Raw genomic sequence first — 230686 nt, 5'->3', positions numbered from 1 at the left:
CCGCGGGCCTGCTGCTGGTCGTATCGCTGTCGGCGCTCGTCGTCCCGGTGGTGCTCAGCGGGCACTCCGCCGCGGCGGAGGACCACGTGCTCGCGGTCACGACGCTCGGCGTCCACGTCGTCGCCGCCACCGTGTGGGTCGGGGGCCTGCTCGCCCTCCTGGTCCTCGGCCGCCGCGGGACGGTGTCGGCCGGGGCCGCGGACCGGTACAGCCGGGTGGCGCTGGCCTGCTTCCTGGCCACAGCCGTCTCGGGTGTGCTCGCCGCGGTGCTGGTGCTGGGTGGCACCGGGGCGGTGCTCGCCGCGCTGGGCACCGGCTACGGCACGCTGCTGCTGGCCAAGACCGCCGGGCTGACCGTGCTGGGCGTGCTCGGCCTGCACCACCGCCGGCTGACCCTGCCCCGGCTGCGCGCGGGCGACGGCCGCGACTTCCGCCGGTTCGCTGCCGGGGAGGTGGTGCTCCTGCTCGCGACGGTGACGCTGGCCGTCGCGCTCGCGGCCTCCCCGCCCCCGATGGCCGCGCACGCCGCTGCGGGGAGCACCGGCCAGGGACCGCAGGCGACGGCGGCCGACCCGATGGCCGGGCACGACCACGGGGAGCTGTCGGTGGGCGTGCTGGTCGACGGGACGCGCTTCCACGTCGCCGGCCCCGTCGCCGCCGGCGCCCGGGTCACCGTGCACAACGCCGGCGAGGCGGAGGTGACGCTCACCGCGGCCGACGGCTCGTTCGACGTCGTCGTCCCCAGCGGGACGCTGACGACCTTCCTGGCGCCCCAGGAGCCGGGGGAGCACCGGTTCACCAGCCGGCACTCGGCCGCCTTCGCCGACGTGCTCGTCGTCGAGTGACCCGGCCGGCCCCCGACGCGGGGCCGGCCGGGTCCGGCTACTCGTCCTCGGTGCGGTAGCCCAGGTTCGGCGAGAGCCACCGCTCCGCCTCGTCGACCGTCCAGCCCTTGCGCTGCGCGTAGTCCTCGACCTGGTCGCGGCCGACCCGGCCGAGGACGAAGTAGCGCGACTCGGGGTGGGAGAAGTACAGCCCGCTGACCGCGGCGCCGGGCCACATCGCCATGCTCTCGGTGAGCTCGATGCCGGTGGCCGCCTCGACGTCCAGCAGCTCCCAGATGGTCAGCTTCTCGGTGTGCTCGGGGCACGCCGGGTAGCCCGGCGCCGGGCGGATGCCGGCGTACTTCTCGGCGATCAGCGCCTCGGCGTCCAGTCGCTCGCCGGCGGCGTAGCCCCAGAACTCGGTGCGCACCCGCTCGTGCAGCCGCTCGGCGAACGCCTCGGCCAGCCGATCGGCCAGTGCCTCCAGCAGGATGGCGCTGTAGTCGTCGTTGTCCTTCTTGAACGCCGCCACCCGCTCGGCCGACCCGATGCCCGCCGTCACCGCGAAGGCGCCGACGTAGTCGCGCAGCCCGGTCTCGGCCGGGGCGACGAAGTCGGCCAGCGACTTGCGCGGCGAGCCGTCGCGGCCCTCCGTCTGCTGGCGCAGCTGGTGCAGGGTCGTCCGGACCTCGGTGCGGGACTCGTCGGTGTAGACGGCGATGTCGTCGCCGTCGACCTGGTTGGCCGGGAAGAGCCCGAACACCCCGCTGGCGCGCAGCCACCGCTCACCGATGATCCGGTCGAGCATCGCCTGGGCGTCCTCGTACAGCCGCCGGGCGGTCTCGCCGGTCGTCGGGTTGTGCAGGATGTCCGGGAACCGGCCGCGCATCTCCCAGGCGTTGAAGAACGGCTGCCAGTCGATGTAGCCGCGCAGCTCCTCGAGCGGGTAGTCCGGCAGCGTCTTCACGAACTGGGTGGCCCGGTCGTGCAGGTGGTCGCAGCCGGGGCCGGCGCAGACGTCCTTGGCCTGCTGCAGCAGCATCCGCGGACGGGGCGGCGAGTAGCCCGCCCAGTCGATCGGCGGAGCCGCGGCGCGCGCGACCCCGATCGGCAGCAGCGAGCGGCTGTCCTGCCGGGCGGCGTGCCGCTCGCGCAGCGCGGCGTAGTCGGCGTCGGTCTCGGCGAGCAGCTTCGGGCGCTGCTCGTCCGACAGCAGCGCGGCGACCACCGGCACCGAGCGGGAGGCGTCCTTGACCCAGATGACCGGCCCGGAGTACTTCTGCGCCACCTTCACCGCCGTGTGCGCCCGGGAGGTGGTGGCGCCGCCGATCAGCAACGGGATCTCGAAGCCCTGCCGCTCCATCTCGGAGGCCAGGGTGACCATCTCGTCCAGCGACGGCGTGATGAGCCCGGACAGCCCGATGATGTCGGCGCCCTCGGCCTCGGCGGCGTCCAGGATCTTCTGCCCGGGCACCATCACGCCGAGGTCGACGACGTCGTAGTTGTTGCACTGCAGGACGACGCCGACGATGTTCTTGCCGATGTCGTGGACGTCGCCCTTCACGGTGGCCATGACGACCTTGCCGTTGCTGCGCTCGGCATCGCCGGGCTGCTTCTCGGCCTCGATGAACGGGATCAGGTAGGCGACGGCCTTCTTCATCACCCGAGCGGACTTGACCACCTGGGGCAGGAACATCTTCCCGGCGCCGAACAGGTCGCCGACGACGTTCATGCCGGACATCAGCGGACCCTCGATCACCTCGATCGGCCGGCCGCCGCGGGCGCTGATCTCCTGCCGCAGCTCCTCGGTGTCGTCCTCGACGAAGCCGTCGATGCCCTTCACCAGCGCGTGGGTGATCCGCTCCCCCACCGGCAGCGACCGCCACTCCTCGGTGGCGACCTCCCGGGCCGCGCCGTCGCCCGCGTAGTCGCCGGCGATCTCCAGCAGCCGCTCGGTGGCGTCCGGCCGCCGGTTGAGGACGACGTCCTCGATGCGCTCCCGCAGCTCGGCCGGCACCTCGTCGTAGACCTCGAGGGCCCCGGCGTTGACGATGCCCATGTCCATGCCGGCGCGGACGGCGTGGAAGAGGAAGACCGCGTGGATGGCCTCGCGGACGCGGTTGTTGCCGCGGAAGGAGAACGAGACGTTGGAGACGCCGCCGGAGACCAGCGCGCCCGGCAGGTTCGACTTGATCCAGCGGGTCGCCTCGATGTAGTCGAGGCCGTAGTTCGCGTGCTCCTCGATGCCCGTGGCGACGGCGAAGACGTTCGGGTCGAAGATGATGTCCTCGGCCGGGAAGCCCACCTGCCCGGTGAGGATGTCGTAGGCCCGGCGGCAGATCTGCGTGCGCCGCTCGAGGTCGTCGGCCTGCCCGTCCTCGTCGAAGGCCATGACGACCACGGCGGCGCCGTACTTGCGGCACAGCTGCGCCTCGCGGACGAACTCCTCCTCGCCGTTCTTCAGCGAGATCGAGTTGACGATCGGCTTGCCCTGCACGCACTTGAGCCCGGCCTCGATGACCGCCCACTTCGACGAGTCGATCATCGTCGGCACCCGGCTGATGTCGGGCTCGGCGGCGATCAGCTTGGTGAAGCGGTCCATCGCCTCGACGCCGTCGATCATCCCCTCGTCCATGTTGACGTCGATGACCTGAGCGCCGGCCTCGACCTGCTGGCGGGCGACGGCGAGGGCGGCCGGGTAGTCGCCGGCCTTGATCAGGTTCCGGAAGCGCGCCGAACCGGTGATGTTGGTGCGCTCGCCGACGTTCACGAAGAGGCTGTCCTCGGTGACGGCGAGCGGCTCCAGGCCCGACAGCCGCAGCGCGGGACGGTGCTCGGCCGGCGTGCGCGGGGTGCTGCCCCCGACGGCCCGGGCGATGGCGGCGATGTGCGCCGGCGTGGTGCCGCAGCAGCCGCCGACCAGGTTGACGAAGCCGCTCTCGGCGAACTCGGCGACGATCGCCGCGGTCTCCTCGGGCGACTCGTCGTACTCGCCGAAGGCGTTGGGCAGGCCGGCGTTCGGGTAGCAGGAGACGAAGGTGTCGGCGACCCGCGAGATCTCGGCGATGTAGGGCCGCATCTCCTTGGCGCCGAGCGCGCAGTTCAGCCCGACGAGCAGCGGCTTCACGTGCCGGACCGAGTACCAGAAGGCCTCGGTGACCTGGCCCGACAGCGTGCGGCCCGAGGCGTCGGTGATGGTGCCGGAGATGAACACCGGCCAGCGGCGGTCGCGCTGCTCGAACAGCGTCTCCAGCGCGAAGATCGCCGCCTTGGCGTTGAGCGTGTCGAAGATCGTCTCGATCAGCAGCGCGTCCGCGCCGCCGTCGACCAGGCCGCCGGCCTGCTCCAGGTAGGCCGCGACGAGCTGGTCGAAGGTGACGTTGCGCGCGCCGGGGTCGTTGACGTCGGGCGAGATGGACGCCGTCCGGCTGGTCGGGCCGATGGCGCCGACGACGAAGCGCGGCTTCTCCGGCGTGCGCTCGGTCATCGCGTCGCACTCGCGGCGGGCCAGCCGGGCCGAGGCGACGTTGAGCTCGTAGGCGAGCTCCTCCATTCCGTAGTCGGACAGCGAGATCGTCGTGGCGTTGAAGGTGTTGGTCTCGATCAGGTCGGCGCCGGCCTCGAGGTACTCGCGGTGGATGCCGGCGATCAGCTCGGGCCGGGTGAGGCTGAGCAGGTCGTTGTTGCCCTGCACGTCGCTCGGCCAGTCGGCGAAGCGCTCCCCGCGGTAGCCGGCCTCGTCGGGGCGGTCCCGCTGGATCGCCGTCCCCATCGCGCCGTCGAGCACCAGGATGCGCTGCTCCAGCAGAGCGGTGAGCTGCGCGGTGGCGTCGGGACGGACGGAGGGGGATGCGGGCACGGGCTTCCTCGCGGTTCGATCTGGGCGCTGGCCGAGCTGGGTGCTGGCCGCACCCGCGGCGCCCGGACCGGGCACCGGGGGCGTCGACAGCAGCAACGTCAGGACCATGGTCTCATTCCGCGGCTGCCCGCCCGGGTGGATGACGGCGGTCACCCGGATGCGTGGTGCGCACCGGGGTCCGGCGGCCGGATCGACGTAGGCTGACAGAGGTGACCAGTCCCCACTCCAGCTCCGACGACCTGCCGCAGCTCACCGACCCGGTGGTCGTGGTCGCGTTCGAGGGCTGGAACGACGCCGGTGACGCCGCCACGGGGGCGGTCGAGCACCTGGAGCTGATCTGGGACGCCAAGCCGCTGGCCGCCCTGGACCCCGAGGACTACTACGACTTCCAGGTCAACCGGCCGACGGTCTCCCTGGTCGACGGCGTCAGCCGGCGCGTCGAATGGCCGACGACGCGCATCTCGGTGGCGCACCCCGAGGGCCTGGGGCGGGACGTCGTGCTCATCCGCGGCATCGAGCCCAACATGCGCTGGCGCAGCTTCTGCGAGGAGCTGATCGACATCCTCGAGGAGCTCGACGTCTCGATCGTCGTCGCCCTCGGTGCCCTGCTCGCCGACACGCCGCACACCCGGCCGACCCCGGTGACCGGCTCGGCCTACGACGGCGAGTCGGCCCGGGCCCACGGGCTGGAGACCTCCCGGTACGAGGGGCCCACCGGCATCCTGGGCGTGTTCCAGGACGCGTGCGTGCAGGCCGGGCTGCCGGCGATCAGCTTCTGGGCGGCCGTGCCGCACTACGTGTCGCAGCCGCCGTCGCCGCGCGCGACCGTGGCGCTGCTGCAGCGGGTGGAGGAGGTCCTGGAGACCACCGTGCCGCTGGGCGTCCTGCCGCAGCAGGCCGACGAGTGGGTGCAGACCGTCGACGAGATGGCCAGCGAGGACGCCGAGGTGGTCGAGTACGTCCGGTCCCTCGAGGAGCGGGCCACGGAGGTCGACCTCTCGCAGGCCAACGGGGACCAGATCGCCCGGGAGTTCGAAAGGTATCTGCGCCGCCGCGGCGGCTCCGCCGGCGGCGCCTGAGCCGTCCGCTCAGCTCCCCGCGACGAACGCCCGCGCCTCCCGCAGGTAGGCCAGGCAGGCCTCCTCGTCGGGGTCCGGGATGGTGACCCACTCCCGCATGGGGCGTCCCGGCCGGGGTGAGCACGGCTCACCCGAACCGCCGGCGATCAGCTCGGCGACGCGGTCGGCCGGCAGCTTGACGACCAGTTCGTCCGCCGAGGCGAAGCCGTAGAACCTGCCGCCCGCCTTCAGCCCCGGCGCGTGCAGCATCCGGCCCTGCTCGTCGCCGGGGTGCTCGCCGAGCATCCGGTCCGCAGCGGCGGCGAACGCGGACGTGCGGTCGGTCGGGAGGCGCTGCGTCATGCCGGTGCCCTTCGTCGCCAGGTGCCCACCCCGGGCCGGGGTCATCGAAGCAGGACGCGGCCGCGCGCGGGGAGGTCCGCGCCGCGGTGGCGGTGCGGGTTCGGTCAGCCGGCGCGCAGCAGCGGGCGCATCTGCGCCGCGGTGTCGGTGCCGAACAGCCGGTCGTGGGTGGCGAGGGCGAACCGGTCGGTCATGCCGGATACGTGGTCGACGACCTGGGTCAGCGGGTCGGCTTCGGTGTCGCGGTAGGAGGCCGGGATGAGCTCGGGGTGGGCCAGGTGGTGGTCGACCAGCCGGCGGATGACGTCGACGGCCAGGTGCTTCTGCCCCGCGGCGACGTCGGAGGCGTACACGCGGGCGAACATGAAGTCGCGCAGCTCGTGCATCGCCTGCAGCGCCTCGGCGTCCATGACCACCGCGCCGGCGGCGTTGGCCGGGGACAGCGACCCGGCGACGACGGCGTCGATCATCGCGCCCACCATCGCGCTGCCGGGCTGCCCGAAGACGGCGACGGCGCGCGCCGGCAGGTCGGCCGCGCGGATGACCCCCGCCCGGACGGCGTCCAGCGCGTCGTGGGACAGGTAGCCGATGCGGTCGGCGTACCGCACGCACTCGGCCTCCCGGGTGGCCGGCGGCGGGTCGATCTTCCAGCTGTGCGCCCGGATGCCGTCCCGGACCTCCCAGGTGAGGTTGAGGTCCTCGAGCACCTCGACGATCCGCACGCCCTGGGCGGCGTGGTGCCACCCGCCGGGCACGTAGGGGTCGAACGCCTCCTCACCGATGTGCCCGAACGGCGAGTGCCCGACGTCGTGGCCGAGCGCGATCGCCTCGGCCAGCGGCTCGTTGAGCCCGAGCGCGCGGGCCAGCGAGCGCGCCACCTGGGTGACCTGCAGCGTGTGGGTCAGCCGGGTGACGAAGTGGTCGCCGTCGGGGTTGAGGAAGACCTGCGTCTTGTGCTTGAGCCGCCGGAACGCCTTGGCGTGCAGGATCCGGTCGCGGTCCCGCTCGAAGGCCGTCCGCAGCGCGTCCTCGGCTTCGGGCCGGGCCCGCCCCCGGCTGGCCGCCGACCGGGTGGCGGCGGGCGCCAGCTGCTCCTCGGCCTGCTCGCGCGCCGCGCGGTCGGTCAGCCGGAACGGGCCGGCGGGGGCGCTGGTCATCAGGAGCCCTGCAGGTCCACGCCCAGCAGCGCGTCGACGGCGTCGCCCACCACCTGCGGCGCGTGCTCCTCGAGATCGTCGCCGCCGGCCAGCGTGCGCTCGGCCCAGGCGTCGACCACGGCGATCGCGCCGGGGCTGTCCAGGTCGTCGGCCAGCCGCTCGCGCAGCCCGTGCAGCACCGCCGCGGCCGGCGCGCCGGAGTCGTTCGAGACCGCGCGCCGCCACGTCGCCAGCCGCTCCTCGGCCCGCGTCAGCAGATCCGCCGTCCAGGCCCGGTCGGTGCGGTAGTGGCCCGACAGCAGCGCGAGCCGGATGGCCATCGGGTCCACGCCCTCGCCGCGCAACCTGGACACGAAGACCAGGTTGCCGCGGCTCTTGCTCATCTTCTCGCCGTCCAGGCCGATCATCGCCGCGTGCACGTACGCCTTGGCGAACGGCTTGGTCGCGCTGAGCGCCTCGGCGTGCACGGCGGAGAACTCGTGGTGCGGGAAGACCAGGTCGCTGCCGCCGCCCTGCACGTCGAAGCCCATGCCGATGGTGTCCAGGGCGATGGTGGCGCACTCGATGTGCCAGCCGGGGCGGCCGCGCGTCCCGCGGGGTCCGGGCCACGCGGGCTCACCGGGGCGCTCCCCGCGCCACAGCATCGGGTCCAGCCGGTTCCGCTTGCCCGCCCGCTCGGGGTCTCCCCCGCGCTCGGCGAAGAAGCCCAGCATCGTCGCCTCGTCGTAGCCGGACTCCGAGCCGAACGCCGGTGCGTGCGCCACGTCGTGGTAGACGTCGCCGGTGCCGTCGTCGAGCACGTAGGCCAGCCCGTCGTCCAGCAGCCGCTCGATGTGCGCCACGATCAGCGGGATCGACTCCACGGCGCCGACGTAGTCCTCCGGCGGCAGCACCCGCAGGGCCGTCATGTCCTCGCGGAAGAGGGCCGTCTCGCGCATCCCCAGCACGATCCAGTCCTCGTTGTCGCGGTCGGCGCGCTCGAGCAGCGGGTCGTCGATGTCGGTGACGTTCTGCACGTAGTGCACCGCGTGGCCGGCATCGCGCCAGCTGCGGTTGATCAGGTCGAAGGCCAGGTAGGTGGCCGCGTGCCCCAGGTGCGTGGCGTCGTAGGGGGTGATGCCGCAGACGTACATGCGGGCCGTCCGGTCGGGCGTGGTCGCGACGATCTCCCGCTGGGCGGTGTCGTAGACCTTGAGGACGGAGCCGGTGCCGGGCAGGGTCGGCAGCAGCGGAGCGGGCCAGGAGAGCACGGCACGAGCCTAGAGGCGGGGCCCGACGACGCCGACCGGCCGGTCCGTGCGGGTCGTCACGCCGGCGGGACGCCCCGGTCCACCCGGCCGCAGGAGGGGGAGCGATGGAGCTCGACGAGTACCTGCCGGCGCTGCGGCGGGCGGACGCCCGGTTCGCCGACGCCGCCGCGGAGGCCGTGCTCGCCTCCGGTTGGGGGGCCCGCGTGCCGGGCTGCCCGGACTGGACGCTGGCCGACCTGGTCTGGCACCTGGCCGAGGTGCAGCACTTCTGGGCGTGGATCCTGCGCACCGGCGCCGCGGACCCCTCGGCCTACGTCCGGCCCTCCCGCCGCCCCGACGACGAGCTGCTGGGCTACGGCACCGCGCGGAGCGCCGAGCTGGAGACGGCGCTGGCCGGTGCGGACGCCGGCCGGCGGGTCTGGACCTGGGCGCCGCAGCAGGACGTCGCGTTCGTGCTGCGCCGGCAGCTGCAGGAGGCCACCGTGCACACCGTCGACGTGGAGCAGGTGCTCGGTGACGTCCGGCCGATCCCCGCCGCGGTGGGGCTGGACGGGCTGGACGAGTGGCTGGGCGTCATGGTGCCCGCCGCGCTGCCCGAGGGGCCGCCCGAGCAGGCGCACCCCGTCGTCCTGCACGCCGTCGACGCCGATGCCGAGCGCACCCTGTTCCCCGGCACCCGGCCGTTCCCGATCGCGGCGCTCACCGGCACCGCCGGCGACCTGCTGCTCGCCGTCTGGCGCCGCGTACCGCTGGAGGTCCTCACCGTCGACGGCGACCCGCTCCAGGCCGCCGCCATGATCGGCCTGGTCGACCTGGAGTAGCTCAGGCCTCCACGAGCGCGGCCAGCCGGCCCAGCGCCATCCGCCAGCCGACCTCGTTGTCCTCCGGGGCCACGCCGTCCGGCACGCCCTCGTGGACGGCCAGCAGCTCGGTGCCGCCCCCGGCGTCCCGCAGCGTGATCGTCGTGGTCATCTCGCCGGCGAGCAGCGGGTCGGCCGTCTCGAACTCGTCGACCTCCACGACCAGCTCGTCGGGCACCAGCCGGGAGAACCGGGCCCGGTAGCTGTCGCTCCGCCCGGTGGTCTTGCCCCGCTGGTCCGCGGCCTCGTACGTCAACGTCACGCGGAACCCACCGTCGGCCAGCGTCTCGACGGCGCTGGTCATGCCGTCGGGCATCCGCCAACGCGCGATCGTCGCCGGGTCGGTGAGCGCCCGGTACACCGCCGGGCGTGGTGCCCGCAGCAGCGCGCTCACCCGGGTGGTGCTCACGGCCAGGTCACCGCGTGGCGGTCGAACTCGTCACCGGTCTGGACGCCCACGACGCAGAAGACGAGCCCGGCCGGGTCGAGCAGCTGCCAGAACGAGCCCATGTCCGCGTGCCGCGTGGCGCCCAGGGCTTCCAGCCGGGCGACCTCGGCGTCGACGTCGTCGGTCTCGACGTCCACGTGCCAGCGCGGCGGCGTCCCCTCACCGGTCCGCTGCACCTCGACGTGCCAGCCGTCGGCGAACGAGCCGAGCGAGGCCCACTGCTCGTCGTCCGGATCGGGTGCGGCGGTGCGGCCGGTGGCCCCGGCCCAGAAGGCGCTCCCCGCCGCGTGGTGCTCCGGCGGCAGGTCCAGCAGCAGGATCGACAACCGGCTCCGGTGGGGCATGCACCCATGGTCGCCCTCCGGGCTCCGACCGCGACCAGGTGCCGTCCCGGCCTGCACGGAGCCGTTCCTCGGCACCCGTCGAGAGGCCTCCGGCCCCGCTCCGGGCACCGACCTCGCAGGGCGGCCCCAGGTCCCGCCTCGGGGAGCCTCCGGCCCCCGCTCGGCGGAACCTAGAACGGCGGCCAGGGCAGGGCGGGCCACTCGCCGCTGGGCTCGGGGTGGCGGCCGGTGCGCAGCAGCTCGGCGACCCGGCGCTGGGTGCAGCGCACCTCGGTCCGGGTGAGGTGCTCGTGCAGCTGCTCCCCCAGCTCGTCGCGCAGCTCGTCGGCCAGCCGCTCCAGCACGGCGACCGCCTCGGCGGGGAGGGGCGTGCCCGCCCAGCGCCAGAGCAGCGTCCGCAGCTTGGGGTCGACGGAGAAGCAGATGCCGTGGTCGACGCCGTACACGTGGCCGTCGGGCATGGGGATGATGTGCCCGCCCTTGCGGTCGGCGTTGTTCACCACGGCGTCGAACACGGCCATGCGGCGCAGCGCGGGGTCGTCGCGGCGGACGAAGGCGGCGAGGTCGACGTCCGGGTCGCCGTCCATCCAGAGCTGGACCATGCCGGGGCCGAACGGGCCCTCCCGCAGCACGGTCGGGGGGACGACCTGCCAGCCGGTCGCCTCGGAGACCAGGTACGCCGAGATCTCCCGGCCGGCGAGCGTGCCGTCGGGGAAGTCCCAGAGCGGCCGCTCCCCCGCGACGGGCTTGTAGACGCACTCGGCGGCGAGGGTGTCCGTGCGGATGGCGCCGACGAGCGTCACGTTGGACGCGTCGAGCATCCGGCCCTCGACGTCGATGACTCCCTCGGTGAGCAGCTGATTGGCCTCGGCGTCGTCGGCGGGCGGGCGGAGGTCGGGATCGACGGGCTGCTCGCTCATCGAGGGGCCGCCGCTCAGCGGCGGTAGCCGTTCTGCCGCGGGCACACGTGCCCCACCGGTTCCAGCGGCAGCGAGCACAGCGGGCAGGAGGGCCGGCCTGCCGCGACCACCCGGAGGGCGCGCGCCACGAACGCCCGCGCGGCCATCGGCGTGATCGTCACCCGCAACGCGTCGGGGCCCTCGTCGCTGTCGGAGAGGATGGCGTCCTCGTCGATGGGCTCCTCGCCGGCGGCGACGGCCTCGACCACGACCGCCTCGGCGGTGCCGTCCCAGGCCAGGCCCATGGCGGCGACCCGGAACTCCTCCTCGACCGGCGCGGTGAGCGGCTCCAGGTCGTCGACGTCGGCCTCGGCCGGGATCACCGAGTCGGCCCGGTTGCTGACCTCGTCGAGCAGCTCGTTCATCCGGTCGGCCAGCACCTGCACCTGGGTCTTCTCCAGCGCCACGCTGACCGTGCGGCCGGCGTCGTCGGAGGCCTGCAGGTAGAACGTGCGGTCCCCGGGCTGACCCACCGTTCCTGCGACGAAGCGGCTGGGGCGATCGAAGAGATGGACCTGGCGGGGCACGCGCCCAGGTTACGCGGGGCCGCCGACGAGCCGGGGAGGCGAGGCGGCGTCACCGGCTCAGGCGGGTGCGCCGGCTCCGCCGCCCACGACGGCGTCGGAGGAGGTCTTGCGCCGGCGGCCCTTGCGCGGCGGCGGTAGAAGGGCCGAGACGTCGCCCCCGGTGTCGTTGACCCGGGCGACGAACGGCCGGGTGTCGGTGTAGGAGACCACCGAGATCGACGCCGGGTCGACGACGATCCGCTGGAACTGGTCCAGGTGCAGGCCGAGCGCGTCGGCCAGGATCGCCTTGATGACGTCGCCGTGGCTGCACGCCAGCCACACCGCGTCCGGGCCGAGCCGGGCGTTCCACTCCCGCACCGCGGCCACGGCGCGGGCCTGCGTCTGGGCCAGCCCCTCCCCCTCCGCCCCGGGGAACACGGCCGCGGACGGGTGCTGCTGCACGACCTTCCACAGCGGTTCCTTGACCAGCTCCTTGATGCTGCGGCCGGTCCAGTCGCCGTAGCGGGCCTCGCCCAGCCGGTCGTCGGTCTGCGGCTCCAGCTCCCGGCCGGCGACGACGGCGCCGACGGTCTGCCGGCAGCGCTCCAGGGGGCTGCTGACGACGGCGGCCAGCGGCACCTTGGCCAGCCGCTCCCCCACCGCCTGCACCTGCGCCTGACCGGTCTCGTCCAGCTGGACGCCGGGGGTCCAGCCGGCGAGCACGCCGCCGGTGTTGGCGGTCGTCCGGCCGTGCCGGAGCAGGATCACGGTGGTCACGGGGCGAGCGTAGGCGGTGGTCCGTCCCCGGTCCCCGGCCCGGCTCCGACCCCGGCCGACCCGGGCGGCGCCCGGTGCACGTGACGATCCGGTGACACCGGGCCGAGCCGAGTTCACGGGCGCAGGGCGCGGGCAGGGCCAGGAACCCGGACCCCGAGACCGGAAGCGAGATCGTGATGATGCGACTGCTCCTCGCCGGGTTGGGCGCCAGCACGCTGCTGGTGACCACCGGCTCCCCGACGGCCCCAGCACCGAGCGTCCTCCCGACCGGGCCCCATCCGACCGGCGCCCTCCGGACGGCCGACCAGCCGCTGCCCCCGGTCGGCGATCCCGGCACGGGGACGGTGGAGGACGGGGACTTCCCCGCCGGCGGCGCCCCGGCCCACCTCACCGACGTGCGCGCCGCCGGGCACGAGACCTTCGACCGGTTCGTCCTGGAGTTCGAGGGCGACGAGGTCCCGAGCTACCGGGTCGGCTACGTCGAGCCGCCGATCACCGAGGACGGCTCCGGCCGGGAGATCGAGGTGGCCGGCTCGGCCTTCCTGGAGGTGCGGGTGAGCCCGGCCAGCGGCGTCGACCTGTCCGGGGAGCAGCCCCGGGAGACGTATCCGGGGCGCGACCAGCTCACCGCGCCCGGCGGGCAGGTGATCACCGAGGCGGTCCGGACCGGCGACTTCGAGTCGATGCTCGCCTGGACGGTCGGCCTGGAGGAGCGGGTGCCCTTCGGCGTCACCACGCTCCCCGATCCGGCCCGCCTGGTCGTCGACGTCCTGCACCGGCCCGGCGGGGACGGCGGCTCCGGCGGTGGCCTCGAGCCGGTCGGGCCGGGCGGCACCGCCGACGTCGACGTCGAGGCCACCGGCTCACCGGTCGTGCTGACCGACGTCCGGCTCGGCGCCCACGACGGCTTCGACCGGATCGTCTTCGAGCTGGCCGGGGAGGGCGAGGCCGGCTACGGGGTCGGCTACACCGGGGACCCGCGCAGCCAGGGCTCCGGGCAGCCGGTGCAGGTCCCCGGCGACGCCGCCCTGGGCATCACGCTGACCAACCTGCTGCTCCCGGGCGACGCCCCCGAGGGCGTCCGGCCGTGGGACGGCCGGGAGCAGCTGGAGATCGCCGGGACGAGCACGCTGCAGGCGCTCGTCGCCGACACCCTCTTCGAGGGGCGGTACTCCTTCTTCGCCGGCCTGGACCAGCGCCGCCCCTTCGCCGTCACCCGGCTGTCGGATCCGCAGCGGATCGTGGTCGACGTGCTCGACCGGGAGCCGGGCACCGGCATCTCCCTGGGCGGGACGTGCACCAGCCCGGCCGGGTACGCCGTCGACCACCCCTCGGGCTGGTCGGTCAACGCCGGCGAGACCGTGCCGGCCTGCAGCCGGTTCTCCCCGCAGGACTTCGACGTCCCCGACGCCACCGACGTGCGCGTGGCCGCGATCGCCTTCTCGGTCGAGTCGGTGGCCTTCGACCGGGTGACCCAGGAGCAGCCCGGGGAGCAGGCGCGCCGCGAGCTGACCGTGGACGGCCGGGAGGCGGTGCGGATCGAGCGCACCGCCACCGGGCAGGGCCTCTGGCCCGAGGGCACGCCCTCGACCCGGTACGCCGTCCGGCTCCCGGACGGCGCGGACGGCTCCCGCACGCTGGTCGCCGACACCGTCGGCCTGCCGCGCTTCGACTACCAGGGCAACGCCGCGGTGCTCGACGCGATGATCGGGACGCTGGACCTCGACGCCGGCACGGAGGGCTGAGCCCCTGGGCCCGTGGCGCCCAGGAGCCCGTCCGGCTCCGGGGCGCCACGGCCCGCACCGGTCAGCGCGGCGTGGGCGAAGGGCTGATCTCGGTCGAGCCCACCGGGTCGAGGACGCCCGCGAAGACCAGCACGAGGATGAGCAGCCCCAGCACGATCCGGTAGACGACGAACGGGGTGAAGTCGCCCCGGTCCAGGTAGCGCAGCAGCCAGGCGATCACGGTGAGCCCGACGCCGAAGGCGATGACCGTGGCCAGGATCGTCGGCCCCCAGGAGATGGCCCGCCCCTCGACGTCGCCGCCCAGCGACTCGTAGACCTGGAAGAAGCCCGAACCCAGGACGGCGGGGACGGCGAGCAGGAACGAGTAGCGGGCCGCGGCCGACCGGGAGTAGCCGAGGAAGAGGCCCATGGTGATGGTGCCGCCGGAGCGGGACACCCCGGGGACGAGCGCCATCGCCTGCGCGAACCCGAAGGCGATGCCGTGGCCGACGGTCAGCTCCCGGAGCTCGCGCTGCTTGGTGCCGACGCGGTCGGCCCAGTACAGGATGAACGAGAAGAGGATCAGCGCGACGGCGACGATCCGCAGGTCGCGCAGCGTCGTCTCGATGGAGTCCTGGAACAGCAGCCCGAGGACGACGATCGGCAGGGTGCCGACGATGATCAGCCACCCCATGCGGGCGTCGGGATCACCCTTCCGGCGGCCGGCCAGGGACTGCAGCCAGGCGACGATGATCCGCCAGATGTCGTGCCGGAAGTACAGGAGGACGGCGGCCTCGGTGCCGATCTGGGTGATGGCGGTGAACGCCGCGCCCGGGTCCTCCCAGCCGAAGGCCTCCCCCACCACGCGCAGGTGGGCGCTGGAGGAGATCGGCAGGAACTCGGTGAGCCCCTGGACCAGCCCGAGGACGATCGCCTCGATCCAGCCCATCTCAGCACCCCCCGGGCAGGATGCGGGCAGCCGGGCAGGAGCGGGAGCGTTCGGGCACGGGTGCTCACCCTAGGCGTCGGGCCGCGGCCGACCGCCGCGCCGCCCCGAAGGTGTGCACGCTCCCCGGTGGCCGTCGGCCGGCGGCGGTAGGTTGGCCGGTCGTGGAGCAACGGGCGTTGGGGCGCAGCGGTCTGGTCGTGTCCCGGCTCGCGCTGGGCACGATGACGTGGGGCGGTGACACCGACGAGGACGAGGCCGCCATGCAGCTCACGGCCTTCGTCGACGCCGGCGGGACGCTGGTCGACACCGCCGACGTCTACTGCGACGGCGAGAGCGAGCGGGTCCTCGGGCACCTGCTGGCCGACGTCGTCCCGCGGTCCGACGTCGTCGTCGCCACCAAGGCGGTCGGGCGCACCGGGCCGGGGCCGATGGGCCGCGGGGCCTCCCGGGGGCACCTGATCTCGGCGCTGGACGCCTCCCTGGAGCGCCTCGGGCTGGACTACGTCGACCTCTGGCAGCTGCACGCGTGGGACGAGACGACCCCGCTCGAGGAGACCCTCGCCGCCTGCGACCTCGCCGTCGCCTCCGGCCGGGCCCGCTACATCGGCGTCAGCAACTTCACCGGCTGGCAGACCGCGCAGGCCGCCACCTGGCAGCGGGCGTGGCCGGGCCGCACCCCGCTGGTGAGCACCCAGGTGGAGTACTCGCTGCTGCAGCGCGGGGTCGAGCGGGAAGTCGTGCCCGCCGCCGAGGCGCTGGGCCTGGGGGTGCTCCCGTGGTCGCCGCTGGGCCGCGGGCTCCTCACCGGCAAGTACCGGCACAGCACCCCCACGGAGTCCCGCGGCGCCTCGCCCCAGTGGGAGGGCTTCATCGACGGGCTCCGATCCTCGAAGTCCGACCGCATCGTGGAGGCCGTCATCACCGCCGCCGACGGCCTGGGCACCAGCCCGCTGGCCGTGGCGCTGGCCTGGGTGCGCGACCGGCCGGGCGTCGTCGCCCCGGTGGTCGGGGCCCGCACCGCCCAGCAGCTGCAGGCCTCGCTCGACGCCGACGTCGTCCGGCTGCCCGCGGCGATCCGCACCGCGCTCGAGGACGTCTCGGCACCGCCCTTCAGCTACCCCGAGCGACGGTCGGACCGGTGACCGCCGACCCCACCACCCCCGGCCCCGACCTGGTCTTCGCCGCCTTCTGCACCGCCGGGCTGTGGCCCGGCCTCGGCAAGCGGACGGCGGCGGACCTCCCGGCCGCGGGCATCACCGGCCCCGACGACGTCACGGCCGACCGGCTGATGAAGCTGCCGCGGGTGGGCCGCCAGCGGGCCGAGCGGCTGTTCTCCAGCTTCCTGGCCGCCGCGCCCACCTACGAGGTGGTGGAGATGCTGGTGACGGCGGGGCTGCCCGCCAAGCTCGCCGCGGGCGTGGCCGACGGCCTGGGCCCCGACGCCGCGCGCCGGCTGCGCGACGACCCGTGGGCGCTGCTCGGGCTGCCCGGCGTCACGCTCGGCGACGCCGACCGGCTGGCGATCGCCGTCCTCCAGGGCGCCGACCGGCAGGACGCGCGCCGCGGCCGGGCCATCGTCGGGCTGACGCTGCGGACGGCGACCCGCGACGGGCACACCGTGCTGCCGATCGACCTCGTCGTGGCGGCGCTGCGGGCCGAGGGCATCGGCGATCCCGCCGCAGCCGTGATCGCCGCCGTCGACTCCGGGGAGGTGCTCGAGCACGAGCCCCCGCTGCCGGAGGACGACGACGCGGAGGAGCCGGCCGAGCCGGACCCCTCCCTGCGCACGCTCTCCCTCGCCCGGTTCGGCATGGCCGAGGAGGCCGTCGCCGAGGGCGTGGCCCGGCTGGCGGCCGCCGCGGAGCGGATCGCCGACCCCGCGGCGGTGCGCACGGTGGCCAAGGGCCTGGACGAGGCGCAGAAGCAGGCCGTGGCGCAGGTGCTCACGGCCGGGGTCAGCCTGCTCACCGGCGGGCCGGGCACCGGCAAGAGCCGCACGGTCGCTGCCGTGGTGAAGCTGCTGCAGGCCAAGGGCACCGACGTCGCCCTGGCCGCCCCCACCGGCCGGGCGGCCAAGCGCCTGGAGGAGCTCACCGACCACCCCGCGGTGACGGTGCACCGGCTGCTCGGCGCCCAGGGCGCCTCCGGCGGCTTCTCGCGCACCGAGGAGTGGCCGCTGGACGCCGACGTCGTCGTGGTCGACGAGGCCTCGATGCTCGACGTCGAGCTGACCGCGGCGCTGCTGGAGGCCTGCCCGGACGGCACGCACCTGCTGCTGGTGGGCGACCCGGCGCAGCTGCCCTCGATCGGTCCCGGGCACGTCCTGGGCGACCTGATCGACTCCGGGGTCGTGCCGGTGACCGAGCTCAGCACCCTGTACCGGCAGGCGGAGGGCGGGGCGATCGCCCGCCTGGCGTCGGCCGTGCGCGGCGGGGAGCTGCCGCCGGTGGACTCCCCCGACCGCGAGGTGGTCGTGGTGCCCGCCACCGGCAGCGCCGAAGCCGCCCGCCGGGTGGTGCAGCTGGTCACCGACTCCATCCCCCGGGCACTGGGCATCGAGCCGTCCGCGGTGCAGGTGGTCACCCCCGTGCACCGCGGTCCGGCCGGCACCATCGAGCTGAACAAGGCGCTCAAGGCGCAACTCAACCCCGGGGAGGGCGCCGTCTTCGGCTTCGACCCGGGCGACCGCGTGGTCGCGACCGCCAACCACCTGGACCTGGAGCCCACCGGCTTCGCCAACGGCGAGGTCGGCGTGGTCACCAAGGCCGGCGAGGGGTCTCTCGACGTCGCGTTCGCCTCCGGCCCGGTCACCGTCAACGGGCAGGCGCTGTTCGACCTGCGGCACGGCTGGGCGATCACCGTGCACCGGGCGCAGGGCTCGGAGTGGCCCGGGGTGGTGGTCGTGCTGCCGCCCGAGGCCGGCGGGATGCTGTCGCGCCCGCTGGTCTACACCGCCCTCACGCGGGCCCAGCGGCACCTGTCGATCGTGCACGCCAGCGGTGCGGCCCTGGCCCGGGCCGTCCGCGACGTCGACGTGCGGCCGCGCCGCACCCGGCTGGCGGAGCTGCTGCGCGAGATCGCCGGCTGAGCTCAGCCCCGGCGGACCCGCCCGGCGCGGGCGGCGCACAGCAGCTGCGCCACCGCCGGGCCGAGCTGGCCGGTGCAGGTGAGCGGCCGCGGGAAGGGCACCCGCACGTCGGTGTCCCCGTACGGGCCCTCGACCCGCAGCCGGAAGCCGAACCGGTCCAGCCCGAGCGGCCGGACCACGTCCCCGGGCCCGACGAACCCGGCGGGCAGCCGCCCGGCCAGCAGGTCGAGGACGTCGGCGTGGTCGGTGGCGAGGTGCCGCAGGTGGTCGGGCTCGATGCCGGCCAGCAGGTCGGGCGCGGCCGCAGCGAACTCCTGCGGGCTCACGTCGATGCCCTCCCCGCCCTCGCCGAGCACCACCTCGGCGAAGGCCAGGACGGCGGCGCGGCGGTCGGCCGGGCCGACCGGGGTCGCCCAGCCCGACAGCCAGAGCTGGGCCCGGACCGGCCGGCGCAGCGCCACCGGGGCGTGGTCGCTGATCATCACGAGGGCGGAGAGGTCCTGGTCCGGAGCCGCGCGGACGGCCGACAGCAGGTCGCCGTCGGCCGGGACGACGAGCAGCACCTGGCCGGCGCGGGTGACGGTGTGCGCGAGCAGCCGTCCGCCCTCCACACCGCGGGCGCACACGGTGGCCGCCGCGCGGGTGGCGACGGTGCGAGCGCGTTCGGCGGCGGCAGGGCGGAGCCCGTCGGCCGCGGGACGGCGCTCGGGCGCGGGGTGGCTCGGGCAGCTCGGCATGGCCCCTCCTCGATCAGTTAGGGAAGCCTGACCAGAGCGGAGGCCGATCACCAGGACGGCGGTCAGCCCCGGGACGGCGCCGTCCGGCCGGGGGCACGCTGCCGCCGCTGGGCGGAGATCCGCCCGGCGAGCACGCAGACCGCCACGGCCAGCACCACCCCGAGGACGGCGGTGATCCCGGTGCCGCGGGCCATGAGCAGCAGGAGGAGGCCCAGAGCGGCGCCCAGGAGGGCACCGCGGAGGAACCGGAGCGGGGCCGGCGACCGGTGGGGCGCCGAGCCCTGCGCCGTCGCGAGGGGGACGCCGGCGGCCCGCGCCCACCGCTCGGCGGCCGCACGCACCTCCGCGTCGGGGACGGACGTGCCGTTCGCGTCGCCGGTCATGCGCCCTCCCTCCCCGGGGTCCGCCGCCCACTCTGGCCGGTCGGCGGACCCGGAGCAGGTCGGAGGCGGGAATTCACCCGGCCGACGGACCGGCGCGCGGGGTCAGCGGAGGACGTCGTCCTCGTCGACGGGGACGTCGGCGTCCTGCTCCAGGACGTCGGCGTCGTCGGCCTCGCGGTACCCGATGGGCCCGCGCGGGGTGCCGGCCTCACCGGGCCGGGCGGCCAGCTGCTGCTCCAGCGCGTCGGCCTCCGGCACGTCGCCGGTCGGGGGCGTCGCCTCCCCGGCGCGGCCGGGGGCGGGCGGGTCGACCAGCGCCTCCTGCTCCGCGCGGTCGGCGTCGGGCACGTCGCTCGAGTAGCCGGGCTCGGTCACGTCGTCCTCCCTGGGTAGCGGGTGTGGTCGACCTCCATCGTGCCGCCCACCCGCCGACCTGGCAGGGCGGGAACGTGTGAGGGAGGCGACGAACCCGTGACCGGGCCGCGAACGGCAGGCACAATCGCGGTGATGGACACGCCCGGGGACTACGAGTTCGCGCCGCTGCGGATCCCGCCGGGTACGTCCCGGTCCGCGGCGGCGACCATGCTGAGCCTGCAGTCCGACGTCGGCGGCTGGGAGCTCGCGCGCCTGCAGCTGCACGCCGACGGCACCCGCAAGGTCATCCTGCGGCGCCGCGCGCGGCTGTCCTACCTGCCCAAGCCGGTCATCTAGGCGCACCCTCCGGCGAGCGGGGCGCCGTCGACGGCCAGGATGCCCTGGTGGGCACCTTCGCGGAGATCGCCGACGAGCGGCGCGCTCTGGCTGAGCTGATGTCGGGACTGACCGGTGAGCAGCGGGCGACGCAGAGCCTGTGCAGCCTGTGGAGCGTGCACGACGTCGTCGCACACCTGGTCGTGCCGTTGGTGGTGAGCACCCCGACGTTCGTGCGGGCCATGCTGGTGTGCCGCGGGAACTTCGACCGGGCGAACGTCCGGCTGGCCCGCGAGCAGGCACGCCGGCCCTTCGCCGAGCTCGTCGAGGTGCTGCGGGATAAGGCCGACTCGCGGTTCACCCCGCCCGGCCTGGGTCCCGAGGCGCCCCTCACCGACCTCCTGGTCCACGGCTTGGACATCCGCTGGCCCCTGGGGTTGCCGCGGGACATCCCCGAGGAGCGCGTGCGCACATCCCTGAGCTTCCTGACGGCCGCTCCTGCCGGTGGCCTCGTCGCCAAGGGCACGCTGAGCGGCTTGCGGTTCGAAGCGGACGACATCGACTGGGCGTCCGGCAGCGGTCCGTCCGTGCGCGGCAGGGCTGACGCGCTCCTGCTGGCGATCACCGGCCGCTCTGCGGCACTCGGCCACCTCAGCGGCGACGGCGTCCCGACGTTGCGCAGCCGCCTCGTCTGACTCCGAGCGAGCTCCCCGCGGTGTCCGCCACCCACCGGCGGACGCGCTAGACCCAGTGCGCCGGACGGTGCACCGCGGCCGGGATCCGGGTCGCGGCGTCCCCGCGCGCCGCGGAGACCTGCGGCTGGGTGAGGAACAGGCACCGGCTCAGGTCCGCGCCGCGCACGTCGGCCGCGCGCAGGTCGGCGCCCAGCAGGTCGGCGGCGCCCAGGTCGACGCCCCGCAGATCCGCACCGATCAGGTAGGCGCCCCGGAGGCCGGCTCCGCGCAGGTCGGTGCGCCGCAGGTCCCGGCCCATCAGATCGGCGCCGCGGCGGTCGCGCGCCCGGCTCCCGGCGCGCACCCGCTCGCTCACCCGGCCCAGCAGCTCCCCGACCTCGGCCCGCAGGGCACCGACGTCCAGCCCGGTCAGCTCCGCGACGGTGCCGCCGGCGCACCGCTCGACCTCGGCCCGCAGCCGCTCGACGTCCGGGTGGAGGGCGGCCACGGGGAGCGCCGTCGCCTCGGCCAGGTACCAGAGCATCTCGTGCAGCTGCCGCACCACCGGCAGGACGGCGAACTGCTCCCGGGCCAGCTCCGGGGTCTCCCGCCAGGCGCGGCCGCCGGAGGTCCCCTGGGTGATCCGCTGGCCGGCGCCGAAGCAGTCGAACACCGTGCACCCGGGGAAGCCGCGGTCGCGCAGCCGGTCGTGGATGCCGCAGCGGAAGTCGTCCCGCAGGTGCCGGCAGGGCGTGCCCGCCGGCTTGTCGATCGCGAAGTCGGCCGAGGCGGCGAAGGCCGGGGCGACGCAGCACAGGCCGGCGCACCGGGAGCAGTCCGCCCGCAGGTGCGCCCGGTCGTCGGCGAGGGGCAGCGGGCGGGACGGCATGGCGGGGACCAGGCTAGGCGCCGGTCCCCGCCGGGCCGGTCAGGGGACGAGCACGACCTTGCCGACGGTGTCGCGGGAGGCGAGCCGGGCGAGGGCCTGCGGCGCCTGGTCCAGCGGCAGGGCGGCGCCGACCAGCGGGTCGACCGAGCCGTCGCGGACCAGCCGGGTGAGGTCCTCGTGCACCTCGCTGATCACGGACGGGTCCATCTTCTTGTACAGGCCCCAGTGCAGTCCGACGACGCTGTAGTTCTTGACCAGCAGGTGGTTGGTCGGGGCATGCGGGATCGTGCCGCTGGTGAAGCCCACGACGACGATGCGGCCCTCGAAGGCGATGCACTTGCGGGACTTGTCGAAGACCTCGCCACCGACCGGGTCGTAGACGACGTCGGCGCCGCGCCCGCCGGTGATCTCCTTGACGATCGGGACGAAGTCCTCGGTCGTGTAGTCGATGACGTGGTCAGCGCCCAGCTCGCGGCAGATCTCGGTCTTGCGGGCGCCGCCGGCCGTCGCGATCACCGTGGCCCCGGCCGCCTTGCCGAGCTGGATGGCCGCCGTCCCGACGCCGCCGGCGCCGGCGTGCACGAGGAGGTGCTCCCCCGCCTGCAGGTGGGCGCGACGGTGCAGGCCGACGTGGCCGGTCTGGTAGGTCAGGTACAGGGAGGCCGCTTTCTCGTCGGACATCCCCTCGGGCACCGGCCAGGCGTTCGCGGCGTCCATCAGCGCGTACTCGGCGAACGCGCCCGGCCCGCCCGACGGGCCGCCGATGACGCGCTGGCCGGTCCCGACGATCTCGCCGCACAGCTCGACGCCGGGCGTGTACGGCAGCGGAGGCTTCTCCTGGTACTTGCCCATGGCCATGAGCACGTCGGGGAAGTTCAGCGCGGCCGCCCGCACCTTGACCAGCACCTGTCCCTCGCCGGGGGTGGGCTCGTCGACCTCGTCGAAGGACATGACCTCGGAGGGATCGCCGAGTTCGTGGACCCGCCATGCACGCATGGCCCCGACCATGCCAGACCGGCGGTGACCGCGATCACGCACCCCGGTTCGCCTCGCCAGGGCCCCGGGCAGCGTGCCAGGGTGCCCACGAGCGCCACCCCTTCCTGCCGGTGGCCACGGAGGAGGACCAGATGATCGAGCAGTTCACCGACCGATTGCGCTTCCTGGGCGCGTTCCTCGCCAACCCGCGCCAGGTGGGCGCCGTGCTGCCCACCTCCCGGGCGGCGGTGCGGGACATGCTGGACATGGCCGACGTGCCCGGCGCCGAGCTGGTCGTCGAGCTGGGCGCCGGCACCGGGGCGCAGACCCAGGAGATCCTGGCCCGGCTGCGGCCCGGCGCGCGGCTGATCACCTTCGAGATCGACGCCCGCCTGGCCAAGCTGCTGGACGAGCGGTTCGACGACCCGCGCGTGCAGGTGGTCTGCGACTCCGCGGAGAACCTCGGCGCGCACCTCGGCGACGCGCGCGCCGACGTCGTGGTCTCCGCGCTCCCCTACACCTCGCTGGAGCCGGGGCTGCGCCGCCGGATCCTCGACGTGCTCCCCGGCGCGCTGGCCGCGGGCGGCAGCACCGTCGTCATCCAGTACTCGCCGCTCCTGCTGCCCGAGCTGCGCTCGCGCTTCTCGTCGGTGCGGTGGCGGCTGACGCCGTGGAACGTCCCGCCGGCCTTCCTGTTCGCCTGCCGGCAGGACTGATCCGCGCTCAGCGCATCGACGGCGGGCGCAGCGCCTCGGGGACGACGGCGGTCTCGCCGGTCGCGGTCTTCGCCGACGGCACGCCCTTGAACTTGTAGGGCACCGTGCCGACGCCGGGCTGGATGACGTAGGCCGCACCGGGTTCGGCCGACGTCCAGGCCATGATCATCGCGTCGGCTACCTCCTCGGCGGTGAGCACCGGGAAGTTGGCCGCGGTGAACTGGTCCCGGATCCGGTCGATGATCGCGGTGTCGGCGAACCCCGGGCAGATCGCCGAGATCGTGATGCCCTCGCGGTCCAGGCGGGGCGCCATCGAGCGGACGAACGCGATCGCGCCGCCCTTGGCCACGCTGTACCCGGGGTCGCCGGCCATCGGCGAGAGCCCGGCCAGCGATGCGGTGACCACCATCGCGCCGCCGCCGGCCCGCCTGATGGCCGGGCGGGCGGCCTCGACGCCGTAGACGACGCCGAACAGGTCGATGGCGACGACCTTCATGAACTCGTCCATGTCGAGGGCGTCGTCGCTCTTGGCCGCGGAGATGCCAGCGTTGAGGTAGGCGGCGTCCAGGCGCCCGTGGTCGGCCTCGATCTTGGCGACGACCGCCTCGTTGGCCGCCTTGTCGGTGACGTCGAGGGCGGCGAACTCGCAGCCGAGGTCGGCGGCGACCGAGCGGTTGCGCTCGCTGTCCAGGTCGGCGAGGACGACGGTGACGTCGAGCGCCCGGAGCTTCGTGGCGAGGGCGCGGCCGAAGCCACCGGTCCCCCCGGTGATCAGGGCGACGGATCCGGCGGCGGGTGTGGGTGAAGTCACCCCCGCATCACACCACGGCTCAGGCGTTGCGCAGGAACCGGTCGAGCACCCGGACGCCGAACCGCAGCGACTCCACCGGCACGCGCTCGTCGATGCCGTGGAAGAGCGAGGCGAAGTCCAGGTCGGCGGGCAGCCGCAGCGGCGAGAAGCCGAAGCAGCGCATGCCCAGGCGCTGGAAGCTCTTGGCGTCGGTGCCGCCGCTCATCGTGAACGGCACCGGGCGGGCGGCGTCGTCCTCGGCCTTCAGCGCGGCGACCATCTGGTCGACCAGCGGGCCGTCGAACGTCGTCTCCACCGCCTGGTCGTGCACCAGCCACTCGCGCTGCACCCCCTCGCCGATCAGCGCGGCGAGCTGGCGCTCGAACTCCTCCTCCTGCCCGTAGAGGAAACGGCCGTCGACGGTCGCGCTCGCCGTCCCGGGGATGACGTTGGCCTTGTAGCCGGCGTCGAGCATCGTGGGGTTGGCGGTGTTGCGCAGCGCCGCGCCGATCATCCGGCTGATGCTGCCCAGGCGGGCCAGCGCGAGCTCGGGCTCGGCGGGGTCGATCTCGATCCCGTAGGCGTCCTCGACCGCGGCGAGGAACGCCCGCATCGGCGGGGTGAGAGTCAGCGGGAAGCGGTGCGCGCCGATGCGCGCCACCGCCTCGCACAGCCGGGTGACGGCGTTGTCGTCGTGCACGAACGAGCCGTGCCCGGGCTTCCCGGCGGCGGTCAGCCGCATCCAGGCCAGGCCCTTCTCGGCTGTCTGGACCAGGTACAGGCGCAGGTCGTCGCGGACGGTGATGCTGAAGCCGCCGACCTCGCTGATCGCCTCGGTGCAGCCCTCGAACAGGTCGGGGTGCTCGTCGACCAGGAAGTGCGCGCCGAGCTTGCCGCCGGCCTCCTCGTCGGCCACGTAGGCCAGCACGATGTCCCGCGGGGGCTGGACACCGGTGCGCGCCCAGTCCCGGACCAGGGCCAGCACCATCGCGTCCATGTCCTTCATGTCGACCGCGCCTCTGCCCCAGATGTAGCCGTCGCGCTCCTCCCCGGAGAACGGGTGCACGCTCCACTCGGCCGGGTCCGCCGGGACGACGTCGAGGTGCCCGTGCACCAGCAGCGCCGGCCGGCTGCGGTCGGCGCCGGGGATGCGGGCGACCAGGCTGGCCCTCCCCCGCTCCGACTCGTGGATGACGCTGTTGATGCCGGCCTCGTCGAGCTTCCCCGCCACCCACTCGGCGGCTCCCCGCTCCCCCGCGCTGGTGGCGGTGCTCCCGGTGTTCGTGGTGTCGATCCGGATCAGGTCGGAGAGCAGCTCGGCGACCTCGTCCTGGGCGCCGGCGAGCGGGGCGGGGTTCTCGGCCATGGGCCGATCGTCCCTCACCGGACCGCCGTCTGCCCCCGACGGGTGAGCAGGTGCTGAACCGGCCGGTACCTGTGGCCGATGAGCCTGGAGTGAGGTCGTTGCGCGCCTACGGCGCCCGAGAGCCCCGTGCCGCCGTCGCCAATGCCCGGGTGCTGCTGGTGGCGAGCGCCGCCATAGTGACGGTCCTGCCGGTCTTCTACGAGTCCGACGGCGGTCTGGCCGCGTTCGTCGTCCACTGGACCGGGATCGCCGCCCTGCTGGGTGCCGCACTCACGTGCCGGCTGGTGTCCCCGGAACGGCTGGACCGGGCGCACATCGGCCTCGTGCTCGGGCTGGGCAGCGTGGCGCTCATCGGAGGCTTGAACGTGCTGACCTCCGACGTCTCGGCCGGCTCCCAGGCCTTCTACGCATTCCCGGTGCTGTGGGCCGCCGTCCACCTCCGCACGCCGGCGGTGGTCCTCGTGACGGCGAGCGCACTCACCGCCGATCTCCTCACCCTCCTGGTCCTCCTGCCTCCTGCGGCGGCGATGGCCGACTTCCTGTTCTTCGGTGCCCTGCTGGTGGTGATCGCCGTCCTGCTGGTGCGGGCCAACCGGACGCAGGACCTGCTCGTGGACGCCCTGCAGCGGCAGGTGACCGTCGACGCGCTGACCGGCCTGGCCACGCGACGCGCCTTCGACCAGGCCATGGAGTCGGCGATGGGTCGGTCGGAACCCGGTGGCACCGCGCTGGTGCTGATCGACGTCGACTCGTTCAAGTCGATCAACGACACGCACGGGCACCCGGTGGGCGACGACGTCCTCGTGCACCTCGCCCGGGTGCTGCGCGGCCGGATCCGGACCGACGACGCCGTGCTCTCCCGGCTGGGCGGGGACGAGCTCGCCGTCCTGCTCCCCGGCTGCGGCCGCGACGTCGCCGCCCGGCGCGCCGACGAGCTTCTGCACGCGGTGCGGGCCGAGCCGCTGTGCCTGCCCGACGGCACCCTGCTGTCGCTGTCGATCAGCCTGGGCGTGGCCCACGTCCCGCAGGGTTCCCGGGACCGGCGCGGGCTCTACACCTCGGCGGACTCGGCGCTGTACGACGCCAAGCGGGCCGGCCGCGGACAGGTGGCGCTGGCCCCCGCGTGACCCGCCACGGCGTCGCCAGGGGGTGCGTGATCGGCCCCCGGCGGTCAGGTAGTCTTCTGCACGCACTCGTCCGGGTGGCGGAATGGCAGACGCGCTAGCTTGAGGTGCTAGTGCCCTTTATCGGGCGTGGGGGTTCAAGTCCCCCCTCGGACACAGAGTTGAACCGCCTCGGTCTCTACGCCGGTGGAGTTCTCCTGCTTCTGACGTCGGCACGTCCGCTCGATGCCTGAAGGGCCACATCGGCCGGCCCGCGATCCCTGGCGCCGCAGGCCCTCCCCCTCATGGGCGATGGGCCGCAGAACCCGAGGCGTAGCGCAGTCGCTTGCGCGTCGTGGCCAGCGTCTGGAACGCCGCGCCCAGTCCAGTACAGCTGCGGTGGCTGGTGGCCTCCCATCCGAGGTGGGCATCCGGGTGCCGTTGACTGCGAGGAGGCCCCTGGGAGTTCCCGGCGACTGGCGTAGGTCAGCGACAGTCGCCGCGTTATCCATCCTTGAGTGGAAAGACAAGGCAGGTGCTGGACGCGGTCGCGATCAACCTGCCTTCCGCGTCGCGCACCTCGCCGTCGGCGAAGGCGGCTCGACGTCCTGGTTTGGTGACCCGGCCGGTCGCGGTCAGCTCGCCTCCACCGTGCCGGACCGGGCGCAGATAGCTGACCTTGATCTCCAGGCTCGTGTAGCCCACTCCCGCCGGCAACGTGCTGTGCACCGCGCAACCGGCGACGGAGTCGAGAAGCGTGCAGACGAGGCCGCCGTGGACCACGCCGATGGGGTTGTACGCCGACTCGTCCGGCTGGCACCGGAACTCCACCGTCCCCTCGCCCACTGAGACCGCGGTCATGACCATCAGCCCGCCGATGGGGGCTGGGGGAAGCCGGCCGTCGATCATTGCCTGCAGGTATTCGCGGCCAGTGAGGGCGTGCATCGCCTGGGCGCCGATCATCGGGTCCCACCAGGTGACGGTCCTGGACCGGGGTTCGCCCCAGCCGTCGGGGGGTGAGCCTTCGTCCGGTCTCATGTCGTCTCCTGCGGTCGGGGGTGCGGAAGCGTCGCGGCAGCCGCGACAGCCGGTCGGATGCGCCGGCTCAGGACGGCGACACACACGACCCCGGCCGCGACGAAGAAGGCGATGGTCAGGGCGATGCCGTGCCGGAACGGGGTGAGCGGATCGGCGGCGGGGACCGTGAGCGCCGCGACGAGCGCAGCCACCCCCAGCACGGTGCCGACCTGCCGGGCCATGTTCAGGATTCCACTGCCGGTGCCCAGATGCGCCACGGGCAAGCCAGCGCTTCCGGCGCCCAGTAGCGAGGGGATGGCCAGCCCCACCCCGGCCCCGCCGATCAGCTGCGCCGGGAGCAGGTGCGTGATGTAGGCCGGCTCTACCTGGAGGGGCACCAGCCACACCACCTGCGCGACGGCGCCGACCACGCAGCCCAGGGCGGCGACCCGCCCGACCCCGCCCAGCAGGGGGATCAACCGGGGCGCGACGAGCCGCGCGAACGGCAGCACCATCAGCGGCCCCGGAGCGATGGCCAGCCCCGCCTCCAGCGGCGTGTAGCGCCAGACCCCGGTGAGGAACTCGACCGTGTTGAGAAGGAACGCGCCGAAGCCCGCGTAGTACAGCACCGACGCCGCTCCGGCCCCGGAGAACGTCCGCGACCGGAACAGGGCAGGCTCCAGTACCGGCGCCGGATGATGGAACGAGCGCGCCACGACCGCTCCCGCACACAGGGCCGCCGCCAGCAGCAGGCCTAGGACGCGGGCCGACGCCCAGCCCCAGTCCGGGGCCTCGACCAGTGCCCCGGCGACCAGGCCGACCGCCAACGCGAGGAACAGCGCGCCGAGCAGGTCGGGGCGGCTCCCCCGCGTCTCGTCCCGGCTCTCGGGCACCAGGCGCAGGGCGAGCAGGATCGCGACGACCCCCATCGGCAGGTTCACCCAGAACACCCAGCGCCAGCCGATCTCGACCAGGCCGCCACCGATCACCGGCCCGAGGGTCGCACCCAGGGCGCCGAGCGCCGACCAGGACCCGAGCGCGCGGGCGCGCTGTTCCTGCGGGACGACGGCCAGCAGCAGCGCCAGCGATGCCGGCACCATCACGCCGGCCCCGACCGCCTGCACCGTCCTGGCCGCCACGAGCCAGCCCACCCCCGGGGCCAGGCCGCACAGCAACGAGCCGCCGGTGAACACGGCCAGTCCCGCGACCATGGCGCGCCGGCGTCCGACCCGGTCGGCCCACCGTCCTGCGGGGACCAGCACCGCCGCGAACACGATCGTGTACGCGTTGAGGATCCACGACAGTGAGCCCAGATCCGCCTCCGCGTACTCCTCTCCGATCGAGGGGAACGCCAGGTTGACGATGAACAGGTCCAGGCTGGACATGAACACCGCAATGGCCAGCACCGCCACTACCGCCGCCGTCCCACCGTTCGGCTCGGGTTCGGTGACGGCCGATGAGGGCGACCTCTTGCCCAGCGCCATGGGTGGCCCCCCGGGGTGAGTTCGGATTCTGGACGCACGGTATCCCCGCCGAGGCGAGTCCGTCCAGATATCGGACTCATCGCGTTATGCTCGCGTCATGACCGCACCGGCGGAGCCCCGCATCTGCTCCATTGCGCGCACGCTCGAGGTGGTAGGCGAGAAGTGGGCGCTGCTTGCGGTGCGCGAGGTCTTTCTTGGCAACCGCCGCTTCGACGAGATGGTCCGGCGCACCGGGGCACCGCGGGACACGCTGACTGCGCGGCTTCGCACGCTGGTCGACGCCGGCATCTTGCAGCGTCAGCGGTACAGCGACCGCCCGCAGCGCTTCGAGTACCACCTCACAGCCGCCGGCCGGGACCTCTACCCGGTCATCCTGACCCTGCTGCGATGGGGCGACGAGCACCTCGCCGGCCCGGAGGGTCCCCCGCTGGTCCTCGAACACGCCTGCGGGCACCGACTGCTCGCGGAGGTCACTTGTCAGGCCTGCGGGGAGGTCGTCGATCCGGCGGAGACGACTAGGCGGTCTCCGACCAGCTCTTGATCCCCCCATCGCCGGTCTCGTCTTCCCCGCCTGCGCCGCCCCACTGGAAGGGCCCGGTCACCGGGAGGGGTCACGGTGATGACTGGACGCTCCGCGGCCGTAGGCGTGTGCGTATGTAGCGAGTCGCCCCTCGGACACAGCTTCACCCCGGCGTTCCTGCAGGTCAGGGGCCGGGGTGTTTCGCTGCAGTAGCCCGTGGGGCCCTCGTGATACCCGCCTGATACTTCGCGCCGCGAATCAGCCCTCGAGCAGCGCGGCGAAGCGGTCGGCCGCCTGGCGGCCCATGCCGGCGTGGACGTGCTGGTAGACGCTGAGCGTGATCGTGGCGCTGGCGTGGCCCAGGCGCTCCGAGACGACCTTCACCGGAACGCCGTCGGCGAGCAGCAGGGTGGCGTGAGTGTGGCGGAGGTCGTGCAGGCGGATCACTGGCAACTGTTCCTCTCCCAGCGTCTTGCGAGCCTGAACGACCTGGCTGACGAAGCGGCGGGAGAACCGCTCCGGGTGTCGGTGGCCGCCGTCCAGATTGCTGAGAACGTTCGCTGAATCTCGCACGAGGTCCAAAGCAAAGAGCCAACGGGCCGCCCGGTAGGCGCGCAGTGCCGCCACCGTGCCCGCGTCCAGATCCACGACTCGGGATTGGCCGGTCTTCGTCGGGCCCTCGACCCAGCCACGGGAACCGGCCGAGCTCCGGCGCGGTCCAGGCATTCATCTTCGGGGGCGCGCTTCCGACGGGCTCGGCGCCGAAGATCGGTCGGTCGGATTGTCGGCAAGCCGCCCTTGCCTGACCGCGTCACTGAGCGCCGACCGCAGGATCGTGAACACGTAGCGCACCGTGCGCGCGGAGAGCCCGCCCCGGCCTGCCGTCGCCGGAGCTCCGCCATCTTCGGACCTGCATTGCTCGACCCAGCGCACCCGCTGCCAGCCGGCTGCCTGCAACAGGGAGCCACTGGCTGCGGCTACGGAACAACCAGGGGCAGCCCGACAGCCGGCACCGGCTTGCATCTGTGGACGCGACTCGACGCTGTGGGCCACGGTCAGCAACCCAACCGCGCGGCCGAGCGCCAGTACCCGGGAACCTTCAAGGAGCGGCCTACCGATTTCCTCCTGCCCTCCTCCGGAGGACGCTGCCGGGGTAGTTCTCACGCGGACGAAGTCGATCGCCTGCCTCGGCACGCCGTGACGTGGCGAGGATTTCGGCCACGCAGGGGTAGGGCGAGAGACCCAAACTTCCAAAGTGACTGTGCGGGTTCGATTGCCGTCACCAGCTCAAGCGCGACGTCGCGGGACACCTCGCACAGGTCGCCCCTTGACATCTCGACACCCCGGGGCCGACGAGGATCCGTACGTGGGACGCTCGAAACCCACGAACGGCCTCCGCGTACCGGCCCTGGGCAGAACGCGACCGATACTCTCCGCGCACGATGACCCGCCACCCCGCGCTGCACCGCACCAGCACGATCGTCGCCGTTGCGGTGCTCCTGATCGCCGGCGTGCTGGCCTGGCTGGCGGCGCGGGTGACCAACGACGCCAACCGAGACCTGCTCGACCGACAGGTGGAGCAGGCCGCAACGGTCTTGAGTAGCGGGGTGGGCAGTCTGCAGGTGCAGCTGGCCGACGCCGGGCAGGTCGCGATCGCCACCGACGCCGCCCCCGGCCCTTTCCGGCGCTTCGCCGCCGCCCGGATCACCAGCAACGAGTCCTTCGCCGCGCTGTCCCTGCTGCGCAGCACCGACGGCGAGGTGGAGCTGCTGGCCACCGAAGGCGAGGACCCCCGGCTGCCCGCCGGCGGGCTGGACGACCCGTTCTTCACCGGCCTCGACACGGACGGACAGCTGGCAGTGGCCGGACTCCTGCCCGGCGAGCAGCCCCGGCTGGCCTACGCGCTGACGCCCGCCCGGGACACCACCGGGCTGATCGTCTACGCCGAAACGCTGGTGAACCCAGAACCGCAGCCAGAAGCGGAGGAGCCGGAGGACGCCGCGTTCGGCGGCCTCGACTTCGCCGTCTACCTCGGCGACTCCATCGACCCGGCACAGCTGATCCTGTCCACGGCGCCGACGCCGATCCGCGGCGACACCGAGACGGCGACCACCCCGTTCGGTGACACCGTTCTCACCATCGTCGGATCCGCCCAGTCGCCCCTGACCGGTGGGCTGGCGACCGCGCTGCCGTGGATCGTCGGCGGCTTGGGCGCCACCCTGGCGGTAGCCAGCGCGGCGGGCGTGGAGACCTTGTCCCGGCGACGCGGGGTCGCCGAAGAGCTGGCCGCCGAGAACGGGCGGCTCTACCGCCAGCAGCGCGGCATCGCCGGCACCCTGCAGCACTCCCTGCTGCCGGACCTGCCGCCACTGGACGAACTCGAGGTCGCCGCCCGCTACGTCGCCGGTGTCGACGACCTCGACGTGGGCGGTGACTGGTACGACGTGATTCCGCGCGGACCGGGATGCTACGTGTTCGTCGTCGGTGACATCTCCGGCCGGGGACTGCCCGCGGCCACGACGATGGCCGCGCTGCGCTTCGCGGTGCGCGCCTACGTCGCCGAAGGCCACGACATCGAAACGGTCATGGCACAGCTGGACCGGCTCCTCCACGTCGACACCGACCACCAGTTCGCCACCGTGCTCCTCGCCGAGCTGGACACGACAGCCCACCGCCTGCGGGTGCTGTGCGCCGGGCACTTCCCGCCGCTGCTGGTGACCGCCGGCCGCGCCGAGCCGATCGACTGCCCGATCACGCCCCCGATCGGCGTCGGAGTTCCCCGCACCGTGGCCGCCACGGTGGTGCACCTGCCCGAGGCTGCCACGCTGCTGGCGTACACCGACGGCCTGGTGGAACGCCGCGACGAGGTGCTCGACGTCGGGCTGGACCGGCTGCGCGAGGCCGCGGCCGACGCTGCCGACCAGCCCCTGGGGGCACTCGTCGATCACCTGATGGAGCACATGACAGTGGACGGCGGAAAGGACGACACTGTCCTGATGGGGCTGCGATGGACGAGGTAGCCGCCGGAGCGCGGGCGCGGCTGGACGTCGAGGCCGCCGGCGACGGCGGCCCGCTGCTGGTCCGGCTCGGCGGAGAACTGGATCTGGCCGGCCTGCCCGACGTGCTGCCGGCCCTGGACCGCCTGCTGGGCATGCCGCCGCAGCCGGTGCGCATCGACGCCGGCGACCTACGGTTCCTCGACTCGACCGGTGTCGCGGTGCTCATCCGCATCGCCAACCACTTCGACCGGGTCGAGCTCGTGCATTCCACCCCGGCGGTGCGCCGGGTGGTGCTGGCGTTGGGCCTGGCCCCCCACCTCGGCCTGGACGGCGACTGACATGCCCAGCCGGACCTTCCCCGCCGTCGCCGCCTCGGTGCCCGAGGCGCGCGGCTACGTCACCGCACTGCTTGCCCCGCTGGCCCCCGACGTGTGCGAGGTCGCCGCCCTGCTGGTCTCCGAGCTGGCCACCAACGCCATCCGGCACGCCGGCGGCCGGACCTTCGAGGTGACGGTGCGGCCGCTGACCGACCCTGACCGGGTGTGGTGCGGCGTCAGCGACACCGGCAGCAGCCAGCCGGTGCTCCGCTCACCGGCGGTGACCGACGAGCACGGCCGCGGGCTGCGCCTGATCGGCGTGCTCTCCGACCGCTGGGGCGCCCACCGCCGCCGCGCCACCGATACCAAGACGGTGTGGTTCGAGCTGAACTACGACCCCCGCGCCCCCGCGCCCGCCGACCGCACCCCCGAGGCCGAACGCACCGCCTGAGCAGCAAACACAAGCACGGTCACCGGCCGCGCATACCAAGCGGAATTCAGGCACTCAGCCGACCGCCGATGCAGTGCCACGACTATCTCAGCGTGGACAGCGCGATGGCCGGAGCCGGCGGATGACGACAGCGCGCGGCACCTTCCTCCTGGCCGTTCCCGGAGTCCTCGGCCTCCTCCTCCTCGCCCACCCTCCGGACCCTTCTCGAGGTCAGGTGATGAGCGATCTCGCGGACGTGGAGACCCGCTGGCTGGTCGTGCACGTGGGTCTGCTCCTCGCCCTGCCCCTGCTGGGTTTGTGGGTGTGGCTCGTCCTCCAGGGCGTGCCCGGACGTGTCGCCACGCTCTCCCGCGTCAGCGCGGTCTTCTTCGTCGCCTTCTACACCGCCTTCGACGCACTCGTGGGCATCGCGAGCGGCGTACTCGTCCGTGAAGCTCGCGCGCTCGACGGGGCGGCGAGCCAGCTCGCCGAGACCTGGTGGGCCATCCCGGCGCCTGTGTGGGTCTTCTCCACGCTGGGGCCGTTGTCCTGGCTGCTCACCGCTGGTGCGGCAGCCGTCGCGCATATGCGGGCCGGAAGCAGTCTCGTCGTGGTCGGTGGCCTGGCCGTGGCGGCCCCGCTGTTCGCGTTCGGTCACCCCACCCTCGGCGGACCCGTGGCGATGGTCGGATTGATCGTCGCGGCCGCCGCCCTGCTACGACACCGGTCAACGCCTCCGTAGTGGGGACCGCGCTGGCCTTCCCTCACGCGCGGCTCCGATGAGCTCCGCTCCCGGCTGGAGCCGGGCCGGATCATGCGAAGTGCCGGTCCACACTCTCAGCACCGTGCGGGCCCCAGCGGACGGCCGCCGAGGTCCAACCGCGGCCAGGAAGACAGGTCGGCCTGCATCTGCCGGTCGTGGGTGGCGACGACCACCGCCGAGTCGGTGGTGTGCAGGGCGTTGGTGAGCTCGTCGACCAGTGCGATCGACACGTGGTTGGTCGGTTCGTCGAGGAGCAGAACGTGGGGTCGTGCGGCAAGGGCCATCGCGAGATCCAGTCGCCGTTGCTGGCCCGTCGACAGCTCGCGCACCGGGCGCCGCAGGTCCGAAGGCCGGAACAGTCCCAGTCCGGAGAGGGCCACGGTTTCGGACTCTGCCAGGACGCCGTTCCGCTGCAGTCCCCGCACGTGCGCGGCGAAGACCTCGGCCGCCGAGCCCGCGTCGGCCCGCGGCGACTCCTGCCGCAGCAGGTGCACGCGGGCGCTGCGGGACCGGCTGACCTGGCCACCGCTGGGCGCAAGCTCCCCGGAGAGCACGGCGAGCAGGGTCGACTTGCCGGCGCCGTTGGGGCCGGTGATGAGCAGCCGTGATCCGGAGTGCAGGGCCAGGGACACCGCCCGCCGCATCCGCTCAGTGACCCGCACGTCGCGCGCCAGGACCAGCGGCGTGCCCGGCCGGACCGGCAGGGGGGGCATCTGGAAGCGCAGTGGGGGGCGCGGCGCTCCCACCGCTTGGCTCCGGAGCTCCTCCTGGCGTCGGTGCACCGCGCGGACCAGGGACGGCGCCCGGGTAGCGCGTTGGTGCTTGCCGGTGCCCTTGTCCGGCCGCCACCCGGTCACCAGGCGGTTCTGCGCACGGGACAGGTTCTCCTGCAGCCGGGCACCTTCGGCCTGGTGCTCCTCGTACTCGGCCTGCCAGCGGGCAAGCTCCGCCCGCCGCCCGGCCTGGTAGCCGGCATACCTGTCGCCGTATAGGCGGGGGCGGCCGTCCCGGCTGGGGTCGAGGTCGAGGATCGAGGTGGCGACGTCGCTCAACAGCGCCCGGTCGTGGCTGACGAGCACCACGCCCCCTGAGTGCTCCTGGAGCCGGGTCGTGAGGAACTCCAACCCGTCGGCGTCGAGGTGGTTGGTCGGCTCGTCCAGGAGCAGGAAGTCGTGCGCGGCGCCCAGCAGGCAGGCCAGCCGAACCCGGTAGCGCTGTCCCACGGACAACTCCTGCAGCAGCCGTGAGCGGTCTGTCACCGCTCCGAGGTGCTCCAGTGCCACGTCGACGCGGCGGTCGGCGTCCCAGGCGTCCAGCGCCTCCGCGGCCGAGAGAGCGGCGGCGTAGTCCTCGTCGGCGCCGGGCTCCCCGTTGGCCAGTGCCGCGCTGCTGGTCTCGAGCGCTCGCACCGCCGCCCGTGCCGGGGCGAGTTCTCGGTCGATCGCGTCGGCGACGGTGGCGCCGTCGTCAACCGGCATCTCCTGTTCGGCGACCCCGAAGGTGCCGAGGCGGCGCACGTGACCGCTGTCGGGCGTCAGCGTGCCCGCGAGGATGTGCAGCAGGGTCGACTTGCCCCGGCCGTTCTCGCCGACGACGCCCCACCGGGATGTGGGCGACACGGTCAGGGACACACCGTCGAGGACGGCGCGGCCCCCGCGCTGGATGTGCAGGTTCTCGGCAGAGAGCTGGGCCCGCGCACGCGCGGGCAGCGGAATGGTGATCGTCACTCGTTCCTCCGGACGGAGGCACGTTCCCCTCGAATCAGGCGGGGGCGTGCTCTTCGCGCTGAGCCGGCCGTGGATGGCCGGCACCGGTCAGAACGACCCGGGGCGCAGAGAGCGCGGCGGGCCGCCCGGAGGGCTGCTCAGAGGAAGTACAAGTACGTCACGACACCCACGCTAGCAACGCCGCCAGTCGGGGGCACGGATTTTCCGGGCGCCCACAGTCCGAGCTCCCCCTACAGTGAGCCACGAGCGCGCGCGGCCCACCGGCCACCGCCGGCCTGGAACCGGCGCCCGGCAGAGAGCTGGATGTGACAGGTCGACCGTCTTCCACTGCATCGCACGGCGAGGATCGCCCTCGGCGTGGCAGGGACTGGCGACCGCCCGCCGTGGCTGTCGATGCCGGCGTGGCCGCGGCGGCTGCGCTCGCGGCCACCGCGGCGCTGTTCTCGGCCGACGAGACGGGAAGCCGACCTCCGGACGCCGTCGCGGTCGGCATCCTCTGCGCCGCCGCTGCCGCCCTGCTGCTGCGCCGGCGCCGACCGCGGACCGCGTTGTTCGGCACGGTCGGATCGGCGCTGGTCTACCTGGCTCTGGACTATCCGGGTGGGCCGGAGCTGCCGGTGCTGATGGTGGCCTTCTACAGCGTGGCGGCCGCGGGGCAGCGGTGGGAGACGGTGCTGGTCGTCGTCCTGTTCGGCGGCGGCGGCGCGGTCTACCGGGCGGTGGTGGAGCGGGAGTCGTTCTTCGAGATCACCCTCACGATGGCGTTGCTGGTGCTCGCCTTCCTGCTGGGCGACAGCGTGTCGACCCGGCGGCGGCTGCGCGCGGAGGTCCGGGAGCGGCTGCGTGCGGCGGCGGTGGAGAAGGAGCTCGAGGCCCAGACCCGGGTCAGCAGTGAACGGATGCGGATCGCACGGGAGCTGCACGACGTCCTGGCGCACACGATCACCACGATGACGGTGCACGCCGGCGCCGCCGCCGACCTGCTGTCAGACCGACCCGAGCAGGCACGCCGTTCACTGGCGACGCTGCGCGCCTCGGGCCGGGACGCGATGACCGAACTGCGCGCGACGATCGCGGTGCTCCGCTCGGGTGACGAGGAGCCGACCCGGCAGTCGGTGCCGGGGCTGGCCCAGCTGGATGCCCTGGTGCGCGGTGTCCGGCAGGCCGGCCTGCCGGTCGAGCTGGAGTTCCGCGGTGAGCGCCGCAAGCTGCCGGCCGCCGTGGAACTGACCGTGTACCGCATCGTGCAGGAAGCTCTGACCAACGTGATCCGCCACGCCCGGGCATCCCGGGCGGCCGTGTGCGTCGACGTGGCACCCACCGCGGTCGAGGTGACCGTTGAGGACGACGGCGCTGGCCGCCCGGAGGCACTGCATCAGGGCTCCGGACTGCTGGGACTCGGCGAACGGGCCCGGGCGCTCGGCGGCGCCCTGTCCGCGGGGAACCGCCCCGGCGGAGGCTTCCGAGTCCGGGCGACGCTGCCCGTCCCGGAGGCGGAGAGGTGACCGGCGGAGGATCCGGCGACCGGGTCGTCCGGGTGCTGCTCGTCGACGACCAGGCGTTGGTCCGTGCCGGGTTCCGCCTCGTGCTGGAGCGGGACGAACGCATCGAGGTGGTCGCCGAGGCGACCGACGGAGCTGCGGCAGTCGAGCTGGCCGAGCGGCACCGGCCCGACGTCGTGCTCATGGACATCCGCATGCCCGTTCTGGACGGCATCGAGGCCACCCGCCGCATCCTCACCGTGGGCCGGCCTGACACCCCGCGCGTCGTCGTCCTCACCACCTACGAGCAGGACGACTACATCGCCGACGCGCTGCAGGCAGGCGCCAGCGGGTTCCTGCTCAAGGACGTCGAACCCGAGGACCTCCGCCGAGCGGTCCACCTCGTCGCCGCCGGCGACGCGCTGCTGTCCCCCAGCGTCACCCGCCGACTCCTGGACACCCTGCGGGCTCGTCCCGACCCGCGACCCAAGGACCCCGAACGGCTCGACGGACTCACCCCGCGGGAGCGGGAGGTCGTCGCCCTGGTCGGTCGCGGGCTGAGCACCACCGAGATCGGCCGGGCGCTGTTCATGAGCCCAGCCACCGCCAAGACCCACCTCAACCGAGCCATGACCAAGCTGCACGCCCGGGACCGCGCGCAGCTGGTCGTGATCGCCCACGAGACGGGGCTCGTCCCGCCGCACTGACCCGCGCGCCGGTCCTCCGATCGCGGCAGCCCGACCGCCTCCGTCTACCGCCGAAACAGTAGGCAGCTCGCGCCATCGCGCCGATGGCCCAGCGGCCGCGGCTTCCTAGCGTCGAACTCGTCGCGCGGCCCACCCCCAGCCCTCGGGCAGCGGCCACCGGCAGACCGCACATCCCCGAGACGCACGGGACATCCCATGACGCGAGTACGAACAGCAATCGTGGTCGGCGGCGGCATCGCCGGCCAGGTCGCCGCGGTCGCCCTGCAACGCGCCGGAATCCGACCGACCGTGTGGGAGGCCTACGCCCGGGACGCCGACGGCGTCGGCGCCTTCCTCGGCCTGGGCCTCAACGGCGTCGACGCACTGCGCACCGTGGACATGGACGCCCCCGTCCTCGCGCGGGGCATCGCCACGCCCCGGATGGTGATGACGAACGGGCACGGCAAGATCCTCGCCGACGTACCCAACGGCGGAACCCTGCCGGATGGCACGCACCCCCTCACCATCCGGCGGGCGGACCTCTACGCCGCCCTGCGCGAGGACGCCGAGCGGCGCGGCATCGTCACCCACTACGGCAAGCGGCTGACCGACGTTCGCCACACCGGCCGTGGCGTGCAGGCACGGTTTGCCGACGGCAGCACCGCTGAGGCCGACGTCCTGGTCGGCGCGGACGGCATCCGCTCCACGGTCCGGCGGCTCCTCGACCCGGCGGCCCCCGACGCCAGCTACGTCGGATTCCTCAACACCGGCGGCTACGCCCGCGGCGTCGACGTCCCCGGCCCACCGGGGATGAATCACTTCTGCTTCGGCCGCCGCGCGTTCTTCGGCTGGATCATGGCTTCCGACGGGGAGGTCTGGTGGTTCGCCAACCTCCCGGCGCCCCGGGAGCCCGACCCGGAGAAGCTGGCCGCCGTCCCCGCCGAGCTGTGGCGGGCCCGGCTGCTGGACCTGTTCGCCGACGACCGCATCCCGGCCGTCGACTTGATCCGGGCGACCGAGAACGTGTTCGCCGGCTGGACCACCTACGACCTGCCCTCGGTGCCCACCTGGCACGACGGGCGCACGGTGATCATCGGCGACGCCGCGCACGCCGTGTCGCCCTCGGCCGGGCAGGGTGCCGCGCTGGCGATCGAGGACGCCGTCGTCCTCGCCCGATGCCTGCGCGATCTCGCCGACGCGCCGGCCGCGTTGACCCGCTACGAGCAGCTGCGCCGGGACCGGGTCGAGAAGGTCAGGGCGCAGGGACGCCGCAACGGCAGTGGCAAGACCGTCGGCCCCGTCGGGCGGGCGATCCGCGACCTCGTCCTGCCGATCGTGATGCGCCGGCTGTTCCGCGACGGCCGCGACCCGCTGCGCTGGATGTGGGACCACCACATCGACTGGGACGCCCCCGTGACCGCGCCCGCCGCGACGGCGGTGACCCGATGACCGCCATCAGCGCCACCCCCCGCGCACGGCGCACCGGCCGGCGGTGGGTCGTGCGCGCGCTCCTTGCACTGCTCGTCGTCGCCCTCGCCGGGGTCGGCGCGCTGGCCCTGACGTGGGCGCGCGCGTCCACCGACACCACCGGCCAGGTCGCCTTCGACCGGCCGCTGGCCATCCCGCCGCTCGCCCCCTCCCGCATCGAGAACGGCACCCGGGTCTTCGACCTGCGCGCCACGACCGGCACCACCGACTTCGGCGTCGGAGACGGCGCCACCCGCACCTGGGGCTTCAACGGCGCCTACCTCGGACCCACCCTGCGCGCCGAGCGCGGCGAACAGGTCCGCATCGACGTCGCCAACGACCTGCCCGAGATGACCACCGTGCACTGGCACGGCCACGAGCTGCCCGCCGCCATGGACGGCGGCCCGCACCAGGAGATCCCACCCGGCCAGACCTGGAGCCCGTCCTGGACGGTCGACCAGCCCGCCGCGACCACCTGGTACCACCCGCACCCGCATGGCGCGACCGCCGACCAGGTGGTCCGCGGCATGGCCGGGATGTTCATCCTGGACGACGACACCAGCCGGACCCTGGACCTGCCTGACGACTACGGCGTCGACGACGTCCCGGTCGTCGTCCAGGACCAGGCCTTCGACGGCGATGGCCAGTTCCGCCTGGCCGAGCACCCGTTCAGCCCGGTCGGCCACCTCGGCGACACGATCCTGGCCAACGGCACCGTCGGCGGCTACCACGAGGTCACCACCGAACGGATCCGGCTCCGGCTGCTCAACGCCTCCCCGTCACGGGTGTACGACTTCGGCTTCGACGACGGCCGGGAGTTCGCCCTCGTCGGTACCGACGGCGGGCTGCTCCCGGCGCCGCACCGCACCGACGCCGTGCGGCTGTCCCCCGGCGAACGGGCCGAGATCGTCGTCGCCCTCGATCCTGCTGAGCGCGTCGTGCTGCGCAGCAATGCGCCCGATCTCGGGGCCGACCCCTGGACCGGCCGGTTCGCCGGCGGTGACGACCGCTTCGACATCCTGCAGCTGCGCGCAGCCGACACCCTCACCGCGTCACCGGAGGTCCCCGCCACGCTGGCCGAGGCCCCCGGCCTCGACCCCGCCGACGCGGTCGCCACCCGCCAGTTCCGCTTCTCCGGCGTCAGCATCAACGGCCAACGCATGGACATGGCGCGAATCGACGAGGCCGTCCTCGCCGACACCACCGAGCTGTGGGAGATCGAGACCTCCGACGGAGCACCGCACAACTTCCACGTCCACGGCGCCCGGTTCACCGTCCTCGACATCGACGGCGACACCCCCGGCCCAGAGCTGTCCGGATGGAAGGACACCGTCTACCTGGCCCCGGCCACCACCACCCGCATCCTGGTGCACTTCACCGATCACGCCGACCCGGACCTGCCCTTCATGATCCACTGCCACCTCCTGCGGCACGAGGACCGCGGCATGATGGCCCAGTTCGTCGTTCTGAACCCAGGGCAGGAGCCGGGCCACGTTCCGGCGACCCACCACCACGTCAGCGCCCCCAGGGGAGCCAGGTGACGGGCGCTGCGACCGACTCCTCGACCGCTGAAGGGGACCCGCACATGACTCGGACACGTCGGAACTACCTGATCGCGCTCCGGGACGGCGTCCTGGGCGGAGCTGCCGCGGCCATCGTCATCTACGCACTCGCCATGCTGGCCGCGACGACCGGCATGCTGACCGGGATGCTCGGGGACACCTTCAGCCACTCGCTGATGGGGATCCCCAGAAGTCGCCGGTCATGTCGCGAAAGGGCTGCATCCTGGCGGCGTCAGCCAGGTGGTGTATGCCCGCCATGCGCCAGACCCGCCGCTGGCTGCAAACCGGCGCCGTCCAAGCCTCTCGATCCGCAGAGGGCGCGGTGCTGCGCCCCAGGGTTGCCGTCACCCGGACCGTCCCACCTGTGCCGTCGAAACGGACGATCATCCGCAGGCTGGTGGACTCCCCGCACCGTTGGGCCCCGGAAGCACGTGACGGTGCCAGGCCGGACGGTGACCGTGACGTCGTCGACGGCAGTCTGCTCGACGTACTGGTCAGCGCGGGCCTCGATCATCGGTGTCTCCTTACTCTGGCGTCTTCCGGGTGGGCGGGTCAGGTAGGGGACTGCTGTCGCACCGTCCGTCACGATTCCCAGCGGAACAGGCGCGTGGCTGCGGCGCCGACGACGAGTGCGAACGCCAGGAGCACGAGGCAGGGCAGCCACACGGCCGCCACCCCCTCCCCGCGCACCAGGACATCGGTGATGCCGTCGTTCATCCAGCCCAGTGGCAGCACGCGACTGACCGACTGCATCCAGGACGGCGCGGCCGACAGGTCGAAGAAGACGCCGGAGAGGAAGGCCATCGGCAGCACGATGAAGTTGGCGAGGGCGCTCGCCGCTTCCTCGGTCTTGGCGATGGCGCCGACCAGCAGGCCGACGCCCAGGAACGAGCACGTCCCGCACAGGAGGATGGGCAGCGCCAGCCACCACTGGCCGGCCAGTTCGAGGCCGAAGACCGGGAGCATCGCCACCGCGATGAAGACGACGGCCTGCAGCAGGGCAACCAGCAGCGACACTCCGACCCGGGCCGCCACGATCGTCCACGCCGGCGCCGGGGACAGGCGAAGCCGCCGCAGCACCTGCCGGTTCCGCCAGGCGACCAACGTCAGCGCCGCCCCGAACGCGGCCGACGTCGCCACGCCCCAGGAGAGGATGCCGGGGGCGAGGAACTGGATGGGCCCGAACCGCTCGGACTCCACCTGCTGAGTCGTCAGCGTGATGGCCGGCGGCTGGCCGGTGGCCGCGAGATTGGCCTCGTTGATCACCGAGGAGACGACCTGCTGGACGGTCCCCGCCTGCACCTGATCACTGGCGGCGAAGTACAGGGTGACCTCACCGCCCTGCTCGATCACCGCTCCGGCCACGTCGCCGGCCTCGACCGCCGCCACGGCCTCCTGGGCATCCTCGAAGGCCACGGACTCGACGACGTCGTCGGGGAGGGCCGTGACCACCGGCCCCTCGCCCACGACTGCCAGCGGGGTCGTACCGGCGCCATCGCCGCGGAACACCAGCCCGAAGACCACGAGGAACATCAGGGGGAAGAGGAACGCGAACAGCAGCGACGTCCGGTCCCGGAAGAAGCTGCGCAGCATCGCGCGGGACAGCGACCGCAACTGCCCGGACGTCGAGGGCCTCGGGCCTGCCGGCCGCGTCCCGGGCGTGGACCGGGTCGTGACGTCGGTGGCGCTCATGCCCGGTACTCCCGGCCCGTGAGGGTGAGGAAGACGTCCTCCAGGGTGGCCGTGCGCACGCTGACTCCGTCCAAGGCGTTGCGCTCCGCCAGCGCGGCGACCAGCCGCGCGGGCTCCCGTGTGGAGAGCACGACGTCCCCGTCGGTGTCCACCACGGTCTCGACACCCGGGAGCCGGTGGGCAGCCCCGGTGTCCAGGACCTCACGCGGCAGGGCGACACGGGTGGCGGCCGACAGCCCTCGGATGAGCGCGGCGGGAGTGTCGAGGGAGAGGATCCGGCCGGCGTCCATGATCGCGACCCGGTCGCAGAGGATCTCGGCCTCGTCCATGTAGTGCGTGGTGTACACGACGGTGGTCCCGCCCTCCTGGATCCGGCGGAGCAGATCCCACAGGTTGCGTCGCGCCTGCGGGTCCAGCGCCGCCGTCGGTTCGTCGAGGAAGACGACCTCCGGGTCGTGGACCAGTGCGCAGGCGATGGACAGCCGCTGCCGCTGCCCGCCCGAGAGCTGGTCCTCGCGGACATCGGCCTTCTCTGTCAGGCCGACGAGCTCCAGCATGTCGTCGGCTCGCCGCTGATCGACGCCGTAGAGACCCCCGAAGGTCTGCAGCTGCTCCCGGCACGTGAGCCGCTCGAAGAAGGCGCTGGCCTGCAACTGGACCCCGATCCGGGACAGCAGCCGCGGGTTGCGCGGCCACACCGGCTCCCCCAGCAGCCGGACCGCGCCCTCGTCCGGCTCCCGGATGCCCTCGACAATCTCCAGAGTGGTCGTCTTGCCCGCACCGTTGGGGCCGAGGATGCCGAAGAACTCGCCCGCCGCGACGCTGAAGGACACGTCGTGGACGGCGCGAAACCCTCCGTAGTCCTTGACCAGACCGTCGACCTCGATGGCCATGGGCCGGTCAGGTCGGTCGGTCACCATCAGGGCGCCCGGACGTCGTCGGGGTGGCGCAGCGGGACTCCATGACGTCCCGCCGCTGCCCGGGTTCTCCGGTCGTATTCCGACGTCGTGGCGGAGCGATCACTGCGAGACGCGGCCTGGGCTGCGTTCATCTGCATGGAACCGACTCTTCGCCGCGCACGGAACGCTCACCATCGTGCGCGCCCGACGATCTGCTGTACGGCCCGCCACACCGTCGACAACCCCGGGTTCAGCGGATGTGCATGTGCTCCTGGAAGACCAGGACGGCCTGGACCCGCCGCTCCCGGTCTGTCGTCGGGGGCAGGTCCAGCTTGAGGAAGACGTTGCTGATGTGCTTCTCCACCGCACGCTTGGTGACCACCAACCTCGCGGCGATGGCGTCATTGCTCAGTCCCTCGGCGAGCAGGTGCAGGACATCGCGCTCGCGCGGGGTGAGTTCGCTGAGCGGATCGTCGGCCCGGTCCAGCCGCGCGATCTCCGTCATCACCTCGCCGTCGACGGCGGTGCCACCGGTCGCCACGGAGCGGACCTGCTGGATGAAGGTGTCGATGTCGGCCAGCCGGTCCTTGAGCAGGTACCCGACACCGGTGCCTGATGCCGCGAGCAGCTCCCGGGCGTTGCCCACTGCGACGTGTTCGGCGAGGACGAGGACGCCGGTCGAGGGATGCTCGGACCTGATCCTCCGAGCGGTCTCGAGTGCCTCGGCGGTCTGCGCATCGCGGAAATCGACGATGGCGACATCCGGTCGATAGGTGCGGACACGGGCGAGCAGGTCACGGGGGCTGTCGCACTGCGCGATGACGTCGATACCGGCATCGGCGAGCACCTGCCGGAGTGCCTCGCGGAGGAAAACGGCATCCTCGGCCAGGACCGCGCGCAGCCGCTCGGTCCCCGGAGCGGGACGCAGCCGGTCTGCGCCTCGGGGGGACGGGGCTCCCAGGGACACCACGACGCGGCATTCCGGGTCGCCGACGGCGATGCGCTGCTCCAGCCGGACGTCACCGTGCCCGGTGTTCCGGATGGCGATGCCGTCGAAGACGCCGGCGGTCATCCCGCACAGCGACGGCGCCCGCCGGACGGCGTCGCCGAACGGGCATCGACGGTTGCCCAGGACGATCTGGTCGTCGCTGACCGAGAGGGGATAGAAGTCGCCCCCGACGGCGGCCTCCGACGAGACGAGCAGGTCGACGACCTGCTGCGGCGACAGCCGCTCGGTCAGCCCGCGGGCGCGGCGGTACTCCTGCTCGATCCGCGTGCCGACCGCGGTGCCGACCGCGGTGACCGCCGCCCCCGCCGCTGCCGGCCCGTGGGTGTGGTCCACCGCCTGCGCCAGCTGGACGGTGACCGCCCCGAGAAAGGCATCCCGCCCGACGCTGCCGTCGCAGGCGACGTCATCCGGCGAGGGGAGCCAACCGCTCTGAGGACCGAGGGTGACCGGGCCGCTGCCTGCGGCGCGAGCGATCGGCAGCCGCAGCGACACGTCGGATCCGCGGCTGCCGTGCCGTGCGACGTGCAGTGGACCGGCGACGTCGGACAGCATCCGTAACCCACCCCGTACCTGCGCAGCCAGCACGTCGGCGAGGCTGAAGCCGCGCCCCAGGTCGCGGACATGCAGGACCGGCTCCAGCACGGTCCAGTCGACGCGCACCCATGCCGGTCCCGGTGCATGTCGGCAGACATTCCCGACGAGTTCGTCGAAGGCCAGTTCGGCAATCCGCACCTCCGCGCCGGACCCGGTCTCTGCATGCCGGGCCAGGTACGTGAGCACCGCATGGCGCACGTCGCTGACCGCCGTCGGATCCGACGTGTCGAAGGCGCATTCCATCGAAACCACCACCTGCCTCCGACGCTACGCCCGAGCCCACCTGAGCCGGATGACGCTTCGACGACGTCTCCCCGACGTCTCCCCGCTCGCCGCACCGGTGCGGTGCACCGCACCCCCGATCCACGTGCGGACTCCACTGCGCTCCCCCACGCCAGGCCCCACCGTGGAGCCACTCGGCCCCATCGCCCTCGTCGGGCGATCGAGGGAATCCAGGGTGACCGGCGGAGGAACGTGAGGGCCAGATGGCGAAGGTCCGGGTCACGGCGGACGAAGTACGGATCGCTCTGTCGCCATGGGAGAAGGTCGCCGCGCTTCACGGCGACCTTCGGCTCCCCCGCCGGGCCGTCTGCGGCGTGGAGGTGCTGGACGACTCCCTGACCGGGGTCCGCGGCGTCCGCGCGCCGGGGCTGCGCCTACCGAGGTCCCGAGCGATCGGCACGTGGCGGCACCGGCATGGGAAGGACTTCGTCGTTGCCCGACGCGCACAGGGTGGGCTGCGCCTGGTCCTGTCCGGGTCGCCGTGGAGCGCCGTCCTGATCAGTCTTCCCGATCCACGAGCAGTGGCCGAGCAGCTCCGATGAAGCACGCGACCGATGAACACGGCACTGGGCCAGCGCGGTCGACCGGGCCGTTGCAGGGTCTTGACGCGGCCCGGATGAGCACCAGTCGGGGGCTGACCTCACTCACCGGGGCCGACGTCGTCCCCGCCCACAATGGAAAGAGGAGAGCGCTCATGCGGGGATGGAAGCCCGTCGAAAGAACCGTCACGACTCGCGTCTCGCTCGAGGAGGCGGTACGCCGCGCGCTCGAGGAGGGCTTCCAAGTCCGCCAGCGACATACAGCACTGGTACTGCTTCACCGACCGGGCACCCAGCTGGCCCTGCGTGGTGAGAAATTCCCGCTTGAGCTCGCCGTCGCCGAGAGCGACGAAGGCCTTTTTCTCCAACTGCGCTACGACACCTTCGCCCTCGCGGACAGCGGCGACCTCGACCGGCTGGCCGACGATCTCGCGGGAACCCTCGCCCGCACCGACTGAACCCCGCAGTCCGCGGAGGCCGATGTACGGGAGATCTGGCTGTGCCCGCTGCTCGGCGAGGCCGAGGAGCCGTTGAGGACCGCCGTCCCGTGGCCCGACCGAGGGCTCGACGAGCGCGGGGTCATCGACGCGACCCCTGGAGGCCGTCGCCGACGAGGTTGTGCAGCTGCGGCGCTAGGAAGCCCGGGGCTTCCTTCGGCGACCACGCCTGCGGATCTGCGGGGCGGTCGAGCACCGGCTCAACGAGGTCCGCGCAGGCGGCCGGTCGGCGCAGCCGGCGCCATGGAGTTCGAGCTGGCGCGGCAACGACGTCAGCGTTTCGACGACCATGCCAATCAGCCTTCTGTGGGCTGCAGCTGTTGTGGCTTGGATGCGCGTCCCGCTACCTCGGCTCGGCGCGGGTGCGGCATTGAAGTCGCCTCTCAAGGCGCCGCAGGAGCGGCCGTTAGGGGTGCCTCGGTGAGGGGGCGGGTGGCGAGGGCGCAAAGCGCGTAGCCGTCGCTGATCACCACGGCGGCTGCAACGGCACTGATCCGGTGATCCGGCACGAGCCACCAGGCAGCCGTGACGGAGAGCGTGCGCGCTATGGCGTGGACGAGGCCCAGGGGGTGGCCGATGATCCAGCCGAACGCGACCCAGTGCAGGCCGAGTCCGATCCCCAGGGTGAGAGGCAGGTGGCTCGGCGCGAGCGCGAAGACGGTCAGGTGCACGGCCCACAGCAGGTTGACCATGATCACGCAGCGACCCGTCAGCCCCGCCAGCACGCTCGGGTTGTCCAGGAGCCGTTCGCCGAGCCGCTGAGCGATCACCATCCCGAGGGGGAAGATCGCCCCCGTGGCGAACGGCAGCACCAGGGTGGCGGTGGACGCGGGCAGGAACAGCGTCACGATGCCGACCACCGCCCACACGAAGGCGCCCGCCAGTGGCAGGGCCAACGATCGGCCGGCGTGCCGGGCGAAGTCCGCACGCAAGGCCTCCACGTGGGCCAGCTCGTCGCCCTGGTCGTCGCCGGTGAACGCCGATGGCACCTGGGGCCGGCTCACGGTCGGCCGCCTGACACGGGAGCAGGGCTGGGGGCCGGCGCCCGCGAGCCGCCTTCCACCCCGAGGTCGGCCGACCTCACCGTGAGCGTGCCGCGGGTCGGCCTGAGCCAGACGAGGGCAAGCACGCCCAGACAGGAAGGCCGCGATCTCGACCGGCCCTCCCGGCCCGATGTCGGTCAGGAACGGGTCGGGGGAAATGCGAGTGTTCGCCGATAGGTCCTCGCTGCCGGCGATGTCCGTGCGGGAGAAGCCGGCGTTGTAGGTGATGTTGTACGTGGCGTGCGCACCGATCACGAGAGCCAGGTTGCCGCTGTACACGTAGATGACGCCGAAGACCACGCCGGCCAGGATCCAGGTCAGGATGAACGCCGGGATCTCTGCCTGCCCGAGGTGGTCCAGTCCGAACACGATCGAGCTGACCGCCACGCCTCCGGCGACGGCACGGCGGGGAGACAGCCATCGCCGAAGTCCGTCAGCTGCATTGCACACGAACACCCCACGGAGGACGAGTTCGTCCGCGGCGGCTCGATGAAGCGAGTGGCCTCGGCCGTCGCCGAGGGCTCCACCGTCGTGTCGCTGGTGCACCGGGCACTGGCCACGGACGCCGACGCCGGTTCCAGTGACGGCGCCCACGGCTGGCAGTACGGATCACCAGGTCAGGGGCGGCCTTTGGGGCCAGTGACGGGAAGACAGCCATATGTCGGTCGCGAGCGCGCTCGTGCAACGGCGGCACGAGAGGCGGACTTCCCGTCGGTACCCGGAGGCGCGCAGCGACTTGGCCGCAGCGACCGGGACCACGACCCAACCGGCGGCGGGCCGAGGGCGCCAAGACCGATAGGTCGCCGCCCAAGCAGCGCGTCGGACTGGAACAGGCGCGTGACCCCGTCAGCCACGGGATCGTGTGCCCGCGAGCCGCGTGCAGGTGCTCGGCGGCGTGCTGGGTGACCCTAGCCCGCGGCGATCGCGTGTCGCACGCGCTGAAGAACGCCGCCCACCTGGCGACCGCCATCCGGCAACGGTGGTCGACGTGTTGCGCAACAGAGGCCAGCAGCTGACCGCGGAGCACTCCGCTCGCGGCCTGACGCCGCACGTCCATGCCGGCGCCTACGTTCCCTGCGCCGGCCGCTCCATGATCCACACGTGCGGCGCTCCGCCGGGCGGGTCCCACTCAACCCGGACCGCAAAGCCGAGTCGTTCGTAGAGCCGGACGTTGGCCACGTCGGAGGTCTCCAGCACCGCGGCCATGCTCTGGGTATCCAGCACACGGAGCCCGTCTGTGACCAGTGCTGAGGCGATGCCCCGTCCCCGCCACTGCGGGTGTGTCCCCACGCATCCCAGGAACCAGTGCGGCTCCTTCGGTCGCAAGCGCACACCGGCGGCCTCCGCCTCCTCGAGCGCCGCGGCCCGATCGCCGAGCAGTCGCGGCACCTCCCGGGCCAGCAGCTCAGCCGTCGCCGCCGACAGCGGCGCGGAGTCCGGCCGGGACCAGCACGCGGCCCCGACCACTTGACCGTCCTCCTCGGCTACCCACGTTCCCTGCAGCTCCGCGCCGGCGAGCCCGGCCTGCCATCGGTAGAGCGCCATGAGCCGCTCTCGCCGTCGTTCCTCGCCGAACGCCCACCGGATCCAGGGGTAGTCGTCGAACGCCTCGGCGAGAACGTCGCCCACCGCCGGGGCGTCGGCCACAGTCGCCGGGCGGATCGTCCTAGTCGTCATGGTCCAATCCTGGCGTCCGCCGCTGCCCGGCCCCAGATGCGAGGGGCACGATGGCGGGAAACCAAGCAGACGCCGACCGCGCGGGGCGGTGGCGCCGCAGGGGGCAGCACACCGGACCGGCACGATGCACCCGTCACAGGATCGTTCCTTGACCGGGACGCATGGGTGCTGCCTACCGTGGCCCGGTGCGGGCGCTGCTGCTCGGACCGCTCGAGGTGCTCGACGACGCGGGCGCCCCGCTGACCGTGCCCGGGGCCAAGCAGCGCCGGCTGCTCGCCCTGCTCGCCGTGCATGCCGGGGAGGTCGTCTCCGCCGACCGGATCGTCGACGTGCTGTGGGGTGAGGAGCCTCTCCGGGACCCGACGAACGCCGTGCAGGCCAAGATCGCCCAGCTGCGACGGCTCCTCGAGCCGCGGCGCGACGGGGCGCCGCCGCGGGTGCTGGTCCGCCGCGCCCCCGGATACCTGCTCGACCTGGCCGCAGACGACGTCGACGTGACGGTGTTCGCCCGCCTCGCCGGCCAGGGCCGGGACGCGCTCGCCGCGGGCGACGCCGCGGCCGCGGCCGACCGGTTCCGCTCCGCGCTGGCACTGTGGCGGGGTCCGCCGCTGGCGGAGTTCGCTGGGGAGGAGTTCGCCGCGCCCGCCGTCGCCCGCTGGGAGGAGGAGCACGCCGCTGTCGTGGAGGACCGGATCGAGGCCGACCTGGCCCTCAGCGGCGCAGGTGCGCTGGTGCCGGAGCTGCAGGACCTGGTCGCCGCCCACCCGACCCGGGAGCGGCTGCGGGCCCTGCTGATGCGGGCGCTCTACGCGGCCGGGCGGCAGGCCGACGCGCTGGCCGCCTTCCACGACGCCCGCCGGTTCCTCGACGACGAGCTCGGGGTGGCGCCGGGACCGCAGCTGCGGGCCGCCTTCGAGGCGGTCCTGCACCAGGACCCGGCGCTGACGAGCACCTCGTCGGCGCGCCCGAGACCCGCAGCCCCGCGGGTGCCGAACGCGGCGCGGCTGCCGGCACCGCTGACGCCGATCGTCGGCCGGGCGGAGGAGGTCGACGCGGTGGCCGCCCTGCTCGGCGCCAGCCGGCTGGTCACGCTGACCGGGCCGGGCGGCGTCGGCAAAACGCGGCTGGCGCTGGAGGTCGCCCACCGGATCGGTGAGAACGGCGACGGCCCGTGGTGGGTGGACCTCTCCGTCGTCGGCTCCCCCGCCGAGCTCCTGCCGGAGATCGCCGCCGCGCTGGGCCTGGCCGACGAGCGGGCGGTCGGTGGCGCGGCCGCGGACCCGCGGGCGCGGTTGGTCTCCGCCCTCGCCGAGCGGCCGGTGCTGCTCGTCCTGGACGACGTCGAGCACCTCGTCCCGGCGGTCGCCGAGCTGGCCCGGGAACTGCTCACGGCCGCCCCCGGGCTCAGGCTCCTGGTCACCAGCCGCGAGCCGCTGGGCCTGCCCGGTGAACAGGTGTGCTCCGTCGCACCGCTGGGCTGCCCGCCGCAAGGCGCTGCCGGCGACCCCGACGATCTGCGCCGCTCCCCTGCAGTGGAGCTGTTTCTCGACCGGGTCGCCGCCGCCGCCCCCGGCTTCAGGCTGGACGAGGCGACCGCCCCCGCGGTCGGCGCCGTCTGCCGGGAGCTCGACGGCCTGCCGCTGGCTCTGGAGCTGGCCGCCGCGAAGGTGCGCACCCTCGGGGTGACCGAGCTGGCCCGCCGGCTCGACGACCGGTTCCGGCTGCTGGCCTCGCGAGCCGGCGGCCCGCGCCGGCGGCAGACCCTGCTGGCCGTCGTGCGGTGGAGCTGGGACCTCCTCGACGACGCCGAGCGGACCCTGCTGGCCCGGCTGTCGGTGCTCGGCGGCCGCTGGCCACTGACCGCCGCCGAGCGGGTGGGCGCAGACGCGCGTCCGAAGTCCGGGTGGACGGACGAGGTGGCCGGGGAGCCGGTCGCCGACCTGCTGGCGCGGCTGGTCGACAAGTCGCTCGTGGTCGTCGAGGCAACGGCCGACGGGGCTCCCCGCTACCGGCTGCTGGAGACCGTCCGGCGCTTCGCCGCCGACCGGCTGGCCGAACGCGGCGAGCAGGACGAGGCCCGCGAAGCCCTCGTCTCATACGTCGGTGAGCTGGCCGCGCCGGCGACGACGGCGCTGCGCAGCGCCGGCCAGCTGGAGACGGCCCGCCGGCTGGACCAGGAGCGGGCCAACATCCGCGCCGCCCTGACCTATGCCGCCGACGCCGGCGACCGTGCGCCGTTCACCCGGCTGGTCACCGATCTGTGCTGGTACTGGTACCTCACCGGCCAGCCCGAGGAGGCGCTGCGCTGGCTGCGACTCGCCGCCGTGACGACCCGGACCGACCCCAGTCCCGAGACCGCCCTTGCCGTGCTGTGGGCCGCCTTCCTCGACGCGGCCGCGGAGGGGCCGGCCGCGTCATGGCCCCGGACCGCCAACCTGCTTCCCGCACTGGACGCGGGCACGGCCGAGCAGCGGGTGATCGGCGGCTGCCTGGCCGTGGTGCTGGCCCGCGGCGCCGGTGACGCCGAGGCCGCCGAGCGGATCGCCACCGCCACCCGCTGGGTGGCCGTGGCCGCCGACGACCGGCACGGCCTGGCCACGCTGGACTACCTGGACGCGTTGCCGCCGGCCCAGCGCGGCGACCTGGCCACCGCCGGGGAACTGCTGGCCGTGGCGCTGGACCGCTTCGCCGAGGCCGGCGACCGCTGGGGGCAGGTGCAGAGCCTCAACGGCCTGTACACCATGGCCGAGGCGGCCGGGGACCTCGACCGGGCCAGCGAAATCCTGGACCGGGCGCTGCCGCTGGCCGGTGAGCTGGGCGTCCGGGAGATGCAGGCGGTACTCCTCACCCGTGCCGCTTCGCTGGCCCTGCGCCGGGGGAACGCCGCCGAAGCCGCGGCAGCCGCGGAGCGGGCGAGGTCGGCCGCAGCGGAGGTCGGTTCCGTCCTGGTGACCGCGATGGCCGAGCACACCGCCGGCCTGGCCGCCCGCGGGCTCGGTCAGCTGGTCGCGGCCGCCGCGGCGCAGGAGGCCGCCCTCGCCGCATACCGCCGGGCCGGCGTCGCCGTCGGGGCCGCAGCGACTCTGCGGGAACTGGGCACCGTGGCGCAGCTGACCGGGAACGCCGACCGGGCGCGCCGGCTCCACCGCGAGGCACTGCAGCACGCGCGGGCGGGCGGCGACCCCCGCCTGGTCGCCTCGGTCCTCGAGGCGGTCGCCGTCGCCACCGCCGCCGGCCTCCCGGCCACCGGGACGGACGGTGCGGCGACCGGCGAGCACTCCTCCGCCGCCCGGCAGGTGCTGCGGGTCCTAGGCGCCGCCTGCGCCCTCCGCGGCGGCGGCCCCCCGGACGACCCGGCCGAGATGGAGGACGCGACCGCCCGCGCCCGGATCATCCTCGGTGAGTCGATAGGAGAGCCCGCCGCACCGGAGGCCGCCGCCGTGGAGCGGCTGCTCGACGAGCTCACCGCGCTACCGGACCACAAGCCCGGCCCGGTCGCGGACACCGGTGGGCCGGGCCGGTCACACTGACCGGCCCGGCCCACCGGGTCTTGTCGGGCTTCAGCTCCCGCGGACCTCGCGGATGAGGTCGAGGACCGTGGCGGCCACCGTCGCGGCGTGGTCCCGGTCGGTGAGCACCGTGAAGTGCGTGGCTCCGTGCACCACGGTCCGGCGGGCATCGGACGACAGGCCCGTCAGCTTCTCGTGTAGCACCAACTGGCGCTCCAGCAGTGCGGTCTGCGACGGGTCGTCGGAGGCGTCGGAGGTGTCGGCGCTGAGAATTCGCACCGGCAGGTCACCCAGGATCCGGTCGCGGGCTCCGTCGGCGATCACGTCGAAGGCCTCGAACTCTGCCGCCATCGCTGAGGCGGCCCGCGGCGAGGCGCTCCACGCGGCGTAGGAGGCGGCAGCCTCCTCGGGCATCCCGACGGTCAACGCCTCGGCCGGGTTGTACAGCAGGGTGACGCCCAGCCACGAGGCGACCTTCATCAGCAACACTCCCGTCGACGCGCTGTCCACCGTCGCCTGCAGCTCCGGCGGCAGGTCGGTGTACTGGTCTTCGTGCGAGGGGTCGACCAGGACCACGCCGGCTGTGTCCTCCGGATAGGTGGCGGCGAACGTGCGGGCGAACAGACCGCCCAGCGAGTGCCCGACCAGTACGTACGGGCCTTCCTCGCCGATGGCGTCCAGCGCCGTCCGCAGGTCCCGGACCTCGGCAGCAGGGTCCACCGGGCCGTCGCGGTCGTCACTCCGGCCGATCCCGGCCCGGTCGTAGGAGATCACCCGGACGTCGTCGGCCACCATGCCCTGCACCCACGCCCAGGCCGTCGACGGCGTGCCCATGCCCGCCTCCAGGACGACGGTCGGTCCGGTGCCGCGTGGGCCCTCGGCATGCAGGTGCAGCCGATGGCCGCCGACGTCGACCAGCCGCCCCGGCGCCGGGTGCTCGGACGCGTTGCGGTGCTGCACCAGGGCCTGCGCGCCGGCACCGAGAACGGCCAGCAGCCCCAGCACCAGGACGAGGCCGGTGGCTGCGCGCAGGATGCGGCGCGGCCAGGACCGCCTGCGGCGCTCCATACCGTCGCGGGGGGTACGGACGAGGGACTGTGCGGACATCGGAACCTCCGGACGTCGAGTCGGTACGGCCCCGAAGGTGTCCCCCTGCTCTGACGCGACTCTGACGCGGCCCTGACGTCCCCGCTCCCCGGGGGTGCTAGGGCGTCACCGGTCGAGATCCGACCGAGGCCAAGGAGCCAGGTCCTGCTGCATCTGCCGGTCGTGGGTGGCGACGACCACCGCAGCGTCGGTGGCCGCCAACGCGTCGGTGAGCTCGTCGCCCAGCGCGATCGACAGGTGGTTGGTCGGCTCGTCCAGGAGCAGCACGTGCGGCCGCGCCGCCAGGACCATCGCCAGGTCCAGCCGCCGCTGCTGCCCCATCGACAGCTCCCACACGGGCCTGGCGCAGTTCGGCCGACCGGAACAGACCCAGCCCGGAAAGGGACACGGACTCCTGTCCTCGAAGGACGCCGTTGCGCACCGGTGCCCGCACATGGACGGCGAAGACCTCGGCCGGCGAGGCGGAATCGGGTCTGTCCGTGCATGGACAGTTCCACTGCCTCCCACAGCGGGGTGCCAGGGGCGATCGCGTGGGTCAGCCAGCGGCGCGCCGGCTCGGGCAGGTCCGAGACCATCGCCGGGTGGAAGACCCCAGGCTGCTGGGTGTCGTGGGCCTCCACGAGCAGCGCCGGGCGGACGGTCGGTGTCACCGGGTCCCCGGCAGGTGTCGGCTGCTACCCCGGCCGGCGCAGGTCGCCACCGGAGCGCCCGAGGGCGCTGCCGTCACGAGGAGGCCTCGTCCCGGGGCAGGAAGCCAGGCTCCCCGGCGGAGGACGAGCGAGGCGGCACCGACGACACCCACGAGGTGACCAGGTCGAGCACCTGCTCGTCGACGGGACGGCGGGTCTCGCGCTTGTAGGCCGCCAGTGACGGTGGGCCGGGCTGCCGCCGCAGAACATGGGTGAGGTCCGGGACGAGGTGCACCTCGACCGGTCCTGGCACCGTCGCCGCGATCACTTCGAGGTCCTCCGGCTTGACCTGCAGGTCCTTGCTCCCGGTCACTGCGAGCACCGGCACGTGAATGCGCGCGAGGTCGTGCCGCGGGTCATGGGCCAGGAACTCGCGGTGCCACTTCGCGTTGAACCGGCGACCGCCCATCCGCACGACGTCGGCCGTGGTCTGCTCGATGCGGCGGTGGTTCGCGGCGACCTTGGCGACGAGGTCGACCCGCAGCAGGCGCATCACGGCCCGCACCGGGGCCGGCAGTGTCGGAGCGATCTGCTCGGCCTGCCAGAGCAGGAGTTCCCGGCCAGTGGTCGCGCTGCCGCTGAGGAGGACCACCCCGGCGACATCCGCCTCGTCCGCCGCCACCGCGGCGGCCAGCTGGGCCCCCTCGCTGTGTCCCACGACGACCACCCGGCCGGCGTCCACGCCGGGCTGTCGCAGCACGGCCTGGAGTGCGGCGGCGGCGTCGTCGCGGTTGTCGCTCAGGCCGGCGGCTCGCCAGTCGCCGGAGCTGGCTCCGGCGCCGCGCTTGTCGTAGCGCAGGCTGGCCACGCCGGCACCCACGAAGGCTCCGGCGAGGTCCCGGGTGATGCCCAGGCGTAGGCGGCGGTGGTCGGAGTTGCGGTCGACCGGGCCGGAGCCGGGGATGAGCAGGGCGGCCGGGTGCGGGCCGGGTCCGTCCGGCAGGGTCAAGGTGGCGGCCAGGGTGTGGCCGGCCGAGGGGATCACCAGATCGGTGTCGGGCACGGTCGTCCTCCAGGAGCAGGAGTGGCGCGGGTCGGGGGTCAGCGCGCGGCGGAGATGGCCGCGGCGGTCGCCTCGGGGTCGGCGACCTCGAGTAGCAGCGCGTCGTACGTGGCGTGGGCCAAGGTCAGGCGCAGCGCCGGGCGCCCCCGACGGACCGCCACCACGGTCTTGCGCTTCTTGCGACGCCAGGTCCCGATCTTGCGCAGGCCGGGGACGCCGAGTCCGGGGGCGCGGATGCCGACTGCCGCGCGCAGCCCGTCCGGGACGACGTCGACGCTGCGGACGGCGGTGATCGGGATCTCGAGGTCGCGGAGGAGGCCGGCGATCTTCTCGGCCGGGTGGAAGTGGACCCGCAGCAGCTCTGCGGTCACGTGTGCGGTGGGCATGCCTCGACGATGGCCGACCCACCTCGCGACCACGTCGTTCTCGAGAATGGACTCCACCCAGTACTCCGGGAGGAGGTGGCCGGCCGGAGTCGGCAGCGAGATGGAGGGTCGACCGCCGTCGCCGCAGGGCTCGCTCAGGTCGCTGCGAGAAGCTCTCTGCCCATGCACACGCGCGGCCACCTGTCGAGGCCGAGCGCAGCTTCTCGCCGACGGATCACGCGCAGTCCCGCCGTCCATTCGTGCTCGTCCAGGACGCGGAAGCCGCACCGGCGGTAGTAAGGCGCGTTCCACGGCACGTGCGCGAAGGTGGTCAGGGTGAGCGCCGACAGGCCACCGGCCACTGCGTGCGCCGCGGCGCGCTCCAGGAGTGAGCGGCCGATGCCCCGGCGGGCGTAGCCGGGGTGGACCGACACCTGCTCGACGTGCAGCCCGGCGTCCACGGGGTCGGCGAGGAGGTAGGCGACCGGCTGGTCGAGCTGACCGACTGCCACCCATGCCAGTCCCGTCCGCCGGTAGCGGTCCAGGACGCCGATCGGCAGCGGGTCGTCGTCCGCGATCTCAGGCATCCCGACGTCCGCGAAGCACTGCCCCGCGGCGCGCTCGATCTCCCGCACCGTCTCCAGCTCTCCTGCGAGGACGAGCCGGATGCGCGGAGGTGGGAACGAGCGCTCGGCCGTCACGATCTCGCCCTCGGCGCCGGGACCGGACGATCGGTGCGCCGCGCGACCAACCGGTGCACTCGCCGTGCGGACGACGCGCTGGCCCCCTCCTCCTCGTGCAGGATGTCCGTGCCCTGCAACGCCGCGCGGACGAGGCGCGCGTCGAACGCGGCGTACAGCCGTCCGGCGTGGTCCCGGACGAGACCGCGTTCGGTGACCCGCCAGCGGAGGTAGAGCGTGCCGCCGGAGTCCAGCAGGGAGACCAGCCGCCGCACGGCCGGCACGACCGTTCCGGGAGGCAGGTGCATGATCACCGTCTCGCACGGGACGTTGGTATACGCGCCGCTCGGCACGCCGTCCAGGCCCGGCAGGGACGCCGCCGCGAACGGCACCTCGGGGTGCCGACGACGGGCCTCGCCCAGGAGACCCGAGGACGCGTCGTAGCCGATTGCGTCGACCCCTCGGGCCGCCAACCAAGCGGTGTCCCGGCCGCTGCCGCACCCGGCATCGGCGGTCCGGCCGTGACGGAAGAACCTCTCGACCACCGCATGGAGGTCGACCGGCGACGGCTGGCCCTCCCAGTCGTCGACGTGGCCAGCGGGGTCGCGGTCGTAGGCGGCCACGGTGTCGCGGTCGGCGATCACGCGTCTCCTCGCCGCCGGCTCCCTATGGGCCGCCGCGGCTCGGTCGCCAGGAGCGACCCGAGCAGCGGCACACCGCTCACGGTGGTCACCAGTCGGGTCGCCGGGCCGCGCAGCAGGAACACCAGCAGCGACACGACGACGGCACCGAGCACCAGACCGTCCATCACGTCGTGCGGGTAGTGCACCCCGAGACCCACGCGGGCCGCTGCGACCGCCAGGGCGAGCAGCGTGGCGATCGGCCACCACCGGAAGATCGTCCAGATCAGCGCAGCGGCCAGAGCGGCCGCGAGGGTCGCGTGGTTGCTCGGCAGGGACCAGTCGCCGACGGGCGGGCACTCGGCGATGGCGTCGAGGCCGGGAACGGCGCGGCACGGGCGGTCCTGGGCGACCAGCACCTTCGCCAGCTCGCTGACGACCAGGGCCACCAGCACGCCCGCACCGCCGACGACGGCGGTGGCCACGGAACGAGGCCCGCGAGCGCGCGCCTGCCACGCCGAAGCCGCGAGCAGCAGTGCCAGCAGCACCAGCCCGCCCTCGCTCGCGCCGGCCAGCGCGTGCTGCCCCCACGTGGGCCAGTCCGCAACCGCGCCGGCGGCGGAACGGGCGGCCTGGGAGCTCGGGGTGTCGTTGGTCAACAGGAACACGGCGGCCCCACCCAGCAGCAGAACCGGCGCTGCAACCGGCCGCACTGTCGTCCACTTCGTCGTCATGACGTCGATGCTCCGCACGACGACGGCCGGACGGCTCGTGCGCCGGGACCGACCCCCGGTCCTCCTCGAGGAGGAGACAGGTCCCGACCTCCTCCTCCAGACCCACGCGCGGATCCCTCCGTCCGGCCGATGGCCGGGCGCGCTCCCGCCTCGACGATTCATGACGTCGCAGGAGCTGCGGCGCCCACGGACCACCGAGGAGGGATCGTGACAACGGTCCAGCAGGGAACGACCGCAGCAGATGCGCTCGCGGCCGCCCACACGTACGCCGCCCGCGGAGCGGCGCTGAGCAAGGTGTACGGCGACGGTGACACTCGCGTGGTCGCCCTGGATGCCGTCGACGTCGAGTTCCGCCGCGGTCAGTTCACCGCGATCATGGGGCCGTCGGGCTCGGGCAAGTCGACGCTGATGCACTGCATGGCGGGATTGGACAGCCTGACCTCGGGACGGGCGTGGATCGGCGAGACCGAGATCAGCGCCCTGGACGACAAGGGCCTCACCCGGCTGCGTCGGGACAAGGTCGGCTTCATCTTCCAGGCTTTCAACCTGCTGCCCACGCTGACCGCGCTGGAGAACATCACGCTGCCCATGGACATCGCCGGTCGCACCCCCGACCAGGCCTGGCTGGACGGTGTCATCGACGCCGTGGGCCTGCGGGAGCGGCTGCGGCACCGACCGACCGAGCTGTCCGGCGGGCAGCAGCAGCGCGTCGCCTGTGCCCGTGCCCTGGCGAGCCGGCCGGACATCATCTTCGCCGACGAGCCCACCGGGAACCTCGACTCCCGCAGCGGCGCCTCGGTGCTGTCGTTCCTGCGCACCTCGGTGCGGGAGATGGGCCAGACCGTCGTGATGGTGACCCACGATCCGTCGGCCGCTTCGTACGCCGACCGGGTGCTGTTCCTGGCCGACGGGCGCATCGTCGACGAGATGGCGGCGCCGACCGCCGACCGGGTGCTCGAGCGCATGAAGGCCTTCGACACCGCCGGCCGCGGCGCCACCGGGGTGATCTGAGATGTGGCGGACCACCTGGCGCAGCCTGATGGCGCACAAGCTGCGGCTCGCCTTCTCCGGATTGGCCATCGTGCTCGGCGTCGCCTTCGTCGCCGGCACCATGATCTTCACCGACACCCTGAACCGGACCTTCACCGCGCTGTTCGAGAGCACCGCGGCCGACGTCAGCGTCGAGCCCGCGGCGGCCTTCGAAGAGGGCGTCAACGGACCCAGCGGCACCACCGCCCACCTGCCCTCGGCCTTGGTGGAGCAGGTGCGCGCCGTCGACGGCGTGGCCGGGGCCGAGGGGTACGTGCAGACCGAGGGCGTCTACGTCCTGGACCGGGACGGCGACGTGCTCGACACCGGTGGTGCACCGGGCGTGGGCGTCAGCTGGTTCGACGACCGGGACCTGTCACCGAGCGAGCTCACCGACGGGCGGGCACCGGCTCGCGACGGCGAGGTCGCGCTCGACCAGGCGACGGCCGAGGAGATCGGCTACACCGTCGGCGACCGCGTCACCCTGCTCACCCCGGGGCCGCGTATCGAGGCCGAGGTCGTCGGCATCTTCACGTTCGGTGAGGACGGCGGGCTGGCCGGTGCCTCCCTGACCGCGTTCGAGCTGGGGACCGCGCAGACGCTCCTCGGACTGGGGGACGGCTTCACCGGCATCAACGTGCTCGCCGCCGACGGGGTGTCCCACGACGAGCTCCGGAGCCGCGTCGCCGCCGCCGTCGGGCGCGACTACGACGTGACGACCGCGCAGGAGCAGGCCGACGAGCAGTCGGCGGCGCTGGAGGAAGGGCTCTCCTTCATCACCGTGCTGCTGACCGCGTTCGCCGGCATCGCCCTGTTCGTAGGGTCGTTCATCATCCTCAACACGTTCTCCATGCTCGTCGCCCAGCGCACGCGGGAGCTGGCTCTGCTGCGCGCCCTGGGCGCCGGCCGCGGCCAGGTGACCCGGTCGGTGCTCACCGAGGCCCTCGTCATGGGCCTCCTCGGTTCGACCCTCGGACTGCTGGGCGGGTTCGGGATCGCCTCGGCCCTGCGGGCGCTGTTCGGGAGCTTCGGCCTGACGCTGGACGGGAACCTGGTCCTCTCGGCGGGCACGATCGCCTGGTCCTACGCCGTCGGCGTCGTGGTCACGCTGGTCGCGGCGTACCTGCCGGCCCGTAGGGCGGCGGCAACCCCGCCGGTCGCGGCCATGCGCGACGACCACGTGGCCGCGGAGCGCTCGCTGCGCAGGCGCACCCTCACCGGTTCGGTGCTGGCCGCCGTCGGTGGCGGTGCGCTGACCACCAGCCTCCTGGCCGACGGTGGGGGCGCCGCCCAGCTGGTCGGGTTCGGCGGGCTGAGCCTGGTCCTGGCCGCCATCGCGCTGAGCCCGGTCCTGGCACGGCCGTTCGCCCGGTCCGTGGGCGCCATCCTGCCCCGGATGTGGGGAACGACCGGGCACCTCGCCCGGGAGAACGCCCAGCGCAACCCCCGGCGGACGGCGGCCACGGCATCAGCGCTGATGGTCGGCCTCGCTCTGGTGACGGCCTTCAGCATCCTCGGTGCCTCGACCAACGCCTCGGTCGACAAGCTGATCGGCACCTCGTTGAGGGCCGACTACGTCGTCTCCACGGCGGTGGGTCAACCCTTCACCCCGGAGATCGCCGACCGGCTGCGCGCGATCGACGAGGTCGACGCCATCACCCAGGAGCGGTTCGGCCAGGCGATGCTCGACGGGCAGGGGACCCTGCTAGCCGCGGTCGACCCCGCGACGCTGGACAGCACCGTGCTGCTGGACTACGTCGACGGCAGCAGTGCAGGACTGCTGGGCCGTGGTCTGGTGGTCGACGAGCCGACGGCAGACAGCCACGGCTGGGACGTCGGTGACACCGTGGAGATGGTGACGGCCACCGGGGACACAGCACAGCTGACGGTCGGCGGCATCTTCACTGCCAACCAGGTGATCGCACCGGCGGTCGTGTCGCTGGAGACCTTCACCGTCACGGGCGGCGCGGAGCTGGACCGGTACGTCTTCGTGGACGTCGCGGACGGCGCGGGCACCGCGTCCGTGCGATCGGCCATCGAGACGGCGATCGATCCCTACGCAGTCGTGACCCTCAAGGACCGCGACGAGTTCGCCGGCGAGCAGAAGGGTCAGGTCGACCAGATCCTGATGCTAATCAACGCCCTGCTGGTGCTGTCGGTGCTGATCGCCGTCCTGGGCATCGTCAACACCCTGGCGATGTCGGTGCTCGAGCGGACCCGCGAGGTGGGTCTGCTCCGGGCGATCGGCATGACCCGCGCCCAGCTGCGCCGGATGGTCCGGCTCGAGTCGGTGCTCATCTCGGTGTACGGCTCGGTGCTGGGGCTCGGGCTGGGCGCGCTGATCGGGGTCGGCCTCAGCCGGGCGCTCTCCGACCAGGGCATCTCGGAGTTGGTCGTTCCGGGCGGGCGGCTGGTCCTGTTCCTCGCCATCGGCGCGGTGATCGGCGTCCTGGCCGCCGTCTGGCCGGCCCGGCGCGCGGCGCGGATGCAGGTCCTCGACGCCATCGCCACCACCTGATCGGCGCACTGAGGGCCATCACGACGGACGGAGGGGCGCCCCGCGCGGGGCGCCCCTCCGGTCCCCGTCTCAGGCGGGGAGTGGGACCCGGACCACGAGCCGGGTGCCCCACCCGGGCGCGCTGTCCACGCGGATCGTGCCGCCGCAGAGCTCCGCTCGTTCCTGCATCGTCCGCTGCCCGTGGCCCCCCACCCAGCGGGCGGCGGGGTCGAACCCGCACCCGTTGTCACTGACTGTGAGGACGACGTCGGGGCCGCACACCTCAAGGGCGACGGTCGTCCGGGAGGCGCTGGCATGCTTGAGGCAGTTGTGCAGCGCCTCCCCCACGATCCGCACCAGGTGCTCGGTGGTCTCGACCCCCACGGGCGGCACCGCGTCGTCGAACTGCAGCTCCACCGGCAGCCCGTGGCGCGAGGTGCAGGTGGTCGCCAGATCGCGCAGCGCTTCCCGCAGGTCGACGGGCGGCGGGGAGTCGTCCCGGCGCATCCCGGAGACCATCTGCCGGAGCTGGGCGACCGCTTCCCTGGACAGGACCTCCAGGTCCCGCGCCGCCTCGGCCACGACCTCGGGAGCGCCCGCGGCCAGCCCCCGCTGGATGGCCTGCGCTCGTGCGTGGATCGAGAACAGTGCAGCACTCACCGAGTCGTGCAAGTCCCGGCCGAGCCGGTGCCGTTCCAGCTCGGCGGCGTGCGCGGCGGCCTGTTCCCGGAGTTGCTCGTCGGCCAGCGCCACCGACGCGTGCGCTCCGAGGGCCGACCACGAGGTCAGCTCCGCCTTCGTGGGCGCGGTGACGGTGGCCGGCAGCAGCAGGACGAGGGCACCGACGATCTGCCCGCCTCGGTGCAACGGCACCTTGACCGACCCCTCCCACGCCAGTCCGGCGGTCAGCGCGGCGATGATCGCCGTCGACGGCGACGCGGCCAGCCGGGTCCGCCCGTCTGACAGCAGCATGAGCCGCCCCGTCGTCAGCTGGTCACCGCCGGGCAGATCGGCCAGCCGCAGATCGGCAGCGTGCACTGCGTCGTCGAGCTCCTCGGGCAGCCCGGCGCCGGCGCCCAGGGCGAGCCGCCCGTCGGGGCACTCCACGAGCACCAGGCAGGCCACCGCGCGCGACCGCGCGACGGCCTCCTCGGCCAGGGAGTCCAGGACGTCGCCCACCGAACCGCCCTCGGCGATGCGGGCGGCCGCCGCGCCCAGGGCCACCGCGTCCTGACCGGCACTGGCCAGACCGAAGGTGGGGTGGAAGATCGCCGGAGCCAGCTCCTTGCCGCCCGCGTGCAGCACAGAGCCCGACCACGTGATGCCGACCTCGCGGCCGTCCGGCCGCACGATCGTGTTGGCGTAGAAGCCGGTGTCCCCGTCCCGCTGGTCGTGCTCCAGGGCCAGGAGATACGCCCGCTCGTGCTCCGGGAACGACAGGAGGTAGTCCTCGCCCTGCAGCTCGGCGAACGAACGGCCGACGAGGCGGCAGCCGCTGGGGTTGAGGTACACCCACCGGTGGTCGTCGCCGGTCACGCAGACGCCGTAGCCGGAGGTCTCCAGCATCTCCACCAGCGCGTCCAGTCCCAGCTCCCGCAGGACCGCGGCGCCGGCGGACGCGGACCCGCTGTCCGGCGCGGCGGGGAGGGCGTCGACGCCCGGGTCCACCCCCGGCACCTCCCCCACGCCCGCGGATCGCCTCGCGTCGTCGGTGGTCGCGCTGTCGGTCCTCCCCACGGCTGGACAGGCTACTGAGCCACCGGCCGTCGGTGAGCTGTTTCCGACCTCCTCCTCCGAGAGGAGGAAGTCGTGGCGGATCGGTCCTCGAGGAGGATCCGTCCCACCCGCGGAGTGACCTACCGTTCCCCACGTGCGACGACTGGCCGCCGCAGCGGCGGACTTCCTGCGGCGACACGCGGCGCGGCTCGATGCCGCGCTCGGCGCCCTGGTCGCCGCGCTCGGTGTCCTGTCGCTCTGGTCGACGCCGGCGCTGGCGACGTTCGACCACCGGGAACCGGACGCGTTCGGTGTCGGGCTGACCCTGCTCGCCGGTGCGGCCGTCGCCGTGCGGACCCGCTGGCCCGTGCCGGCGCTCCTCGTCGCCTGCGGCGCGTCCCTGATACCGCTCCAACTGGGCTACCCGCAGAGCGTGGCCAGCTTCGCGCCACTGCTCATCCTCTACACCGTCGCCGCCCGGCGGCCGATGTCGGTGAGCGCACCGGCCGCAGCGCTCGTGTACCTGCTGGTGGGACTGCTCCTGGTCGCCGGACCGATGCCGACCACCCTCGCGGACTGGGTCAGCAACAGCTTCATGATCGTCGCGGTCTGGGCCGTCGGCCGGTCCGTGCGCAGCCGTCGGGCCGAGAGCGCCGGCCGCGAGGAGCGCAACCGCGCCCTCTTCGAAGCACGTGAGGCCCGCGCGCGAGCCACAGAGGTGGACGAACGCGCCGCGATCGCCCGGGAGATGCACGATCTGGTCACCCACGGCATCACGGAACTGACCGTGCAGACCTCGGCGGCCCGACGGCTCCTGCGCAGCGACCCGGACACCGCCGAGCAGCTGCTGACCGACGTGGAGAGAAGGGGCCGCGACGCCATCGCCGAGATGCGCCGGGTCCTGGACGTCCTGCGCCCCGCCGAGGACACGGCGGCGCTGCGACCCCAGCCCGGTCTCGCCGACCTCGAGGCCCTCCTCGACGACGCGCGCGCCGACGGCATGGAGGTCCAGCTGCTCATCAGCGGCACGCCCGCTGACGTCGAGCAGGGGGTGGGCCTGACCGCCTACCGGATCGTCCAGGAAGCCCTGCGGAACATCCGGCAGCACGCCGGGCGGGCCACCGCCCGGGTCACCCTCGACTGGAGACAGGGGTGCCTGTGCCTGGTCGTCGAGGACGACGGCCGCGGCGCCCTGAGCTGGTTCACCGACTTCCCACCCGACGGCCACGGTCTGAACTCGCTCCGCGAGCGCGTCGCGGCCTACGGCGGCAGCCTGCGGACCGGACCTCGCCGCGGAGGCGGCTTCACCGTCACCGCCACCCTCCCGACGAACACCCGGAGCCAGTCATGACGATCCGCGTCCTACTCGTGGACGACCAGCCGCTGCTGCGTACCGGCTTCCGCCTGATCTTGCAGACCGAGCCGGACATCGAGGTCGTCGGCGAGGCCGCCGACGGCGAGGTCGCCCTCGCCCAAGCCCGCGCACTGCACCCTGATGTCGTCCTCATGGACATCCGCATGCCGCGCATGGACGGCGTCGAGGCCACCCGTCGGCTCGGCGATCTCGACACCCCGCCACGCGTGCTGGTGCTGACGACCTACGACCTCGACGAGTACGTGGTCGAGTCACTCCGTGCCGGGGCATCGGGGTTCCTGCTCAAGGACGTCCCCGCCGACGACCTCGTCGAGGCCGTCCGCGTGGTCCACCGTGGCGAGGCGGTCGTCGCCCCCCGGGTCACGCGCCGCCTGCTCGACCGCTTCGCCCGGCAGCTGCCGGCCACCACGACGACCGCGCCGGCGCCCCTCCCCCAGCTCACGGAACGCGAGCACCAGGTGCTGCTGCTCGTGGCCCGGGGGCTGTCCAACGCCGAGATCGCCAGGGAGCTCGTCCTCAGCGAGACGACGGTGAAGACCCACGTGAGCAACGTGCTCATGAAGCTGGGCCTGCGCGACCGGGTCCAGGCCGTCGTGCTCGCCTACGAGCGCGGGCTGATCACGCCGGCCGGGTCGTGAGGACCATGCCGACGGCCTCGATCCTCCTCCAGGAGGAGCACGGAACAGGACGTCGGGAGGACGACCGGACCGGCCCCCGCTCCTAGCGTCGGGAACGAGCGGGGCACCCGGCCCCGACGCGAACCATGGAGCCCCCATGACCGCGATCCACGTCTCCGACGACACCCTCACCGTCCGGCTCCCCCGCTCCAGCAGGATCGCCGGCCTGCTCCGCCATCAGGTCGTCCCCCGTTCGGCGATCACCAGCGCCGAGGCCGTGGCCGACGGTCTCACCGCCGCCCGCGGCCTGCGTGCACCCGGGCTGGGCATCCCCGGTCGACGGATGGTCGGCACCTGGCGCGGCCGCGGCGCCCGGCGCCTCGTCGACGTCCGCCGTGGCCAGCCGGCCCTCCGTCTGCGCCTCCAGGAGCACCGATACGACGAACTGCTCATCGGCCACGACGACGCAGCCGCACTCGCCGTACTGCTCACCACCGTCCGCTGACTTCCCCACCCGGCAAGGAGAACGCTTCGATGAAGGCGCTGACGGACAAGGAGATCCGGCGCTCGTTCGTCAACTGCTCCCGCAGCGAGGCGCTGGCCATGACCCTGCCCGGCAGTCTGGACGACGTGCCCTGGGACGAGCGCGAGTTCCTCGGCTGGCGAGACCCCCGGGCGCCACTGCGCGGATACGCCGTCTGGTGGCGCGACGGCCGGTCACTGGGCATCGCGCTACGCGCCGCCGACACCAGCATGTCCAGCCGGTCGGCCGCGATGTGCCTGCTCTGCCAGAGCACGCAGACCGGCGCCGACGTCTCCCTGTTCACCGCCCGGCGAGCCGGGGAGGCCGGACGCAACGGCAACACCGTCGGCCAGTACATCTGCGCGGACCTGAACTGCTCCCGACGGGTCAGGACCGACATCCCCCCGTGGCTGCAGACCCGCGACCCCGACGAGGTGATCTACGAACGGGCGACAGCCCTGCAGACCCGGTTGGACGGCTTCGCCGACCACGTGCTGCGCGCGACATGACGGAGCGGAAACGCCGGCGCCGCCCAGAGCCACGCTGACGGGCACGCAGCGCCCCTTGCTCCGCACGGTCCCGCTCGCCGCCAGACCCACGAGCTGCTGACCGTCCCATGGACGGCGACGTCCCGCGCACCGTCACCGACCGGGGACGGTGCCTCCGCCGGCGGCCCGATGCCGCCGCCCGACCCCCTTCTTCCCGTCCCCCATGTCCCCTCTGCCCGAACTCGTCCCGGGAGGACCTGCCATGCCATCGAGGACCGTGCTGGCCCTGGCCCCGCTGCTCCTGCTCGCCATCGGTGTCGTGGCCTACGCCTTGGTCGACCTCGCCCGCTCCCCGGAGCCGCGGTGGCTGCCGCGGTGGGGGTGGGCCCTGATCTGCTTGTTCTCCATCCCCCTCGGCGCCGTCGCCTACCTCGTCGTCGGGCGTCAGCAGCGATGAGCGTCCGAACTCCGCTCGCGGCCAGCCTGGTGCACCGCCCGGCGGTCGACCCCGGGCACCCGTGGGCGATCAGCACCGCCGGTCTCACCCGCAGCTACCCCGGTGGCGCCGGCGTGCACGGCGTCGACCTGCTCGTCCCCCGAGGCAGCGTCTACGGCATCGTCGGCCCCAACGGCGCCGGCAAGACGACCCTGCTGTCCATCGTGACCGGGCTCCGCCGCGCCGACGCCGGTTCCGTCACCACGGCGGTACCGGTCGAGCGCATAGCCGTCTGCCCCGACGTGCCCGACCTGGAGCCGTGGCTGACCGCCGCCGAGGCCGTCGACCTCGCCCGCTCGTTGAGCGCCCCGCACCTCCCGGCCGCGCGCGTGCTCGAGGCGCTGTCCCACGCCGGCCTCGGCGACGCCGCGTACCGCAGGGTCGGTGGGTTCAGCCGTGGCATGCGGCAGCGGGTCGGCCTGGCCGCGGCCCTGGTGACCGACCCGGAGATCCTGGTGCTCGACGAGCCCACCAGCGCCCTGGACCCGGCCGGCCGGGCGGGGATGCTCGACCTGATCGCCGGGATGGCCGGCGACCGCACGGTCATCCTGTCCACGCACATCCTCGCCGACGTGGAACGGGTGGCCGACACCATCGGTGTGCTGCGCGACGGTCGGCTCCTCTACCAGGGCGCCACCGCCGACCTGCTCGCCGACCACGCCCGCCCCGGGTGGACGGTGCGGCTGCGCGACGGACAGGACCGGGCCCGAACGGCCCTCGAGGACCAGCCCTGGGTCACGCGGGTGACCAGCCCCGCGCGGGGCGTCCTCCACGTCGACGTCACCAGCGCCGACTCCGCGGAGACCGGACTGGTGCCCGCGCTGGCCGCCTGCGGCGCACGGATCGTGGCGATCGAGCCGCACACCGCCGACCTGGAGACCGCGTTCCTGTCCCTGACCACCACCCGGGAGAACCCGTGACCACCACCAGCCGTCCGCCGTCCGCTCTCGGCGTGCACCGCGAGGCCACGACCGTCCGGCCGCTCGGGCTGTGGCGGCTGGAGTGGCTGCGCCTGACCCGCACCCGACGGTGGATCGGGTTGGCTGTCCCTTTCCTCTTCTTCGCGTGCACCGGCCCGCTGCTGGCCCGGTACGCCGACGAGCTCCTGTCCGCGGTCGGCACGGCCGGGAACATCACCGTGCAGGCCACGGCGCCCACGCCCGCCGACGCCATGGACGGCTACACCGGCAACGCGCTCCAGCTGGGGCTTCTCGCGGCGCTGGTCCTCGCCGCCGCGGCGCTGACCGTCAACGCCCGCCCTACGCTCGCTGTCTTCTACCGCACCCGCGTGCCCTCCGCCGCCCGGCTGGTCCTCCCCCGCTGGACGGTGGTCACCGGCGCCGCCGTGGCCGCCCACTCGGCCGGCACCGCCCTGGCGGTGTACGAGACCGGCATCTTGATCGGCCTGCCCGACATCCCGGCCGTGCTGACCGGGTGGGCACTGAGCTCCCTGTACCTGGTCTTCGCCCTCGCAGTCACCGCGGCGGTCGCAACATGCGCCCGCGGCACGTTGTCGGCCGTCGCGGTGGCACTCGCCGTCGTCCTGGCACTTCCGGTGCTCGCCGCGATCCCGGCCCTGGAGCCGTGGGTGCCCTCGGCGCTGGCCGGCGCTCCCGCCGCGTTGCTGCAGGGCGCCGACACCGGCGACTACCTGCGTGCCGCTCTCGTCGCCGTCCTGGCCACCGGTGCGGCGCTGCTGCTCGCCGTCCGCGGCGTGGCCCGCCGGGAGCTCTGATCCCGTCACGCCCGACTGCGTCGGCGCCGGGCACGGGCCTCAGCGGGTGAGCATCACCTGGTCGACGTAGCACCAGCGCCACGTCTCGCCAGGCTCGCGTGACTGCACGAGCGGATGAGCGGTCTCGTGGAAGTGCGCGGTGGCGTGCTTGTTCTTCGACTGGTCGCAGCAGCCGACCTCGCCGCAGACCAGGCACATGCGCAGGTGCACCCAGGCGTCACCGGTCTTCAGGCACTCCTCGCACCCGTCGGCACTGGGCGAGACGTCGCGCACGGCGTCCAGGTGGCTGCAGTTGCCGCCGCGGCGCAGGAACCACGGCAGCCGGCGGCGCAGCGCGGTCGCAAGGGTCATCGCCGGGCCTCCCCCGTGTCGACCGGCAGCCCGGCTCCCACCCAGTCGCTCATCCCGCCTGCGTAGCGGCGCACGCGGCGGAACCCGCGCTGCCGCAGCGCCTCGGGCGCGTACCGGCTGGCTCGGCAGTTCTCGTCGGTGCAGTAGACGACGATCTCGCCATCCGGTGACAGGTCGGCGGCCAGCGCCTCGTAGGACTCGTAGTTGCGGCTGCCGGGGATGTGCGAGCGCGCGAAGACGGGCGGCGCGAGCCCCATCACCAGCGCGACGTCGCGCTCGGCGAGCGCGCGCTGCAGGTCCTCGCGGGTGATGAGGTCTGCGTCGACGGCGGAGGCGGGACCGGCTGGAACGGTCATGACGGTCATCTCCTCGGGGCGTCGCCATGTGGCGACGCGGACGATCCGGCGGGTACGGATGACATCCGCTGACCGCGGGCCGGAGGGCCCGATGGGCCGGCGAGATCCGGCAGAGTAGAGGGCATGTCGCAGTCGTCGGAAGCCCTTCCGGGGGCGGTCCTGGTCGTCGTCCCGGACGACGACGTCCGAAGCGGCCTGGTCGCCGACCTGTCCGCCCATCTCGGCGCCGAACGGGTGCTCGCGGCGGCCACCGGCGAGGTGGCCACGAACCTGCTCGTCGAGCGGTCCCGGACCGTGGCTCTCGCGCTGGTCGCCAGCCGACTGCCCGGCGGGCAGGGGCCGGCCCTGCTGGCCGATATCCGCCACCGGTTCCCCGGGGTGCGACGCGTCCTGCTGTCCGCCGCGTACGTCACCGACCCCGCGCAGTACGACGAAGGTGAGCTGGTCCGCGGCGCGCTCGCCAGCGGCGACGCCCACGCAGCCGTTTCACACCCGTGGCGCCCCGCAGCCGACCGCCTGCACCCACCGCTCGACGACCTGATCGAGGAGTGGCGGCTGGACCAGCTGATGGCCGTGCAGACCATCACGGTGGTGTGTGCGCCGACCTCGGCGCGCGGCAACGAGCTGCGTGACCTGCTCACCCGCAACGGCCTGCCGCACGAGTGGCTGGACCCGGGATCCGAGCGCGGCAACCTGCTGCGCGGACATCACGCCGCGCGCCCGGACCAGGTTCTGATGCTCTTCCACAACGGGGCCGTGCTCCTCGACCCGGAGCCGCGCCAGGTGGCCGACGCGCTCGGCGCCCGGACCACTCCGGCCCGCGACCGCTACGATCTCGTCGTCGTCGGCGCCGGACCGGCCGGCCTGGCCGCCGCGGTCTACGGCGCGTCCGAAGGACTGCATACCCTCGTCCTGGAGTCACAGGCCATCGGCGGCCAGGCCGGCACCAGCTCGCGGATCGAGAACTACCTCGGTTTCCCGAGCGGCATCAGCGGTGGCGCGCTCATGCAACGCGCGGGCACCCAGGCGATGCGGCTCGGCGCCGAGGTGCTGGTCCCGCGGCGGGTGTCGTCGCTGCACAACCAGGACGGCGAGCACCTGATCCGCCTCGAGGACGGCAGCGAGGTGCGCGCCCGCGCCGTCGTCCTCGCCATCGGCGTCAGCTACCGACGCCTGCCTGCGGCCGGCGCCGAGGCGCTGGTCGGGTCGGGCGTCCAGTACGGATCCCCCACCGTCCAGCTTCCGGGCATCTCCGGTGGGCGGGTGTTCATCGTCGGTGGGGGCAACTCGGCCGGCCAGGCGGCGGTCAAGCTCGCCGAGTCCGCCGATCAGGTCAGCCTCGTCGTCCGGTCCGGATCGCTGGCGTCCGGTATGTCGCACTACCTGGTCGAGCAGTTGGCGTCCTTCCCCAACGTCCAGGTCCTGACCGGCACGGAAGTCGTCGCGTGCGGCGGCACCGAGTGGCTGACGTCGCTGACGCTTCGGTCAGGAGGTGAGCAGACCGAGGTCCAGGCCGACGCGATGTTCGTGATGATCGGCGCTGTGCCGCACACCGGGTGGCTGCCGGACGGCATCCGCCGAGACGCCCACGGCTTCGTCCTCACCGGCCCGGACGTGCGGGACGAGCCTGCGCCGGACAGGGCGGCCGACGAGGCGCTGCTGCTGGAGACGAGCCTGCCGCGGGTGTTCGCCGTCGGGGATGTCCGGTGCGGCTCGGTCAAGCGGGTGGCCTCGGCCGTCGGTGAAGGGGCGACAGTCGTGTCGCTCGTGCACCACGCACTCGCCGAGGACGCCGGGGTCCCCGCCTGACGTCAGCGGCGGACGGTCCCCGCCCGCCCGCCGGCCCGGCCAGGACCGCGGCGGCCTCCGCCGGGCTCGGATGGCGCCCGAGCTACAGATTCGTCCAGGCCAAGGTCAGGGTGGAGAAGATCACCATGTCCTGTAGCCAGCCCGACGGCGGGGTGCGAGACCAGGCGGACACGCACTCGGTGCTCGCCCAACTGCCGGCCTACGACTACCCGCACATCGCCGCCACCATCGACCACCTGTACGGGCCCGACCTCACCGCCCAGTTCGACCACGGCCTGCGGCTGCTGCTCGGAGGCCTGCGGACCCAGCGGCCGACCGCCGCTGACGAATCAGACTGACGGCGACCCGGGTGCCGGCCGGCGACCCGGCCGCCGCGACCGACCGGCCGGTGCCGATGTCCCGGCAAGCAGGTCCCGGCGAACAACGCCCGGGGCAGCGCCGTCCGCCGGACGAGCACGTCGTAGGCCAGGAGAGTGAGGGCGGCTGTGCAGAGGCAGATGACCAGGTACTCCAGTACCGGGTGCATCGGGCTGCCGACGACCAGGTAGGCCACCAGCACGAGGATCGGCTGGTGCAGCACGTACCAGGCGAGTACCGCCGGTGCGACGTAGCGGATGAGGCGGCCACCGGGTGGGCTCTCCCCACCCGTGTGGGGCAGCCGCGGCCCCAGCCGGGTCAGTCCCCCGACGACCGCCACGACCGCGCACCACCCGGCTGCGCCGAACGCCGCCCTCCCCACGAGGGCGAGCGGGGTGCGGTCCAGGAGCAGGTCACCGTCCCCACCGAGCAGGAGAGCCGCTCCGGCGGCGACCATGAGCCCCACCGCGGCCGCTGCGGCGAGGACCGCGTCCCGTCGCAGCGCGTCCCGAAAGCGCACGTCGGCGGCCAGGACACCACCGGCCGCGAAGAACAGCAGAAAACCGAGTTCGTGTCCGGCGGCCATGCCCTCGTCCAGGCCGGGCCCGGCTGCAATGGATGCCAGCAGCACCGCAGGCAGCAGGACGGCACCGCGTCGCCCCGTGGCATTCGCCATCCGCTGCACGGCTCGCCGCCCGCCGGTGGAGGCCAGCCAGCCGAACAGCGGCAGCACGACCAGCGAGTACAGCAGGAGCAGGTACACGAACCACAGGTGGCCGGTCTCGAACCCTCGGCCGTCGACCGCAGGCCGGAGGAAGAACGGAAACCAGCAGCCGGCGCACCCGCCGGCCGAGGTAGTCGCCGGTGCCACGGGTCCGCCACGAGTGCCATGCGCCGATCCCGGCGACCAGGAACAGCAGTGGCATCGCCGCCACCACGATGGGGGCGGCGAACGGCACGAGGTCGGCGGTCCGGTCACTCCTGACGTAGAAGTCGTCGGTCGCGTCGAAGACCAGCGCGGCGTGGAACGGGATCAGGCCGCCGACGACCACGACCCGGGCGAGGTCCAACCCCGGCCGGCGGTCGACCCGCCCCGACGTCTCCGTCGCCGTCATCCCGTCGTGCTCCTCAGCATCGGTCGCCGGCAGCACTTGGCAGGCCCCCACCGTCCTGTCGAGTGCCGCCCCGCCGCCCGGGAACCGCGGTGACGGGCACGGGCAGGGGACGACGTCGTCCGCCGGACGGTCCCGGGCCGTGACCACCGACGGGTGGCGGCGCGGCGGAGTTCGCGTGACCGTCGACCGGTGTGCCGGTGCCATCGGCAGACGTCCCGCCGGTCTCACGTGGGGGCGAGCCCCGTCCGGTAGGCGTAGGCGACGGCCTGGGCGCGGTCACGGGCTCCGGTCTTGGCGAAGATGTGGTTGACGTGGGTCTTGACGGTGGCCTCGCTGACGTACAGGCGGGTGGCGATCTCGCCGTTGGACAGCCCCTCGGCGATGAGACCGAGGATCTCCGCCTCCCGTCGCGTGAGATCGTCGGGAAGCGTCCGGGTGCCCGCCGACGGCGGTGACGCCGACGCCCCGATGCCCAGGTTCCGGACCACGCGCTCCTGCGCCGCGGGGTCGAGGACCATCTGCCCGGCGGCGACCGTGGAGACGGCCCGGGCGATGTCCTCGGCGCCGGCGTCCTTGGTGAGGTAGCCACGAGCGCCGGCACGCAGCGCGGCGAGGACGGACTCGTCGTCGGCATAGGTGGTCAGGGCCAGCACCGCGGCGTCCGGGTGGTCCGCGCGGAGCCGCCGCGTAGCTTCGATGCCGTCCATGCGCGGCATGCGCAGGTCCATCAGGACGACGTCCGGCTGCAGCCGGGCCACCGCTTCCAGCGCCTGTTCCCCGTCCTCGGCACTGCCGACCAGTTCGATCCCGGGGAGCAGCCCCAGGAGCAGCGCCAGCCCGTCGCGGACGACCCGCTGGTCGTCCACGAGGAGGACGCGCACGCTCACCGCGCCACCGGGACGGCGAGCTCGACCCTGAACCCGTCCGGAGTGGGAACGGCCGCGAACCGTCCCCCCAGGAGGTGTGCCCGCTCGGCCAGGCCGGTCAGGCCGTAGCCGACCGGATCGGGCGGTGAGACCCGGCCGGCCGCCCCGTGGTCCTCCACGATGACCACTGCCTCCTCCCGCTCCCAGCGCACGACGACCTCGGTGGCGGCATCGGGCGCGTGCTTGCGGACGTTGCTCAGCGCCTCCTGCACGGCCCGGTACATCGCGAGGCGCGCGTCGGCCGGCAACAGCACCGGGTCGCCCCTCACCGTCAGGGTGCAGGATCGTCCGGCCCTCCGGTGCTCTTCGACGAGCTGCGGCACCAGCTCCGGGCCCGGCAGGTCGTCGCCGCGGAGGGTGGCGACGGCGCGGCGGGCGTCCGCGAGCCCGGACCGGGCCAGGGCATGTGCGCTGTCGATGACCGCGACGACGCCGGACGGTGTCGGGCCGGAGCGGGCCAGGAGCCGGGCGCTCTCCAGGTGGACGGCCAGCCCCGACAGGGTGTGGGCCAGGACGTCGTGCAGTTCGCGGGCCAGCCGTGTTCGTTCGCCCAGGGCCGCGGCCCTGCGCTCGGCGTCCCGGGTGGCCTCCAGCTCGATGCGCTGCTCCTGCTCCCGGCGCAGCAACCAGCCCATGAGGAAGAAGAAGGCGGCGCCGCCGTCGGTGACCAGGACGAACAGGGCAGGGTCCTGGGCGGTGCGCGCCTGCTCCAGGTTGAACACCAACGCGGAGGCGACGGCGGTGGCCGCCGCCTCCGGCAGCGGCAGGCGCAACGGCGCGAACGCCATGATCAGGAACAGTGCCACGACCGGCCCGGTGGGATCCGCGTTGCGGACGGCGGTGGCGGCCAGCGCCATGGTGACCAGCAGGCCCACGACGCCCCATCGCGGCGCGGTGCCCCACAGCAGGAGCGCCCCCGCCGCCGACGCGTAGGCAACGGTGGCAACGGTGACCTGGGCGGCCGGCCCGCTGGACCCGAAACCGACCGCGCCGGCCGCGTTCGCCACGACGACCAGCGCCACGACGGCGAACCCCACCGCCGTGAACAACCGAGGACGGACCTGCACGCAGCGACAGTGCCAGCTTCCGCGGATCGGCGGAATCCATCCCTGGGTGGAGACGTCCGGCCTGTCGGGTGGAGATCGGAGGATCCACCCGGACGCCGACGACGTGGACCGGCTGCGAGGCCACGCTTCTCCCATCCCGTTCGGAGAAGGAGCCGAGATGGTCCTCAGCGCACTCCAGGGCGCCAACCTGGCCGCCCGCTTCGCCCTCGAGCTCAGCGCACTGGGAGCGCTGGCCTACTGGGGCTTCCAGGTCTCCACCTCGCCCGGCGTCCGGGTGCTGGCCGGGCTCGGCGCGCCCGTGGTCGCGGCCGTCGCGTGGGGCCTGTTCGCCTCGCCCCGGGCCGCCGTGCAGCTCCCGGCGCCGGCGCAACTGGCCGTCCAGCTGGCCGTCCTCGCTGGAGCCGTCGCCGCCCTCGTCGCCGTGGGCAGGCCGCAGCTGGCCGGGGCCTTCGGCGCCGCCGCAGTGACGAACGCGGCGCTGATGGCGTGGTGGGACCAGTGAGGTCCTCCGCCGCCGCGTCCGCGCGCTGGGCGGCAGCCGCGTCGGTCACCTACGTCCTGGCCTGGATCGTCGGACTCGCCGCAGCCCCCGCTGTGCCCGCCGGTATCTCGCCGGTCGAGATGCAGGAACAGCTCGCGGACCACCGGCTCGGCGCGCTCGTCCAGTCGCTGCTCGTCCACGGTACGGCCGGTGCCGCCCTGGCGGTGCTGGCCGTCAGCCTGGTCCGCCTGGCCGCTCCTCGGCTCGGCGGTCGCGGTCCCGTCCTCGTCGCCGGTGTGGCGGCGGCCGTGCTGTCCTGGGTGCAGGTTGCGCTGTTCGTCGTCCTCCTCGCGGGGCTCGACGGCGGCGACCCCGAACGGACCTCGGCCCTGCGGGAGGCGATCGACCGGGTGGACGGCGTGAAGCTGCTCGCGCTGGCCGTCTTCGCAGTTGCCGCAACCATCGGGGCGCATCGGGTCCGGCTGTGCCCGCGCTGGCTCGTCGTGGCGGCTCGGGCGCTGGCGCCGCTGCTCCTGGCCGGCGCGACCTCCTTCGTCGTTGCCTCGCCACTCCTGACGGCGACGCTCTACATCGGCCTGCCGCTGCTCCTACTCGTCGTGGGCGGCACCGGGATCGCCGCGTGGCGGCAATCCCGGTGCCGGACGGAGTCGCCGTCGCCGTCGGCGGACGGCCCCGGCGGTCAGGCGTCGCGTCGGCGCAGCGCCGCCGCGCCGGCGACGAGCGGGACGACCGCGTAGGCGGCCACGACCAGGAGGCCCGTCGCGGGGGTGAGCCCGTCGCCGACGGCAGACAGGGAGTCCTCGCCGCCGCCGAGGAAGGCCCCCGATGCCGGGAGCGGGAGGTACTCGACCGCCGTCTCGACCCAGTCCAGGGTCACGAACACCAGGAAGGACGGCAGCAGGAGGAGCACCGTCAGCGCCACGGTGATGGCGCCGGCGCTCGAGCGCAGGAGCGTTCCCACGCCGAGGGAGAACAGCGCCGCAGCGACGAGGAAGTAGAGGGTTCCGCCGAACACCTGCCAGGTCCGGAGCTCGTCGAGCGCGGGGACCATGCCGTGCGGAGCCAGGAGCGGCATCGTCACGGTGTAGGACACGGCGGTGCCGAGCGCCACGACGGCGGCGGTCACCGCGGCCACCGCGATGGCCTTCGCGGCCAGCACCGGCGTCCGGGTGGGCACCGCGGCCAACGTCGAGCGGATCATCCCGGTGGAGAACTCCCCGGTCATCAGCAGCGCTCCCAGGACGGCGATGGTGAGCATGCCGAGCTGGAAGCCGCCGGAGACCACCTCGGCGCCGGTCAGCGCCGCGAGCCCGGGCCCTGTCGCCGGATCGGCGGCCACGGTGTCGAGCGAGGCGGCCACCGCAAGGGACACCCCCGTCATGAGGAGCACGGTGGCGGCGAGGGTCCACCACGTCGACCGGAGCGAGAGGAGCTTGATCCACTCGCCACGCAGGATGCCGAGGAAGGTGGGGCGGGCCAGGACGGCCGGCCGGGCCTCGTGCGCGGGAACGGCTGTGGCGACGGCGACGGTCGTGGTCATCGGTTCGCACCCTTCGGGGCGGCAGGAGAGGTGGTGGTGGACCGGTACTCGACCGCGTCCTGGGTCAGGCTCATGTACGCCTCTTCGAGGCTGGCACTGCGAGGGCTGAGCTCGTGCAGCGCGATGCCGGAGCCGCACGCGATGTCGCCGACGCGCGCAGCGTCGATGCCGCGCACCTCGAGCGTTCCGGGCTCGGGAGAGGTGACGACGACGTCGTCGCCGCGGACGAGCTCGGCCAGTTCGGCGGCGCGCGGGGTGCGGACCCGGACGGCCGCACCGGACACCGAGTCGATGACCTCCTGCACCCGGCCGGCGGCGATGATCCGGCCGCGGCCGATGACCAGCAGCTGGTCGGCGGTCTGCGCCATCTCGCTCATCAGGTGCGAGGACAGGAACACCGTCCGTCCCTCGTCGGCCAGGGAGCGGACGAGCCGGCGCACCCACTGCACGCCCTCGGGATCGAGGCCGTTGACCGGCTCGTCGAGGATCAGCGTCCGCGGGTCGCCCAGCATCGCCGAGGCGATGCCCAGGCGCTGGCCCATGCCCAGGGAGAAGCCACCGACCCGCTTGCCGGCGACCGTGGCCAGGCCGGTCATCTCGATGACCTCGTCGACCCGCGAGGCGGGCACGTTGTGCGTGGCGGCCATAGTCCGCAGGTGGGACCGGGCGCTGCGGCCGGTGTGCACCGCCTTGGCGTCGAGCAGGGCCCCGACCTCCGACAGTGGAGCACGGTGCTGGGCGTAGGGCTTGCCGTTGACGGTGACGGTGCCTGACGTCGGCCGGTCGAGGCCCATGATCATCCGCATGGTGGTGGACTTGCCGGCGCCGTTGGGGCCGAGGAATCCGGTGCCCGAGCCCGGGGCGATGGTGAAGGTGATGTCATCGACGGCGGTCTTGTCGCCATAGCGCTTGGTGAGCCCGTGTGCCTCGATCATGACGCTGCCTCTCGCGAGTGGTGCTGGATGGACGTGTTCGTCGGCTCGGGTCCACCGGGCAGGCGGAGGACGACGTTCCCCCGCTTGTGGCCGGTGTCGACGTAGCGGTGCGCCTCGGCGACGTCGGCCAGGTCGAACGTGCGGTCCCGAACCGGCCGGTAGTTCCCGGCCTCGGCCAGGCGCACGAGGAACGCGAGGTCGTCGGCGGTGGGCCTCCCGACATCGACGGTGATCCGGTGGCCGGTGCGCCGGCTGCGGATCGGCGCCCGCAGGATCGCCGGCAGATCGGCGATCACGAGCAGCAGCGCACCGCCGGGTCGGAGCAGGTGCCGGACGCGCTCGTAGGGGGCGTTGCCGACGCAGTCGACGATCACGTCGTACGTGGCCGCGTCGGTGGTGAACTCGGTGGTCGTGTAGTCGATCACGCGCTCGGCGCCGAGCGACGCGACCAGCTGCCGGTTGCGGCCGCTGCACACGCCGGTCACCTGGGCACCGGCGTGCGCGGCGAGTTGCACCGCGGCGGTGCCGACGGCGCCGGATGCTCCGTTGACCAGGACGGAGGCGCCGGGGACGGGGGCGGCCTGGCGCAGGAACCCGTGAGCGGTGAGTCCGCCGAAGACCAGGGTCACGGCGTCCTCGAACGTCATGGTGCGGGGCTTGAGCGCGATGGCGTCGTCCTGCCGGAGCCGGGCGTACTCGGCGTGCCCGCCGAACGCCGGACCCGGCATCGCGATCACCTCGTCGCCAGGGACGAAGCGGGTGACGTCGCGGCCGACGGCCGCGACGACACCGGCGATGTCCATGCCGAGCACGCGGCGCTTGGGCCGGAAGGCGCCGATGCCGAACGCGGCGAGCAGCCAGAGCCCGCGGGGCACGTCGCGGCTGCGGGCGCGGTGGTCGGCGGCGCTGACGGTGCTGGCGTGGACCCGGACGAGGACGTCGTCGGGACCCACCGCAGGCCGGGGGACGTTGACGACCCGGACGGTGTCCGGTCCGCCGAAGCGGCGGTAGACCGCGGCCCTCATCGCTGGTCCTGCCGGGCCTGCAGGGCGGCGACGGCGGCCGGCTTGAAGCCCTTGACGACGAGATAGACGCCGAGGGAGAACTCCCACACCGCGATGGGGAGCGCGCCGACGAGCGAGGCGGGCGAGGTGCGGTCGTACAGGTCGAAGAAGATCGCCAGGTCCGAGGCCAGCAGCAGCGGAGCGCCGATCAGGCCGATGGTCGGGAGGATCCGCGGCACGAGGCCGGAGCGGTACAGGACAGTGCCCAGGCAGAGGGCGTTGAAGACCGGCATGAGGCTCTGGCTGAGCAGGAACGTCCAGTCGTAGGTCGCGGACAGGGCGTGGCCGGCGGTGAGCAGGGACGCCGGGTCCGCGTCGGCGGTGCCGGCTACGTCCTGGCGCAGCGTGACCAGGGTGAGCACGCTGACGACGCCGACGATGATGAGGGCGCCTTCGACGACCCGGGAGGCGACGAACCCGAGCGCGGCGGTCTCGCTCTGCCGCCTCGCGACGCGAAACAGGACCACGGCGGTGCCGATGCCGGCCAGGGCGACGACGACCTCCGACAACGCCGCCCACAACACGCCGGCGTCGCTGCCTGCGCCGAGGACGAAGTCGGACTCCTCCCGAACGCCCTGGTACACGGCGAGGGTGGGCACGGACACGAACGTGAGCAGGTAGAGGACCCCGGCTGCCAGGGAGGTGCGCCGCATCGGGTCGGTCGGAACGATCGTCCTCGGTGCGGGTGGGGTGGTGGTGGTCGTCATGGCGATCTCCTGAGTGGGTGCTGGCCGCAGCGGAGCGGGCGGGGATGGGGTCAGTCGGCGTCGAGGCGGGTGACCGAGACCAGTGCCAGGCCCAGGTCGCGGATGCGCGTCAGCACGCCGTGCAGGGCGGCCTGGTCGGCGACCGGGCCGGACAGGACCGTGGTGCCGTCGTCGGCGGCGGTGAGGCTCATGCCGCCGAACCAGGGGGCCCAGCGGGGGCTGATGCGGCCCTCGATGCGGATCTCGTAGCGACCCGCGTCGGAGAGGCCGATGTGTCGGTTCTCTGCCATCGCCGACCTCCTGGCCGGTGCCGACCGGAGAGGTTGCCCGGTCGCCGTTCCGGCGTCTGTTCGGTACGGCACGGAACGTAGGAACCGGTTTGGTGAGCGCGGATCACCATGTGTGGTGATCCGGAGGGTGAATCGCGGCCTGCAGAGGGCGGGCCGATCTCCTGCGTGGCGTCAGGTGCCGGCCGATCGCGGGAGCGCTACGGGACGACGGCGGTGGAGACGGCGCGGCCGCCGGCCGCGGTCAGCAGGCCGAGGTCCCGGCCACGGCGGACCGCCGCCCGACGGTTGTTCACGCCGAGCTTGGCGTAGAGGTTCTTGGTGTGGGTGCGGACGGTGTTCACCGACACGAACAGCCGGCGGGCGATGTCCGGGCCGTCCAGGTCGGTGTCCAGCAGCCGTAGGACGTCGAGCTCACGGGCGCTGAGCGGTTCGACCAAGGCCTGCCGGCCGGCAGCCGCGGTGACCGGGCCCGGACCGGCGGCGAGGAGCCTGCGGAGGTAGGGCCGCGTGCCCTCTCGCGTCGCGAGGACCTCCAGCAGCGAGGTCATCGCCTGCCCTTCGTCGAGGAAGACCCGCACGTAGCCTTCCGGCTCCGCGAGGGTCAGCGCCCGTTCCAGCGTGGCCAGCGCCCGGGGAACGTCGCCGCCGGCCCGATGCGCGAGCGCCAGCGGCACGGACAGCTGGACCACGCTGCCGGTCCGCATTCCCTCCTGCGCAACGTGTCGCAGCCGTTCCAGGAGCTCGGTCGCCCGGGTGAGGCAGGTGGGGTCACCCGAGAGCTCGTGCTGTGCCAGCAGGATCCGGGCGAGGGTGGCGTGCTCGAACTCGTGCAAGTAGGACAGCGGATCTTCAGGTGACAGTGCCCGCTTGCCGGCCCAGTCGAACGCCTCGTCGACTCGGCCCCGGGCAAGGCACATCCGCGCGCGCACCGCGGCGATCGGGCGCACGTCGGGGAACATGTCGCCGACGTACACATGCTCGGCCTCGTCCAGCAGGTCGACGGCGCCGTCGAGGTCTCCTCCCGCCGCCCGCAGCCTCGCCGTCGCCAGCCGGCTGCGGTGCCGGTTCTGCGGTAGGCCGGCGCCGTCGCCCAGTGCGGCGCTCGCGGCCAGGTGCTCCCGCGCCGCAGCCAGCTCATTGCGCTCGAGCGCGACCTCGCTCAGCCCCACGTACATGTCCGCCGCTCCGCGCAGGACGGACCCGCCGTGCCGGAACGCGGCCGTCAGCCCGGACCGGTGGACGGTCTCGGCCTCCCGGAGCCGACCGCGAGCCAGGGCGATGTCGGCCAGGGCGATCGAGACGCCGAGGGTGTCCGAGTGGTGCCCCGCCCGGCGCAGCTGCGCGGAGGACTCGGTCCACCAGCGATGCGCGTCATCGAGGTCGCCGGCGGTCCAGTACGCCAGCCCGAGCAGCCCTGCCGCCGAGCCGCGTACCAGGTGCTCGTCGTCCCCCGCGAGTTCGAGGACGCGCCGGGCGTGCCTCGTCGTGGCCTGCAGGTCGCCGGTCAGACGGGCCTGGGCGGCGCGGTACACGGCTACCTGGCTCCGGACCGCGCGGACGACGGCGTCCTCGGCACCGGCCCCGCCCGTGGCCCGGACTCCGATCTCGTCCAGCCAGCGTTCGGCCTCCCGGAGGTGCTCTTCCACGCCGTCGAGTTCGCCGTGGACCAGGATCGCGCCGGCGTATCCCGCCCGGAGGACCGGTCGTCCCCGGAGCACGTGCTCGGGGAGCTGGCTGAACCAGTGGCGGAGCGTCGTCTCCTGGCGATTCTGCCGGGCCGCCGGCATGGCCAGCTCAACGAGATCGGCGGCCCGCTCGGGATCACCGCCGGTCAGCGCGTGCCGGACCGCCTCGGCGGGCTCACCGTTCTCGGCGAACCAGTCGCCGGCGCGCCGGTGCAGTTCAGGGATGGACTCCGGCCGTTCGGCCAGCAGCCGCGCCTGCAGCACGTCAGCGAAGAGGTGGTGGTAGCGGTACCAGTGGCGGCGGTCGTCGAGCGGCACCAGGAACAGGTTCGCCCGGTCCAGGCGCTCCAGCATCGTCGTGCCGCCGTCCCCGCCGACCACCCCGTCACACAACGGGCCGCTGAGCCGGCTCAGGATGGACGTCTGCAGCAGGAAGTCCCGGACGTCGTCGGGCTGGCGCTGCAGGACCTCTTCGACCAGGTAGTCGACGACGTACCGGTCGTCCCCTGCGAACCCGGTGATGAAGCCGGCGACGTCATCGCGGCCTCGCATCGACAACGCCGCCAGCTGCAGCGCGGCGATCCACCCCTCGGTGCGGGCATCGAGCGCCGCGACGTGCTCTGCGTTCAGCGCCAGCCCCATCGACTCGGTGAGGTACCTGGCCGTCTCCGCGGTGGTGAACCGCAGGTCGGCGGCACGCACCTCGACCAGCTCGCCGCGCGCCCGCAGCCGGGCCAGGGGCAGCGGAGGGTCGGCGCGGGTGGCGATCACCAGGTGGACGTGCGGGGGCAGCCGCTCGAGCAGGAGGGCCATCCGCTCGTGCACGTCCCGGGCCGTGATGACGTGGTAGTCGTCCAGGACCAGCACCACGTCGTCCGGCACGGCGTCGAGGTCATTGATCAGGCTGGCGAGCACCTCGTCCATCGACGCATGCGGCTCGCGCAGGACCGCCAGCGCGCTGGAGCCCACACCGGCGACCGCGGTCTGCAACGCGGAGATGAGGTAGGCCCAGAAGACGACCGGGTCGTCGTCCCGCTCGTCGAGCGACAGCCAGGCGATCGACCGCTCCTCGGCACCGGCCAGCCACTCCGTCAGCAGCGTGGTCTTCCCGAACCCGGCGGGCGCCGAGACCAGCGTCAGAGCCGCCTCGTCCCCGCGGCCCAGGAGCTCGCCCAGCCGGGAACGCGCCACCACCCCGCGCCGCCGCCGGGGGACATGCAGCTTCGTGGTGAGCAGAGGGCCCATGACGACCACCTCCCCGGAGGCGCCATGCCCCGGTTCGACGACTCGGGTCACCGGCCACACCGTCGGCTCAAGAGACGTATCGTGTCAGCGGCGCCTGGCTGTGTCGACGGTCTTGCGTCCCTCGCCACGTCCGTGTCCTGCCGCGGCCTCGCGGCGTGGTGCGGCACGGACGCGGATCCGCTCTCCCTGCCTGCCCAACAGGCTCAGCACCTCCACCGCCTGGCCACCGGCGGGTCCGAACCAGTGCGGCAGCCGGGTGTCGAACTCGGCCGCCTCACCGGGGTCGAGGGTGATGTCGTGATCGGCGAGGACGAGCCGCACTCGGCCGGCCAGCACGTGAAGCCACTCGTATTCCTCGTGGGTGCGGAGCTCGGGCTCCCCCGGCTCGGGCGGGATGACCGTCTTCCATGCCTGATGCCACCGGGCTGCCGGGTCAGCGGGACGACGATGCGGCCGTTGCGCTGCCGCGGGGTCAACCGGATCCGGGGATCGCCGAACTGCGGAGCGCCGACCAGCTCGTCGAGCGGGACCCGGTGCGCCTGGACGATCGGCAGCAGTAGCTCGAGGCTGGGCTTGCGCTGACCGGCCTCCAGCCGGGACAGGGTGCTCTTCGAGATGCCCGTCTCGGCGGCCAGTTCGGTCAGCGAGACGCTGCGCCGTGCCGTGGCCGGCGTGGAGCTCGCCGACGGCCGGGCCATCCCCCGCGCCGCGGTCTTCATCCGCCCGGTCAACCGGCCGCATCCCGACGGCCTGCTGGCTGCTCTGGGGTGCGAGGGCGACGCTTCCGGCAACGTCCACGCCGACGCCACCGGAAGGACCAGCGCCTTCGGCGTGTGGGCCGCCGGCAACGTCGTCGACCCACGTGCCCAGGTGATCGCCTCGGCCGGAGCCGGAGACACCGCGGCGATCGCCGTCAACGCCGACCTGGTGCAGGAGGACGTCGACCGGCGGTGGACGCCCAGCACGACATCCGCGACGTGTTCTCCACTGCGACCGAGGCCCGCGTCGCAGCAGCCGTACTCGGCGGCCGCCGACACGGGCTGTGAGCCCAAGAGCGCGGTGGCCCGCTCCCCCTGGCCACCACACCCGCCGCGCCGCAGAGCACGCGACGACGACACACGAGGAGCACGACATGTCCACGGGCTCGAGGACCCGACCCCAGCCGCCGATTCCGCCGCCGTCGAACCACCAGCTGGCGCCGATGATCTGGCTGGCAGTGCTACCGACGCTCACTGTCCTCAACCTCGCGTTGAACAGCCTGCTGACCGACACCCCGGTTGCCCTGCGCACCGCCATCCTCGCCACGATCGCCGTCCCGATCGTCATGTACGGACTCTCAGCGCAGCTGCACCAGCTCCGTACCACGCTGCTGGCCCGACAGCCGGCCGGATGACCGACCGCGGAACTCCGCACGGGATCTCAGGTCTCTCGCCGAGTATGTCGGCCCGACGGCGTCCGGCCGTCCCGGAGCACCGGGCTCAGCCCGCCTCGACCGTGAAGGGAACGGTGATCACGTCGCCGTCGGCCAGCCGGAACTGACCCCACAGCTGATAGGTGCCGGCGGTCGGGAACTCGGCGTGCACGTCGAGTTCCGGGCCGAAGGTCTGCCCGGGCGTGGCGAAGACCGGTCGCCCGGAGTCGTCGGTCACCTCAGCGTGCTCGTGGGCGAAGGTGGATCCGTCTGCGCGCATCACCACGACGTGGCCCGCGGCGGCGAGGTAGGGCTGCAGGTCGTCGAGCGGCCGGCCGGTGTCCGCGTCGGTGACCGTGAAGTGCAGGTCGCTCACGCCACCGACCTCTGCCTTCCCCTCGAGCTCGACACGGACGCCGCCGATGACCGCGGTGCGCGGTCCTTCCGCGAGGGTCACCGGCTCGGGAACGGGACCGGCGACCGTGATGACCTGCCGCTGGTGGACATCGCTCATCTGCCCCTGCTGCCGGAACTCGGTGTTGATGATGTAGCTGCCTGGGGTCGGGAAGGTGACGTCCACGGCCAGCCGCCCGGGGTCACCGGTCGGCTGCGGGTGGACATGAGCGAAGGTGGCGAGGTCCTCCCGGGTGGCGATGAGGTGCATCCACGCCTCGTGGCTGCGCGTGAGATCCTCGATCGGCTCGCCGGTGACGGCGTCGACGACGGTGGCGACCAGCCGCGTGGGTTCGCCGGGGCGGACCTGTGCGGGTAGGTCCAGCCGCACGTCCACGCCGGCCTCGGCGGCATCGGTCGGTGGCACCTCGGCGGTCATCATCTCGCTCATGGCGGGGCGCATCGGCATGCCGGTGCCCTGCATCCAGGCGAGGGTGCCGTTCATGCCGCGTTCGGCGAAGTCCATCCGGCTGACCGCTGTGAGCCCCGCGCCGAGCGCGAGCGCGACGACGGCGACACCGGTCAGGTAGGCGTACTGGCCGATCCGTGCGCGCAGTGGCGGTCGCAGGATCTCCTGGACGGTCGCCGGCCGCTGGAACCGGCGCAGCCGCAAGGCGTTGGTCAGCACGCTGACCGAGCTCATCGCCATGGCGGCGCTGGCCAGCACCGGGTCGAGCAGCAGCCCGTCCCACCAGTAGAGGGCACCGGCGGCGACCGGGATGAGCAGCACGTTGTAGCCGAACGCCCAGGCCAGGCCCTGCTTCATGGTCGCCACCGTGCGCCGGGACAGGGCGATCGCCGAGACGATGCCACGCAGGTCACCGCCGACGAGGGTGATGTCGGAGGCGGCGATGGCGACGTCGGCGCCGGTGCCGATGGCGATGCCGAGGTCAGCGGCCGACAGGGCTGCGGCGTCGTTGATGCCGTCTCCGGCCATCGCCACCACGTGCCCCTGCGTCTGGAGCTCGCGGACCTTGGCCGTCTTGTCGGCGGGCAGCACCTCGGCGAGCACGTTCCCGATGCCGACCTGGTGGGCGATGGCGCGGTCGCGGTGTTGTCCCCGGTGAGCATCCACACCTGCAGGCCCAGCGCCTGCAGCTGGGCTACCGCCTCGGCGGACTCGGGCTTGACCGTGTCGGCGACGGCGATGCTCGCGGCCGGCTGCCCGTCGACGGCGACGAACATGGCGGTCTGCCCGCCCGCGGCGGCAGCGGCGGCGGCAGCGGCCAGCGCGGACACGTCCACCCCGCGGGCGCGCAGCAGTGCCCGGTTGCCGGCGAGCACGTGCCGGCCCCCGACGACGGCGTCGATGCCGTGGCCCGGGACGGCGTCGAAGGAGCCGAGGTCAGGCAGGTGCAGCCCGCGGGCGGCAGCGGCGGCGACGATCGCCTCGGCGACGGGGTGCTCGCTGCCGGTCTCCGCTCCGGCGACGAGGGCCAGCACGTCGTCTTCGGCCCAGCCGCCGGCGGTGGTCATGGAGATGAGCGCCGGCCGTCCGCTGGTGAGGGTGCCGGTCTTGTCCAGGACGACGGCGGTGACCCGGCGGCCGGTCTCCAGCGCGTCGCCGTTGCCGACCAGGATGCCGAGCTCCGCGGCGCGGCCGGTGCCGACCATGACCGCGGTCGGGGTGGCCAGGCCGAGCGCGCACGGGCAGGCGATGATCAGCACCGCGATCGCCGTGGTGATCGCCATCGTCAGCCGGCCGGTGTCCGGGCCGAACAGCGCCCAGACGGCGAAGGTGGCCACGCCGAGCAGCAGGACGATCGGGACGAACCAGGCGGAGACGCGGTCGGCCAGCCGCTGCATCGGCACCTTCGCGCCCTGCGCGTCCTCGACCAGGCGGACGATCTGCGCCAGGGCGGTGTCCTTCCCGACCGCGGTGGCCCGCAGCACCACCGTGCCGGTCCGGTTGAGCGTGGCGCCGATGACCGTGTCGCCGACGCCTTTGTCCACCGGGAGGCTCTCGCCGGTCAGCATGCTCTCGTCCACGGCGGTCGCCCCGTCCGTGACGACGCCGTCCACCGGCGCCTTCTCCCCCGGCCGCACCCGGACCAGGTCGCCGACGACGACCCGTTCGACCGGTACGTCCACCTCCGCGCCGTCGCGCAGCACCCGCGCCGTCTTCGGGGCCAGCCCCACGAGCGCGGTGATCGCCGCGGCGGTGCGCTTCTTCGCGCGGGCCTCCATCCACCGGCCGGCCAGGACCAGGGCGAGGATGACCAGCGAGGTCTCGAAGTACACGTGCAGCGGCAGGCCCCAGCTCTCGGCGGCGGCCGGCCACAAGGTGACGAAGGCGCTGTATCCGTAGGCGACGCCGGTACCGAGCGCGACCAGGGTGTTCATGTTCGTCGACCCGTGCGTGGCCGCGGTCCACGCCGCGGCGTAGATCTCCCGGCCGGCCCAGGCCTGCACGACGGTGGCCACGACGAGGATGGCCGGCATCAGCCAGTCCATCGTGTCCAGGTGGAGCGGCACGTACATCAGGGCCATGAGCCCCAGGCCTGCGGTGAGGGTGACCTGCCACTTCCACTTCAGCGCGGTCACCTGCGCTTCGCCCTCGTGGTCCGCGGTCGCCGCGGCGGGATCGGTGCCGACGCCCTGGTCGTCGGGCTGGGCCTCGCGGCGCGGCGTGGCGGTGTACCCGGCACGCGCCACCGCCGCGGTCAGCTCCTCGACGCCCACCCGGGCCGCGTCGAACCGGACGGTGGCGACCTCGGTCGCCAGGTTCACCTCCGCGGCCGCGACGCCGTCGACCCGGCGCAGCGCCTTCTCCACCCGGCCGACGCACGAGGCGCAGGTCATGCCGCCGATGTCGAGGGTGCAGCCGGCGGTCGGCTCGGTCGCCGTCGCGGCGGCCGGAGGGACGGTGGTCGTCATGACAACTCCCGGTCGGGACAGGTTGATGGGGCGAAGTCGATGCTCGGGGGTGACCCAGGGGGTCGGACCGGCGATTTCGCCGGGTTGCCGGCGCGACGTCGATCAGCGGCCGGCGGCCTGCGCAGGGAGTGGCGCGGTAGGAACCCGCGGAGCGATCTCGACCGCGCTGCGTCCGGCCGCCCGCTGCACCGGGGCGGCCGGACCGCTGCCGAGCAGGACGCCGGCTACGACGACCGCACCGCACACCAGCTCGACGGCGAACGTGGGCTCGCCCAGCACGAGCGAGGACGAGGCCATGCCGGCCACCGGCACCAGCATCGAGTAGGGGGGCGACCACGCTCGACGGGTAGCGGCTCGTGAGCCAGGTCGACACGCCCGACCCGCCGATCGTGGCGACCAGCACGGTGTAGGCGGGGCCGGCCACGGCCAGGGTGCCCTGCCCGGTGCCCAGCGAGGCCACCGACGCCGAGATGCGAGCCGGACCTTCGAGGGCCAGTGAGCGACGAGCATGGGCAGCGGTGGAACCACCGTCATCCACAGCGTGAGCCGGAACGGCTCGGTAGCCCGGGCCTGCCGGCTGCACAGGTTGCCCAGGGCCCAGCCGAGCCCGCCGCAGACCGTCAGCAGGAACGGCAGCAGCATCGCCCCGCCGCCCAGCTCGGCCCGGTGGACGGCGATCCCCGCCAGGCCGGCTGCCGCCGTGGCGACGCCGAGCGCCTGGCGGCCGCTCAGCCGCTCGCGCAGCAGCACGCCGGCCAGCACCACGGTGAAGGGAGCCGACGACTGCAGCACCAGCGAGGCGAGACCCGAGGGCATCCCGGAGGCCATGGCGAGGTACAGGAAGAGGAACTGCAGCACGCCGAATCCGGCGCCGTACCCGAGGATCCACCGCCACGGCACGGTCGGCCGCCGGACCAGCAGCACGGTCGGAACCGCGAGCAGCGCGAAGCGCAGGGCGACCAGGAAGAACGGCGGGAAAGGGCCGGCGAGAGGTGGATCGCGAAGAAGTTCAGTCCCCACGAGACGGCGACGGCGACGGCGAGGAGCCGGTGACGCTGGTGCATGGGGACTCCTCCACCAGGGGCGCAGGGGGTGCTCGGTCGGACTCAGCTGCTCCGCGGTGGCGAGCGCCGTCGACCCGGTGATCTCGCCGGGCTCCGCCCTGCGCCCGCTGGTGCCGGCCGTGGCTGCCGGTCAGACGCCGCCGGGAGGCACCGCGGCGGCGGCCTCCGCATACGCGGTCGGCGGCCAGGCGGCGAGCACCTTGTGCCGCAGGCCGGCGCCCAGGCGGCGGTAGAAACGCTGCGCGTCGGCGTTGTCGACCTCCATGCTCCAGCGGATGAGCAGCTGCTCCGGTTTCGCCAGTCCGGCGAGGGTGGCCATGAGCTGCCGGCCGACGCCGGCGTCGCGGTGCCCGGGGCGGACGTAGAGGTCGTCGAGGTTCACGACGTCGCCACCGGTCCACAGGTGCAGCTGCCGGACGGCGGAGACGTAGCCCACCGGCCCGCCGCTGTGTTCGGCCAGCAGCACGATGACCTCGGGCCGGGCCAGCAGGCGGCGCCACTGCTCCTCCTGGACGTGGACGTGGGCCGCTTGGTCCTCGTGCGCGGCGATCTCGGCGACCATGACGGCGACGTCCGCGGCATCGGCCGGCGTCGCTCGGCGGGTCGTGACGGCCGCATGGTGGTCGTGGGGTGTCGTGGGGCAGGTGGTGGACAGGTCGGTCATCAGAACTCCTTGTCGACGGTGGTGCACGGGCGGGATGGACGGTGGCGCCCGGGCGGTGCGGCAGGCCGCGGGCGTGCCCGTCGTGGCGGCCGGAGATCCGACGCCCGCAGCGGCGGTCAGCGGGTGGCGATGGCGGTGAGGACGTCGAGCCGGGCAGCCCGGCGGGCGGGCAGCAGACCGGCGGCAAGGCCGGCGAGCACGGCGATCCCGACCACCGCCAGGAGCTGCCCGACGGGGATCCGGATGGGCAGCAGCTCGTCCTTGCTGAGGCCGACCAGGGTGGCCGCGGCGAGCCCGAGTCCGACGGCGACGCCGGCGACGACCGCGACCACGGCCACCAGGACGGCCTCGGCGCGGATCATGGACCGCAGCTGCCGGCGCGTCATGCCGACCGCCCTCAGCAGCCCGATCTCCCGGGTTCGCTCCACGATGGACAGGGCCAGGGTGTTGGTGATCCCGAGCAGCGCGATCACCACGGCGAAGCCGAGCAGGAGGGTGATCAGCCCGAGCGCCTGGTCCACCGTGGCGGCCCGGGCGGCGACCGCATGAGTCTGGTCGAGGACCTCCGCGTTCGGGAAGTCGCTGACGGCGGTCTCCAGTGCCGTCCGGCCGGCCTCCGCGTCGACGCCGTCGGCGAGCGCGACGAACACGCTGGCGTCCACGTCCTCGTTGAAGTGCTGGGCGTACGTGGTCAGGGACAGGATGTAGCCGCTGCTGAGCGCCTGGGCGGATTCGTCGGCCATGACGCCGACGATCCGGACCTGCTGCTCCCCGTGACGCGGCAAGGTCATCGCCAGCTGGTCGCCGACCCGCAGGCCCCGTTCGATCGCGATGTCCTCGGCGAGGACGGCCCCTCCCTCCTCGAGGTCGCCGAGGTCGCCGGCCGTCATCTCGACGTCTGCGACCTGCGGCAGGGTCGCCGGGTCGACGGCGGTCAGCGCGCTGGTCATGCCGCCGTCCAGCCAGTGCCCGTAGCGGATCGAGGAAGTCGCGCCCACCTCCGGCAGCTCGGCGACGCGGGCCGCGACCTCCGGGGACAGTCCGCCGAGCATCTCGTCGCCGGCGCTCTGGATCAGCAGGTCGGCCGTCAGGGCCTCCTGCTGGCCGGCACTGATGGCCTTCACCGACCCGCCGAGAACCGAGACGAAGCTGATCAGGGCCAGGCCGAGGGCCAGGGCCATCGCGGTGGCGGCCGTCCGGCGCGGGTTGCGAACCGTGGACTCACGCGCGAGGCGGCCGGGCACGCCGAGGCCGTCCAGCGGGCGGCCGACAGCGTTGGCCAGCCGCGGTGCCAGCACCGGGCCCAGCGCGACCAGGCCGAGGAAGAGCAGCACCGCGCCGAGCGCGACGCCGGCGATGTCCCGCAGATAGGCGGCAGCGCCCAGCTGCGCGACACCGAGGGCGAGCAGCACCCACCCGGTGATCAGCCGGCGCCGGCGAGGTCGAGGCCGTGCCGGCTCGGCGAGCCGCATGGCCTCGACGGGGGCGACGCGGGCGGCGCGGCGGGCGGGTCCGAGCGCGGCCAGGAGAGTCACGAGGGCGCCGGCGACCAGCGCGACCAGGACCGTGCGGGAGGTGACGGTCAGCGGGCCGTCGGGGAGCGCCAGGCCGGTGCGCTGCGCGAGGCCGCGGAGCCCGTAGGCGGCGCCGACGCCGGCCGCGGTGCCGCCGGCCGCGCCGGTGATCCCGATGAGGAGGGCCTCGGCGAGCACCGAGGCGAACACCTGCCGACCGGTGGCCCCGGCGGCGCGCAGCAGGGCCAGTTCCCGGCTGCGCTGGCTGAGCACGATGCCGAAGGTGTTGGCGATCAAGAACGCGCCGACCAGGAGCCCGGCGGCAGCGAGCGCGAGGAGCACGACGCGGAGGTAGCTGATGCTCTCCTTCGCCGCCTCGGCGCTCGCTTCGGCGGCGTCCTGGCCGCTGGTGACCGCGTACTCCTGCCCCAGGGCCTGCGCCAGGTCGCTCCGCAGCTCGGCGACGGCGACGTCGGGGGCGGCGATCACGTCGACCGACGTCACCCCGGTGCCCAGGTCGAGCAGGGCCTGGGCGGTGCCCAGGTCGACCATCACGACGGCGCTGTCGGACAGCCCGTCGTCCTCGCCCACGCCGGTCAACCCGACGACCTCCAGCCGGCGGCTGACCGTGGCGGAGACGGTGACGGTGTCGCCGATGGCGATGTCGTGCGCGGCGGCGGTGGCGGCGTCCAGGACCACCTCGTCGCCGCCGTCCGGCGCGCGGCCGGTGCGCAGCTCGTAGGCGGTGAACGGCGCTTCCGCCCACGTCCCCACGATCGTCGGGCCGTTCGGTCGCACCGGTTCCCCGCGGACCTGCAGCTGCCCGGGACCGGACGCGACCGCGCGTGCCTGCCCGACACCGGGGGTGCCTGCGACGCGCTCGGCGAGGTGGGCCGGCAGTGGGTCCCGCTCCACCTCCACGCCCATCGCGCTGCCGAACGCGGCCGCGGCGCGGACCGTGAGGTCCACGCCGGCGGCGGCCGTGCGGAACTGCGCGTCGAGCAGCCGGCTGCTGGTGTCGGTGAGCACGAGGCTGCCGGCGACGAAGGCGACGCCCAGGGCGACAGCGAGCCAGGTCAGGGTCAGGCGGGAGCGGTGCGCGACCGCGTTCTTGACGGCGAGGCGCCACACCGGGATCAGGCTCCGATCGCTGAGGCAGGAGCGTCGAGGCGCGCCATGCGTGCCAGGACGGTCTCGGGCGTGGGGGCGGAGAGCTCGTCGACGATGCGGCCGTCGGCGAGGAAGACGACCCGGTCGGCGTAGGAGGCAGCGACGGGGTCGTGGGTGACCATGACGATCGTGTGGCCCAGGGTGCGGGTGGCGTCGCGCAGGAAGCCGAGCAGTGCGGCACCGTGGCGGGAGTCGAGGTTGCCGGTCGGCTCGTCGGCGAAGACCAGGTCGGGCCGGGCGATCAGCGCCCGGCCGACAGCGACGCGCTGCTGCTGGCCCCCGGAGAGCTCGGCCGGTCGATGGTCGAGCCGGTTGCCCAGGCCCAGCATCTCGACCAGCTCGGCCAGCCATGCCCGGTCGGGTCGCTTGCCCGCCAGGGTGAGCGGCAGGGCGATGTTCTCCGCGGCGGTCAGGGACGGGATGAGGTTGAACGCCTGGAACACGAAGCCGAGACGCTCCCGGCGCAACAGGGTCCGCTCTCGCTCGGACAGCGCGGTGAGTTCGGTGTCCCCGATGAGGACCCGGCCGGAGTCGATGGTGTCGAGGCCGGCGAGGGCGTGCACCAGCGTCGACTTGCCGGAGCCGCTGGGCCCCATGATCGCGGTGAGCCGACCGGAGTCGATCGCGACGTCGGCGCCGTCGAGGGCGCGTACGGCAGCTTCCCCCTGGCCGTAGGTCTTGACGACGTCGCGGGCTTGCGCCGCGACGGCGAGGGATGTGCTCGCAGGTGGGGCGACGGTGGTCATGGCGGTCTCTCTCTCGCGGATGGCGGGGTCAGGTCTGGTGGCTGGTCGGTCAGCGGAGATGTGCGGTGCGGCCGGCGGGTGGGTGGGACAGGGCGCAATCGCCGGGGGTCCGCGGGGCGCGGGCTGCCGGTCAGGTGCAGGGCCGGTGGAGGCGGCGCCGCCACCGGCGGGGCGGCTGCAGGCAACGGGCCAGCCGGGCGCGCTGGGCGTCGCCGATCAGCTCCTGGTGACGGGAACGGGCGAGGTAGTCGTAGGTGACGAAGGACATGGCGGTCTCCTGCAACGGGAGGTGGGACGGAACCGGTCACGCCGGCGGGGCGGGTGGTGAGGGGTGCGGCGGCGGGAGCCGGGCGGGGCTCCCGCCGCCGGAAGGGCGGTCAGGACCGGAGGGTGTAGCCGGCCTCGTCGACCGCGGCGGCGATGTCCGCGCGGTCCACGGGGCGGTCGGCGGTGACGGTGACGGTGCCGCTGGCCACGTCGACGGTGACGGACTCGACGCCGTCGACGGCGGCGATCTCCTCGGTGACCGCACGCTGGCAGTGCGCGCAGGTCATGCCGGTGACGGTGAAGGTGGTCGAGCCGATGAAGGTGCGGGGGGTGCCGGACAGCATGGGAACTCCTCGGAGGGTTGGTGGTGCGATCGGTCGGTGGGAAGAGTCGCCGCGGACCGGCGGCCTTCTCACCGGGCATTTCGCCGGGTTTGTCGCCGGGATGGCCGGCAGCGGCTCAGCGGCCGTGGTCTCCGTGCACGTGACCGGTGGCGCCGGCCGTCGGCTTGCCGGCGGGGACGGCGAGCAGGGCCAGCACGAACAGGGCGGCGAGGACGCCGGCGGTGGCGGTGAAGGCGCGTCCGTAGCCGTCGATGAGACCCGCCTGTGTGGCGAGGTCGCCGGCGATGGCGGTGAGCGCCGCGACGCCCAGGGCGGCGCCGATCTCGTGGCCGGTCATCATCAGCCCGGACGCGAGCCCCGACTTCTCGGCCGGCACGTCGCTCATGGCGGCGACGGCGATGGCGACGAACATCGGTCCGACGCCGGCGCCGACCAGCATGAACCCGGGCAGCACGTCGGCGGCGTAGGACGTGCCACCCGCGTTGGCCCCCAGCAGCAGCACGCCGCCGGCCATGACGACCAGCCCGCCGAGGATCAGCGCGCGGGCGCCGAGGCGGCCGATGACCTTCGACGCGACGGCGGCGGCCAGAGTGATCGCGGCGGCCAGCGGCAGGAACTGCAGCCCGGCGATGACCGGGGACGCGCCGATGATGTCCTGCAGGTACAGCGAGGACAGGAAGATCGCGCCGACCACGACGCCGGTGACGCCGGCCATGACCGCCGAGGCGGAGATCAGCGACCGGATCCGCCAGGTCGACGGTGGCACCAGCGGGTCGGCGGCGCGGCGCTCCACCCGCGCGAACGCGGTCAGCAGGACCGCGGCGAGGGCCAGGGCGAGCCAGGTGCGAGGTGCGGTCCACCCGGCCGAGCGGGTGGCCTCGATGCCGAAGACCAGCGCCAGCAGCCCGGTGACCAGGGTGAGCGCGCCCGGCACGTCGAGCCGGCGCAGCGCGCCGCGCTGCGCACCACCGCGGGCCACTGTCCGCAGCGTGCCGAGGGCCACCGCGGCACCGATCGGCACGTTGATGAAGAACACCGCGCGCCAGCCCAGGGCGCTGGTCAGCGCGCCGCCGAACAGCACGCCGGCGGCGATGCCCAGGCTGCCGACGGTCCCCCACACGGCGAGCGCGGTTTGCCGCTGCCGGCCGGCGTAGGCGGTCATGATGATCGACAGCGCAGCCGGGGTGAGCAGCGCGGCACCGGCGCCCTGCGCGGCCCGCGCCAGGATCAGCGTGAGCGGGGTCTGGGCCAGGCCGCTCACCAGCGAGGCCGCGGTGAACACGCCGACGCCGGCGAGAAACGCCCGCCGTCGGTTCAGCAGGTCGGCGATCCGCCCGCCGAGCAGCAGCAACCCACCGGACAGCAGCACGTAGGCGCTGACCGTCCACTGATAGTCGGCGGCGGACAGCTGCAGGGCGTCGCTGATGCTGGGTAGGGCGACGTTCACCACCGACACGTCAAGGATCACCATGAACTGGGCGGCGATCATCAGCGCGAACACCGTCCACGGCCGGCGCGGCTCGTCCGCGGGCGGCGACGGGTGGCCCGGCGCGGTGCGCGCGGTGTGGTGACCGGGCGCGTGCTGCGGCTGGTGCCGGGGGGTGAGCGCCGCCGGTTCGGCGCTGGGATGGGCCGACATGGCTCCTCCTCGAGGTGGGGGCTGTTGGTCTGGTCCCACGCTCGCCATCGCCGGGATCACCCACGCCGGTGATTTCGCCAGGTTCTCGATCCGGGGCCTGGCCCGCTCCGATCGGTACGGTCCCGGTCGTGCTTGTCGGACGGGATGACGAACGTGCGGCGATCGCCGCTCTGCTCGACGCCGCACGCGCCGGAGCCGGCGGGTCGCTGGTGCTCCGTGGCGTGGCCGGGTCGGGAAAGTCGTCGCTGTTGGCGGAGGCGGTCACGACCGCCTCCGGCATGCGGGTGCTGCGTACGTCGGGAGTGGAGTCGGAGTCCCCGCTGGCGTTCGCCGCGCTGCAGCGACTGCTGTGGCCGGAGCGTGCCCGCATCGAGAGCCTGCCGGCACCGCAGGCTGCGGCGCTGCGGGCGGCCGTGGGCGAGGCGACCGGTGGTGGTGACGGTGACCGGTTCCTGGCCTTCCTCGGCACGCTGAGCGTGCTCGCCGACGCCGCGGAGGAGACGCCGGTGCTGGCCGTGGTCGACGACGCGCACTGGCTGGACGACGCCTCCGCCGCGGCACTGCTCTTCGCCGCCCGGCGGCTGCAAGCCGAACGCGTCGCGCTGCTCTTCGCCGCCCGCGACGGCGAGGCCTACGGCTTCGACGCTCGCGACCTGCCCACCGCAGTTCTCGGTGCCGTCACCGGGACCGACGCCGAGGAACTGCTGGCGGCGCGGGCCGGCGGTGCGGTCGATCCGGCGGTACGTGACCGGCTGGTGGCCGCAACCGGCGGCAACCCGCTCGCCCTCGGCGAGCTCGCCGCCGCCCTGACCGGCGACCAGCTGGCCGGCCGGGCGCCGCTCCCGGCGCCGCTGCCACTGACCGGCGGCGTCGAGCGGGGGTTCCTCGACCGGGTTCGGCATCTGAGTGACCGGGCCCAGCGGTTCCTGCTGCTGGCCGCGGCCGACGACACCGGCCGACTGACCGTCGTCCGGGACGCCGCCGCTCGTCTCGACCTCGGTGACGACGCCCAGGAGGAGGCCGAGCGGATCGGTCTGCTCCGGGTCGACGGCGACGCTCTGACGCTTTACCACCCGCTGGTCCGCTCGGCGGTGTACCGGGCGGCCACCAGCGCGCAGCGGCGCGCCGCCCACCGGGCGCTGGCCGACGTGCTGTCCGGGGACCCGGATCGACGGGCGTGGCACCTGGCGGCGGCGGCCGACCGGCCGGATCAGGCGGCGGTCGACGCGCTGGACGCGGTCGCCGAGCGGGCTGCCGGCCGCGGCGGGCACGAGGCCGCTGCCGCCGCGTGGGCGCGCGCCGCCGAACTCACCGGTGGAGGTGAGGCCCGGGGCCGGCGGCTGTACCTGGCCGCGTCGTCGAGCTGGCTCGGGGCGCACCCGTCCCGGGCGGCGGCCTTGGCGGCCGCGGCCGCGGCCGACGTGACCGAGCCCGCACTGCGCGCGCGGCTGCTCACGCTGCAGGGGCAGATCGAGTGGAACACCCGCTCGGTCGACGACGGCTACGACTACATCGTGCAAGCCGCCCAGGTGGCAGCTGGCGCCGAAGAGGCGCTGGCCCAGCAGCTTGCGATGCTCGCCGCGTCGCTGGCCGCTTTCGGCGCACGGTCCGCGCGGGAGTTCGATCCGGCCACGCTGGTCCCTCCGCCCGGGAAGGACGCCGCCCCGCACTTCCGGGCCGCCTCCGCCCTGCTGCACGGATTCCGCGCTGTCCGCCGTGAGGACTGGGCCACCGCGACCGACTGCTTCCACGACGCCTTCACCCTCACCGACGACATCGTGGTGGACGATCACGTGCTGCAGCCGAACCTCGGCGTCGCAGCGATGCTGATCGATGACGACGAACGCGGCCTGCGGCTGCACCAGCAGCAGCTGACCGCCGCCCGGAGCGCGGGCGCGCTGAGCATGGTGGAGCACGCGCTCACCCGCGGAGCGCTGTTCCAGATCGCCACCGGCGCCTGGTCGCAGGCGGCCGGCGCCGCGAACGAGGCGCTGACGTTGACCGCGAGCACGGGGCATGCAGGGCTGACCGCGCTGCCGACCGCCGAGCTGGCCCTGCTCGGCGCGCTGCGCGGGGACGACGCCTCCGATCAGCACGTGGCGGACGTGTCGGCGATCCGGGACGCGCACCCGGTCGGGCTCACCGAATCCATCGTGGTCGACCTGGTGCACTGGGCGCAGGGGCTGCGCGCCCGGCAGCCGGCGTCCGCGCTGCACCACCTCGAGCAGATCAGCTCCCCGGCGTACCGCCGCATGGCCGCTCTGGACCGGATCGATGCCGCGGTCCGCGCCGGCCGGGAGGATCTCGCACGCACCTGGCTGGCCGAGCTGGAGGCGTTCGCGGCCGGCACGCGCGCCCCGGCCGCGGTCGCCGCCGTGGAGCACGGCCGCGCCCTGCTCGCCGGCGACGGCGACGCTGAGCAGCACTTCCGCCGCGCCCTGGCCGCCCTCACGGCGTCGCTGCGGGTACCCGATCGGGCGCGCACCGAGCTGGCCCTCGGTGAGTACCTGCGCCGCGCGCGACGCCGGGTGGACGCCCGTGCGCACCTGCGGGCGGCGCTGGCGCTGTTCGAGGAGCTGGGCGCGGCGCCGTGGGCCGAACGCGCCGCGCAGGAGCTGCGCGCCTCCGGGGAGACCGCCCGCCGCCGCGACGTCACCACGTCCACCCACCTGACCGCCCAGGAGCGCCAGGTCGCGGCACTCGTGCGGCAGGGGCTGTCCAACCGGGACGTCGCCGCGCGGCTGTTCGTGTCCCCGCGCACCGTCGACTTCCACCTGCGCAACGTGTTCAGCAAGCTCAACGTGGCCTCCCGCGCCGAGCTCACCGCGCTCTCGCTGGACCTCTGACCGGCCGGCTGCTGCGACGCGCCCCGGCAGCCGACCTGGCGGTTTTGCCGGCGTGAGGCCGGCAACCCGCTCCTAGCGTCCGAGCGACACCACAGCCCGGACGCCAGGAGCTCCCGATGACCAGCACCGTCGACACCCGCACCCCCGACGCGACCGCAGCCTCGGGTTCTCGCCGGCACGGCGGCGTGCCCACCACGCTTGCCCGCCGCTGGCCCACCGGCATCGGCGTCGCGGCGGTCGCCGCCAGCCTCACCGCCCTGGCGCCGCTGCCCGACCAGGTGCACGCCTGGATCAGCGCCTGGTGCGTGCTGCTCGCCGCGGTGATCTACCTGGCCTGGGGCACCGCCCGCGGCGACCTGAGCGACCGGCGGCTGCTGACCGCCCAGACCGCCGCGGTGCTCGGCTTCGGCGCGGTGGCGATGGCGGCGGTCGCCGTCGACCCGGCCGCCGCGCGCTACGTGCTGGCCGCCGGCTGGCTGGCCCACGCCGCCTGGGACGTCGCCCACCACCGCCTCGGCCGGGTGGTGCCCCGCTGGTACGCCGAGACCTGCCTGGCCGCCGACCTCATGATCGCCACCGCCCTGCTCACCGTCGGCCTTGTCTGACCGCCGGCACCCCCTCCGTCCCTCCTCACCACGCCTGGAGATCCCATGCCCACGTCACTGCCCTGCCCCGCCGGTCAGCGCGAGCTCCTAGATGTACTCGTCATCGGCGCCGGTCAGGCCGGCCTTGCCCTCGGCCACCACCTCGCCGCCCGCGGAGCGGACTTCCTGTTGGTCGACGCCGGCCCGGAGATCGGCTCCTCCTGGCGCTCCCGCTGGGACTCGCTGCGGCTCTTCAGCCCCGCCCAGTACGACTCGCTGCCCGGAATGCCGTTCCCCGCCCCGGCCGACACCCACCCCAGCAAGGACGACGTGGCCGACTACCTCGCCGCCTACGCCGCCCACTTCGCGCTTCCCGTGCGGCTCAACTCCCCGGTGTTGCGCCTGCACCGTGACGCAGACGGGGCCTTCGCGGCCACCACCCCGACCGGGACGCTGCGCGCGAAGCAGGTCGTCGTCGCCACCGGCCCCTTCCAGACGCCGCACATCCCCGCTCTCGCCGACGGGCTGGACCCGCAGGTGCCGCAGCTGCACAGCGCCGAGTACCGCAACCCGACGCAGCTGCCCGGCGGCGGTCGGGTCCTGGTCGTGGGTGCCGCCAACTCCGGCCTGCAGATCGCCGCCGAGCTCGCCACCACGCAGCCGGTCACCGTCGCGGTCGGCACCCGGCCGACCGAGCTGCCCCAGCGCATTGCCGGCCGCGACCTGTTCTTCTGGCTGACCCGCTCCGGGTTCTTCACCGTGCCCGCACACACCCGCATCGCCCGCCGGCTGCGTGCCCGGGGCGACATCGTCATCGGCACCCGCAGCCGCACGCTCCGCCGCCGGGGCATGGATTTCCGGCCCCGGCTCCTCCACCTCGCCGGCCGCACCGCCACCTTCGCCGACGGCAGCACTGTCGACGTCGACGCGGTTGTCTGGGCGACCGGCTACCGACCCGACCACTCCTGGCTGCACGTGCCCGGCGTCGTCGTCGACGGGCAGGTCCGCCACGACGCGGGGGTCACCGACGTTCGTGGCATGTACGTCCTGGGCCTGCCGTGGCAGACCTGCCGCGGCTCGGCCCTGCTGGGGTTCGTCGGCGCCGACGCGGCAACCCTCTCCAAGCGCATGGCCGCCGACGCCACCCGGCCGGTGCGTTCCGAGCCGTCGATCCAGGCGGTTTCCCCGGCGTGACACCCCTGCCGCGCCCCTAGCGTCAACCGCAGCACCCCGTCCGTCCCACCGATGGCCCGCCGAGGAGAAGCCGATGCCCATGCGACCCTGCTCCCGCCGGCCGGGCCGGCCAGGCCCGCGCCGGGCAGTCACCATGCCGCGGTGGTCCAGTTCCTCACAGGCTGGGCCACCACGCTGCTGCCGCTGCTGGTCGCCGTGACCGGTCTCGAGCTCGGCTGGTCGCTGCTGGGCGGGACCACCTGGCTGGTCGCCGGTGCCGGTGTCGTCGGGTGGGCGCTGTTGGCGGCCGGTTGGCTGTTCCACCGCGACTGGCGTGCCGGTGCCGTGGTCGCCGCACTGGGCGCCCCGGTGGCCGTGCTGGCAGGGCCGGCCGTGCTCGGCTGGCTCGCCCCACCCGGGGCTGTGCTCTGGGGCCCGGTGAGCGCCGTCCTGACCGTCGCGCCGGCGATGGCCGCACAACCGCTGACCCCGGACGTCCCACCCTCCGCCGAGCCCCCGGCTCGCGGCTGACCACCCCGACCCGCCCGGTCTCCCGAGGAGCATCCGATGACCGTCTCGCACCCTCCCCGTCACACCGCCGGCCTGCTCGCCGGGCTGCTGGCCGCCGCCGCCGGGGAGATCACCGCCACCGCCACCCGCCGCGGCCGCTCACCATCGTCCGGCCTGGCCCGCGGCCTGGTCGACGCTGCACCGGCGATGCTCGTCGACGGCGGCGTCGCCCTCGTCGGCCGAGCGGACAAGCCCGGCCTGGCCGTGCTCGCGGCCGGCACCAGCGGCCTGGCCGCGGCAACCGGCGCCACCCTGGCCGGCCGACGGCCGCTGCTCGGCGCCGCCGTCGCCGCCGCCCCGCATGCCCTCGGCGGATACCTCGCAATCCGCCGCGGCGACGCCTCCGCCCGGGATACCGCCGCCGCCACGGCCGCCGGCATGCTCACCGCCGCTACCGCTCTCGCGATCGCTCCGCTGCCCGTGCGTCCGCCGGTGGTGGCGGCTGCCGCGGCAGCCGCCACCGGAGCGGTCGTGGCCACCGACCGGCGGGCCCGCCGCCGCGCCGCTGCCGCGCTGTGCGACCAGGTGCGGCTACCCGCGCCCACCCGGCCGCTGCCGCCGGTCCCCGCTGCCGACACCGGAGCACACCGTGGCGTCTCCCCTCTGCTGGCCGAGCCCGGTGACCTGGTCGTCATCGACGTCACGGTGCCCGAGCCGCGCACCGACGTCGGCGCCTGGCGGCTCGACGTGGACGGAGAGGCGGAGCGACCGCTGTCGCTCACGCTTCCCGAGGTGCTGGCCCTGCCGCTGGAGGAGCGCGACCTGCTGATGGTCTGCGTGCACAACCCGGTCGGCGGCACCCGGATGGGCTGCGCCCGCTGGACCGGCATCGGCCTGGCCGACCTGCTCGAACGGGCCGGCGTGACCGACGACGACGGATGGCTCGTCGCCGAGGCCGTCGACGGCTACACCAACGTGCTGCCGCTGGACGTGGCCCGCCGGCACGGCTTCCTCGCGGTCGGCATGGCCGGGCAGCCGCTGCCCCGCGAGCACGGCAGCCCCGCCCGGCTGCTCGTCTCCGGACGGCACGGCCAGGACGGCAGCATCAAGTGGTTGCGGCGCCTGACCGTCAGTGCCACGCCGCCGCTGTCCTACTGGGGCTCCCGCGGCTGGGCCGACGGCACCTACCCGGTCCACCCTGCGTCCCGCATCGACGCACCCGGCTCACACGGGCGCGTCGCGCCCGGCCAGGTCACCCTTCGCGGCTACGCCTGGGCGCCCCCGGTCGGCGTCGACCGCGTACAGGTGCAGGTCGACGGCGGCGCGTGGACCGACGTCGCCCTCGGCGTCGACCTCGGCCCGGACGCCTGGCGGCCCTGGACGGCCACCTGGGCCGCAACCCCGGGCCGACACCAGCTGAGGGTCCGCTGCCGCACGACCAGCGGTGGATGGCAGGAGGAGGGCACCGCCACGCCGTTTCCGAATGGCGTGCGCGGCATCCACACGGTGACCGTCCAGGTCGGCGGCCATCCCGCCGGAGCCGCGCTGCGCCGGCTCACCGCCGAGTGCATCACCCGTGCGACCTGGGCGACGCGCAGCGTCGCCGCATGGCGTCAGCGCGGACCCAGTCGGTCGACCGTCGGCCAGGCCGCAGGCGCGACCGATTGATCTCGATCAGCACCGCCACGCGCCACACGCCTCCCGGCTACGCCCCTGGTCCTCCGCAGGGGACCGCGCTCCCCCTATGGACGAAGGCATCGCCATGAGCGCCGCTTGACGACATCCCCGGGAGTCAGCATCGAGCCAGGCACCACCGACGACATCGGCCGGCAGGCCGGCCGGGAGTCTCGGGCGCTGCTGGCCCTTCCCCAGTGCAAGAAGGTCCACTAGACCGGTGGCGTGGTGCTGCGAGGGCCTGGTCAACTCCGCGCGGCCTGAGCGGGGAACCTCGAGCCCCATTGCTCCGAGCCTCGAGGAAGACGCCCGCCCAGCGGCGGCCGGCCGACTGCCTACGGTCACGGAATGATCTTCCTCTTCGGCTTCGGCACCAAGGAACAGGACCTGGGCCCGGGGGAAGTCCGCACCTGCCCGAACTGCGGCAACACCACGCCATGGGCGCAGGTGCGGTCGGTGGAGCAGTTCACCATCTTTCTCATCCCGATCGCCCGGTGGGGACGACGGCAGCTCGAGATCTGCGGCATCTGCGGCACGGCCGTCGAGGTCTGATGAGGAGCGCCGGGAGCCCGCCATGACTCAGCAGTCACCGGCCGAGCCGCGCATCGTGAGCAGATGAACAACCCCCGTCTACTTCGGCAGACCGGGGTTCACCATCCCCTGACATCAGGTGTCCGAGAAACCGGGTCAGGGTCCTTCCGGCCGGGGACGTCGACGGGTTGTGCCGGCCGCGTGCAGTTGATCGGACGTCGCTACGGCGACGCCGGTGTGTTCGCCGCCCGCGCGGCCTATGGACGCCTGCGCCCCCTGGTATGACGCCTACGCCCGATGTGCTGACCGACCGCTCACGTGATTCGCTGGTCGCGACCTCGACCGAACCTCCGGTATCCGGGAGTCAGTAATGATGACAGTGGTGACCACGACCAGGCTCCGGCCCGGAGGAGAGGCGGAGTGGGACGCCGCGATGCGCGCCCGGTTCGACTCCGCCCGTGAGCGGCCCGGCTGGATCTCCGGACAGCTCCTCACCTCGGACGACGAGGACTCCATCCGCGTGATCGTCGGAACCTGGCGGAGCCGCGAGGACTGGGAGGGGTGGCACGCAGACCCCGCTTTCCTCGACCAGCGAGCCACGCTCGAACGCCTGGAGGAGGAGCCCAGCCGAGTGGCGTGGTTCCGAGTGGTCGCTGACGCCCTCGGCCGCGACTGAGGCTCCCAGGGCCGCGGGGATTTTCTCCTGCCTCTGCTCGCAACGGGGATCGCCGTGAATGCCGCGCTGCCAGGGGATTCACCGCTGTGGTGGCTGCACGACACCGACTCGCTCGGCCGGCTGGTTCCGGTCGCCGGCGCCCTCCTGACGGGGGTCGGCGGGCTACGGGCCGGCGGCTCGTGGCGCTGGTCGGGTTCCGCCTTGATCGTCGCTGCCCTCGTGTCGCTCCCGTTCAACGCGCAGGACGATCGGGTGCTCCTGTCTGTCCCCCTGGGAGTGGCCTGGCTTGCCTGGGGGATCTGGTGGGCCATGCGCGACGAGGTCCCGCAGACGGCCTGAGCCGTCATCGGCCCGATGCGCCTCAGGCGCCGGGATGAGCGGTCGGCGACGGCCACCACCGCCATGCGCACTTCCCTGAGCAACCGCCCTCGGCGACCGGCAGCCCCGCGGTACTCGGTCCCGCCCGTGCTCCGTCCGACGCCGGCGACCGGGGCCGTGAAGGCGGGACCCGGTTCACCCAAGGTGCTCTTCAACCGGCCGTAGTCGTGTGCGAATGGAGCGCGTCGCCCCTCGGACACCCATCTTGGGGCTTCTGCAGTTCAGGAGCCCGGGGGGTGCCCTGTCAGGACTTTGGAAGGGCCTTCTTATCCTCGCGTGATACTTCGCGCCACGGTCAGCCCTCGGGCAGCGCAGTGAATCGGTCGGCTGCCTCGCGGCCCACGCCCGGGTGCACGCGCTGGTAGAGCTGAGCGTGATGGTGGCGCTGGCGTGGCCCAGGCGCTCCGAGGCGACCTTCACCGGACGAGCTCAGCCCGGCCGACGCCCGGCGGCCGGCTCCGGCGCGCGGGTGTCCCGGCTCAGCCGGCGCCACACCCAGCCGGCCGGCACCCGGTTCCCGGAGACCACGTACTCGCGAACGGAATCCACCGTGAGCGTGGTCGCGAGCGCGCGGCGGGCGGCCGCCCACCCGGTCAGCAGAAGCTCGTCCCCCGGGGCCAGCAGGAAGTCCGGACCGGGGGTCGGGGTGGCCTGCCCGTCGCGCACGACCAACAGCACCAGTGCGTGCAACGGCCGGTCGCGGTCGTCGGGGTTGCGCAGCAGATCGCCCAGGCGCGCGTCGCCGCCGGCGAGCCAGCTCCCGAGCGCCGGGGCCGCCCGCGGGGTCAGCGGGAGCGTCCACAGCCCCTCCATGTGCCGGCCGCACAGCGCGGTGAGACGCTCCACCAGCTCCGCCGCCCAGGCGTCGCCCTGCCGTGGCATCTCCTGGAGGAAACGCCACAGCAGCGGCGTGGCCAGCTGGGCGTAGACGTCCCAGGCGACCACCTCGGTGGGGACGAGCAGGATGTCGATCCCCATCGCTGCGAACAGCGGGGCGCTGGCCGGCCGGTTCTGCCGGGCGCCGACGAACAGGCCGGGGTTGGCCCGGCGGGCGGCGGCCACGAGCGAGAGGTTGGTCGTGTCGTTGTCCGTACCCGCGACGAAGCCCACCGCGGTCGCAATTCCCGCGCGGGCCAGCACGTCCGGGTCGACGCCGTCCCCCACCACGAGGTCGTCGCCGGCGTCCTCATCGGCCCCGCCCGGTTCCGGGTCGACGACGGTCACCGCGAGGCTCTCCGCGCGCAGGTCCGTGGCCAGGGACCGGCCGAGCCGGCCGTACCCGCAGACCACCCAGCGGCCCTCGCGCGGTGGGTGGCTGAGGGCGGGCAGCTCCGCGCCCGGCCCGCGCTCGAGCCAGGTCAGCAGCCGGTAGGTGGCCGGTGCGCGCGCGGCCAGGCACAGGTGGTCGCCGTAGCGGTCGAAGGGGTTGACCACGGAGGGGGAGCCGAAGGCCTGCATCCGCTCGGCCATCGCCGCGGACGTGGCACGGGCGATGACCGGCAGCTCCGGACGGAGCAGGGCCGCGGCCATGACCACGGCGAGGTTGGCCTCGTCATCGTCGGTGAGGGCCACGACCGCCTCGCACGACGGGGAGCCCAGACCCATGACGGCGAGGTTGCCGGGGTCCCGGGCGTCAGCGGCCAGGGCGGGGATGTCGGCGTGGAAGGAGTCCAGTTCCAGGTCGTCGATCCGCTCGTTCGCCTGGTCGAGCACCACGAAGCGGCGGCCGAGGGCGTCGAGCGCGTGCCCGAGCAGCTCCCCGGCGCGCCCGTAGCCCGCCAGCAGCACGAACGGCTCCCCCAACCGGCCGACCTTGCGGGTGACGTGCTGGAGGGCCAGGGCGGCGCGGAAGGCGCGGTCCTGCAGCAGTGCCAGCAGCGACCCGATGGCGTACGCCCAGCCGATCACGCTCAGGTAGATCGCCGCCATGGCCCACATCCGCTGGGCGGCGGTGAACGGGTACGGGATCTCGCCGAAGCCGATCGTCGTCGCGGTGTAGCTCATGAAGTAGAAGGCATCGAAGAAGCCCATCCGCCACGGCCGGCCGGCCGCGTCCTCGCCGGGGACCAGCGTCAGCCCCAGCACGCTCACCGCGAACACGACGATGAGCACGATCAGGGGGGCGCGCATCCGCCGGAGCACGAGGAACACCGGGGCCGATGCCTCGGCGTGCGGTACGGCGACCTCGGGCGGCGGGGGTCCGCCGGTCCGCCGGCCGTCGTCGTCCCGCGCGATCAGGCGCCACCACATCAGCAGCAGGGGGTTGCCCACGACGCCCTCCGATCACCCGCGGTGGAACGACGCCGTCTCGACGACCAGGAGCACGATCGAGATCAGGTTTGCCAGCAACGCGCCACCGGACAGCGACACGATGCTTGCCGTCGTGGCGGCGGTGAGACCGGCGGTGGAGACGTAGGCGGCGTAGCCGAGCACGAGGGCGGCGGCGATGAGCTGGAGGTCGGCGACCAGGCTCGTGGCCAGGTGCACCGCCCCGAGCTGCGTGCGGTCGCCGAACTTGAGCACGGTCGCGATGAGGTTGACGACGACCGCGGCGAACAGCTCGTACCGGTTGTGCACCGTCGGGTCGTCGATGTCGCCGAGGAAGAACCCGAAATTCAGGGTGGCGGCGAGCACGACGAAGAACCCGAACACGACCTTCTCGAGGTTCACCCCGCCCCCCATCGCCGACCGGGCCCGCCGCCGCGGAGCGGGTCCTCGCGGCATCCTGCACCCCCGGCGGGGCCCGCGCAGCAGCAACCGCCCTGCCGGTGGCCGCGCGAGGTCCGCCGGCACCCGATCCGCGCCCCGGCAACGCGCCCGGCGCCCACCGCAACCTTGTTCACGGCTGCGGGGCACGCGACGGGGTGAGCCGCGGTCGTGCGGAAGCTGGCCGCCGGCCACCGCGGGCGCGGCGACCTACCCGAGCCGGTTGCGGTCGCGGTCGTCGACTTCCTCTACGGACCGCTCGCCGCGGACCCGCATCGCGTCGGCAAGCCGCTGCGCTTCGAGCTCGACGGCTATTGGTCCGCGCGACGAGGTCGGTACCGCGTCATCCACTCCATCCACGACGACAAGATCCTGGTCCGGCTCGTGCGCATCTCGCACCGCACCGATGTCTACCGCTGATCGCCAGGTCATGGCCGGCGCAGGCATGTGCGGAGATACCGTGTCGCCCCACTGACACAAGATCACTGAAGCACGGCCTGTTCAAGGCCGAGCGCATCCGCACTCCCGTCTTCCAGCCGGGTGCCACAGGACCGTCTCCGACGCGGAGCACGCCACCGCCGGCTGGGTCGACTGGTGGAACAACGGGCGCCTGCACGGCACCCTGGGAATGATCACCCCGAATGAGGCCGAGCGGGCCCACGGCGCTGCCCCCACCCTGCAGGAGCATCACGTACGAGAGCGGGACGAGAGCTGGGGCGCTTCACCGGGGCGTCGGCTGCACCGATCGCGCCACTCACCCGCAAGCCGCGTCCGCCAGCCGAGTCGCTCAGGACATCCTGGGCAGCCACTCACCCGCCTTCGCGCGGATCGTCCGGCCGCGCTGCGACACCGGGACGCAGGCACTCGTCGTCGCAGCCCTGGCCCGGCTGGGCAGCTGACGCTGCACGGGCCACACGCCCTGTCCCCCGGTCACCCGCTCGCGTCAGCGGAGCGTCACGTGGAAGGGTTTTCATTGCGCCAGCGATGGGAGACGGAATCAGTGAGATCACCGGTGCCCGACTATCTGACGGAGATCCTGGACGCCTGCGGCGACGACGCGGGCGCCCTGGCGGGCTACATCCCCGAGCTGGCGTCGGCCGACCCGGACCGGCTCGCCGTGTGCCTGTCGACGATCGACGGGACGCTCTACAGCGCCGGCGACAGCCGCACGGAGTTTTCCATCCAGTCGATCTCGAAACCGTTCGTCTACGCCCTGGCCCTGGCCGAGCGCGGGGTGGACGACGTCCTGGAGTGGATCGGCGTGGAACCCAGCGGCGAGGCGTTCAACGAGCTCTCGTTGGAACGGGACTCGAGGCGGCCCCGCAATCCCATGATCAACGCCGGGGCGCTGACGGCACACGCCTTGGTCGGCGACCCCGCGGACGACGTCGACACCCGGGTGGAGAGGGTCCGGCGACTGATGTCGGACTTCGCCGGCCGTGAACTGCACGTGGACCGCGGCATCTACGAATCCGAGATGTCGCAGGCCTACCGCAACCTGGCCATCGCCAACATGCTCCGCAGCTACGGCGTGATCTCCCAGGACCCGCGGGACGTGGTCAGCGGATACACCCAGCAGTGCGCGATCTCGGTGACCACGGCTGATCTGGCGACCATGGCGGCCACACTGGCGGCGGGTGGTGTGCAGCCGGCCACCGGCAAGCAGGTCGTGCCGGTGGACGTGGCCCGACAGGTGCTGAGCGTGATGATGAGCTGCGGCATGTACGACGCCGCCGGGGACTGGATGACCACGGTCGGGTTCCCGGCGAAGAGCGGTGTCTCCGGAGGCATCCTGGGGGTGATGCCCGGCCAGCTCGGGATGGCCACCTTCTCACCGAGGCTGGACTCCCACGGCAACAGCACGCGAGGGGTCCGGATCTGCACCCGCATGTCTGCCGATATGGGGCTGCACATCATGCAGGCCCCGGAGCCGGCCCGGTCGACGGTTCGACGGGACCGGACGCTCCGTGGGCCGGACGGCTCCCTCGCGCGCGTGTGCAGCCTGCAGGGCTCCCTGCAGTTCAGCAGCGCGGAACGGGTGCTGCGGACGGTGGCCGACGGCATTCCCGTCGCGGTGTTCGTCCTGGACCTTCGGCGGGTGTCGTCGGTGGACGACGTCGCTCGACGGATGCTCGCAGAGATGCTCCGCCGCCTGCAGCTGGACGGCGCCGAGGTGGCGCTGCTCGATCCGGACCACGTTCTACCCCTGTCCGAGCGGGCGGTCGTGCGGCTCCCGGAACGATGGAGCTCGCTAGCGCCGCTGGAGGACTACGAACGGGTCTGACCTCGCTGCCCCCGGGCGTGCCCCGACCGGAGGCCGGATGCCGGTTGCCCTTCCTGCCCGCCTCGCGGATGCGGACCGGACCCATCGGCTCGATCATCGGTGCCATCGCCGGGCTGACGTCCGTGCTCGTCAACGCCCGCGCCGTGCCGGCCCCACTTCTCTGCCGGATCGCGGCGATCGGCTGTCTCGTCGCGGTCGTCTGGTTCGTCGTGCTACGCGGACCGGAGGTCGACCGGGTGCCACCGAGCCGCACTGCCATGCGGACCCACGCGATCTCCGACACTGCCATGGCCCTCCGCAGCTGTTCACGGCTGACCAGCGAGCGAGCGCCCGCTCAGGACGGACGGCCGAGCACGGTCAGGCGCGCTCGGACCGGCGGGTGACCCACCGGGCGGGCGCCGCTTCCTCGTCGCGCTCCCAGTACTCGCGGGCGATCGCGGCGGCCGTGCGACGGGCGCGCTGGCCGGCGGCGGCGAGCAGCCCGGGCCGCATCCCGAAGTTGACGAACCGCAGCCCCGGCAGCGCGGGCTCCTCGTCCCGGGCCACCGGAAGACCGCCGTCGTCGAGCACGCCGAGGTCGCCCACCATCGGCTCGAGCCCGGGGCGCAGGCCCGTCGCGGCGACGACGGCGTCGACCCGGAGGCTGCTGCCGTCGGCCAGGAGCACGCGGTCCCCTTCCAGCCGGTGAACCGCCGCCACCACGCGGATCCGGCCGGACCGCAGGTCGTCCACGACCTCGCGGTCGACGATGGCCGGACCGGCGTCGTGCGGCCGGCACTGGCGGGTGAACGGCCCCTCGTCCGGTGCGGGCAGGCCGACGTCGCTGAGGTCGCCGATGGCGAGCCGCTGCAGCGGACGCACGGCCGCGTCGGCCACCCGTGGTGGCAGCCGGCGCAGCAGGTGGACCGCCGGGTCACCGGGCATCCCGGCCACCGACCGGGGCAGGATGTTCGGGGGCGTGCGCACCGACAGCCGGACGCTGCGCGCTCCCCCGTGCGCCAGGTCGTGCGCGATCTCGAGCCCCGACGAGCCGGCCCCCACCACGAGCACGTCGGACCCGGTGAACGGGGCCGGGTCGGTGTAGTCGCCGGAGTGGACCGCATGGATCGAGGATCGGTCCGCGTCCCACTCCGGCGGCACGGCGCCCCGGGCCAGCAGACCGGTCGCGACGACGACCTCCCCGGTGCACCAGTCGCCGTGGTCGGTGGCGACCCGCCACTGCCCTCGGTCGTCGGCCACCTGCCGAACGTGCACGCCTGTCTGCACGTCGAGCCCGGCGGCGGCGCTGTACGCCTCGAGGTAGGCGACCACGTCGTCCCGACCCGGGAAGGTGCCCGCCCGGCGAGGCATCCGCATCCCGGGCAGCCCCGAGAAGGCCCGGCCGCTGTTCAGCCGGAGCCCCCGGTAGCGACGGCGCCAGGCGGTGCCGACCCCGTCCCCCTCCTCGAGGACGATGGCCGGCACCCCGCGGCGGCCGAGGGCGGCCGCGGTGGCCAGTCCGGTCGGCCCGGCCCCGATCACCACGACCGGCAACGTGTCCTCCGACTCGGTTCGTGCTGTGCCGTTCGTCATCGTGGACTCCTTCCGTCGGTTGCCCCGACTCGCCTGGTCGGAGCAACGGCGGCCTCGCGGATCGCGTCGGCCACGGCGCCCGGACGGTCGAGCACGGCGAAGTGGCCGGCCCGCTCGATCCGCACGGTGCGCATCGCCGGGATGCGGCGCTGCATGTCGGCGTGCAGCTGCTCGTACCAGGGGCCGCTGTCCTCGGACAGCAGCCAGGTGAGCGGCACCGGGCAGGCCGCGACCTCGCCGGCCTTCACGTGGTGCATCAGGATGCCGGCCGGATGCGGGTCGAGTTCGGCGAGCATGGCCTCCGCGCAGTCGAGCAGCTCCTCCCGGACCTCCGCCGGTGCGTCGTCGAAGGAGTTCCCGCCGGATCTCCGGACGCCCGCCCAGCGGAAGAAGTGCGCCGCGGCCTCGCGGCGTCGACCCCGCACCTGGCGAACCTTGGCGCCGAGCAGCGCCGGGATCAACCCGTTCCGCGGCCTCCGCAGCCCGTGGAACGGGGGCTCCAGGACCACGACGGAGGAGACCAGGTCCGGCCGCCGGGTGGCCAGGGCCAGTGCGACGTTGCCACCACTGCTCCAGCCGAAGACCGTCGCCGGGGCGCGTGCCACGCGTTCGAGCACCGCGGCCAGGTCGGCGACGTGGCGTCGGGCATCAGGGGTGGGACTGCCTTCGGACCGGAGGAATCCGCGGCGGTCGTACCGGATGACGCGGTGATCCTCGGCGAGCATCGCGGGCACGGCTCCCCACACCGCCGATCCGGTCCCCGCACCGTGCACGAGGACGACCGGGTCGCCGGACCCTCGCTCGTCGTAGGCCAGACGGGCACCGTCGAGCGAGAGCTTCTGCGTGTTCATCGCGGATCCACCCCCAGCGCGACCAGCGTGTCCGCCCCCACGGTCCAGGCGTCGTGCCCCGGGGGGATGCGCACGGCGTCCCCCGGGCCGCTCTCCAGTTCCTCGCCGCTGTCCGTCCGGATCCCCATCCGTCCGGCCACGACGAAGAGCATGTGGTCCTCCGGGCAGGTCTCGGTGCCCTCGAGGGGGCCGAGGTGCTGGGAGTAGCGCCAGCCGGGTCCGGCGGTCAGCCGCCAGGCCGTGTACTCGCCTACGGTTCCCCAGGCGATGTGGCCGTGCTCGAACTGCTGCACGGACTCGACGCCGGTGTCCAGATTCGTGTGTTCCAGCATGGTCGTGCCTCCGTGGACTCGGGAACGCTTCCTTCGTCCGCCGGCCGGTCCGGGATCAGCCGGGCGGGATGTTGTGGTTGACGTGGAAGAGGTTGCCGGGGTCGTAGCGCCGCTTGACCTGCACCAGGCGCTCGTACTTGACCGGGCCGAAGACGGTGCGCGGGTCGATGGCCCGATGACCGGATGCCTCGTGGCCCTGGAAGTTCAGGTACTGGCCGCCCGTGGCGAACCGGTCCATGTCCCCGGACAGACCGCGGACGAAGGCGACCCGTTCGTCGTCCACCGCGGCGTCGTCCCAGAAGCCGTACATGTTGATCCAGAACCGGGCCGAGCGGTTGGGGAACGCCGTGGCGTGCTCGGGCACCCGGCCGAAGGCGCCACCGAGGTGGTGGACGTCGAAGGCCGTGCCGACCCAGGTCTGTTCGCGGCCACGCCGGGTGAGGACGTCGATCACCTCGGCGTCGAGCCGGTCGAAGGAGGCGTTGCGCCAGTAGGCGCGCACGCCCTTCGGCACCAGCCCGTCGAGGACCGACTGCCACTCGACCCACCGGTTGTCCCCGACCTGCTCCACGTCCGGCGGCGCAGCCTCGCGCAGCCGCCCGACGACCGCCTCACCGGCTGCCCGATCGGGCGAGGCCCAGACGAAGCCGACGACCAGGAGCGGATCGCTTCCCATCTCCATGGCCGGTGGTGGCGTCAGGGTCGTCGTGATCATGGTCAACTCGTCGGGCAGGTCCCGGGTCCACCGCTCCAGCGCCGCCCAGGCCTCGGGCCAGCGGTCCTGGCCGTACACCAGGTTGCCGCTGAACACCTCGGGCCCGTGCGGGTCGGCGCGGAAGTTGAACGCGGTGACCACGCCGAAGTTGCCCCCGCCCCCGCGAAGAGCCCAGAAGAGATCCGCGTGCTCGGCCGGCCCGGCGGTCAACCGCTCGCCGTCCGCGGTGACGATCTCCACGGACAGGAGGTTGTCGGCGGTCAGTCCGTGGGGCCGGGTCAACCAGCCGACACCGCCGCCGAGGGTGAGCCCGCCGACGCCGGTCGCGGACACCACGCCCAGCGGCACCGCCAGACCGTAGGGCTCGGTGGCGGCGTCGACGTCGGCCAGGGTCGCACCGCCCTCGACACGGACCGTGGCGGTGTCCGGGTCGACCGTGACCCCGTTCATGGCCCCGAGGTCGAGCACGATCCCGTCGTCGACGGTGCCGTTGCCGGCCACGTTGTGCCCACCGGCCCGGATCGCGAGGTCGAGCCCGTGGTCCCGCGCCACGGCGATCGTCGAGACGACGTCGTCGACGTCGGCCGCCCGGACCACGGCCGACGGACGCCGGTCGATCATCGCGTTCCAGACCGTGCGGGCCTCGTCGTACTCCGGGTCTCCCGGAGCGGTCACGGCGCCGTCCACCCGCCGGCGGAGCTGGTCCAGCTGGTCCTGCACGAGGTAGGGAGCAGACATGGTCGGCTTCTCCTTCCGATGTGGGTCGTGCGCCCACGTCAGGGCGTGTGCTTCCGCGCGAGGACGGAGATGCTGCGCACGCCGTAGGTGCCGCTGGCCGCGCGCGCCTGCTCGGACAGGAACTGGTAGTCGTTGGGCCGCATCTCCTCCACCCGCAGGCCGGCGCGCGCCATGGCGTCCCGGTAGTCCTGCTGCCTGGGCGCGCCGCCGATGCAGGAGGCCCACAGGTCGACGTCGGAGACGATCGCCTCGGTGAGCGCGGTGTCGGTGACGATGTCGGCGATGGCCAGCCGGCCACCGGGCCGCAGCACCCGTACCACCTCGCGGAACACCTCCTCCTTGTCGGGGATCAGGTTGATCACCCCGTTGGAGATGACGACGTCGACGCTGGCGTCGTCGACCGGCAGCTGCTCGATCCGCCCGGCCCGGAACGTGACGTGGTCGAGGCCGTGCTCGGCGCGGAGCCGGTCGGCCTTCTCCAGCTGCGCGTCGGTCATGTCGATCCCGACGACACGTCCGGTCGGGCCGACCCGCAGCGCGGCGAAGAAGGCGTCCATCCCCGACCCCGACCCGAGGTCCAGGACCGTGTCCCCCTCGCGCGGATCGGCCAGGTCGAAGAACCAGCCCACGCCGGCGAAGGACTCGATGGCCTCGGCCGGGATGCGGTCGAGCTCGGCCGGCGGGTAGCCCAGCCGCTCGGCCAGCGCCCGGCCGGTCTTGAAGTGGAACTCCTGCTGCGGCGTCCGGGCCACGGCCCGGTACATCTCCTGCACCTTCGCGGTGAGCGCGTCGGTGTCGATGGCGGTGGTCCGCGTCATGACTATTCCCCTCCAGGCGTGTCGGCCCCGTCAGACGACCTCGAGCGTGGTCTCGACCGGCACCGCGTTGGCCAGCGAGTCGCGCACGGGCGAGGTGTCCTGGACGTAGCGGCACAGCTCCTCGAGCTGTTCGCGGGTGGCATTCGGGCTGGACACGCGGCCTCGGGCCCGGATCACGGTGAAGCCCGGCCGGGGTCCGTCCAGTCCCAGGAACGGCCGGACGTCGAAGTCACCCTCGATCTCGTACTCCATGCGCGTGATCTCGATGCCGCGGGCGGCGGCATTGGCCACGTAGCCGACCGCGTAGCAGAACGCGAGCGCCTGGAGCAGCAGCTCGACGGCGTTCGGTCCCCGGTTGGCGCCCAGCAGCACGGGTGGCTCGTCGCCGTGCAGGGTGAAGGCCGCCGCGCGGCTGCGGTCCTCGCTGCCGCCCTGGTCGAACGTGTGGATCTCCCCCGTGTTGTACGTCCCGTCCTGCCATCTGCTGCGGGCGCGGAAGGTGAACGAACCCATGCTCGGGTCCTGCTTGACGGCCTCGATGGTCTCGGTCAGCGCGTGGACGTCGATCCCGTTGTCGATCGTGCTGGTGGTCACGGTGTCCTCCCTGTGGCCTCGTCCGGCGGCCCTGGAGTGACCGCCTGCCACGAACCTAGGAAGGACGCCGAACGGCCACATCGGTAGCTGCACGGGCATCAGCCCGCACCCTTACGGGCTTCGGCGGCGGCAGGTACCTAGACCAGGTCGAGTTCGGCGCAGCGCGCGACCGCCTCGGCGCGGGTGGCGACCCCGAGCTTGGTGAAGATGCCGGCCACGTGGTGTTCGACGGTCCGTGGTGACAGGTGCAGCAACGCGGCGATGTCGGCGTTGCCGCGGCCCTCCCGGACCAGGGCGAGGACCTCCAGCTGGCGGTCGGTCAGCTGGGCAGGATTGCTCCGGGTCGACGGGAGCGCCCCCCGCGGAACAGCCAGTCCGGCCCCGCGCATCCGGCGGCGGATGCGCCCCTCCAGCGGGCGGGCGCCCAGTGTGCGGGCGATCTCGACGGCCTCCGCCAGCGCTTGCTCGGAGTCGGTGAAGGAAAGCAGGAGGGCCCTGTCGTGCTGCCATCCCACGGCGCCGAACGCATCGGCGGCCGCCTGCCAGTCGCGTTCCAGCATGGCGGCATACGGCTCCGGAGCCCGCCCCTCGAACTCATGCGGGGCGCCGCACACGGTGGCCCAGGCAGCCAGCCGTGCGCCTGCGACACCGCAGCGCAGCGGCTGAGGGCCGACCCTCCGGGAGATGTCCTCCAGCCGGCTCACCGGAAGGGGGTCACCGCGGGTGAGGGCCCGCTCGGCCTCCAGCTCCAGCACCGGGCCGATCCGCTTGAGTTCTCCGGTGCGGTCGGCATCGGATGCGACGGCGGCCAGCCGGATGTCGGCGTCGTCGGCCCCCCGCCGCACCGCCCGCTCGGCGAGCACGGTGCGGGCGACCAGGCCGGCGACCGTGCTCTCGGGGGCGGCGGCACGGGTCAGTGTCGCCCGGGCCAATCCGGTCGCCTCGTCCTCGGCCCCCTGCCGCAGTAGCAACCAGGCACGTATCGCCTCCAGATAGCCGACCATCGTGTCGACCTCGTGCTCACGGGCGTACCGCACCCCGTCCTGGAGAGAACGGAGCGCTCGCTCGGGCCGGACCCACAGCAGGTTGCAGAAGGCCAACGCCGTGTAGCTCAGCACCGCATGCTCGTGCTCCCCGGTTCTGCGGGCAGCGTCCAGGGCCGCGTGGAGCACGCCGGTGTCCGAAGGATCGAGTTGCATGCGAGCAGCTCCGACGGCGGCCAGGGCCCGGGCGAGGACGGCGTCGTCGCCTCCAGCGAGCTCCACGGCCCGGGCCCCCCACCGCAGCGCGTCCTCCGTGCGACTGGCGAGCATGGCCAGCTCGGCGTAGCCGACGTAGCCGAGGGCCAACTGGGCCGGGGACCCGCTACGGTCGAGCACCCGCAGCGCGGCGCGAGCGTCCCGCCACGCCGATTCCCCCTCCCCCGCGAACCAGTGGAGCTGGGACCGCAGCCGCGTGCAGCGTCCAGTCGCCTCCTCGTCGCCCGTCGCCTCCGCCAGCGCGATCGCCGCGTCGGCCGCCCGGAGGGCCTCGTCGCCGTGTCCGACCAGGTGCGCGGTCTCCGCCAGCTCCCCCCACAACCGAGCCCGCTCCGACGGGGAGAGCCGGTCGCAGTGGTCCGCTGCGCGCCGGAGGTGGGCCAGGGCCTCCCGATGGGAATCCACAGCTCTCGCCTGCCGGGCGGCCGGTAGTGCGTACTCGGCCACGATGTCCGGATCCCCCGCGGCCTCGGCGTGATGCACGAGTTCGGCGGGCTCGGCGCCGACCTCCTGCAGGTGCCGGAGGATCTTCCGGTGAAGCTGCCGCCGACGAACCGGCGGGACGCTGGAACGCACAGCGGCCCGGGTCAGCTCGGAACGGAAGCGGACATGCTCGGCATCGCTGGTCAGCAGCTGCCGACGCTCGGCCGGCTCTGCCGCGGCAGCCCAGTCGGGCTCGAGGACGTCGAGGAGTCGTGTGGGCATGCGGGACGGGACCATGGACACCAGCTCCAGCAACCGCCGAGGCCGATCGGGCAGCTGCGCGACGCGGCTCAGGACCGCGTTGGCCAGTGACGGAGGGGGTGGCCCGTCCCCGGAGGCCAGGAGCTCGGTGACGAAGAACGGGTTGCCGTTGCTGAGCGCATAGATGCGGTCGGCATCCTGACCCGCCAGTGCGAGCACAGCCTGACGAGACAGCGGCGACAGATCGATGGTCACCGTCGACGCCCGCTGCAGCGCGTCGACCGCCGACCACAGCGGGTGGCCGGGGTCCACGTCGCCCAGGCGCAGGGTCAGCACCAGAAGGACCGGCACGTCGGCGAGCCGCCGACCCAGCACGGTGATGGCGTCGATGGTCGCCTGGTCCGCCCAGTGGACGTCCTCGACGACGAGCACGGTCGGCGCCGGTCCTCGGCGCAGGTCTTCCAGCAGCATCTGGTGCACCGAGGCAGCAGCGGTCGCGGAGTCACGACGCACCAGCTCGGCGCTGGTACCGGAGAGCTGATCGGCCAGATCACGGAAGGGTCCCAGCGGCCGCGGCGTGGCCAGGTCGTCGCAGAGCCCGATCAGGACCCGGGCGTCGGTCCGATGGAGGTCGGCGAAGTGCGTCACCAGGGCGGTCTTCCCGATGCCCGGCTCCCCCGTCACCAGGACGACGGATCCGCAACCCCCAGCCGCGGCCTCGAGCGCGGCCTCGAGCGCGTCGAGTGCCGCTGCGCGTTCCACCAGGTCGGGCATCTGCACACCCACCCTCGGTATCTACCGGCCCAGAACCCTCGATCCGGACCCCGGCATCCCGTCCATCCGTCGTCTTCCTGCTGCATCCGGTCGTGTAACGCTAGGCCGAGCGGCAGGAGCCTCGGTACCCCTCACCGGGATCGACACATGATCGTCAGGAACGCCTCAGGACCTGCATCAGGTTGCGCCGTCGCCGACGTGGAAGCGTCCGGAGGACCGCGTCGGCGGCCGGCCGCCGTGACCGTTTCGACGCCGGGTGGACGAAGCGGTTCCCTGGCTGGGGTCCACGTCGTGACACCGGACTGCGGCGGAACCCGGTCTGGGACTCGCTGCGTATCAGCGATCAGCACGTGCGCTGTCGGTCGAGGCATGGTTCCACTGCCACCGTCGTGCACCTCAGTGCGGGCCCCCGCCATTGGACCGGTCAGCGGGCTGCCCGCAGGCGTGTGCGGAAGTACCGTCTCCCCCTCGGACACCGAGTCGAACCCCCACGGTCCAGGCCCGCCAGGGGTTCTTCTGCTCTCTGATGCCCGCCCGAGGCCTGGAGGACTACCGGCCGCGGACGCGGTCGGCGATGCGACGGGAGCGTGGCCGGCGACGTCGGTGCGCTCTCGGGTGGTGAGTCGACCGTCCCCGGGGCACCGGCCGCCGGGCAGGGCGCGGGGGCTGTCACCGGTCCGTGTCGACGTGGACCCGGGAGGCCGGGGCTGTGTCGAGATCGGTGCCGGGCGCGACGCGCCGGCACCGCGTGATCAGGGCGCCGTTCAGGGTCTTCCCTGATGACCTTGCCCCTGCCCAGTTCCTAGCGTTCCGCGCAACGACCAGGACGCACCGAGGGGCAGCCATGAAGGCGATCGTCCAGCACCACTACGGATCCCCCGACGCCCTGCGACTCGAGGACGTCGACCGCCCGGACGCCGCACCGGGCCACGTCCTGGTGCGGGTCCGAGCGGCTTCGGTCAACGCGGCTGATTGGCACGTCATGCGCGGTGATCCCACGTTGGCCCGGCTGCAGCTCGGCGTGCGCCGCCCCAAGGCGTCCATCCGAGGCCGCGACTTCGCCGGCGAGGTCGTCGAGGCCGGCGTGGGGGTGAGCCATGTGCAGCCCGGCGACGAGGTGTACGGCGAGACGGGCATGACCGACGGCGCCTTCGCCGAGTACGTCTGCGCGCCGGCTGATCAGGTGGCGCCCAGGCCCGCCGGCCTGACCTTCGAGCAGGCCGCCGCCCTGCCACTCGCCGGCTGCACCGCCCTCCAGGGGCTCCGCGACGTCGCGCGGATGCAGCCCGGCCACCGGCTGCTCGTCAACGGCGCCTCGGGCGGGGTCGGCACATTCGCCGTCCAGATCGGCAAGGCCCTCGGCGCGCACGTCACCGCCGTCTGCAGCACCCGGAACGTGGAACTCGTGCGCTCCCTCGGCGCAGACGACGTCGTCGACTACACGACCGCGGACATCATCGCGGCCGCTCGCCGCTTCGACGTCGTCCTCGACCTCGTGGGCAACCGCCGCCTCCGTGAGCTGCGCCAGGTCCTCACCGAGCGCGGAGTCCTGGTGCTGGCCGGCGGCGGGGTGTTCGACGGCGGCAGCCTCGTCGGCCCGATGCGACTGATCGTCGCCGGCGGGCTGGCCGGCCGGGTGGTCCGTCAGCGGATCCAGCCGTTCACCGCGACACCGACCATCGAGCGCCTGAACGCGCTGGCTCGGCTGGCCGAGTCCGGGCGGATTCGCCCGGTCATCGACCGCACCTACTCGCTGGCCCAGGTGCCGGCCGCGATCCGCTACCTGGAGACCGAGCACGCCCGTGCGAAGGTCGTCATCACCATCCCCTGAGCGTCTATCGACGCGGCGACGCGGACGCCTTCCCCTGCATCGCCAGTACCGCGCCGCCTGCCCCAACGCCCCCCGGGATGCGAGACGGTGTCACTCCTCGAAGACCTCCGCGGGTGACCACCGCTCGCAGGGCTCCGATCACGCGCAAGCCAGGCGTGTGCGGACGTGCCGTGGCGCCCCTCGGACACGAGCTGACGCACACCGCTTCGCACCCCTTGCGCGACGGGTCTTCCGCGACCACGGCCGATGGATGACCTCCGTCCTGGTCGCGGGCCGCTGTCCTTTCTGTTGCCGGGGGCACAACGGCTGGGCAGACTTGAACTCTGGGTCTTGTGGAGAACGAAGGGCGGACGACGGTGTCCGACGATCTGGCCTACGCCCCTGCCACCGAGCTGGCCGCACGCATCCGGCGCCGGGACCTCTCCCCCGTCGAACTCATCGACGCAGTGATCACCCGTATCGAGGCGCGCAACCCGAGCCTGAACGCCCTCGTCTTCACTGCCTTCGACGAGGCCCGCGAGCGGGCGCAGCAGGCCGAGCGTGCCCTGACGTCCGGCGATGCGCTCGGCCCCATGCACGGGGTCCCGACGGCGATCAAGGACTTGTTCGACTTCAAGCCCGGATGGCCTGCCACGCTCGGCGGGGTGCGGGCACTGCGGGACTTCAGCGTTCCCGCGTACTGCACCTACGCGGAAAGGATGGAGGCCGCAGGCGCCGTCCTCGTCGGCAAGACCAACAGCCCGGTGATGGGCTTCCGTGGTACGTGTGACAACTACTTGTTCGGCCCGTCACGCAATCCCTTCGATACGACGAAGAACACGGGCGGGTCCTCCGGCGGTAGCGCCGCCGCCGTCGCCGACGGGCTGCTGCCGTTGGCCGAAGGCACGGACGGCGGCGGGTCCATCCGCATCCCTGCAGCCTGGTGCGGCTTGTACGGCTACAAGGCCTCTTTCGGGCGCGTGCCCTACACGGCGCGACCGAACGCCTTCGGCGCCCTCAACCCGTTCCTGTTCGAGGGCCCGCTGACGCGCACGGTCGACGACGCGGCCCTCGCCCTCGACGTGCTGGCCGGGTACGACGACCGCGACCCGTTCGCCCTCGACGATTCGACGAGCTTCGCCGGGGCGACCCGCCGGTCGATCAGTGGCTGGAGGATTGCGTACAGCCCCGACTTCGGCGTGTACCCGGTGGACCGCAGGGTCGCAGCCGTCGTAGAGCAGGCGGTGCAGGCTTTCCAGGAGGCGGGCGCCGTCGTAGAGGAAGTCGATCTCACGTTCGACTACGACCAGCGCGAGCTGAGCGACCTGTGGTGCCGGCTGATCCTGCCGCTCAACATCGAGGGCCTCGAGGGCCTCAAGGCGCAGGGCCTCGATCTGCTGGGCGAGCACCGCGACAGCTTCCCGCCCGAATACCTGCGGTGGATCGACGAAGGGTTCCGGCTCAGCGCGCAGGACGTGCTCCGCGATCAGCGCATGCGTACCCATGTGTACGACCAGATCCAGCAGGTGCTGCGGTCGCACGAGCTGCTCGTGACGCCGACCCTCGCCGCTCTGCCGGTGGAGAACGCCGACGACGGCAACACGGTAGGTCCCAGCAGCATCGAGGGCGTCGAGGTCGATCCGCTCATCGGCTGGTGCCTCACCTACTTCACCAACTTCTCCGGGCACCCAGCCGCATCGATCCCGGCCGGGGACGTCGGCGGGTTGCCCGTCGGCATGCAGCTGATCGGCCGTCGCTACGCCGACGCAGACGTCCTGGCCGCGAGTGGGGCGTACGAACGACTTCGCCCGTGGCATGACGCCTACGGCCGGTGCGCCGGCCGTCCGCTCAACTGACCTGCCGGTGGCTCCCTGCCGCCTCCGATCCACGATGGCCACGCCAGTGCTCGGGCGCCAGGACCGAACGAGGCCGGCGGGCGATCTGGCGGGTGCACGTGCCGGATCTCGGTGCGGCGGGCTCCAGCCACCAGCCGGCCGGAGGCGACCAGGAGGATCAGGTCCTGACCGATGCCCGGCCCGGCGGCCACGACACCGATCACGGTCCACGCCCACAGGGCGTGTGCGATGAACGTCGGAGGCGTGATCCCTCGTCGGTTCATCCACAGCACCGTCAGGCCGATGAGGACGTGCGGGGGGCCGAAGCTGTTCACGCTGAGCCAGTACGCGCTCATGGCGGGGCTCATCGGAGCGAGATGCTGGCCCACAGCTCGCCGCTGAACCACGTCCCGGCGTGGCGCGCAGCGCGCAGCGCCGCGAGGGCGCCGAGCCAGGTCATCCGGAGGAGGGCGTACGGCAGCGGGGACACCGCGGCCAGGATCGTGCCGCGCCGGCTGCCCCGCTGCAGCCGCTCCTGCGCCAGGACGCGTTCGGCCGTGCCCTGACCGCCCGCCAGGCGGGAGCCGTCAGGGTGGTCGCGGTGACGAGCAGGCCGCCGGCCAGCATGAACACCAGCACCAGCGGGCGCGGCCCTGCGGTAGCGAGCCCGTCGCGGATCTCACCGAACAGCTCGGCGGTCGGCGCCCCGATCTGCCCGGGGGGAGCACCATCATCAGCGATGTCGGTTCGTCCGAGACGTCGTCCAGGACGTAGGCCCGGGGTCCAGCAGCCACCACAGGCCGAAGGCGGCGGCGGATCGCGGCCGGAAGGCAACCGCGGCCTGCCGACCCTCCGATCCGGTTCCCGCTCCCAGCTCGGCGAGCAGGCTCATCCGCCACAGGGTGCGGAGCACCTGGCGGGAGGCATCTCCGGAGGGTCTCCAGCTGCCATCGCCGTGCTGCCCGGCCAACACGGCCGCGATCCGCCGATCGCCCTGGAGCCGCAGCCGGAGCGCGTCCAGCGGTGGATCCGCGGGAGACGGGACGTGCACCGCCAGCCGCACCGCCACCACCGGGTCGTCGAGCCCACGCAACCACGTCAGTGCTCCGCCGATGGCCCCGCTCGGCTCGCCGCCTCGCGTCTCAGCCGCCTGGGCCGGCAGCGGCACGGACGTCACCTCCCCAGGACGGCGAGTACCTGCCGCCGGATCTCCAGGTCCTCCCGCGCCGTGACGACGACCGTCTGCACGGTCGCCCCCGCCTCGCCGATGTCCGCGTCGCTCGTGGTGGCGCGGTTGGTGTCGGCGTCCACGGCGACGCCCAGGTGCGCCAGGCCCTCGGCCAGCGCGGCGCGGACCTCCCACGAGTGCTCCCCCACTCCCCCGGTCATGACCAGTAGGTCGAGCCCGCCTGCCGCCGCCACCATGGCCGCCGCTTCCCGCACCAGGCGGTGCAGGTACACGCCGATGGCCAACGCGCAGTCAGGGTCGCCCTCCGCCCGACCGGCGAGGACGTCGCGCAGGTCCCCGGAGGTCCCGGACAGCCCTTTCAGCCCGGCGTGGTGCTCCAGGACGTCGGCCAGTTCGGGCTCCGGCACCTGCCCGTGCTCGAGCAGCCACAGCACGAGGCCCGGGTCCAGCGTGCCCGGGCGGGTGTTCATGACCAGTCCGGCCAGCGGCGTGAACCCCATGGTGGTGTCGACGGAGACCCCGTCCCGGACCGCGGCCAGGGAGGCGCCCGCACCCAGATGACAGGTGACGGTCCGCAGGTCGGTGGCCGTCCTCCCGACGAGTTCGGCGCCGCGGCGGGCGGCGTACGCGTGTGACAGTCCGTGGAAGCCGTACCGGCGCAGCCCCCAGCGTTCGTTCCACTCTCGCGGGACGGCGTACGTGGTGGCAGCCGGCGGCATCGTCGCGTGGAAGCCGGTGTCGAAGCAGGCGACGGCCGGGACGGCGGGGAGCAAGCCACGCACCGACCGGACGCCGGCCAGCGCACGCGGCTGGTGCAGCGGCGCCAGGTGGCTGATCGAGTACAGGTAGGCGACCAGCATGTCGTCCACAGCCACGGGATCGGTGTGTCGTCGTCCGCCGTGGACGATCCGGTGACCTACGGCGTCCACCGCACCGCAGCCGTCGAGGAACTGCCGTAGCGGTTGCAGGTGGCCCTCGCCCTGCCAGTGCTGCACCGTGGTGGCCGCGGTGACCGTGCCGTCCTCGTCCAGCCGGGCCAGTTTGAGGCTGCTCGAGCCTGCGTTGACGACCAGGAGCCTCATCCCGGCTCCGGCTCCCGCAGCGGATCGCCGCCGGAGGTCTCCGGCCCCTGGCGATCGGACCACTGCCAGTCGCGGATCTCCGGCAGGTCCTCGCCGTGGGTACGCACGTACTGCCGGTGCTCGATAAGCTGGTCGCGCAGCCGGTCGCGCGCGTGGGCGCCGATCGTCCGCAGCCGGGGCACCCGGTCGATGACGTCGATGGCCAGGTCGTAGCGGTCGATCCGGTTCATCACGCAGATGTCGAACGGGGTCGTCGTCGTCCCCTCCTCCACGTAGCCGCGCACGTGGAAGTTGTCGTGGTTGGTCCGCCGGTAGGTGAGCCGGTGGATCAGCCACGGGTAGCCGTGGTAGGCGAAGATGACCGGCCTGTCGGTCGTGAAGTAGGCGTCGAACTCCCGGTCGGACAGCCCGTGCGGGTGCTCGCGGTCGTCCTGCAGCCGCATGAGGTCGACGACGTTGACCACGCGGATGCGCAGGTCGGGGAAGTACCCGCGCAGGATCTCCACCGCGGCCAGGGTCTCCATCGTGGGGACGTCGCCGGCGCAGCCGAGGACGACGTCGGGCTCCTCCCCCGCGTCCGTGCTGGCCCACGACCAGATCCCGATGCCCTTGGTGCAGTGCTCGACGGCGGCGTCCACGTCGAGGTACTGCAGGGCGGGTTGCTTGCCGGCCACGATGATGTTCACGTACTGCTCGGTGCGCAGGCAGTGGTCGGCCACCGAGAGCAGCGTGTTCGCGTCCGGCGGCAGGTAGACCCGGATGACGTCGGCCTTCTTGTTGACGGCGTGGTCGATGAATCCGGGGTCCTGGTGGGAGAACCCGTTGTGATCCTGCCGCCACACGTGCGAGGTGAGCAGGTAGTTCAGCGACGCGATAGGTCGCCGCCACGGGATGCCGTTGGTGGTCTTCAGCCACTTGGCGTGCTGGTTGAACATCGAGTCGACGACGTGGATGAACGCCTCGTAGCAGGAGAAGAAGCCGTGCCGGCCGGTGAGCAGGTAGCCCTCCAGCCAGCCCTGGCACAGATGCTCGGAGAGCACCTCCATGACCCGGCCATCGGGCGCGAGGTGGTCGTCGCCGGGCAGCCGCTCGGCCATCCACGCGCGGTCGGTGACGTCGAGGACGGCGCCGAGCCGGTTGGAGTTGTTCTCGTCGGGTGAGAACACCCGGAACGTGCTCATGTTCTCGCGCATGACCTCGCGCAGGAACTCCCCGAGCACCCGGGTCGACTCCACCGCCCCCGTGCCGGGCGCCTCGACCGGCACCGCGTGCTCGCGGAAGCCGGGCATGCGCAGGGGCTGCAGCAGCTTCCCGCCGTTGGCGTGCGGGTTGGCGCTCATCCGCCGGTCGTGGGCGGGGTGCAGGTCTCGGACGGCGGGCACCGGGGCGCCGTCGTCGTCGAACAGTTCCTCCGGCCGGTAGCTGCGCAGCCACTCCTCGAGGACCGCGCGGTGGCCGTCGTCCTCGCGGGCGTTCTTGAAGGGGACCTGGTGGGAACGCCAGGTGCCCTCGACCTGCAGGCCGTCGACGACGTCCGGCCCGGTCCAGCCCTTGGGGGAGGCGAGCACGATCATCGGCCAGCGCGGCCGTTCGGTGACGCCCTCCTCGCGCGCGCGGCGCCGGATCGCGGCGATCTCGTCCAGGCAGCGGTCGAGGGTGGCGGCGAACTGCTGGTGCATCGTCGCCGGGTCGTCGCCCTCGACGAGGTAGGGCGTGTGGCCGTAGCCGCGCAGCAGCTCGAGCAGTTCCTCGCGCGGGATGCGGGCGAGCACGGTGGGGTTGGCGATCTTGTAGCCGTTGAGGTGCAGGATGGGCAGCACCGCGCCGTCGGTGACCGGGTCGGCGAACTTGTTGCTGTGCCAGCTGGCGGCCAGCGGGCCGGTCTCGGCCTCCCCGTCGCCGATCACCGCGGCCACCACGAGGTCGGGGTTGTCGAACGCGGCGCCGTAGGCGTGGACGAGCGCGTAGCCCAGCTCACCGCCCTCGTGGATCGAACCCGGCGTCTCGGGGGCGACGTGGCTGGGGATCCCGCCGGGGAAGGAGAACTGGGTGAACAGCCGCTGCATCCCCACCTCGTCCTGGGAGACGTCCGGGTAGTAGTGGCTGTAGGTGCCCTCCAGCCACGCGGCGGCGACCGGCCCGGGTCCACCGTGGCCCGGCCCCATCACGTAGATCATGTCGAGGTCGCGGGCGGTGATGGCCCGGTTGAGGTGCGCGTACACGAAGTTGAGGCCGGGGGTGGTGCCCCAGTGGCCCAGCAGCCGGGGCTTGATGTGCTCGGGCAGCAGGGGTTCGCGCAGCAGCGGGTTGCCCATCAGGTAGATCTGCCCGACCGACAGGTAGTTCGCTGCCCGCCACCAGGCATCGAGGGCGGCCAGCTCCTCGGTGGAGAGCGGGCCGGTGGTCGCGCTCGTCGTCTCCGCGGCGGCGAGGTCCATGCGGTCGTCCTCCTGGTGCGTCGGCGTCAGGTGCGGCGCGTCCGATCCCATCGGACCGGGTTCCGGGGGGCAACCGGTGACCACGCCGCGTCGCCTCACCGGATCACGGCTGGCGGCGTGGCTGCACCTCCGCCGGACACCGGGTCGCGGGACCTAGGTCCCTGTCCGTCCCCGGACCCGGTGCCGACGCTCGGGGCATGGCCCTCCCCGACCAGGACACGTCCGCGGCCGCGCGGGAGCACCACGAGCTGCCCGTGCACGAGGTGGTCGTCCTCCTGGGCACCCATCCCGAGACGGGTCTCACCGACGCCGAGGCCGCCCGCCGGCTCGACGCCATCGGCCCGAACGTCCTGCCTCCGGGCGACCGGCGCGGTGCGTGGCGGCGACTGCTCGCGCAGTTCAACCACCCGCTCATCTACGTCCTGCTCGTCGCCGCTGCGGCGACCCTGCTGCTCGGCGAGTACGTGGACGGCGCGGTCATCGTCGCCGTCGTGCTCGTCAACGCCGGGATCGGGTTCGTGCAGGAGTCCCGCGCGGAACTGGCGCTGGAGGCGCTGACGTCGATAGTCCGGACGGAGTCGACGGTGGTACGGGAGGGGCGCCGCCACCGCATCCCGTCGGCGGAGCTCGTGCCCGGTGACGCGGTGCTGCTGGAGGCCGGCGACCGGGTGCCGGCAGACCTGCGCTTCGTGGCGGCGCGGGAGTTGCAGGTCGACGAGTCGGCGCTCACCGGTGAGTCGGTGCCGGCGGACAAGTCGCCGGTCGAGCTGCCCCCGGGCACCGTGCTCGGGGACCGCGCCAACATGGGGTACTCGACCGGCCTGGTGACCAGGGGCCAGGGCCGCGGGGTGGTCGTCACGACCGGCGGCGACACCGAGATCGGGCGCATCCACCGCCTCGTGGGCGACGCGCGCGTGCTGCAGACCCCGCTCACCCGCAAGATCGACCGGTTCAGCCGGATCCTGACGGTGGCCATCCTGGCGCTGGCCGCGTTGACCTTCCTGCTGGGGACCGTCCGCGGCGAGTCGGTCGCCGACATGCTCACCGCCGCGGTCGCCCTGGCCGTCGGGGCGATCCCCGAAGGCCTGCCGGCGGTGGTCACGATCACCCTGGCCATCGGTGTGGCGCGGATGGCGCGGCGGCGGGCGATCATCCGGCGGCTGCCGGCGGTGGAGACGCTGGGCAGCACCACCGTGATCTGCACCGACAAGACCGGCACCCTGACCGCGAACGCGATGACCGTGACGGCTCTCGTGGCGGGACGGCGGGAGTGGTCGGTCAGCGGCACCGGCTACTCCCCCGAGGGGCGGCTGGACCCGGCCCCGGACGCTCCCGCGCTGCGCGAATGCCTCGTGGCGGGAGTGCTGTGCAACGACACCCGGCTCGCCGGACCGGACGGCGCGCGGACCGTCGTCGGGGACCCGACCGAGGCGGCGCTGCTCGTCGTGGCGGAGAAGGCCGGCCTGGACCCCGCCGCCCTGCGCGCGTCGCTACCGCGGGTGGACGCCGTCCCGTTCGACTCCGACCGCCGCTACATGGCCACCCTGCACCGGCACCCCGACGGCCGGACGGTCGCCTACGTCAAGGGGGCTGTCGAACGCCTCCTCGGCATGAGCGCGACCGAGGTAGGGGCGGACGGCTCCACCGGCCCGCTGGACGCGGCGGCCGTGCACGCCCGGACCGAGGAGATGACCGCCGGGGCGCTCCGGGTGCTCGCGTTCGGCCGGGTCGACCTGCCGCCCGGCACCACCACGCTGGACCCGGCGCTGCTGCAGGACCTCACGCTCCTCGGGCTCCAGGGCATGGTGGATCCGCCCCGGCCGGAGGCGATCGACGCCGTCGCCGCCTGCCGGTCGGCCGGCATCCAGGTGAAGATGATCACCGGCGACCACGCCGGCACGGCCCGCGCCATCGCCGAGCGCTTCGGCCTGGGAGAGGACGGGCATCCCGCCGTCGTCACCGGTCGGGAGCTCGCGGCCCATCCGCCCGAGGACCTCTCGGCGCTGGCCCTGCGGACGGCCGTGTTCGCCCGGGTCGACCCGGAGCAGAAGCTGCGGCTGGTGGAGGTCCTGCAGGCGCAGGGACACGTCGTCGCGATGACCGGGGACGGGGTCAACGACGCCCCCGCGCTGCGCCGGGCCGACATCGGTGTGGCCATGGGCCTCGGCGGCACCGAGGTGGCGAAGGAAGCCGCCGACATGGTGCTCACCGACGACGACTTCGCCACGATCGAGGCGGCGGTCGAGGAGGGCCGCGGGGTCTTCGACAACCTGCGAAAGTTCATCACCTTCATCCTGCCGACCAGCTTCGGGCAGGGCCTGGTGATCCTGGCCGCCGTCGCGCTGGCCACGACACTGCCGATCCTGCCCGTGCAGATCCTCTGGGTGAACATGACGACCGCGGTGGCGCTCGGCCTCGCCCTGGCCTTCGAGCCCCTGGAGCAGGGGATCATGCGACGCCCGCCGGTCCTGCCGTCCCGGCCGCTGCTCACCGGGGAACTGGCCGGCCGCATCGTGCTGGTCTCGTCGCTCATGCTCGTGGGCGCGTTCGGCCTCTTCGAATGGGCCCTCGCCCAGGGCCACCCGGTCCCCACCGCCCGGACCATCGCGGTGAACGTCTTCGTCGTCGTGCAGGTGGCCTACCTGCTGACCTGCCGGTCGCTGGACCGCTCGGTGCTCTCCATCGGCCCGCTGCGCAACCGGTGGGTGCTGGCCGGGATGGTCGCCATGCTGGGGCTGCAGCTGCTGTTCACCTATGCCCCGTGGATGAACAGGCTCTTCCACAGCGCGCCGGTCGACCCAGTCTGGTGGCTCTGGACCACTGGTGTCGGTGTCGTCGTCTTCCTGGTGGTCGAGACCGAGAAGTGGGCCCGCGGGCGCCTCCGGGCCGAGCAGCGCACCGGGTAGCGGCGTGGCCGCGAACGCCCCGCCCCGTTGCGTCACATTCGGGATGCGTGGGATGCGTCGTCCAACAGGGCGTCCTCACCGACACGACAATTCGTCGGCCGCTGGACGAGCCTGTGCCCAGGAAAGCCTCCCGGATCGGTGCCGGCAGTGCATCGGCCGCGGGACCACGATCATGCCGACGCCACCGATCCAGCGCGCGACCGTTCCTCGCCAACTCGACGAGGCAGGCCCCGACTTCGCTGAGCCGCCGCGGTACCACCTGCGGAAATCGGGGCGTAGAGAATGGCCGGTTTGCCGGAGCGGTCGTCCACCGCGACGCATCGTCTCTGCTGTGGCCGGCGCAGGTGGTCGGCCGGACGAGCCCTGCCGGGTCCTCCGTTCACGAGTCGAGCGCTGGCATCCTCCGATTCATCGAGATCGCTGTTGCACAGCGCGATGTGCGTAGGACGTACGTCGGGGGCTTCTTCGGGCAACTGGTGTCCGGAGCGTTGTGGCTGCTGGCCGCCGCGGCCGGGACCTGGGTGTCTCCGGTGGCGGCAATGGCCACCCTGCTCGTCGGCGGGATCTTGATCTTTCCGCTGACGACCTTGCTGCTTCGCCTCTCCGGGCGGCAGGCCTCGCTTCCGGCAGGGCACCCGATGGCCGGCCTGGCGACGCAGGTGGCCTTCACCGTTCCGTTCGGCCTGCTGGTGGCGCTGGCCGCAGCCGCGTACCGCCTGGGGTGGTTCTTCCCGGCCAGCATGGTTATCGTCGGCGCCCACTACCTGCCATTCGTGTTCCTCTACGGCATGCAACTGTTCGCCCTCCTCGCGGCGCTCCTGGTGTTCGGTGGGGTCGCCCTGGCGATGTGGCTCCCGGAGCAGTTCAGCGTGGGCGGCTGGCTCAGCGGTGCGGCGCTGGTGGTGTTCGCGTTCCTGCTGCGCGCGTCTGCTCCTGACGTCGAGTGATGCCGCGGTCCTCGCGTCACTTCGCTGCGCTCTGGACCCCGGACCGTCACCGCCAAGGCATGCACCGGCCGCCGCGGCGCGATGACGCCCTTGCGGAGCTTGGCAGTACACAGAATGCTCACAGCTGTACGTCTGGAGACTGGCGCAGCCTCCGACTTCAATCGCGAAGGGCCGGTGCGCCCCAAGACTGAGACCGCCTCGGCGAGAAGTGCAGAGGGGCTGACGTGCCGTTTCTTGAGAAGCTGAGGAGAAGCCCGGCCACACTCGCGCTGATCGCCCTTCAGGTGGTCGTATTCGTCGCTCAGGCGGTCAACTCGGGGGTAGCAGACCGGCTGTCCTTGCCAGGTGACCTGGACGGCTTGAGCGACCGGCCGTGGAGCCCGCTGACTGTGATGTTCGTCCACGAGAACATCGCTCACATCGCGGTAATGGTGTTGATGCTGTCAGCGTTCGGCACACTGCTGGAGCAGACCGCTCGCACCCGGGACGTGGTCGCGGTCTACCTGCTCGCCGGACTGGCCGGTTCGTTCACCGCCCTCGCCGTGGTGGCGGCGGTCGAGACGGACGGGACGTTGGTCGGTGCCTCGGCGGCGGTGTTCGGCGTGGCGGCGGCCATCCTCGCCATGCGGCCGTCGTCGAAGGTCTTCGGAGGCACCACCACTCAGTGGTTCGCCGCCTTGGTCGGTATCAACGTCGTGTTCCTGCTGACGCAGCCGCTGGGCTCTGTGGCCCACCTGGTGGGTCTTGCCGTCGGGGCGGCGTACGGCCGATGGCTGCTGACCCGTGTGGGCTCGAGAGCTGACGAGAGAAGTTGACACCCGGCCCTGCTCGGCCGGGCTGCGGCAATCGACGGCGGTGCGCGATCGGCGAGGGCCCGCACGACAGGGCTACGCCCCAGGCTCAACTGCTCCGTCGACCCGTGTGCCGGTCCAGCGGCACGTCGAGAACCAGCGCAAGCGGGTCGCGAACGAGCAGCGCGTCGACGGCGTCGTCCTGGGTGACGCGAAGCTGTGGCACCCGGGCAGTGGGCCGCACCTCGGCCGAGCGACGACGCCCCCGGTGCGGTCCCCGGATCCGGCTTCCGACGGGCCGCGCGGCCGACCGCCGGAAGTACGAGGTCTGACCGCGCGGGCGGCGTACAGGTCGATACCGCCATCCGCACGCCCGGACAGCCTCGGCTGGGTGTTGTGGGACGACGGGGCGAGCACCGCCGCCGCCACGAGGGCCCGAAAGTCTCCTGGGACGAGGCGTTCCATGACCCCTCGGCCTCCTTTCCGTTCGCGTCTGGCGACGAGGCGTCCTGCGCCGGCGGATGGACCCGGCGCCGATGGGCAGGGGTCGTGGACGGCTCGCAGGTCGAGAGGCGGGGCCTTCACCGTGACCGCGACCGCGCCGCCTTCGACAGCCGGCGGGTACGAGCAGCACGAACCAGACGATGGGTCCCACCAGGATCGTCAGCACGTCGCCGAAGCGGCCGCTGCCAGACAGGACGACCGCCAGTGCGATCAGGGTGCCGACCCACACGACGACCGCTCCGGTCAGGTAGAAGGCAGTGCTGCGCCGATCCATGGTCTTCCCTCTCCACCGGTCAGTGGCCGGCGACGCGACCGAGGTCGGGGACCCGGGTCTCCACGTGCGCCGGCCGGTGGTCGAAGCCGAGCCGGCCGCGGGTGAGGGCCACGAGGACGACGGTCGCTGCGACCAGCACACCCAGGATGGCCGCGTCGACCACCAGGCTGTCGTCGACGAGCACGAGGTGGTCTAGCGACGGGGTGAAGGCCCCGTGCAGGACGACGCACAGCAGCAGGCTGCCGGTGCGGTTCCACAGCCAGGTGTAGAAGACGACGAACAGCATCGGCCCCACGAAGCCGATGCCGTACAGCGGCAGGTGCCACAGCCCCCAGATGAGGCCGAGCAGCGCGGTGGCAACGAGCGGTGAGTGGCGGGCCCTGCAGCCGGTCCAGCGCGAACCCGCGCCAGCCGGGCTCTTCCTGCCCGCCGCCGACCAGCGCCACGACGACGAACGTGCCGATCCACGAGGCGGCCGCCGCACCCAGCCGGCCCAGGTGCACCTGCTCGCCGAGGAGCGCGAGGACGCCGTTCACCGCCAGGAACAGGGCCGCCGGGAGACCGAGGGCGTAGGCCCAGTAGCGGGCCGGCACCCGCCACCGCAGGAGCGGGCGCAGCCAGCCGCGCACCGAGCCGCCGGAGGAACGAACGACCACCGCCGCGGCCACCGCCGGTCCGAACGCCCCGGCCACCAGGAGCACCGCACCGGCGCCGCCACCTACACCGAGCATCGCCGGCGCCCACAGCAGCCAGGAGATGCCGTAGGCCAGCAGCACGTAACCCAGCAGCGGACGGGCGGCGACGCGTTGGCGCAGCGGGCGCACCGCCGAGGTCGTCGTCACCGGCGGGCGCCCGAGACGCTGCTGCCGGCGCCCGGACTCGCCGCCGAGGGCGAGTCCGGCGGCGGTGGGGGTCGCGGGGAGGGGTGGACCGGGACGGCGTTCGACGGCGGGTAGCGGTGGGCGCGGGGCACGGCGAGTGCCACCAGCAGCACCCCGACGGCGAGCAGCACGCCCCCGGTGACCAGCAGGCCGACGGAGATCCAACCCAGCGCGGGCACTGTGGCCGCGGCCTGCGCGTCCGCGGTCAGACCCGGCTCACCGTCCGCCCGCATGATCACGGCCGTCCACGAACCGTCCGCCGGTCGCCAGGTGAGCGTCTGGGTGCCCTTGCCGCTGGCCTGGGCGGCCCAGATGTCCACGTCGCCGGGCGGCTGCTCGGGTGCGCCGCCGGCCACGTCGGTCCAGCGGTCCAGCTCTGGCTGACTACCGGGCCAGGTCGTGCCCACGTCCTCGACCTCGCGGTGTGCCACGCCGTTCAGGTAGCGGTCGACGGCTGCCGTCGGGGCGATCCCCACGAAGAGCTCGGTGTCGGGGGCCACGGCGGCCACCTCGAGCCGTGCCGTACCGAGGAACTCGTCGATCACCCACTGCTCCCCCGCCGTCTCCAACCGGAGGCTGTCCGACACCACGGCGTAGGAGTCGGTGCCGAGCTCGACGGTCGGCGTCCAGAGGTAGCCGTCGTCCCGCTCGGCCTGGTCGGCCCAGAGCAGCGCACCGCCGCCACCGAACAGGCCGGTCGCGGCGAAAAGCAGGACCGATCCGATCACCACCGAGGCGACGCGGCCGGCCGTCCAGTTGCTGCGCGGCTGAGCCGTGGGGATCGCTCCGGCGGCGGGCGAGGCGGTGTATCCGGCCGTCGGCGGGCCTGCGGCCGGCGCGGCGCCCGCGCCGGGGGGCGCGACCGGTGGCGGACCTCCGGGCACGGACCCGGGGTCGGTACCGCCCATGTCCAGCCGGAACGGGGGGTACCGGTCGGTCATCAGGCCGGCGTACGCCGCCACGCGCAGCGCCCAGCGGTCCATGCCCATGACGAAGTCGTAGAGCGGGCGCGGATAGCGGCCGGTGAACAGCAGCACGACCGCCGCGATGAACACCAGCAGGCCGACCAGTCCCCCGGCTCCCCAGCCGGAGTCCCAGCCGTTGTCGGGGCCGGTGCGGGTACCCAGCCAGATCCCGCCGCCGACGAACACGGCCAGCACCAGGTAGTGCGGGATGGCCAGCAGCCACCACTTCACCAGCACCAGCCCCCGGGACAGCCGCTCGGGATAGGCCACGTCCAGCCGAGCCGGGTAGTCGGGCACGTCGGCGAGCGTGAACGGCGGGTACCTGTCGGTGCCCAGCGCCCCGTAGCCGTAGTAGTGCACCCGCCACGTCCAGCGCAGCACCCCGACGTTGAACTCGAAGATCCCGGCCGGGTAGCGGCCGGTGAACAGGATGGCGAAGAAGGCGACGACGCTCAGCACCACGAAGGCGATCCACAGGAACGCCAGGACGATGAAGTGCGGGATCAGCAGCAGCCACTTCACCAGCCACAACCAGCGGGACAGCGCCGGCTCCAGCACAGCGTCGATGCGGACGGGGTAGGGCGGCGGTCGGTCGGTCACGGGGACTCCTCGGTGTCGACTTCGCTCCGAGAATCCCGAGGACCAGCGTGGGTGAACACGGGCGAACGGTCGTGCCGAGAGGGACCTCCGTCAGTGCCACGGTCCCCGCGGACGAGCGGGCTGCCGGGCTGCGGGCTGCCGGGTACGGACGGCGGATCCGTCCTGACGACGGCCGTACGTCCTTGGCCGGCGAGGTCCCTCGCCCCTGCCTCCTCCATGGCGTCGAGGCGAGCGTGGGGACCGTGCCGGACAGAGCAGTCGTCGTAACCGACCACCGGGGGTGGACGCGTTCGACGTGGTGCCTCGGTGGCCACCGAACGCACCCATGCCTCCCGACCGGAGACGTGGGCCCGGGGAGGTGCCGATGACCGCCGTCGAGGTGGAGCAGTTGCGCAAGGAGTACGGACAGGTGGCGGCGGTGGACGACCTGTCGTTCACCATCGAGGAGGGCGAGGTCTTCGCGCTGCTGGGGCCCAACGGCGCAGGTAAGACCACGACCGTCGAGATTCTGGAGGGCCACCGTCGGCGGACCACCGGCCGGGTCCGCGTGCTGGGGCAGGACCCGCAGACGGGGGGGCGGGAGTTCCGCGAGCGGATCGGGATCGTGCTCCAGGAGGCCGGGTTCGACGAGGACTTCTCCGTCCGGGAGCTGGTCCGGCTGCACCGTGGTCTCTACCCCCGCAGCCTCGGGGTGGACGAGGTGATCGACCAGGTGGGCCTCTCCGACAAGCGGGACGCCCGGATCAAGACGCTGTCCGGTGGTCAGCGACGACGGCTGGATCTTGCGCTCGGTCTGGTGGGGGCACCCGAGCTGTTGTTCCTCGACGAGCCCACCACGGGTTTCGACCCGTCCGCTCGTCGTCGCGCCTGGGATCTGGTGGAAGGGCTGCGCACCCTGGGCACGACCGTGGTGCTCACCACCCACTACATGGACGAGGCCGAGCATCTCGCCGACCGGGTGGCGATCGTCGTCGCCGGCCGGCTGGTCGCCCTGGGCACCCCCGCTGAGCTCGCTGCCGGGCAGCAGGACGCGGTGGTCAGCTTTCGCCTGCCGGCGCAGGTCGCCGTCTCCGACCTGCCGGCGCTGGACGGGGTCCCGGTCGCCGACGGTCTTGCATGGGAGCTGACCACGGCGCGACCCACCGCGGTACTGCACACGTTGACCGGCTGGGCGCTCGAGAAGGGATTGGAGATGCCGGCGCTGTCGGTGCGCCGCCCCTCCCTGGAGGACGTCTACCTGCGACTGGTCGGTGGACCGACCGGGGACGACGAGTCGGCCGCCACCCCTGCCTCGGCGGGCGACTCGGTCCGCAGCGGGCGATGAGCCGATCCGCGGCTGCTACCGGCAGCCGTCCGGCGGAACGGCCGGGGACCGGCAAGCTCCTGCTGGCTCAGCTCCGGTACACGCTGACCGACTTGTGGCGCTCCCGGGTGGTGCTCGTCTTCAGCTTCGCCCTGCCGCTGGTGTGGCTGCTCGTCATCGGCGCTGCCGCCGGCAACGACGTCGTGGACGAGGCGACCGGCCTGCGCGTGATGCAGTTCGCGACGCCGAGCGCGGTCGCCATGGGTGTGCTGTTCGCGTCCTACCCACCGGTGGCCATCGGGCTGGCCGAGGCACGCGAGCGTGGCGTCGTGAAGCGGTTCCGCGGCACCCCGCTACCACCGTGGCTGTACGTGGCCGGCCGGATCGGCGGGGCGGTGGTGTTCGCATCCGCAGCGACCTTCCTCGCCGTCGTGGTCGGAGTCCTCGGCTTCGGCGTGCAGGTCATCGGCCGCACGGCACCGGCCACCATGGTCACCGTGGTGCTCGGGATCGCCTGTTTCGCGGCCCTCGGGCTGGCAGTGGCGGCGCTGTCCCCGACCGCTGCCTTCGCCCAGGCGGCCTCGGTGAGCAGCGCCGTCGTCCTCGCATTCGTCTCTGGCGTGTTCACCATCGGCGGTGAACTGCCCTGGATGTCCACCGTGGGCGGCGTCTTCCCCGTCCGGCCCTTCGCCGAGGCGCTCCGGGACCAGTTCGATCCCTTCTCCCCCGGTGCTGGCTGGGACGCGGCCGCGTCGGCCGTCCTGCTGGCCTGGGGACTGGCCGGCGCCGTCGTCGCCGCTCGCTTGCTCGGCCGGGAACCAGGCACGCGGGGCACCCCGGCCGCCCGCCCGGCGCACGCTCCGGCCGAACGGCGGATGGTGTCGCACCTGAGCACGGACACGGCGACCGGGCGGCGGCCGGGCTCGGCAGGCCTGGTGCTCGCCCAGGCGCTGGCGGCCAGCCGGTCCACCTGGCGCGACGGTGGCTCGGCCTTCTTCGCCTTGGCCATGCCTGTGGGGCTCTACGCCCTGTTCGTCGCGATGGCGGGCGTTGACACCGTGATCGACGGAGTGCCCTTCCCCACGGTGTTCGCCGCCAGCATGGCGGTCTGGGGCAGCGGAGTCACCGCCTTTCTCAACCTGCCCGAGTCGGTGGCCACGGCCCGGGACCGCGGCATCCTCAAGCGGCTAAGGGGCACACCGCTGGCCCCGTGGCAGTACCTCGCCGGCCGCATCACCGCCGCGCTCTGGCTCTCCCTCGTCGTCGCGGCGCTGGTACTCGCCGTCGGCGCGGCCTTCTTCGACGTGCGCGTGTCGGCGGCCGGACTGCTGATGGGGCTGCCGGTACTGGTGGTCGGGACACTCACCCTGGCCGCGTGCGGCTTCGTACTGGCGGCGCTGCTCCCCGATGCTCGGGCGGTGGGTGCCGTCGGCCTGGTCGTGCTCCTGCCGCTGGCGTTCTTCTCCGAGGTCTTCTTCCTCGACGGACCGGAGTGGATGCGCGCGGTGGGCACCCTCTTCCCCCTCCTGCACTTCCAGAACGCCCTGACACAGGCGTGGAACCCGGCCGGTGCCGAGCTCTCCGGGAGCGATCTGTCAGTGCTCGCGGCCTGGGGCGTGGTGGCCGCCGCAGTCGCGGTCCGGTCGTTCCGCTGGCAGCCCCGTTCCGGCGGGCGGTCATGACCGGTGAGATGGCCCTGGTGCCGACGTTCTTCCCGCCGCCCTTGTACTGGAACCGCCGGCACGCTTGCAGCTGGCCTCAGGCTCGTTCATCGTCTCGGTCGCCGTCGGCGACGAGCAGCAGCACGGGCACCTCCGGCTCGACGGCGAGCTGCGGGAACGCCCGACGGTAGGACGCCACCGCGTCCCCATAGCCGGAATCGCCGGGCGCGAGCCGTCGAGCGCTCCGATGCAGCCGACGCCCGCGGGACCGAACCGTGACGTCCTGCGGCGCCGTCGTGAAGTTCCGCCACCACGTCTTGGCCTCGTGTTGCCCGGCAACGACCACGAGGTGGGCACCGGCCGGAGCAGCCATGACCGGAAGCTCGTACGCACGGCCGGTCCGGCGCCCGGTGTAGCCCAGCAACACCAGATGGGACCCGAGGAGGCGGTGGGCCCTGCTATGCCCGAGGGCGCGGACGACGGGGTTGATCACGCGGTTGCGGAGCCACACGAGGGCCTCCTCGGTCGGGGGACGATGGGCACGCGTCCGGCCGGCCGACGGCTCGAGGGCCGCCGATGCCAGAACGGGGCGTGGAGTGTCGCCTGCACGCCCGCACCGGCAGCTGCTGCAAGCATTACGCGGATGGTGCGCGGCGTGCCGCACCGCCGTCGCGGGCCGGAGGTCCCGTCCCGCCGCGACCTTTGCCACGATCGCCGCCGTTGACGGCGACACCGGACGAGCGTGCCAGGCCGAGCCCGCCGGTAACGTCGGGAGTAGGCAGCCGGCCGCGGACCAGGGTGCGTCAGCTGCCGGTTGCGCCAGGAAGGAGGAGCCCGATGGAGGACGTACCCGTGCCGCGGGCCGCTCGCGCCGTCCGGCGTGACTGGGAGCAACTGGCCAGCGCCAGCGGGTCTCCGGAGCCGTTCGACGAGTCCATGGTCGCTGACCTGCCGGAGCCGGCGCGCCGCTGGCTGAGGCACGCCATCGCCCCGGGGACGCCCCTGTGGCAGTCGGTGGTCCTGACCATGAGCGGCGAGATCCGCCTGGGCTCGTGGAGGTCTTTCACCGCCCATCAGGTTCTCGCCCCGCCACGCGGCTTCGTTTGGGCGGCCACCACCCACATCTTCGGGCTGCCGGTGGGGGGCTTCGACCGGTACAGCTCCGGCTCAGGGCAGATGAACTGGCGGCTGGGCGGCCTGATCCCCGTCATGACCGCCACGGGACCTGACGTCACCCGCAGCGCCGCCGGGCGGCTCGCGGGTGAGATGGCGCTCGTGCCGACCAGCTTCCGCGCTGCCGCCTGGACTCCCGGATCCGCCGAGGACCGTGCCCTGGTCACCTGGTGTATCGACGGTGACGAGGAGAGCGCCGAGTTCCGAGTCGGCCCAGGCGGACGACTGCTCGAGGTGGTCATGCAGCGGTGGGGCAACCCCAACGGCGCGCCCTTCGGCCGGTACCCGTTCGGTGTCGCCATCGAGGATGAGGAGACCTTCGCCGGGGTGACCATCGGCTCGGCCCTGCGTGCCGGGTGGTGGTGGGGCACCGAGCGGGAGTCCGAGGGCGAGTTCTTCCGCGCTCGGATAACCGGAGCCAGCTTCCGCTGATCGCGCTCGGCGCAGAGATATGCCTCAGGCGTAGGTGCTCCTACCGTCCCCGTCTCGGGCGACGGTGCGACTATGCCATCGACACCACGCTCGTCCACGCCCATCACGTCGGCCGCAGAGCTGAGCGTCTGGTGGGCCGAGGTCGTGTCCGAATTTCACGTCGAGGCGCGGCGACTGTCCATGATGTGGCTGGACTATCGAGGGCACGTGCTCGCCCGGGTCCTGTCGCTCGACGGCGTTCCGCCACTCCCCCACCGAGGGTGATCCAAGCTATCCCGCAGATCCACGGCACATTCGCGGAGCGCCCTCAGGCCGCCGACTGCCACTTCGCGTTCGCGCTCTCCCGGCCCGGGAGAGCCACGATCGACGAGGAGGACCGCGCGTGGGCGCAGGCCCTCTCAACCGCGATGCAGGAACCTCGCGCAGGCACGTGGAGCCTTCACGTGGCGGCCGGCGGATGGCTCACTCCTGTGATCGAACCTCCGGCCGCACGATTCGGTCCCCGGCGGGTGGCCGTCCAGTCACTGCAGGACCTGCTTGACCGGACGTGGCTGCGTGACCAAGATAATGGTCATGTCGACCCAGTCGCTCGCGGCCGTCAAAGCCCACTTCAGCCAGGTGATCGACGACGTCGCCGGCACTCATGAGCGAGTGACCGTGACCAAGAACGGCAGCCCAGTTGCGGTCATCCTCGCCCTCGAGGACTACGAGTCGATGATGGAGACCTTGGAGGTCCTCTCGGATCGGCACGCGGTTGCCGACGTCCGCGAGGCGGAGCAGCAGATGGCCCAGGGCGAGGTCTACGGCGAGGACCAGATCCGGGCGGCGTTGGTCGGCCGCCGTCGGTGACGGCAGATCGGTACACCGTCCTGCTGTCTCCCGGGGCCAAGCGCGCGATCGAACAAGACCTCCCGGAAGCGATAGCGGCGGCCGTCGTGGACTTCCTCTTCGGCCCGCTCGCCCAGGACCCTTACCGCGTTGGCAACCAGCTGCGCTTTCAGCTCGAGGGCTACTGGTCGGCGCGGCGGGGCCAGTACCGCGTCATCTACTCCATTCACGACGACGAGGTCCTCGTGCGAGTCGTGCGAATCTCTCACCGAGCTGACGTCTACGGCTGACCGGAGGACCGAGTGGTCAGGCGAACAACGGTAGGCGTGTGCGTATGCAGGTGTCGCCCCGCGGACACCAGCGCGATGGCACTCCGGGCGAGGACCGAGCGCGAGAACTCGATCGTTCAGCCGGCGTGGACCCGTTGGGAGATCTCACGCTCGAGGGCGTTGAAGTCGACCGCGTTCACGTCCCGGTCGTCCCCCAGCTGCACCGGGAAGATCTCGGTGATGTGGCCGGGCACACCCTTGGCGGCGCCGCCGGTCATCACCACGACCCGATCGGCCAGGTACACCGCCTCCTCGATGGAGTGGGTCACGAAGACGACGGTGGTGCCGGCCTCGCGGTAGAGCCGGCGCAACTCGTGCTGCATCTGCGTCCTCGTGAGCGCGTCGAGGGCACCGAACGGCTCGTCCATCAGCAGCACAGCCGGGTCGTTGGCGAGCACCCGCGCGATCGCCACGCGCTGCTGCATCCCGCCCGAGAGCTCCCCCGGGAACCGGTCGGCGAAGCGCGTCAGACCCACGACCTCGATGAACGCATCGGCGATCTGCCCCGCCCGGCGGCGGGGCATCCCCCGCTGCCGCAGCCCGAACCGGACGTTCTCGGCCACGGTGAGCCAGGGGAACAGCCCGTAGTCCTGGAAGACGACCCCCCGGTCCGGACCGGGGCGCGTGACCGGCCGGCCGCCCACCTCGACCCGCCCCCGGGTGGGGGCCTCGAAGCCGGCGAGGATGCGCAGCAGGGTGCTCTTCCCGCAGCCGCTCGCGCCGACGACGGCGACGAACTCCCCTGGCGCGATGTCGAGGGAGACCCCGGCGACGGCGTCCACGCCCGCGGCACCGCCGTAGCGCTTCCCGAGGTCGTCGACGAGCACCCGGCCACCGTCGGTGTGCCGGGTGAGACGGGACAGGTCGGACACGCTCATGTGGACCTCACCAGGGGGCGGCGTCGGAAGATCCCGCGCAGGCCGTGCAGCAGGATGCGGTCGGACAGGAAGCCGGCCAACCCGATCACGATCATCCCGACGACGACGCGGTCGGTGCGGACCTGCTCACGGGCCAGGGTGATCATGCTGCCCAGCCCCCACTCGATGCCGTTGCTCTCGCCGAGCACGAGGATCACCCAGGCGAGGCCCAGGCCGATCCGCAGACCGCTGACGATGCCCGGAGTGGCGGCGGGGACGACCACCTTGAGCAGCACGTTGACGCGCGAGGTGCCGAGCATCTGCGCCGCCTCGAGCAGACGGGGCGGCACCTCGCGGACCGCTCCCACGGTGTTGAGGAGTATCGGGAAGAACGCCGACAGCGTGATCAGGAAGACCGTCGCCTGGCTCCCGAACCCGATGATGAGCAGGACGAGAGGAACCCAGGCGGTCGCCGGGATGGGGCGGAAGAGGTTCACCGCCGGGTCGAGGGCCGCGTTGACCAACCGGTAGCGGCCCATCAGCACGCCGAGTGGGATCGCGAGCGCGGCGGCCAGGCCGAACCCGGCGACGACCCGGCCGGTGCTCGCCCACAGGTGGCGCCACATGGTGCCGCTGAAGGCGTCGCCGAGCAATCCGCCGAAAGCGAAGTCCCACAGCATGCGGGCGACCTGGGCCGGCTCGGGCAGGAACCCCATCTTGATGTCGAAGACGAGCACCCACTGACCGCGGACGCCGAGGTGCCAGAGGCCGACGATGCCGATGAGGACGCCGAAGCCCAGTGCCGCCCGGCCGGCCGCGGCCGACCGTCCGGTCGTCGGGGTCGTCACGACCCTGCGGGCTCGTCGCGGGACGCGAAGGACGCGTCCACGACGTCCTCGAGCGCCGGGGCCTCCGCGATCATCCCGAGGCGAGCCATCTGCGCGGCGAGGTTGCCGATCTGCTCCTCGTAGGTCGGCGAGAGGTCCGCGCGGAGCCAGAAGTTCTCCAGCGCGCTCTCGAGAACCGCCTGGTCGCCGCCGTACTCCTCGATCATCTCCGGCAGCCACTCGTCCTGGTTCCCGACCATGTAGGCGGTGGTTGCGGCGTGGGTGTCCACCACGGCCTGCACGAGGTCAGGGTTCTCCTCGATCATCCCGCCGGTGGTGAGCAGGGCGATGTTGAGCCGGCCGATCTCGGTCGAGTACGGGTCGGCGATCACGTGACCGCCGGCGCCGAGCGCGAGGGACACGCCGATCTCGGGTGCCGCGAAGGCATCGATCTGGCCGGTGCTGAAGGCGTTGTAGAACTCCGGCGCGCTGAGGGACACCAGCTCCACGTCCTCGACGTCCACGCCCTCGCGCTCGAGGACCAGCCGCAGCGCGACCAGCTGGGAGCTGGACTCGAGGTAGCCCATCCGCTTGCCGACCAGATCGCGCACGGACTCGATCTCCGGGGTGCCGATGATGCCGCTGCCGCCGTCTGCAGCGGCGGCGACGATCCGCACGTCACGGCCGGCCGCGGCGCCGGCGATCGACGCCGTGATGCTGCCGACGGCGAAGTCCACCGACCCGCTGGCGAGCGCGTCGTTGAGTGCCGGTGCCGTCTCGAGCGCGACCACCTCGAACTCGACATCGCCCTCGGCGTGCTCCTCGTAGAGGTACGGCGCGTAGAAGTGCGGCTGGCCCCGCAAGGTCCCGACCGTGACGACCTGGGCTCCCCCGCCGTCGTCCGTGCTGGCGCCCGTCGACGTGCAACCGGCCACCGCCGCCACCAGGGCGAGTGGCGCGAGCGCGCTGACGGATCGGCGCAGGAGGGACGAGGGCGGCGACGCAGTTGGCATGGGCCCGATGCTCGTGGGCGCTTGTTGCGCAGTCGTAGCGCGGACATTTCCCGCCGGGATCACGCGCTCGGCCGGGTGTGGTCCTCGTCGCATGCCGGCCCCGCGGAGCCGTGCACCGGGATGGAGGTCGGGGCGCGGAACACGGCCGAAACGTCGGATCCGTAGCTTTCCGCCGGTGATCACCCCAGTGCTCCAGCCAGGGAGCGGCCCGATCCCCGCCGACACCTACCTCCCCGCCACCCCGGACGCCGTGCTGTGGGGCCGGCTGCCCTGCGCCGCGGACTCTCCGGCGCTCACCGTCGCCGCTGGCACCGAGATCACCGTCGACACCGTGAGCCACGAGGGGATCCTGGAGGACCAGGGTCGCGACCCCGTGACCTACTTCGGCCGGCACGGCGTCGCCGAGGTGCTCGAGGACGCCATCGCCCTGGCGAAGAGCGACGACCCGCACCGCTTCGGCGTCGACGGGCCGCACGTCGTCACCCGGCCGATCGCCGTCGACGGGGCCCGCGTCGGCGACCTGCTGGCGATCACCCTCCTCGACGCCACGCCGCGGATCCCCTACGGCGTCATCTCCAACCGCCACGGCCGGGGTGCGCTGCCCGGCGAGTACCCCGGCGACGACGTGCCCGTCTACAGCGCCTTCGCCGGCGTGGACGCCGACGGAGCGCACGCCTCCCTGCCGCTGACCCCGGGCGGGAAGCGCAGGGTGCGGTTCCCGCTGCACCCCTTCCTGGGCATCATGGGCGTCGCGGTACCCGGCGGCGAGCGACCGCACTCGGTGCCGCCCGGCCGGCACGGCGGCAACATCGACATCGCCCTGCTGACGGCCGGCAGCACGCTCTACCTGCCGGTCCAGGTCGACGGCGCACTCGCCTACGTCGGAGACCCGCACTTCGCCCAGGGCGACGGGGAGGTGAGCCTGACCGCCATGGAAGGCAGTCTGCGCGCGACGCTGCGGCTGGACGTCCTCGCGCGGGAGGAGGCGGTGGGGCAGTTCGGTGAGCTGGCCGGCCCGCTCGTCGAGACCACCGACTTCCTGGTGCCCACCGGCCTGGACGAGGACCTCGACACCGCCGTGCAGAACTGCGTGCGCGCCGCGATCGCGCTCCTGCAGGCGCGGTTCGGGATGGACCCGCGGCTGGCCTACGCGTATCTCTCCGCCGCGACCGACTTCCGGATCAGCCAGGTGGTCGACGTCGTCAAGGGTGTGCACGCAACGATCCGGAAGGCCGACTTCGCGTGACCGCCGCCGGGATGCCACCGGGGCTGCTCGAGGCGTTCGCCGCCTACGAGGCCGCGCTCATGGCCGACGACGTCGCCGTCCTCGACCGGCTGTTCGCCCCAGGGCCGGAGACGCTGCGCGCCGACGCCGACGGCGTGCTGGTCGGGCACGACCGGATCGCCGCCTTCCGGGCGCGCCGCGGCGGCGCACCGCTGCGCACGCTGGCAGAGACGCACGTGCAGGTGATCGACGCCGACTCCGCCCTCGTCGTAGCGGTGACCGAGCTCGCCCGCGGTGGGTGCGGACTGCAGACCCAGCTGTGGCGGAGGTTCCCCGGTGTGTCGGAGCACGGGGGCTGGCAGATCACCGCCGCGCACGTCTCGGTAGCGCCCCCCGCCCTCGACACCCGGATCTGGCGCGTCGTCGGCGACCCGCTCGTCCGGCCGACGAGCACGGGCACGCTGACCGGGCAGACCGTCGCGGTGAAGGACCTGTACGCGGTGGCCGGCCACCCCGTCGGTGCCGGCAACCCCGCCTGGCTGGCGGGCGCCCGCCCGGAACCCCGGCACGCGGCCGCCGTCGCCACGCTGCTGACAGCAGGCGCGGCCGTGCGCGGGATCGCCCGCACCGACGAGCTCGCCTACTCCCTCGCCGGCACGAACGCGCACTACGGCACCCCACCGAACCCCCGGGCCCCGCACCGCATCCCGGGTGGCTCCTCCAGCGGCAGCGCCAGCGCGGTCGCCCTCGGCCACGCCACCGTCGGCCTGGGCACCGACACCGGCGGGTCGGTCCGCGTGCCGGCCGCCTACCAGGGGCTCTTCGGCATCCGGACGACCCACGGAGCCGTCGACCGGGCCGGCCTGGTCCCGCTGGCGCCGGACTTCGACGCGGTGGGCTGGCTAACCCGGTCGCCGGAGCTGCTGCGCACGGTCGGCGACGTGCTCCTGCCGCCGGGGTCCCCGGGCGGCAGCGCCGAACTCGTCGTCGACGACCAGCTCCTCGGCAGTGCGCAGCCCGACGTCGCCGGGGCCGTGCGGGCCTGGACGGCCGCGGCCGGCGCGAGAAACGTCGACGTGCCGCTCGACGAGCTCGACGAGTGGCGCACCGCCTTCCAGACCTGGCAGGCGTACCAGGCCTGGCGCTCGCACGGCGAGTGGCTCGACGAGAACCTCGACGGGCTGGGCGACGACGTGCGCGCCCGCTTCGAGGCCGCCTCGGGCGTCGACGACGACGCCGCAGAGCGGGCGCGCGCGGTGCTGGACGACGCCCGCGTCCGGGTGCGGGACCTGGTCGACGACCGCGTGCTGGTCCTGCCGAGCGCGCCCTCGGTGGCTCCGTCGATCTCGACCGGCGCCACCCTCGCGGACCGCAACGCCACCATGCGGCTCACCTGCCTGGCCGGTATCGCCGGGCTGCCCGCCGTCAGCATCCCCGTCCGCACCGCCGATGGGCTCCCCGCCGGCGTCTGCCTGGTGGCCGGAGCGGGGCGCGACCGCGACCTGCTCGACCTGGTCGTCGAGTACACACAACGCTGAAACGAACGCAACGCGCCTGAAACGCCGGCTTCCTACGTTCGCCCGGTGCGCATCGCCGAGTTCGACTCCCTCGCGGCCGGGGACGCCGCGACGCTGCTGCGGCGCTGCGCCGACATCCCCTCCTTCGCGGCGGCCGTCGCGGACGGGCGCCCCTACGGTTCGGTGGACACCCTCATCGCCGCCGCCCGGGAGCAGACCGCCTCCTGGACCGACGCCGAGGTCGACGCCGCCCTGGCCGACCACCCCCGCATCGGCGAGCGGCCGGCCGGCAGCGGGCCGACCGCCGCGCTCGCCTCCCGGGAGCAGGCCGGCGTCGATCCGGCGGACGAGCTGCTGCGGCAGCGGCTCGCTGAGGGCAACCGGCGGTACGAGCAGCGCTTCGGCCGGATCTACCTCGTCCGCGCCGCCGGGCGCGGCGGGCCCGAGCTGCTGGACCTGCTCGAGCAGCGCCTGGCCAACGACCCCGCGACGGAGCTCGCGGTCACCCGGTCCCAGCTGGCCGAGATCGCCCTTCTCCGGCTGGAAGTGCTGGTGAGCCCGTGAGCTCGTTCAGCACGCACGTCCTCGACGCCGGGCTCGGCCGCCCGGCCGCCGGGATCGACCTCCTCCTCACCCTGGCCGACGGCAGCACGCAGCCGGGCCGGACCGACGACGACGGGCGTGCCCGGATGGACGCCGACCTGCCGGCGGGCGTGCACACCGTGCGGTTCGAGACCGGCGCCTGGTTCGCCGGCCAGGGGCGCGCCACCTTCTACCCCTCCGTGACGGTGACCTTCGCGATGGTCGACGGCGAGCACCACCACGTGGCGCTGCTCTTGAGCCCCTTCTCCTACACCACCTACCGGGGGTCCTGATGGGCAGCTCGTACGTGCTGGGCCCGCACCAGTACGGCAAGGCGGAGGTCCGCCTGGTCCGGCTCGAGCGGGAGACGCCGGAGCACGGCATCGCCGACCTCACCGTCACCACCCAGCTGCGCGGCGACTTCGACGCCGCCTACACCGACGGCGACAACGCGCACGTGCACGCCACGGACACGCAGAAGAACACCGTCTACGCGCTCGCCAAGGAGCACGGCGTGGCCTCCCCCGAGGCGTTCCTGCTCGTGCTGGCCGGCCACTGGCGCGCCCAGCCGTGGGTGGCCGGCACGCAGATGACCGTCCAGCAGCACGCCTGGGACCGCGTCGGTGCCGGTACACCCGGGGCGGGGCACTCCTTCGCCCGCAGCGGTGGCGAGGTGCGCACCGCGGTCGTGCAGACCGACGGCGACGAGACTTTCGTGCTCGGCGGGCTCACCGGCCTGACCCTCCTCAAGAGCACCGGCAGCGAGTTCTCGGGGTTCCCGCGCGACCGGTTCACCACCCTGGCCGGGACGACCGACCGGATCCTCGCCACCAGCGTCACCGCCTGGTGGCGGTACGCGGGCACCCCACCGGACTGGGACGCCGCCCACGCCACCATCCGCGCCGCGCTCGTGGAGGCCTTCGCCGCGACCCACAGCCTGGCGCTCCAGCAGACCATCCACGCCATGGGCACGGCGGCGATGGACGCCGTCCCCGAGGTCGCCGAGATCCGGATCAGCTGCCCGAACAAGCACCACTTCGAGGTCGACCTGAGCCCGTTCGGGCTGGCCAACGGCGGTGAGGTCTTCGTCGCGGCCGACCGGCCCTACGGGCTGATCCAGGCCACCCTCCAGCGCGCCGGCGTCCCCGCGGAGCCCCGCGCCTGGACCGCCGTGCCGGCCTTCGCATGAGCGCTGCTCCGACCGTCACCTCGACGCTGCGCGCGCGGCGGGTGCTGATCGGCGACACCGTCCGGCCGGCCACCGTGCGCGTCGCCGGTGGCCGTATCGCGGCGATCGAGCCCTACGACGGCGACCTCCCCCCGGACGTGCCGGACACCGCCTACCTGCTGCCCGGCGCGGTGGACACGCACGTGCACGTCAACGAACCGGGCCGGACGCACTGGGAGGGGTTCGCGACGGCGACGCTGGCCGCCGCGCTGGGCGGCGTCACCACGCTGGTCGACATGCCGCTGAACTCGATCCCGCCGACCACCACGGTCGAGCACCTGCGGCGCAAGCAGGACGCCGCGCGGGGCCGGCTCGCGATCGACGTGGCGTTCTGGGGCGGCGCGGTGCCGGGCAACGAGCGCGACCTGGAACCGCTCTGGGATGCGGGCGTGCTCGGCTTCAAGTGCTTCCTCTCCCCCAGCGGCGTCGACGAGTTCCCGCCGCTGGATCCTGACGGCTTCCGCCGCACGCTGCGGACCGTCGCGGGGTTCGGCGGGCTGGTCGTCGTGCACGCCGAGGACCCCGCCGTCCTGGACGCCGCACCTGCCCGCCCGAGCCGGGCGTACGCCGACTTCCTGCTCAGCCGGCCCGACGAGGCCGAGACCGGGGCGATCCGGCAGGTGCTCGACGGTGCCCGGGAGACCGGCGCCCGGGTGCACGTGCTGCACCTCTCCAGCGCCCGGGCGCTCCCCATGCTTCGGGAGGCCCGGGACGAGGGCCTGGCGGTCACTGTCGAGACCTGCCCGCACTACCTGGTCCTCAGCGCCGAGCAGATCCCGGACGCCGCGGCCGAGTTCAAGTGCTGCCCGCCGATCCGTGACGCCGGCAACCGCGACGAGCTGTGGGCGGGGCTGGCCGAGGGGGTCATCGACTGCGTCGTCAGCGACCACTCCCCCGCGACGGCCGAGGAGAAGACCCGGGGCGGCGGCGACCTGCAGCAGGCCTGGGGCGGCGTCTCGGGGTTGCAGGTCGGGTTCACCGCCGTCGCCGCCGAGGCCGCCCGGCGCGGCATCGACGTGGCGACGGTCAGCCGCTGGACGTCCCGGAACACCGCTGACCTGGTCGGGTTCCGGTCCAAGGGCCGGATCGCGGTCGGCGCCGACGCCGATCTGGTGGTCTACGACACCGCGCAGGAGACCGCCGTCGCCGCGGAGCGGCTGGCGCATCGCAACCCCATCTCCGCCTACGACGGGCTCACCTTCCCGGGCCGGGTCACCCGCACCCTCGTGCGCGGCCACGCGCTCGACCCCGACCTGCCCGACCACGGGTGGGGCCAGCAGCTCAGGAGGAGCGCCTGATGGTCGCCACCGCTGGTCTCGACGTCCCGCCACGGCTGCTCATGGGCCCGGGGCCGGTCACCGTCGACCCCCGGGTCCTGCGCGCGATGTCGGCCCAGCTGGTCGGGCAGTTCGATCCGTTCATGACCGCCACCATGAACGAGACGATGGCGCTGTACCGCCAGGTGTTCCGCACCGCCAACGAGCAGACGTTCCTCGTCGACGGCACCTCCCGCGCCGGCATCGAGGCGGCGCTGGTCTCGCTGCTCGAGCCGGGCGACCGCGTGCTCGTGCCGGTCTTCGGGCGGTTCGGTGCCCTGCTGCGCGAGATCGCGGAGCGCTGCGGTGCCGCGGTGCACACCGTCGAGGTGCCATGGGGGCAGGTGGTCCCGCCGGAGGTGGTCGAAGAGGCGGTTCTCCGGGTGCGTCCGAAGCTGCTCGCGCTGGTCCAGGGCGACACGTCGACCACGATGTGCCAGCCCCTGGCCGACATCGGCGAGCTCTGCCGCCGGCACGGGGTCCTCCTCTACTGCGACGCCACCGCCTCGCTCGGCGGCAACCCCTTCGAAGCCGACGCCTGGGGGGTCGACGTCGCCACCGCGGGGCTGCAGAAGTGCCTCGGCGGACCGCCGGGCAGCGCGCCGATCACCCTCTCGCCGCGGGCGGTCGAGCTGATCGAGGCCCGCACGCACGTGGAGGCCGGCATCCGCGACGACGGCGACACCGACCGCGGCACCCGAATCGCCAGCAACTACCTGGACCTCGCCCAGGTCATGGCGTACTGGGGACCGCGCCGGCTCAACCACCACACCGAGGCCAGCTCCATGCTCTACGCCGCCCGCGAGTGCGCCCGGCTGCTGGTCGAGGAGGGGCTCGACGCCGCGACCGCCCGGCACGAGCTGAACGGGCGCGCGATGCTCGCCGGCGTCCGCGGCCTGGGCCTGACGGTCTTCGGCGACCCCGCGCACAAGATGACCAACGTCGTCGCCGTCCACGTCCCGGACGGCGTCGTCGCGGACACCGTCCGCGCGGCCCTCCTCGACGACTTCGGCATCGAGATCGGCACCTCGTTCGGGCCGCTGCACGGGCGGGTCTGGCGGATCGGCACGATGGGCTACAACGCCCGCCGCGACGCCGTCCTCACGACGCTGGCTGCCCTCGAGCAGGTGCTGCGCGGCTCCGGGGTGGCGGTGCCCGCCGGCGGCGGCGTCGGCGCCGCGCGCGAGGTGTACGCCGGATGACCACCGCTGCCGACGTCCTGGCCCGCTGCGCCGAGCTGGACCGGCTCTCCGCGAGCCCTGACCACCTGGAGCGGGTCCACCTCACCCCGGAGCACGCGGCAGCCAACCTGCTCGTGGCCTCCTGGATGGCGGCGGCCGGGCTGGCCCCCTGGCAGGATGCGGCGGGCAACCAGTGGGGCCGCCGCGAGGGCCGCTCTCCCGGACTGCCGGCGCTGGTGCTCGGCTCCCACCTGGACACCGTCCCGGACGCCGGGAGCTACGACGGCATGCTCGGCGTGGTCATGGCCGTGGCGGTGGCGGAGCGGCTGGGCGGCGCCGACCTCCCGTTCGCCCTCGAGGTCGTCGGGTTCGGCGACGAGGAGGGCGCCCGCTTCGGCAAGGCCCTCCTCGGTAGCCAGGCGGTCGCCGGCACCTGGGACCCCGTCTGGTGGGACCTGCGCGACGCCGGCGGGGTGACGCTGCGTCAGGCCTTCCTCGACTTCGGCCTCGACCCGGCGCGGGTGGGCGAGGCGGTTCGCCGACCGGACGAGCTGGTCGGCTACCTCGAGGCGCACATCGAGCAGGGGCCGTGCCTGGAGGCCGCCGGCCGCTCGCTGGGCTACGTCACCGCCATCGCCGGGGCCCGGCGGTACCGGCTGTCGGTCCTCGGCGAGGCGCGGCACGCCGGGGGCACGCCGTACGAGCGGCGCCGGGACGCCCTCGTCGGCGCCGCCGAGGCGGTCGTCGCCGTCGAGCGGATCGCCCGGGCCGGCGACTGCATCGCCACCGTCGGCCGGCTGGAGGTGCGGCCGGGCGCGGTGAACGTCGTCCCCGGCCGCGCCGACCTCACCCTCGACCTGCGCGCCGCCACCGACGCCGACCGCGACCGGATGTGGGAGGTGCTGCACGCCGAGATCGGCGCGATCTGCGCCCGGCGGGGCCTCGGGCTGGAGGTCGTCGAGACCCACCGCGCCCCTGCCGTGCCCTGCGCCCCGTGGCTGCAGCAGGCGGTCGTCGCGGGGATCGGCGCCACCGACGACGCCGGCGCCGCCGATCCCCTGGGGCTGTGGAGCCGCGCCGGGCACGACGCGATGGCGGTCGCGGCGGTCACCGACGTCGGCATGCTCTTCCTCCGCTGCGCCGACGGGATCAGCCACGCCCCCGAGGAGGACGTCCGCGAGGCCGACGTCGCGCGCGGGCTGGACGCGCTGGAGGCCGCGGTCCTGCGGGTCGCGACCGCGGTGGAGGCGCGCACGTGACCGAGCTCGGGAGATCACGAGAGAGCAGAGCACCCACGGGCACGCGGCCGACGAGCGCCAGCGAGGAGGGCACGTGACCGGGCTGCGCATCGACGAGCGGATCGGCCACTGCCACCCGGCGCTGACCGCACAGGAGCGGCGCGCTGCCGAGACCCTGCTGGAGCACCTGGACGACCTCGCCACCTACCGTGCCGCCGAGCTGGCCGTGCTCGCGGGCGTGTCCAAGGCGACGATGAGCCGGCTGTTCCGCTCGCTGGGCTTCAGCGACTTCGACGAGGTCCGCGACCACCTCCGGTCGCTGCGGACCGCCGGCGAGCCGCGCCGGGTCGCGGGTCCACCCGACCTGGCCGAGCACGCCGGCGCCGAGGCCGGCGCCGTCGCCACCGCGGTGCTCGAGCCCGCGGTCGCGGCGGCCGTGGCGGTCCTGGCCGACGCCCGTCAGGTCCTCGTCGTCGGGTGGCGGAACAGCCATCCGGTCGCGCTGCACCTGCGCGAGCAGCTCGTGCAGGCCCGCCCGCGCGTGCACCTCGCCCCGCTGCCCGGCCAGGTCCTCGGCGAGGAGCTGGCCGATCTCGGCCCCGGTGACGCGGTGGTGGCCGTCGGCTTCCGCAGGCGGCCGGCCGGGTTCGCCGGGTTCCTGACCACGGCATCGGCGACCGGCGCCGACGTGGTGCTGCTCGGCGACCCGACCGCGGCCGGACACGCCGGCTCGGCTCGGGTCTGGCTGCCCTGCCCGGTGCAGGGAACGCTCGCCTACGACTCCTACGCCGCCGCGATGAGCGTGGTGGCCGTGCTGGCCGACGGCGTCCTGTCGCGGGTCGGCCGCGCCGGGCGCGACCGCATCTCGACGATCAGCGCGACCTACACGCTCCTGGGAGAGGTGGAGTAGGTGGACCTCGCCTGGGTGGAGAGCCACCGGAGCCCGGAGAGCCGCAGCGGCCTGGTCCCGCGACCGGGAGAGCGGCTGCTGGCCGGCGGCACCTGGCTGTTCTCCGAGCCGCAGCCCGACGTCACCGGCCTGGTGGACCTCACCGCGATGAACTGGGAGCCCTGGGAAGCCCTTCCGGACGGCGGTCTCCGGCTGGCCGCGACGTGCACCGTCCAGCAGGCCCGCCAGGCGCCGTGGCCCTCGCCGGTGCTCGCCCGGCAGTGCGCCGACGCCCTGCTGATGTCGTTCAAGGTGCAGGCCGCCGCCACGGTCGGCGGCAACCTGTGCCTCGGCCTCCCGGCGGGCGCGATGATCGCGCTCACCGCGGCACTCGCCGGCGAGGCCGTTGTCTGGACCCCCGACGGCGCCGAGCGGCGCACCCCCGTCGCTGCGTTCGTGCGGGACGCGGGTGTCGTCGACCTGGGCCCCGGCGAGGTGCTGCGCGCCGTCGAGCTGCCCGGCCGGGCGCTCCGGGCGCCGACGGCCTTCCGGCGGGCCGCCCTGACCAGTTACGGCCGGAGCGCCGCGCTGGTCATCGGCCGCCGCGAGTCCGACGCCGTCGTCCTCACGCTCACCGCGTCGGTGCCGCGGCCGGTGGTGCTCGTGCTCCCGCCGGCGCCCTCCGCGGGCGCGGTGCGCCGGGCCGTGGCCGACGCGGGGAACGATGTCGGCTGGTACGACGACCCGCACGGCGCCCCCGACTGGCGGGCCGCGCAGACGGACCTCCTGGCGGCCGAGGTCTGCGCCGAGCTCACCGGGGTGGTGGCGTGATCCTCGACGGCGAGGCGGCGAGCGGCCGGCCCGCTCCCGGGCAGTGCCTGCGTAGCTGGATCCGCGAGTGCGGCGGGACGGCGGTCAAGAAGGGGTGCGACACCGGGGACTGCGGAGCGTGCACCGTTCTCCTCGACGGCGTCCCGGTGCACTCGTGCATCACCCCCGCGGCCCGCGCCGACGGGCGCGCGGTCACCACGGCGGCGGGGCTCGGCACCCCGGGCGAGCTGTCGCCGGTGCAGCGCCGCTTCGTGGAGGCGGCGGCCTTCCAGTGCGGCTACTGCACCCCCGGGTGGGTGGTGACGGCGACGGCCCTCGCCGAGGAGGACGGAACGGTCCGGGTCCCCGAACCGGAACGCGATTTCAAGGGCAACCTGTGCCGCTGCACCGGCTACCGGTCGATCCGTGACGCGCTCGAGGGCCGGGCCAACGTGACGGCCGACGGGGCGTTCGGTTGCTCGGTCGCCGCGCCCGCCGGCCCACGGGTGGTCACCGGCCGGGAGCCGTTCACGCTGGACCTGCCCGACGCCGGCATCCTGCACGTGAAGCTGGTCCGCTCCGAGCAGGCGCACGCCCGCGTCGTCGCGGTCGACTCCGCGCGTGCGGAGGCGCTGCCGGGCGTGGTGCTGGTGCTCACCTCCGCCGACGCCCCCGACGTCCTGTACTCGACCGCCCGGCACGAGAGCCGGCTCGACGACCCCGACGACACCCGCCTGTTCGACGACGTGGTCCGCTTCCGCGGCCAGCGGGTCGCGGCGGTGGTCGCGGAGTCCGCCGCCCTCGCCCAGCGCGCCGCCGCGCTGGTCGAGGTGACCTACGAGCCGCTGCCGGCGGTGTTCGACCCGGAGCACGCGCGCTCGCCCGGCGCACCGCTGCTGCACGGCGACAAGGACCCGCTCACCTCGCGGATCGCCGACCCGTCCCGCAACGTCGTCGCCCGCACCCACGGCGAGGTGGGCGACGTCGCGGCAGGGCTGCGATCCGCCGCGCACACCGTGCGCGGCACCTGGAGCAGCGGGCGGGTGGCGCACGCGGCGCTGGAGACGCACGGCGCCAGGGCATGGGTCGACGACGACGGGATGCTGGTGGTCCGCGCCAGCACGCAGGTGCCGTTCCTCGTGCGCGACGAGCTGGCGCGCGTGCTCGGCCGCGACCCCGACCGCGTGCGGGTGGTCGCGGCCCGGGTGGGCGGCGGGTTCGGCGGCAAGCAGGAGTTGCTGGTCGAGGACGTGGTGGCCCTGGCGGCGCTGCGGCTGGCCGAGCGAGGCGACCGGCGGCCGGTGCAGCTGGACATGACCCGCGAGGAGCAGTTCACCGCGATCCCGCTGCGCCACCCCATGCGGGTCTCGGTCGAACTGGGCGCCGACGCCGGGGGCCGGCTCACCGCGATGCGGGTCGACGTGCTCAGCGACACCGGGGCCCACGGCAACCACGGGCCCGGGGTCATGTTCCACGGCGTGCACGAATCGGTGGCCGTCTACCGCTGCCCCAGCAAGCGCGTCGACGCAGAGGCGGTCTACACCAACAACCCGCCGAGCGGCGCGTTCCGGGGGTACGGCCTGGGCCAGGTGGTCTTCGCGATCGAGTCGGCCCTCGACGAGCTCTCGCGTGAGGTCGGCATCTCCCCGTACGAGCTGCGGCGGCGCAACGTGGTGGTGCCCGGCGACCCGCTGGTGGTCAACGGACCGCCGTCGACCGACCTGGAGTACGGCAGCTACGGCCTGGACCAGTGCCTGGACCTCGCCGAGCAGGCGCTCACCGCTACCCGCACCGGCGCTCCGCCGGAAGACGGCTGGCTGGTCGGCGAGGGGATGGCACTGTCGATGATCGCGACCATCCCGCCGCGCGGTCACCACTCGCACGCGCGCATCGCCCTCGACCCCGACGGCACCGCCACCCTGTCGGTCGGGACGGCGGAGTTCGGCAACGGCACCGCGACGGTGCACGCGCAGTTCGTGGCCGACGCCTTGGGCATCCCGCCCACGCGGGTGCGCGTGGTCTCCTCCGACACCGCGACCTCGGGCTACGACTCCGGCGCCTTCGGCTCCACCGGCTCGGTCGTCGCCGGGCTGGCCGTCCAACGGGCCGCTACCGAGGTGCGCCGACGGCTGGACTCCCTGGGTGGGCTACCTGCCCTGCGCCACCTGGAGGGGCCGCTGGTGGCCACCGGCGCCAGCGACGGGACCCGCCGGTCGGTGGCGTTCAACGTGCATGCCGTGCGCGTCGCCGTGCGCCCGGCGACCGGTGAGGTGCGGTTCCTCGACTCGGTGCAGGCCGTGGACGCCGGTGTGGTGATCAACCCCGAGCAGCTGCGCGGACAGGTGGAGGGCGGTGTCGCCCAGGCCGTCGGCTCGGCGCTCCAGGAGCAGGTCGCCGTGGTCGACGGCGAGGTGCTGACCCAGGGCTTCCGGTCCTACCGCACCCCGCAGATGGCGGACGTGCCGGCCACGCGGGTCCTCGTCGCCGGCACGTACGACACCGTGGGACCGCGCGGCGCGAAGTCGATGAGCGAGGCCCCCTACAACCCGGTCGCACCCGCGATCGCGAACGCGGTGCGCGACGCCCTCGGCGTCCGCCCGCACGACCTGCCGATGAGCAGGGACCGCATCTGGCGCCTGGCCCGAGGAGGCAATCCATGATGTCCGCCGTCGACGAGAAGTGGCTGCAGCAGGCCGTCGAGCTGGCCACCGCCAACGTGGCCGCCGGCGGCGGGCCGTTCGGGGCGGTCATCGTCCGGGGGGACGTGGTCGTCGCGACCGGCGTCAACCGGGTGACCCGCGACCTCGACCCCACCGCGCACGCGGAGGTCACGGCCATCCGGGCGGCGTGCCGCGAGCTCGGCGACTTCGCTCTGGGCGGCTGCACGCTGTACACCTCCTGCGAGCCCTGCCCCATGTGCGCGACGTCGGCCCTGTGGGCACGGTTGGACCGGGTGGTGTTCGCCGCCAACCGCCACGACGCGGCCGACGGCGGCTTCGACGACCGGGCGTTCTACGACCTGCTCTCCTCGGCTCCGATGGCCTGGCCGACCTCGGTCCAGGAGCTGCGCCTGGGCACCGCGGTCGCGCCGTTCCTGGCCTGGCGGGAGAACCCGGTCCGCGTGGACTACTGACGCGGGCGAAATGAGAGTTCCGGCCTGAGATGAGCGTTTCTTTTACCGGCCGGAAACGCCCGCCCACCTGCGCCGAAACCCGCCGCTCCTAGCGTTCGGCACCAGGTGGCGACGGGCCGGAGCACCGCCCCGACGCCGACGACGGACCGCCCCCCTTCCGACCAGGAGACGCCCATGAACACGCGCGCCGTGCGCACCGCCGCAGCGCTCACCGCTGCCGTCCTCGCCGTCGCGGCGTGCGGCGGCTCCGACGGCTCCGACGGGTCCGACACTGCGTCGGAGGACGGCGGTCTCGGCCCGGTCACGCTGCAGCTGTCCTGGATCAAGAACGCCGAGTTCGCCGGCGAGTTCTTCGCCGACACGAACGGCCACTACACCGACGTCGGCTTCTCCGGCGTGACGATGGACCCCGGCCCTGGCCCGATCGAGACGCTCGTGGCCAGCGGTGAAGCCGACTTCGGCCTGAGCAACGCCGTCGCCACCGCGCAGGTCATCGCCGAGGAGGACGCGCCGCTCAAGATCGTCGGCACCAAGTTCCAGAAGAACCCCTTCACCATCCTGTCCCTGGCCGACGGCGGCGACATCGCGACGCCGGAGGACCTGGTCGGCAAGAGGATCGGCGTCCAGGCCGGAGGCAACGAGACGCTGTTCGACGCGCTGCTCGAGGTGAACGGCATCGATCCCGGCCAGGTCGAGAAGGTGCCGGTCGAGTACGACCCGGCGCCCCTCATCGACGGCGAGGTCGACGGGTTCCTCGCCTACCTGACCAACGAGTCGATCACGGTCGAGAACGCCGGCTACGCGGTGACCAACCTGCCCTTCGCCGACAACGGGCTGCCGTTCGTGGCCGAGAGCATCATCACGACCGACGAGATGATCGCGGAGAACCCGGAGATGGTGAAGGCCTTCCTGGAGGCCGAGATCCGGGGCTGGCAGGACTACCTGCGGAACCCCGAGGAAGGTGCCCGGCTGGCGGTCGAGGAGTACGGCGCCGACCTGGAGCTCGACCTCGCCAAGGAGGTCCAGCAGGCCGAGGTGCAGAGCACGCTGATCGTCACGCCCGACGTCGAGGGCAACGGGCTCTTCACCATCACCGACGAGCTGATCGAGCAGAACCTCGCCACGCTCGCCGCCGCCGACATCGACCTGACCGACTCGGCCGATCTCTTCGACCTCTCGCTGCTGGAGGAACTCCTCGAGGAGAAGCCCGATCTGCTCGAGGTGCCCAGCACCACCTGACCCCTGTCCCCGTCTGAACCGGACCGGAAGAGCATCGTGACCTCGCTCACCCAGACCGAGGCCCTCCGGCCGGCCGCCCCGCGGCCGGCCGGAGGCTCCGGCATCCACCTTCAGGGCCTCACCAAGACCTTCGGCACCGGCCGCAAGCAGGTCCAGGCCCTCACCGACACCACCCTGCACACCTACCAGGGCAGCTTCTCCTCGCTGCTCGGCCCGTCCGGGTGCGGCAAATCCACCATCCTGCGGATCCTCGCGGGGCTGGAGCAGCCGTCCGGCGGCACCGCGCTGGTCGACGGCATGACCCCGCTCGACCTGCGCCGCCAGCACGCCCTGGGCATCGCCTTCCAGGACTCCGCCCTGCTGCCCTGGCGCTCGGTCGAGGCCAACATCCGGCTGCCCTTCGAGGTCTCCGGCAGTCGGCCCGACGCCGCGCTGGTACGCGAGCTGATCGAGCTGGTCGGCCTCTCGGGCTTCGAGAAGGCCAAGCCGGCCCAGCTCTCCGGGGGCATGCGGCAGCGGGTCTCCATCGCCCGCGCGCTCGTCGTCCAGCCCTCGGTGCTGCTGCTCGACGAGCCCTTCGGCGCGCTGGACGACATGACCCGTCAGCGGCTGAACGTCGAGCTGCTGCGGATCTGGACGGAGAAGCCGGCGACCACGCTGATGGTCACCCACGGCATCTCCGAGGCGATCTTCCTCTCCGACCAGGTGGCGGTCATGAGCGCGCGGCCCGGCCGGATCACCGAGGTCATCCAGGTGGACCTCCCCCGCCCGCGGCACCCGGAGATCATGCGGACGCCGGAGTTCCACGCCCTGCACGACCACGCCTCCGAGCTGCTCTTCGGCGGCGGCGAGGCGACGGGGTGAACGCCCTGCTCAACCGCGACTCGCTGCGCTCGGCCGGATTCGGCCTGCTGGGTCTCCTCGGCGTGGTCGCGCTCTGGTGGCTCCTCCAGCTGACCGTGCTCGCGGACGCCCGCATCCCCTCCCCCGCCGGCGTGGTCCGGGCCGCGATCGACCGCGGCTGGGACTACAACGCCAGGCACTTCGGGGTCACGTTGCAGGAGGCCGCAGTCGGCTTCGGCTACGGGACCGTCGCGGCCGTCGCGCTCGCCGCCCTGACCCTCCTCGTGCCGGCGCTGGAGCGGCTGGTCATGCAGGTAGCGGTGATCACCTACTGCGTGCCGCTGGTCGCGATCGCCCCGGTGCTCTTCATCGTCATCGGCAACCCCGAGGAGGGGCAGCGGGCGGGCACCGCCACGGCTCTGGCCGCCCTGTCGGTCTTCTTCACCACCGTCGTCGGCACCGTGCTGGGCCTCCGCTCGGCCGATCCGGCCAGCCTCGAGGTCGTCCGGGTCTTCGGCGGCGGGGCCTTCCGCCAGCTCACGAAGGTCCGGCTGATCGCGGCGCTGCCCTCGGTGCTCGCCGCCCTCCGCGTGGCCGCGCCGCTGGCGTTCCTGGGCGCGATCCTGGGCGAGTACGTAGGCGGCGTGCAGCGCGGCGTCGCGATCACGCTCAAGATCGCTCAGCAGAACGTCGACGTCGAAGGCGCCTGGGCGATCGGCCTCGGCTGCGCGCTCGTCGCCGGAACCTTCTACGGGCTGTTCGCGCTGCTCGCCCGGGTCGTCACCCCGTGGTCGCGGGGCGCGGCATGAGCGCCGACCTGCTGGTCACCGGCGGCGCCGGGAGCGCGTCGCCGGCCGGCCGGCCGAGGCACCCGCTGCTGGCCGCCACCGTCAGGGCGGTGGGCACCACGGCACTGGTCCTGGTGTCCGTCGTCGCCCTGTGGGTGGTCGCGCTGTGGGCCTTCGACGTGTCCAGCTACGTGGGCAAGGGGCCGCTGGACGTCGTCGACATCCTGTTCGTCGACGAGGATGCCCCCGCGCTGCGGGCGGAGATCGCCGGGTTGCTGAGCCAGACCCTGGTGGACGCGGGGATCGGCTTCGCTGCGGGCATGCTCGTGGCCGTCGCCCTGGCCGCCGTGGTCGTCCGGTTCCGCGCGGCGGAGAGCGCGGTCATGCCGGTCGCGCTGATACTGCAGACCGTGCCGCTCATCGCGCTGGCGCCGATGCTCATCCTGCTCGTAGGCCGCGGCTACGTGATCGTCGCCGTGATGAGCGCCGTCGTCGTGCTCTTCCCGGCGTTGGTCAACATCGTGGTCGGACTGCGCTCGGTCAGCCCCCAGATGCGCGACCTCGTGCTGGTCTACGGCGGCTCCCCGATGACGGTGCTGCGCAAGGTGGGTTTCCCCTCCGCGCTGCCGGCGCTGTTCGCCTCGGTCCGCATCGCCGTCCCGGGCTCGCTGACCGGCGCCCTGCTCGCCGAGTGGCTGGCGACGGGCAAGGGCATCGGGTACGCGGTGGTCTCCGCCGCCGCACGTTCCCAGATCGGCAAGGTGTGGGCGCTCGTCGTGGTGATCACGGTGGTCTCGCTGCTGCTCTACCTGATCGCCCAGCTCGTCGAGGCGCTCGTGCTCAGCCGGTTCGGACGAGCCGACCGCGCATGACCGCCCCCACCGGCCGGCTCCCCGGTCACCCGCCGCGCTCCCGGCCCGTGCCGACCGACCCCGCCGTGGACGCACTGGTGGCGGCGCTGCCCAAGGTGAGCCTGCACTGCCACCTCATCGGCGCGGTGTCGCCGCAGACCGTCGTCGAACTGGCCGCGAAGCACGGCGTGCGGCCCGAGCGCGGCGCGGCGGATCTCTACGACCACGACAGCTACGAGGACCTCGGCGAGTTCCTGCGGGTGCTGGACGTGGTCGGCTCGGTGATCCGCGACGTCGAGGACTTCCACCGGGTCACGTACGAGTCGCTGACCGCGGGCGGTGCGGACCACAACGTCGTCTACCGCGAGATCCAGCTCAGCCCGCCAGGCCACCCCGGCGTGCCCTATCCGCGGATACTCGAGGGCGTCGTCGCAGGCCTGCGCGACGCCCGTGCCGACACCGGCATCGAGGCGCGTCTGGTCATCGGCATCAACCGCGAGCGCAGCGGCGCCGAGGCGGTCGAACTGGTCGAGCAGGTGGTCGAGCACCGCATCGACGAGGTGGTCGGCATCGGCCTGGACTACGCCGAGGTGAACGGACCACCGGGGCGGTTCGTCGAGGCCTACCAGCTCGCCGGCCGGGCCGGGCTCGGCCGCACGGCCCACTCGGAGTCGGGTCCGCCCGGGCACATCCGCACGCTGCTGGACGAGCTCGGCTGCAGCCGCGTCGACCACGGCTACCACGTCGTCGACGACCCGGAGCTCACCGCCCGCTGCGTAGCCGAGGGCGTTCCGTTCAACTGCACGCCGGTGAGCTCCGACATCGGCCGGTACTCCGGCAGCGGTGACGGCACGCACGCCCGGATCCGGCAGATGGTCGACGCCGGGCTGCGCGTCACCATCGACTCCGACGACCCGCCGATGTTCGGCACCGACCCCACCCACGACCTCCGGGTGCTCGCCCACGCCCTCGGCTACCGCCGGGACGAACTGGCCTCCTTCACCTGGAACGCCATCGACGCCTGCTGGCTCGACGAGACCGGCAAGGCATCCCTGCGTGCTCGCGCGGAGGCCATGGTGGCCGCCACGCCCGACGCTCCTCCCCCACCCCCCTCCGATCCCACCGAGGAGACCCCGCGTTGACCGAGTTCACCGTGCCCGTCGTCGACATCTCCGCCTACGTCGACCCCGGCGGCTCGCCGGGGGCCCGCGCGGCCGCGGCGCGGGCTTTCGACGAGGCCGCGCGCACCGTGGGCTTCGTGCAGGTCCTCGGCCACGGCGTGCCCACGTCCGTGACCGACGCCTTCGCCGCCGCACTGGACTCGTTCTTCGACCTGCCCCTGGAGGCGAAGAAGAGCTACCGGACGGCACCGGAGATCAACCGCGGCTACAGCCCGCCCAAGACCGAGTCGTTGAGCCTCAGCCTCGGCCTGGCGTCCTCGAACCGGATGCACGACTTCTTCGAAGCCTTCAACATCGGTGCCGCCCACACCGACTACCCCGGGGTCGAGCTCCCGGCCACCGACTACGCCGAGAACGTCTGGCCCGAGGAGGCCGACGGCTTCCGCGAGGCGGTGGCGGCCTACTTCGACGAGGCGGGCCGGGTGGCACGGACCCTGACGACCATCTTCGCCGACGCGCTCGGCCTCCCGGCCGGCTTCTTCGAGCGGTACACCGACCACAGCCTCGACGTGCTGCGGATGAACAACTACGCGCTGCCCCCGGGTGAGGTCACCCTCGACGGCGACCTCACGGGCATGGGCGAGCACACCGACTACGGCATCGTCACAGTGCTGTGGGCCGACCAGGTCCGCGGCCTCCAGGTGCTCGGCCGCGACGGCGCCTGGCACGACGTCATGCCCGCCGACGGCGCGCTGCTGATCAACCTCGGCGACCTCATGGCCCGCTGGACCAATGAGCGGTGGATGTCGACCCTGCACCGGGTGAAGCCGCCGATCGTGGGCGGCCGGATCGAGCGCCGGCGCTCCGCGGCGTTCTTCCACGACGGCAACATCGACGCCGTCATCGAAACCCTGACCACGTGCCTGGACGCCGGCGGCAGGCCGGCGTACCCGCCGATCACCGTGGGTGAGCACATCCGGGCGAAGCTGGCCGGCTCTCGGGCCGGTGTGGCCAATCCCGAGGCCGAGCGGGAAGCAGCACGGGTCCTGGCGGCGCGGTCGGAATGAAGCCTCCGGTTGACCTCGCGAAAGTGCCCCGGGGCACCTGCCCACCTGGTCGCGACCGGCAGCGAGGTGACGGTGAAGGTGCTTCCACAGCTGTCCGCGCCGCCCGGGGAGCGGCGCCACGGCCACAGCCGAGGCTGAGGTCTCCGGTCGTGCCGGCCGATCAACGTGGCGACCGGAGCCGTGTGCGGATGTAGCGTGTCGCCCCTCGGGCATGAGCGCGCTGTCGCGGGACACCGTTCACAGGTGTCCCGCGACATGCTGACGTTGGGCCTGTGGTCGGTAGTCCCTGGTGGGGTCAAGGGTCAGGTCCCGGAGTAGCTGTCCGCTGGTGCGTAGCACGACGCTCGCGTCCCGACTCGAGGCAAGGTTCCGCAGGACCACCCGTGCACGGATTCGGACGGCGGCGCGCGGGACTGGACCTACGCGCAGCACCAACTCATTCTGTGCACGTCGCAGCATCCGAACGGTGGACCAGACGCCTGCTCACGGACGACGACGAGCCGGTTGCTCCCTCGGTGCCCGCGTAGGACGCCGAGGGAGTGACGCCTGCGGCCCGCCTCGACGACTTGGCCCGGCCTGCTGCCTCGGACGATCCGATTGATCGGGTTCCCTCTCATGCCCGGGATCGGTGGGCTCCCGTGCCGACCCCGGGTCTCCAGGCGCCCGCCGCGGGGCCGGTCCAGCATGCCGATCCGCTGCACAGGCGGAGCGGGTGGTGCAGCGGGCGTCGAGCGCTGCGAGCAACTGGTACGTCGAGGGCCTCACCAGCCGGCGGCGGTACGGGTCCGGCGCGGACGCAGTTCCGGCACGACGACGGGCCCGGCTTGAACGGCCGAGCCCGTCGTCGTCGGGACGAGCAGGATCAGACGCCCGCGGTCTCGGCCTCCCTGCTCAGCTCGAAGCCCTCGTAGCCCCTGTCGGCGACCTCACCGAGCTTCTGCCGGTAGGCACCGTGACCGGCCATGTAGAACATGACGGCGTTCTTCTTGCCCGGGATGTTCGCCCCGAAAATCCACGATTGGGCCTGCGGGAAGAGCGTCATGTTGGCGATCTCCTCGCAGGTGGCGGTCCAGGCGTCCTCCGCTACCTGCGTCGGCTCCACGGTCCGCACGCCGTCGCGCTCGGCGGTACGGATGAGCTCGCCGATGAAATCGACCTGCGCCTCGATGCTCGGCGGGAGGTTGGTGAACGGACCGTTCGGGCCGAGGATCATGAACATGTTGGGAAAACCTGCCTTCGACACACCCAGGTAGCTGGTCGGGCCGTCAGCCCAGTGCTCATCGATGTGCCGCCCGCCGCGCCCGCGCAGGTCCATCGCCCGGTAGTTGCCGTCGACCGCGTCGAACCCGGTGGCGAGGACGAGAACGTCGACCGCGTGCTCGACCCCGTCGGCGGTTCGCACCCCGGCCGGCGTGATCTGCTGGATCGGGTTCTCCTTGATCGACACCAGCTCCACGTTGTCGCGGTTGTAGGTCTCGTAGTAGCCCTCGTTGCACAGGGGTCGCTTGGCATAGATGTCGGTCGGGGTCAGCTTCCTCGCGGTCTCCGGGTCCTCGACGATCTCGGAGATCTTCGACCGGATGAAGGCCGCGGCGGCCGCGTTGGCCTCCGGGTTGGTGGCGATGTCGGAGAAGGTCCCGAACATGAACCGGAACCCGTTGCCCTTGTCCCAGTTCTCCTGGAACACCCGGTTGCGCTCCTCCTCCGAGACGCTCATCGCCTCGATGCCGCTCTCCTCGAAGCCGAAGGCGACGACGGAGTTGCGCACCTGCTCCCAGATGGCGTCGAAGTTCTCCTTGATGCGCTCGACGTCGGCCCGTTCCACCGGGCCGTTGCCGGACGGCACGCAGTACTGCGGCGAGCGCTGGAAGACGGTGAGGTGGCTCGCCAGCTTCGCGGCGGCGACGATGAACTGCGTGCCGGTGGAGCCGGTGCCGATCACGCCGACCCGCTTGCCGGTGAGGTCCAGGTCGTGCGGCCAGGCGTTGGTGTGGACCAGCGCGCCGGCGAAGGTGTCGCGACCGGGGATGTCGGGGATGTTGGTCTTCGCCAGCAGACCGAGCGAGTTGACCAGGTAGCGGCTCGTGAGCCTCCTACCGTCCGCGGTGGTCACCGTCCAGAGGTCGGTCCCCTCGTCGAAGGCGGCCTCGGTCACCTCGGTGTCGAGCAGGATGTCGCGGGCCAGGTCGTAGCGCTCGACGACGTGCTCCAGGTAGGCGAGGACGTCGGGCTGGTCTAGGTAGCGGGTGGTCCAGTCCCACTCCCGGAGCAGGTCCTTGTCGAAGGAGTAGCGGTAAACGAACCCCTCGGTGTCGGACTTCGCACCGGGGTACCGGTTGAAGTACCAGGTTCCCCCGACGCCGCCGCCCTTCTCGAGGGCCTTGACGGTCAGGCCGAGCTCGTTGCGCAGCTTGTGCAGCATGTAGATGCCGCCGAACCCGGCGCCGATGACGATCGCGTCGACATCCGGGGTACGGGTGGTGCTCATGGAGTCCTCCTGCAGGTGTGAGAGGGGGTGGGCTTCGCCGGGCAGGCGGTGAGGGGCGGTGGAGCGCTCAGCTCCGGTACCACTTGGCGATGGCGGCGATCTCGTCGTCAGCCTCGGGCGCGGTGCCGGCCAGGAAGGGGAAGACGTGCTGCATGCCCTCCGCCACGGACAGGGTCACGTCGACGCCGGCGGCCTGCGCCTTCTCGGCGAGCCGGATCGCGTTGTCGGCGAGGGCCTCCACCGCCCCGGCGTTGATGTACAGCCTCGGGAAGCCGGTGAAGTCGGCGTACAGCGGGTTCGCCAGCGGTGCCTTCGGGTCGATCTTCCCCTCGGCGAGGACGCCGGCGATCATGCCTTCGAGGAGCGGGACGGTCACGAGCGCGTCGGTCGCGGCGTTGGTCACCAGCGTTTCGCCGGCGTTCTCCATGTCGAGCCACGGCGAGAATGCGATCACGCGGCCGGGCAGCGGCTTGCCCTCCTCCCGCAGCGCCAGCGGGATGGCGACAGCCAGGTTGCCACCCGCCGAGTCGCCGATCGTCGTGATGTCGCCCGGGGCGACGCCACGCTCGGTGAGCGCGGTGAAGGCCGCGACGCCGTCCTCCACCTGCGCCGGGTGGGGGTACTCCGGGGCCCGGCGGTAGTCGAGGACCAGGGCCGCGACGCCCAGCGCCTTGGCCACATGCGCGGCCAACTTGCGATGGCTGGACGCCGAGCCGACGGCGAAGCCCCCGCCGTGCGTGTAGAGGAGCACCTTGGAGGTGTCCGCGCCGATCGGCAGCGTCCAGATCCCCGGCACTCCGCCGACCGTCTCCTCGCGGTAGGTGACGTCCTCCGGCTCGCGGGTGGGCTGGTGCCACTCGTCGAAGATGCTGCGGAACAGCCGCATGGTGAGGTCGGGCGTGGTGGCGATGATGTTCGACCAGTCCGCGTAGAGGGCCCGCAGGGCGTCGGACTCGGCCGATGTGCCCGCCGGACGGATCTCTGGCGTCGTTGTCATCTGGAGTTCCTCCAAGTCGCGTCGGAGACCGTCGATCGGCCCCATCTCGGTGTGACCTGGGCCTCATCGTCGGGACATCGCAGAGCGGACGGGTGTTCCGATGTGGAACGGTCGTGGCGTCCTGGCCACCAGCCGGAGCGGCGGCCTCCCAGCGACTTCTCGCAGGTGACCGGGCTCGTCGCCGGGCCCCCGACTCCGCGCCCGAGGAGCGGGCCGGCGCCGTCGAGCCGGTCCAGGAAGCGGACCGCGCGAGGCGGTACTCCCCGCCGGAACCGGAGCCGGCGGGGCAGCCCGCTCGGCTTGCCGGATCGGAGCACGACCGGTACTGGCGGCGGGAGTGTGATCTGAGGCACCGTAAGGGCCGGGACGGAGCGGGCGCGGCCGGCGGGCGGCACCGCATTGGAGAAGCGCGGGGCAACGATGCGTCGAGACGAGATCCGCAACCTGCCGACCCTGTCACCGGCCGAGCGGAAGCACATCAGGCGCACACGAGAGTCGCTGATCGGTGGCGGGCTGCTCAGCGCGCCACCCGGCGCGAGCGGCGTACCCCGGCACATCGAGATGAGCTGGCGCCGCTGCGTCGGCGACCGGGTGCCGGTGGCGCCGATGGACGTCGACTACCGCAAGCCCGAGGACACTTTCCCGGCGCTCTGCAGGGCTGCGGCCCCGGTGCTGAACCGCCTCAAGGACAGCTTCGCCGACGTTCCCGTGGCGATGGTCCTGTCCGACGCCCACGGCCGGATCGTGTGGCGGCACGCCGCCAGGCGGCAGCGGGTGGTCATGGACCGCGCCAGCGCGGCTGAGGGCTTCGACTACTCCGAGCGGTCCGTCGGCACCAACGGGATCGGGACTGCGCTGGTCGAGCGTCGACCGGTGCTCGTCCGAGGTCCGGAGCACTACAACGCGCTGCTCGAGGAACTCACCTGCGCCAGCACGCCCATCATGGAGCCCGGGACCGGACAGCTGGTCGGGTCGTTCTCGCTGGCCTGCTCGATTCGCGAGGTCCACGCGCTGATGGCGGTCATGACCGGCGACATCGGGCGTCAGATCGAGGCGCGCATCCTCGACGAGGGTGGAGAACGGCGCCAGCGACTCGTGCAGGCCTACCTCAAGGTGGAGCGCACGGGGACTGGAGCGCTGGTCGTCGACGAGGACGCGGTGCTCGCGAACCGCCTCGGTCTGGCCCACGCGGGACCGGAGCTGCACCCGTTGCTGTGGCGCTTCCTGTCGGACAACGGCCCGGATCGGACCCGGCGGATGCAGGTCCCCCTCACGGACGGCATGCACGAGGCGCTGGTGGAACCGATGTCTTCTGGCGGCACCATGGCCTACGCCGTGCGGCTGTTGTCCCGCCGGTCCGCGCCGGCGTCGGACGGATCGCCCGCGGGCGCCGCGTCCAACAGGACGGTCGCACCCGTCGCCCCGCGGGAGCCGCTGCACTTCCACGAGGATGTCGCCCGTCAGCTGGAGACGGCTGTCCGGCACGGCGAGATGGTGGCCCTGACCGGGGGGAGCGGCACGGGAAAGCTGTGGACCGCACTGCGGACACTGCACCGAGCCGGCGTCGACGACCCACTGGTCGTCGAGCCTCATGTCGACGGCGCGTGGTTCGAGGCGGCGCGGACGGCAGTCGGGGAGAACCGCGGGTTGGTGCTCCGCAGGCTGCACGGGACCCCGTCACCGCATGTCCAGCAGCTGGAGGCACTTGCCGGGCCGGGGATGCCGGTCGTGCTCACGGTCGACCTCGGCCGCGCCTCTGAGGCCGTGCTCGGTCTCGTCCGCCGAGTGGCCACCACCGTGCGGCTCCCCGGGCTGGCGCAGAGCCGTGAGCACCTGCCGGCCCTCGTCCAAGCCATGCTTGCGGACTTGCCGGATCCGCAGTCCGCGACGCGGTTCTCACCGGGAGCGTGGGATCGGCTGATGTCGTGGCACTGGCCCGGCAACCTCGCCGAGCTCCGGAACACAGTCGTGCTCTTGGCCCGCCGCTCCGGCGGCGGCACCGTCGAGGTCGACGACCTACCCGACGAGCTGCACGGCTCCGGGCGGACGGCGGGGCTCCTCGAGTCGGCGGAACGGATAGCCGTTGGCGAGGCCCTCCGCGCCGCGGACGGCAACCGGAGCCGTGCTGCCCAGGCGCTCGGCATCGGGCGCAACACCCTCTATCGCAAGATGCGCGAGTTCGGCCTCAGCTGACCGGGGGCCGGCAGTCGGACGCGCATGTGGCGTGTCGCCTCGGAGACCCAGCCGCAACCCCACGGTCGCTGTCCCGCGGCACGAACCACCGGCGCCCGGAGAACGAGCCATCGGCAGCGATGTCGATGGTGCCGGCGGCGCTGGCCATCCTGATGCCGGCCGCGGTGCTGCTCATGTTCAGGGAGAGGGCGCAGACGCCGGCACCGGTGACCACCGACGTCGCCGGCAGCTTCCGGCGGCGGTCTGGTCAGCGCGCCGGCGCCCGATCGGACACATCCGCCCCCGCCGACGGGAGCGACTCGGCCGTCGCGGCGCGAGGAGTAGTAGCCGGGTCCCGACCGGACCCGGCCTGCTGTCCTCGTCGCCAGGGCGGCCGAAAGGGCCCTGCCCGCGACGACGGACCGCCGGCAGTTCACCCCAGCTCCCGGCGCGCGACCTCGTCCGGGGCAGCACCCGCATCGGTGACCGGAGAGGCGGCCAATACACGGAGGGGCGCGGCGCGGGGAACGCGCCTGCCGGGATCGCCCGACGAAGCCGGAGCCAGCAGGTGTTGCCGGCCCGTCCACGATCGACGGCTCTCGAGTCGTCCTCGACGAGGCCCGGATCCCGATCACGCCAACCTCGGCCGTGTGCGAATGCACCGTGTCGCCCCTCGGACACCGATGTGTTGTCGCGGGACACCGTGCGCAGGTGTCCCGCGACATCGTTCACGTCCAGGCCCGCGGCTGGTGGCCCCGGGGCGGGTCGAGAGCCAGGTCCAGGAGTAGCCGTCCGCTGGTGCCCAGCACGCGGATGTGCGAGGTCGGAAACCAGGACGAGCACCGCCGTGCCGGCGCAGCAACGCCGGACATCCCCGTCGGCCACGTCGCCGGCGAGGATGGAGGGCGACGACGCCGTCCACATGCGGACGCAGTGCCTGCCCGCCGGACGCCGGCGCCCACCTGTGCTGAGCGCTCGGCGAGCGCCCGGCACCCCGCGTCGTCCACCCACTCCCCTCAGAGGTCGGCGACGAAGCCGTGGATGTCGCGGACGCTCGCCCGGTAGAACTCCGGTACCGCCGCCCGCCACGACATCTCCGCCGCATGGGTGATGCCGAGGTTCACCCGCCCGACGACCGGCACGCCGGCGCGCTGCAGCAGTCGGAAGTAGGCGATGCCCTCGTCGCGCAGCGGGTCGAGCTCGTTGACGGAGATGACGTGCGGTGGGAGCCCCTCGACGTCAGCCTCGGTGGCGAAGTAGGGCCAAGCCAGCGGGTTCTCGGCGTGCTCACCGGTCGGGTCGTAGACCGCGACGAGCATGTCCATCATCTGGCAGTTGAGGTAGTGCCCGTCGTTCTCGACCAGCGACGGCAGCTCGCGCAGCTTGCGCTCATCGCTCCAGCCGTACCCGCCGCTGATGTAGGGCACCGCCGCGTAGACGCCGTCGATGCGGTCGAGCCGGTTCTCCCGTCGGGCCTTGAGCACCGTCGCCAGCACGAGGTTGGCCCCGCCGGACTCACCCTGCAGGACGATCTTCGTGACGCCCAGCTGCTCACGGTGCTCGTGGATCCAGTCGAGTGCACTGCTGCAGTCGTTCAGGCCGGCCGGGAACGGGTTGGCGCCCTCGGCGGTCCAGGCGTTGCGGAAGCCGACTGTGATCACCACCATGCCGGTCGCGGCCAGGTCCTCGCTCCACCGGTTGTGCACCCGGTTGGTCGCCTCGAGGATGGTCATGCCGCCGCCGTGGATGTAGACCAGGCCCGGCAGCGGCCCTTCGGCGCCGGCCGGTCGGAACACGTGCAGCTGGATCTCGTTGCCGTCGACGCCTGTGAGCGTCTCCACCCGCTGGTCGACGTCAGCACGCACCTCGCCGTCCCACTCATTGGGGACGACCTCGTACAGGCCCTCGAAGGCGGCGTGCGACTGGCCCACGAACTCGGCGACCACCGCAGGGTCGGCGGTGCGGTCGAACGGTGGCGGCGGGGCGTGCCCGTCCATGCCGAAGGCGGCGAGACCGGCCCGCAAGCCCGGGTGCAGGCGGGGATCGGTACGGAGCTCGACGTCCGGGTCCGCCAGCCGACCCTCGCGCCGGGCCTGGACCTGCTCCTGCGACATCTGGTTCATGTGTCCTCCCGAGGCGACGAGCTGGCGATATGCCGCTCGAACTGTGGCCTGGGTCATAGCGGGCGTCAAGGAAGCGACGGCTGTGGACGCGACCGCCAGTACGCGGCTGCGAGAGCTGCTGGAGGGCAGCACCGGACGGCCGACCGCGCTCGAGGCGTTCCGACCGACCCCGTCCGCCGCGATCGTCGATGGCTGTCCGGGAGCACGACCGGGGTTGTAGGAGACGCGACTCGAGCCGCGCTGGGCCGGGCCGCGAACCCAGCGACGCCACGGCAGCCGTAGCCGTGTGCGTATGCAGCGTCTCGCCCCTCGGACACAGTTCTCTCCAGGGCGTCCCTGGAGGTCAGAGGCCTCGGGCGTGCTCCTGCACCGGCCTCTGCGGCCCCTCGCGACACCCACGTCATGCTTCGTTGCCGACCAGCGCTACGGGAGCGCGCCGAGGCGGCCACCAGCCCGGCGGCCCCTGCCGGGCTGCGCGTGCCGGTGAACGGTGCGCGTGATGGTGACGCTCGCGACCCCCGACCACGGGATCACCGACGAGGCGAGGTCGGGGTGCAGCGGGCTGGTGGAGCATCGCGGGTGTGTCGACCACGGCCGTGCCGGGGATCTCGGTGATCCCGCTCATGACGAGAGGTAGCGGATCACCGCCAGTACCCGGCGGTGGTCGTCGTCGCTGAGTGCCAGGTCGAGCTCGTCGTAGATGTGGGACGTGTGCTGCACGACGGCCCGCTCGGTGATCGACAGGGCCCGGGCGATCGACGCGTTGGTCCGGCCCTCGGACATCAGGGCCAGCACCTGTTGCTGGCGAGGCGTCAGCCGATCGAGCGCGTCGTGATTCCCCTTGGCGCGGGCGACCATGAGGCTCACGACCTCGGGGTCGAGGACGGTGCCGCCGGCGGCGATGCGGCGGAGATCGTCCGTGAACGTGTCGACGTGGGCGATCCGCTGCTTGAGGAGGTACCCGACACCCGACGAGCGATCGCCCAGCAGTTCGACGGCGTAGGCGCGCTGGAGGTGCTGCGACAGCACGAGGACGGCGATCCCGGGATGGGCGCGGCGGATCTCCAGCGCCGCCCGCAGGCCGGCGTCCTTGTGATCGGGCGGCATCCGGATGTCGGTGACGACGATGTCGGGAACGTGCTCGCCTGCGCTGCGCACCAGGTCGCGTGCATCACCGACCGCAGCCACGACGTCGAACCCGGCTGCCCGCAGCACGTGCGTGAGCCCGGTCCGCAACAGCGCCTCGTCCTCACCGATCACGACCCGCACGGCAGCTCCACCTGCAGATGGGTGCCTCCGCCGGCCGGGCTGTGGATGCTGAACCGGCCACCGAGGGCGTCGACCCGATCGGCGAGCCCGTGCAGCCCGGCACCGGCCTGCTGGGTCGCACCGCCGACACCGTCGTCGGTCACGCCGATGACCAGCCGCCTCGGCACGTGCTCGAGCGTCACGGTCAACGTCCCGGCCGCGGCGTGCTTGACCGCGTTCGTCAGCGCCTCGGCGACCACGAAGTAGGCCGTCCGCTCGACCGTCGCCGGCAGACGCCCGTCGAGCTCGTCCACCGCCAGCCGGGTGGGCAGCGGCATGCGATCGACCAGGTCCTCGATCGCCGCGGTCAGGCCCCGTTCGACGAGGGCGGCCGGCATCAGGGCGTGGACGATCCCCCGCAGGTCCCGGGCGGCACCGTCGATGCCGAGCCGGAGGTGCGTCGCCGCGTCGGGGAGATCGGCCGCCTCCTCGACGCGGGTCAGCTGTTGTGCCTCCAGCGCCAGCAGGACGAGCTGCACCTGCAGACCGTCGTGCAGGTCCTGGGCGACGGTCTGCCGCGCCCGGTCGCCGGCCTCCACGAGCCGGGCGCGCGACCGCTTCAGATCGGCGTGGCTGGCCCGCAGCTCGGCGGTCAGCCGGTCGTGGTCGATGGCGAGGGCGGCCACCTGCCCGGCCCTGCGGACCGACTCGGCGTCCTCCACGACCGTCGCGTCGTAGACGATGGCGCCGATCCGTCGCGACCCCAGCTCGATGTCGACCAGGCCGCGGTGCTCCCCTAGCGCCGAGGTGTCGATTGCGGCGCCGTCGCCGTCCACCAGCGCACGCCCGTCCCGCGATGCGTAGACGACCTGCAAGGAGGCGTCCCCGAGGGTGCGACCGAGGGCATCGGCGAGCAGACCCGGCGTGGCGGCGGACGACACCAGCCAGGCGCTGAGCTCCTGGACCTCGGCCGTCCTCGCGAACCCGCCACGCAGCATCGCCGCCGCGAAGGCGACGGGCACCCCGGCCAGCAGGACGATCTGCAGCCCGACCACCTGGGCGACCGAGAGACCCAGGGGCGGACCCAGTGCCGGCCCGAGCGGCGTCGCCAGGACGGCCAGCGTCCCGTAGCCGTACAGCGGCAGCAGGACCCCACGCTGGCCGTGCTCGGCGGTGCGCAGCCGGTCGATCAGCACCCCGGCGGTCACCAGCATGACGAGCATCCCCGCGGCGCGCTGGAGCCAGGTGCCTACCTGGAGGAGATCCGCCCGATGGCCGACGGCGAGCACGCCGTCCGGGCTGGCGCCCGGGTCGAAGAGGTAGCGCGGGACCTCGAGGACGAGCGAGACCAAGAAGGCCCCCACCACCGTGAGGCGGGAGGTGGGCGAGCGGAGGCGGCCGGACGGGAAGGCGTGCAGCAGCCACACCGTCACGGCGAGCGGGGTGGTGGCCAGCACGACCCCCACCGACGCCAGCGCGGGTGCCGTGGTGTTGGCGAGCGCGGCCGCGAACCACGACAGACCACCGATGACCATGATCGGGCCGGTCCGGTTGCTCGGCCGGCGGCGCCAGGCCACCAGCCCCGCCGCCAGGTGGACGAGCCCCCCGGCCGGGAAGGACGCGAGCAGCCACCACGGGGCCAGGGGCTGGTCGGCGAACAGTGCGATCTCGACGCCGGCGACCAGGGCACCGGACGTGCCGATCAGCGCGAGGCTCAGCGTCAGCGACGACCGCACCTCTCCCCCAGGCGCCATCGCGCCAGCATGGCACCGGCGGTGCCTCCTCGGTGCGGCATCGCACCGGCCACGAGGCCCGCGGGAACCCTGTACCCAGGTCCACGTGGGCGAGGCACCCAGGTCCATTGCCCGGCGGTTCCGACGTCGCCAGGGTCACCTGCATGAAGCGCCGGGCGGCTGCCCTCCCCTTGCTCGTGTCGACCGCCGTGCTGATCGCGTCCACCTCATCGGCCGGGTCGCCCGCCCGGCCGGGCGGGGGGCCCGGCGTCCAGGCGCAGGTCGGCGAGCTGCCGGCGGCCGCCGCCGCCATCATGTCCGAGCCGGAGTACGACACGGCCCGGTGGCTGTACTCCGTCGCCGAGGCGGACACGGGCCGGGTCGTGCTGGCCGGCCGCGCCGGGGAGTTCGTCTTCACCGCGTCGACGGCGAAGAACTTCACCGTGGGCACCGCGTACGCGGCGCTGGGCACCGACGCCACGCTCACCACGCCGGTGTACGCGACGGCCGAACCGGTCGGTGGCGTCGTCGCCGGGGACCTGGTGCTGGTGGCGTCGGGAGACCTCACCATGGGCGGCCGCGGCGCCATGAGCGGCCGCGTGGACCACACGTTCACCGCCAGCACGATCGACCACGTCTACGGCGACATCGCCCCGAACGCGGCCCTCGTCCCCGACGACCCGCTGGCCGGCCTGGACGACCTCGCCCGGCAGGTCGCCGCCACCGGCGTCACCGAGATCGCCGGCGACGTGGTCATCGACACCCGGCTGTGGGAGACCTTCGACGGCCAGGAGGGACCGGCCCCGTCGATCTACGTCAACGACAACATCCTGGACATCACCGTGACGGCGGCCGGGATCGGTCAGCCCGCCGCCCTCGACCTCCGGCCACAGACCCAGGCCGTCACCGTGGAGTCGACGGTGACCACCACCGACGCGGCGACACCGACGTCGCTCACCGTCACCGCCGACCCGGGCGACCCCACCTCGGTCACGGTCAGCGGCACCATCGCGGCCGGCGAGTCCCAGCTCACCATCCACCGGGTCCCGGATGCCGCCTCCTGGGCGCGCACCCTGTTCATCGAGGCGCTCGGTCGCGCCGGGGTCACGGTCACCTCCCCCGCCGTCGGACCCAACGACCAGGCCGGGTTGCCTTCCGCTGGTCCGTACCCGGCCGAGCAGCGGGTGGCCGCCCTGACCTCTCCGCCGCTGTCGGCCCTCGGCCGGATGATCCTGGAGACCAGCTACAACACCGGGGCCAACGCCCTGATGTGCCTGCTCGCGGTGCACGGCGGCTCGACGGACTGCATCGACGGGCTGGCCGCGGTGCACTCCCAGCTCGGCCTGGCCGGCGTCGACACCGACGACGTGGTGCTGTTCGACGGGCAGGGCGCCGACCCGGCCTCGACGACGCCGGAGCAGATGGTCACCTGGCTGAGGTGGGCGCAGACCCAGCCCTGGGGCGAGGGGCTCGCCGCCGGCCAGCCCGTCCTCGGGGTGAGCGGGACTCTGGCGAGCACCGGTCAGGACGGTCCCGCCGCGGGCGAGGTCGCGGCCAAGACGGGGACCAGCGTCGACGTCGACCCCACCACGGGCCGGATCTACTACAAGGTGCAGAGCCTCGCCGGGTACCTCACGACCGAGCGGGGCGAACGGCTGGTGCTCTCGCTGTCCATGAGCGGGGCCACCTACGCCGACCTGCCCACCGGCCTCGAGAAGGCGAACGCGGACGTGGCGGCCGTCGCCGCCGCGTTCCAGCAGGCGCTGTGACACCGGCGGTGCACCCCGCCGGTCCGCCGCCTGGTGCACGCCCCCCGGCACACAACAGCCACCCGTCCACCCCGGACCGGACACCCATCGGAGGGTCGACCATGACAGCTCGAGAGCACTCGTACGGGTCGCGTCGTCACCGGTCACCCGGTGCACTGGCCGCCTCGATCGCGACGACATCGGCGGTGGCGTTGCTGGTCGTGGCTCCCGCCCAAGCGCACGCGTCACCGCGCTGGGCGTGGTGGCCGGTGGAGGACCCGGCGTACGCCGCGGAGGTCCAGCCCGAACTGGAACGACTCGTCGAGGAGATGGCGGTCACCGGCGCCGTCGTCCTGGTGCGGTCCCCCGAACTCGGCGACTGGACCACCACGATCGGCACCCGGACCTGGCACGGCAGCGAGCCGGTCACGCTCGCCGACCACGTCCGGATCGGCAGCAACACCAAGACCTGGACCGCCACGGTGATCCTGCAGCTGGTCGACGAGGGCAGGATCGGTCTGGACGACCCGGTCTCGCAGTACCGCCCCGACGTGCCCAACGGGGACCACATCACCATCGCCCAGCTGCTGGACATGAGCAGCGGGCTGGCCAACTACACCACCGACCTGGAACTGAACGAGCAGATGGACAGCAACCCCGGCCGGGTCTGGTCCCCCGAGGAACTGCTCGCGATCGGCCTCGCCGAGCCGCCCGCCTTCCCACCGGGCGAGGGCTTCCTGTACTCCAACACCAACTACGTGCTGCTGGGCCTGATCATCGAACAGCTCACCGGCAAGCCGGTGGAGCAGGCGTTCCAGGACCGGATCTTCGACCCGCTGGAGCTGAGCGAGACCTCCTTCCCGGCGCTTGCCGACGCGTCGATCCCCGAGCCGCATCCGCAGATGTACACCTTCGGCACCAACGTCGAGACCATCGACAGCCTCGTGCTCTCCCCGGAGATCCAGGCCGCAGCCAGCGACGGCACCCTGGAGCCGATGGACGTCACCGACGCCAACCCCTCCTGGGGATGGACCGCCGGCGCCGGGATCTCCACCGCGGACGACCTCGCCGACTACGTCGAAGCACTGGTCGACGGGTGCCTGCTCAGCCCGCAGCTGCAGCAGCAGCGGGTCGCCAGCGTCCAGCCGCTGGACCCGGACGACCCGGCCAGCCCCGGCTACGGGCTCGGCCTGGCCAGATTCGGGCCCGTGTACGGGCACTCCGGTGAGCTGCCCGGGACCAACTCCTTCATGGGCCACGACCCGGTCCGGGACATCACCGTCGTCACCTGGGCCTCCACCGCCCCCGCACCCAACGGCGACGGCCCGGCCGTCGAGCTCGCCAGGACGGTGATCGACGAGCTCTACGCCGACTGATCGGCACCCCTGGCAGACCCGTTCGGTTCGAGGGCCCCGCCTCGAGCGACGTCCGGACGGCGGCACGGGTCGGCATCTCCGACGTCGGAGGCCCAGAGCGTCGTGCCCGTGCGGGACCGTCGAGGACGAGGCCGTCGTGGAGCAGGGCGCCGCCTCGTGGAACACCTCACGAGCCACCCGAGGTCCACCTCGGGCCGTGCTCGGGCTACTGCCTCTGCGGCGACCAGGAACCGATCGAACGGTGGGCCTACGCGGCTGGGCCGCGTACCGCGAACCTCGAAGTGCGGCCGAGGAGCGGATTGCAGCGCTCGCTCGGCCCCGGGCCCCGGTCGCCCGACGTGGCGCGGCGAACCTCGCCGCAGGACTCGCGATCCCATGCCCCGGCGCCCGACGCGGGCGACGCGCCTCCCCTCTCCCCGTGATCGTCAGGTCTCGTGCTGACTCGGTACCGCATCTGCGCCTCTCGGCGTAGACCGGCGGTACCAAAGCGCTCACGAGCGGCTACCGTTGGCGCCCCGCGACGTGACGCACCTCACGCGGAAAGGTGGTGCCCGTGGCAGCCCCAGCTACCTCCGCAGAGCCTCAGCGGCGTCGAGCGCGCCTCCTCGACCCGCAGCTCAGGATGCCGTTCGTCCTGCTGGTCCTGTGTTTCGCCGCGTGGGGCGCGGCGGCCAACCTCACCGACATCCTGGTCGGCGTCTTCCGCAGCATCTTCGACATGTCGAACTTCCAGTCCTCGCTGGTCCAGTTCGCCTACTACGGCGCGTACTTCGCGCTCGCCATCCCTGCGGCGCTGATCAACCGCAGGTTCGGCTACAAGGCCGGCGTGCTCACCGGGCTCGGTCTCGCCGCGGCCGGAGGCGTGCTGTTCATCCCGGCCAGCCAGCTGCTGGTCTACGAGTTCTTCCTGCTCGCGCTGTTCGTGCTGGCCGCCGGCCTGTCGATCCTGGAGACATCGGCCAACCCGTTCGTCATCGCGATGGGACCGGAGAGCTCGGCGACGCAACGGCTCAACCTGGCCCAGGCGTTCAACCCGGTCGGGGCGAACATCGGCGTGCTGCTCGGGGCCGTGCTCATCCTGCCGGCGCTCACCTCCGAGGCGTCGAAGGTCATCATGTCGCCCCAGGAGCTGCGGGCGAGCCAGGAGCAGGACCTCGCGCTGGTGCTCCCGCCGTATCTCGGCATCGCCGCTGTGCTCGTGCTCATCTGGTTGCTCATCGCGTTCCGCAGGATGTCGGTCCCGGTCGAGCAGGCGGCCGTGGCGATGCCGACCGGCGGGGCCGCCCGACGGCTGTGGGGCAACCGCCACTACCGCTACGGCGTCATCGCGCAGTTCTTCAACGTCGCCGCCCAGACCTGCGTGTGGACCTTCACGATCATCTACGCCCAGGACGTCGTCGGGGTGTCCCCCGAGAACTCGGGTTGGTACCTGCAGGCCAGCCTCATCCTCTTCCTGGTGTCGCGCTTCGTGATGGTGTACCTCCTCGGCATCCTGCGGCCGGCGTTGCTGCTGCTGGTCATGGCGGCCTTCGGGGTGGCCTGCTGCCTCGTCGCGGTGCTGTCCCTCAACCTGCTGGGCCTGCTCGCCGTCGTGGCCATCTCGGCGTCGCTGTCGTTGATGTTCCCGACGATCTACGGCGTGGCCCTGCACGGCCTGGGTGACGACGCGAAGTTCGGCGCTGCCGGCCTGGTGATGGCCATCCTCGGTGGAGCCCTGCTGCCGATGGTCCAGGGCGGGGTCATGGACGCCCTGGGGAGCACCGCGCTGGGTTACGTCGTACCGGGTGCGTGCCTCGCCGTGGTGGCGGCGTACGCGCTGTTCATCCTCCGGACCGACCGGAGCCTCGGCGGACGCGACCTCGCGTCCGCCGTCTGAGCGCACCGGAAGGAGAGGCCGATGGCCGACCGCCGCCACCGCCGACCGACCCGCGCCATCGGGCTGGTCGGGGTGCTCGTGCTCGTCGTCGTCGCCGGTTGCAGCGGCGGCGACGACGGCGACCCGATCACCGTCGGCCTCATCACCAAGCAGGAGGACAACCCCTTCTGGGTCACGATGCGGGAGATCGCTGAAGACGTCGCCGGCGAGCGCGACGCGGAGCTGATCAGCGCGACCGGCGAGAGCGACGTCGACGTCGAGGCGCAGGTGGAAGCGCTGCGCGAGATGACCGCCAGCGGGGTCGACGGGATCCTCATCGCCCCGAACGACTCCTCGGCCGTCGTCCCGGCCATCGAGGCGGCGCGCGAGGAGGGCATCGTCGTCATCGCCGTGGACACACCCACGGAGCCCGAGAGCGCCGTCGACGCCCTGTACGCGACGGACAACCGGCTGGCCGGCGAGCTCGTCGGCCGGTACGCGCAGGCCAGAGCCGAGCGGGACGGGATAGACCCGCGCGTCGCGCTGCTCGACCTGGCACCGGGGATCAGGTCGGGTGAGCTCCGTCGCGAGGGCTTCCTCGCAGGCTTCGGACTCGAGGAGGGCGACCCGCGGATCGTCGGGGAGGTCTACACCGAAGGTGACCGGGCCAAGGGCGAAGAAGGCATGCGGCAGCTGCTCGAGGAGCACCCGGACATCTCCATCGTCTACACCGTCAACGAGCCGGCTGCCCTCGGTGCCGTCGAGGCCCTCCAGGCCGGGGGCAGGGACATGTCGGACGTCGTCCTCGTGTCGGTGGACGGCGGCTGCGAGGCGATCAAGTCGGCTGTGCGACCGGGCGACATCGACGCCACCGCCCAGCAGTACCCGCAGAACATGGCCCGCGAGGGCGTGCGTGCCATCGCCGACGCCGCGCGCGGCGGCGAGACGCCCACTGGCTTCCTCAACACGGGGGTCAGTCTCATCACCGGGGATGCGGTGGACGGCGTGGAGTCGCGCGACGTGGCGTTCGGGGTGCGCAACTGCTGGGGTGACTGAGCCGCGGTGATGCCCTGACGGCGCGGGCGTCAGCCGGCGTAGTCAGGGGCCGCGAGCAGGCCGGCGGCAGCACGGTCGAGGACGTGCGCGAGGAACATCTCCGCGGCGGGGAGCAGCCGGCGCTCCGGCGACCACGCGACGCCGACCTCGCGGAACGCGCCGGCATCGCTGATCGGCACCTGCGCGCACCGGTCCGCCTCGACGCCACCCGCGGTCCCCGGCATCGCGGGGACGATCGCGACGCCGAGCCCCGCCGACACGAACGCACGCATGGTCGGCAGGTCGTCGCACTCGAAGGCGACGGCGGGGGTGAACCCGGCGGCGGCGCAGAGCCCGTCGGACAGCGGGCGCAGCGAGGACGACGGCCGGATGACGACGAACGGATCACCGGCGAGCTCGGCGAGGGCGACCGAGGGCAGCGATGCGGCCCGGTGCCCCTCGGGCACCGCCAGGAGCAGGGGCTGGCGGACCAGGCCGCGCCAGCGCACGTCCCCACCCCTCGGCCGGGACGTCGAGAGCTCGAGGTCGACGTCGCTGCGCTCCCGCACGTCGGTGAGGTGCTCGTCGCGCTTCGGCCGCAGGTCGAAGCCGACCGCGGGGTGCGCGGCGCGGAAGCTGCTGACCAGGTCGGGCACGAGCCAGGTTCCGAGGGAGGGCTGGAACGACAGCGTCACCGTGCCCGTCTCGGGGTCCACGAGCTGGTGGACCGCGGCCAGACCGTCCCCGAGCTCGTGCAGCACGGCGTCGACGTGGCGCTTGAACGCCACCCCCGCGTGCGTCATCCGCAGGGTGCGCCCGTCTCGTCGCAACAGCGGCGTGCCCAGTTCCGACTCGAGCCGGGCGAGCGCGCGGGAGATCCCGGGCTGGGTGGTGTGCTCGAGCTCGGCCACTTGCGTGACGGTCGCGCCGTCTGCGATCTGCTGGAACCAGAACAGCACCCGCGTCTCCATCTCATGACTTTAAGGCATGGGTGACATGCCGAACTTTCATTGGACGCATGGATCTGAACTCCGCAGACTTGGGTCATGACCCCCTCGACGCTCACCACGGACACCTCCGCCCCGGTCCGCGTCGGCGACCGTGCGCGCACCGCGCTGCGCGCGGCGCTCCTCTCGGGGCGCTCGGGTGCGGAGCCCACCGCTCTCCGAGCGGCGCGTGCCGACCGCCGAGCCCAGGTCCGGGCCGACCGCAGCCGGCGTCGCGCCATCGCCCGGGAGTTCGCCGCCTACCCCGCGACCCGCAGCGCCGCAGGCGTCCTCCTGCCGCGCAACTCCGGCGCCTGACGGAACCGGGCAGCGCCGTCCTCGCGACCCTGGGCGGGGGCGACGCGGCCGCACGCTGACCGTGCCAGGATCGAGGGCACGCACGCGGGGCCGCCGGGGAGGTCGAGATGACACACGTACGCCCGCGCGCCTCCGCCCCGACGGTGCTGGCTACCGACGACGGCCACACCTACGGCTCCTTGCGCACCCGGAGCACACCCCGCGCCGAGCGGTATGCGCTCGGCCGCCGCCTGCGGAAGCAGGTGCCGCGGTCGTCGCTGTCGCAGTGGAACCCCTCGGCCGACCGGCGCGACGTCCTGGATCTGCTCGAGGAAGCGCACCGAGGCCGGATCAGCTGGCTCGTGCCGGTGCGCATCGGGCGGATGACCGCCTCGCCGTACGGGTTCCTGCGCGGCGCCGCCGTGGTGATGGCCGAGGACTTCGCCGGACTGCCGGCCACCGGCATCACCCCGATCATCTGCGGCGACGCGCACGTGGGCAACATCGGTTTCTACGGCTCACCCGAGCGGGAGCTGGTGCTCGACCTCAACGACTTCGACGAAGCTCACCCGGGTAGCTGGGAATGGGACCTGCGCCGCCTCGTCGCCAGCGTCTGGGTCGCCGGACGGCAGAACGCCATGAGCGAGGACTCCTGCGCCGACGCCGCCACCTCCTGCGTTGCCTCCTACCGCAGGCAGCTCTGGGAGCTGTCGGACCAGCCGCTGCTCTGGCGCTCGTTCCAGCGCCTGGATCTCGACCGGCTCCAGACGGCAGCGTCCGATGAGGCACTGCGCCAGGAGTTGGACCGAGCCGCGAAGAAGGCCCGGTCCCGCACGAGCGACCGGGCACTTCCCCGCTTCACCGAGCAGCACGAAGGACGCCGGCGCATCGTCGAGGAGCCGCCGCTGATCACCAGGGTGGAGGCCGCCGAGGCCGACGAGCTCGCCGAGGCCCTGGACGGCTACCTGGCGACGCTCGCCCCGCATTGGCGCCGCATCCTCGGCGGCTACACCGTCGTCGACATCGCCCACAAGGTGGTCGGCGTGGGCAGCGTGGGACTGCGGGCCTACGTCGTCCTGTGCGAGGGATCCGACCCGGAGGACGTGCTGTTCCTCCAGCTCAAGCAGGCTCGGCGCTCCGTCGTCGCCCCTTTCGTCCACGGCGACTCCGCGTGGCACGCCCACCAGGGCGAGCGGGTGGTGGAGTACCAGCAGGCACTGCAGACCGTGAGCGACCCCCTGCTCGGCTGGGCCAGCGTCGGGGGACGTCAGTACTACGTGCGCCAGTTCCGCAACATGAAGGGCAGCGTCGCACTGGACACGATCGACCCCCACGCGCTCGCCGACTACGCGGGGATCTGCGGCCAGCTGCTGGCCAAGGGCCACGCGCGCACCAGCGGCGCCTCGATGATCGCCGGCTACCTGGGTCGCTCGGACAAGGTGGACCGCGCCCTGTGTGCATTCGCCCGCGTCTATGCCGACCAGACCGAGCAGGACCACCAGCGTCTCGTCGACGCCGTGGCGCGGGGCACCGTTCCCTGCGAGCCGGGCGTGTAGTCCGATCCCCCGGGACCGGCCCCCGGGCTCCTCGATCCGACCGGGGGCTCAGGACACGACCGATTGGCCCTTTCCCACGACGACGATCCCCTTGTCGGAGACGGTGTACAGCTCGCGGTCCCGGTCGATGTCCACACCGATTCTCGCGCCCTCCGGAACCACGACGTCCTTGTCGAGGATGGCGTTGCGCACCACCGCGTTCCGTCCGACCTGCACGCCGTGCATGAGCACCGATGAGTCGACCTGGGCCCAGGAGTGCACGTGAACTCCCGGGGACAGCACCGACCGGTTCACGGTGGACCCCGACACGACGGACCCCGGCGAGAGCAGTGACTCCGTCGCCATTCCGACGCGGCCGCTCGAGCCGTGCACGGACCGTGCCGGTGGCCAGGGGTCCTGGCTGGTCAGGATCGGCCACTGCGGGTTGTACAGGCTGAACTCGGGATCGACCGAGATCAGGTCCATGTGGGCGTCGTAGAAGCTCTCCAGGGTCCCGACGTCCCGCCAGTAGCCGCGTTCGGCCGTCCGCTGGCCTGCGACGTCGTTGTCCCGGAAGTCGTACACCCCCGCCTCACCGCGCTCCACGAGCATCGGGACGATGCTCCCGCCCATGTCGTGCTTGCTGTCCGGGTCCTCCGCGTCACGGGTCAGGGCGTCGACGAGCGTGCTCGTCGTGAACACGTAGTTGCCCATCGAGGCGAACACCTCGTGCGGGGCATCCGGCAGGCCCCGCGCGTCCGTCGGTTTCTCCCGGAACGCCGAGATCCGCCGGCCGCCGGGGTCGACCTCGATCACCCCGAACTGGTCCGCCATGGACAGCGGCTGGCGGATGGCGGCGACGGTGACGCCGGCTCCGGACTCGACGTGCTGGGCGACCATCTGCCGTGGGTCCATCCGGTAGATGTTGTCCGCGCCGAAGACGACGACGTACTCGGGCCGCTCATCACTGATCAGGTTCATGCTCTGGTGGATCGCGTCCGCCGACCCGGAGAACCAGCGCGGGCCCAGCCGCTGCTGCGCGGGCACCGGGGCGACGTAGTTGCCCAGCAACGTCGACAACCGCCAGGTCTTGCTGATGTGCCGGTCCAGCGAGTGGCTCTTGTACTGGGTGAGCACGACCAGCTTCAGGTAGCCGCCGTTGACCAGGTTGGACAGGACGAAATCGATGAGGCGGTACATGCCGCCGAACGGCACCGCCGGCTTGGCGCGATCGGCAGTCAACGGCATCAGCCGCTTGCCCTCGCCACCGGCCAGCACCATCGCGAGCACCTCAGTCGCCACAATCGCGGAAGGTAGCCTCCATCCACGCCGGCAACCAGGGGGGCCGCGGCGGCGCGGTCATTCGGTCCGCGTGTGAGCCGGCCCGCACCGGCTCAAGCCGCTCCCCCGACCACCGGCACCCGCATGTCGACGTGCGCGTCCACGGCTTCCTCGGGCCGTGCTCAGCGCGGGATGACCTGCCGTGTCGACTGCTGGGCGGCGCGAACGGTCTCCACCTCCGCCCAGGTCGGCGGATCGGCGCCCGGACGGGAGCAGGTGATCGATGAGACGAGGCGGGCCTCGTCCACAACAGTGACCAGGATCGACTCGCCGATCGTCGCGAGCGCGTCCCTGCGGACACCGCCGAGCAGGTCCGCCCGCCTCAGCCCGTCCAGGAGTCCCGCGGTGAAGGAGTCACCCGCCCCCACGGTGTCGACGAGGTCGATCGGGATCGCCGGGCGGTCCAGCTCCAGGTGCGCGGTGACCGCGAAGACGCCCCTCCCGCCGCGGGTCACGACGACGAGCGGGGCACCCAGCGCCAGCCAATCCCGGGCCACGTCCTCGTCAGGGCGGTCGGGATAGAGCCAGCGCAGGTCTTCGTCGCTGACCTTCACCACGTCCGACAGCGACACGAGGTGCTCGATCCCGGGGCGGGCCTCCCCCGGCGACCCCAGGAGGGCAGGGCGCACGTTGGGGTCGTAGGAGATGGTCGCCCGTCCCCGGTCGCGCTCTCGTTCCAGAAGCATCGTCACCTGCGCTGCCCCGGGCGCCAGGGCGGTCGCCAACGAGCCGGTGTGGACGCATCGGGTCTCTGCCGGAAGGGGCGCCAGGTCACCGATGTCCCACTCGATGCGGAAGTCATAGGAGGCGGCTCCGGAGGCCAGACTGGCGACGGCCAGGCTCGTCCTGGCGCCGGCATCGGCCCCGCCGTCGACCCGCACGCCACTAGCCGTCAGGTGCTCGGAGAGCATTTCTCCCAGGGCATCCCGGCCGAGGCTCGTCGTCAGGGCGACCTCGTTCCCGAGGCGGGCCAGCGCGACCGCGACGTTGGCCGGACTACCGCCCGGGTGCGCCACCAACGTACGACTGCCCCGTTGCCCCACGAGGTCGACGAGCGCTTCCCCGACCACCGTGAACATCGGCCTGCTCCAATCGACGAGAACTGTCTATCAGTACCCGAGGCCAGCGGTCAGTACCCGGGGCCAGGCGGCGAGGACGACCACGTGGACGTCGGCCGGCGTTCTCGGCGACGAGGGGACCACCGTGCCGAGGGGATCGGAGAGTCGCCGGCCGTGCCTCGTGGCGTAAGGGACCTCACGCCGGCAACCGGAACAGCTCTCGCGCCTTCGTCGCTGGTCCTGATGTCACTGATGAGTCACATGGAGAGGTACCAGCAGCATGTCACGATTGACCACTCACCTCGTCGAGGTCGCCCGCCGGAACCTCGACGCGTACCTTCCTGCCAGCCCGCTGTCCGGGCTCGGGCAGGCCAGCGAGATGGCCGCGCAGCACCCGGCCTTCGCCACCGGGCACGAGCACGAGACGCCCGTCGAAGCCTGATCCACCGGCCCGCCGGACCGGGGCGAAGACCGCACTGGCGTCGGCACGCGGATCACGGCGCTCGTCCGGCTCCCGGCTGCAGCAGGCCGTCCCCCGCCAGGATGGCGCAGGACCGCCGTGCGCGTATGGACCGAGTCGCCCCTCGGACACCGTGTTGAACCCCCACGGTCTTCTGGCCGATGGGGGTTCTCTGGTATCGGCGTACCCGCCGACTGCCTGAAGGACTGCATCGGCCGGCTGGCCCGAGCGCTCGAGGCTGAACGGACGTCCCCGGGATCGCCGCGCGGCTCCCTCCGCCGAGTCGCGGTGTCCGGAGCTCCAGCCGGCGGGGCAGGGATCGTCCAGTGCGCCGGCAGGATCCTCGAACGTCACGCTCGCAGCGACGACGTCATCGCGGTAGCCGGTGAGCCGCTGGCGGGCCACCCGGGCCGACGCCGGCCACTTGCTCCCGACCGTGACCTGCGTCACTATCTCCAGGCCCGTCCGCCTAGGGAGTCCTGATGCGCCTGCGACGACGTTCCACCCCGATCCTCACCTTCGGCATCGCGGTGGCACTCGCCCTGCCGGCTGGACCGGCGGCCGCGCATCCAGGCGGCCACGGGCCCGGCGCCGATCCGGGAAGCGTGCAGTGCACCCCCGGCGACACGGTGCACGTGCCGGGGGCTGAGCTGGCCGTCACCGCCTGCCTGCCGGACATCACCACCGCCGGGCTGCTCCAGGCACCCGAGGGCCAGTACACCGACCAGGCGGACTGGATCTCCCTCCATGCGCCCGGCACGGCCAACCCCAGCGGTGTGCCGGGGCTGCAGGTCGACGGCTACTTCCCGGACACCTCGACCTTCAACACCACCCACGGCTGGAACCACGACAGCCAGTTCGTGCTGCGCATCCCGGACGGCTGGAACGGCGGCCTGGTGGTGACCGGCGCGCCGGGCAACCGCAAGCAGTACGCCAACGACTTCCTGATCTCCGACTTCGTGCTCGCTCAGGGCTTCGCCTTCGCCTCCACGGACAAGGGCAACAACAGTCCCGACTTCTACCTGGACGGCGACCAGCCCGGCGACGCCGTGGCCGAGTGGCACGAGCGCGTGACCCAGCTCGCGATCGCCGCGCAGGGCGCGCTGCGCGAGCGCTTCGGCCACGCGCCCGAGCGGACGTACATGGCCGGCATCAGCAACGGCGGCTACCTGGTGCGCTGGCAGCTGGAGAACCGCCCGAAGCTCTACGACGGTGGTGTCGACTGGGAGGGGACCCTGTTCACGCCGGACGGGCCCAACCTGTTCACCTACCTGCCCACGGCAGTGCGCTACGTCCTGGGCCAAGCCGACGCAGAGGACATGTACGCCGCCGGCTTCGCCCGCGGGTCGGAGGCGCTGTGGCCGTACCACCAGCAGGTGTACTGGGGTCTGACGCAGAAGGTCTACCGGGCCGAGTTCGACCCGGCGTACGACCCGGACTGCCCGGGGGCGACGGCGGGCACGACGCTGCCCGAGATCCTGGCGCCGTGCGCGAGTGACGCGGCCTACGACGCGTGGTTCGCCGACCCGGAGTCGGAGGCGGTGCACGACGCACTCGCTCGGATCAGCCTGACCGGCAAGATCAAGAAGCCGCTGCTGACCCTGCACGGGACGCTGGACACCCTGCTGCCGATCAGCACCGACAGCGACGTGTACGCCCAGATGGTCGCCGACGAGCACCGGAGCCGGCTGCACCGCTACTACCGCATCGAAGGCGGCAACCACGTCGACAGCCTGGTGGGGCTGGACCCGGACACCCTGCGCCCGATGCTGCCCTGCTTCCGGACCGCCTTCGACGCCCTCACCGCCTGGGTCGAGGACCGCCAGCAGCCGCCGGCGAGCACGACCGTGCCGCGCCCGGCCGGTAACGGCGCCACCGACCCGGAGCTGCTGAACACCTGCTCGCTGAGCTCCGGGAGCTGACCCAGGTCCACCTGTCAGGTCGCGCGCGGCGGCCGGTCGTGCGCCCTGGACCCTGACCGGACGCCGCGCCGGTGGTCGCACGAGCCCGGTTACGACAGCGTCAAGTGACGGCACTTCCGGCTTCCGCCACGGGACCGCCCCTCGCCTCACCGGGCACGCCCCGTGGGACAGCCAGGAGACCTGGCACGTCGTCATCGGGGCATCGGTCGCGCGCAGCACCGGCACCCGGGGCCGGCCGTCCGAGGCGGCCGAGAGCCCGATGCCGTCCGTCGACTCGCCCGGAGCGCCGCCGGCGAGCTGCGCAGGACGCCCGAGAGCTTCTCGCGCAGGGCGATGTAGGTCGCCCACGTCGCTGGGAAAGGCATGTCGTACCTGCACGCCCTTGCGACGGGAACGCAACGGGGGCGCCCAATTCGCCCAGGTCGTGGCAGCGGTGATGCGAGACCCTGCACTGCTCCGTCCGCCCGGCGAGCGTTGCCACCGCGTCCGTTCGAAGCCTGGAGGGCCACATCGGCCGGCTGCCCGACCCGATATCTGAGGGACCTTCACGCACTGATGACCGATCGGTCGAGCACCAAGGGCACCAATTTGCTGCACAGATGACAGGGAGATGATTTCGCTGTCGACGTGCACGATTCGTGACCATGAGATTACCGATTGCGGTTTGGATGAAGAGGCTAGTAGAGGGAGGTTCGATTCCCTACCATACTAATTCCAGGCCACAACAAGGGGGCGGTACTTGACCGATCACGGCGTGTGCGAGGACGAGATCTCAGAGCGGACGCCTTCGACGGTCCTGATCCGTCAGCCCGCATCGACAGCCCTTCCTCGACAGCGTCGGTCGACCGTTCCTCCGACCCAGGGCGGGTCGGCCACCGGCTCGGCCCTGCGGGAGTCGGTCGCCATCCCGGCGCAACGAGTGACCGGTGTCCGACCCTCGCGCGTCAGCGCCGAGCACGTCGACCCCGAGCAGGAGGGTCGTCACGGCTGCGGCGAAGGCGGCGTCGCCGGGCCGTCGCGCACATCGGCGCCGCGGTCCCGGGGTGGGCTCGTCGTCATGGCGTTGATCGGCGCAGACCTCGTGGCCCTGTCGTTGCCGGTCCTCTGGCTGGGTGGCCCGGTAGCACCGGCTGCCGCATACGTCGCCGTCGCCGTCGCCCTGCTCGCCGTGGCAGGCGCTTACCGCCCCCGGATCACGCTGGGGGCCTTGCAGCAGGCCCCGCACGACGTCCTGCGGCTCGGCTTCGCGCTGCTGCTGGTCGCGCCGTTCGTCCTGCCCGGAACATCGAGCTCCACGCTTCCGCTGCAGGCGCTGGTCAGCCTGCCGGCGCTCCTCTCGGGCCGTGCCATCGGTTACGCCGCGATCCGCTGGGCGCGGTGGCGGGGGCTCGTCGGTGAGGCCACTCTCGTCGTCGGCGGAGGCAAGCTCGGGATGGGCCTCCTCCGCACGATGGACGAGCACCCGGAGCTCGGCCTACGGGCAGTCGGCTTCCTGGGCGACGGCGATCGGCTCGACGACCGGAAACCCCTCGGCACCCTGGCCGACGTCGATGCCGTCCTCGACGCCAACGCGGTGCGCAAGGTCGTCGTCGCCTACGGGCCCACCCGGGAGGCCGATCTCGTCGGACTGGTCCGCAGCGCGGCCATGCGGGACGTCGAGGTGTACGTCGTCCCGAGGTTCTTCGACGTGGGAATGACACCCAACGGTCCCGAGGTGGAGGACCTGTGGGGCATCCCGCTCCACCGAGTGCGCCGCGCCGCCCTGCGCCGCGGGGGCTGGCGTGCCAAGCGCCTCCTGGACGTCCTCGTGTCGGGGGCAGCGCTCATCCTCCTCTCCCCGTTGCTCGCCGTTCTCGCCCTCGCCGTCCGGCTGAGCAGCCCAGGGCCGGTGCTCTTCCGGCAGCGCCGCACCGGGCAGTTCGGTGCGGAGATCGCGATGCTCAAGTTCCGTAGCCTGCGGGTGGCGCCGTGTGAGCCGGCCGCAGCGGATCCGTCCGGCACGGCGCGGAGCACCATGCACGCACGGCGCGTCGACGTCGAGCTCCGCGCGACGCCGATCGGGGCGCTGCTGCGCCGGACCAGTCTCGACGAGCTGCCTCAGCTGTGGAACATCTTCCGCGGAGACATGTCACTGGTGGGGCCGCGACCGGAGGAATGCGGATACGCCGCGCAGTTCGCCGATTCGGTGCACGGCTACCGGGACCGCCACCGCCTGGCCGTCGGGCTCACCGGGTGGGCACAGGTCCATGGCCTGCGGGGCGACACCTCGATCGAGGAACGGGCCCGGTTCGACAACCACTACATCGAGCACTGGGGTCTGTGGCAGGACGTCGTCATCCTCGTCCGCACCGCGTCCGCCGTGATGCGGCAGGCGCTGGGCGCGGCGCGGATGTCCACCGGTCGATGACCCGACCGGGCGGGGTCCGGTCACGCCGAGCCCGTGAGCCCGATGACCGCCGCCCGTGAGGACGACCGGAACCGCGACGACGTCGAGAGCCGCCTGCTTTTCTCCATCCGACTCCCAGCCATCATCGGAGGCACCGTGCGCAAGTCCCTCGTCACCGTGTGCGCTCTCGCAGGCACCAGTCTGCTCGGAGTGCTCACCGCCACCCCGGCGCTTGCGGCAACGCCCGTCCAGGAGCAGCAGTGCCTCGACGCCGGCGGCACCTTCGTCCCGGCCGCGGACAATCCCTTTGCCAACAGGTATCCGTCGGCGACGCGGCGTGATCTGTGCGCGGTGGAGACCTGGACCGTCGACGGTTATCCGATGATGGTGGGGCCGACCCGGGAGAGCCATGTGTGGCAGCAGGTGGGAGACCCGGTCCTGGTGCGCGAGCGCGTTCCGGTCGGGGAGCCGGTCGACCACCTCGAGTACGTCCCGCAAGGAGAGGCCATCGTCACGACGGAGGTCCGTGCCGCCGGAGACGCACGAACCACCACGTCGACGAGGAGCGTCGGTTCCCCGGTGGTGGTGGAAGCCGTCGATGAATCCACCACGCCCCACCGCCTGGTGAAGACGTCGACGCAACCGACCGAGGTCGTCACCCTCACCGAGCAGCCACAGGAAGAGGTCACGGTCACCACCCAGCGACGGAGCGCCGTGGTCACGTCCACGCAGGCGTACGAGAACGTCGTGACCATCACCCGACAGGGCGAGACCCTCAACACCTACACGACCGCCACCGTCGTCGACACCTTCACGTACGTGCACCACCACTGGTGGACCTCCACCGGCCGACTCGTGCCGATGTCCATCTACTGGGTCGAGATCGAGCGCAATCCGGGACCCGACAACGTGGTCCAGTACCCGTTGCCGGCCGAGCCCAAGGTGTCGGTCACGCGGACAGCGGTGAACCCGACGATCACCAAGCGCGCGCAGGCCGCAGCCCCGGACGTCACCGAGAGCGTCCGCCCGCTGGCGGTGCTCGTCACCGAGCAGGTCAGCCCGGGAGAGCCCGTGGTGACCGTGACCTATACCGACCTTCCCGCCGACGCGACCGAGACCACATCGCTGACCGCACCGTGATAGCTGGGGCCGCCGCTGTGGGCGTCCCACCGTGTCGCCCGTCGGGCGGACGCCTCTGCTGTGTTGCGACACCTCGACCGGTGGTGTCCCGGGACATCGCTGAGGCGTGATCGCCCCACCGCCAGAAGCCGGGTCGCCACGGCTCTTCCACCCCGTCCGTCACGGAAGCGGGGTCCGTCGTGACGGTGGAGTGACGAGACGGTGACGCCCGCCGCACGAGACTTCCGCCGTGCGCGGCACTGCCTGCGAGGACGTCGTCGCCGGGACCCGGTCGCCCGGACCAGCGGAACAGTCGCGACCCAGCCGCGCTCACCCACCGCACTGATCGAGGAGGAGAAGCGTGATGTCCGGAGAGCACGCGACACCCGTGGTCACCCAGTTGGCCGACGCGAACTTGTTCGACATCTCCGCTCCGATCGGGATCCACTACTCCCGCTCGAGCATCACCGGTGCGCCGCTGCTGTCCTACCGCGACACGGAGCACGACCTGAACTTCTCCGGCGAGGAGATCACCCGTCTCCAGACCCGAATCGGCGAACTGGTGACCGTGATCCTGGACGACGTCGTCGACGCCTTCTTCCGCTCGTTCACCCTGCTGGTACCTGTTGTCCGACTCCACCTCGGTGACGAGGTCGAGTTCTCCGCCATCGGCATCGAGACCACGGACCGGTCGGGAGCCTTCGTCGGGGCACCCGGTCCGGTCGGGGTGCTCCAGACGCACCGGGTCCACCAGCTCTCCGGCACCGCCCAGCTGGTCGCGTTCTGAGCCGGCGACGCGGCACACCTGGCGTGGGCCAGGGGGCAGGCTGCCGGCCCGGTGGTCAGGCTGCCGTCCGCCGCCTCAGCCGCCGCCGTCCACGGAGCCCGTCACCCCGCCGAGGAAGTCGTCCAGCCAGGCCGGGACCGCCTCGGCGACCCCGTCGAGGACGACGCGCGCAGGACGACGCCGGCTGCTTCTCCTCACTGCCCGCGCGTCAGCCCCACCACCGCTCGACCCTCGAGGGTCCTGATCACCGTGGCCTCGCGCCTCGGGAAGCGCTCGTCGGGCCGCGCTCGAGCTCGGGCGGACAGCTCCCGGCGGAACTGCGGGATGTGCTGCACCAGCCGGGTCATCTGCTCGGTCGGAGGAACGCCGAGCTCGTCCTCCAGCATGCTCCGGAAGAGCTCGTAGGCCCGGACCGCCTCGGCCAGGTTCCCCTCGGCCAGGTGGATCCGCACGACGATCCGACGGGCGCTCTCCCGCAGGGGCTCGGCGCTGACCGCCGCGTGCGCTGCTTCCAGAGCCTCACCGTGCCGGCCCAGGGAAGCGAGTCGCGCCGCCACCGCCTCGAGCGCCTGCATGCGTTGCTGACGCAGTCGCTCACGTTCGAGGAGGACCCAGTCGTCGTACCACCCGGGCAGGAGGTCGCCGAGGAGCGCGGTGTCCGGCAGGGCTGCGTGGTCGGATCCGCCGCCCGCCGCAACCGCCTGGAGCGCCCAGTCACTCATCTCGCGCACGTCGACCCGGACATCCGTCGCGAGCTGGAGGGCACTCCCCGACACCTCGACCAGACCGGGCGCCGCCTTGTTCAGCCGCCACAGCGCTGATCGCAGGCTCCCGTGTGCGTGGTCCTCGGGAACGTCCGGCCACAACCGGCCGGCCATCGCGGTCCGGGTCGGCCGGTGGGACAGGCACACGAGTGCCACCAGCCGCTGAACAGCCCGAGGCAGGTCGTCCCCGGTGGACCGTCGTGCACAGCCGGGAAGGTGCAGCCCGAAGCCGTCGAGCAGCGTGACGCGGGATGTAGACGGACGGTCCACGTGAGGAACCCTTCCTCTCGGAGGCCAGCGGCTGGGGCCCGTGATCGCCGCGGTCACCCTTCGTCCGGTTTCCGATCGCGCCTCCGGCGACCTCCGCTCCGGAGGTCGCCGCGTAGCAGCCGGAGGTCGCAGTGCCCCTTGGCGTGCATGCGGTGCGGACGGCGGATCAGACGAGGCGACTCGCTGTCGCCGGCTGTCGTGACCGGATCGGTCTTCGCTGCCCGTCCCCCGCGGGCAGATGTACCGCCCTGACCGACATGGCTCCCCCTCCGACGCAGCACGTGAGACGTGTGGGCAACGCTATTCGGGGCGGGGCATCGTGACCGTACGCACTTGTGCGTAGTGACAGGAGGCGCCGGCCGGCTCCGGGAATCGCCAGAACAGCATCGTCCGGAAACTCATTGCACGATCAGCGAGCGCCTGAATACGCTCGGCTGCGTGTCGGGCCCCACGACCTACCCCGCGGCGTGGCTGGAACTTGTGGGGGACATCCTGCAGGGGCGGCCCGGCACACTCGAGTTCCCGCACGCGGACGTCGCCGAGCTGCTCCTCCGCTCCTTCGACGCAGCCTGCTGCTCGCTGAACGTGGTGGACGCCGCGTGGACGGATCATGTGATCGGTGTCTGGCCGAACGGCTACCTGCCGACGACACCGCCGTCGGGTGAGCTCCCCGATGCGACCACACACCCACTCATCCGCTGGTACTCCGTCACCGGGAGCTGCGAAGCGCAGATCCTGGGGCGAGTGCCCCGCGAAGTGGCCTCCGCGAGGATGGCGGCCGATTGGTCGGCGTTCGCACGTCCCTTCGGCATCACGCACCAGCTCGCGCTGCCCCTCCGACTGGGCGACGGCGCCCAGGCCTACGTCGTCAGTCGTCCCGACGACGACTACCACGACGCCGATGCGGAGCTCGCTGACCTGGTCCGACCGGCACTTGCTGCGCTGGTATGCCAGCAGGACTTGATGGGTGGCGTACCGAACTGGCAGATCGAACGCGTCCGTGACACCCGTCTGACGGAGCGCGAGTACGCCGTCCTCAGGCTGCTCGGAGCAGGTCTGACCGCTCAGTCGATCGCTCGTCGCCTGCACACCTCTCCTCGGACGGTGCACAAGCACCTCGAGCACCTGTACCGGAAGCTCGGCGTGCGGGACAGACTGGTGGCGGTCCAGCGAGCCCGCGAGGCCGGCCTCCTGGCCACACCCGTCGAGCCCGGCGGACGACGCCGGATCCCGGATGTCGTACCTCCGATTCCCCTCCCCCGCAGCGCCGAGCACCCCACCGTGCTCACTACGCCCACGATCGGGCAGGGGGCGCGAGAGTCGGCCGTGCAAGTCGACGAAGGGAGCGCACTGCCCCGCCTGGGTCAGGGAGCGGTGCCGGACGACGGCCGGTGAGGCCGGTGTGCTGCCGGGCTCGGCGAGGACCCGGGGTCACGTCCCCGGTGCGACCGGCGGTGGTCGTCGGTCTGCTGGATCAGCCACTCACCCGCTCCCGAGTCTCACCGGGTTCAGTGCGCCACGTGCCGAGGAGGGGGCCGGGGGTGGCGTCGACCCACGGGCGCGGCAGGTGCTTGACCCCGAAGTAGTCGCCCCCCTTGCGCACCTGGTCGTCGGTCCCCCAGGCCTGGGCGGAGTCTGACCGCCTCGCCAGCTGGGGGATGTGCTTGGCGCAATGGATGTATGCCTCGGCGACGTCGACGCGCACCCAGCGATCCGGTCGGCGACCGCCCTGCTGCAGCAGTCCCTCGACCACGTGCTCGGGCAACGGGCCGGCGGACAGCACCTGCTCGTTCTCCAGGATCGCCGCCCGGCCGTTGACGTGCAGCCCGATGGCATCGCCGCAGAAATCGATGAAGAGCATGCCGATGCCCTGGGTTTCCGCGATGTTGCCCAAGCTGCCCATGACGCCGTTGCCGCGGTACTCGGGGTACAGCAGGGTCTGGTCGTCCAGGACGCAGATGAACCCCGGTGGCCCCGCACGGAACGAGCAGTCAGCCTGTCCCGTCCGGTCGGCCGTGGCGATGAAGACCATGTCCATCCGCTCGATGAAGGTCTGCATCCGCTCGCTGAGATGCTCCAGCACCTGGTGGTCGTAGAAGGCCCGGGCGCGGGTGGAGGTCCCGTAGCGCTCCTGCAGGTGGTGTTCACCGAGCGAACCGGGCATGCCTGTCCCCCTCGACCGACGCAGTCTGCCTCACGACTGGAGGCTAGGGACGGCGCGGACGGCTGGTCTGTACGCACACGTGCGTACAGACCCGCACGCAACCCGAGCGGGACCGGGAGACGGACGACGGGCCGACCCTCGACCGGGACAGGCACCGCATCGTCAGATGGCGGCGTCTGCACGGGACGGACGGGGCTGACTGGCGCTGCGGGAACGAGCCGCCCGCCGATGCCCGCACTGAGCCTCATCCGAGGCGGTGGGCAGCGGCTGCGGCCAGCGCACCCAGGCTGTTCGTCGCCAGATGGAGGAGGACGGGGGCCAGCAGACTGCCGCTCCGGAGGCGCAGCCAGGCGAACAGGACCCCCGCTGCCGCCGTGAAGGCACATCCCAGCAGCACGGCGACGACGAGTCCCCCGGACCCGTCGGTCAGAGCGTTGGCCGTGGTCGCGCTCATCGTGGGACGGATGTGCCAGATCCCGAACAGGGCCGCCGAGACCGCGACGGCCGCACGCGGCGCGACCACGCGCATCAGCGCAGCCAGCAGGACGCCACGGAAGGCGATCTCCTCCCAGAGGACGGTGCCGAGCGGGATCCGGACCAGCGTCTGGTAGGCGATCTCGGCGGAGCCGGCACCGGCGAGCCGTGCGTCCGCCAGCAGGGGGCGGACCGCCGGGACCACGAGGCCGACCGCGTAACCGGCGGCGACCACGGCGACGCACGCCCCGCCCCATCGCAGTCCGGCCCGCGCTCCACGCGGATCGAATCCCAGTTCCGGCCAGCTGACGCCGACACAGCGAGCCCCCACGAGGACCAGGCCCGTCGCCGCCAGGTTCACCGGGACGTAGGACTGCGGATAGCCCGGCATCCGGGTGATGACGACGTTGTTCCAGGCGCCGAGGAGCAGGGCGACGGAAGCGGCGAACAGGAGCGCTCCCCGGCGGCCTCCTGCGCGAGCATGCACGTGTGAGGTCTTCCCCGTTCGCGCGCCGGCTCACCTTTCCGGCCATGACGCTGCTCTGCGCCGCCGCGGTCATGGCCTGGGGCGAACTGTCGGTCGGCGCGCTCCTCGCGATCGGCACCGCCGGCACCGCCGTCGTCGTCGTCGCGTTGGTCCGGCAGTCGGGCGGGACCGTCCCACCGGTGGGCCGGCGAGCGCTGCCGTGGCTCGCCCTCGCGGTCGCCGCCGTCTCCTGGGAACTCGTGACGCTCGCCGACGACGAACTGCCGACGGCGAGCGATCTCGCGGACCCCTTCCTCGCCCAACCGCTGCTGCGCGGCGGCGCCACCGTCTGCTGGCTGGCCGTCGGGGCCTGGCTGCTCGATCGCCCGCGGCGCCGGCCACCGCGATGACGAGCGGCGTCCTCATGAGCGCTGCCGGCTTCCTGGGTCTGCTCGTCGCCGGTCTGGCGATCGACATCTGCGCCCGCCTCGGGCTCGGTCCGGCCACCGCGGGTCAGGCTCTGGGCGCCGCGATGCGGACGACGCCCGGCCGCGCCGTCGTCCTGCTCACCTGGCTCTGGATCGGGGTGCACTTCCTGGCCCGTTGATGAGGTGGCAAGGGCCCGCTCCCGGAGGTCTTCGTGGATCAGGCCGCCGCCGCCAGGCTCAGCGGAAGACGACCGTGCTGTGACCGTTGAGCAGCACCCGCCGCTCGCTGTGCCAGCGCACGGCCCGGGAGAGCGCCAGCGCCTCGGCGTCCTGGCCCACGGTGGCCAGCGCCCGCGGATCGTAGGTGTGGTCGATCCGGATGACCTCCTGCTCGATGATCGGGCCCTCGTCCAGGTCGGGGGTCACGTAGTGGGCGGTCGCCCCCACCAGCTTGACGCCACGGTCGAAGGCCTGGTGGTAGGGCTTGGCGCCCTTGAACCCCGGCAGGAACGAGTGGTGGATGTTGATCGTCCGTCCGTGCAGCGCCGCGCACGTCTCGTCGGAGAGGACCTGCATGTACCGGGCCAGCACCACCAGGTCGACGCGGAACTCGTCGACCAGCTCGAGCAGCCGGGCCTCGGCCTCGCGCTTGGTGGCCGGGGTGACGGGCACGTGCACGAACGGCAGGCCGGCGGCCTCGGCCATCGGCCGGAGGTCCTCGTGGTTGGACACCACCGCGACCAGCTCTCCGCCGAGGTTGCCGCCACGCCACCGGAAGATCAGGTCGTTGAGGCAGTGCCCGAGCTTGGAGACCATCACGAGCACCCGCTCCGGCTGATCGCCGGCGACCCGGTACGACATCCCGAACTCGTCGGCCACCGCTCGGAATGCCTGGGACAGGCAGTCGACGTCGGAGTCCTCGGCGCAGACGAACGCGGTGCGCAGGAACAACTGCCCGCGGAGCGGATCGTCGAACTGCTGGTGCTCGACGATGTCGCAGCCGTGCTCGAAGAGGAACGAGCTGACGGCGTGCACGATGCCCGGGCGCTCGGCGCAGCTGAGCGTGAGGGTGAAGGGATGGGACACGGGTGCCTCCTCAGCACTCGACGATGTTGAGCGCCAGCCCGCCACGGGCGGTCTCCTTGTACTTGTCCTTCATGTCCGCGCCGGTCTCGCGCATGGTCTTGATCGCCTTGTCCAGGGACACGTGGTGCCGGCCGTCGCCCCGGACGGCCATGCGAGCCGCGGTGATGGCCTTGATCGAGCCGACGGCGTTGCGCTCGATGCACGGGATCTGCACCAGCCCCCCGACCGGGTCGCAGGTGAGGCCGAGGTTGTGCTCGATGCCGATCTCGGCGGCGTTCTCCGCCTGCTCCGGCGTTCCCCCGATGACCTCGGCGAGGCCGGCGGCGGCCATGGAGCAGGCGGAGCCGACCTCTCCCTGGCAGCCCACCTCCGCGCCCGAGATGGAGGCGTTCTCCTTGAACAGCAGCCCGATCGCAGCGGCGGTGAGCAGGAAGCGCACCACCCCGTCATCGGAGTAGGAGTCGATGAAGTCGCGGTAGTAGTGCAGGACGGCCGGCACGATGCCGGCGGCGCCGTTCGTCGGCGCGGTGACCACCTGTCCCCCGGCCGCGTTCTCCTCGTTGACCGCCAGGGCGTAGAGCGTCACCCAGTCCATCGCCCGGAGGGGGTCGGCCTCGTCCGGGCGCTCCTCCAGCTGGGCGCGCACCGCGGCGGCGCGCCGGCGGACCTTGAGCCCCCCGGGCAGGACGCCGGAGGCACGGCTGCCGCGATCCACGCACTCCTGCATCACCGACCAGATGTGGAGCAAGCCGGCGCGGACCTCCGCCTCGCTGCGCCAGGCCAGCTCGTTGGCCAGCATCACATCGCTGATGCGCAGACCCGTCCCGCGCGTCCGCGCCAGCAGCTCCTCGCCGGTGTGGAACGGATACCGCACCGGCGTCGGGTCCTCGACGATGGCCGGGTTGCCGGCGTCGTCCTCGTCGACGACGAAGCCGCCGCCCACCGAGTAGTACTCGCGTCGGCTGACCTCGTCGCCTGCCGGATCCAGTGCCCGGAAGAGCATGCCGTTGCTGTGGAACGCCATCCGCTTGCGCCGGTGGAGCACGACGTCGTCGTCCACGGAGAAGGAGATGAGGTGCTCGCCCGCCAGCCGGAGCTCGCCTCCGGCACGGACGGCCGCGAGGCGGGGTTCCGCGGCCACGGGATCGACCAGGTCGGGTTGCTCGCCCTCGAGACCCAGGACGACCGCCTTGACGGTGCCGTGCCCGTGCCCGGTCGCACCGAGCGACCCGAAGAGCTCGCAGCGGACGGCGGCGACACGCGGCAGCAAGGCCTCGTCACGGAGCCGGGACGCGAAGGAGCAGGCCGCACGCATGGGCCCGACGGTGTGCGAGCTGGAGGGGCCGATGCCCACCTTGAACAGGTCGAAGGCGCTGATGGTCATGCGTGCCTCTCGCGGCGTCCCCGGTACGGAGTGGACCGACGACTGATATACCAGATGTGTAACAAGAGTATGCCGCTCATCACATGGAGGCAAGCCTCGGCGGCCGTCAGCCCTTACGATCCGAACGTGACCGCCGTACCGCTCGATCTGGATCCGTCCGCCGTCACCTCCCTGGCGGACAAGGCCTACGTGGCGATCAGGGATCGGCTGATCATGTTGGCCATCAGCCCCGGCGATCCGATCGACGACGACGCACTGGCGCAGGACCTCGGCGTCGGCCGGACACCGGTCCGCGAGGCGCTGAAGCGGCTGGAGGTCGACCGGCTGGTCGTGTCCTATGCGCGCCGGGGGACGTTCGCGACCGGCATGGACATCTCCGACCTGGCCCACATCTCCGACATCCGCGCCCAGCTCGAGCCCCTGGCGGCCCGCCGGGCCGCCGAGCGCGCCGCCCGCCCGGTCCGGTCGGAGCTCGAGGAACTGGCCTCACGGATCGAGCAGCTGGACGTCACGCAGGTGGACCGCAACGAGTTGATGCGCTGGGACCTCGCGGTGCACCGGGCGATCTACCGGGCGGCGGGCAACCCGCACCTGGAGGACGTCCTCGTCCGCTACGACAACCTGGCGACGCGGATCTTCTGCCTGTTCCTCGACCGGCTGCCCACGGTGGACGAGCACGTCGGGGAGCACGTCGAGCTGCTCCGCGCGATCGCCGCCGGCGACGCGGATCGGGCCGACGACCTCGCCCGTGCGCACGTCCTGGGCTTCGAGCAGGCGATCCGTGCGGTGATCTGACGAGGGCCCCGGGACCGGTCATCACCCCGGGGGCGCCCCGGAGCGGTCACGCGCGGCGACGGCGCCCAGGACCGACAGGACGTCCCGCGTGGCTGCCACGTCGTGCACACGCAGGACCGCGGCACCCCGCTGGGCGGCGATGACCGCTGCAGCCAGGGACCCGGCCAGCCGGTCCCCGACGGCCCGTCCGGTGAGCTGCCCGACCATGGACTTGCGGGACAGCCCCACCATGATCGGGAGGCCGAGGTTGCCGAGCCTGCCGAGCGAAGCCAGCAGCGCGACGTTCTGGGACAGCGTCTTGCCGAAACCGAAGCCCGGGTCCACCAGGAGGTGCTCCGGCCGGATACCGCCGTCGAGGCAGGCACGCTTCCGCTCGGCGAGGAAGTCGCGCACCTCGGCGACGACGTCCTGGTAGCGGGGATCCTGCTGCATGGTCACCGGCGAGCCCCGCATGTGCATGAGGCACACGGGCACGCCCAACTCCGCGGCGGCCGCCACAGCGCCCGGCGCCCGGAGCGCCCGCACGTCGTTGACCATGCTCGCCCCCGCGGCGACCGCTGCCCTCATGACCTCGGGACGCGAGGTGTCCACCGACAGCGGAACCGGGACCACCCGCGCGAGAGCCCCGACCACCGGGACGACCCGGTCCAGCTCCTCGGCGAGGCTCGGCGGCCGCGAGCCCGGCCGGGTCGACTCCCCGCCGATGTCGATGAGGTCGGCGCCCTCGGCCGCCACGCGGCAGCCGTGCTCGACGGCACGCTCGAGGCTGTCGAACAACCCTCCGTCGTAGAAGGAGTCGGGGGTGACGTTGAGGATGCCGCAGACCAGCGGCCGTCCCCCGCCGTGCGCCCGGCCGAGGAAGTGGGCACTCCCGTTCGGCCCCGGGGTGCCCGATGCGCCCTGCGGCACCGCGTCCCTCATGACGTCGCGACGCCCTTGGGTGGGCCGGTACCGGCCGGCAGTGCGCGGGCGTGCGCGAGGAGGGTCTCGGTGCGCATCGGGAGCCCTTCGGGTGGACGAGGCGACGAACGGGCGGCCCGCCCCCTCCAGGTCGGCGCCCCGAGCCGGCGAGGGGGCTTCTTCAGCCGCGGATCCGGGTCATTTCCGGATCCACGAGCGGTTCGGCGGCGACGGTCGCCCGGATGCGACTGCCGAAGTACTCGATCTCGACGGCCGTGCCGACGCCCGCCGACGCCGGGAGCCAGGCGTAGGCGATCGGCCGGCCCACGGTGTGCCCGAAGGCCGCGCTGGTCACGTAGCCGGCCGGCCGGCCGTCGACGAACACCGGCTCGTGGCCGAGGACGACGCTGCGGCCGTCGTCGATCGTCAGGCAGGAGAGCCGGCGGCCCACCGTCTCGTCGCTCAGCCCGGCCACGGCCTGCCGGCCGACGAAGTCGGCCTTCTTCTGCGTGCGGACGGCAAACCCGAGACCGGCCTCGTAGGGGTTGTGCTCGGTGGTCATGTCGTGGCCCCAGGCGCGGTACCCCTTCTCCAACCGGAGGCTGCCGAACGCGGCCCGGCCTGCGGCGATCACGCCGAGGTCCTGGCCGGCACGCCACAGCACGTCCCACAGCCGCTGACCGCTGTCGGCGCTGGTGTAGATCTCCCACCCGAGCTCGCCGACGTAGGACAGCCGCATGGCCGTCACCGGCACTCCCCCGATCCGGGCCCGCTTGGCGCGGAAGTACTTCAGCCCCTCGTTCGAGAAGTCGTCGGAGCTGACGCGCTGGACCAGGTCACGGGCCCGCGGCCCCCACAGCCCGATGCAGCACGTGCCTCCGGTGATGTCCCGGATCCAGACGGTGCCGTCGTCGGGAGCCTGGCGCTGCACGTAGTCGTGGTCCAGGGGGCCGTTGGCCCCGACCTGGAACAGCTGCTCGCCGAGCCGGGCGACGGTGACGTCGCTCCGGACGCCGCCGGCCTCGTCGAGCATCAGCGCGTAGGTCACCGCCCCGACCGACTTGTCCATCTCGCCGGTCGTCAGCCGCTGCAGGAGGTCGAGCGCTCCCGGGCCGCTGACCTCCAGCCGCTTGAGCGGCGTCATGTCGTACATCGCCACCGCGGTGCGGGTTCTCCACGCCTCCGCCGCCGCGATCGGTGAGTGGAACTGCCCGCTCCAGGCGTCGCGCTCCGGCGGCACCCACTCCGTCGGCAGGGCGGCCACCAGGTCCGCGTTGGCCTCGTACCAGTGCGGCCGCTCCCACCCGGCTCCCTCGAGGAAGACGGCACCGAGTTCGCGCTGCCGGGCGTGGAAGGGGCTGATCCGCAGGTCGCGCGGGGAGAGCCGTGGCTGCAGCGGGTGCAGCACGTCGTAGACCTCCACGAAGTTCTGCTGCGAGGTCTCGCTCACGTACTCCGCCCCGAGCTGGATCTCCTCGAAGCGGTGCACGTCGCAGCCGTGCAGGTCGATCTCCGACCGGCCGTCGACGAGCAGCTGGGCCACCGCCTTGGCCACTCCGGCCGAGTGGGTGACCCAGACCGCCTCGGCGATCCAGAAGCCCGCGACGTCGCTGGACTCGCCGACCAGCGGGCCGCCGTCCGGGGTGAACGAGAAGACGCCGTTGAAGCCGGAGTCGATCTTCGACGAGCGCAGCGAGGGCAGCAGCAGCTGGCTCTCCTCCCAGACCGGGGCGAAGTCCTCCTCGGTGAAGGGCAGCATCGAGGGCATCGACGACTCCCGCACGCCGTCTCCCTGCGGCAGCTCGCGCAGGTCGACGGGCATCGGCCGGTGGGCGTAGGAGCCGATGCCCAGGCAGTCGCCGCGCTCGCGGAAGTAGAGGTCCTGGTCCTGGTGGCGCAGGATCGGCAGGCTCGCCTCGCTGAGCTCGTCGTTGCGCCCGACCAGTTCCGGCACCTGCCCCGTCCACGCGAACTGGTGGGCCAGCGGCAGCAGGGGCACGTCCATCCCGGCCATGGCGCCGAGCTCCACCCCCCAGAAGCCGGCGCAGGAGACCACGACGTCGGCGGGGATGGTGCCGTCCGGGGTCCGGACGCCGGTCACCCGGCCGCCGGACTGCTCGATGCCGGTCACCCGGGTGGAGCCCTGGAAGCGGGCTCCCCGGGCCTCGGCGCGGCGGGCCAGCGCGACGACCGCCCGGGACGCCTTGGCCAGACCGTCGCTGGGGATGTGCAGGCCGCCGAGGATCCGGTCGCGGTCGACCAGCGGGTGCAGCCGCACGCACTCGTCCACGTCGACCACCTGCGCCTCGACGCCCCAGGAGGTGGCCCAGCCCTGCTTGCGGTGCAGGTCCGCGAGCCGCTCCGGCGTGGTGGCGATCTCGAGGCCGCCGACCTGGTTGAAGCACCAGGCGCCGTCGACGTCGATGCTGCTGAACTTCTCGACCGTGTAGCTGGCCAGCGCCGTCATCGTCTTGGAGGCGTTCGTCTGGAAGACCAGCCCGGGCGCGTGCGAGGTGGAGCCGCCGGTCAGCGGAAGGGGTCCCTGGTCGACCACGGTGACGCGGTCCCAGCCACGGAGGGTCAGCTCGTCGGCCAGGTTGGCGCCGACGATCCCCGCTCCGATGATGACCACACGAGGGGTGGTGGGCATTGCTCTCGCTCCTGACGTGCCGGTGGATCCGGGGACGGCCGACGGGGGTCGGTCAGCTGTCGTGGGTGGTGGTGAACTCGAGGGCCGCGTCGAGCAGCCAGTCGGCGAGGTAGCCGGCGAAGGACGACCGGACGAGGACGACGTAGTCGTCGCCGGCGTCGGAGAGGGCCATCAGGACGACGCCCGCCTGACCCAGCGACGTCTGCGCGCTGCTCCCCCGGGCGAAGACCCTCGGGTGCAGGTCGATCGAGCAGCCCTTGGCGAGCACGTCGCGCACCCGCGCGCCGGTCAGCCGCAGGCCGATCCGCTGGGCGGAGACGTCGGTCGCCGACCCGCCCAGCGGGAGGACGGCGGCGCGGATCCGGGCCTCGAGCTGCTCCGGGGTCTCCGTGGTGCTGCTCAGCAGCCACTCGTCGGGACCGAGCCAGACCGCCCGCCCCGTGCCGGTCGGCACCCAGGTGTTGGGCACCGTCGGCAGGTCGACGCCCAGCGCCTCCGACGCTGCGGCGCCGACCGACGCGAGCCGGACGTCGGCCGTCGCGACGAACGGTTCGACGGTGATGCCGACGGGCTCGGGCAGCCGCTCGAAGGCCCTGCTCCATGCCATGAGCGGGTGGGTGCGCAGCAGCTCAGCCATCACGACGGGCTCCTTCGGGATCGACCAGCACCGAGCCGGTGACCTCGACCGGGACGAGGGCGCCGTCGACGGGGACGTGGAGGGTGTCGCCGATGCGTGACCTGCCCCCCTTGACCAGGGCGAGGGCGAACGGCCGGGCGAGCTCGGCGCTGCGGTAGCTGGAGGTGACGTGGCCGAGCATCGGGACCGGCGGGGGCGGTAGCCGGCCGTCGGCGAGGAAGTCGACGATCTGTGACCCCTCCGGCAGCACGGTCTGCCCGTCCACGGGCAGGAGCCCGACCAGCTGCTTGCGCAGCGGGTCCTGGTTGGCCGGCCGGGCGAAGGAGCGCTTGCCGATGAAATCGGGCTTCTTCTTCGACACCGCCCACGCCATGCCCAGGTCGTGCGGGGTGACGGTGCCGTCGGTGTCCTGCCCGATGATCGGGTAACCCTTCTCCGCGCGCAGGACGTGCATGGTCTCCGTGCCGTACGGCGTGATGCCGTGCGGGCGGCCGGCCTCGAGCAGCCGCTCCCACACCGCGACCCCGTACCAGGGGTTGACGTAGACCTCGAAGGCCAGCTCCCCGGAGAAGCTGATCCGGGCCAGCCGGACCGGCACCCCGTCGAGGATGGTGTCCCGCCAGGTCATGAAGGGGAAGGCCTCGTTGGAGACGTCGACCTGGGGGAAGACCGCCCCGATGACGTCGCGGGAGCGGGGGCCGACGACGGGGAAGGTGACCCACTGCTCGGTGACCGAGGTGCAGTGGACCCGCAGATCGGGCCACTCGGTCTGCGCCCACTCCTCCATCCAGTCGAGGATCTTCGCCGCGCCGCCGGTGGTGGTGAGGAGCAGGAAGCGGTCCTCGGCCAGCCGCAGCACCGTGCCGTCGTCGATGACCATGCCGTCGACGCCGCACATGACGCCGTACCGGACGGAGCCGACCTTGAGGCTGCTGATCATGTTGGTGTACAGCCGGTCGAGCAGCACGGCGGCGTCCGGGCCCTGCACGTCGATCTTGCCCAGGGTGGAGCCGTCCAGGATGCCGACACCGGTGCGGGCGGCCGCGCACTCCCTGAGGACCGCAGCCGCCATGTCCTCGCCGGGCCGCGGGTAGTAGCGGGGGCGCTTCCACTGACCGACGTCCTCGAACACCGCCCCGGCCACCACGTGCCAGTCGTGCAGCGCGGTGACCCGCTCGGGGTCGAAGAGCCGGCCGCGGTCGCGTCCGGCCAGGGCGGCGAAGGCCACCGGGGTGTAGGGCGGCCGGAAGGTGGTGGTGCCGGTGTCCTGCACGGGGACCCCGAGCAGCTCGGCGGTGATGCCCGAGGTGAGGACGCCGGAGGTCTTGCCCTGGTCGTGCGCGGTGCCGATCGTGGTGTAGCGCTTGATGTGCTCGATGGAGCGCAGGCCGGCGCCGACCGCGCGCGCGATGTCGGCGACCGTCGCGTCGCGCTGCAGGTCGACGAACGACGTCGTCCCCTCGGCCCCGGAGGTGTCCGGCACCCGCCACAGCACCAGGGGCGCGGCCGGGACGACCTCCTCCGGCGCGGTGGGCAGCCGGTCCTCCCCCGCCGGCTCGACCGCGAGGGCCGACAGCGCCGCGCGCGCGACCCGCTGCCCGTCGACGAGGCACCCGGCCAGGTCGAGCACACCGGCCGCCGCGCCGGTGACCGAGAGGCCGTCGAGCTCCTCCCCGGGGAGGAACGCGCCGAGGGTCTCGTCGTACACCAGGCGGCCGCGGGCCTGGCTGAACAGGTGCACCGCCGGGTTCCAGCCACCGCTGACCAGCAGGAGGTCGCAGGCGATCGGGCTGGCGGCCCCGACCTCCCCGTCCGCGAACGGGGCGACGAGGGCGTGCGTGACCCGCTCGACGCCCCGGGTGCCGACCACGACCGCCCCGGGAAGGACGGGTATGCCGGCGCGCTCGCACGCCTCCCGGCGCTGCGGTGAGCCGGCCGGCCGGGCGTCGACCACCGCCTCCACCCGCACACCCGCGCCGTGGAGGTCGAGGGCGGCGTCGTAGGCGCTGTCGTTCGTGGTGAACACGACGGCCTGGCGGCCGGGCAGCACGCCGTAGCGGTGCAGGAACGTGCGCGCGGCACCGGCGAGCATGGTGCCCGGGCGGTCGTTGTCCGCGAAGACGACCGGTCGCTCGTGCGCTCCGGTCGCGACGACGACGGAGCGCGCGCGGAGGCGCCACACCCGCTGGCGGGAGACCTGCTTGGGCGCCGCCGTCCCGAGGTGGTCGGTGCGCCGTTCCAGTGCCAGGACGAAGCCGTCGTCGTAGCTGCCGAACGCGGTGGTGCGCTGCAGGTGCAGGACCTCCGGGTGGGCGGCGAGCTCGGCGACCGCCGCGGCGACCCACCGCATCGCGGGGGCGTCGTCGAGGCGGTCGGCGCCGCCCAGCAACGACCCGCCGGCCTCGGACTGCTCGTCGACGAGGGCGACGCGGGCACCGGAGCGGGCGGCGGTGAGCGCGGCAGCCAGCCCCGCCGGGCCCGCACCCACCACGAGCACGTCGACGTGGTGGTGGACGCCGTCGTACCGGGCGGAGTCGGCGACCTCGGCGAGGCGGCCCTGCCCCGGCAGTCCGTGGGCGACCAGCCCGTCGGAGAGCTCCACCGTGGTGGCCAGCAGCATGGGCTCGGGGAAGGGCTCCTCGACCTGAACCAGGCCACCCGGGTCCTCGGCCCAGGCCGCGGCGACGCCGCGCGGTCGGCCCAGCGCGATGCTCGTGGCGATCTGGTGCCGCCCCGCGGCGAGCAGCGCCGAGGCGAGCGTGTCGCCGGGGTGGCCGGTGTGGGTCTGCCCGTCGAAGGTGAACTCGAGGGTGGTGGCGCGGTCGATGCGGCCGCCCTCGGCGGTGCGGAAGGGGCTGGTCACGGGGTCACCGGCCTGGGCTCGTCGAGGCGGTAGACGCGCTCGAAGCGGTAGGTGGCGGTGTCGCGGATCGCGTTGAACCAGCGGCGGCAGCCGGCGCTGTGGTGCCAGCGCTCGGCGAAGCGGCCCCTGGTGTTGTCACGGAAGAAGACGTAGCGCGCCCACTCCTCGTCGGTGAGCTCGCCGGGGGTGTCCGGGTACGGGACGTGGGCCTGGCCGCCGTAGGAGAACTCGACCTCCTCGCGGGGGCCGCACCACGGGCATTCGATGAGTTGCACGGGAACTCCCTGGGTCAGTGGGCCACGGCGGCCGCGCCGTGCTCGTCGACGAGTGCGCCGGAGACGAAGCGGTCGAGGGCGAAGGGCGCCACGTTCGGGTGGGGCTCGTCGTGGGCGATGGTGTGCGCCAGGGCCCAGCCGATGCCGGGCGTGGCCTTGAACCCGCCGGTCCCCCAGCCGCAGTTGAGGTAGACGTTGTCGTACGGGGTCCGGCCCACGATCGGCGAGGCGTCGGGGCTGGTGTCCACGATCCCGGCCCAGGTACGGAGCAGGTGCGCTCGCGCGAACACCGGGAAGAGCTCGACGGCGGCGGCCATCTGACGCTCGATGATGTGGAAGGCGCCGCGCTGGCCGTAGCCGTTGTAGGAGTCGACGCCGGCGCCCATGACCAGCTCGCCCTTGTGCGCCTGGGAGACGTACACGTGCACGGCGTTGGACATGACGACCGTGGGGTGCACCGGCTCGAGCAGTTCGGAGACCAGCGCCTGCAGCGGGTGGCTCTGCACCGGCACCCGGATGCCGAGCATGTCGGTGAGCACCGAGGTGTGGCCGGCCGCGCAGAGGGCGACCGTGCCGGCCGCGATGTCCCCGCGGGTGGTCCGCACACCCGTGACGCGGTTGCCGTCGGTGGCGAACCCCGTTACCTCGCAGTCCTGGATGAGGTCGATGCCGGCCTCAGAGGCGCGGCGGGCGAAGCCCCAGGCGACGTAGTCGTGCTTGGCGATGCCGGCCCGGGGCTGGTACGTGGCCCCCAGGACGCGATAGCGGATGTCAGCGGAGGTGTTGACGATCGGGCAGACCTTGCGGACCTCGTCCGGCTCCAGCCATTCCGCGTCGACCCCGTTGAGCTTGTTGGCCTCGACCCGCCGCACGCTGTCGCGGACGTCCTGCAGGGTGTGGGCGAGGTTGAGCACGCCGCGCTGGCTGAACAGGATCGGGTAGCCGAGGTCCTCCTCGAGCCCCTCCCACAGCTTGAGCGCCTGCTCGTAGATCGCCGAGCTCTCGTCCCACAGGTAGTTGGACCGGATGATCGTGGTGTTGCGGGCCATGTTGCCGCCGGCCAGCCAGCCCTTCTCGACCACGGCGACGTTGGTGATGCCGTGGTTCTTCGCCAGGTAGTGCGCGGTGGCCAGCCCGTGCCCGCCCCCGCCGACGATGACCACGTCGTACGACCGCTTCGGCTCGGGGTTCCGCCACAGGAAGTCCGGGTGTTCCGGCAGGTCTGCGCCGGGGGTGCGGGGGCTCATCGGGGGATCTCCGTCAGGTGGGGGTAGAGGGGACGGCGGTCGGCCAGCCGGGTGACGCGCGTGCGGAGTGCGGCGAGCCGCTCCTCGCCCACCGAGGGCCGGAGAGCCGCGGCGATCACGTCGGCGACCTCGGCGAAGTCGTCGAGGTCGAAGCCACGCGCTGCCAGGGCAGGGGTGCCGATGCGGACACCGGAGCTGACCATCGGCGGGCGGGGGTCGAAGGGCACCGCGTTGCGGTTGACGGTGATGCCGATCGCGTGCAGCCGGTCCTCGGCCTGCCGGCCGTCCAGCTCCGACTCCCGCAGGTCCACCAGCACGAGGTGGACGTCGGTGCCGCCGCTGACCACGCCGATCCCGGCCTCGCGGGAGTCGGGGGCCAGCAGCCGCTCGGCCAGCAAGCGGGCGCCGGCGAGGGTGCGCTCCTGGCGCTCGCGGAAGGCCGGCTCGCCGGCCAGCTTGAAGGCGACGGCCTTGGCGGCGATCACGTGCTCGAGCGGGCCGCCCTGCTGACCGGGGAAGACAGCGGAGTTGAACTTCTTGGCCAGGTCCCCCGTGGCGAGGATGACGCCGCCGCGCGGCCCGCCGAGCGTCTTGTGGGTGGTCGAGGTGACCACGTGCGCGTGCGGGACGGGCGACGGGTGCAGCCCGGCGGCCACCAGCCCGGCGAAGTGCGCCATGTCGACCATCAGGTAGGCCCCGACCTCGTCGGCGATCCGCCGGAACCCGGTGAAGTCGAGCTGCCGCGGATAGGCCGACCAGCCCGCCACGATGAGCCGGGGCCGCCGCTCGTGGGCCAGCCGCTCGACCTCGGCCATGTCCACGAGGTGGTCGTCGGCCCGCACGTGGTAGGCCGCGACGTCGTAGAGCTTCCCGGAGAAGTTGAGCCTCATCCCGTGGGTGAGGTGACCCCCGTGGGCCAGGTCCAGCCCCAGGATCGTGTCGCCGGGCTCCAGCAGGGCCGCCATCGCCGCGGAATTGGCCTGCGCGCCCGAGTGCGGCTGGACGTTGGCGTACTCGGCCCCGAACAGGTCCTTCAGCCGGTCGATGGCCAGCTGCTCGATGACGTCGACGTGCTCGCAGCCGCCGTAGTAGCGCCGGCCCGGGTACCCCTCGGCGTACTTGTTGGTCAGCACCGAGCCCTGCGCCTGCAGAACGGCCACCGGAGCGAAGTTCTCGCTGGCGATCATCTCCAGCGTGGTCTGCTGCCGGTGCAGTTCCGCGGCGATCGCGCGGTGCACCTGCGGGTCGGTGTCCGCCAGTGACCGGTCGAGGACCCCATCCGGAACGGCCGGCGCCCGCAGGGCCTCTTCAACCTCGACGACCATGCCGGGTCCCTCCTCTTCGGAATGGGAGACGGAGACTGGTATATCAGTCGTCCATCACAGTAGGGTGGCCGTCAGGCGGGGTCAAGGGGCGCCGAAGACGTCCTCCCCGCCCCACCGCTCGTAGCAGGCCCCGTCCGCCCGCCCCCACCAGCCCGGGGCGGCGCCGGGACGGGGGCCGGGACCAGCAGGGAGGCTGCTGCGGCGGCGCCGTCGAGTCCTCCTGGTACGGCGACTGCCTGCCCAGCCGCGACTTCCCGATGCTGGTCGACCTCTACCTGCAGGGGCGCTTCGACCTCGACGCCTTCGTCTCCGGGACGATCGGGCTGGACGACGTCGAGGCCGCCTTCGAGAAGATGCACAAGGGCGAGGTGCTGCGCCCGGTCGTGGTGCTGGACAAGTGAGCCTGGCGGGCGACCGATCCTGGCGGCGGCGGCGGACGGCGTCCCGCCCGCCGGCCACGGGCACGCGCTGCGGGGCCGGGAGGACGTCGGCCTCCCGGCCCCGCAGCGACAGGTGCCCGGTTCAGACCGACAGGCGCGACGTCAGCCAGTCGTGGAAGGCACCGATGTGGTGTTCGGAGGGCACCAGGACGCCGCCGTTGGCGTATGCCCGGGAGGACATGGCCGGCTGGGTCCGCTCGCACGCGGCGAAGTCCTGCTCGTTGACCCGGTGGAACAGCTCCACCGAGCGCGTCACGTCCCTGCCCGATTCGACCACGTCGTGCGTGTACAGCCAGTCGCACTCCACGATCGTCCGGTCGGCCGAGACCGGGAACATGCGGTGGAAGATGACGTGGTCCGGCACCAGGTTGACGAAGACCGTCGGCTTGACCGTGATGGCGTAGTAGCGGCGGTCCTGGTCCTCGTCGACGCCCGGGAGCCGGTCGAAACCCTCGCTGCCGTCGACGGTGAAGCCCTTGACGTCGTCCCCGAACTCGGCGCCGTGCCCGACGAAGAACTGTGCCGCGTACCCGTCGGCGAACTCGGGGAGCACCTCGGTGAGCTCCGGGTGGATCGTCGCGCAGTGGTAGCACTCCATGAAGTTCTCGATGATGAGCTTCCAGTTCGCCTTTACGTCGTACGTGACGCGGCGCCCCACGGAAAGCGAATCGATCTCGTAGCCGTCGATCGCCTGCACGCTCCCGAGACGTTCGACGACGGCGCCCACGACGTCGTCCTCGAAGGACGGGGGCTCCTTCGCCAGGCACACCCACGCATACCCCAGCCACTCCCGCAACGCCACCGGGACCAGGCCGTACTCGATCCGGTCGATGTCGGGCATCTTGGTCAGGTTGGGGGCCGCGATCAGCTTGCCCTCGAGGTCGTAGGTCCACGCGTGGTACGGGCACTGGAAGGCCCGCTTCACCGCACCGGAGTCCTCCGTGCAGATCTGTGCACCGCGGTGCCGGCAGATGTTGAGGAACGAGCGCAGCTGCCCGTCCCGGCTGCGGACCACGAGCACGCTCTCCCTGCCCACCTGGACCTTCTGGAATGAGCCGGGCGTCGGCAGGTCGCTCGATCGCACGGCGCAGAACCACATGTCCTCGAAGACGTGCGACTGCTCCAGCGCGAAGACGGCGGGGTCGGTGTAGTAGCGGCCCGGCAGCGTGGAGATCAGGCTCGCGGGCTGTTCGGTGGTGGTCATGCGGCACCTCGGGTTGCGTCGGCGACCGGAGGGACGCCGGAAGTCGGGACGACTCAGGTCTGCGACTAGCCACGGTCGTCGTCCGCCAGCGAACTCCTGACGACCGGATGTGTTGCACATTACTCAGCCGCTCGCGTCAGGCGCAACAATTCGACAGCTCAGCGCGGAGACGCGCAGCGTCGACCCCGCTCCCGGACAACGGCCACCCCGTGCGCCCCGCGTGCCAACCCCGCACGCGGGGGAACCGGCGAGGTCAGGACGACGTCCTGCCCGCCGTCGCCGCCGGAACCCGCTCGATCAGCGGAGCTGGCCGAAGAAGCCCAGCTTCCGGCTCAGCTCGTCCGCGGCCGACACCACCCGCCGAGCCAGCCGGGGGAAGTCCTCCGGGTCCATGCGGAAGGCCGGCCCCGAGACGCTGAGGGCTGCGATCACGTCTCCGTCCGCGCCCCGGACAGGCGCGGCGAGAGCGTTGAGCCCGACCTCGTACTCCTCGACGGTGCAGCCCCACCCCTGCTCGACGATCCGGTCCAGGCACTGCCGGAGCGCCTCGGGATCGGTGATCGTGGCTGCGGTGAAGCGCTGCATCTCCCGGGAGAGCAGGTCCTTGCGGACGGGGTCGGGGGCATGGGCCAGGAGCACCTTCCCGCTCGACGTCGCGTACAAGGGGGTGCCCTGCCCCACCCAGTTGTGCGTGCTGAGCGCCGCCGGCCCACGAACCTGGCTGACGTTCACCGCGCGGTCGCCGTCCAGGATGGCGATGTTGACCGTCTCCTCGAGATCCGCGGCCAGCGCCTCGCAGATGGGCCGCCCCTCCCGGGCGATGTCCAGCTGCGCGGCGGCCGCGCCGGCCAGGCGCACGACGCCGAAGCCCAACCGGTACTTGCCCCGGTCGGTCAGCTGCTCGACGAACCCCCGGCTCTCCAGCGCCGCCACCAGCCGGAAGGCCGTGGACTTGTGCACCCCGAGTTCGGCGGCCACCTCCGTGACACCGGCCTCGCCCTGGGCCGCCAGGATCTCCAGGACGGTCAGCGCACGGTCGACGGACTGGACGACGGCGACCGAGCCCCGATCCGCGTTCTCACCCTGCGGCCCATTCATGACCTCAGCGTAGACGGGGGCACATCCCCTTCCCCGGCTCTTGACGAGCAGGGCAACTCCGTCCCATGCTGTTGCGCTATCAGCGCAGCGTTGCGGAGCCCGCAACATCTATGGCTGGAGCGTCCATGATCCCGGTCTGCCCCACGACCGCGTTGCCGCCCGGTGAGGCGGCTCGAGTCGAGGCCGATGAGCCCATCGCCGTCTTCAACGTCGACGGCGACTTCTACGCGATCGACGACACGTGCACGCACCAGGACGCCTCCCTGGCCGACGGCTGGCTGGACGGCTGCGCCGTGGAGTGCCCCCTGCACGCGTCCTGCTTCGATCTGCGCACGGGGAAGGTGTCCGGACCGCCGGCCAAGACCCCGGTCCGCACCCATCGGGTGGTCGTGCAGGACGGCATGATCTACGTGCAGCCGGCGGCCGCCACGGACGGTGCCGCATGAGCCCCACGGTGGCCGTGGTCGGGGCCTCCCTCGCCGGCCTCTCGGCCGCCCGTGCACTCCGGAACCAGTCCTACGACGGCCGCATCGTGGTCATCGGCGACGAGGCGCACGCCCCCTACGACCGCCCACCCCTGTCCAAGGAGTTCCTGGCCGGTACGGCCTCGCTGGACGACATCACCCTGGGCGCACCCGACGACGAGGACCTCGGGCTCGAGTGGCGGCTGCACACGACGGCGGTAGGCCTGGACCACCTCAGCCGCTCGGTGCTGCTCGAGGACGGCAGCGAGATCCGCGCCGACGGCGTCGTTCTCGCCACGGGTGCCCGCGCCCGACGCCTGCCCGGCAGCGAGGGGCTCGACGGGGTGCACGTGCTGCGCTCCCTGGACGACGCGATCGCCCTGCGCGAGGAACTGGCCGCCGCCGGACGCCTGGTGGTGATCGGCGCCGGCTTCATCGGGGCGGAGGTCGCCTCCACAGCCCGCGCGCTCGGGCTGGAGGTCACCGTCGTCGAGACCCAGCCCGTCCCGCTCGCCGGCCCGCTGGGCGCAGAGATGGGCGCGGTGTGCGCCGGGTTGCACGCCGATCACGGCACCCGCCTGCTGACCGGCACCGGGGTCGCCGGGTTGGTCGGCGCCGGCAGGGTCGAGGCCGTCGAACTGACCGACGGGACCCGCCTGCCCGCGGACGTGGTGCTCGTGGGGATCGGCGCCACACCCAACATCGAGTGGCTGGCCCACTCCGGCGTGGCCCTCGGCAACGGCGTGCTCACCGACGCGCGCTGCGTCACCAACATCCCGGGCGTGGTCGCCGTCGGCGACTGCGCCGCGGCGTGGTCGGCCGCCGCGGAGCGACACGTCCGCATCGAGCACTGGACCCACGCCCTCGAGCAGCCGGCCACCGCGGCCGCCGCCCTGCTGGGCACCGGTGGACCGACGACGACGCCCGTGCCCTACTTCTGGTCCGACCAGTACGGCGCCCGCATCCAGTTCGCGGGATCGCGCCGCGACGGCGACGTCGCCCGCGTGCTGGAGGGCAGCTGCGCGGACCGCAGCTTCCTGGTGGTCTACGAACGCCACGGGCAACCCGTCGCCGTTCTCGGGATGAATCAACCCCGCCTGTTCACCCGTTGGCGCCGACAGCTGCGCTCGGCCGTCCTGACGCAGTCCTGACCGTCCGCCGCCTCGGGGCGGCGGACGAGGGAGCGCCACGGAGACGGCGGGACACCCCGGCCTGCGCCGGCTCCGGCCGCTGCGGCGGATGGTCCGGCGGAGCACGCCGGGGCGCGCACAGCGGGCGACGGGTGGACCGGTCGGCGCCGCGCTCGGCGATCAGCGTCGCGCCGTGGTCGGGGCCGGTCGCTCCGGCCCGGATCAGCGGAATGCGTGGGCCGGCGGGGTCGACGGAGCCTCCTCGGCACGACCGAATCCCGGTTCCTCCTGTCACCGCTCCGCCACACAGGGTTCGGTCACGCGGTTCCTGTGGCGAAAGTCACTCGGGCCTCTTGTTCCGTTCTGGAGCGTCTGGTTCCCTCATGCGCAGCGAGTGTCGCACTACGCAACAGGCTAGGAGAGGCACATGGAGCACTCGGGTCGTGAGCAGGCCTCGCCCTCCAGTTCTTCGAGTGCCGAGCCGAAGGGCGGTCCGGCCACCGGCACCGAATCGGCCGTTGCGCGGGAGCCCGTAGCCCGGCCGCAGACCGACCGGGTCGTCTTCGGCGTCTCCCTGGCGCTGGTGGTGGGGTTCGCCCTGTGGGGAGTGCTCGCCAGCGACAGCCTCTCGAGTGCCGTGAGCACCGCGTTCGGCACGGTCATCACCAACGCCGGCTGGGTATTCGTCGTCACCAGCTCCGGCTTCGTCGCGCTCGCGGGGTTCCTGGCGCTGTCCCGCTACGGGCGCATCCGGTTGGGGAAGGACGACGAGCGGCCGGAGTTCAGCACGGGCTCGTGGATCTCCATGCTCTTCGCGGCCGGCATGGGCATCGGTCTGCTCTTCTGGGGCGTCGCCGAGCCGCTCTCCCACCTCGCGGACGCCCCGCTCGGCCTCGAGGAGGGCGGGACCCCGGAGGCCGCCCGACTGGGGCTGCAGTACACGATCTTCCACTGGGGTCTGCACCCCTGGGCGATGTACGCCGTCATGGCGATGGCCCTCGCCTACGGCGTCTTCCGCAAGGGGCGGCCGAGCCTGGTGAGCTCCGCGGTCGTCCCACTGGTGAGCGAGAACCGCACGGGCGTCCGCCGCGCCGTCGACATCCTCGCCATCTTCACCACGGTCTTCGGCGCGGCCACCTCGCTCGGCCTCGGCGCGTTGCAGGTCAACAGCGGTCTGGCGGCGAACTACGGCGTCCCGCGCAACAACGGCGTGGCCGTGGCCATCATCGCCGGCCTGGCGTTGCTCTACGTCCTGTCCGCGGTCAGCGGCGTGCACAAGGGCATCAAGCTGGTCAGCAACACCAACGTCGTGCTCGCCGCGCTGCTCGTGGCCTTCGTCTTCGTGCTGGGCCCGACCACGCACCTCTTCAACACCATCACCGACGCCACCGGGGACTACCTGGCGGCGCTGCCCGCCATGAGCCTGGCCGCGGGCGCCTGGGGCGGGCAGGAGTGGCTCGCGGGGTGGACACTGTTCTACTGGGCGTGGTGGATGTCCTGGACGCCGTTCGTGGGGACGTTCATCGCGCGCATCTCCCGCGGCCGGACGATCCGGCAGTTCGTCACCTTCGTGATGATCGTCCCGACCATGGTCAGCATCGTGTGGTTCGGCGTCCTGGGCGGCACCGCCACCCACCTCGAGCTCACGGGCCAGGCCGAGCTCAGCCAGGCCCTGCTCGACGACGGCACCGAGGGCGCGCTGTTCGCCCTGCTCGACGAGTTCCCGCTGGTGACGCTCACCGTGCTGCTCGTGATGGTGCTCATCACGCTGTTCTTCGTCAGCAGCGCCGACTCCGCCTCCATGGTCCTCGGCATGCTCTCGCAGCGGGGCACGACCTCGCCGGCCCGCGCGGTGGTCATCCTCTGGGGCGTGTGCATCGCGGCCGTCGCCGCAGCGCTCACCCTCGCCGGTGGCCTGACCGTCATCCAGTCGGCCACCATCCTGGTGGCGACGCCCTTCGTGGTCGTGCTCATCGCCATCTGCGTCAACCTGGTGCGCGAGCTGCGCCGGGAGCCCTACACCTCGACGCTGGACCCGCAGGTCCGGCGGGCCGTCATCGCCCACCTCCACGAGATCCCCCACTCCAACGGACTGCCGCCCACCTCACCCGGGGTCCCGGTCGCCGACACCGACCGGGAGCCGGCCGGTCAGCAGTAGGGCGAGCCAGAACTGATCGGTCCCGGGGCGCCGGGTCCACCGGACCCCCGAGCGCTGTCGTCGGGACGGTCGCTCCCGCTGCTCGGGTGCCCGGTGTCGACGTGCGCACGGTGACCCGAGCCACCCGGAACACCGAGGTCCACGACGTTCGCTCCGGCGACCGGTCCGGTCCGGGTCGAGCGGCTGACCGCCCGCTGTGCCACGCTCGATTCCCCGTCCCACCGGATCCGTGTCGCTGCTGCCGCTCCTCGCCGCGCTTCCGGTAGGACCACCCTGCCGCCGAACGAACCAGCCGAGAGGGACACCGAATGCAGACCGCTGAGCCGACGGAGCTGTTCGACCTGCGCATGAGCGAGGAGGCCCGCCCGCTCTACGACCGCGTCGTCCGGTTCCTCCAGGACGTGGTCGCGCCGATGCAGGAGGAGTACTTCCGGCTCGGCGCGGGGCACCCCGACCCGTGGTCGTACGCGCCGGGTCAGCTCGAGGCGCTCGAAGGGGCGAAGACCAAGGCCAAGGAGGCCGGTCTGTGGAACTTCTTCCTGCCCAACTCCGAGGTCGGTGGCCTGAGCAACCTCGACTACGCCTACATCGCCGTCGAGCTCGGCAAGTACCCGCTCGGCTCGGAGTCGCTCAACTGCTCGGCCCCCGACACCGGCAATATGGAGGTGCTCGAGCGCGTCGGCACCCCCGAGCAGAAGGCCCAGTGGCTGGAGCCGCTCCTCAACGGCGAGATCCGCTCCGCCTACGCCATGACCGAGCCCGACGTCGGCAGCTCCGACGCCAAGAGCATCCGGCTCCAGGCGGTGCGGGACGGCGACGAGTACGTCCTCAACGGCGAGAAGTTCTACATCTCCGGGGCCGGGGATCCCCGCTGCAAGATCATGATCGTCATGTGCCAGACGAATCCGGACGCGCCGGCGCACGCGCAGCAGTCGCAGATCCTCGTCCCGATGGACACCCCCGGTGTCGCCGTGCTCGAACCGATGCAGGTCTTCGGCCGTGACGACGCCCCCCACGGCCACATGCACATCCGGTTCACCGACGTGCGCGTGCCCGCCGCCAACATGCTCCTCGGCGAGGGCCGTGGCTTCGAGATCAGCCAGGTGCGTCTGGGGCCCGGGCGCATCCACCACTGCATGCGTGCCATCGGCCAGGGCGAGAAGGCGCTCGAGCTGATGATCCGCCGGGGCAAGTTCCGGGAGGCGTTCGGCAAGCCCATCCTGAGCCTCGGCAAGAACATGGAGCTGGTGTCGCGGGCGCGCATCGAGCTCGATGCCTGCCGGCTCATGGTGCTGAAGGCCGCCAAGGCGATGGACGTGCTCGGCAACTCCCAGGCCCGCGTCTACGTCTCGGCGGTGAAGGCGATGGTGCCGGAGAAGGTGTGCCAGATCATCGACCAGGCCATCCAGATCCACGGCGCCGCCGGGGTGTCGCAGTGGACGCCGCTGGCCAACATGTACACCAGCCAGCGCACCCTCCGCCTGGCCGACGGACCCGACGAGGTGCACCACTTCGTCGTCGCCCGCCAGGAGGCCGGTCGCTACGCCGATCCGGCCCCCGGTCGCTCCGAGGGCCTCGGCGACGGCGTCTTCGCCGGCCCCTGATCCGGCGCAGGCCCGCCCTGCGGGCCGAACGACGACGGGGCCCGGTCACCGTGGTGACCGGGCCCCGGGTGGTCGCCGCGTCGGCGGAGGGCCGTGCGGATCGAACGCCTCGCACGCCCTACGCCGCTCGGTTGCCCGAGCACGCTCCCGCGCTGACTCCAGGGCGTCGTCGTGAACCTGCCGCGCGGCGCGAGAGCTGGACGGCTGGGTCGGCTCGGGATGTCATGCCTCGGTGGACAACCGGTAGAGCGCGGTGTGGTGAACCCGCATCACGGGCTCCGCGCCGGCCAGGACCAACGCGTCGAACCGGACTTCGTCATGCCGGCCGCGCCGGCCGACGTCGGTCACGCGCCCGTGCACCGCCATGTGCGCGGGCAATCGGGCGACGCCGAGGAAGTGGCAGTGGCTCGCGGTGTGGATCCACGGTCCGAGGGCGACATTGCTGCTGAGCAGCTCGTTGACCAGCCGCAGCAGCAGGCCGGGGTGCGCCCACCGTTCCTCCCGGTAGAGCGGCAGCGGCTCGCCGATCGCATCCAGGTACCACTCGTTCTCCTCGACGGTGCGCTGCGCGTGGAGGCTGCCGAACGGCCCGACGACCGGGTCGACCACCGGCTGGTCCGCAACCGGCGCCTCCGCGAGTCCGGCCAGGCCGGGGCGGTCCGCCGTGTGATCGGCCGATCCCAGGCAGCGCACGTCGCCGTCCGAGCCGGCGACCGTCAACCGGCCATCGGTCACGTCGACGAGCAGTTCCTCGCCGTCGTACACCGGCCGGCGGAAGCGCAGGTCGATCCGCCCCTCGGACAGCCACGTCGCCCCCCAGGCCGCGACCAGGGGTGTGGTGGTGCGGGCGAACAGCTCGACCCCGGGCACCAGCGCGCCGTGGAAACCGAACTGCCGGGCGACGCTGTCCTCGTGGATCTTGTTCTCGGCCTCCTCGATGACGCGGGCGACGAAGCGATGCGGTGCAGGGGCGTCCATGTGACCGGATGCTCCCGCTCGGGCCACCCGCTGTCGACCGGGGCCGCCCGGGCCTGTCCAGCAGGTCGGCTCGTACACCGAGACATGGCCGCCTCCACGGCTCACGGGACAGGGGAGCTTCGTCGCTGGACACCTCCGGGGACTCAGAGCTGGAGGATCGCTGCCGCGACGAGGTAGGAAGCGGACACACCCTCTGGATCGTGCAGATCGCCAGGATGCTCCGACACGGCCTGGGAACGTGCGCGCACCGCGGCGCCGGGATCCTCGACGACGAGATCGGCGCTGAGCCCGGAGACGACAGCACGTGCGTCGTGCTCGTCGAGACCGTCGAGGGCGAGGCCGTCGTGGAGCAGGGTGGCCGCCTCGTGGAACACCTCACGAGCCATCTCGAGATCCACCTCGGGCCGTGCCCGGGCTACTGCCTCTGCTGTGGCCAGGAGCTGATCGAACGGTGGGTCCACGCCCCGGAGCGGCATACCGGGAACCTCGCAGGCACCGCGCGACGTGGCAAACGGATATGGCCTCAGCCCGCGGACGTACCCCCTCGCAGGCGGACGTGGTCACCCTGTCCCCCCTCCGGTGACGCTGTCCCTGCCTCGGACCGGAGGCCAAGGACGGCGCGGACGGGGGTCTGCACCCACACATGCGCACGTCGGCGCCATCAACAGGAGTGTCACCAGGCGACGGAGGCCGCGATGGGTCGGCCATCGGTCATCGGCCGTCCCAGGCGCCGGAGGGCGGACGGTGGCGGCGTCCGCACGGGACGAGCGGACCGGCGCCGCGGAAGCCCCCTCGATGCGCCCCGTCCTCCCACCGTGGAGGCGTGGAACGCACCGAGCGGTGCTACGCCGCCTGGCTCACCCTCGTCGGCGACCCGCTCCGGGCGGACACCGACGACAGCTCCCTTTCCGCACGACCCCCTGTGGCCCGGGCTGCTTCCATGGATCCACTTCACAGCCGCTCGACGGCACGCGGGACGAGCGTCGCCGCGAACTGTTGCCGCGCGCTGTCGAGTCGTTCATGGAGGTCGAGCCAGTTCTGGTCAGCCGGGCCGTGACCGGCTACGAGCATCTTTCGCAGGTCGCGCGCCGGCTTCCACATGGCCTCGAACAACGTAAGGGCCTCACGGTCGGCGCTCAGTCGGATAGCTTCGCGTGCCCGGCGGATCTCCATGTCTGCGTCATGCAGCTGTTCGCCGAGTGCTTCTTCGTCGAGCGGACTCCAGCCGCCATTCTTGACGGCCGCGATCTCTGCGATGAGGCCCGCCGCGACTGCTATGGCCGCCAATGCCTCGGCGTACGCCGCGGCCTTCCTCTCGGCAGCGCGCTGAGCGGCATCATGCTCCCGCTGCCGCTGGGCCGAACGTGCCTGGGCGAACATCGTGACCGCGGCGACTGCAACTGCGGTCACACCAGTGACGAGCGCCGCCCAGACCGCTGCCATGGACCGAGTGTGTTCCCGCCGCCCACAAGGGGACAAGGGGGAAGAGTGCTGCTGGCGGTGGTCGGACGACGTCCGGCCCGTGGTCGGCACCGACCTCTGCCGAGCCGGCCACCGGCTCCCGAAGGAGATGCGGTCGTGATCCCCCCAGGCCACGACGCCTGGACCGTGGGCGACGACCCGAGCGAGCTCGTGGACACCTCCGCCGACTACAGCCACCTCATCGCGGCCGGCGATGCCCACCGCCGGATGGCCGACCGGGCAGGACCGCTGCGCGGCCACCGCGGTATCCGTACCGACGCCGTGGCCGAACTGCGGGCCGACGCCCGCGCCGGACGACTCGACGGTGGGGCCGTGGAGATCGTCCTGAGCGCGGTCAGCCGGAGATCGAGACGGGTCTCCGGACCGGCGGGCCTGACCCCGCGGGAGACCGAGGTGCTGGTGCTGATCGGCACAGGAGCCTCCGCCAAGCAGGTGGCTCGCATGCTCGGAAGCTCACCCAAGACCGCAGCGACGCACATCGAGCGCACCTACGCCAAGATCGCCGTCACCAGCCGTGCTGCGGCGACACGCTTCGCCATCCACCACGGCCTGATCGATCCGGTCTGCTGACGATCCGCTCCAGGCCCGGCTGCTCGTACTCACCCTCGCCACGCGCTGCACGCGGTCGGCCGCCGCCCCTCGGACACTGCAGGGACGGCGTTTTGCGGAACGAGAACGTCCCGAGAGCGAGACGGCGCAGTGGTTGACGGCCCTGGGCCGCGCTGCCAATCTTCGCCTCCCTCACGGGGCCGCGCCGACGGCCCAGGCCCTCGACCCACTAGGGGAAACGATGAAACGTCTCGTGTGTGCAGCGGCCACCACCGGCCTGGCGATCACGACGGTGCTGGTCAGTCCCGCCGTTGCGGCGCCAGGTGGTCCGGCCGAAGCGTCGCGGCTGGCTCCGGTGCCGGTGGCGCGGCAGCTGGACAACCCGCGGCAGCTGGGCCTGACCGATGACGGGGTGCTGGTCATCGCGGAGTCCGGAACCGGCGGCGATGACTGTGCTGTCGTAGGCGGGGAGCAGGTGTGCGTCGGCACCACCGGGGCGGTCAGCATCGTGCGGCGCCCCAGCAAGGCCCAGGGGGTCACCGCGGAGCGCGTGGTGACCGGCCTGCTGTCCGAGGCCGGCCCGTCCGGGATCGGCGCGACGGGGAACGACGCGGCGAGCGCGCGGTCCCTGGACCGGATCTTCATCGCCAAGGACGTCGACGTCCCGGACGGCATCAACGGGCTCCCGGAGGAGCAGGAGGGCAGCCTGCTGCGCGCGGCGGCGGGCCAGCCGGCCGTCGTGGTCGCCGACATCCGCGCCTACGAGTCGGCGAACGACCCGGACGGCCAGGGTGTCGAGTCGAACCCGTACGGGGTGCTCGACCTCGGCGACCGGGTGCTGGTGGCCGACGCCGCCGGCAACGACATCCTCGCCGTCGACGGTAGCGGCGAGATCAGCGTGTTCGCCGTCCTGCCCAACGTCAGCGGTGGCGCCTGTGACACGCGCCCCAACCAGGGTGGCAACTTCTGCGACCCGGTCCCGACGTCGCTCACCTTCAGCCGGGACGGCGATGTCATCGTGGCGGGCCTCGGGTCGCTGGTGCCCGGCGCGGGGCGGGTCTGGGAGCTGGACCGCCAAACCGGGGCGATCCAGCAGACCTGGACCGGCTTCACCGGGGTGACCGGTGCCGCACAGGACCAGGCGGGCAACCTGTACGTCAGCGAGCTCTTCGGCGGCGCCGACGGGGCGGGTCAGGTGGTGTTCGTGCCGAAGAACGGCGCACGGGCCACGCTGCCCGTGCCGTCGCCGGCGGGCGTGGTCGTCGACCAGCCCGGGAACGTGTACGTGTCCGCGTACTCGCTCTCCCCGGGCACCGGGCTCGGCGCGCCGGGCACCGACGGGCAGGTCTGGCGGCTGACCAAGCGCTCGTTCTAGTGGTCGTGGCCGAAGACGTCGGCCGAGCCCGTGCGACGGCACGGGTCGGCTGATCGCGTCCGAGGAGGACCTCCGGGCGTGGGCGGGACTGCCGAAGGCAGCCACCCACGACCCGGAGGTCCTCGTGTCCTGCGCCGGCGGCTGACCCGTCGGGGACGGCTCACCTCCGATCCAGCAGCCGGGCTATCGCCTCCGCGATGGGCTGGCCGGTGTGGAGTTCGTAGTAGCTGAAGACCGGGCTCGGGTTCACCTCGAGGCACACGACCCGCCCGTCGGGCGCCAGTTTGAGATCGATCCCCGCCACCGCCAGACCGAGGTCCGCCGCCAGGCCGACGCAGCGTCCGGACAGGTCCCCGTCGAGCTCGTAGGGCCGGAACGTGGCTGCGCGCCCCGCCTGCCGCGTCGCGTACCGGTAGTCGACCGCCTCCGTCTCGATCAGCGTGCCGAAGACCTCGTCGCCCACCGTGTGCACGCGGAGGTTGGGGCCCGGCACGTAGGCCTGGAACTGGACCGGGCACCACCGGATGCGATCGAGGCGCGCGACGTCCTTCTCCTCGAGCCGTTGGACGACGGAGCGCTCGCTGCTGATCGACTTGTAGACGAGCGGGCCGTGGGCGTCGCGGAACGCCAGGACGCGGTCGGGGTCGTCGGTCACCAGCGTCTCCGGCACGTCGAAACCGTGCTCCCGGATGAGTTGCGCCTGGTACGGCTTCGAGAAGTTGGAGCCCATGGCCACGTAGCGGTTCACCACCTGCGCCGGCGCCACGTCCGCCCACTGCCCGAGGATCTCGTGCAGGGCACGGCCGGCGGCTCGGACCCTCGAGTCGTGGGGTTCGTGCTCCAGTTCCGGGAGGCACCGGTCGTCCATGAACCGCAGGTACACGCCGTCGACCTCGTCGAGCCGGACCGCGTAGCCCGGGCCGGAGAGCTCACCACGCATCCCGTCGTCGTCCACGACGAGGTGGACCGCGGTCTCCCGTACGTGGCGCTGGTTGACCAGGACGCAGTCGGCGCCGCGGCGCTCCAGCGCGGCAGCCACCATCCCGAGCGAGCTCTCGCTGGGGATGCCGCAGAGGAGTATCACCGGGCCAGCGCTTCCAGTGCCGCGATCCCGGATTCGCCGCCGCTCCGCAGATCGGGCTGCGGAGTGGCGTCGAGCAGCCGCCAGCCGCCCGATGCGGGTACGGCACCGGAGAAGCGCAGACCCAGGATGGCGGTGTCGGCCAGGGCCGCGAGACGCCGGACCGCACACCGCACCGCGGGCGGGGCGGGTGCGCCGACGATCTCGCCGCCCACGGCCAGGACGACGGCGGAGGGCCCGGCGTCGTCGAGGGGCGCCGGCTCGGTGCTGCTCAGGTGGAGCGGGACCACCGGGAGCCCGGCCTGGACGGCCAGGGCGCGCCAGTGCAGCGCGGAACGCCACCGGCCACTCAGCCCCTGCGCCGTCGGCGCGTTGACGACGACGGGCGCCAGGGATCGGAGCCAGCTCATGGCGAAGGCGTGCAGCTCGCTCGTGGCGTAGGCGGCCTCGCCGGGTGGCCCCGTCGTGAGGAGCGCCCAGGGCGCCCGGGGCAGGCGGTTCAGGACAGCGCCTCCCCCGCCCGCCTCGACCCGGCGTCCATCGGCCAGGTGCACGCACGTCCGGGTGCCCTGCCGGCCGACGCCGTGCTCCCAGGTCGTGCTCGCGAGGTCCAGCTCCTCCAGGAGGACGATCCGGGTCTCTCCCCGCGAGCGCGCACGCAGCCGGGAGTAGGCCCACAGACCGGATTCGTCAGCGGTATGGGTCAGCACGAGCCACACGTCGGGCCCGCTACCGGTTGTCGTCGCGCTGGTCGTCGCGCTGATCAGGCTCCTCGTGCAACGCGCCCCGGCTCAGGTCGGGACGGTCGCCGGCCTCGATGAAGTGCCGGAGCTCGCGGCCCATCGCCTCCAACGCGTCCGCATGACGCATGAGCATGTCGCGGTCGATGAGCGGTGAGACCCGCAGCTGCTCGAAGCCCGGGACCTCCGCCTCCTTGTTCTCCTTGACGACCTTCTGCTCGATCGGCTTGATCTCCTCGCGCTCGATCTTCTCGATCTTGGCCTCTTTGATCTCGAGCTTGTTCTCCTTGAGCTCCTTCTCCTTGTCCTTCTCCTTGTCGCCCTTGACCTCCTTGATCTCGTTCTTGTGCTCCTTGAGTTCGAGCTTGTGCTCCTTGAACTCGTGCTTCTCGCTCTTCTCGAACTTCTCCTTGGGGGGCTTCTCGAACAGCTTGAAGTTCTCGTCCTCGATCTTGACCTTCTCCTGGAGCTTCTCGTTGTCCGCCTTGATCTTCACGATGGGCGGCGGCAGGTTCGGGTTGAACGGATTGGTCACGGCCCCTCCTCGGGTGCTCGACTGGACTCCTGCCGCGATCGGCCACGCCCCACCGGGGGCGGCCCCCGCCCGCGCGGACAGCTGCTGTGCTGAGATCCCCGATTACGCCACCGCCCCCGTCACGGCCGCGTCATCGCGCGGTCACCGAGGAGGGTCGCCCCCGCACCGGCGAGCGACGCTCACGGACGGTGCCGGCCGCGCCGTTGTGCTCCGTGCAGGATGCGATGGGAGCTCGCCGCGGCCGGTCCCCAGCCGCTCGCCGAGCCGGTCTGACGTCAGCCGGCTGCCCTCGCCGGCGGTGCTGCCGGGGGGCAGGCCGGGCCCAAGTCAGCGGCAAGCGCCGCACAAGTGCTCTCCGCCATGGTTCTCGCACCACCCCGGAAGAGAGAGATCATGGCACCAGAGACCAGCTCCTACCCGTCCACCGCCCAGGCCCCGGGCTACGTCGCGCCCGGCCGGCCCGCCGGCTACCACCCGCTGCCGCCGGTGCCGCCCGTGCCGCCGCCGGGGTTCGGCCCGTCGCCGCTCCCGCCGTCGCCGCCCCGCCGCAGCACCGGCCGGATCGCCGCGGCCGTCGGTGGCGTCGTCTTCGCCGTCGCCGGTCTGGCCGGTGGCGCCCTGCTCCTGCTCGGCGACCCCACGCTGGACACGGCAGGGGTCGCCGACCGGATCGCCGCGGAGACCGCGCAGCAGGCCGGCGTGGCCGCCACGGACGTGGACTGCCCGACCGACGTGACCGCCGAGGCCGGCGGCACCTTCACCTGCTCCGCGCAGCTCGACGGCCAGCCGGTGACCTTCACCGTCCGGCAGGAGGACGGCGACGGCAACGTCCGGTTCGACCTGGACGACGAGATCGTCATGCTGGACCTCGTCGAGCAGATCCTTGCCGAGCAGGTGGGCGCGGACTACGGGGTGCCGGTCACGGCCTCGTGCGACGCCGGTGGCCGGCGGGTCCTGGTGGACGGCTCGCAGACGCCCCTGCCCTGCACGGTCACCAACGTCGACGACGTCTCCGACAGCCTGGCCGTGACCGCGACCGTCCTGTCCGACGGCAGCGTCGACTACGTGGAGGCCTGAGACATGGCCGCCCTGCCCGAGACCCCGGCACCCCGCGCCGGGACCACCGTCGGCCTGCCGGCCCCGCGTGAGGTCCGGACGCAGCGGACCGAGCGCGGGACCACCGAGCACCGGTCCGTGGCGCTCCGCCCGGAGCGGTTCAGCGGCGGTCCGGCGGCGGACCCGCACGCCCGTCGGCTCATCGCGGCCCGGCGCTGGAACCCCCGCGCCCAGCAGGCGGCTCGCCGGGCAGCCCGGGCGAGCGCCGCGGTCCGCTGACCGCAGCGGCCGGCGTCGTCCCCTGCCCCCGGGCGACGCCGGCCACCGCCCCCGGTTCGGCTGGGGCGCGATCGGGTAGCGCGCGACTGACGTCGGCGGGCGCGCCGGCGGCCATCCCGACGCGCGAGGAGAACTCCCCCATGAGCATGACCGACAGCGACGCCGCGACCGGCTCCCGGGACATCAAGAGCCACGAGACCACCAGCTTCGCCGACCTCGGCAAGGAGATGTGGTCCTACCTGACCGGCAAGGGCGCGGCGATCAACTACGAGTTCGTCGAGATGGTCGTCGAAGTGCCGCGCGAGACCGGGCCGGATGCGCCGCGAGCCGTCTGGCGGCTCAACGGCACCCTGCGCATCACGACCACCGAGAACGCCAGCCGGGGATGACCGACCCGCGCGGCCCGGTGCACCTGTCCGGCGAACTGTCGCTGGAGGTGGACGGGGTGGGCGTGCAGGTGCGCGCCGACGGCGCGGACGTGCGGATCGTCGCCGCGGACGTCGGGACCTTCGTGGCCCGGGTCCGGGAGGCGGCGACCGCACGGACGGGGGTGGCGCCGGGTCGCCGTGACCTGGGCGGGCTGGCCGAGGCGCTGGCCGCCTCCGGGATCACCGCGCACCTGGAGTCCCCCACGCGTCCGGTGGCCGTCGCCGGTGCCGGCGTCGACTCGCCGGCCGGGGCGCTGCTGCTCGGCACCCGGCTGGTGCGGCCCGGTGCCGCCGTGGTGGTGATCGCCGCCGGCCGAGGCCGGCGGCTGCTCGCCGCGGGCGCCGTCGCGGTGGTGCTGGCGACCGTCCTGGCCCGCCGCCGCAGATGACGCTGACGGGCGCGGCCGGTCGTCGAGCCGGCCGCGCCCGTCAGCGGCTGCCGTCCGCCCTCCCGGACGACGACGACCGCTCCTCCGCGAGCCGGCGGACGAACAGCGGAGGCAGGTAGCGCAGCATCAGGGCCGACCACACCACGTGCGTGAGCATGGGCGCCTGGATCCCTCCGGTGATCCGGCGCTGCACCGCGAAGAGCAGCCCCATCGGGACGCTCGCCAGCACGAGCGCCGGGTTGCGGGTGGCCGTGGTGGCCAGGCCGTAGACGGCGGTCGACACGAGCACCGGCCGGTGCTCGCCCGCCGCCGCGTACAGGGCGCCGCGGAAGAACACCTCCTCCGCCATGCCGTTGGCCAGCGTCGTGGTGAGCACCAGCGGGGTCGACCCCTGGTCGGCGTAGCGGAGCACCGAGCCGATCGCCCGCTCCAGGACCGGGATCCGCCGGGCGACCAGCGCCGCGGCGTAGAAGGCCCCGAAGACGGCGGCCCCCGAGACCACCGGGGTGATCAGCGGCCGGCGCAGCCGGTCCCCGGGCCCGAACATCCGGCCCAGGTGCAGCGGCCCGGACGCCAGCCCTCCGGCCACCCAGGTGCCGGCGACCCCGAGGGTCAGCCCGTAGAACCGCGGGGAGCCCGGCGGCGTGGACAACGACACCCCCAGCAGGGACGCGCCGGTCACCGCGACGGCGCCGGTGACCCGCCGGCGGCGCCGGAAGGCCGCGTCGCTCTCCCGGTGGTCGCGCGGGACGCTGCGCAGCAGCGGCCCGGCCGCCCGCTCGACCGCGGCCCGCAGCCGTGGGAGGGCTCGGCCGCCGGTCACCGCCGGGCTCCGCGGCTCAGCCACCCGCCGCGCCGCTCCCCGACCTGCTGCCGGCGATCCCGCGCCCGCTCGACCAGGGCGGTCATCACCATCTCGTCGTAGTCCATGGGCTCGAACGGGACGACCGAGCGGATGGCGTCGTCGGTGACGACCACCTCGATGGTCATCGAGTCGATGAGCGAGCGGCCGGTGGCGACGTCCACGTCGGTGACCAGGGCCAGCCAGCGCGAGGACAGCTGCGGGCTGAGCAGCGGCACGGGGACGACGAACAGGTGGCGGTTCTGGATGTCGGCCACCCGGGTGAGCATCTGCAGGTAGGTGAGCACCTCCGGGCCGCCCACCTCGAACACCCGGCCGTCCGTGTCCGGTGCATCGAGGACACCGACCAGGTACCGGACGACGTCGGCGACCGCGATGGGCTGGGTCCGTGTGCTGACCCACCGGGGGGTGACCATGGCGGGCAGGTGGGCCACCAGCTGGCGGGTCATCTCCCAGGACACCCCGCCGTGGCCGACCACGATCCCCGCCCGCAGCACGGTCACCGGCAGGCCGGTGCCGGCGAGGAGCCGCTCGACCTCGCGACGGCTGCGCAGGTGCCGCGACAGCCGCTCGTCCTCCCGGCCCAGGCCGCCGAGGTAGACGATCCGGCCGGTCCCGGCCGCGGCGGCGGCCCGGGCGAAGGCGCGCGCCGCGTCGGCGTCCTTGCGCTCGAAGTCCGCGTCGCCGAGGGAGTGCACCAGGTAGTAGGCGACCTCGCAGCCCTCGAGCGCCGCCCGCAGCGATGCCTCGTCGCCGACGTCGCCCGCGACCGGGGTACCGGCCCCCTCGTAGTGCTCCGGCCGTCGGGTCATCGCCCGGACGTCGTGCCCGGCCTCGTCGAGCGCGGTGGCCAGCCGGCTGCCCACGAACCCCGACGCGCCGGTGACCAGGATCCTCACCGGCACAGCCTCACCCAGGGGGGCGGCGAGCGCGACCCGTACAGGGTCGGGCAGCGGATCCGTACCCGTCGCACGATCCGTCCGCGCTCGGAACCCGTCAGTCCAGGAGCCGGCGCCGCTGAGCCGCGTCCCGCATCCGGATGCCGATCGCCTCCTCCCCGGGTGAGAGGCGCTGCCTGGTGGTGGGCAGCTCCGCGGGCGACCGGAGCTCGTGCAGCGCGCTGACGCACTCCGCCGCGGTCGGCGGAGCGACCCCGTGTCCGCCGCGCTGCGTCGGGCCTCGGACCCGTTCGGCGGACACCGGCCTACGGGGCGGGCGCGGCCCCGACCGTGGGCGGAGCCGCGTCGAACTGCTCGGCCGCCGGTGGGGCGTGCGCAGGCATCATCGGGCCGTTCCCCGCCGGGTCGAGCACGTCCTCCTCGAACCACGCGTACCGGCCGGAGAGCACCTGCTGCGCGGCCCGGTACTGGTCGTGGTCGTCGTTGTCCCACAGCTCCGCGAACAGCCGATCGGCTCGGCGACGGGCCTGACGGCAGAACAGGTCGGCCAGTTCCACGGCCTCCTGCCTGCGGGCGGGCTGTTCTCGCCCGATGGTGTCCGCGTAGACGCAGGTGCACGAGATCGCGTAGAGCTCGGCACCGATGTCGACGATCCGGCCGAGCAGGTGGCCCTTCTGCTCGAGGCGAGCCTGGTGACGCCCCATCGCGTAGAAGGTCGAACGCGCGAGCTTGCGGGAGTGGCGCTCGACGTAGCGCACGTGACGGGCCAGCCGCCCGAACTCGGAGAAGGAGCCGGGACGCTGCCCGGCGCCCGTGGTGAGCGTCGGGAGCCACCGGGCGTAGAAGACGCCCGCCTTCGCGGCGGCCTTGGCCCTGTCGGCGGGACGGGCGTTCCCGAGGACCAGGTCCCCCGCGACCCTCAGGTGCTCGTCGACGGCTTCCCGGGCGATCAGCAGGTGCATGATCTCCGTCGAGCCCTCGAAGATCCGGTTGATGCGCATGTCGCGCAGCATCTGCTCCGCCGGTACCGGCTTCTCGCCGCGCCGGGCGAGCGACTCGGCGGTCTCGTAGGCGCGACCGCCGCGGATCTGCACCATCTCGTCGACGGCGGTCCAGCCGAGTTCCGACGCGTAGAGCTTGGCGAGGGCGGCCTCGATGCGGATGTCGTTGCGCTTGTCATCGGCCAGCCGGCTGGACACGTCGAGCACCGCCTCCAGCCCGAACGCGGTGCCCGCCAGCCAGGCGAGCTTCTGCGCGATCGGGTCGTGCTCGCCGATGGGCCGACCCCACTGCGTCCGCTCGCCCGACCACTCGCGCGCGATCTTGAGCGAGTGCTTCACCGCCGACGAGCAGAACGCGGGAAGTGAGAGGCGGCCGGTGTTCAGCGTGGTGAGCGCGATCCGCAGGCCCTTGCCCTCGCCGCCGATGACGTCCTCGGTGGGCACGAAGACGTCGTCGAACCGTGTCACCGAGTTCTCGATGCCCCTGAGCCCCATGAACTCGTTGCGGTGTTCGACCGTGATGCCCGCGCGGTCGCACGGGCACAGGAACGCGGTGATACCGCCCCGATGGCCGTCCGACTCCGGGACGACGGCCATGACCACGACCACGTCGGCGATGGCGCCGTTGGTCGCCCACAGCTTCGTGCCGTTGATCCGGTAGCCGGTGCCGTCATCGGTCGGGACCGCGGTCGTGCTCATCCGCGCCGGATCCGAGCCGACGTCCGGCTCGGTGAGCAGGAACGCCGAGATGTGGTCCCTGGCCAGCCTGGGCAGCCAGTGGCGCTTCTGCTCCTCGGAGCCGAACAGGCGCAGCGGCTCGGGCAGGCCGATGGACTGGTGCGCGGAGAGCAGCGTCGAGATCGACGAGTGCCACGTACCTGCCATGGCCAGCGCCCGGTTGTAGTGGACCTGGCTCAACCCGAGACCCCCGTACTCCTCGGGGATCTTCATGCCGAGCGCGCCCAGCTCCTTCAGGCCTTGCAGCACGCGCTCGGGGATCCTTGCCTCACGCTCGATCTGCTGCCGGTCGACCTGCTCGGTGAGGAACGTGCGGAGGCGCGCGAGGAACTGCTCACCCTTTTGCGCCGTGCCCGGATCGAGCTCCGGCTGCGGGTGGATCAGCTCGAGACGGAAGTTGCCGAGGAACAACTCCTTGCCGAACGACGGCTGGGTCCATTCGGTCTCGCGGCTCGCCTCGGCGACCTGCTTCGACTGTTCGTACGACGGATGAGACGCCATGCACCAGCATCACCCCTCCGTCCCGGTGGGACAACGGTTCTCGACGTCGTCCGCGACGGCCGATGAGGAGCCGGCGTCGGCATCGGACACGACCGAGACGTGGTCTCAGCCCGCCGTCGTGGGGCCCGGGTCCCGATCGGTCTGCCCCGGCATCCGCGACTGGTCCGGATGCGAGCCGGTCGGGCCCTCGTCGCCGAGCGCCTCGGCCTTGAGCTGCGCCTTCAGCGCGTCCTGCCGGCGCCGGCGCCGGATCTCCGCGCGGGCGAGGGCCGCCGCCAGGATGACCGGCCAGACGTACGTCATCTTGTCGGCGAGCCAGCTCACCCAGCCCGGGACCTGCCAGTCCGGCAGCTCGACGTCCGGCCACGGGATCGACGGCAGGTCGACGTCCGGCCACGGGATCGACGGCAGGTTCCAGTCCGGCCACGGGATGGCGGTCGCCAGCCGGACCGCGAGGAGGCCGAGCAGCAGCGGCACGACGACCTTGCCGACGCCTCCGGCGACGGTCACCGCCGCGTGCCGTCGAGGATGCCGCCGGATCCGTTCCTCGCGGAGGGCAGCGGGCGACCCGGGCTCGGGATCCAGATCGATCCCACCCGCTCCGAGCAGGGCGCGGGTGGCGGCGCTGACCTCGCCGTCGGCCCGGTACCAGGTGACCCGCCTGGGTCGCCCGACGGCGGTGAACCTCACCCCGATCGCGCCGACGTCCGGGAGCTCCTCGGCATGCGCGTCGGTTCCCGAGCCGCTCTTCTCCAGCCGGTCACCCGGCTCGAGCCGCACGGTGTCCTCCGAGGATCTCGTCACGGCGACCAGTTGCCCGTCGACGTGCCAGGTGACCGTCCGGGAGAACGAACCGGTGACCTCCACGCGATGCCGCTGTCCACGTACTGACAGGTCCCAGCCCTGGACGTCGTCGCCGGACACCATCAGAAGGTAGCGGCGCTGCCGGCGTGGGTGGAAGCGACGCCGGAGCAGACGGCGACCGGCCTCGTGGACACCGCAGAGTGCTCCGCGGTCAGGGCCCGCCGGGTCTCGTCGACCGTCGCGTCCCCGATGAGGGCGACGGATCGTGTCCCGCGGCGTGCTGTCGGCCGGTGGCGCCGTCGCCGGCCGCCTACGGCGGCTCGGTCCCGCGGCGCTGCTCCTGCTCGACCACCGCGGGCAGGTCCTTGAGCCGGTCCAGGCCCTGCAGCGGCCGGCGCATGCGGTGGTTGCCGGCCAGCAGGTCGCGGGTGCGGTCGAGGAAGGCCCAGTAGCCCGCGGTGTAGGGACAGGCGTCCTCCCCGAGCCGCTTCTTCGGGTTGTAGCGGCAACCGCGGCAGTAGTCGCTCATCCGGTCGATGTAGGCGCCGCCGGAGGCATAGGGCTTGGTGGCCAGCACACCGCCGTCGGCGTGCTGGCTCATCCCGACGACGTTGGCGACCATCACCCACTCGTAGCCGTCGACGAAGGTCTCGTGGAACCAGTCGGTCATCGCCGAGGGGTCGATGCCGCGCTGGAGCGCGTAGTTGCCGAGCACCATCAGGCGCGGGATGTGGTGCACCCAGCCGTCCCGGCGCAGGTCGCCCAGGACGTCGGAGAGGCACGCGGCGTCCACGGCGGTGTCGTCGAGGCCGGCCAGCCAGCCCGGCACCCCCTCGCGGGCGGCCAGGAAGTTCCGCTGCCGGAAGTCGCGGCCGAGGTGCCAGTACATGTGCCAGATGTAGTCGCGCCAGCCCATGACCTGCCGGACGAAGCCCTCCACGCTGTTCAGCGGCAGGGGGTCGCCGTCGGCGACGGAGTCGCGGTAGCGCTGCTCGGCCCGGCCGACGACGTCGATCGGGTCGAGCAGGCCGAGGTTGAGCGCGGGCGACAGCAGGGAGTGGGCCAGCCACCGCTCGTCGCGCAGCATGGCGTCCTCGTGCGGCCCGAAGGCGCCCAGCCGGGTGTCCAGGAAGTCGTCCAGCCGGTGCAGCGCCTCGCGCCGGGTGACCGGGAACAGCCGCGGACCGTCGTCCCCGACGAAGGACGCGTCGCCGGCGGCCACCCAGCGGTCGAGGTCGGCGCGGACCTCCTCGTCGATCTCGTCCTCCTCCGGCCACCACGGTTCGGGGGCCGGCGACCGGCCGTCGGCGGGCGGCGGCTGCCGGTTCTCCTCGTCGAGGTTCCACCGGCCACCCACCGGCTGGGCGCCGTCCATCAGGACGTCGTGGCGCCGGCGGGCGTCGCGGTAGAAGTCCTCCATGAGCAGCCGCTGCCGGCCGCGCCCCGCGGCCCAGGCCGCGAAGTCCGCCTGGCTGCTGACGAAGCCACGAGCGGCGAGCATCTCCACGCCCGGGCGCCGCAGGACGAGGTCGCGGCTGCCCCACGACGTCGGTGCGCACACGCTGAGCGGCTCCCGGACCCGGTCGAGCGCCTCGGCGTAGGTGCCCACCTGGTGGAACTCGGCCCGGTCCCCCAGCTCCGCGGCGCGGTGCCGGAGGGCGGAGAGCACCAGGTGCGCCTTCTGCCGGTGGAACCTCCGGCGGGCGAACACGGCCCGGGACTCGATCAGCAGCACCGGCTGCTGCGGCCCGTCCAGGAAGTGCGGACCGAGCTGGTCGGCGAAGCACCAGCGCCGGGTTCCCGGTGCCCGGTCCGGGAAGCCGCCCAGGGCGGGGTCCGATCGGTGGCCGTCCGGCTCCCCCCTCCGACCGTCCGCACCCGCCGCCACCGGCCTCACCTCCTGGCGGACATCGTGCGGTGCCCGGAGGTCCGCGCGCGACTCGTGGTCGCGCTCCCCGGGCGAGGACGCCCGCCGACCGGCAGGGGCACCGGTTCCCGCCCGGCCCGTGGCGTCGGGCGCGTCAGCCCGGTCCGGCCGCCGACCAGGGCGGCCACGGGAGGCGGGCGTACAGCTCGCCCAACGCCTGCACGTCGTGCCCCAGCCAGTCCCGCAGCCACGACCGGTAGGCGGCTGCGGCCCGCTCCTCGGTGACGGCGCCGACCGCCGTCCGGCTGATCGCGTGCGCCGCGAGCATCCCGGACATCAATGCGCGCAGGACGCCGTGCGACGACGCGGGGTCGAGCACGGCCGCCGCGTCGCCCACGACGTACCAGCCCGGTCCCGCCGCCCGGGAGGCGGAACGCCAGCCGACGTCCGCACCCCGGTCGGGCACGCGTCGCCGCAGACCCTGGAACTCCCCGGGGAGCCAGTCGTGCGGCACGCGCAGCCCCGGTCGCCACACCCGCGTCCACGTGTAGAGGCCCGGGCCGGTCCGCGCGGTCCAGGTCCAGCCGTCGGCGTCGGCCACGAGCGACGGGGCCTCGTCCCGCACCGCGCACCTGCCCTGCAGGTAGCCGTAGCGGGCGACCAGGGGCGGCGAGAACCGCACCTGACCCAGCCCCAGCCGCCGGGGGAGGAACCCCGGGGCGCCCGTGGCGTCGACGACGGTGCGGGCGTGCACGTCGCCGTCGTCCGTTCCCACGCCGGCCACCCGCCCACCGTCCACCAGG

At 73.0% G+C, this 230686-nt stretch carries 207 protein-coding genes, 1 tRNA gene and 3 pseudogenes (2 of these 211 only partly in view); 101 read left to right on the top strand and 110 right to left on the bottom strand.

Features of this window, described 5'->3' with window-relative positions; genetic code table 11:
- Window positions 1-845 carry the 3' portion of a copper resistance D family protein gene (locus O2W17_RS20290; protein WP_269194266.1) on the top strand. Its footprint begins 523 nt before the window's first position, so only the last 845 of its 1368 coding nucleotides appear in the window; its start codon lies beyond the left edge, outside the window; it ends in the stop codon at window positions 843-845.
- 37 nt (window positions 846-882) lie between these two features.
- On the opposite strand, the gene metH is transcribed toward O2W17_RS20290, so the two are convergent.
- On the bottom strand, window positions 883-4683 hold the full coding sequence (metH, locus tag O2W17_RS20285; RefSeq protein WP_269194265.1) for a methionine synthase: 3801 nt from the start codon (window positions 4681-4683) through the stop codon (window positions 883-885).
- 209 nt (window positions 4684-4892) lie between these two features.
- Here metH and O2W17_RS20280 point away from each other — a divergent pair, with 209 nt between their 5' ends.
- A complete protein-coding gene (locus O2W17_RS20280) occupies window positions 4893-5762 on the top strand; it encodes a PAC2 family protein (RefSeq protein WP_269194264.1) in 870 nt (289 codons plus the stop codon).
- Window positions 5763-5771: 9 nt separating this feature from the next.
- Here the strand turns inward: O2W17_RS20280 and O2W17_RS20275 are convergent, their stop codons facing one another.
- From O2W17_RS20275 to mshC, 3 genes are read right to left on the bottom strand one after another with little or no spacing between them, the layout of a single operon-like run.
- Window positions 5772-6149 (bottom strand): hypothetical protein, encoded by a 378-nt coding sequence (locus O2W17_RS20275; protein WP_269194263.1) that lies wholly within the window; start codon window positions 6147-6149, stop codon window positions 5772-5774.
- 59 nt (window positions 6150-6208) lie between these two features.
- The gene (locus tag O2W17_RS20270; protein WP_269194262.1) at window positions 6209-7261 is read right to left on the bottom strand and encodes an HD domain-containing protein; all 1053 of its coding nucleotides are present in this window, start codon (window positions 7259-7261) and stop codon (window positions 6209-6211) included.
- Entirely contained in the window at window positions 7261-8511 is a 1251-nt protein-coding gene (gene mshC / locus O2W17_RS20265) for a cysteine--1-D-myo-inosityl 2-amino-2-deoxy-alpha-D-glucopyranoside ligase (RefSeq protein WP_269194261.1), read from the bottom strand. Before mshC ends, O2W17_RS20270 begins: the two co-directional genes overlap by 1 nt.
- A 104-nt stretch (window positions 8512-8615) precedes the next feature.
- Between mshC and O2W17_RS20260 the strand changes: the two genes are divergently transcribed.
- Complete coding sequence (locus tag O2W17_RS20260; protein ID WP_269194260.1) at window positions 8616-9332, top strand: maleylpyruvate isomerase family mycothiol-dependent enzyme; 717 nt, start codon at window positions 8616-8618, stop codon at window positions 9330-9332.
- A gap of 1 nt (window position 9333) precedes the next feature.
- On the opposite strand, the gene O2W17_RS20255 is transcribed toward O2W17_RS20260, so the two are convergent.
- The 5 genes from O2W17_RS20255 to O2W17_RS20235 form a co-directional block, all read right to left on the bottom strand.
- Window positions 9334-9780 (bottom strand): SRPBCC domain-containing protein, encoded by a 447-nt coding sequence (locus O2W17_RS20255; protein ID WP_269194259.1) that lies wholly within the window; start codon window positions 9778-9780, stop codon window positions 9334-9336.
- Complete coding sequence (locus tag O2W17_RS20250; RefSeq protein WP_269194258.1) at window positions 9777-10163, bottom strand: VOC family protein; 387 nt, start codon at window positions 10161-10163, stop codon at window positions 9777-9779. Before O2W17_RS20250 ends, O2W17_RS20255 begins: the two co-directional genes overlap by 4 nt.
- Before the next feature lie 170 nt (window positions 10164-10333).
- Window positions 10334-11083 (bottom strand): SCO1664 family protein, encoded by a 750-nt coding sequence (locus O2W17_RS20245; protein ID WP_269194257.1) that lies wholly within the window; start codon window positions 11081-11083, stop codon window positions 10334-10336.
- A gap of 14 nt (window positions 11084-11097) precedes the next feature.
- Complete coding sequence (locus O2W17_RS20240; RefSeq protein WP_269194256.1) at window positions 11098-11649, bottom strand: DUF3090 family protein; 552 nt, start codon at window positions 11647-11649, stop codon at window positions 11098-11100.
- A gap of 57 nt (window positions 11650-11706) precedes the next feature.
- Window positions 11707-12405 carry a histidine phosphatase family protein gene (locus tag O2W17_RS20235; protein WP_269194255.1) on the bottom strand — a complete coding sequence of 233 codons (699 nt, stop codon included), beginning with the start codon at window positions 12403-12405 and terminating at the stop codon, window positions 11707-11709.
- A gap of 176 nt (window positions 12406-12581) precedes the next feature.
- Here O2W17_RS20235 and O2W17_RS20230 point away from each other — a divergent pair, with 176 nt between their 5' ends.
- Window positions 12582-14150, top strand: coding sequence for an AMIN-like domain-containing (lipo)protein (locus O2W17_RS20230; RefSeq protein ID WP_269194254.1), 1569 nt, complete (start codon window positions 12582-12584; stop codon window positions 14148-14150).
- Between the two features lie 61 nt (window positions 14151-14211).
- Here the strand turns inward: O2W17_RS20230 and O2W17_RS20225 are convergent, their stop codons facing one another.
- Complete coding sequence (locus O2W17_RS20225) at window positions 14212-15078, bottom strand: undecaprenyl-diphosphate phosphatase (protein WP_269194253.1); 867 nt, start codon at window positions 15076-15078, stop codon at window positions 14212-14214.
- Window positions 15079-15239: 161 nt separating this feature from the next.
- Here O2W17_RS20225 and O2W17_RS20220 point away from each other — a divergent pair, with 161 nt between their 5' ends.
- Entirely contained in the window at window positions 15240-16220 is a 981-nt protein-coding gene (locus tag O2W17_RS20220; RefSeq protein ID WP_269194252.1) for an aldo/keto reductase, read from the top strand.
- Window positions 16217-18166: an AAA family ATPase gene (locus O2W17_RS20215; RefSeq protein WP_269194251.1), complete on the top strand. Its 1950-nt coding sequence runs from the start codon at window positions 16217-16219 to the stop codon at window positions 18164-18166. The genes O2W17_RS20220 and O2W17_RS20215 overlap by 4 nt, the downstream gene beginning before the upstream one ends.
- A 2-nt stretch (window positions 18167-18168) precedes the next feature.
- Here O2W17_RS20215 and O2W17_RS20210 read toward each other — a convergent pair whose 3' ends face one another.
- The 3 genes from O2W17_RS20210 to O2W17_RS20200 form a co-directional block, all read right to left on the bottom strand.
- A complete protein-coding gene (locus tag O2W17_RS20210) occupies window positions 18169-18903 on the bottom strand; it encodes a DUF2470 domain-containing protein (protein ID WP_269194250.1) in 735 nt (244 codons plus the stop codon).
- Window positions 18904-18965: 62 nt separating this feature from the next.
- On the bottom strand, window positions 18966-19286 hold the full coding sequence (locus O2W17_RS20205; protein ID WP_269194249.1) for a hypothetical protein: 321 nt from the start codon (window positions 19284-19286) through the stop codon (window positions 18966-18968).
- A gap of 102 nt (window positions 19287-19388) precedes the next feature.
- Window positions 19389-19661, bottom strand: a complete 273-nt coding sequence (locus tag O2W17_RS20200) for a hypothetical protein (protein ID WP_269194248.1) — start codon at window positions 19659-19661, stop codon at window positions 19389-19391.
- A gap of 132 nt (window positions 19662-19793) precedes the next feature.
- Between O2W17_RS20200 and O2W17_RS20195 the strand changes: the two genes are divergently transcribed.
- Together O2W17_RS20195 and O2W17_RS20190 are read left to right on the top strand one after the other, a co-directional pair.
- Window positions 19794-19997: a DUF5703 family protein gene (locus O2W17_RS20195; protein WP_269194247.1), complete on the top strand. Its 204-nt coding sequence runs from the start codon at window positions 19794-19796 to the stop codon at window positions 19995-19997.
- Between the two features lie 47 nt (window positions 19998-20044).
- The gene (locus O2W17_RS20190; RefSeq protein WP_269194246.1) at window positions 20045-20671 is read left to right on the top strand and encodes a maleylpyruvate isomerase family mycothiol-dependent enzyme; all 627 of its coding nucleotides are present in this window, start codon (window positions 20045-20047) and stop codon (window positions 20669-20671) included.
- A 46-nt stretch (window positions 20672-20717) separates the two neighbouring features.
- Here the strand turns inward: O2W17_RS20190 and O2W17_RS20185 are convergent, their stop codons facing one another.
- Together O2W17_RS20185 and O2W17_RS20180 are read right to left on the bottom strand one after the other, a co-directional pair.
- Complete coding sequence (locus tag O2W17_RS20185) at window positions 20718-21539, bottom strand: pentapeptide repeat-containing protein (RefSeq protein WP_269194245.1); 822 nt, start codon at window positions 21537-21539, stop codon at window positions 20718-20720.
- Between the two features lie 39 nt (window positions 21540-21578).
- Window positions 21579-22535 (bottom strand): NADPH:quinone oxidoreductase family protein, encoded by a 957-nt coding sequence (locus O2W17_RS20180; protein WP_269194244.1) that lies wholly within the window; start codon window positions 22533-22535, stop codon window positions 21579-21581.
- 131 nt (window positions 22536-22666) lie between these two features.
- Between O2W17_RS20180 and O2W17_RS20175 the strand changes: the two genes are divergently transcribed.
- Window positions 22667-23230: a class I SAM-dependent methyltransferase gene (locus O2W17_RS20175; RefSeq protein ID WP_269194243.1), complete on the top strand. Its 564-nt coding sequence runs from the start codon at window positions 22667-22669 to the stop codon at window positions 23228-23230.
- Window positions 23231-23237: 7 nt separating this feature from the next.
- Here O2W17_RS20175 and O2W17_RS20170 read toward each other — a convergent pair whose 3' ends face one another.
- Both O2W17_RS20170 and O2W17_RS20165 read right to left on the bottom strand, forming a co-directional pair.
- Window positions 23238-24041, bottom strand: a complete 804-nt coding sequence (locus O2W17_RS20170; RefSeq protein ID WP_269194242.1) for an SDR family oxidoreductase — start codon at window positions 24039-24041, stop codon at window positions 23238-23240.
- A gap of 19 nt (window positions 24042-24060) precedes the next feature.
- Window positions 24061-25386: a M20/M25/M40 family metallo-hydrolase gene (locus O2W17_RS20165; RefSeq protein ID WP_269194241.1), complete on the bottom strand. Its 1326-nt coding sequence runs from the start codon at window positions 25384-25386 to the stop codon at window positions 24061-24063.
- A gap of 89 nt (window positions 25387-25475) precedes the next feature.
- Here O2W17_RS20165 and O2W17_RS20160 point away from each other — a divergent pair, with 89 nt between their 5' ends.
- Together O2W17_RS20160 and O2W17_RS20155 are read left to right on the top strand one after the other, a co-directional pair.
- Window positions 25476-26513, top strand: coding sequence for a GGDEF domain-containing protein (locus O2W17_RS20160; RefSeq protein ID WP_269194240.1), 1038 nt, complete (start codon window positions 25476-25478; stop codon window positions 26511-26513).
- A gap of 68 nt (window positions 26514-26581) precedes the next feature.
- A tRNA-Leu gene (locus O2W17_RS20155) sits at window positions 26582-26666 on the top strand.
- A gap of 327 nt (window positions 26667-26993) precedes the next feature.
- On the opposite strand, the gene O2W17_RS20150 is transcribed toward O2W17_RS20155, so the two are convergent.
- On the bottom strand, window positions 26994-27527 hold the full coding sequence (locus O2W17_RS20150) for a PaaI family thioesterase (RefSeq protein ID WP_269194239.1): 534 nt from the start codon (window positions 27525-27527) through the stop codon (window positions 26994-26996).
- Complete coding sequence (locus tag O2W17_RS20145) at window positions 27524-28912, bottom strand: MFS transporter (RefSeq protein WP_269194238.1); 1389 nt, start codon at window positions 28910-28912, stop codon at window positions 27524-27526. Before O2W17_RS20145 ends, O2W17_RS20150 begins: the two co-directional genes overlap by 4 nt.
- Before the next feature lie 175 nt (window positions 28913-29087).
- On the opposite strand from O2W17_RS20145, the gene O2W17_RS20140 reads away from it, so the two are divergent.
- The gene (locus tag O2W17_RS20140; RefSeq protein ID WP_269194237.1) at window positions 29088-29531 is read left to right on the top strand and encodes a winged helix-turn-helix transcriptional regulator; all 444 of its coding nucleotides are present in this window, start codon (window positions 29088-29090) and stop codon (window positions 29529-29531) included.
- A 237-nt stretch (window positions 29532-29768) separates the two neighbouring features.
- On the opposite strand, the gene O2W17_RS20135 is transcribed toward O2W17_RS20140, so the two are convergent.
- Window positions 29769-30236, bottom strand: a complete 468-nt coding sequence (locus O2W17_RS20135) for a tyrosine-type recombinase/integrase (RefSeq protein WP_269194236.1) — start codon at window positions 30234-30236, stop codon at window positions 29769-29771.
- A gap of 716 nt (window positions 30237-30952) precedes the next feature.
- On the opposite strand from O2W17_RS20135, the gene O2W17_RS20130 reads away from it, so the two are divergent.
- From O2W17_RS20130 to O2W17_RS20115, 4 genes are all read left to right on the top strand, one after another.
- Window positions 30953-32530, top strand: coding sequence for a PP2C family protein-serine/threonine phosphatase (locus O2W17_RS20130; RefSeq protein WP_269194235.1), 1578 nt, complete (start codon window positions 30953-30955; stop codon window positions 32528-32530).
- Window positions 32518-32847 carry an STAS domain-containing protein gene (locus O2W17_RS20125; protein WP_269194234.1) on the top strand — a complete coding sequence of 110 codons (330 nt, stop codon included), beginning with the start codon at window positions 32518-32520 and terminating at the stop codon, window positions 32845-32847. The genes O2W17_RS20130 and O2W17_RS20125 overlap by 13 nt, the downstream gene beginning before the upstream one ends.
- A 1-nt stretch (window position 32848) precedes the next feature.
- Window positions 32849-33277, top strand: a complete 429-nt coding sequence (locus O2W17_RS20120; RefSeq protein WP_269194233.1) for an ATP-binding protein — start codon at window positions 32849-32851, stop codon at window positions 33275-33277.
- A gap of 217 nt (window positions 33278-33494) precedes the next feature.
- Window positions 33495-33998, top strand: a complete 504-nt coding sequence (locus O2W17_RS20115; protein ID WP_269194232.1) for a hypothetical protein — start codon at window positions 33495-33497, stop codon at window positions 33996-33998.
- Between the two features lie 95 nt (window positions 33999-34093).
- Here the strand turns inward: O2W17_RS20115 and O2W17_RS20110 are convergent, their stop codons facing one another.
- Window positions 34094-35746: an ABC-F family ATP-binding cassette domain-containing protein gene (locus tag O2W17_RS20110; protein WP_269194231.1), complete on the bottom strand. Its 1653-nt coding sequence runs from the start codon at window positions 35744-35746 to the stop codon at window positions 34094-34096.
- 383 nt (window positions 35747-36129) lie between these two features.
- On the opposite strand from O2W17_RS20110, the gene O2W17_RS20105 reads away from it, so the two are divergent.
- From O2W17_RS20105 to O2W17_RS20090, 4 genes are all read left to right on the top strand, one after another.
- Window positions 36130-37251 carry a sensor histidine kinase gene (locus O2W17_RS20105; protein ID WP_269194230.1) on the top strand — a complete coding sequence of 374 codons (1122 nt, stop codon included), beginning with the start codon at window positions 36130-36132 and terminating at the stop codon, window positions 37249-37251.
- Complete coding sequence (locus tag O2W17_RS20100) at window positions 37248-37934, top strand: response regulator (RefSeq protein ID WP_269194229.1); 687 nt, start codon at window positions 37248-37250, stop codon at window positions 37932-37934. Before O2W17_RS20105 ends, O2W17_RS20100 begins: the two co-directional genes overlap by 4 nt.
- A gap of 195 nt (window positions 37935-38129) precedes the next feature.
- Complete coding sequence (locus O2W17_RS20095; RefSeq protein ID WP_269194228.1) at window positions 38130-39362, top strand: FAD-dependent oxidoreductase; 1233 nt, start codon at window positions 38130-38132, stop codon at window positions 39360-39362.
- On the top strand, window positions 39359-40921 hold the full coding sequence (locus O2W17_RS20090) for a multicopper oxidase family protein (RefSeq protein WP_269194227.1): 1563 nt from the start codon (window positions 39359-39361) through the stop codon (window positions 40919-40921). Before O2W17_RS20095 ends, O2W17_RS20090 begins: the two co-directional genes overlap by 4 nt.
- Window positions 40922-41524: 603 nt before the next feature.
- Here the strand turns inward: O2W17_RS20090 and O2W17_RS20085 are convergent.
- From O2W17_RS20085 to O2W17_RS20075, 3 genes are all read right to left on the bottom strand, one after another.
- The gene (locus O2W17_RS20085; RefSeq protein ID WP_269194226.1) at window positions 41525-42634 is read right to left on the bottom strand and encodes an ABC transporter permease; all 1110 of its coding nucleotides are present in this window, start codon (window positions 42632-42634) and stop codon (window positions 41525-41527) included.
- Window positions 42631-43527, bottom strand: coding sequence for an ABC transporter ATP-binding protein (locus O2W17_RS20080; protein ID WP_269194225.1), 897 nt, complete (start codon window positions 43525-43527; stop codon window positions 42631-42633). Before O2W17_RS20080 ends, O2W17_RS20085 begins: the two co-directional genes overlap by 4 nt.
- Window positions 43528-43783: 256 nt before the next feature.
- The gene (locus O2W17_RS20075) at window positions 43784-45202 is read right to left on the bottom strand and encodes a LuxR C-terminal-related transcriptional regulator (protein ID WP_269194224.1); all 1419 of its coding nucleotides are present in this window, start codon (window positions 45200-45202) and stop codon (window positions 43784-43786) included.
- A gap of 754 nt (window positions 45203-45956) precedes the next feature.
- Here O2W17_RS20075 and O2W17_RS20070 point away from each other — a divergent pair.
- Complete coding sequence (locus tag O2W17_RS20070) at window positions 45957-46415, top strand: hypothetical protein (protein WP_269194223.1); 459 nt, start codon at window positions 45957-45959, stop codon at window positions 46413-46415.
- A gap of 422 nt (window positions 46416-46837) precedes the next feature.
- Here O2W17_RS20070 and O2W17_RS20065 read toward each other — a convergent pair whose 3' ends face one another.
- A complete protein-coding gene (locus tag O2W17_RS20065) occupies window positions 46838-48043 on the bottom strand; it encodes a lysostaphin resistance A-like protein (protein WP_442864589.1) in 1206 nt (401 codons plus the stop codon).
- A 519-nt stretch (window positions 48044-48562) separates the two neighbouring features.
- A complete protein-coding gene (locus O2W17_RS20060) occupies window positions 48563-49174 on the bottom strand; it encodes a GNAT family N-acetyltransferase (RefSeq protein WP_269194222.1) in 612 nt (203 codons plus the stop codon).
- Between the two features lie 185 nt (window positions 49175-49359).
- Between O2W17_RS20060 and O2W17_RS20055 the strand changes: the two genes are divergently transcribed.
- Window positions 49360-52704 carry an AfsR/SARP family transcriptional regulator gene (locus O2W17_RS20055; RefSeq protein ID WP_269194221.1) on the top strand — a complete coding sequence of 1115 codons (3345 nt, stop codon included), beginning with the start codon at window positions 49360-49362 and terminating at the stop codon, window positions 52702-52704.
- Between the two features lie 30 nt (window positions 52705-52734).
- Here O2W17_RS20055 and O2W17_RS20050 read toward each other — a convergent pair whose 3' ends face one another.
- The 8 genes and pseudogenes from O2W17_RS20050 to O2W17_RS20020 all read right to left on the bottom strand — a co-directional run bounded on the left by O2W17_RS20050 (window position 52735) and on the right by O2W17_RS20020 (window position 57881).
- Complete coding sequence (locus O2W17_RS20050) at window positions 52735-53751, bottom strand: alpha/beta fold hydrolase (protein ID WP_269194220.1); 1017 nt, start codon at window positions 53749-53751, stop codon at window positions 52735-52737.
- A 144-nt stretch (window positions 53752-53895) separates the two neighbouring features.
- Window positions 53896-54225: an ATP-binding cassette domain-containing protein gene (locus O2W17_RS20045; protein WP_442864586.1), complete on the bottom strand. Its 330-nt coding sequence runs from the start codon at window positions 54223-54225 to the stop codon at window positions 53896-53898.
- Between the two features lie 35 nt (window positions 54226-54260).
- A pseudogene (locus O2W17_RS22330) lies at window positions 54261-54410 on the bottom strand (DUF6544 family protein); the annotation flags it as partial.
- A 103-nt stretch (window positions 54411-54513) separates the two neighbouring features.
- Window positions 54514-55482 (bottom strand): alpha/beta hydrolase family protein, encoded by a 969-nt coding sequence (locus tag O2W17_RS20040; RefSeq protein WP_269194218.1) that lies wholly within the window; start codon window positions 55480-55482, stop codon window positions 54514-54516.
- 38 nt (window positions 55483-55520) lie between these two features.
- On the bottom strand, window positions 55521-55868 hold the full coding sequence (locus O2W17_RS20035; RefSeq protein WP_269194217.1) for a hypothetical protein: 348 nt from the start codon (window positions 55866-55868) through the stop codon (window positions 55521-55523).
- Between the two features lie 134 nt (window positions 55869-56002).
- A complete protein-coding gene (locus tag O2W17_RS20030) occupies window positions 56003-56548 on the bottom strand; it encodes a GNAT family N-acetyltransferase (protein ID WP_269194216.1) in 546 nt (181 codons plus the stop codon).
- The gene (locus O2W17_RS20025) at window positions 56545-57171 is read right to left on the bottom strand and encodes a class I SAM-dependent methyltransferase (protein WP_269194215.1); all 627 of its coding nucleotides are present in this window, start codon (window positions 57169-57171) and stop codon (window positions 56545-56547) included. The genes O2W17_RS20030 and O2W17_RS20025 overlap by 4 nt, the downstream gene beginning before the upstream one ends.
- Entirely contained in the window at window positions 57168-57881 is a 714-nt protein-coding gene (locus tag O2W17_RS20020; RefSeq protein WP_269194214.1) for a phosphatase PAP2 family protein, read from the bottom strand. The genes O2W17_RS20025 and O2W17_RS20020 overlap by 4 nt, the downstream gene beginning before the upstream one ends.
- A 207-nt stretch (window positions 57882-58088) precedes the next feature.
- Here O2W17_RS20020 and O2W17_RS20015 point away from each other — a divergent pair, with 207 nt between their 5' ends.
- Window positions 58089-58892 carry an ABC transporter ATP-binding protein gene (locus O2W17_RS20015; RefSeq protein ID WP_269194213.1) on the top strand — a complete coding sequence of 268 codons (804 nt, stop codon included), beginning with the start codon at window positions 58089-58091 and terminating at the stop codon, window positions 58890-58892.
- Between the two features lies 1 nt (window position 58893).
- Window positions 58894-61428 (top strand): ABC transporter permease, encoded by a 2535-nt coding sequence (locus O2W17_RS20010; RefSeq protein ID WP_269194212.1) that lies wholly within the window; start codon window positions 58894-58896, stop codon window positions 61426-61428.
- Window positions 61429-61497: 69 nt separating this feature from the next.
- On the opposite strand, the gene O2W17_RS20005 is transcribed toward O2W17_RS20010, so the two are convergent.
- Window positions 61498-63144 (bottom strand): sensor histidine kinase, encoded by a 1647-nt coding sequence (locus tag O2W17_RS20005; protein ID WP_269194211.1) that lies wholly within the window; start codon window positions 63142-63144, stop codon window positions 61498-61500.
- Between the two features lie 133 nt (window positions 63145-63277).
- Between O2W17_RS20005 and O2W17_RS20000 the strand changes: the two genes are divergently transcribed.
- The 7 genes from O2W17_RS20000 (at window position 63278) to O2W17_RS19970 (ending at window position 68357) form a co-directional block, all read left to right on the top strand.
- Window positions 63278-64474, top strand: a complete 1197-nt coding sequence (locus tag O2W17_RS20000) for a sensor histidine kinase (protein WP_269194210.1) — start codon at window positions 63278-63280, stop codon at window positions 64472-64474.
- Complete coding sequence (locus O2W17_RS19995; protein ID WP_269194209.1) at window positions 64471-65136, top strand: response regulator; 666 nt, start codon at window positions 64471-64473, stop codon at window positions 65134-65136. The genes O2W17_RS20000 and O2W17_RS19995 overlap by 4 nt, the downstream gene beginning before the upstream one ends.
- Window positions 65137-65272: 136 nt before the next feature.
- Window positions 65273-65620 (top strand): hypothetical protein, encoded by a 348-nt coding sequence (locus tag O2W17_RS19990; protein WP_269194208.1) that lies wholly within the window; start codon window positions 65273-65275, stop codon window positions 65618-65620.
- Window positions 65621-65649: 29 nt separating this feature from the next.
- Window positions 65650-66147, top strand: coding sequence for an FBP domain-containing protein (locus O2W17_RS19985; RefSeq protein ID WP_269194207.1), 498 nt, complete (start codon window positions 65650-65652; stop codon window positions 66145-66147).
- 241 nt (window positions 66148-66388) lie between these two features.
- Window positions 66389-66583, top strand: coding sequence for a PLDc N-terminal domain-containing protein (locus tag O2W17_RS19980; protein WP_269194206.1), 195 nt, complete (start codon window positions 66389-66391; stop codon window positions 66581-66583).
- A complete protein-coding gene (locus O2W17_RS19975) occupies window positions 66580-67542 on the top strand; it encodes an ABC transporter ATP-binding protein (protein WP_269194205.1) in 963 nt (320 codons plus the stop codon). Before O2W17_RS19980 ends, O2W17_RS19975 begins: the two co-directional genes overlap by 4 nt.
- Window positions 67539-68357: a hypothetical protein gene (locus O2W17_RS19970; RefSeq protein WP_269194204.1), complete on the top strand. Its 819-nt coding sequence runs from the start codon at window positions 67539-67541 to the stop codon at window positions 68355-68357. Before O2W17_RS19975 ends, O2W17_RS19970 begins: the two co-directional genes overlap by 4 nt.
- 39 nt (window positions 68358-68396) lie before the next feature.
- On the opposite strand, the gene O2W17_RS19965 is transcribed toward O2W17_RS19970, so the two are convergent.
- Window positions 68397-68708: a ubiquitin carboxyl-terminal hydrolase 14 gene (locus tag O2W17_RS19965; protein WP_269194203.1), complete on the bottom strand. Its 312-nt coding sequence runs from the start codon at window positions 68706-68708 to the stop codon at window positions 68397-68399.
- On the bottom strand, window positions 68705-69064 hold the full coding sequence (locus tag O2W17_RS19960) for a rhodanese-like domain-containing protein (RefSeq protein ID WP_269194202.1): 360 nt from the start codon (window positions 69062-69064) through the stop codon (window positions 68705-68707). The genes O2W17_RS19965 and O2W17_RS19960 overlap by 4 nt, the downstream gene beginning before the upstream one ends.
- A 123-nt stretch (window positions 69065-69187) precedes the next feature.
- On the opposite strand from O2W17_RS19960, the gene O2W17_RS19955 reads away from it, so the two are divergent.
- A complete protein-coding gene (locus O2W17_RS19955) occupies window positions 69188-70873 on the top strand; it encodes an FAD-dependent oxidoreductase (protein WP_269194201.1) in 1686 nt (561 codons plus the stop codon).
- A 205-nt stretch (window positions 70874-71078) separates the two neighbouring features.
- On the opposite strand, the gene O2W17_RS19950 is transcribed toward O2W17_RS19955, so the two are convergent.
- From O2W17_RS19950 to O2W17_RS19940, 3 genes are all read right to left on the bottom strand, one after another.
- Window positions 71079-72101 (bottom strand): acyltransferase family protein, encoded by a 1023-nt coding sequence (locus tag O2W17_RS19950; RefSeq protein ID WP_269194200.1) that lies wholly within the window; start codon window positions 72099-72101, stop codon window positions 71079-71081.
- A 468-nt stretch (window positions 72102-72569) separates the two neighbouring features.
- Window positions 72570-73232 carry a response regulator gene (locus O2W17_RS19945; RefSeq protein WP_269194199.1) on the bottom strand — a complete coding sequence of 221 codons (663 nt, stop codon included), beginning with the start codon at window positions 73230-73232 and terminating at the stop codon, window positions 72570-72572.
- Window positions 73229-74338 (bottom strand): sensor histidine kinase, encoded by a 1110-nt coding sequence (locus O2W17_RS19940; RefSeq protein ID WP_269194198.1) that lies wholly within the window; start codon window positions 74336-74338, stop codon window positions 73229-73231. The genes O2W17_RS19945 and O2W17_RS19940 overlap by 4 nt, the downstream gene beginning before the upstream one ends.
- A gap of 157 nt (window positions 74339-74495) precedes the next feature.
- Here O2W17_RS19940 and O2W17_RS19935 point away from each other — a divergent pair, with 157 nt between their 5' ends.
- Window positions 74496-74840, top strand: a complete 345-nt coding sequence (locus O2W17_RS19935) for a YrdB family protein (protein WP_269194197.1) — start codon at window positions 74496-74498, stop codon at window positions 74838-74840.
- Window positions 74837-75577 carry a hypothetical protein gene (locus O2W17_RS19930; RefSeq protein WP_269194196.1) on the top strand — a complete coding sequence of 247 codons (741 nt, stop codon included), beginning with the start codon at window positions 74837-74839 and terminating at the stop codon, window positions 75575-75577. The genes O2W17_RS19935 and O2W17_RS19930 overlap by 4 nt, the downstream gene beginning before the upstream one ends.
- Here O2W17_RS19930 and O2W17_RS19925 read toward each other — a convergent pair.
- The 7 genes from O2W17_RS19925 to O2W17_RS19895 all read right to left on the bottom strand — a co-directional run bounded on the left by O2W17_RS19925 (window position 75520) and on the right by O2W17_RS19895 (window position 82702).
- On the bottom strand, window positions 75520-76380 hold the full coding sequence (locus O2W17_RS19925) for an ABC transporter permease subunit (protein ID WP_269194195.1): 861 nt from the start codon (window positions 76378-76380) through the stop codon (window positions 75520-75522). The two genes, O2W17_RS19930 and O2W17_RS19925, sit on opposite strands and share 58 nt — an antisense overlap.
- Window positions 76377-77315 (bottom strand): ABC transporter ATP-binding protein, encoded by a 939-nt coding sequence (locus O2W17_RS19920; protein WP_269194194.1) that lies wholly within the window; start codon window positions 77313-77315, stop codon window positions 76377-76379. Before O2W17_RS19920 ends, O2W17_RS19925 begins: the two co-directional genes overlap by 4 nt.
- Window positions 77312-78340, bottom strand: coding sequence for an NAD(P)-dependent alcohol dehydrogenase (locus tag O2W17_RS19915; protein WP_269194193.1), 1029 nt, complete (start codon window positions 78338-78340; stop codon window positions 77312-77314). The genes O2W17_RS19920 and O2W17_RS19915 overlap by 4 nt, the downstream gene beginning before the upstream one ends.
- Entirely contained in the window at window positions 78337-79086 is a 750-nt protein-coding gene (locus tag O2W17_RS19910; protein ID WP_269194192.1) for a DUF4386 domain-containing protein, read from the bottom strand. The genes O2W17_RS19915 and O2W17_RS19910 overlap by 4 nt, the downstream gene beginning before the upstream one ends.
- A 50-nt stretch (window positions 79087-79136) precedes the next feature.
- Window positions 79137-79376 (bottom strand): hypothetical protein, encoded by a 240-nt coding sequence (locus O2W17_RS19905; protein WP_269194191.1) that lies wholly within the window; start codon window positions 79374-79376, stop codon window positions 79137-79139.
- A gap of 197 nt (window positions 79377-79573) precedes the next feature.
- Window positions 79574-82306, bottom strand: coding sequence for a LuxR C-terminal-related transcriptional regulator (locus O2W17_RS19900; protein WP_269194190.1), 2733 nt, complete (start codon window positions 82304-82306; stop codon window positions 79574-79576).
- A gap of 84 nt (window positions 82307-82390) precedes the next feature.
- Entirely contained in the window at window positions 82391-82702 is a 312-nt protein-coding gene (locus tag O2W17_RS19895; protein WP_269194405.1) for a cupin domain-containing protein, read from the bottom strand.
- An 11-nt stretch (window positions 82703-82713) separates the two neighbouring features.
- On the opposite strand from O2W17_RS19895, the gene O2W17_RS19890 reads away from it, so the two are divergent.
- Complete coding sequence (locus O2W17_RS19890) at window positions 82714-82866, top strand: hypothetical protein (RefSeq protein WP_269194409.1); 153 nt, start codon at window positions 82714-82716, stop codon at window positions 82864-82866.
- A 6-nt stretch (window positions 82867-82872) separates the two neighbouring features.
- Here O2W17_RS19890 and O2W17_RS22225 read toward each other — a convergent pair.
- Window positions 82873-83004 (bottom strand): annotated as a pseudogene (locus tag O2W17_RS22225) (helix-turn-helix domain-containing protein); the annotation flags it as partial.
- Window positions 83005-83438: 434 nt separating this feature from the next.
- Here O2W17_RS22225 and O2W17_RS19885 point away from each other — a divergent pair.
- Complete coding sequence (locus O2W17_RS19885) at window positions 83439-83699, top strand: hypothetical protein (protein ID WP_269194189.1); 261 nt, start codon at window positions 83439-83441, stop codon at window positions 83697-83699.
- Window positions 83700-83784: 85 nt separating this feature from the next.
- On the opposite strand, the pseudogene O2W17_RS19880 reads toward O2W17_RS19885, so the two are convergent.
- The 8 genes and pseudogenes from O2W17_RS19880 to O2W17_RS19845 form a co-directional block, all read right to left on the bottom strand.
- Window positions 83785-86972: pseudogene (locus O2W17_RS19880) on the bottom strand (heavy metal translocating P-type ATPase).
- Window positions 86973-87149: 177 nt separating this feature from the next.
- On the bottom strand, window positions 87150-88067 hold the full coding sequence (locus O2W17_RS19875) for an EamA family transporter (RefSeq protein WP_269194188.1): 918 nt from the start codon (window positions 88065-88067) through the stop codon (window positions 87150-87152).
- A 174-nt stretch (window positions 88068-88241) separates the two neighbouring features.
- Complete coding sequence (locus tag O2W17_RS19870; RefSeq protein WP_269194187.1) at window positions 88242-88775, bottom strand: GNAT family N-acetyltransferase; 534 nt, start codon at window positions 88773-88775, stop codon at window positions 88242-88244.
- A gap of 116 nt (window positions 88776-88891) precedes the next feature.
- On the bottom strand, window positions 88892-91420 hold the full coding sequence (locus tag O2W17_RS19865) for an FtsX-like permease family protein (RefSeq protein ID WP_269194186.1): 2529 nt from the start codon (window positions 91418-91420) through the stop codon (window positions 88892-88894).
- Window positions 91421-91425: 5 nt separating this feature from the next.
- A complete protein-coding gene (locus tag O2W17_RS19860) occupies window positions 91426-92205 on the bottom strand; it encodes an ABC transporter ATP-binding protein (RefSeq protein ID WP_269194185.1) in 780 nt (259 codons plus the stop codon).
- 130 nt (window positions 92206-92335) lie between these two features.
- Window positions 92336-92473 carry a hypothetical protein gene (locus tag O2W17_RS19855; RefSeq protein ID WP_269194184.1) on the bottom strand — a complete coding sequence of 46 codons (138 nt, stop codon included), beginning with the start codon at window positions 92471-92473 and terminating at the stop codon, window positions 92336-92338.
- Window positions 92474-92582: 109 nt separating this feature from the next.
- Window positions 92583-92816 (bottom strand): heavy-metal-associated domain-containing protein, encoded by a 234-nt coding sequence (locus O2W17_RS19850; protein ID WP_269194183.1) that lies wholly within the window; start codon window positions 92814-92816, stop codon window positions 92583-92585.
- A 115-nt stretch (window positions 92817-92931) separates the two neighbouring features.
- Window positions 92932-94455, bottom strand: a complete 1524-nt coding sequence (locus O2W17_RS19845) for an MFS transporter (RefSeq protein WP_269194182.1) — start codon at window positions 94453-94455, stop codon at window positions 92932-92934.
- A 128-nt stretch (window positions 94456-94583) separates the two neighbouring features.
- Here O2W17_RS19845 and O2W17_RS19840 point away from each other — a divergent pair, with 128 nt between their 5' ends.
- From O2W17_RS19840 to O2W17_RS19805, 8 genes are all read left to right on the top strand, one after another.
- Complete coding sequence (locus tag O2W17_RS19840; protein ID WP_269194181.1) at window positions 94584-97301, top strand: helix-turn-helix transcriptional regulator; 2718 nt, start codon at window positions 94584-94586, stop codon at window positions 97299-97301.
- 116 nt (window positions 97302-97417) lie between these two features.
- The gene (locus O2W17_RS19835) at window positions 97418-97906 is read left to right on the top strand and encodes a hypothetical protein (protein WP_269194180.1); all 489 of its coding nucleotides are present in this window, start codon (window positions 97418-97420) and stop codon (window positions 97904-97906) included.
- Window positions 97907-97951: 45 nt separating this feature from the next.
- Entirely contained in the window at window positions 97952-99079 is a 1128-nt protein-coding gene (locus O2W17_RS19830; RefSeq protein WP_269194179.1) for a flavin-containing monooxygenase, read from the top strand.
- 141 nt (window positions 99080-99220) lie between these two features.
- A complete protein-coding gene (locus tag O2W17_RS19825; protein ID WP_269194178.1) occupies window positions 99221-99589 on the top strand; it encodes a hypothetical protein in 369 nt (122 codons plus the stop codon).
- A 36-nt stretch (window positions 99590-99625) separates the two neighbouring features.
- Entirely contained in the window at window positions 99626-101236 is a 1611-nt protein-coding gene (locus O2W17_RS19820; RefSeq protein ID WP_269194177.1) for a molybdopterin-dependent oxidoreductase, read from the top strand.
- A 354-nt stretch (window positions 101237-101590) separates the two neighbouring features.
- Window positions 101591-101794 (top strand): zinc-ribbon domain-containing protein, encoded by a 204-nt coding sequence (locus O2W17_RS19815; RefSeq protein WP_269194176.1) that lies wholly within the window; start codon window positions 101591-101593, stop codon window positions 101792-101794.
- Window positions 101795-102155: 361 nt separating this feature from the next.
- Window positions 102156-102449, top strand: coding sequence for an antibiotic biosynthesis monooxygenase family protein (locus O2W17_RS19810; RefSeq protein WP_269194175.1), 294 nt, complete (start codon window positions 102156-102158; stop codon window positions 102447-102449).
- A 54-nt stretch (window positions 102450-102503) separates the two neighbouring features.
- Window positions 102504-102788, top strand: a complete 285-nt coding sequence (locus O2W17_RS19805; protein ID WP_269194174.1) for a hypothetical protein — start codon at window positions 102504-102506, stop codon at window positions 102786-102788.
- 468 nt (window positions 102789-103256) lie between these two features.
- On the opposite strand, the gene O2W17_RS19800 is transcribed toward O2W17_RS19805, so the two are convergent.
- Window positions 103257-105098, bottom strand: coding sequence for a potassium channel family protein (locus O2W17_RS19800; protein ID WP_269194173.1), 1842 nt, complete (start codon window positions 105096-105098; stop codon window positions 103257-103259).
- 12 nt (window positions 105099-105110) lie between these two features.
- Window positions 105111-105497 (bottom strand): DUF6394 family protein, encoded by a 387-nt coding sequence (locus O2W17_RS19795; protein WP_269194172.1) that lies wholly within the window; start codon window positions 105495-105497, stop codon window positions 105111-105113.
- Window positions 105498-105704: 207 nt separating this feature from the next.
- On the opposite strand from O2W17_RS19795, the gene O2W17_RS19790 reads away from it, so the two are divergent.
- Entirely contained in the window at window positions 105705-105953 is a 249-nt protein-coding gene (locus tag O2W17_RS19790; RefSeq protein WP_269194171.1) for a type II toxin-antitoxin system RelE family toxin, read from the top strand.
- A 592-nt stretch (window positions 105954-106545) separates the two neighbouring features.
- Entirely contained in the window at window positions 106546-107817 is a 1272-nt protein-coding gene (locus O2W17_RS19780) for a glutaminase (RefSeq protein ID WP_269194170.1), read from the top strand.
- Window positions 107818-108174: 357 nt separating this feature from the next.
- Here the strand turns inward: O2W17_RS19780 and O2W17_RS19775 are convergent, their stop codons facing one another.
- The 7 genes from O2W17_RS19775 to O2W17_RS19745 all read right to left on the bottom strand — a co-directional run bounded on the left by O2W17_RS19775 (window position 108175) and on the right by O2W17_RS19745 (window position 116154).
- Window positions 108175-109389, bottom strand: a complete 1215-nt coding sequence (locus tag O2W17_RS19775) for a flavin-containing monooxygenase (RefSeq protein WP_269194169.1) — start codon at window positions 109387-109389, stop codon at window positions 108175-108177.
- The gene (locus O2W17_RS19770; RefSeq protein WP_269194168.1) at window positions 109386-110240 is read right to left on the bottom strand and encodes an alpha/beta fold hydrolase; all 855 of its coding nucleotides are present in this window, start codon (window positions 110238-110240) and stop codon (window positions 109386-109388) included. The genes O2W17_RS19775 and O2W17_RS19770 overlap by 4 nt, the downstream gene beginning before the upstream one ends.
- Window positions 110237-110572: a cupin domain-containing protein gene (locus O2W17_RS19765; protein ID WP_269194167.1), complete on the bottom strand. Its 336-nt coding sequence runs from the start codon at window positions 110570-110572 to the stop codon at window positions 110237-110239. The genes O2W17_RS19770 and O2W17_RS19765 overlap by 4 nt, the downstream gene beginning before the upstream one ends.
- A 55-nt stretch (window positions 110573-110627) precedes the next feature.
- Window positions 110628-112025 carry an FAD-binding oxidoreductase gene (locus O2W17_RS19760; protein ID WP_269194166.1) on the bottom strand — a complete coding sequence of 466 codons (1398 nt, stop codon included), beginning with the start codon at window positions 112023-112025 and terminating at the stop codon, window positions 110628-110630.
- 38 nt (window positions 112026-112063) lie between these two features.
- Complete coding sequence (locus O2W17_RS19755) at window positions 112064-112843, bottom strand: methyltransferase domain-containing protein (protein ID WP_269194165.1); 780 nt, start codon at window positions 112841-112843, stop codon at window positions 112064-112066.
- Window positions 112844-112873: 30 nt separating this feature from the next.
- Window positions 112874-113437 carry an OsmC family protein gene (locus O2W17_RS19750; protein ID WP_269194164.1) on the bottom strand — a complete coding sequence of 188 codons (564 nt, stop codon included), beginning with the start codon at window positions 113435-113437 and terminating at the stop codon, window positions 112874-112876.
- Window positions 113438-113574: 137 nt separating this feature from the next.
- Window positions 113575-116154: an ATP-binding protein gene (locus tag O2W17_RS19745; protein WP_269194163.1), complete on the bottom strand. Its 2580-nt coding sequence runs from the start codon at window positions 116152-116154 to the stop codon at window positions 113575-113577.
- A gap of 844 nt (window positions 116155-116998) precedes the next feature.
- Between O2W17_RS19745 and O2W17_RS19740 the strand changes: the two genes are divergently transcribed.
- Both O2W17_RS19740 and O2W17_RS19735 read left to right on the top strand, forming a co-directional pair.
- A complete protein-coding gene (locus O2W17_RS19740; RefSeq protein WP_269194162.1) occupies window positions 116999-117985 on the top strand; it encodes an NAD(P)-dependent alcohol dehydrogenase in 987 nt (328 codons plus the stop codon).
- Window positions 117986-118317: 332 nt separating this feature from the next.
- The gene (locus O2W17_RS19735) at window positions 118318-119820 is read left to right on the top strand and encodes an amidase (protein WP_269194161.1); all 1503 of its coding nucleotides are present in this window, start codon (window positions 118318-118320) and stop codon (window positions 119818-119820) included.
- Between the two features lie 343 nt (window positions 119821-120163).
- On the opposite strand, the gene O2W17_RS19730 is transcribed toward O2W17_RS19735, so the two are convergent.
- The 4 genes from O2W17_RS19730 to O2W17_RS19715 form a co-directional block, all read right to left on the bottom strand.
- Window positions 120164-120289, bottom strand: a complete 126-nt coding sequence (locus O2W17_RS19730) for a hypothetical protein (RefSeq protein ID WP_269194160.1) — start codon at window positions 120287-120289, stop codon at window positions 120164-120166.
- 243 nt (window positions 120290-120532) lie between these two features.
- On the bottom strand, window positions 120533-120967 hold the full coding sequence (locus O2W17_RS19725; protein WP_269194159.1) for a hypothetical protein: 435 nt from the start codon (window positions 120965-120967) through the stop codon (window positions 120533-120535).
- Window positions 120968-120972: 5 nt separating this feature from the next.
- A complete protein-coding gene (locus O2W17_RS19720) occupies window positions 120973-122070 on the bottom strand; it encodes an acetate/propionate family kinase (protein WP_269194158.1) in 1098 nt (365 codons plus the stop codon).
- Window positions 122067-124559 (bottom strand): phosphoketolase family protein, encoded by a 2493-nt coding sequence (locus tag O2W17_RS19715; protein ID WP_269194157.1) that lies wholly within the window; start codon window positions 124557-124559, stop codon window positions 122067-122069. The genes O2W17_RS19720 and O2W17_RS19715 overlap by 4 nt, the downstream gene beginning before the upstream one ends.
- Window positions 124560-124705: 146 nt before the next feature.
- On the opposite strand from O2W17_RS19715, the gene O2W17_RS19710 reads away from it, so the two are divergent.
- The 3 genes from O2W17_RS19710 to O2W17_RS19700 all read left to right on the top strand — a co-directional run bounded on the left by O2W17_RS19710 (window position 124706) and on the right by O2W17_RS19700 (window position 129176).
- Entirely contained in the window at window positions 124706-127414 is a 2709-nt protein-coding gene (locus tag O2W17_RS19710; RefSeq protein ID WP_269194156.1) for an HAD-IC family P-type ATPase, read from the top strand.
- On the top strand, window positions 127315-128361 hold the full coding sequence (locus O2W17_RS22325; RefSeq protein WP_442864585.1) for a DUF7010 family protein: 1047 nt from the start codon (window positions 127315-127317) through the stop codon (window positions 128359-128361). The genes O2W17_RS19710 and O2W17_RS22325 overlap by 100 nt, the downstream gene beginning before the upstream one ends.
- Window positions 128362-128585: 224 nt before the next feature.
- Window positions 128586-129176, top strand: coding sequence for a rhomboid family intramembrane serine protease (locus tag O2W17_RS19700; protein WP_269194154.1), 591 nt, complete (start codon window positions 128586-128588; stop codon window positions 129174-129176).
- 773 nt (window positions 129177-129949) lie between these two features.
- On the opposite strand, the gene O2W17_RS19695 is transcribed toward O2W17_RS19700, so the two are convergent.
- Together O2W17_RS19695 and O2W17_RS19690 are read right to left on the bottom strand one after the other, a co-directional pair.
- The gene (locus O2W17_RS19695; protein WP_269194153.1) at window positions 129950-130414 is read right to left on the bottom strand and encodes a CPBP family intramembrane glutamic endopeptidase; all 465 of its coding nucleotides are present in this window, start codon (window positions 130412-130414) and stop codon (window positions 129950-129952) included.
- A 354-nt stretch (window positions 130415-130768) separates the two neighbouring features.
- On the bottom strand, window positions 130769-132376 hold the full coding sequence (locus tag O2W17_RS19690) for a DUF4389 domain-containing protein (RefSeq protein ID WP_269194152.1): 1608 nt from the start codon (window positions 132374-132376) through the stop codon (window positions 130769-130771).
- Between the two features lie 364 nt (window positions 132377-132740).
- On the opposite strand from O2W17_RS19690, the gene O2W17_RS19685 reads away from it, so the two are divergent.
- Entirely contained in the window at window positions 132741-133700 is a 960-nt protein-coding gene (locus O2W17_RS19685; protein WP_269194151.1) for an ABC transporter ATP-binding protein, read from the top strand.
- Window positions 133697-135361 (top strand): ABC transporter permease, encoded by a 1665-nt coding sequence (locus tag O2W17_RS19680; RefSeq protein ID WP_269194150.1) that lies wholly within the window; start codon window positions 133697-133699, stop codon window positions 135359-135361. Before O2W17_RS19685 ends, O2W17_RS19680 begins: the two co-directional genes overlap by 4 nt.
- Window positions 135362-135437: 76 nt before the next feature.
- Here O2W17_RS19680 and O2W17_RS19675 read toward each other — a convergent pair whose 3' ends face one another.
- The gene (locus O2W17_RS19675; RefSeq protein WP_269194149.1) at window positions 135438-135851 is read right to left on the bottom strand and encodes a nitroreductase/quinone reductase family protein; all 414 of its coding nucleotides are present in this window, start codon (window positions 135849-135851) and stop codon (window positions 135438-135440) included.
- 326 nt (window positions 135852-136177) lie between these two features.
- Between O2W17_RS19675 and O2W17_RS19670 the strand changes: the two genes are divergently transcribed.
- From O2W17_RS19670 to O2W17_RS19660, 3 genes are all read left to right on the top strand, one after another.
- On the top strand, window positions 136178-136945 hold the full coding sequence (locus O2W17_RS19670) for a DUF6544 family protein (RefSeq protein ID WP_269194148.1): 768 nt from the start codon (window positions 136178-136180) through the stop codon (window positions 136943-136945).
- A gap of 555 nt (window positions 136946-137500) precedes the next feature.
- On the top strand, window positions 137501-137794 hold the full coding sequence (locus O2W17_RS19665) for a type II toxin-antitoxin system Phd/YefM family antitoxin (RefSeq protein ID WP_269194147.1): 294 nt from the start codon (window positions 137501-137503) through the stop codon (window positions 137792-137794).
- Window positions 137791-138063, top strand: coding sequence for a type II toxin-antitoxin system RelE family toxin (locus tag O2W17_RS19660; RefSeq protein WP_269194146.1), 273 nt, complete (start codon window positions 137791-137793; stop codon window positions 138061-138063). The genes O2W17_RS19665 and O2W17_RS19660 overlap by 4 nt, the downstream gene beginning before the upstream one ends.
- A gap of 116 nt (window positions 138064-138179) precedes the next feature.
- On the opposite strand, the gene O2W17_RS19655 is transcribed toward O2W17_RS19660, so the two are convergent.
- Genes O2W17_RS19655 through O2W17_RS19645 form a run of 3 tightly spaced genes read right to left on the bottom strand, consistent with a single transcriptional unit; the run spans window position 138180 to window position 140799 of the window.
- Entirely contained in the window at window positions 138180-138980 is an 801-nt protein-coding gene (locus O2W17_RS19655) for an ABC transporter ATP-binding protein (RefSeq protein WP_269194145.1), read from the bottom strand.
- Entirely contained in the window at window positions 138977-139807 is an 831-nt protein-coding gene (locus tag O2W17_RS19650; RefSeq protein WP_269194144.1) for an ABC transporter permease, read from the bottom strand. Before O2W17_RS19650 ends, O2W17_RS19655 begins: the two co-directional genes overlap by 4 nt.
- Window positions 139804-140799 (bottom strand): ABC transporter substrate-binding protein, encoded by a 996-nt coding sequence (locus O2W17_RS19645; protein ID WP_269194143.1) that lies wholly within the window; start codon window positions 140797-140799, stop codon window positions 139804-139806. Before O2W17_RS19645 ends, O2W17_RS19650 begins: the two co-directional genes overlap by 4 nt.
- Before the next feature lie 175 nt (window positions 140800-140974).
- Between O2W17_RS19645 and O2W17_RS19640 the strand changes: the two genes are divergently transcribed.
- The 18 genes from O2W17_RS19640 (at window position 140975) to O2W17_RS19555 (ending at window position 159827) form a co-directional block, all read left to right on the top strand.
- Window positions 140975-142045 (top strand): acetamidase/formamidase family protein, encoded by a 1071-nt coding sequence (locus O2W17_RS19640; RefSeq protein WP_269194142.1) that lies wholly within the window; start codon window positions 140975-140977, stop codon window positions 142043-142045.
- Window positions 142042-143562, top strand: coding sequence for an AtzH-like domain-containing protein (locus O2W17_RS19635; protein WP_269194141.1), 1521 nt, complete (start codon window positions 142042-142044; stop codon window positions 143560-143562). Before O2W17_RS19640 ends, O2W17_RS19635 begins: the two co-directional genes overlap by 4 nt.
- A 45-nt stretch (window positions 143563-143607) precedes the next feature.
- Entirely contained in the window at window positions 143608-144105 is a 498-nt protein-coding gene (uraD, locus tag O2W17_RS19630; protein ID WP_269194140.1) for a 2-oxo-4-hydroxy-4-carboxy-5-ureidoimidazoline decarboxylase, read from the top strand.
- On the top strand, window positions 144102-144416 hold the full coding sequence (gene uraH, locus O2W17_RS19625) for a hydroxyisourate hydrolase (RefSeq protein WP_269194139.1): 315 nt from the start codon (window positions 144102-144104) through the stop codon (window positions 144414-144416). Before uraD ends, uraH begins: the two co-directional genes overlap by 4 nt.
- Entirely contained in the window at window positions 144416-145312 is an 897-nt protein-coding gene (pucL, locus tag O2W17_RS19620) for a factor-independent urate hydroxylase (RefSeq protein WP_269194138.1), read from the top strand. The genes uraH and pucL overlap by 1 nt, the downstream gene beginning before the upstream one ends.
- Entirely contained in the window at window positions 145309-146649 is a 1341-nt protein-coding gene (gene allB / locus O2W17_RS19615; protein ID WP_269194137.1) for an allantoinase AllB, read from the top strand. The genes pucL and allB overlap by 4 nt, the downstream gene beginning before the upstream one ends.
- A complete protein-coding gene (locus tag O2W17_RS19610; protein WP_269194136.1) occupies window positions 146649-147869 on the top strand; it encodes a pyridoxal-phosphate-dependent aminotransferase family protein in 1221 nt (406 codons plus the stop codon). The genes allB and O2W17_RS19610 overlap by 1 nt, the downstream gene beginning before the upstream one ends.
- Window positions 147866-149107 (top strand): allantoate amidohydrolase, encoded by a 1242-nt coding sequence (locus tag O2W17_RS19605; RefSeq protein WP_269194135.1) that lies wholly within the window; start codon window positions 147866-147868, stop codon window positions 149105-149107. Before O2W17_RS19610 ends, O2W17_RS19605 begins: the two co-directional genes overlap by 4 nt.
- 73 nt (window positions 149108-149180) lie before the next feature.
- Window positions 149181-149996, top strand: a complete 816-nt coding sequence (locus O2W17_RS19600; protein ID WP_269194134.1) for a MurR/RpiR family transcriptional regulator — start codon at window positions 149181-149183, stop codon at window positions 149994-149996.
- A complete protein-coding gene (locus O2W17_RS19595; protein ID WP_269194133.1) occupies window positions 149997-150806 on the top strand; it encodes an FAD binding domain-containing protein in 810 nt (269 codons plus the stop codon).
- The gene (locus tag O2W17_RS19590; RefSeq protein WP_269194132.1) at window positions 150803-153445 is read left to right on the top strand and encodes a molybdopterin-dependent oxidoreductase; all 2643 of its coding nucleotides are present in this window, start codon (window positions 150803-150805) and stop codon (window positions 153443-153445) included. The genes O2W17_RS19595 and O2W17_RS19590 overlap by 4 nt, the downstream gene beginning before the upstream one ends.
- Entirely contained in the window at window positions 153442-153918 is a 477-nt protein-coding gene (locus O2W17_RS19585) for a nucleoside deaminase (protein ID WP_269194131.1), read from the top strand. Before O2W17_RS19590 ends, O2W17_RS19585 begins: the two co-directional genes overlap by 4 nt.
- Before the next feature lie 174 nt (window positions 153919-154092).
- Entirely contained in the window at window positions 154093-155157 is a 1065-nt protein-coding gene (locus O2W17_RS19580) for an ABC transporter substrate-binding protein (protein WP_269194130.1), read from the top strand.
- Between the two features lie 36 nt (window positions 155158-155193).
- Complete coding sequence (locus tag O2W17_RS19575; RefSeq protein WP_269194129.1) at window positions 155194-156021, top strand: ABC transporter ATP-binding protein; 828 nt, start codon at window positions 155194-155196, stop codon at window positions 156019-156021.
- The gene (locus tag O2W17_RS19570; protein ID WP_269194128.1) at window positions 156018-156809 is read left to right on the top strand and encodes an ABC transporter permease; all 792 of its coding nucleotides are present in this window, start codon (window positions 156018-156020) and stop codon (window positions 156807-156809) included. The genes O2W17_RS19575 and O2W17_RS19570 overlap by 4 nt, the downstream gene beginning before the upstream one ends.
- Window positions 156806-157660 carry an ABC transporter permease gene (locus O2W17_RS19565; RefSeq protein ID WP_269194127.1) on the top strand — a complete coding sequence of 285 codons (855 nt, stop codon included), beginning with the start codon at window positions 156806-156808 and terminating at the stop codon, window positions 157658-157660. Before O2W17_RS19570 ends, O2W17_RS19565 begins: the two co-directional genes overlap by 4 nt.
- Window positions 157657-158781 (top strand): adenosine deaminase, encoded by a 1125-nt coding sequence (gene add / locus O2W17_RS19560; RefSeq protein ID WP_269194126.1) that lies wholly within the window; start codon window positions 157657-157659, stop codon window positions 158779-158781. The genes O2W17_RS19565 and add overlap by 4 nt, the downstream gene beginning before the upstream one ends.
- The gene (locus O2W17_RS19555; protein ID WP_269194125.1) at window positions 158778-159827 is read left to right on the top strand and encodes an isopenicillin N synthase family dioxygenase; all 1050 of its coding nucleotides are present in this window, start codon (window positions 158778-158780) and stop codon (window positions 159825-159827) included. The genes add and O2W17_RS19555 overlap by 4 nt, the downstream gene beginning before the upstream one ends.
- Window positions 159828-160689: 862 nt before the next feature.
- On the opposite strand, the gene O2W17_RS19550 is transcribed toward O2W17_RS19555, so the two are convergent.
- Window positions 160690-162315, bottom strand: a complete 1626-nt coding sequence (locus O2W17_RS19550) for a flavin-containing monooxygenase (protein ID WP_269194124.1) — start codon at window positions 162313-162315, stop codon at window positions 160690-160692.
- Window positions 162316-162382: 67 nt separating this feature from the next.
- Entirely contained in the window at window positions 162383-163312 is a 930-nt protein-coding gene (locus O2W17_RS19545; protein ID WP_269194123.1) for an alpha/beta hydrolase, read from the bottom strand.
- Between the two features lie 420 nt (window positions 163313-163732).
- Between O2W17_RS19545 and O2W17_RS19540 the strand changes: the two genes are divergently transcribed.
- Window positions 163733-165505 carry a sigma-54-dependent Fis family transcriptional regulator gene (locus O2W17_RS19540; protein ID WP_269194122.1) on the top strand — a complete coding sequence of 591 codons (1773 nt, stop codon included), beginning with the start codon at window positions 163733-163735 and terminating at the stop codon, window positions 165503-165505.
- Between the two features lie 995 nt (window positions 165506-166500).
- Here the strand turns inward: O2W17_RS19540 and O2W17_RS19535 are convergent.
- The 3 genes from O2W17_RS19535 to O2W17_RS19525 all read right to left on the bottom strand — a co-directional run bounded on the left by O2W17_RS19535 (window position 166501) and on the right by O2W17_RS19525 (window position 170609).
- Window positions 166501-167607, bottom strand: coding sequence for an alpha/beta hydrolase fold domain-containing protein (locus tag O2W17_RS19535; RefSeq protein ID WP_269194121.1), 1107 nt, complete (start codon window positions 167605-167607; stop codon window positions 166501-166503).
- A 621-nt stretch (window positions 167608-168228) separates the two neighbouring features.
- Window positions 168229-168876, bottom strand: a complete 648-nt coding sequence (locus O2W17_RS19530) for a response regulator transcription factor (RefSeq protein WP_269194120.1) — start codon at window positions 168874-168876, stop codon at window positions 168229-168231.
- Window positions 168864-170609 (bottom strand): sensor histidine kinase, encoded by a 1746-nt coding sequence (locus O2W17_RS19525; RefSeq protein ID WP_269194119.1) that lies wholly within the window; start codon window positions 170607-170609, stop codon window positions 168864-168866. The genes O2W17_RS19530 and O2W17_RS19525 overlap by 13 nt, the downstream gene beginning before the upstream one ends.
- Window positions 170610-170752: 143 nt before the next feature.
- On the opposite strand from O2W17_RS19525, the gene dacB reads away from it, so the two are divergent.
- The 4 genes from dacB to O2W17_RS19505 all read left to right on the top strand — a co-directional run bounded on the left by dacB (window position 170753) and on the right by O2W17_RS19505 (window position 176623).
- Window positions 170753-172357: a D-alanyl-D-alanine carboxypeptidase/D-alanyl-D-alanine endopeptidase gene (gene dacB / locus O2W17_RS19520; protein WP_269194118.1), complete on the top strand. Its 1605-nt coding sequence runs from the start codon at window positions 170753-170755 to the stop codon at window positions 172355-172357.
- A gap of 101 nt (window positions 172358-172458) precedes the next feature.
- A complete protein-coding gene (locus tag O2W17_RS19515) occupies window positions 172459-173712 on the top strand; it encodes a serine hydrolase domain-containing protein (RefSeq protein ID WP_269194117.1) in 1254 nt (417 codons plus the stop codon).
- A 622-nt stretch (window positions 173713-174334) separates the two neighbouring features.
- Entirely contained in the window at window positions 174335-175588 is a 1254-nt protein-coding gene (gene fucP, locus O2W17_RS19510; protein WP_269194116.1) for an L-fucose:H+ symporter permease, read from the top strand.
- A 21-nt stretch (window positions 175589-175609) separates the two neighbouring features.
- On the top strand, window positions 175610-176623 hold the full coding sequence (locus tag O2W17_RS19505) for a substrate-binding domain-containing protein (RefSeq protein ID WP_269194115.1): 1014 nt from the start codon (window positions 175610-175612) through the stop codon (window positions 176621-176623).
- A 29-nt stretch (window positions 176624-176652) separates the two neighbouring features.
- Here the strand turns inward: O2W17_RS19505 and O2W17_RS19500 are convergent, their stop codons facing one another.
- Complete coding sequence (locus O2W17_RS19500) at window positions 176653-177573, bottom strand: LysR family transcriptional regulator (RefSeq protein WP_269194114.1); 921 nt, start codon at window positions 177571-177573, stop codon at window positions 176653-176655.
- Between the two features lie 75 nt (window positions 177574-177648).
- On the opposite strand from O2W17_RS19500, the gene O2W17_RS19495 reads away from it, so the two are divergent.
- Both O2W17_RS19495 and O2W17_RS19490 read left to right on the top strand, forming a co-directional pair.
- Complete coding sequence (locus O2W17_RS19495; RefSeq protein ID WP_269194113.1) at window positions 177649-177906, top strand: hypothetical protein; 258 nt, start codon at window positions 177649-177651, stop codon at window positions 177904-177906.
- 107 nt (window positions 177907-178013) lie between these two features.
- Complete coding sequence (locus tag O2W17_RS19490; protein WP_269194112.1) at window positions 178014-179441, top strand: DUF2252 domain-containing protein; 1428 nt, start codon at window positions 178014-178016, stop codon at window positions 179439-179441.
- A 48-nt stretch (window positions 179442-179489) separates the two neighbouring features.
- Here O2W17_RS19490 and glgC read toward each other — a convergent pair whose 3' ends face one another.
- Window positions 179490-180722 carry a glucose-1-phosphate adenylyltransferase gene (gene glgC, locus O2W17_RS19485; RefSeq protein ID WP_269194111.1) on the bottom strand — a complete coding sequence of 411 codons (1233 nt, stop codon included), beginning with the start codon at window positions 180720-180722 and terminating at the stop codon, window positions 179490-179492.
- A gap of 161 nt (window positions 180723-180883) precedes the next feature.
- Window positions 180884-181840: a carbohydrate kinase family protein gene (locus tag O2W17_RS19480; protein WP_269194110.1), complete on the bottom strand. Its 957-nt coding sequence runs from the start codon at window positions 181838-181840 to the stop codon at window positions 180884-180886.
- Between the two features lie 268 nt (window positions 181841-182108).
- Here O2W17_RS19480 and O2W17_RS19475 point away from each other — a divergent pair, with 268 nt between their 5' ends.
- From O2W17_RS19475 to O2W17_RS19455, 5 genes are all read left to right on the top strand, one after another.
- A complete protein-coding gene (locus O2W17_RS19475; protein WP_269194109.1) occupies window positions 182109-182261 on the top strand; it encodes a hypothetical protein in 153 nt (50 codons plus the stop codon).
- Between the two features lie 500 nt (window positions 182262-182761).
- Window positions 182762-184201 carry a tannase/feruloyl esterase family alpha/beta hydrolase gene (locus tag O2W17_RS19470; protein ID WP_269194108.1) on the top strand — a complete coding sequence of 480 codons (1440 nt, stop codon included), beginning with the start codon at window positions 182762-182764 and terminating at the stop codon, window positions 184199-184201.
- Between the two features lie 1057 nt (window positions 184202-185258).
- On the top strand, window positions 185259-186608 hold the full coding sequence (locus O2W17_RS19465) for an exopolysaccharide biosynthesis polyprenyl glycosylphosphotransferase (RefSeq protein ID WP_269194107.1): 1350 nt from the start codon (window positions 185259-185261) through the stop codon (window positions 186606-186608).
- 33 nt (window positions 186609-186641) lie between these two features.
- Window positions 186642-187727, top strand: coding sequence for a hypothetical protein (locus O2W17_RS19460; protein WP_269194106.1), 1086 nt, complete (start codon window positions 186642-186644; stop codon window positions 187725-187727).
- A gap of 343 nt (window positions 187728-188070) precedes the next feature.
- A complete protein-coding gene (locus O2W17_RS19455; protein WP_269194105.1) occupies window positions 188071-188493 on the top strand; it encodes a hypothetical protein in 423 nt (140 codons plus the stop codon).
- Between the two features lie 75 nt (window positions 188494-188568).
- Here O2W17_RS19455 and O2W17_RS19450 read toward each other — a convergent pair whose 3' ends face one another.
- On the bottom strand, window positions 188569-188691 hold the full coding sequence (locus tag O2W17_RS19450) for a hypothetical protein (protein WP_269194104.1): 123 nt from the start codon (window positions 188689-188691) through the stop codon (window positions 188569-188571).
- A complete protein-coding gene (locus O2W17_RS19445; protein ID WP_269194103.1) occupies window positions 188688-189404 on the bottom strand; it encodes an AfsR/SARP family transcriptional regulator in 717 nt (238 codons plus the stop codon). Before O2W17_RS19445 ends, O2W17_RS19450 begins: the two co-directional genes overlap by 4 nt.
- A 561-nt stretch (window positions 189405-189965) precedes the next feature.
- Between O2W17_RS19445 and O2W17_RS19440 the strand changes: the two genes are divergently transcribed.
- A complete protein-coding gene (locus O2W17_RS19440) occupies window positions 189966-190922 on the top strand; it encodes a helix-turn-helix transcriptional regulator (RefSeq protein ID WP_269194102.1) in 957 nt (318 codons plus the stop codon).
- A gap of 79 nt (window positions 190923-191001) precedes the next feature.
- On the opposite strand, the gene O2W17_RS19435 is transcribed toward O2W17_RS19440, so the two are convergent.
- Window positions 191002-191691: a pyridoxamine 5'-phosphate oxidase family protein gene (locus tag O2W17_RS19435; RefSeq protein ID WP_269194101.1), complete on the bottom strand. Its 690-nt coding sequence runs from the start codon at window positions 191689-191691 to the stop codon at window positions 191002-191004.
- Between the two features lie 244 nt (window positions 191692-191935).
- A complete protein-coding gene (locus tag O2W17_RS19430) occupies window positions 191936-192652 on the bottom strand; it encodes a CPBP family intramembrane glutamic endopeptidase (RefSeq protein ID WP_269194100.1) in 717 nt (238 codons plus the stop codon).
- Window positions 192653-192696: 44 nt separating this feature from the next.
- Here O2W17_RS19430 and O2W17_RS19425 point away from each other — a divergent pair, with 44 nt between their 5' ends.
- Window positions 192697-193041 (top strand): hypothetical protein, encoded by a 345-nt coding sequence (locus O2W17_RS19425; RefSeq protein ID WP_269194099.1) that lies wholly within the window; start codon window positions 192697-192699, stop codon window positions 193039-193041.
- A 14-nt stretch (window positions 193042-193055) separates the two neighbouring features.
- Window positions 193056-193238 (top strand): DUF6186 family protein, encoded by a 183-nt coding sequence (locus O2W17_RS19420; protein WP_269194098.1) that lies wholly within the window; start codon window positions 193056-193058, stop codon window positions 193236-193238.
- A 58-nt stretch (window positions 193239-193296) separates the two neighbouring features.
- On the opposite strand, the gene purU is transcribed toward O2W17_RS19420, so the two are convergent.
- Entirely contained in the window at window positions 193297-194145 is an 849-nt protein-coding gene (gene purU / locus O2W17_RS19415) for a formyltetrahydrofolate deformylase (protein ID WP_269194097.1), read from the bottom strand.
- A 10-nt stretch (window positions 194146-194155) separates the two neighbouring features.
- Complete coding sequence (locus O2W17_RS19410; protein ID WP_269194096.1) at window positions 194156-195529, bottom strand: L-serine ammonia-lyase; 1374 nt, start codon at window positions 195527-195529, stop codon at window positions 194156-194158.
- A 126-nt stretch (window positions 195530-195655) separates the two neighbouring features.
- Here O2W17_RS19410 and O2W17_RS19405 point away from each other — a divergent pair, with 126 nt between their 5' ends.
- Window positions 195656-196324 (top strand): GntR family transcriptional regulator, encoded by a 669-nt coding sequence (locus tag O2W17_RS19405; protein WP_269194095.1) that lies wholly within the window; start codon window positions 195656-195658, stop codon window positions 196322-196324.
- 21 nt (window positions 196325-196345) lie between these two features.
- On the opposite strand, the gene folP is transcribed toward O2W17_RS19405, so the two are convergent.
- The 7 genes from folP to glyA form a co-directional block, all read right to left on the bottom strand.
- Entirely contained in the window at window positions 196346-197245 is a 900-nt protein-coding gene (folP, locus tag O2W17_RS19400) for a dihydropteroate synthase (protein WP_269194094.1), read from the bottom strand.
- 160 nt (window positions 197246-197405) lie between these two features.
- Window positions 197406-199874: a GcvT family protein gene (locus O2W17_RS19395; RefSeq protein WP_269194093.1), complete on the bottom strand. Its 2469-nt coding sequence runs from the start codon at window positions 199872-199874 to the stop codon at window positions 197406-197408.
- A gap of 52 nt (window positions 199875-199926) precedes the next feature.
- A complete protein-coding gene (locus O2W17_RS19390) occupies window positions 199927-200511 on the bottom strand; it encodes a sarcosine oxidase subunit gamma (protein WP_269194404.1) in 585 nt (194 codons plus the stop codon).
- Complete coding sequence (locus tag O2W17_RS19385) at window positions 200504-203374, bottom strand: 2Fe-2S iron-sulfur cluster-binding protein (protein WP_269194092.1); 2871 nt, start codon at window positions 203372-203374, stop codon at window positions 200504-200506. Before O2W17_RS19385 ends, O2W17_RS19390 begins: the two co-directional genes overlap by 8 nt.
- Entirely contained in the window at window positions 203371-203649 is a 279-nt protein-coding gene (locus O2W17_RS19380; RefSeq protein WP_269194091.1) for a sarcosine oxidase subunit delta, read from the bottom strand. Before O2W17_RS19380 ends, O2W17_RS19385 begins: the two co-directional genes overlap by 4 nt.
- Window positions 203650-203663: 14 nt before the next feature.
- Window positions 203664-204896: a sarcosine oxidase subunit beta family protein gene (locus O2W17_RS19375; protein ID WP_269194090.1), complete on the bottom strand. Its 1233-nt coding sequence runs from the start codon at window positions 204894-204896 to the stop codon at window positions 203664-203666.
- Complete coding sequence (gene glyA, locus O2W17_RS19370; protein ID WP_269194089.1) at window positions 204893-206221, bottom strand: serine hydroxymethyltransferase; 1329 nt, start codon at window positions 206219-206221, stop codon at window positions 204893-204895. The genes O2W17_RS19375 and glyA overlap by 4 nt, the downstream gene beginning before the upstream one ends.
- A gap of 257 nt (window positions 206222-206478) precedes the next feature.
- Between glyA and O2W17_RS19365 the strand changes: the two genes are divergently transcribed.
- Window positions 206479-206622 carry a hypothetical protein gene (locus O2W17_RS19365; RefSeq protein ID WP_269194088.1) on the top strand — a complete coding sequence of 48 codons (144 nt, stop codon included), beginning with the start codon at window positions 206479-206481 and terminating at the stop codon, window positions 206620-206622.
- Between the two features lie 121 nt (window positions 206623-206743).
- Here the strand turns inward: O2W17_RS19365 and O2W17_RS19360 are convergent, their stop codons facing one another.
- Both O2W17_RS19360 and O2W17_RS19355 read right to left on the bottom strand, forming a co-directional pair.
- A complete protein-coding gene (locus tag O2W17_RS19360) occupies window positions 206744-207865 on the bottom strand; it encodes an aromatic ring-hydroxylating oxygenase subunit alpha (RefSeq protein WP_269194087.1) in 1122 nt (373 codons plus the stop codon).
- Window positions 207866-208162: 297 nt separating this feature from the next.
- Complete coding sequence (locus O2W17_RS19355) at window positions 208163-208963, bottom strand: IclR family transcriptional regulator (protein ID WP_269194086.1); 801 nt, start codon at window positions 208961-208963, stop codon at window positions 208163-208165.
- Window positions 208964-209088: 125 nt separating this feature from the next.
- Between O2W17_RS19355 and O2W17_RS19350 the strand changes: the two genes are divergently transcribed.
- The 4 genes from O2W17_RS19350 to O2W17_RS19335 all read left to right on the top strand — a co-directional run bounded on the left by O2W17_RS19350 (window position 209089) and on the right by O2W17_RS19335 (window position 214319).
- Window positions 209089-209409 carry a bifunctional 3-phenylpropionate/cinnamic acid dioxygenase ferredoxin subunit gene (locus O2W17_RS19350; RefSeq protein ID WP_269194085.1) on the top strand — a complete coding sequence of 107 codons (321 nt, stop codon included), beginning with the start codon at window positions 209089-209091 and terminating at the stop codon, window positions 209407-209409.
- Window positions 209406-210578 (top strand): NAD(P)/FAD-dependent oxidoreductase, encoded by a 1173-nt coding sequence (locus tag O2W17_RS19345; protein WP_269194084.1) that lies wholly within the window; start codon window positions 209406-209408, stop codon window positions 210576-210578. The genes O2W17_RS19350 and O2W17_RS19345 overlap by 4 nt, the downstream gene beginning before the upstream one ends.
- Before the next feature lie 406 nt (window positions 210579-210984).
- The gene (locus O2W17_RS19340) at window positions 210985-212715 is read left to right on the top strand and encodes a BCCT family transporter (protein WP_269194083.1); all 1731 of its coding nucleotides are present in this window, start codon (window positions 210985-210987) and stop codon (window positions 212713-212715) included.
- A gap of 308 nt (window positions 212716-213023) precedes the next feature.
- Window positions 213024-214319 carry an acyl-CoA dehydrogenase family protein gene (locus O2W17_RS19335; RefSeq protein ID WP_269194082.1) on the top strand — a complete coding sequence of 432 codons (1296 nt, stop codon included), beginning with the start codon at window positions 213024-213026 and terminating at the stop codon, window positions 214317-214319.
- 222 nt (window positions 214320-214541) lie between these two features.
- Here O2W17_RS19335 and O2W17_RS19330 read toward each other — a convergent pair whose 3' ends face one another.
- The 3 genes from O2W17_RS19330 to O2W17_RS19320 all read right to left on the bottom strand — a co-directional run bounded on the left by O2W17_RS19330 (window position 214542) and on the right by O2W17_RS19320 (window position 216740).
- Window positions 214542-215297, bottom strand: a complete 756-nt coding sequence (locus O2W17_RS19330) for a hypothetical protein (protein WP_269194081.1) — start codon at window positions 215295-215297, stop codon at window positions 214542-214544.
- Window positions 215298-215440: 143 nt separating this feature from the next.
- Window positions 215441-215695, bottom strand: a complete 255-nt coding sequence (locus O2W17_RS19325) for a hypothetical protein (RefSeq protein WP_269194080.1) — start codon at window positions 215693-215695, stop codon at window positions 215441-215443.
- Window positions 215696-216248: 553 nt separating this feature from the next.
- Window positions 216249-216740 carry a hypothetical protein gene (locus tag O2W17_RS19320; RefSeq protein WP_269194079.1) on the bottom strand — a complete coding sequence of 164 codons (492 nt, stop codon included), beginning with the start codon at window positions 216738-216740 and terminating at the stop codon, window positions 216249-216251.
- 135 nt (window positions 216741-216875) lie between these two features.
- Between O2W17_RS19320 and O2W17_RS19315 the strand changes: the two genes are divergently transcribed.
- Complete coding sequence (locus O2W17_RS19315; RefSeq protein ID WP_269194078.1) at window positions 216876-217349, top strand: helix-turn-helix transcriptional regulator; 474 nt, start codon at window positions 216876-216878, stop codon at window positions 217347-217349.
- Between the two features lie 232 nt (window positions 217350-217581).
- Entirely contained in the window at window positions 217582-218703 is a 1122-nt protein-coding gene (locus tag O2W17_RS19310; protein WP_269194077.1) for a ScyD/ScyE family protein, read from the top strand.
- A 160-nt stretch (window positions 218704-218863) separates the two neighbouring features.
- Here the strand turns inward: O2W17_RS19310 and O2W17_RS19305 are convergent, their stop codons facing one another.
- Genes O2W17_RS19305 through O2W17_RS19295 form a run of 3 tightly spaced genes read right to left on the bottom strand, consistent with a single transcriptional unit; the run spans window position 218864 to window position 221059 of the window.
- A complete protein-coding gene (locus tag O2W17_RS19305; protein ID WP_269194076.1) occupies window positions 218864-219787 on the bottom strand; it encodes an ATP-grasp domain-containing protein in 924 nt (307 codons plus the stop codon).
- A complete protein-coding gene (locus tag O2W17_RS19300; RefSeq protein ID WP_269194075.1) occupies window positions 219784-220503 on the bottom strand; it encodes a hypothetical protein in 720 nt (239 codons plus the stop codon). Before O2W17_RS19300 ends, O2W17_RS19305 begins: the two co-directional genes overlap by 4 nt.
- A 10-nt stretch (window positions 220504-220513) precedes the next feature.
- Window positions 220514-221059 carry a hypothetical protein gene (locus O2W17_RS19295; protein ID WP_269194074.1) on the bottom strand — a complete coding sequence of 182 codons (546 nt, stop codon included), beginning with the start codon at window positions 221057-221059 and terminating at the stop codon, window positions 220514-220516.
- Between the two features lie 393 nt (window positions 221060-221452).
- On the opposite strand from O2W17_RS19295, the gene O2W17_RS19290 reads away from it, so the two are divergent.
- The 4 genes from O2W17_RS19290 (at window position 221453) to O2W17_RS19275 (ending at window position 223211) form a co-directional block, all read left to right on the top strand.
- Entirely contained in the window at window positions 221453-222136 is a 684-nt protein-coding gene (locus O2W17_RS19290) for a DUF4333 domain-containing protein (protein ID WP_269194073.1), read from the top strand.
- A gap of 3 nt (window positions 222137-222139) precedes the next feature.
- Window positions 222140-222394 carry a hypothetical protein gene (locus O2W17_RS19285; RefSeq protein WP_269194072.1) on the top strand — a complete coding sequence of 85 codons (255 nt, stop codon included), beginning with the start codon at window positions 222140-222142 and terminating at the stop codon, window positions 222392-222394.
- Between the two features lie 140 nt (window positions 222395-222534).
- On the top strand, window positions 222535-222783 hold the full coding sequence (locus tag O2W17_RS19280; protein ID WP_269194071.1) for a hypothetical protein: 249 nt from the start codon (window positions 222535-222537) through the stop codon (window positions 222781-222783).
- The gene (locus O2W17_RS19275) at window positions 222780-223211 is read left to right on the top strand and encodes a hypothetical protein (RefSeq protein ID WP_269194070.1); all 432 of its coding nucleotides are present in this window, start codon (window positions 222780-222782) and stop codon (window positions 223209-223211) included. Before O2W17_RS19280 ends, O2W17_RS19275 begins: the two co-directional genes overlap by 4 nt.
- 40 nt (window positions 223212-223251) lie before the next feature.
- Here O2W17_RS19275 and O2W17_RS19270 read toward each other — a convergent pair whose 3' ends face one another.
- The 6 genes from O2W17_RS19270 to O2W17_RS19245 form a co-directional block, all read right to left on the bottom strand.
- Window positions 223252-224034, bottom strand: coding sequence for a CPBP family intramembrane glutamic endopeptidase (locus O2W17_RS19270; RefSeq protein WP_269194069.1), 783 nt, complete (start codon window positions 224032-224034; stop codon window positions 223252-223254).
- Entirely contained in the window at window positions 224031-224972 is a 942-nt protein-coding gene (locus tag O2W17_RS19265) for an NAD(P)H-binding protein (protein ID WP_269194068.1), read from the bottom strand. Before O2W17_RS19265 ends, O2W17_RS19270 begins: the two co-directional genes overlap by 4 nt.
- Before the next feature lie 305 nt (window positions 224973-225277).
- Window positions 225278-227212 carry an acyl-CoA dehydrogenase family protein gene (locus O2W17_RS19260; protein ID WP_269194067.1) on the bottom strand — a complete coding sequence of 645 codons (1935 nt, stop codon included), beginning with the start codon at window positions 227210-227212 and terminating at the stop codon, window positions 225278-225280.
- Between the two features lie 105 nt (window positions 227213-227317).
- Window positions 227318-228079: a hypothetical protein gene (locus tag O2W17_RS19255; RefSeq protein WP_269194066.1), complete on the bottom strand. Its 762-nt coding sequence runs from the start codon at window positions 228077-228079 to the stop codon at window positions 227318-227320.
- A 247-nt stretch (window positions 228080-228326) separates the two neighbouring features.
- The gene (locus O2W17_RS19250) at window positions 228327-229904 is read right to left on the bottom strand and encodes a cryptochrome/photolyase family protein (protein WP_269194065.1); all 1578 of its coding nucleotides are present in this window, start codon (window positions 229902-229904) and stop codon (window positions 228327-228329) included.
- Between the two features lie 133 nt (window positions 229905-230037).
- Window positions 230038-230686, bottom strand: partial view of an NAD(P)/FAD-dependent oxidoreductase gene (locus O2W17_RS19245; protein WP_269194064.1) — the 3' portion only. The gene runs 419 nt beyond the window's last position; only the last 649 of its 1068 coding nucleotides appear in the window; the start codon falls outside the window, past its right edge; the stop codon is at window positions 230038-230040.

This window comes from Blastococcus sp. VKM Ac-2987 (assembly GCF_026967805.1).
Lineage (GTDB): Bacteria > Actinomycetota > Actinomycetes > Mycobacteriales > Geodermatophilaceae > Blastococcus.
The sequence above is the reverse complement of the archived record's forward strand: the minus strand, read 5'-3'. Positions and strand labels throughout refer to the sequence as shown.

What these genes read in the sequence shown, in the direction of transcription:
- dacB (WP_269194118.1), top strand. Translation starts at nt 170,753, where the DNA reads ATGAAGCGCCGGGCGGCTGCCCTCCCCTTGCTCGTGTCGACCGCCGTG.
- O2W17_RS19285 (WP_269194072.1), top strand. Translation starts at nt 222,140, where the DNA reads ATGGCCGCCCTGCCCGAGACCCCGGCACCCCGCGCCGGGACCACCGTC.
- O2W17_RS19685 (WP_269194151.1), top strand. Translation starts at nt 132,741, where the DNA reads ATGACCGCCGTCGAGGTGGAGCAGTTGCGCAAGGAGTACGGACAGGTG.
- O2W17_RS19955 (WP_269194201.1), top strand. Translation starts at nt 69,188, where the DNA reads ATGTCGCAGTCGTCGGAAGCCCTTCCGGGGGCGGTCCTGGTCGTCGTC.
- O2W17_RS20135 (WP_269194236.1), bottom strand. Translation starts at nt 30,236, where the DNA reads ATGCCTGGACCGCGCCGGAGCTCGGCCGGTTCCCGTGGCTGGGTCGAG.
- O2W17_RS19605 (WP_269194135.1), top strand. Translation starts at nt 147,866, where the DNA reads ATGACCACCGCTGCCGACGTCCTGGCCCGCTGCGCCGAGCTGGACCGG.
- O2W17_RS19420 (WP_269194098.1), top strand. Translation starts at nt 193,056, where the DNA reads ATGAGCGCTGCCGGCTTCCTGGGTCTGCTCGTCGCCGGTCTGGCGATC.
- O2W17_RS20045 (WP_442864586.1), bottom strand. Translation starts at nt 54,225, where the DNA reads ATGTGCGGGCACCGGTGCGCAACGGCGTCCTTCGAGGACAGGAGTCCG.
- O2W17_RS20185 (WP_269194245.1), bottom strand. Translation starts at nt 21,539, where the DNA reads ATGCCGTCCCGCCCGCTGCCCCTCGCCGACGACCGGGCGCACCTGCGG.
- O2W17_RS20125 (WP_269194234.1), top strand. Translation starts at nt 32,518, where the DNA reads ATGGACGAGGTAGCCGCCGGAGCGCGGGCGCGGCTGGACGTCGAGGCC.
- O2W17_RS20140 (WP_269194237.1), top strand. Translation starts at nt 29,088, where the DNA reads ATGACCGCACCGGCGGAGCCCCGCATCTGCTCCATTGCGCGCACGCTC.
- O2W17_RS19710 (WP_269194156.1), top strand. Translation starts at nt 124,706, where the DNA reads ATGGCCCTCCCCGACCAGGACACGTCCGCGGCCGCGCGGGAGCACCAC.
- O2W17_RS19935 (WP_269194197.1), top strand. Translation starts at nt 74,496, where the DNA reads ATGGTCCTCAGCGCACTCCAGGGCGCCAACCTGGCCGCCCGCTTCGCC.
- O2W17_RS19435 (WP_269194101.1), bottom strand. Translation starts at nt 191,691, where the DNA reads ATGCCCGGTTCGCTCGGTGAACACCACCTGCAGGAGCGCTACGGGACC.
- O2W17_RS19390 (WP_269194404.1), bottom strand. Translation starts at nt 200,511, where the DNA reads ATGGCTGAGCTGCTGCGCACCCACCCGCTCATGGCATGGAGCAGGGCC.
- pucL (WP_269194138.1), top strand. Translation starts at nt 144,416, where the DNA reads ATGGGCAGCTCGTACGTGCTGGGCCCGCACCAGTACGGCAAGGCGGAG.
- O2W17_RS19350 (WP_269194085.1), top strand. Translation starts at nt 209,089, where the DNA reads ATGATCCCGGTCTGCCCCACGACCGCGTTGCCGCCCGGTGAGGCGGCT.
- O2W17_RS19275 (WP_269194070.1), top strand. Translation starts at nt 222,780, where the DNA reads ATGACCGACCCGCGCGGCCCGGTGCACCTGTCCGGCGAACTGTCGCTG.
- O2W17_RS20085 (WP_269194226.1), bottom strand. Translation starts at nt 42,634, where the DNA reads ATGAGCGCCACCGACGTCACGACCCGGTCCACGCCCGGGACGCGGCCG.
- O2W17_RS19375 (WP_269194090.1), bottom strand. Translation starts at nt 204,896, where the DNA reads ATGAGCCCCCGCACCCCCGGCGCAGACCTGCCGGAACACCCGGACTTC.
- O2W17_RS20020 (WP_269194214.1), bottom strand. Translation starts at nt 57,881, where the DNA reads ATGACGACGAAGTGGACGACAGTGCGGCCGGTTGCAGCGCCGGTTCTG.
- O2W17_RS20180 (WP_269194244.1), bottom strand. Translation starts at nt 22,535, where the DNA reads ATGCGTGCATGGCGGGTCCACGAACTCGGCGATCCCTCCGAGGTCATG.
- O2W17_RS19360 (WP_269194087.1), bottom strand. Translation starts at nt 207,865, where the DNA reads ATGACCACCACCGAACAGCCCGCGAGCCTGATCTCCACGCTGCCGGGC.
- O2W17_RS19975 (WP_269194205.1), top strand. Translation starts at nt 66,580, where the DNA reads ATGAGCGTCCGAACTCCGCTCGCGGCCAGCCTGGTGCACCGCCCGGCG.
- O2W17_RS19915 (WP_269194193.1), bottom strand. Translation starts at nt 78,340, where the DNA reads ATGAGGGCCGCGGTCTACCGCCGCTTCGGCGGACCGGACACCGTCCGG.
- O2W17_RS19855 (WP_269194184.1), bottom strand. Translation starts at nt 92,473, where the DNA reads ATGTCCTTCGTCACCTACGACTACCTCGCCCGTTCCCGTCACCAGGAG.
- O2W17_RS19500 (WP_269194114.1), bottom strand. Translation starts at nt 177,573, where the DNA reads ATGGAGACGCGGGTGCTGTTCTGGTTCCAGCAGATCGCAGACGGCGCG.
- O2W17_RS19515 (WP_269194117.1), top strand. Translation starts at nt 172,459, where the DNA reads ATGACAGCTCGAGAGCACTCGTACGGGTCGCGTCGTCACCGGTCACCC.
- O2W17_RS20230 (WP_269194254.1), top strand. Translation starts at nt 12,582, where the DNA reads ATGATGCGACTGCTCCTCGCCGGGTTGGGCGCCAGCACGCTGCTGGTG.
- O2W17_RS19480 (WP_269194110.1), bottom strand. Translation starts at nt 181,840, where the DNA reads ATGTTCACGGTGGTCGGGGAAGCGCTCGTCGACCTCGTGGGGCAACGG.
- O2W17_RS19820 (WP_269194177.1), top strand. Translation starts at nt 99,626, where the DNA reads ATGACCGTCTCGCACCCTCCCCGTCACACCGCCGGCCTGCTCGCCGGG.
- O2W17_RS19330 (WP_269194081.1), bottom strand. Translation starts at nt 215,297, where the DNA reads ATGGACGCCCCTGCACCGCATCGCTTCGTCGCCCGCGTCATCGAGGAG.
- add (WP_269194126.1), top strand. Translation starts at nt 157,657, where the DNA reads ATGACCGCCCCCACCGGCCGGCTCCCCGGTCACCCGCCGCGCTCCCGG.
- O2W17_RS19745 (WP_269194163.1), bottom strand. Translation starts at nt 116,154, where the DNA reads ATGCCCGACCTGGTGGAACGCGCAGCGGCACTCGACGCGCTCGAGGCC.
- O2W17_RS19885 (WP_269194189.1), top strand. Translation starts at nt 83,439, where the DNA reads ATGTCCACGGGCTCGAGGACCCGACCCCAGCCGCCGATTCCGCCGCCG.
- O2W17_RS19565 (WP_269194127.1), top strand. Translation starts at nt 156,806, where the DNA reads ATGAGCGCCGACCTGCTGGTCACCGGCGGCGCCGGGAGCGCGTCGCCG.
- O2W17_RS19715 (WP_269194157.1), bottom strand. Translation starts at nt 124,559, where the DNA reads ATGGGATCGGACGCGCCGCACCTGACGCCGACGCACCAGGAGGACGAC.
- O2W17_RS19470 (WP_269194108.1), top strand. Translation starts at nt 182,762, where the DNA reads ATGCGCCTGCGACGACGTTCCACCCCGATCCTCACCTTCGGCATCGCG.
- folP (WP_269194094.1), bottom strand. Translation starts at nt 197,245, where the DNA reads ATGAGGGACGCGGTGCCGCAGGGCGCATCGGGCACCCCGGGGCCGAAC.
- O2W17_RS19610 (WP_269194136.1), top strand. Translation starts at nt 146,649, where the DNA reads ATGGTCGCCACCGCTGGTCTCGACGTCCCGCCACGGCTGCTCATGGGC.
- O2W17_RS20205 (WP_269194249.1), bottom strand. Translation starts at nt 19,286, where the DNA reads ATGACCGGCGACGCGAACGGCACGTCCGTCCCCGACGCGGAGGTGCGT.
- O2W17_RS19260 (WP_269194067.1), bottom strand. Translation starts at nt 227,212, where the DNA reads ATGGCGTCTCATCCGTCGTACGAACAGTCGAAGCAGGTCGCCGAGGCG.
- O2W17_RS19890 (WP_269194409.1), top strand. Translation starts at nt 82,714, where the DNA reads ATGCCTGATGCCACCGGGCTGCCGGGTCAGCGGGACGACGATGCGGCC.
- O2W17_RS20070 (WP_269194223.1), top strand. Translation starts at nt 45,957, where the DNA reads ATGAAGCACGCGACCGATGAACACGGCACTGGGCCAGCGCGGTCGACC.
- O2W17_RS19900 (WP_269194190.1), bottom strand. Translation starts at nt 82,306, where the DNA reads ATGGGCCCTCTGCTCACCACGAAGCTGCATGTCCCCCGGCGGCGGCGC.
- O2W17_RS19845 (WP_269194182.1), bottom strand. Translation starts at nt 94,455, where the DNA reads ATGTCGGCCCATCCCAGCGCCGAACCGGCGGCGCTCACCCCCCGGCAC.
- O2W17_RS20250 (WP_269194258.1), bottom strand. Translation starts at nt 10,163, where the DNA reads ATGCCCCACCGGAGCCGGTTGTCGATCCTGCTGCTGGACCTGCCGCCG.
- O2W17_RS19920 (WP_269194194.1), bottom strand. Translation starts at nt 77,315, where the DNA reads ATGATCGAGGCACACGGGCTCACCAAGCGCTATGGCGACAAGACCGCC.
- O2W17_RS19655 (WP_269194145.1), bottom strand. Translation starts at nt 138,980, where the DNA reads ATGAGCGTGTCCGACCTGTCCCGTCTCACCCGGCACACCGACGGTGGC.
- O2W17_RS19830 (WP_269194179.1), top strand. Translation starts at nt 97,952, where the DNA reads ATGCCCACGTCACTGCCCTGCCCCGCCGGTCAGCGCGAGCTCCTAGAT.
- O2W17_RS19550 (WP_269194124.1), bottom strand. Translation starts at nt 162,315, where the DNA reads ATGAGCACCACCCGTACCCCGGATGTCGACGCGATCGTCATCGGCGCC.
- O2W17_RS19775 (WP_269194169.1), bottom strand. Translation starts at nt 109,389, where the DNA reads ATGACGAACGGCACAGCACGAACCGAGTCGGAGGACACGTTGCCGGTC.
- O2W17_RS19505 (WP_269194115.1), top strand. Translation starts at nt 175,610, where the DNA reads ATGGCCGACCGCCGCCACCGCCGACCGACCCGCGCCATCGGGCTGGTC.
- O2W17_RS19425 (WP_269194099.1), top strand. Translation starts at nt 192,697, where the DNA reads ATGACGCTGCTCTGCGCCGCCGCGGTCATGGCCTGGGGCGAACTGTCG.
- O2W17_RS19410 (WP_269194096.1), bottom strand. Translation starts at nt 195,529, where the DNA reads ATGACCATCAGCGCCTTCGACCTGTTCAAGGTGGGCATCGGCCCCTCC.
- O2W17_RS19995 (WP_269194209.1), top strand. Translation starts at nt 64,471, where the DNA reads ATGACGATCCGCGTCCTACTCGTGGACGACCAGCCGCTGCTGCGTACC.
- O2W17_RS19335 (WP_269194082.1), top strand. Translation starts at nt 213,024, where the DNA reads ATGCAGACCGCTGAGCCGACGGAGCTGTTCGACCTGCGCATGAGCGAG.
- O2W17_RS20010 (WP_269194212.1), top strand. Translation starts at nt 58,894, where the DNA reads ATGTGGCGGACCACCTGGCGCAGCCTGATGGCGCACAAGCTGCGGCTC.
- O2W17_RS20060 (WP_269194222.1), bottom strand. Translation starts at nt 49,174, where the DNA reads ATGACGACTAGGACGATCCGCCCGGCGACTGTGGCCGACGCCCCGGCG.
- O2W17_RS19870 (WP_269194187.1), bottom strand. Translation starts at nt 88,775, where the DNA reads ATGACCGACCTGTCCACCACCTGCCCCACGACACCCCACGACCACCAT.
- O2W17_RS19990 (WP_269194208.1), top strand. Translation starts at nt 65,273, where the DNA reads ATGACCGCGATCCACGTCTCCGACGACACCCTCACCGTCCGGCTCCCC.
- O2W17_RS19395 (WP_269194093.1), bottom strand. Translation starts at nt 199,874, where the DNA reads ATGCCCACCACCCCTCGTGTGGTCATCATCGGAGCGGGGATCGTCGGC.
- O2W17_RS20120 (WP_269194233.1), top strand. Translation starts at nt 32,849, where the DNA reads ATGCCCAGCCGGACCTTCCCCGCCGTCGCCGCCTCGGTGCCCGAGGCG.
- O2W17_RS19980 (WP_269194206.1), top strand. Translation starts at nt 66,389, where the DNA reads ATGCCATCGAGGACCGTGCTGGCCCTGGCCCCGCTGCTCCTGCTCGCC.
- O2W17_RS19740 (WP_269194162.1), top strand. Translation starts at nt 116,999, where the DNA reads ATGAAGGCGATCGTCCAGCACCACTACGGATCCCCCGACGCCCTGCGA.
- O2W17_RS20225 (WP_269194253.1), bottom strand. Translation starts at nt 15,078, where the DNA reads ATGGGCTGGATCGAGGCGATCGTCCTCGGGCTGGTCCAGGGGCTCACC.
- O2W17_RS19365 (WP_269194088.1), top strand. Translation starts at nt 206,479, where the DNA reads ATGCTGGTCGACCTCTACCTGCAGGGGCGCTTCGACCTCGACGCCTTC.
- O2W17_RS19525 (WP_269194119.1), bottom strand. Translation starts at nt 170,609, where the DNA reads ATGGCGCCTGGGGGAGAGGTGCGGTCGTCGCTGACGCTGAGCCTCGCG.
- O2W17_RS20130 (WP_269194235.1), top strand. Translation starts at nt 30,953, where the DNA reads ATGACCCGCCACCCCGCGCTGCACCGCACCAGCACGATCGTCGCCGTT.
- O2W17_RS19680 (WP_269194150.1), top strand. Translation starts at nt 133,697, where the DNA reads ATGAGCCGATCCGCGGCTGCTACCGGCAGCCGTCCGGCGGAACGGCCG.
- O2W17_RS19545 (WP_269194123.1), bottom strand. Translation starts at nt 163,312, where the DNA reads ATGACAACGACGCCAGAGATCCGTCCGGCGGGCACATCGGCCGAGTCC.
- O2W17_RS19495 (WP_269194113.1), top strand. Translation starts at nt 177,649, where the DNA reads ATGACCCCCTCGACGCTCACCACGGACACCTCCGCCCCGGTCCGCGTC.
- O2W17_RS20270 (WP_269194262.1), bottom strand. Translation starts at nt 7,261, where the DNA reads ATGACCAGCGCCCCCGCCGGCCCGTTCCGGCTGACCGACCGCGCGGCG.
- O2W17_RS20050 (WP_269194220.1), bottom strand. Translation starts at nt 53,751, where the DNA reads ATGGAGCGCCGCAGGCGGTCCTGGCCGCGCCGCATCCTGCGCGCAGCC.
- allB (WP_269194137.1), top strand. Translation starts at nt 145,309, where the DNA reads ATGAGCGCTGCTCCGACCGTCACCTCGACGCTGCGCGCGCGGCGGGTG.
- O2W17_RS19770 (WP_269194168.1), bottom strand. Translation starts at nt 110,240, where the DNA reads ATGAACACGCAGAAGCTCTCGCTCGACGGTGCCCGTCTGGCCTACGAC.
- O2W17_RS20035 (WP_269194217.1), bottom strand. Translation starts at nt 55,868, where the DNA reads ATGCCCACCGCACACGTGACCGCAGAGCTGCTGCGGGTCCACTTCCAC.
- O2W17_RS20115 (WP_269194232.1), top strand. Translation starts at nt 33,495, where the DNA reads ATGAGCGATCTCGCGGACGTGGAGACCCGCTGGCTGGTCGTGCACGTG.
- O2W17_RS20175 (WP_269194243.1), top strand. Translation starts at nt 22,667, where the DNA reads ATGATCGAGCAGTTCACCGACCGATTGCGCTTCCTGGGCGCGTTCCTC.
- O2W17_RS20080 (WP_269194225.1), bottom strand. Translation starts at nt 43,527, where the DNA reads ATGGCCATCGAGGTCGACGGTCTGGTCAAGGACTACGGAGGGTTTCGC.
- O2W17_RS19815 (WP_269194176.1), top strand. Translation starts at nt 101,591, where the DNA reads ATGATCTTCCTCTTCGGCTTCGGCACCAAGGAACAGGACCTGGGCCCG.
- O2W17_RS19850 (WP_269194183.1), bottom strand. Translation starts at nt 92,816, where the DNA reads ATGCTGTCCGGCACCCCCCGCACCTTCATCGGCTCGACCACCTTCACC.
- O2W17_RS20150 (WP_269194239.1), bottom strand. Translation starts at nt 27,527, where the DNA reads ATGAGACCGGACGAAGGCTCACCCCCCGACGGCTGGGGCGAACCCCGG.
- glyA (WP_269194089.1), bottom strand. Translation starts at nt 206,221, where the DNA reads ATGGTCGTCGAGGTTGAAGAGGCCCTGCGGGCGCCGGCCGTTCCGGAT.
- O2W17_RS20245 (WP_269194257.1), bottom strand. Translation starts at nt 11,083, where the DNA reads ATGAGCGAGCAGCCCGTCGATCCCGACCTCCGCCCGCCCGCCGACGAC.
- O2W17_RS19760 (WP_269194166.1), bottom strand. Translation starts at nt 112,025, where the DNA reads ATGTCTGCTCCCTACCTCGTGCAGGACCAGCTGGACCAGCTCCGCCGG.
- O2W17_RS19355 (WP_269194086.1), bottom strand. Translation starts at nt 208,963, where the DNA reads ATGAATGGGCCGCAGGGTGAGAACGCGGATCGGGGCTCGGTCGCCGTC.
- O2W17_RS20090 (WP_269194227.1), top strand. Translation starts at nt 39,359, where the DNA reads ATGACCGCCATCAGCGCCACCCCCCGCGCACGGCGCACCGGCCGGCGG.
- O2W17_RS20195 (WP_269194247.1), top strand. Translation starts at nt 19,794, where the DNA reads ATGGACACGCCCGGGGACTACGAGTTCGCGCCGCTGCGGATCCCGCCG.
- O2W17_RS19755 (WP_269194165.1), bottom strand. Translation starts at nt 112,843, where the DNA reads ATGACGCGGACCACCGCCATCGACACCGACGCGCTCACCGCGAAGGTG.
- O2W17_RS19960 (WP_269194202.1), bottom strand. Translation starts at nt 69,064, where the DNA reads ATGACCGTTCCAGCCGGTCCCGCCTCCGCCGTCGACGCAGACCTCATC.
- O2W17_RS20095 (WP_269194228.1), top strand. Translation starts at nt 38,130, where the DNA reads ATGACGCGAGTACGAACAGCAATCGTGGTCGGCGGCGGCATCGCCGGC.
- O2W17_RS19670 (WP_269194148.1), top strand. Translation starts at nt 136,178, where the DNA reads ATGGAGGACGTACCCGTGCCGCGGGCCGCTCGCGCCGTCCGGCGTGAC.
- O2W17_RS19320 (WP_269194079.1), bottom strand. Translation starts at nt 216,740, where the DNA reads ATGGCAGCGGTCTGGGCGGCGCTCGTCACTGGTGTGACCGCAGTTGCA.
- O2W17_RS19925 (WP_269194195.1), bottom strand. Translation starts at nt 76,380, where the DNA reads ATGACCACGACCGTCGCCGTCGCCACAGCCGTTCCCGCGCACGAGGCC.
- O2W17_RS19535 (WP_269194121.1), bottom strand. Translation starts at nt 167,607, where the DNA reads ATGAACCAGATGTCGCAGGAGCAGGTCCAGGCCCGGCGCGAGGGTCGG.
- O2W17_RS19910 (WP_269194192.1), bottom strand. Translation starts at nt 79,086, where the DNA reads ATGACGACCACCACCACCCCACCCGCACCGAGGACGATCGTTCCGACC.
- O2W17_RS20260 (WP_269194260.1), top strand. Translation starts at nt 8,616, where the DNA reads ATGGAGCTCGACGAGTACCTGCCGGCGCTGCGGCGGGCGGACGCCCGG.
- O2W17_RS19835 (WP_269194180.1), top strand. Translation starts at nt 97,418, where the DNA reads ATGACCAGCACCGTCGACACCCGCACCCCCGACGCGACCGCAGCCTCG.
- O2W17_RS19985 (WP_269194207.1), top strand. Translation starts at nt 65,650, where the DNA reads ATGAAGGCGCTGACGGACAAGGAGATCCGGCGCTCGTTCGTCAACTGC.
- O2W17_RS19585 (WP_269194131.1), top strand. Translation starts at nt 153,442, where the DNA reads ATGATGTCCGCCGTCGACGAGAAGTGGCTGCAGCAGGCCGTCGAGCTG.
- O2W17_RS19340 (WP_269194083.1), top strand. Translation starts at nt 210,985, where the DNA reads ATGGAGCACTCGGGTCGTGAGCAGGCCTCGCCCTCCAGTTCTTCGAGT.
- fucP (WP_269194116.1), top strand. Translation starts at nt 174,335, where the DNA reads ATGCCGTTCGTCCTGCTGGTCCTGTGTTTCGCCGCGTGGGGCGCGGCG.
- O2W17_RS19465 (WP_269194107.1), top strand. Translation starts at nt 185,259, where the DNA reads ATGGCGTTGATCGGCGCAGACCTCGTGGCCCTGTCGTTGCCGGTCCTC.
- O2W17_RS19860 (WP_269194185.1), bottom strand. Translation starts at nt 92,205, where the DNA reads ATGACCACCGTCGCCCCACCTGCGAGCACATCCCTCGCCGTCGCGGCG.
- O2W17_RS20275 (WP_269194263.1), bottom strand. Translation starts at nt 6,149, where the DNA reads ATGACCCCGGCCCGGGGTGGGCACCTGGCGACGAAGGGCACCGGCATG.
- O2W17_RS20210 (WP_269194250.1), bottom strand. Translation starts at nt 18,903, where the DNA reads ATGCCGAGCTGCCCGAGCCACCCCGCGCCCGAGCGCCGTCCCGCGGCC.
- O2W17_RS19345 (WP_269194084.1), top strand. Translation starts at nt 209,406, where the DNA reads ATGAGCCCCACGGTGGCCGTGGTCGGGGCCTCCCTCGCCGGCCTCTCG.
- O2W17_RS19580 (WP_269194130.1), top strand. Translation starts at nt 154,093, where the DNA reads ATGAACACGCGCGCCGTGCGCACCGCCGCAGCGCTCACCGCTGCCGTC.
- O2W17_RS19765 (WP_269194167.1), bottom strand. Translation starts at nt 110,572, where the DNA reads ATGCTGGAACACACGAATCTGGACACCGGCGTCGAGTCCGTGCAGCAG.
- O2W17_RS19455 (WP_269194105.1), top strand. Translation starts at nt 188,071, where the DNA reads ATGTCCGGAGAGCACGCGACACCCGTGGTCACCCAGTTGGCCGACGCG.
- O2W17_RS19280 (WP_269194071.1), top strand. Translation starts at nt 222,535, where the DNA reads ATGAGCATGACCGACAGCGACGCCGCGACCGGCTCCCGGGACATCAAG.
- O2W17_RS19290 (WP_269194073.1), top strand. Translation starts at nt 221,453, where the DNA reads ATGGCACCAGAGACCAGCTCCTACCCGTCCACCGCCCAGGCCCCGGGC.
- O2W17_RS19720 (WP_269194158.1), bottom strand. Translation starts at nt 122,070, where the DNA reads ATGAGGCTCCTGGTCGTCAACGCAGGCTCGAGCAGCCTCAAACTGGCC.
- O2W17_RS20165 (WP_269194241.1), bottom strand. Translation starts at nt 25,386, where the DNA reads ATGGCCGAGAACCCCGCCCCGCTCGCCGGCGCCCAGGACGAGGTCGCC.
- O2W17_RS19645 (WP_269194143.1), bottom strand. Translation starts at nt 140,799, where the DNA reads ATGCCAACTGCGTCGCCGCCCTCGTCCCTCCTGCGCCGATCCGTCAGC.
- O2W17_RS19905 (WP_269194191.1), bottom strand. Translation starts at nt 79,376, where the DNA reads ATGGCAGAGAACCGACACATCGGCCTCTCCGACGCGGGTCGCTACGAG.
- O2W17_RS19965 (WP_269194203.1), bottom strand. Translation starts at nt 68,708, where the DNA reads ATGACCCTTGCGACCGCGCTGCGCCGCCGGCTGCCGTGGTTCCTGCGC.
- O2W17_RS19540 (WP_269194122.1), top strand. Translation starts at nt 163,733, where the DNA reads ATGCGTCGAGACGAGATCCGCAACCTGCCGACCCTGTCACCGGCCGAG.
- O2W17_RS19490 (WP_269194112.1), top strand. Translation starts at nt 178,014, where the DNA reads ATGACACACGTACGCCCGCGCGCCTCCGCCCCGACGGTGCTGGCTACC.